Genomic DNA, 229,592 nt, shown 5'->3' with positions numbered 1-229,592 from the left:
TGAAGCCGATTCTTCATCTTTCTAATCATCAATGCTTCAGCAAGGCCTGCGGGCCGCTTCGGCAGGATGCTTATTGTCGGCACTCCGCTTAAATTCTTCGAGCAGATGAATGGTCTCTTCAGCCGTCCTGCACTTCCACAGCTGCTCCAGAAGCTCTTCGCTGTCGCTCCGGCACGTGCTGAGAAGCCTTTCCTTCACTGGCAAAATCGCGTGCGCAGACATACTGAGCTCATCGACATTCAAACCCAGCCACACCGGGAGGGCACGAAGATCCCCTGCCATCTCCCCGCACACCCCCACATGAATACCCTTGCGTTTGGCTGCTTCCACCGTCGCTTTCAGCATGCGCAGAACGGCCGGATGGAAAGGCTGGTACATATGCGAGATTTTCTCATTCATCCGGTCGACAGCGAGGGCAAACTGCACAAGATCATTGGTTCCAATACTAAAGAAATCCACTTCCTCCGCCAGAAAATCCGCAATGCTGACCGCTGCCGGCAGCTCGATCATAATTCCGTTCTCGATCGCCGGGTTGAATGGCTTTCCTTCCTGCTTCAGCTCATCTTTAACCTCTTCCAGTACGGCCTTGGCCGCCCTTACTTCCTCCACGGAAGAGATAAGCGGATACATGACCTTTACATTGCCGTAGGCACTGGCCCTCAGAATCGCCCGCAGCTGTGTCTTGAACAGATCTTTACGATCCAGACAGATACGGATCGCGCGGTAGCCGAGGAACGGGTTGTCTTCCTCCTCCAGTTCGAAATAATCCAGCTGCTTGTCTCCGCCTATATCCAGGGTACGGATAATAAGAGGCTTGCCATTCAGCTGCTCTGCTACCGTTTTATAAACATCGTACTGCTCCTCTTCCAGAGGGAACCTGTTGCGGTCCATATACAGAAATTCCGTTCGGAACAAACCTACGCCGTGTGCTCCAACCTGAAGGGCCACCTCCAGCTCCTTCAATGAGCTGATATTGGCGCCAAGCTCCAGCTCTTTGCCGTCAGGTGTCATGGCCTGGACACCGGCGAGGCTCTTCAGGCGGTTCTGATACTCGGCCTGCAGCTGCTGCTGCGTTGTATAACTGGCGATTTCTTCCTCGGAGGGATCCGTAATGACCCTCCCCGTATCACCATCCAATACGACTAGATCCCCTGTTTCGATTAATTCCTCCAGCTGCGGGTCAAGCCCCACCACGAGCGGTATGCCAAGTGCCCGTGCCATAATGGCCGAGTGGGATGTTGTGCTTCCTGCAATCGTGGCAATGCCAAGTACATGCTTCGGATTGAGGTGGGCAAGCTGGGATGGCGAAATCTCCCGTGCCACCAGAATGAAGGGCTGTGTATCGGACGGAAGTGTAATTTCCGGCGCGCCAAGCAAATGCTTCAGCAGCCGGTTGCCGACATCCTTGATGTCCAGCGCCCGCTCCTTCATATATTCATCATCCAGTAAATCAAACATTGTGACAAAGTGGTCGATTGCCTCCTTAACCGCAACCTCAGCCGCTTTGTACTGGCGTTTGATAATGCCCTGTATCTCATTCATAAAGACCGGATCGCTCAGTATGGCCAGATGTGCATCGAAGATATTACGCTCCTCCGTGCCCACCACTTCCGCAAGCTCATCCTTGATCTGTTCAATTTCGTCCTTGGATGTGCGTATTCCCTCATATAAACGGTCAAATTCCTTCGCCAGGTCCGATACATCGATTTTTTGATCCGGCAGTTCCCATTCCCAATTTGGAAGCACGAACGATTTACCGATGGCAATTCCTGAAGAAGCTCCTATCCCTTGCATCATTGTCTATCTCCTCCACCATTGCTCTCTTCCAATACGACCGACATAACGGATGCCTGGCCTTTCTTGACGCCTTTAAAAGGAGCAAAGCTCCAAGAACGAACCCGGTCAGGGTTCGTGATAATCATCGGCGTGGCAAGCGACTTGCACTGCTCTCTTACCGCCAGCAGATCGAAGCGAATCAACAGCTGGCCCGGAACAACCTCATCCCCTACTTCGACATAACTGCTGAAGCCCTCTCCCTGCAGGTGGGAAGTATCGATTCCGATGTGCAGCAGCACATCCAGTCCCTCCGGCGTCCGAATGCCGATCGCATGCTTGGTTGGGTACAAGTTGATCACCTGACCCTTAACCGGCGATACCACCTCGCCACGCTCCGGCATAAAGGCCACTCCCTCTCCGACGAGCTTGGCAGCAAAAATCTCATCCGGCACCTCGGTCAACGGCATCATCCTGCCCTGCACTGGGGAGCTGAACAGCACCCTAGCCAGGTCCCGCTTCAGCACCTTGACCATCTCTTCCCGGATCAGCTCCGAGAACGTGCCGAATACGACCTGAACATTGCCCCCTCCAAGCCGGATAACGCCGGCTGCGCCAAGACTGCGCAGCGCATTGATATCAAGCTGCTTATCGTTGACCAGCTTGAGCCGCAGGCGGGTGATGCAGGCTTCCATCTGGACAATGTTGTCCTTGCCGCCAATTGCCTGCAGAATAAGCGGGGCGCGGTAAGGAATGTCACCGGCCCACTCATCAAGCTGGGAGCCTTCCTCACGCCCGGGCGTCGGCAGTCGAAACCGGCGGATCGCCCACCGGAACAGCACATAATAGAGTATACCGGAAGCCAGTCCAACCGGGATGAGCAGCAGGCCTTTAGTGGACAAGTGAAGGTTAATGATATAATCAAACGCCCCTCCCGAGAAGGAAAAGCCGTGCCGGATGCCAAGCTCATACGTAACCCACATAACAACACCAGACAAGGCGGCATGCACGACATACAGGAATGGCGCCACAAACATAAAGGCGAATTCAACCGGTTCTGTCACCCCTGTCAAAAAGGATGACAAGGCTGCCGACAGAAAGGTCTTGCGGATTTTCGGCTTTAAATCCTCACGCGCCTCCTGGATAATAGCCAATGCGATTGCCGGAAGTGCAAACATCATAACGGGGTACATACCGCCCATGTATGCCCCTGCAGCAGGGTCACCGGCGAAGAAACGCGGCAGGTCACCATATACCATGGAGCCGTTCTCCGTCGTATAGCTGCCAACCTGAAACCAGAACGCATGACTCACGAGATGATGAAGCCCGAAAACAACGAGTATCCGGTATACAAAGCCGAATAAAAACACGCCAAAGCCGCCAGCCGATTCGACAGATTGGCCAAGCAGGAGCATTCCGTCCTGCACCGCCGGGGCTATTTGGACCATAATGATCGAGAAGGCCACCGACATAAAGCTGACAAATAGCGGCACAAACCTTGGCCCGCCAAAAAACTGTATGTATTCGGGCAGCTTGAACTCCTTGAAACGCTCATAGCTGTACCCCGCCATAATGCCAATCAGCACGCCGATCAGCACGGTTGGCTGGATCTCCAGACCACTATAAGAGCCAGTAACCGCCGTATAAATGAACATGCCTGATAAAGCGGCCATCCCGGCCGAACCGGCATTGCCGGTCAGCCCCATCGCCACACCGAGCGCAAACAGGAACGGCAGCACATAGAAGATCATGTCGCCAGATTGCGATAGATGCAGCGCCATGGATGCCATTCCCCATGATTCCCAGGGAAGCTGGCTCAAGCTCAGGAAAACCGCGGCAGCGGGAAGGGCAATCATCGGAAGCATGAGTGCTCTGCCAAACTGCTGCAAATTGCCGATCAACTACACCCTCTCCCCCCTACACCAGCATATGCCGGATTGTTTAACGTCTATTACGATGGTAAGCGTTCACACTTGGTTTGTCAAAAGAAATACGGCGGTACCGTGTGTGGCCCGCCGCATCATAAATGGTTCCGGTTTCTGCTTATTTAGAAACGGTTTTGGAAACCAGTGTTGGAAAAGCCTCCGGTAAAGCCGCCTGTTTGGCCAAACTGGGAACCGGTTGATTGTCCCGCTTGATAACCCGCGTGCTGGATAACCGGACCATCCTGCTCCCGTGCATTCGTAGCACGGTATACTGGGTTTTGAGGAGTTATCGCACCCTGGGACTGCTGGAAGCCGCCGCCGAATTGGGACGATTGGTAAGATTGGCCCGTGCCTTGGTTTTGGAACACTTGGTTTACAGGGCTGCGCGACTCTTGGCCGGCTTGGAAGCCAAACTGGGAGATCACAGGCTGCTGGCTGTTTGTAAAGCTCTGCTGTTGGAACGAAGGTTCCTGCTGACGGAACTGCTGCTGCTGATGTTGGCCAGCAGTCAGACCTGCGTGGTTCAGCACAGGGTTTGTTTGGCCGAAGCTTGGCTGGTTGCTGCCAAAGTTCGACTGGCCGGCAGTCAGGCCCGTATGTGCAATAACCGGGTTTTGGAAGCCAGGATTGAACTGTTGGCTTGCCTGTCCGCTGAAGCTTTGCTGCTGCTGATTTCCGCCCTGGAAACCAGCTTGGGATGTTACAGGGCTTGCGATTGCCGAATTTTTCAGCTGTCCTTGATACTGAGATTGAACAAATCCAGCCGGCTGGTATCTGTTCGATTGGCCAAACGATTGGTTACCTTGGAACGAGTTTTGCTGATACATGCGGGAAAGCCTCCTTGAAGAGAGGAATAGTCTCCAATATCCGGTTGTCCCGGCAACTTGAAGCCTCTCTTATTGTAGGAGTTCAACGCACATTTTATCCAAAGCTATGAACTGAATTTACCTTTCGGCAGCAAAATGGAGTCCTCCACCTTGATACAGCGGTCCATAACCACATCCATTCCTGCACGGGCTGCTGTATCCGCTACCTCATCGCTGTAGATGCCAAGCTGCAGCCAGATCGATTTTGCGCCGATTGCTGCCGCTTCCTCCGCTACAGGCGGACAGTGCTCGCTTCTTCGGAATACATTCACCATATCAACGGGAAACGGAATGTCCGACAATGACGGATAACACGTCTCTCCCAGAATGCGGTCTGCGTTCGGATTGACCGGCACGATCCGGTAACCCTTCGCCTGCATCGCTTTTGATACCATATGAGAGGTGCGTTCCGGATTATCCGACAAGCCTACCACAGCAATTGTATTCGTACGCTCCAGCAGCGCCTTAATCTCCTCGCGTGACGGCATCACATAGCTCATCAGACTCTCTCCTTTCCCTTTCAAGCTGCTGTACTAAGCTTCAATCCATTCCACATTGGCACCGAGCGCCCTGAGATGATCGAAGTAGATCGGATAAGATTTGGCAACATGATGCGCGTCATGAATCCGGATTGGCGCTTTGGCGCGCAGGCCGACTACCGTAAGCGCCATAATCACCCTGTGGTCATAGTGCGCATCGATCTCCACTCCGCCTTCAACCCCCTCCGGACGGCCATGAACGATAATCTCACTCTGCCGCTCTTCAACACGGGCGCCTGCCTTGCGCAGTTCAGCAAGATAGTCTGTAATCCGGTCACACTCCTTGTAACGCAGGTTTTCCACGTTATAGAAGCGGGAAGTACCCTCCGCAAAGACAGCCGCCGCCACCATAGCCAGCACAGCATCGGTAGCCGCGTCTCCGTCGAATTCCAGCGCTTTGAGCTTTCCGTTGCCCTTAACGTTCACAACGCCGTTATGATGTGTTAATGGCACCTCCATCATTCGCAGGACATCAACAATCGCGCGCTCCCCCTGCTTGCTATTCTCCTCCAGCCGGTGAATCGTCACATCCGACTCCGTAACCGCAGCTGCCGCAAGCACAGCCGCAGAGCCCGGATAGTCACCCTGCACAGTATAGGATTGAGCCTTGTAGGTCTGGCCGCCTGGAATCCGGTAGTGCATCAAATCATCACTAGCGTGGATGACAATTCCGGCCTGCTCCAGTACCTCAAGCGTCTGGCCGACCACTACCTTGGACTTCAGATCATGCAGCACTTCAATTTCACTGTCTTCGGCCAGCAGCGGGGTAAGGAACAAGAGCGAGCTCAGGAACTGCGAGCTCACGCTGCCGGATACCTTAATCTTGCCGCCCCTTGCTTGTCCCCCGCGAATCGTTATCGGGAGCTTGCCCTCCCTGTGCTCTACTTCTACACCCATCTGCTGCAGAGCGTCAATCAGGTCATCATGCGGCCGCTTGCCAAGAGAGTCCGGGTATACATTAATAAAGGTTACCTCCGGCGACAATGCCGCAATGGACATCAGAAAACGAAGCACCGCTCCTGCATTGCCGACATTCAGCTCCTTGACATCCTTTGGGGAGCCGCCAAACCCAGTAATGACGATCTTCTCTTCATCTTCCTCAACAATTGCGCCCAGGTCACGTATACAGCGGCGCATCGCATCACTGTCTTCGCTGTGGGCCGGATAGTAAATTGTGCTGGTTCCTTCAGCCAAAGCTGCGACAAGCAGATAGCGTGTCGTGTAGTTTTTAGAGGAAAGAGCCTGAATTTCGCCGCTCAGCCTGGAGGTTGGGGTTACAAGTACGTCCATTTCGATCGCATCTCCTTCGATATTAACAAAATATATGTATGCGTTACTTAAGCTTGCATTAACGGTTGAATGAGTCCCTCGAGGCGACCCAGGCTTCCTGAATACGATCCGCTACCCGCTCAGGCGTCAAATCAGTCGTATCAATGATCAGGTGAGCAAAATCATAAGCGCTTCTGCGCGACTCGAGCAGACTTCTCACACGGTGTTCAACATCACCCTCAAGAAGCGGCCTCCCCTTGTCGTGCCGCACGCGTGCTATGATGTGCTCTGCGTCTGCCTTCAGGGCAGCAACGAAACCGTTCTCCAGCATGATGGACCGGTTGGCCTCAGCCAGTACCGCTCCGCCTCCTGTTGCGATCACCGACGGGCTATCAGCTGTCATGGCAGAAGCCAGCACCTCCGATTCTACCTTCCGGAAATACGCTTCCCCTCTAGCCGCGAAAATATCGGCAATCGTGCGTCCTTCCCGGGCTGTGACTGCTGCGTCCAAATCGATTGCCGGAAGACCGAGACGCTCCTCCAAAACCTTGGCTACCGTTGATTTGCCGGTGCCCATAAAGCCGATCAGTACGATTTTGCTCGGTTTGTCCATCCTGTCACCACCGGTGTCCAAAGTATTTCGCTTTATCATACCACAGCGGCAAAGCAGCGGGCAATGATGTGTTTTTTATTAAACTGTGTATAAAATTCAGTATTTTGCCGTATGGATGGTATTATCTTGTAAACCCGGAGTGAGAGCCGCATGTCCCATCCCTTTGAACATCCCGCAGACAAAAGATTGCAACAAATTCTTAATCCCGATCATCCGCTGTGCAAAGAGGATGTCATATGGATGCTTGATTATATTAAAAAGAAAGTGGCTGACGGAGATCCGGTATTATCGGATCTTCCGCAGCCACAGTTGTTGAAAACATTCAGCTATTTTGCAGAAGCGGCTATGCTTCTCATCCATCGGAGACCAGGCTCCGAGCAGGAGATCAACCGCCTCCGCAGCCAGCTAACCGAGTCGGTTAGAGATATCCGGCATTAGCTGTTCGAGGAATCACCCATCCATTCAAAATGGAAGCTTCCTTCTTTGTCCAGACGCTTGAATGTATGAGCGCCGAAATAGTCGCGCTGAGCCTGCAGCAGATTCGCCGGCAGGCGTTCCGTACGGTAGCTGTCATAGTATGCAAGCGCGCTTGCAAAGCCAGGAACCGGAATACCGTATGCAACAGCTGTTGACACGACTTCACGCCATGCGTTCTGGTAGTTTTGCACAATGTTCTGGAAGTAGGAATCCAGCAGCAGGTTGCGCAGCTCAGGATCCTTGTCATAAGCGTCCTTGATGTTCTGCAGGAAGCGTGCACGAATGATGCAGCCGCCGCGGAAGATCATCGCGATATCGCCGTAGCGCAGATTCCAGCCGTACTCTTCGGAAGCGGCACGCATTTGCGCGAAGCCCTGAGCGTACGAGCAGATCTTGGAAGCAAACAGCGCTTTACGTACGGCTTCAATGAAGGCATTCTTATCGCCCTGGTAGGCAGTAGTTTCAGGTCCCTTCAGCAGCTTGCTTGCCGCTACGCGCTCTTCCTTCATCGCGGAGAGGAAACGGGAGAATACCGATTCGGTAATAATCGACAGCGGAACACCGAGATCCAGCGAGCTCTGGCTTGTCCACTTGCCTGTACCCTTCTGGCCGGCCGAGTCAAGAATTACATCTACCATCGGCTTGCCTGTCTCCGGATCGTACTTGGAGAAGATATCAGCCGTGATCTCAATGAGGTAGCTGTCCAGCTCACCTTTGTTCCACTCGCTGAAAATATTATGCAGCTCTTCAGTTGATACGCCCAGCACCGATTTCAGCAGGTGATACGCTTCACAGATCAGCTGCATGTCGCCGTACTCAATTCCGTTGTGAACCATCTTAACGTAGTGGCCGGCACCGTCTGGTCCGATATAGGTACAGCAAGCGTCATCGCCGACTTTAGCGGAGATTGCTGTAAGAATCGGTTCAACCAGCTTATAAGCTGATTCTTGTCCGCCCGGCATGATGGATGGGCCTTTCAGCGCGCCTTCCTCACCGCCGGATACGCCCGTTCCGATAAAGCGGAAGCCTTTTGCCTCCAGCTCCTTGCTTCTGCGCTGCGTGTCAGGGAAATATGCGTTGCCGCCGTCAATAATGATGTCGCCTTCGTCGAGAAGAGGAACAAGCGCGTCAATAGTGGCGTCCGTGCCTGCGCCTGCCTGTACCATGATCAGAATTTTGCGTGGCGTTTCAAGGGACTCCACGAACTCCTCGATCGTATATGTAGGGTGAAGATTCTTGCCGGCCGCTTCCTTCATCACGTCATCCGTCTTCTCCCGCGAACGGTTGAAGATTGATACTGTGAAACCTCTGCTTTCGATATTGAGCGCCAGGTTCCGGCCCATAACGGCCATACCGATGACACCGATTTGCTGTTTCGCCATGTCGTTTCTTCCATCCTTTTTTAGAATCATTATTTTTTACAATAACCTCATTTTACTCTTTTTGCGGGCAGATGAAAACCGTTATTCGCTTTTTTTATCAGAAATTTTCCGACTTATCAACGCGGAATAGAAAACAATTGAATTTTACCCCTTTCACGCCTTTCTGAATCACTCCTTCGATTATCCCCTTTTTTTACTCTGCCCTCCATGCTGCTTTCTAACCTCTTAACCACTTCTTATTCCGCTGCAAAATAATAATAAGCCGCCCGTGATCCCGCTGGCCCATAGCTGGGCCGCAGTCACCCTGACGGCTTTCAACTCCATTCATCATAGCTGCTCAAATCTCCAGCTGGAGCATTTCGCAGCGAAGGCGGGACAGCTTCTCCTTGATTTTCTCCGCATCCTCCAAGCGCCCCTGTTGCACAGCTTCATGCAGGGAGGCCAGCTCATAATCCAGTTCTATCAGCACGACAGGGATTCGCTCCTCCGCCCGCTTGGATTGAAATGCCTTGATCATTTCCTCCGTTGTTATCGTCGTCTTCTTCTGATAGATGATTCTGTGTTCCATACCGGACACCTCCACTAATCGAATGATTTCGCCAAACATAATGTTTTCTATTACAATCTGCCTGTCTTTCATCCGCTTCACAACCGCATGGCCGCGTGCGTCATTGATCAATTTCTCAAGCAGAGCGGACAGCTTCTCATCCTTTATAATGTAGTCGCCTATCATTTTGAAACGGTCATGGATCCGCTCGAACCGGAGCTTCACAAGCTTGCGTCCCGTACGGATGGATACGAAGAACTGGGTATCGTTTTCACTCCAGTACAGCGAATACCCCGACTGGATCAGATCCTTGACCAGATGATGAATTTGCCGTCTGTCAAATCGTATCTCCAAATTGCAATATTCAACCTCATAGCTCTTGTTCACGGCAATTCCTCCCCTAAAATGAACGATTTGACGAAATGTTCTGACAATTTGCTTTTACTTTTATCTTATACTTCACTTTATGATCTGGCAACTTGGTTTATTGACTATTTTTTAACCCGAAAGGCCATTGTCCTATCAGGAAAAGTGCAAAAAGAGGACTGACCCGTCCTCCGACGGTAGTCAATCCTCCTTCTGGCCGCATTAGCTGCTGACCGATTAATGCTCTTGGTTCTCAGTGGGCGGAAGCTTTCTGTGCAGGCTGGAGAATGGATGCCCCAACAGCCAGCATGAAAGCAGCAGCCAAAAGCAGTATGCCCAGATTTATGCCAATCCCGCCAAACTGGACGCCAGCTGACAGGTCTTCTACTGCTTTGATCGCCCAGCGCTGCGGAGTAAAGTAGGACAGCTTCTGCATGAACGGCGGCATGAAGCCGACCGGCCAAAAGCAGCCGCCAATCATACAGGTCGGTATCACAATGAGATTATTCATATGACCGAGCTGTGCTGTGCTGCGCACAAGCCCCGCTATTGCCGTCGTCAGGCTGACGGCTGTAATCAGGAAGCATTCCAGCACGACAAACAGCGTCAGAGGCGGCACGCCGAAATCATATTGCAGCACATAACGGGCGAGGAGAATAATCGCAGCAAGCTGCAGTGTTCCCAGCACCAGGCAGCCCAGGAAGTTACCCACAGCGATCTCGAGAGAACGGACAGGCGCGGCAAACATGCGCATCATAGTCCGGTTATTCCGGTCATCTACAATACCGCTGACGGCCTGGCTCGCCAGGATCATCATAAACAGCACCATCATGCCGATCACCAGCACAAAGCCATTATCTGCGGCAGTAACGACCACCCTTTCCTCCACATCAATTGAAGCAGCGTGGCGAAGCTGCTGGACGGCCTGAAAAGCCTGCACCGCCTCCTCTCCGCCTGCAGCAGTAGCCACTGCCGCCATTCCGGCTAGCCGTTCTGCTTCGGCTTCAAGATCAAGCACCAGAGCCGCATTCCACAGCTGCTCGCTCTTCCGGTATACCTGCACCTGAATGGATTGCCCTTCAAGCAGCCGGGCGGTATATTGAGCCGGAATATATAGAGCGGCGTCCGCTTCACCCGCACTGACCGCTTCTTGCAGCTGCCCGGCTGTTTTGTGCTCAGCGTGCTCAATCCGGTATAATGGCTGATCTGCGATGGCGGACAGGAGCGCTTCACCGGCGTACCCGTTATCTTCGTTTTGAACGAGAATAACAGCCTGTTCACTGGAAGCATGGCCAAACAAGGAAACAATGGCGGCTATGACGGCAACCGGAATCAGGACGAGTGTAATAAGTCCTTTGCGCGTGCCGGCCGTTCGTCTAACCACACCCCAGGCTATTGTAAGAACATTCACTTACACCACCGCCTTTCGGATTCTTGTCAGCATGAGCAGAATGAATCCAGCTGCGATCGCCGCAAGCACCAGCAAAGGCTGCTGCAGCTCGCTCCATACTCCGCCGGTCATGACCGTTTTCAGCAGCTCATTCGCCCAGTGGTTGATCGTAAAGCGGCCGGCCGTCTCAATTACAGGTCCCAATCCTGCCATCATCCCGCCACTAAGAAAAGTCATAATGACGGCAACCATGGAGAAGACAGACTCAACTGCCTTCCGGCTTCTCACGATCGACGCAATGATAACGGACAGACATATCGCTGATAAGGAAGTTAACAGTACGGTCAGCAGAATTACTCCATAGTTCCCTCCCCAATCGACTCCGTAGACGTAGCGGGTAAACAATACGATCACTGCAGATTGAATAACCGCGATAATGATATACGCAATAAATTTGCCAAGCAGGAAAGAACTCAGCGTCAGTGGCAGGGATAGTAAACGCGACAGCGTACCGTACTCCTTCTCCTCCATCATGCTGATGGCGGCAGCCATACCGGAGAAGAGAAGGAACATTACCAGATAGGCAGACGCATAATACTGTAGAGAGGATACCGGACCAAACTCTGCATTGCCGTTTGCCACGATAGTGCCGGTCTGTACATAACCCTCCTCAGGCACCTCCCTCTCAGGAATAGGAACGCCCATTGCTTCTGACAGATATCCGGTTTCAAACTGTCCGGTGAGCTTGCTCAGTACAGTTTCGGCAGCCATATTACGCTCCATCAGCTTGCCGGGGTAGGTCACAATCTTCCCGCTCCCTGCCATAAACTGCTCTGTAAAATCCGCGGGCACGGCTATGCCGTAATCACTGGCACCTGCCCGGATATCCTTCTCCACTTCATCTTGGGAAGAAACCATTTTCACCTGGATATGCTCGCCTGTTTCATCTGCTTCAAAAAACTCCCTCGACCGCTCGCCAAGCATTCCGTCATCACCGATGTAGACGGTAACATCAACCGGGCGGATTGTCGTGTCGAGTCCATAACCCAGCAGAAATATAAGCAGCAGCGGCAGTGCGAAGAGCATAAGCAGAACTGACCGCATCCTGGTCATACGCAGCAGTTCGTATAGGGTGGAATAAATTGCCGTTCTCATTCGTCACTCATCCTTCCTTCCATTCATCGCACATGAGAAGCACCAGCCCGCTTATCCGTCCCGCAGAGAGCGTCCGGTCAGCTGAAGGAACAGGCTCTCCAAATCCGGCTCCTCGCGGGTCAGCTTCAGAAGAGCCAGGCCATGCTTGCCGAGTATGAACAGAATGTCCTGCAGATAAGTGCCCGCTTCACTAAGTCCCAGCTCCAGAGTATGGCCTTCCAGCTCACGCAGCGAGCTTACGCGGGGGTGCCGCCTGATTTCTGCCACCGCTTCCTCAGAGCCCCGGTCAGTCTGAAGAATGAGCTTGCTCTCCTGTCCGGTCAGCCTGCCAAGCTCCTCCTTGTCGCCCAGCGCGATCAGCCTCCCGCCATCCATGATGCCTACCCTTGTGCTTATCGCCTCGACTTCCTCCATATAGTGACTGGTGTAGATGATGGTTGAACCCAGACGATTGAGCTCCCTTACCGATTCCAGGATGTGATTGCGCGACTGCGGATCAATGCCGACTGTCGGCTCATCCATAATGATCAGCTTGGGACGGTGCATGATCGCACACGCAATGTTAAGTCTCCGCTTCATACCGCCGGAGAAAGTCGAAGGCCTGCCATTGTCATGTTCCAGAAGTCCTGTAAAATCCAGCGCTTCCTCCACGCGTTCCCGCAGCTCCTTCCCCCGCAGCCCGTACAGCCTGCCGAAGAAGGTGACATTCTCTCGTGCTGTAAATTGCTCATAGATCGCCAGCTCCTGCGGTACCAGGCCAATTCTGCGTTTGATGTCGAGCGGCCGCTTTGCTACATTGTAGCCATCCACGGTAATTGTACCGGCATCTGACTTCAGCAGACCGGCCAGCATATGAATAGTTGTACTTTTACCGGCGCCATTAGGCCCGAGCAGTCCAAATACTTCACCTTCCCGGATTGAGAGCGTCAAATGGTTGACACTCATCTTCGTTCCATAGCTTTTGACCACTTCCTCAAAATGCACGAACGACATCGCAATGCCCCCTTCAAAAATCCATTCTGCTGTATGCCCCGTTTATCCAAGCAGCAATACAGTTATTGTATCGGCTTATGGGGCATGCGGCAGCTGTCCTTGGTCACCAATCCCCTCCTCTTCGTATGACTAAAGTCACATTGGCCCCGGAATGTGCGCCTGTATGGTATAATAGTCCAATATGAATGATTAAGACGGGCCGGAGGAAAGCATGTCAATTCTTGTATGGATACGTAATGCGTTAATCATACTGCCTGCCGTTATAACCGTCCTTATTACGGACCTGATGGACTACAGCTTCTATATATGCACCCTGCTCAGCCTGCTCCTGCTTGTACGCGTCATAGCCCTAATCCCTTCCGCCGCCGCCCTTCTGCTGCCCGTAGAGATTGTCGTTCACGGCATATTTGCGGTATCTTACGGTGGTGTTCTCTACCTTACCCTGCTCTCCAGTCTGATCGCTCTGTTTCAGCATACAAGAAGCGGTCCATATCTGCTCCTCCTCGGAGCTCTTGGCTGGGCTGCCTTGTTTACAGCAGTTCATGGCATGGAGCCTGCCATGCAGTGGTCCGCCCATATCAGCTGGCTGAGCGCTGCGGCCCTGCTGGCTGCCATGCGCAAGGTACAATCCGAAGGCAAAAGGCTGGAGAGCGAGCTGCTCTCGCTCAGCCGCAAACAGGAGAATCTTGAGCTCACCCGCAGACGGATCATTATAGATGCCCGCGCTGTCGAGCAGCATGCTCAGGCACAAGAACGGAACCGGATCGCTCACGAGCTCCATGATGATCTCGGTCACCGTCTAATCCGCCTTAAAATGATGATGGAAGCCGGACTTCAGCTTCTGACTGCTGATCCCGTGAAAGGGCGCAGCATGATGGAGCAGGTACGCGGCCAGCTGGAGGAAAGCATGGAGAACATGCGGCGCACCGTCCGCAGGCTCCGCCCCGTTGGCTCTGAGCAGGCCCGGCAGTATGCGCTGGACCGGCTGATTGCGAATGCTGCGAGAGATCTGCAGATTGAAGTCTTCTTCCGGCTTGAGGGACGCCCGTTCCCGCTGTACCCGAGTCTTGAATACACCCTATACTGCAACGCACAGGAAGCCATCACGAATGCCGTCCGCCACGGCGGGGCAAATGAGGTTACTGTCACTCTGCGGTACACAGCGGATGTGATTGTGATGGAAGTAGCCAACAACGGACGTGTGCCCGACAGCCACGCCATCCGGCGGGGTCTTGGACTTCGCGCCATGGAAGAACGTCTTGCCTTGTTCGGTGGCAGGCTGGAGATCTCGTGCGAGCCTCCATTCCGCATCTTGTCCGTCGTTCCTCATCGAGAACAAACCAATTACCGTGCAAGAGAGGAGCATACAGGATGATTAATGTGCTAATAGCGGATGATGATCCGTTCATCAGAGAGAGTCTGAAGGTAATCCTTGATTTAGACCCTGAGCTGCATGTTGCCGCAGTGTGCAGCAATGGCGAGGAGGCAGCCAGGACAGCTACCGGGCATGCGGGCATTGATGTGGTGCTAATGGATATCCGGATGCCTGTCTGTGACGGGGTGAAAGGGACGAAGATGCTGAAAGCGCTGGGTCGTCCGCCAGCTGTCCTGATCCTGACCACCTTTGACGATGATGATTATATTGCTGAGGCAATCCGCAACGGCGCGAACGGCTATCTGCTCAAAAATGTACCCCCTGCCCGCATTATCGCAGGCATTAAGACGGTACATCAGGGCGAAATGCTCGTTCATCCCGATATCGCCCGCAAGCTGGCCGGGATGATCGGCGTACGGACAGATGCTTCCGGGGCGAATCAATCCGATACCGGCTGGGAGGAGCATGCCGCCAAGCGGCTCAGGGAACTGGGGCTCACACCTGCTGAGCAGACAATCGTCCGCCATATCGCAGAGGGACAGTCCAATAAGGAAATTGCCGCTGCCCTGTTTTTGAGCGAGGGCACCATTAAGAACTACATATCCGAAATCCTGGGCAAGCTGGAGCTGCGGGACCGTACTCAAATCGCCATATTTTATTTAAAGATGAAGCCGTAATCAGCTTGATTCAAGTATCCATTGACGATACGATATAGGATAACAGACCGAACCGGCCGTGTGAGCCGGTACGAATAAGGAGTGTCAGCATGAGCATCAATACGGAAGCAGTACCTTTTAGCGGTTTTACACAGGAAGACTTTGACGTATTTACAATTCCCGGGCTTGAGGCCCGTATGGAGGCGCTTATCGCCCGTGTCCGCCCCAAGCTCCATATGCTCGGCGACCGGCTCGCCCCATTCCTCAGCATGCAGTGCGGAGAAGAAATGTTTGCCCACGTTGCCAAGCATGCGCGCCGCACAATCAACCCGCCAAAGGACACTTGGGTCGCATTTGCAAATAACAAGCGGGGCTACAAGGCTCACCCGCATTTTCAGATTGGCATGTTTGATACCCATCTGTTCATTCAGTTTGCCATTATCTATGAAGCGGTCAACAAAGGAACATTCGCCGCTCATGCACTGGGTAAGCTTGATGAAATCCGCGCCCTTGTACCGGAACAGTATGTATGGTCAGGCGACCATACCATCCCGGATGCCGCCCCGCACAGCAGCATGCAGGAGGAAGAGCTGACAAGCCTTATCAAACGCCTGCAAACGGTCAAAGCCTCAGAAATTCTGTGCGGCATTCACATCAAGCGCGATGATCCCCTGGCCGCAGACGGCGAGGCTCTGATTGCCAAAGCGGAAGAAACCTTCGAAACGCTGATGCCCCTGTACCGTATGGCATTCTAAGCTGACCGCGATAAGGTAGCCGTTAGCTGACGCTTGCCTGTAACAGGAAGAAGCTGTTCCGATGACCATAACGGCTTGGAAAGTCCCTTCAACACAGTGCTAACAAATAGAAACCGTTTCTAAGTAAATGGGAGTGTTGCCGCCATTTACGGAAGAAACGGTTTCTTTGTACATTTTAGATTGCAATCAATCAACGTCATCTATTATCGGGCTGTATCACGGAATCAAGGTGACCGCGTTATTTGATTCTATTATGCCGCCGCCATGTGCTCAGACCTCTCCTCCCGGCGCTGTTTGGCCGATTTGCGGAAGTACATTAATTCATAGATTACCGGCACGACGACCAAGGTAAGCACGGTTGCGACAGCCAGACCGCCGATGACAACAATGGCCAGCGATTGTGAGACGATGCTCCCACTCTCTGATGTGCCGAATACAAGCGGCAGCATGGCACAGATGGTTGCAATTGCGGTCATCAGAATCGGTCGCATACGGGTGCCTGCAGCTTCCAGCAGCGCTTCTCGGATGGACATTGTTTCCTCGTTCTGCTTCACCCGGTCAATCAGCACAATAGCATTCGTAACGACGACGCCGATCAGCATCAGAGCACCGAACGCTGCGGTAAAGTCAGGCGTTACGCCGCTGATAATCAAGCCCAGCACGGCTCCGATCGCAGCCAGCGGCAGCGAGAAAAGAATGGCGAGCGGCGCGCGCAGCGTACGGAAAGTTACCACCATAATCAGGTAGACGATCATAATTGACACCAACGCTGTCATACCCAGCTGTGCAAAATCGCTCGCTTGCTCGGCAGAGGCACCGCCGCTTAGCAGCGTTACTCCCGCAGGCAGCTCTACTTCATCTGCCGCTTTAGTAATTGCGGCGCCAACGATGGACAGCTTATCAGGATCTGCTGCTGCTGTGACACGGATATATGTCTCCCCGTTCTTATGGAAATATGTGCTGGGTTCTTCTGAACGGACGAGCTTCGCTACCGAATGAAGCGGTGCCGGGCCCACGCCGGTCATGACCGTTAATTTGCTCAGCTCGTTCTCTGTTTTGGGGTTTACCACAGGCTCAAGGAATACATCCATCTTAGCGGTCCCTGTCTGAAGGGTTCCGATCGGCATGCGGTTCAGCATGCCCTGAAGCTGCAGCGCTATGTCTGCCGCTTGAGCCTTCACCGGATCAACCTCAAAGGTGTACACCGATTTTTTCTGCTCCTGATTTGTCTTAACCTTCAGCACGCCCTCGATGCTTTGAAGTTTGTCAGAAATTCTGGCTGCCGCTTCAGACCGGGCCTCCTCTGTCCCGCCTGTCACATCAATATAGACCTCGCTTGAGCTTCCGCCCGACATCATGCTCATGGCACTGGCAGTGAGCTCTGCCCCCGGATACTCACCGGCCTGCCCCATAATGCGCTCAATCAGCTTGTCGGCATCCGCCCCCTTGCGAACCGACAGCTGGTAGGTGACCAGCGTGGACGAGCCAACCGAGCCCATCTTGGCACTTTCTTCGCTGTTTCCAAGCGACATCGCAAGCCATTCGCGCTCAGGCTGGTTAACCAGGAACGCTTCAAGTCTTGCGCCTTCAGCAGCTACCTTCTCCTTCGGTGTCTCAGCCGGGTACTCCAGTTTCACAAGGAGAGATTCAGCATTGGAGGTATCAAGCGCTCCCTTAGGAAGCATCATATAGCCGGCAATCGAACCGATGAACAGCAGACTGGCAACCGTAAGGGGCAGCCACTTCCTGTTCAGGTTCCAGGACAGAAATGCGGTAAACCGCCGGGATGGCTCGTGCTCCTTTAGTGTCGTATTCTTCAGGAATACAGCGCTGAGAAGAGGAACAACAGTTAAAGCAACCAGCAGTGATGCAAGCAATGAATAGGAAACCGTGAGTGCGAAAGGCAGCAGGAACGACTGAAGTGAGCCGCGCAGCAGTCCCATTGGCAGGAAAACAGCCACAGTTGTCAGTGTGGACGATGTAATCGCCGTTGCTACCTCTCTGGTAGCCTCGGTTACCAGTGAAATCAAGAAGGCTTCTTTCTGAAGCCTGCGGTAAATATTTTCGATGACTACAATGCTGTCATCCACCAGACGACCGACCGCAACAGCCACCCCGCCAAGCGTAATAATATTCAGAGTAACACCAGATAAGTGCAGCAGATACAACGTGATGCCAAGTGATAACGGGATGGACACGATCGTTACGATTGTCGCCCGGAAATTCCGCATGAAGAGCAGAATAACGATGGTGGCGAACAACGCGCCGAGCAGTACCTCACGAAGCATGCTGTTCACGGAATGAACAACCTGATCTGCTGTACTCATCAGCACCTTTACCTGAACACCATCAAGCTCTTCCGTCAGCCTGGAAGCAGTCTCTTCCACATCCTTGCCTACGGCAACTGCATTGGCATTCAGCCCCTTGGATACCGTAATCAGAAGCGCGTTTTGACCATCAATTCGTGTTACGGATTCCTGCTCATTCGTAACCGCCACCTTCGCTACCTGGTCCAAACTAATACCAGGGGCAACCGGCAGCTTGGCAAGTGTCGACGCGTCCGATATATCTGATACGACCTTAACATTACCCGTAACCCCCGAGATTGTTCTCTCCCCGATTGCGGCCGAGAGATCACGACCCTGCAGAACCCCCATTAAGGCCTGGAACGGTACGCCGAGTTCAGCAAGCTTGGCAGGATCCGCGGTCACCGTTACGGACGGCTGTGTTTTGCCGCTGAGCTGAATGTGACCGGCGCCTTCGATCTGCTGCATTTCTTCCATCACCTTGGCTTCGAGCTCCTGCTTGGCCGCGTCGCTTAACCCCTCATCAAAAACCATGGTTACCCAGGAGATGGGGATCATTGAAGTATTCAGCTGAACAACGTATGGCTTTGATACCTGGTCGGGCAGTGAGACTGCATTTACCGCCTTCTCCACATCCGCTGCTGCCTGCTTCATATCCGTTTTGGAATCAAACATGATATCCACCTGCGAGTAGCCGTCCCCTGAGGCGGAATACATATCCGTCTTCCCCTTGATGAAGCTGACCGCCTGCTCAATCGGAGCTGTCACGCCCGTTTCCATCGACTTCGCATCATAGCCCGGGCCGATTGTTGTAACCGTGACCGATGGGTTATCTGCTTCCGGTAGAAATTCCATGGGCAGCATCAGATAACTAAACACTCCCGCGACAAGCGCCATCACCACAACCAGTGACATCGCTGCCTTGTTCTTGAAAGACCACTTCGTTAACCAGCTCATACTAAGCTATCCCCTCTCACTCTTTCCAAATCGGTTATGTATGGATGGGCGGTAAAGCCTTTACCCGGAATGCTGCAGCCTATCGCCGGTCGCTCTGCTTTTCCCTCGCCCTAGGTAATAGCTTACTAGCTTCCCGAACTGCCCGAAAACATCCGAGGACGGGTTTTGTCGAAGACTGCAGGCGGGTTTTATCACCCGTCTTAAGGCGGGGAGCTTACAGGACCACAGTAGAGCTGGATGTAAATTTATGGAATACAAAAAAAAGACTGCTCCTTAGTGCAGCCTGCAGCGGCTCTAAGGAGCAATCTTCTAACCAGCCTCTATTTAATCACAATTAAATCACAGCCGACATCTTGTTATTCTAAGCAATTTGGGAATTTGCCTGATCCTCGCTCTTATCCAGGGCGCGGAAGCGGGAGAGCAGCACCAGCGCAGCCAGCGACAGTGCACCTCCAACAATAAGCGGCAGCCGCAGCTCGACCCTGAACAGGCCGGCTGCGATTAATGGTCCGGCTATACGGCCGAGACTGTCCATCGATGAGCTGAGACCTGCCGCAACCCCTTGTCCCACCGTTGTCTTTTGGGTGATCAGCGAGGTCACACACGGGCGGATCAGCGCATTGCCAACCCCGAAGACGGCAAGATACAAGGTAGCCGTCCACAGCTCGTAGGCCGTGATCAGAAGGAAGAAGCCAGCCGCTGATATTATCAAGCCTGCTGCGATATATGCCGGCTCCTGGCCTTTCTTGATGTATCTCCGTACAACTCCGCCTTGTACAAGTGCGCCAACAACGCCGCAGATAAAGAACATAATACCGAATTGATACGGCGTAACATCAAACCGCCTCATACCGAAGAACTGAAGCGTCGACTCCAGGCCTGCCAGTGAGAAGGTGACGAAGAAAGCAAGCAGATAAAGATATTTCAGCGGTCCTGTGAAGGCCGTCCAGCGGGAAGTCGGCGTCTCAGTGCGGGAGCGCCGCTTCTCGGGAGGAAGCGATTCCTTAAGAACGGCAAAGGCGGTGATGAACAGCAAAGCCGACAAGCCGGCCGCTGTATAGAACGGCGTCTCAAGCGAAATCCGGCTGAGCATGCCGCCCACACCCGGCCCGATTGTAAAGCCGAGTCCAATGGACATGCCGACAAGTCCCATGCCTTTGGTCCGGTGTTCAGCCGGCGTTATGTCAGCGACGTAAGCGACGATAACCGAGGTTACGGCACCCGAGAACAAGCCGCCAAGCACACGTGAAGCGTACATTAGCGGCAGATGGTCCGAAGCAAGGCCGAAGAGCAGGAAGCTTGCTGCAAATCCCGCTATACCGGTCATAATAATCGGACGCCGGCCGATCTTGTCAGACAAGCCGCCCCACAGCGGGGACAGCAAGAATGATACCGCCGAGTAGATGGACAGCATCAAGGCATTATGTATCTCCGCATTGCCGGGGTCGACGTGAACGACCAGTTCCGGCATGACCGGAATAATAATGCCAAACCCTATAAAAACAGTCATCAGAATGACCATAACAACCGCAAGCTGCTTATTCAACATGTCTATTTCCCTCCATCCAAGCTATCGTACCATAACCGGACGCCGATGAGAAATGAACAAATGAAGAACAAACAGGATGAACAAGACGATCCCACTTATCATAAACGGGGCATGCGGTCCAAGATAATCCCACATCTTTCCTGAGAGGATAGAGCCGAGTACCGTACCAGCGCCCTCGATCGTCAGGAAAAAGCCCCAGACCGCTCCGCGTTCCTCTTTAGGGATAGCATAGGCGATCAAAGCGTTCCATGCCGGAATAATGCAGGCGTAGCCAAGCCCAATAACCGCAATCACAATAAGCGCCAGCTTGGCATCCCGGACAAATCCAAGCAGCGGCAGCGAGATTGCCGTCACGAGAAAGCCGGCATGGAGAAACCGGGCTGTTCCCACCCGGTCCACCCACTTTCCGACCGGAATCAGCCCGAGTACCGTCACCGCCCCGCCGGCTGTCAGGTACAAACTGTACTCCTGCGGCGACAGAAGGAGGACGTTGCGGGCAAACAGAGTCAGCACCGGTATCAGAAGGCCAAGGGCGAAGGTTTGGGCGAACATGGCCGGATACAGCAGCCGGCTTGCCTTCACGGTCCTCCTCACACGATCCAGGTAGGCAGCGAAAAGCCTCAGAACACCTCGGTGCGACTGCTTGTCCCCTTCAGCGGCGGCGCTGGCTTCCTGTACAGCTTTATTCACCTGCGTCCCTGGAGCCTGAGCTGTGCCTTCCTCCGAAGCCGTCTTCCGACTCCGGCCGGGCAAGAACAGCGCGACGAATAACACAACCGCCATAAAAGCAAGCAGCAGAATAAAGGCCGGCGTGAAGGATTGAATGATGAAGAAATTAATGACGATCGGGCCGCAGCCGACCCCTGTCAGCCAGGCCATATACACAACACTCATTATAATGCCGCTTGCCTCATAACCCGACACGGCTGTCGCGCCTGTAATCACACAGGGCCACAAGGGCGAGGTCCCAAGGCCAAGAAGCGCACATGCCAGCATAAGCCAGCCTGCCTGATCCGACACCGCCATAATAATGACGGACAGCAGAGTGAGCAGCACACCCGTAAGCATGACCAACCGGTAGCCGATCCGGTCGATAATGAAGCCGAGCGGACTCCGGAGCACATTATCACCGATATACTGGCATGCGAGCGCCCATCCGATAACATAAGCCGACAGGCCGAGCGCCGACTCCATATAGACGGGAAGCACCGATATCAGCAGCGCCCCCTTGACGAATTCCACGCCGAACATGATCAGCAGCAGCTGGATAACAAATGGCGAGCGAAGCACGCTTTTCTTGGTTTGAGCTAGAACAGGCTCCATAGCCTTGCTCCTTTCGTATCGTGAATTGGTCGTCCACTTTCAAGACAAACTTGCAATCCCCCCTGTTTTTGCTATACTCAAGCTTGTTTAATGAGAACCTTAAGAGAAAGGCTGGGATGCTGCGATGGATCATCAGGCCACACCGCTGTTTTCTGCACTCCGCCGTCATGCGGAGCAAAATCCCGTACAATTCCATATACCCGGACATAAGAAAGGGACAGGCAGCGACCCCGAGTTCCGCTCTTTCATCGGGGATAATGCCCTGTCGATTGATTTAATTAATATTGCGCCTCTGGATGACCTCCACCAGCCTACCGGCGTCATACAGGAAGCCCAGAAGCTTGCCGCCGATGCATTCGGTGCTGATTATACCTTTTTCTCCGTACAGGGCACAAGCGGCGCCATCATGACGATGATTCTGACCGTATGCTCGCCGGGGGATAAGATTATTGTGCCTCGCAACGTGCACAAATCAATTATGTCGGCTATTATTTTTGCCGGCGCCCGCCCTGTCTTTATTTCACCAGCGCGGGACGAGAATCTCGGAATTGACCACGGCATTACCCTGCGCTCGGTCCGCCGCGCCCTGTCGCGCCATCCCGACGCCAAGGCCGTAGTTGTAATTAATCCTACCTACTTTGGGATATGTGCGAACCTGAAGGAAATCGTCGAACTGGTCCACAGCTACAATATACCAGTACTGGTGGATGAAGCTCACGGGGTGCTCATCCACTTCCACGAGGATCTCCCGATGTCCGCCATGCAGGCTGGCGCCGATATGGCCGCAACAAGCGTGCATAAATTAGGCGGCTCGATGACACAGAGCTCGGTCCTGAATGTAAAAGCCGGAAGAATTAATCCGCAGCGCGTTCAGACCATTATAAGCATGCTCACAACGACTTCTACCTCCTATATCCTGCTTGCTTCGCTCGATACGTCGAGAAGGCATCTCGCGCTCCACGGCCACGAGCTGGCGGAGCAGGCGATTGGACTGGCTAAGGAAGCGAGAGAAGCCATCAATCAGATCCCGGGCTTATACTGCTTCGGAGATGATATATTAGGCGATGAGGCTACCTTTGACTACGATCCTACAAAGCTTACCATTCATGTCCGCCTTCTTGGCATAACAGGATATGAGACCGAGAACTGGCTCCGTGAGCACTACAACCTGGAGGTTGAGCTCAGTGACATGTATAACATTCTGTGCCTGGTGACGCCGGGGGATAACCGCGAGTCTATCAATACGCTTCTCGCCGCTCTGCGTCAGCTGTCCGAGCAATTCTACCAGGTCAATGAGGTTCAGGAGCTCGTGGTCAAGATACCAGAGATCCCACAGCTGTCGCTGACGCCAAGGGATGCCTTCTACGCCGAGACGGAAGTTGTGCCATTCCGTGAATCAGCCGGGCGTATTATTGCGGAATTCATCTATGTATATCCGCCTGGAATTCCAATCCTGCTTCCGGGAGAAGTTATCTCCCAGCAGAATATTGACTACATTGTCGACCACGTTGAGGTCGGGCTGCCGGTTAAGGGTCCTGAAGACCGCAGCATTGAGTTTGTAAAGGTTATTGTCGAGGAAAATGCGATCTTCTGACCGTTCGCGATGAAGAAATGTCTGTCCCAACATGCGAGGCTGACCGGAGCGTTAGAAAACCGGCCAGCCTCGCTTTTTTATTTTCCGCATGTCCAAGGTCTTGGGTTAAGCGCTTAAAATGATTGCCACGTATTGGAAAAGGTAGTATTATGTTGTTGGAGGTGGCCGCCAATGAGTCAGAGCGCTTACATATAATTCAGGCAGCTCGGATGGGAGTATGAGGCTGCCGCATATCCTTATACAATTGCGCAAATAAAATAAGACTGTACAGACCGGGAGAACACCCGGCTATACAGCCTAATTGAGTACTGCCTATACTGCTCAGGTTGAACCTTAGTTCTCCTGCTTGGCAATTTCCTCGTAAATTTTCGTAACGCGTTCCCATTCCTCGTCATCCTCAATACCAACAAGAAACGCCTCGTCGTTCTCTTCCTCAATACGGAAGATTACGCCGTCAGCCTCAGGATCGTTGCGGTCCAGCAGAACGGCATATACCATTTCCTCGGACTCAAACGTGTAAACCATTACCATTTCACGTTCGTTGCCTTCTTCATCCGTTACAACAAATACATGATCCTCATGCTCATGATCATGTCCGCAGCCGCAATCATCTCCATGTTTATGCTCTTCAGTCATGGGAAACCCTCTTTTCACAAGTTTTATCACACGTATCGTAACATTTAGGCCGTCCCGGGTCAAACAAGCGAGCGTTCGTCTGATAACAAGAGACTGTTCCACGTTCTGCGATGATCGCCAGTGCCTTATTCGGCAATAATAAGCTTTTCCGATACGACCTTCCACTCGTCACCGTCAGGCTTCATGTAAAACCGGACCTTGTAGCTTCCCCCAGCTTCAAAGGCATAGCGGATATCCTTCGTCCGGAACCAGAAATTATCCTTCTGTGAATTGACATCCTGCGACTGGATTAGCTCCTCCCTGCCGGAGGGATCCGCGATTGTTACCTTCAGAGCGGATATATTCATCCGCAGACTGTCTACCTGAGCCCATACGGAGAATGTGTAACGATTTCCCTTGCTTACCTTGCCGAACACCGTATTGTTCTGGAACAGGAACATATGTACATTCGGTTTATTGATCGTCACCTTCTTCGATGCTTCATCCCAGCTGATCAGTGCCTGCAGCGAGTTGGAAATTTGTCTCAGCGGCAAATACGTCTTGCCTTCGTTCATAACCCCTGCCTCATCCAACTCTGAACCGTTAATAATTACTCTGATTTTGGAGCTTGCGGAATCCGCAAATATCATCGTACCGCCCCATACGGATAACAAGGCGACGAGGACCAGCAGCTTCTTTACTTTCATTAATATAAACCCTCCATCCGTTGTCTGGATGTCTGGTTATACTCGGATATCTGCCCAAAGTTGCGGACAGAAGCCAATTTTTTTATCCCCAGGATCCCCTCCAAGGAACGAATAATGTCTATTGATGGAACAACCTGCGCTTTCCCGGGAAATGCAATGTGCTCCTTGCCCTGTACCAATCCGTTATTAAGCTTTGTTTTATACAACAAAACATGATAAATTTTAGAAAAAGAGTTCAGGAGGATCATTCCTTTGAAAATTCAGATGCTGGGTACTGGAAGCGCATTTGCCAAGAAATATTATAACAACAATGCCCTCCTCACTGCGGAAGCATTCACCCTACTGCTGGACTGCGGCATTACGGCACCGGCAGCCCTCCATAGATTAGGGATCCCTCTTGCCTCCCTTGACGGTATTCTCATCTCGCATCTTCACGGCGACCATGTCGGCGGGCTCGAGGAGATCGCCTTCAGGATGAAATTTGAGCTTCAGCGCAAGCCTGTGCTCTACATTCCCGAACCGCTTGCGGACACGCTCTGGAACCATACGCTTAAAGGAACGATGCAGACCGAGGAGGCCCAAACCTTAGATGATTACTTTGAGGTGCACCGTCTTGGCGAGGGAGTTGTTCATCCCCTCCATCCTGGCATACAAGTCGAGCTGATGCAGACTGAGCATATTAAGGGCAAAAGCAGCTACTCGTTTGTCTTTAACGACAAGCTCTTTTATACAGCAGACATGCGCTTCGCCCCTGAACTGGTGACTGATATGGTGCGCCGCAGAGACTGCATCGTATTTCACGACTGTCAGCTTCATCCGCCTGGCGCCGTGCATGCTGCTCTGGACGAGCTTCTAACCCTTCCGGAAGATGTGCAGAGCAGAATTTATCTGATGCATTACGGAGATGACCGGGATGATTTTGTAGGACGTACCGGAGCTATGACTTTCGTGGAGCAGCATCAGGAGTATGAGTTTTAATCGTTAGGGATAATCGGTTGAAATAAAGAGACCGGCAACCCCATCCCGGGTACCGGTCTCCTATCCTTCACGCGAAGCCTTAGCTGAACGTCGGAAGATTATCGAGATTGTTGGTTGGGTCTCCGTCTGCATCACCGCGTATATACATTTCCCCGTCACGGCCTTTGAACGCGTTCACACCGGCAATTGCCCCGTTCCTTACTTCCTGCAGCGCCTGCTGGTAATCCAGCACACGGCCGCCTGATGTCTGAAAGGAAGTAATATCGCCGTCTCCATTCTTTTGCACAGCCACGAACGTTTCCCTGTTATTACCGTTTGCCATTCTGCATCCTCCTCAAGTTAGCTGCCTGCCGCTGGCCGATCCAAAGCCCTTTATTCTCTGCCGATTTCTTGATCATGCAGTGATTCTGTCTGGCCAAGGGGGTCCTTAGGAGTTAATGACTGCTCCCCTTCGCTATAGACATGACTCATCAGACTGCCAGGCGAATAAGACTTGCCAAAGTCCTCTCCGCTAAAAGCCGACTCAGCAGGCCCTGTCTCCGTCCAAATCGGGTTGCAGCCTGCAGCCATCAGTAAACATGCAGCCGCTGCAATGGCTGTCCAGCTATTTCGTTTCATGTTCTCCACCTAGCCTTTACCGTAGTTGGCGAGCTTATAGCTGGAAGTATACCCCTTCCCGCCCGGTGCTTATTCCCTGTATTCGGCTTTTGTTATGCAGGCAGATTGAAGCAGGCATAGGCAGCCCACAAACGCACATAATAGAGGATGCTGTTATCAACCTGCAGGAGGTGCTCCATGATCGACCAGCTGGAAAGCAATTATAACTGCGCTAATGCATCGCAAGATCTGTATGAGCTCAAGAGAGAAATCGCCCAGCTTCAACTCAAGCAGCATCTGTCCAGTGAGGAACAGCAGCTGCTTAACCGCTGTGCTAACCAGATGAGTTTTATTAAAAACAAGTGCGCGATTGATAATGGCCGGGAAGAGAATAATCATCCGGTTTAACAGCATCGGTAAGACAGCAGAGACTCTGGGAAGCCTAGAGCCTGCTGTTTTATTTTTGTTCATTCAAGTGTTGACGTTGCCTCTAATTTTTGATATATTATTAATTGTCCTCAAAACACGATCTGTTAGCTCAGCTGGGAGAGCACCATCTTGACAGGGTGGGGGTCAGTGGTTCGAGCCCACTACAGATCATTAAGAAAACCCTTGAGAAATCAAGGGTTTTTGCTTTTTTACTGCCTTATGTCTTGCTTGATATTACACAATTGGTGCCGAAATGGTGCCTTTTATCTGACTAAAGCAAAAGTGGGTGCCATTTACGGCAGCACTCTCTTTTAACCTTCTAAACTTCTCCTTTTGGAATCCGCTTGTTGATAGAGTAATATCAGTATTTGAAGCACCAACTCGCCAAGCTTCCTTTACCCTAATAATCCTGGTATTGCTATTGCAACGGTAATAAAGTAAAGGTTCCTCTTCTCTATTTCTTGATCCTCAAGATTCAATTCTTTAAACCAGTCAGATTTTAAATCTCCTTCAGTTAAGATGTGTGATCTCCAAAAAGATAACTGGGTTTCCTTAAATAGAAAAGAATGACCTGACTCTGCTTCAGCGTCTCTTACATAGTCATTCTCCTTTGATATTTCTTTAATCACTTCCTCGGCTTTTAAATTAAATACATCTAGACCTTTGTATAAGAAAACAATGTCTTTATGATATGGATTAGTCACCTCAATAAAAGCAATTTTATCGTCACCGTCGTATTCAATTCTCGTGAAAATAGAATTTAAGGAACGACCTGATATATTCTTCGTCAAGGTATATTCAGCGTCCTTCTTGCTCATCCTCAGTTTAACAGGACCGATTCCTTCAAAAGGAACTATATCGATCTTACTCACTCTAAATATTCCTCCCGTTTATAATTATACAAAACGCTCCGGCAATCAAATAATTAGATTAACAGAGCGTGCCACTAATAACAACCATCTAATTCCAAAGTATGCTTAATAAGGTGCATTTAGCAAAATAAAACGGGCTACTTGGGTGTTTTCACATGATGATCTAGATACATCATTCTGACTGCCGGTGCTGTACTTGCATTTAATCCTTCATTAAGAAGTGAAACGATAAGACAGTATGATGTCTCTCTCTCCACCCATGCTTGCATAAGAAGATGGTACACTCTGGACCTATTCTAATACTGGACAATGTAGTCAAGTAAATTATCCTTCCGTTCTCACAAAAAATAAAACAACCGCAGGTTATTAACCCACGGTTGTTCTAGTACTTTTTGAAGCTATGATTTCTTCGGGCAACCGGCACCTATACGATCTGTTCAAACAATGCAATTTCGCCGCAGCTTCGGCAGACAAAGATGACGCCTCCAAAATAATGCTTCTCACCTTCGATGGGCCGTATCGTTAATTCCCCGAGACGGTTGCCAGTACGAATGTCATAACAAACCATCGTATCGCTCCTCCTCTAAGCTGTTTCTCTCAACGTATGCGGTGGGGGCAGCAGATACAACCCGTTTATTATGAAGTTTTTACAAAGAAGCGACCCAATAGAAAACTGCAGCCCAGAAAGCCAGCAAACCTCCGATAATAGCTGCCCAGGTCCAATTCAACCTTCTGAACACGACAATCACCTGCACTTAATCAGGAGTATTTATTTTCCTTTATCATACACCAGATTAATGAGAATTGTCACTAAATGTCGATTTAAACCAGTAGAAAATTGTCGAACTGTCAGACCGTAAACCTATACATACTACCTGTCTTAAGCATCAGCTGGTTGATACATGGTCAATCTGAAAACGCACTTCCGTAAAACCGTTCAAATTCTGCTCACCAGTCAGAAGCCGGACCACTCTTCTCTCCCCTGCCCCCAGCGAGGTTACCGATCCGGAAGCGGTACCGATCCGCTCCCCGTCTTCTTTATAAAAGGATGCTGTGAACACGACGGAGTCTGCCTCAGATTTACCTTCATTCATTAATTCAACGGTTACATCCGGCCCGAATTCCTCCTGCTTCACAATTAATTGTTGAAAGGCGAATTCACCGCTTCTGAACACTTCCTCCGTTCCGGTAGAAGCCGATAGCCGGTTATCCCCCGCCTGCTGCGCATGCATGGCCGCAGGAGTGGATTCTGCCTCCACTTCCGAGGCTGCTTCATAAACCGGAAGATAGGGAATGCCGTTGATCATCGTCACATCTTTGAAGGAAGCCTCGTTCTTCATCATGACAGTGAACCCGTATGCCGCCAGCAGGGATCCAAGAAAAGCGCCCGCAAGCACGACTGCGATTAAACCGCCCGTATACCATTTTCTCATCTGTAGAACCTCCTGACTGACCAGAATAAATTCAGCATGAAGCGTTGTTTGCTGCAAGCTTTCCCCTGATTGTACTACAAGTCATGCCGTCATTGCTACATATCGGAGCAATTCATAAAGCAACAACTCTTATCCGCATCCTGCAACATTTTGTTCAGCCTCCCCGTCTAGGAGAATAGCTGCAGCTAATACTAAAGAATGAGGTGATGTGCAAATGAAGAAGCCGGTCTTAATTGTCCTGTTGGCCGCGGCGCTTATACTAATTGTCGGCCAAGCAGCATGGGCGTTCTCAGACACGAAGCAGGACCCGAACGCGGATAAGATTGAAGCGCTTAAAGAAGCGGGAATCATTAGCGGAGAACAGCAGGATATGTTCAATCCTAGCGGCAAACTGACCTATTCAGCGGGGATATCGATGATTGTAAAAGGCTTTGAGCTCAGCCTGGCACATGTACAGTTCATTAAGGCCCCTGAAGCTTCCGACTACTACACGAATGTCAAAAATGGCATGTGGTACTCTGATGCGTTCGTCATCGCTCACCACAACGGTCTTGAAATCCCAAAGGATGTAAAGCCGGAGCAGATCATGACACGCGAGCAGTATGCGCATCATCTGTTCAATGCCATTATATCGAGGGGCGACTATGCCTTCATCGAGATTTATCAGATGTTTGAAGATGAATCCGAGGTAGACAAGGCATACATGAACAGCATCCAGAAGCTTCTGACGACCGATATTGTTGATATGGACAGCACCAATACCTTCAGACCAAAGAACGGCATTACACGCAGCGAGGCAGCCGGTTGGCTGTATGACGGCATTAAATTTGTGAAAGAGCATACGGATACCGATAACGTTCCGGATCAACCGGCCGGCGCCAGCCCGCTCTTCGATCTGCAGCTGTCCGTCAAGAAAGTGAACGCTGATATTAACGAAGTTACGGTAAAAGCACAGGCTCCTCATCCCGGATATGGAATACGGATTTCCTCCATATTCTTTGACGAGAAAGGCCAGGCCGTAATAATGGTCGAGGCCGTACAGCCTGATCCCAACAAGATGTATCCGCAGGTCATTACAGAGGTTCAAACCGTAACGTATGTCAGCAGTCAGTTTAAGCCGGTTCTTCCCGAAGAACCAGGTAACCCGAATGACGAGGTATCATCAACCCCCTCAGATCAGGCACCTTTAGCTCCTGTGGAACTGCCGGCTATGAAATAATCAAACCCAGCGGCACCACTGTTAGTCCGCATGAAGTAACGCTGCCTTGCTGACCCATACGACAACTGCCCGCCCCCTCCACCGGATTTCGCGATAATCCGGTAGAGCGGCGGGCAGTTTTATTTATTTAGTTCTAGATTATTTGGCTAAGGCAGGAAGCCTTCTTGTCCCCACAGCACCTCACAGCCGCCACCTGCCTCGCTTTTAAGCTCTTCGAAGAAGCTGTCAGCCGTCTCTGGGCTGTACTGCTGCTGTATTCCAAGTTCTTCATACAGCGCACGGACACCCAACTGGGAGGTTCTCCTCCCGAGACTGCCGTCGCCCCGAAAGAAATCGTCTACGACTATTCGCCGTGATGACTGCAGCAGCTGCTCTCCGAACCGACCGGAATGGGGCAGCAGAGGCGAGACGGCAATCTGTACAGACACTTCGGCTTTCCTCAGCTCCTGAACAGCTCTCCAGCGCGCAGCCAGGGGCGGTGAGGATGGCGCAAAATGCTTGCGAGAATCCTCCAGATCTGTTTCAATCGTCATACTGACACGGACGCGCTCCCCCAGCTTACGCAGCAGGTCTATGTCCCGAGTAACAAGCGGGCTCCTTGTCTGCACCAGCACAAACTGCGGTGGTGCTTCAGCCATCGTCTCGAGGATCGAGCGAGTGACCCTCTCCTTGTACTCGACCGGCTGATAAGGGTCAGTGGCCGACGCCATGAATACAGTAACGGGCCCCTTTGAAATGGATTTCAGCCATTCCCGGCGGAACCCGCCCGCCGTGTCTCTCTTGATGTCTACCCATTCACCCCATGACTCCTTGCGGAACAGACCGACTGGCATGCGCCTGACGTAGCAGTACGAACAGCCAAAAGTACAGCCGGTGTAAGGGTTCAGCGTATGCGTATATCCGGTTAAATAACCACTCGCAGGCGTTAGCCATTTGGAGGGGCGCCTTTCGTTAACGGCAATCATTCAAACCCTCCGGATTGGCAGGCAGACACCAGTTAATTTCCTCTGACCCGATCGAGCGCAGAAAAGCATTCGCACGCGAAAATGGCTGGCTGCCAAAAAACCCCCGACGGGCTGCAAAAGGGCTCGGATGCGCGCTCTCGATTACACAATGACGGGAAGCATCAATCATCGAAGCCTTCATCTGGGCATGCTTGCCCCATAGCAGAAATACAACCGGATGCTCCCGCTGTCCTAATGCAGCAATAATACGGTCCGTAAACAGCTCCCAGCCAAGCTTCTGATGAGAATTAGGCCGCCCTGCTTCTACCGTTAGCACCGCATTCAGCAGCAGCACGCCCTGCTTGGCCCAGGGCGTCAGGCAGCCATGGCTCGGCGGCTGGCAGCCGATATCGGACTGCAGCTCCTGGTATATATTCCGCAAGGAGGGAGGTATACGCACCCCGGGCTGTACCGAGAAGCTTAAGCCATGTGCCTGGCCGGGTCCATGATAGGGGTCCTGCCCAAGAATCACAACCTTGGTCTCCTTATAAGGGGTATACTGCAGCGCCTGAAAAATATGATCTTGGGCCGGATACACCTGTTCTGTCCGGTATGCCTCTGCGAGCTTCGCACGCAGCTCCATGAAATATGGTTTATCGAATTCTCCCTCCAGCACAGCGGGCCAATCATGGGGAAGCTGAACCGACATTCCGTTCCCTCCTATCGTTCTGGTTGCTTCGTAGCGGTTGTATGCCGCTGCCTCTAAGCAGGCTTCCTGCCCTGTTCACTCTCTATTACCCTTCCTATTCGATTACACTGCACGGTAACAAGAGCTCGGATTAGAATGGAAAAGAGCCCTGAACGGCATTCTGCCAAACAGAGCTCTTATGTATGCTGATTGTGTAAGTTAAGGTATGCCGAGGACGGGAATCGAACCCGTACGGTGGTCACCCACCGCAGGATTTTAAGTCCTGTGCGTCTGCCAGTTCCGCCACCCCGGCATGGTAATTGTTCATGTTGGTGGGCCCTGAGGGACTCGAACCCCCGACCAATCGGTTATGAGCCGACCGCTCTAACCAACTGAGCTAAGGGCCCTTCCAGTTTCCATGTTAGGAAGTAAGTTGCGGGGGCAGGATTTGAACCTGCGGCCTTCGGGTTATGAGCCCGACGAGCTACCGGGCTGCTCCACCCCGCGACGGTACCAATATGAAACAATCATTAATGGCGACAATTAATAATATACAACATGAAGACTGAGTAAGTCAAGAGATTTCTGGCAAGAAACTATGGCATATACCGAACGCCATACCTGCCTTTTCTCGACCGGAACACTTCAATCTCCTGCGGGCAATCATAACCGTAAATCCACCAATCATTCTCCATCCGTTTCACAAGGCAGCCTGCCTGGAATTTCGTTTCATACAGCCTGACCCAATAGATCCAACTGGACCTCAATACGTTCAACCTCCTGTTTCTACTCGCAATTTACCATATGGCCTAAGCTCGGGCAGAAATTACGGCATTCAAATAAATGGATGCCCTATTAGAATACCCGCTTTGGAGTGAAAACAAGCAGCCTGCAATAAAATCATGTCTCTCGGTCAGCAGAAAACGACAGCAGCATCATGACAAAGAAAAACCCGGCTGCTCCTTGAAGGGAGCACCGGGACTTCTCTGTTAGGACTAGTAAACTTCACTCATAACGCCGGCGTCAGTTGGTTCAAGCGGTCCGTTCGGGTTAGCTTTGATCTTCTGGAGCATGGCATTGCCCTCAGTCTCCCACTTTTCCAACGCTTCCTTGACCGTCTTGTCACCCTTGATAACTTCCTGGAAGTACGGCTGGGCAATATACTGGACCTGGTACATATTTGAATTCTCGCGGAACAGTTTTTCCTGCTCCAGACTTTGCGGCGGTACAGGCTTCAGCTTGGTGAACGCATCAATGTTGTAGTTCAGTCCGTTCATAGGCTTCAGGAATTCTTTGCGGGCTGTAAGCTCGTAAGAGCTGCGCGATTTGAGCTTTGCCCATTCCTTGCTGTTCATAAACTTGATGAACTCCCATGCGTCCTTGTCATTCTGTGCTTTGTTGTTAATCCCCATCAGGCTGCTCAGGTACACATTACCGCCTATACCTTCAGCTTCAGCATGCTGTGGTGATGTCACGATATCCCAGTCAATCGGTTCCATGCCAAGCTTCTCAGCATTTTCATTCATAAGGGTGATTTCATTGATATAGTTGGTGTCCCCCATCGCTACCATGGCTACACGGCCGCTCAGGAACAGATCGCCCTCAAACTGGTTATATGGCTTTTCCGGATCACGCTCGCGATAGATATCCTCCATGTTCGGCATGATCTTCTTCTTGTACATCTCTGTGATGTCCGTCCACGCCTTTTCCCACTGCGGGTTGTTCACGAGCATCTTCTCGCCCTTGTCATCGACGAATTTTAACTGCAGAGGAGCCGTATAGTTCTGAATATCCCAGAAGCCGTCGCTGCCGTAGCGGTTGAACGTCAAGCCGTATACCCGGTCCTTTCCTTCACCTTTCGCAAGCATTTCAGCCTTGGCAAAGACTTCATCCCAAGTTATACCATCGGTTGGGAAATCGAGACTGGCCTCTGTAAACAGCTTCTTGTTATAGAACAGTGCAGTAGATGAGAAAGTTGGCGTCAAGGCATAAATATTGTTGTCCCCGGCCGATTTAATTCCATCCATTACAGCAGGCACATAATCGGACAAATCGAACTTATCCTGTTGGATCAGCGGATCGAGCTGCTTCAACAGGTTATCCTGGACCATGCGCCGCAGAAAAGAATAATCCACCACCATGACGTCAACCGGGTTGGAGCCGGTGAGCATTTTGGTGAGCTCTTCATAGATGTCCGGCTGTTTGTTATTCTCATCAGGCGTCTGGAAGCGCTGATCGTTGTAGTTAATCGCCGATACGATCTCAATCTCAATATTGCTGTTCATGAGCTCAAATGCATCCGTATACTGCTGCCGGAAATAGGATTCGTCCTGAGGGCTGCCATATAGAGTACCAATCCGCAGCACTCTCTTCTCTGTTGAGGTGTCCCCATTGCCATCCGCGCAAGCGGCCAGCAGCGACACAAGCATCGTTAATACGAGCAGCAGCAGCAGCGGCCTCCTTACTTTCCCGGTGGAACCGGTCTCCTTCATGTTGTTCGTCATCATTCTTCTTACCCCTCCAATTGTTTCGGTGCCGTTATGGTAATTTTCTCGCCGTCGAATTCCATGGACGCTTTATCTTTTATGCCCAGGGACAGCAAATAGTCCTTGGGAATCTGCAGCCGCCCGACACGGTCGACGACCACATACTCCTCATGTACCTCCTGAAGCCCGCCGGCACCGGCTGCAAATCCTGTGGCTTCATCAAGGCTTGAGTTGCGCTTTACAAATTCCGTACTGGTAAGGCCGTCACGGATAGCTACCACACGGTCGACCTTGCTTGCCAGCGACAGATCGTGAGTAACGATTACGATCGTTACCCCAATTTCACGATTCAGCCGCCGGAAAATGTTCATGATCATGTCGGATGTCCGGGTATCGACTGATCCGGTCGGTTCATCGGCCAGCAGCATTTCCGGGCGGTTGCACAGCGAAATGGCGATTGCCACCCGCTGCTGCTCGCCACCGGAGAGCTGATGAAGCTTGTTATGCATCCGCTCCTTCAAGCCGACCCACTCGAGCAGCTGCTTCGCATAAGCACGGTCGGTTTTGCCGGTCAGCATCATCGGCATCTCGACATTCTCCAGCGCCGATAGATAAGGGAGCAGGTTCCGGGCATTGTTCTGCCAGATGAAGCCTACCGTCTTGCGCTTATAATCTACAAGCTGGTTATCGGTGATCTTGAGCAGATCCCATTCCCCGACCTTCACCGTGCCGGCGGAGGGGCGGTCCAGCCCGCCCAGTATATTCAGCAGGGTAGACTTTCCGCTGCCGCTATTTCCGATAATCGCCATCATCTCGCCTCTTTGGACCGTCAGGTTAAGGCCCTGCAGCGCGACAACCTCGAGATCATCTGTTTTGTAAATTTTAACCAAGCCTTCACAATCGATCATCGCTGTCATTCTCTACCGCTCCTCTCCCATCTTCACTGCCTGATGAACCCGCAGCTTGCGGATGTGCAGGAAGAGCATCGCAGCACCGGTCAGCAGCATGAAGCCGACGACGACATACAGCTGAAGCATATCCTGCTGCTCGAACACAACCCGGAACGGCGGTACGGCATTTTCCACATTCTCTGCAGTCTGCAGGAACGGAAGGAACAGCTCACTGGCCAGCGTCCCGATCCCTAGCCCAAGTACAATCGACAGGCCGCCGGTAAACAGCTGCTCGAGAAGCAGCATGCCGGTAAGCTGCTTACGTGACAATCCCATCGCCCGCAGAACACCGAACTGTACAATTCGTCCAGACAGGTTAAAGAACCAGTACAGCAGGTAGCCGGTAAGTGAGACTAGAACAGAAACCAGGAAGCCGAGACTAAGAATACCGAAGACACCGCCGCGAGTCGGATGCTTGGACTGCACCACAAGCTCAGAGCGCACATCATCAACGGAAGCAAGCTCAATGCCGCTGTCCATCAGCTTCGTGACCAGAGGCGCCACGTTTGCTCCATCCTTCATCTTCAGCCAAACTTCGTAAGGTATGAGCGGCACCTGATCGTAGATATAATCCAGATTGGCAATGACAAACGGAGACTGATCCGGATATTGTGTAGGCCAATAAGGCAAAATGCCCACGACAACGAACGATATTTTCCCGTCTGTCAGTCCTACCGATACTTCATCCCCGAGCTTCAGCTGATAACGTTCCGCAACGCCCGAAGGTATAATGGCTGCATGCTCATAAGCACCCAGCAGGTTCAGATAACGGTACGGATGTGCAGGGAGCAAGTCGTTACGGAACCAAGCCACTTTGGAGAAATCAACATTGTCGATGCCCATCAGGGTACCTTGGCCAATCGATCGGCCGGATATAACGACACTCCCCTTGGTCTGCAGCACACGTGCCGCAGCATCTACACCTTCAAGGCTGCGGAAAATTTCAAAAGGAGGCTCATTATAGATAATCTTGGATGGTGCCTGAGAAGCGCCACCGCCGCCAGGGTTGCCACCACCGCCGGGATTTCCGCCTCCCTGGCCGCCGCCAGGTGAACCGCCGCCATTACCGCCGCCGCTTCCACCGCCTGCACCCGCATTCGGACTAATTTCAGGTCTGCCATCCCACACCGTCTTGATAATCACGTCCGATCCATAACGGTACAGCGTCCGCTCTGTAGAGTTCAAATCAATGGTACGGGCTGCCGACGCATTATACACCCCTAACCCAATCGTCAGAATCAGCAGGATCATTAGCGGATAATACTGCTTCGAAGACCGGGAGAGCTGCGTTAGCGTCAAGTAAAGCGGCACCGGCAAGAACTTTCTTCCGATCAGGTTGAACAGCTTCAGCAGAAGCGGAAACAGCCTGAGGAAGAAGAGACCAAGCGAGAATATCGCAATCGCCGGCACGAAAAACAGGAACGGATTGACATTCAGCTGGTCTGTCGTCATGCCCGTCTTGAATGTCAGCATCTGGCGCTCATTAAACAAGTACCAGCCGTAGCCCGCCAGACCCAGCAGCAGCACATCCAGAAACCAACGCTGCCACAGAGGCCCGCGGTCGGACCTAGCCAGCTGCTGCTTGTAGCCCACAATCGAAGAGCGGGCAAACATGACCGCCGGAATGACCGTCGATAGGACAGCCAGAAGCACAGCCGCGCTTCCAGCGATAATGGCATCCATTGAGAAGCCCACCGGAATCGATTTGCGGTCGACAAATGCCAGGAAGCCATTGGCCGAGCCAATACTCTTGGCCATAAACCAGCCGATCAGCGGACCGGTTGCCATCGCGATCACGCCAAGCAGCAGTCCTTCAAGCAGATAGATCATAATAATTTGCCGGGTTCCGGCACCGCGGCTCCGCAGCACCGCTATGTCGCTCCGCTGCTTCTCAAGCGACTGTCTGGCATTCATTGCAATATAATAGAACACCATAGCGATCATTGGCGCCGCCAAAGTAAACAGCAGCGTCTGCAGCTGCACGCTCTGCCGTTTGAAATCCGCGAGGGTATCCGCAAACGAGATGTCCACCCGTGTATCGGGCAGCAGCTGATACAGCTCAATATTGAGCCTCTCCAGCTTACGGCCAAGCGGCGAAATTTGGCTGGTCTGGATCTCACGCAGATCAAATGCGTAATACCAGCTTGCATTCTGCAAAGGAATCTTCAGCTTCCCAAGCAGCGTATCCTTGAACGCCTGCTCACTGATGAGCAGATTACCCATCACCGACTCCATCCCTTGATACCAGTAAGGGTCCGTATCCTTAAGCGGCTTATAGGCACCTACAATTTTGACCTTCAGCGTGATATTCAAGCCGCCGTATATAGGGTAATAAAATTCATCACCGACATGGACATCGCTGCGGTACAGCGCTTCTTCCATCATCACCGCTTCAATGGTGTCGCCGCTCGCGGCCGCATCCTTAAACCAGCGTCCCTGTGCAAGCTCGGCCTTCTGGTCCAGTCCTGACATTGTCATAATTGTCATCTGCCGATTGCGGCTCGCATCAACTGTGGTGGGGTCAACCGGCGAAATATCCGCTCCCCGGATCGTCATGCTCCCCACGTAAGTATCATGCGGAAAGCCTATATCCTTTGGAAGCTCGCCTGTGATGTATTGGTTTACCTGCTCCAGCTTCGCCAGATCGGTCTTGTCGCCTCCGGTAGACTGGTAGCGCATCAGCAGGGAGCCTGCCGGAAGGCCTGTGCTCTGCTCCTGAAGCGATTTGGCCACAACCCGCTTCAAGGCGCCATCCGCGTACATCGGAATACTGGTCGCAAAGGCCACGGCAATGATCAGACCTGCAAGGGTGCTTAACGTAAGCCACCTCGTATTCCACATTTTTCGAAACAAAAATCGCAGCAGCGGTACTCCCATCCTTTATCGACCTACGACTTTCTGCCCCGGTGTCAATCCTTCAAGAATTTCCACCTGCGTTGACGTTTGCTGGCCTACCGCTACATCCACTTCACGCTTGCTGCCATCATTCTCAACTACTTGAACGTAAGTCCGTGCCCCGATCGTACGAAGAGCAGACACCGGGATTACAACCGCGTTTTCCTTCCGTTTGGTTACGATGCTTACGGTTAGATTGGTGCCGCGGACTGCATCCTTCGGCAGCTTGCCGACATCAACAATGAGAAAATCTTCCGGGCGTTCCGGCTTCTGTGCACCATTTCCGCCCGAACCGCCATTCTGTCCGCCGTTTCCGTTTTTGTTGTCCGTCGAAGGAACTGGAAGCTGCTTGACCTTGCCCTCCACCTTGCCGGAACCGCTGATCTCAACGACAGCAGGCATGCCAATCGTCACCTTGGACAGATCATCCTTGGATAACGACGCAGCAACAATAAGGCTGCTCGTGTCGGCAATAATACAGATCGGATCATAAGATTTAATTTGAGCACCCTTCTCCACGTTTACCTGAACCACCGTACCGGAGAATGGTGCAGTGAGCGTGGATTTGGCAATCTCCGCTTCCAGATCGACAATTTCCTGGCGCTGCTCCTCAAAGAGAATGACCGCCTCCTCAAATTCAATGGCTTCCATCTCATCGCGCTTGCGGAGCGTCTCCTTCATCGTGACCTCTGCCTTGCGGAACTGCAGCCGCTTCTGACGCAGCTGTTTTTGCATTTCTTCCACATCCAGCTCAGCAATCAGCTGGCCGGCCTTTACCTGATCTCCTGGCTTAACGTTCAAAGCCTTAAGCCGCATGCCATCCAACGTAAAATAGAGGGTCTCCTCCTGCATGGACATCAGCTTGCCGGTGCCCTGTACCCGTGATTCCAGCGTGGTGGTGGTTACTTCGTACTCCGGCTTCTTCGAGATCTGCGGAGGGGTAATTTCCGGAAGAACCTCTTCCTCCTCTTCCTTGGGCAGCAGCGCACAGCCGCTCGTTACAGCTAGGGAAACAGCCAGGACCGAGGCTGCTGCCATCCGTCCCCATCTGCTCCGCATGTGATTCGGCGCAAGCTGTCCGTCCTGCCTTTCATTCCGCCTGCTAGATAAATTTTCCGTCCACCATTTCGTAAACATGATCAGCTACCTCCAAAATCGTCGGGTCGTGTGTTGTCATACAGATCGTCACACGCTCCGTTTCAATGATTGATTGAAATACAGACATGATTTGTGCCGCCATCTGGGAGTCCAGCTCTGCCGTCGGTTCATCGGCCAGCAGCAGCTTGGGACGGTGTGCAATCGCTTTGGCAATAGCAACACGCTGCTGCTCGCCTCCTGACAATTCAAAGGGACGATGATGCATTCGCTTCGACAGGCCTACGAGGCCAAGACATTCGGTTACCCTATCCTTCCATTCGCTTCGCGGCACACCTGCCATCCGAAGCGACAGCTCCACATTCTCGTAAGCCGACAGCAGCGGCATAAGCGCGAATGCCTGGAAGATGAAGCCCATCTCCTTGCGCCTAACATTGGTCCTTGCATGGTCATTCATCTTGTGAAAGGAGTAATCCCGGAAGTTAATCTCTCCCTGTGTCGGCTGATCAAGCCCGCCGATCAGATTCAGCAGAGTCGTCTTGCCGGAGCCTGATCTCCCCCGCAGCATCACCAGCTGACGAGGCCGCAGCTCCATATTAATATCCTTTAGCACATGCAGCGGTTGTCCTCCAACCTGAAAGGACCTTTGCACCCCGCGAACCGTGAGGACCGGCTCCCTGCTGACGGGCTCCTCATCCCGAATGGGAACCTTCGTCTCCTTCTTGAGCGCTACTCTGGCTCCTGCTCCGGGATCATTCTCTTCTACAGCTTCTTCCGGAGCTGCCTGTTTTTTTCTTCTCCACAATGCCATAGCTTCCCTATGACCCCTCCCGTTCTAGAAATTCCAAAAATATTCCTGATAACGTATAGACGGCCGGGCTATCCAAAAAGTTACGTTTTTAAACATCAATTTTTGAAAGAAATAAAAAAACTTTTAAATGACGGCATAAAAACAGCCCTTATCCTCTCGGATAAAGGCTGCTGCATAGGAACGTCTGAAAATTGAAAATTCCTGCTTTCATGCTGTAATTTATATGGGAGTTTAGGAATTAAACGATTCGCCATACGCCTGCGGATTTTCACGCCATGACTTCAGCAGCTCCACATCGCCAGCTTCTACAGCGCCGCGCTGCAGGGCGGTATCAATAAGAGCTGAATAACCGGATAAAGTATGCAGCGGGATACCCTGCTCTTCAAATGCTTGAACAGCCTGAGGGAACTCATAAGTGAAGATCGCAACGGTAGCAAGCACTTCGCAGCCTGCTTCACGGACCGCAACAGCTGCCTTAAGCGAGCTGCCGCCAGTAGAGACGAGATCTTCAATTAAGACAACCTTCTGACCCGGCTGGTAATGACCCTCAATCTGGTTCGTCTTGCCGTGCCCCTTGGCCTTGTCCCTCACATACAGCATAGGCAGATCAAGCTTCTGAGCCACCCATGCGGCATGAGGAATTCCTCCTGTTGCTATACCGGCTACTGCCTCACAGGCAGGATAATGCTCACGGATAACAGCGGCAAAACCGGCAGCGATCGTCTCCCTCACCTTAGGGTAGGACATCGTCAGACGGTTATCACAGTAGATCGGCGATTTCATGCCCGACGACCATGTGAAGGGGTCATTCGGGCGCAGAGCCACTGCACCAATGTTCAGCAGTTCGCCCGCAATTTGCGCTGGAAGTTCAGCCAGATTGACAGAAGTCATATTTATAACAGCTCCTCTATAATGGTTTCGATCGTTTGGCGGGGATTGGGGGAAGCCGTAATCGGCCGCCCGATTACCATGTAATCCGTTCCCTCGCGGAGTGCTTCAACCGGTGTCATAATGCGGGCTTGGTCTCCAATATCAGAGCCTGCTGGTCGAATCCCCGGTGTAACGGTAACGAAAGCTTGTCCGCATGCTTCCTTGATAACCTTGACCTCCTGCGGGGAAGACACCACGCCATCAAGCCCGGCCTGACCGGCTAATTGCGCATAACGAACCACTGCCTGCTCTGCTGTGCCCGGAATGCCGATTTCCTCATTAAGCATTTGGGTGCTGGTGCTAGTGAGCTGGGTAACGCCGATGACCAATGGTCGGTGACCGCCTTCGGCAGCCGCTTCCACTCCTTCAAGCGCGGCTTCCATCATGCGTAAGCCGCCAGCGGCATGGACGTTAAACATATCGACACCGAGCCTGGTCACGCTATTAGCACCACCCTTCACCGTGTTGGGGATATCATGCATCTTGACATCGAGAAAGACCCGGTATCCCCGCTCCTTCAAGCTGGATACAAAGCCCGGTCCAGCCGCATAAAACAGCTGCAGACCTACCTTCATATAGCAGGGGACTCCTTCCAGCTCCGCCAGCAGCCTTTCAGCAGCCTGTTCATCCGGGTAATCAAGGGCTACCATAATTCGCGAAGCTGCCTCGTTCCGTGTTAACGACATATCAACTGCTCCCTTCCCGTCTCTTTACAACTTACTCGCCATCGTACTGCTTTTATATGTAGTTAAACCAACCTGCAAACCCACAGACATATAAGACGGCCACCCGCCGCTGCTGAACCGGCCTTCTAAGGGCCGGCCAGCGGCAGAGCGGTGGCCGTTCTATATTATGTGTTTGGCATCAGCACCGGCATAGCACGAGAAGAGAAGTTGATCGTCTCCAGCATGTTCAGCAGAGCGCGTACCGTATCAAGCGATGTCATACAGACAATACCGTTCTCGACAGCCTCACGGCGGATCCGGAAGCCGTCACGCTCAGGCGTCTTGCCTTTGGTCAGTGTGTTGACGACAAAGTGCGCTTGGCCGTTGCGGATCAGATCCAGAATATTCGGCGAGCCCTCGCTCAGCTTGTTCACGCGGGTTACCCGAAGACCAGCCTCTTCAAGCGCAGTCGCGGTACCGCCTGTAGCGATAATATTGTAACCAAGCTCGTAGAAGCCGCGCAAAATATCAATTGTCTCAGCTTTATCCTTGTCTGCGACAGTCGCGATGATCGATCCGGTTGGCGGTATCCTCATGCCAGCACCGATGAGGCCCTTATAGAGCGCCTTGGCATACTGGATGTCACGGCCCATAACCTCACCCGTCGATTTCATCTCCGGCGTAAGCGTCGGGTCAACCCGGCGCAGCTTCGCAAAGGAGAAGACCGGTACTTTAACCGAAACAAATTCATCTTCCGGCCAAAGCCCTTCGCTGTACCCAAGATCAGCCAGCTTGTTGCCGAGGATCGCCTGTGTAGCCAGATTTGCCATCGGCACATTCGTCACCTTGCTCAGGAATGGCACCGTACGGGACGATCTAGGATTCACCTCGATCACATATACCTTTTCCTTGTAAATGACGAATTGGATGTTTACCGTGCCAATGACCTTGAATTCCTTGGCAATCTTGATCGTTATATCTACAATTTCCTGCTTGATTTCCTCCGAGAGTGACTGCGGCGGATAGACGGCGATCGAGTCGCCAGAGTGTACGCCCGCACGCTCAACATGCTCCATAATGCCCGGAATAAGAACCGTCTCGCCGTCAGAGATTGCATCCACTTCCGCTTCTTTGCCAAGCATGTAGCGGTCGATCAGCACCGGATGCTCTGGATTAACCCGGACTGCTTCCGCCATGTAGCGGAGAAGCTCTTCATCAGAGTACACAATTTCCATCGCACGGCCGCCAAGCACGTAGGATGGGCGGACAAGAACCGGATAGCCGAGCTTGCTGGCTGTGCTGACCGCTTCGTCCACTGAAGTCACCGTGCTGCCTTCCGGCTGGGCAATATCCAGCTTGCGCAGCAGTGCTTCAAATTTTTTGCGGTCCTCTGCTGCATCAATGCTTTCCAGGCTTGAACCAAGGATGCGCACGCCCGCCTTCGCAAGCGGAGCCGCCAGATTAATCGCTGTCTGTCCGCCGAACTGCACGATTACACCGATCGGCTTCTCCTGCTCGATGACATTCATGACATCCTCGAAGAACAGCGGTTCAAAGTACAGTCGGTCCGAGGTTGAGAAATCCGTCGATACGGTCTCCGGATTGTTGTTGATAATGACTGCTTCATATCCCGCATTTTGGATCGCCCAGACCGCATGCACCGTTGAGTAGTCAAATTCGATACCCTGGCCTATCCGGATTGGACCAGAGCCGAGCACCAGAACCTTTTCCTTCTCGGTCTGGGTTACTTCATTTTCAACCTCGTAGGTCGAGTAATAGTATGGTGTAGTCGCTTCAAATTCAGCCGCACAGGTATCAACCATCTTGTATACGGGTCTGAGATTCAATTCATTCCGCAGCGAGCGGATCTCATGCTCATCCGTATAGTTGGCCGCAATTCCGCCTTCCCGGCGAAGCTCGGCAATTGAGCGGTCGGAGAAGCCTTTGCGCTTGGCTTCGTACAGCAGCTCTTCTGTAAGCTCCGCTTCTGATTTCAGACGCTCTTCAAAGGCCACGATTCCCTCAATCTTGTCAAGGAACCACCAGTCAATATTCGTCAGGTCCTGAATCTCCTGCAGCTTGTAGCCGCGGCGGAATGCTTCGGCGACCAGGAACATCCGCTCGTCATCCGGCTTCGCGAGCCGCGTGCGCAGTACTTCATCCTCAAGGCCCTGAGCATCCTTCAGATGGATGCGGTGAACACCGATTTCAAGCGAGCGTACGGCTTTATGCATGGACTCTTCAAAGGTACGGCCTATCGCCATAACTTCGCCCGTCGCTTTCATCTGTGTACCCAGCTTGCGGTTGGCTGAGATAAACTTATCGAACGGCCAGCGCGGAATCTTCGATACGATATAATCAAGGGTAGGCTCGAAGCAGGCATAAGTCTGGCCGGTGACCGGATTCACAATTTCGTCCAGCGTATAACCGATTGCAATCTTTGCTGCCATCTTCGCGATCGGATAACCGGTTGCCTTAGAAGCCAGAGCCGATGAACGGCTTACCCGCGGATTCACTTCAATGACATAGTATTGATAGCTGTGCGGATCAAGCGCAAACTGCACATTACATCCGCCTTCAATGTTCAGGGCGCGGATGATCTTCAAAGATGCGGAACGCAGCATCTGATACTCACGGTCTGAGAGCGTCTGGCTTGGCGCCACTACGATACTATCGCCCGTATGAACGCCTACCGGGTCGAAGTTCTCCATATTACAAACAACGATACAGTTATCGTTCGCATCACGCATTACCTCGTATTCAACTTCCTTCATACCCGCGATGCTCTTCTCAACCAGACACTGGCTGATCGGGCTGTAACGGATGCCCGAAGCCACAATTTCCCTCAGTTCTTCCTCAGTGGAGCAGATACCGCCGCCTGTTCCGCCCAGCGTATATGCCGGACGAACGATGATTGGATAGCCGATCTCATTGGCAAACTCGAGCGCTTCCTCAACAGTGGTAACAATTGTGCTCTCAGGCACTGGCTGGTCCAGCTCACGCATCAGATCACGGAACAGGTCACGATCCTCCGCCTTCTCGATCGCTGTCAGCTGTGTGCCAAGCAGCTTTACATTCTCGCGGTCCAGCACGCCAGCACGCGCCAGCTCCACCGCCATATTCAGACCTGTCTGGCCGCCGAGGGTAGGCAGCAGGCCATCCGGACGCTCCTGTCTGATGATCTGCGTAACAAAATCGAGGGTGATCGGTTCAATATATACTTTGTCTGCCATGTTCGTATCGGTCATAATCGTTGCCGGGTTGCTGTTGATCAGGACAACCTCATAGCCTTCTTCTTTCAGAGCCTGGCAGGCCTGTGTGCCGGCATAGTCAAATTCTGCTGCCTGGCCGATGACGATTGGACCCGAGCCAATAACAAGAATTTTCTTCAGTTCATTATTTTTGGGCATAGCTCAGTTCTCCTCTCAGCGATTCCGACAACCGTGCCTGGCGCGGGATTTGCGGGTTGTTCTTCTTATGTTCACGAATCATATCCAGAAACTCATCGAAGAGGTAGCTGGAGTCGAATGGACCCGGCGCCGCTTCCGGATGGTACTGAACCGAAAAAGCCGGATAGGTTGTATGTTTAAGTCCTTCAATGGTACGGTCATTGTTGTTGATATGTGTAATTTCAAGACCTGTACCGACTATTGATTCTTCCAGTACAGTATAACCATGATTTTGGGAGGTGATATAACAGCGGTTCGTCTTCAGATCCTTAACCGGATGATTGCCGCCGCGGTGGCCAAACTTCAATTTGGTTGTATCCGCGCCGCAGGCAAGTGCGAACAGCTGGTGGCCGAGACAGATGCCAAAGATCGGGTATTCACCCAGCAGCTCAGAGATAACCTTGACCGCATGCTGCACATCCTTCGGGTCCCCAGGACCGTTGGACAGCTGAATCCCATCCGGGTTAAGACGACGGATCTGTTCAGCCGAGGTGTCGTGAGGGACTACCATCACTTCACAGCCGCGCTTAGTCAGCTCGCGGAGAATGCCGCTCTTCGCACCGTAGTCAATCAAGACAATACGCTCACGGCTGCCCGGTACATTGATATAGCTCTTCGTCGATGTGCGCGGTACCTGATCCGTCATAATTGAGGTCACGCCAAGACGCTCCATCAGCTCTTCAACCGGTGCATTGCTTGTCGTCAGTACGCCTTTCATTGTGCCGTGATGCCTGATTTTACGTGTCAGCATCCGTGTGTCGATATCACTGATTCCTGGAATGCCGGATTCCTTCAGAAGCGCCTCCAGCGAGTATTCTGCCCGCCAGTTGCTTGGAATCGGCTCATGCCGTCGGACTACAAAACCGTGAACAGCTGGCGTAATGCATTCGAAATCATCGCGGGCAATGCCGTAGTTGCCGATCAGCGGATACGTCATGGTCACGATTTGACCGCAGTAGGATGGATCAGACAATACTTCCTGATAACCGGTAATTCCGGTATTAAAGACCACTTCACCGAATTTTTCACTCTCAGCGCCGAACGAACGTCCGGTGAACAGGGTACCGTCTTCCAATAATAATCTCGCTTGCATCCGTTATCACCACTCCTTGAGTCTTAGTTTCACTATATGCAGGTTATTAAACGTCCGCCCATACTGTTCTTCCGGCAACAATTGTTGCAACCGGGAAGCCGTACAGCTTCCATCCGCCAAACGGAGTGTTCTTGCTCTTGGACAAGAAGGTCTCCGGATCAACCTTACGTTCGGTTTCCAAATCCACCACAGTGATATCTGCCGGTGCGCCCGGCTCTAGCCTGCCGGATGCCAGTCCGAATACTTTGGCAGGATCGCTTGTCATGCGCTGCAGAAGAAAGCCCAGCGACCAACGGCCTGTCCGAACGAATTTGGTGTAGAGAAGAGGAAACGCCGTTTCAAATCCAACTATGCCAAATGGCGCCAGCTGCATGCCCTTCGCTTTCTCTTCCGCGCTGTGCGGCGCATGGTCGGTTACGATTATATCGATCGTGCCGTCCTCAAGTCCCTCAATGACCGCCTCGACATCCCTCGGCGTGCGAAGCGGGGGATTCATTTTCCAGTTGGAATCCAGTCCAGGTATATCTTCATCCGACAATACCAGGTGATGCGGACACACCTCTGCTGTAACCCTCACCCCGATTTGCTTAGCCAGCCGGATCAGCCGGACCGACTGCTCTGTGCTGACGTGGCATACATGATAATGAACACCTGTCGCTTCAGCCAGCAGTACATCCCGGCCTACATGAATCGCTTCTGACTCATTCGGAATCCCCTTTAATCCATGCTTTCTGGCGAAGCTTCCTTCTGATACGGCTGCCCCTTCAACCAGCGAGTCATCCTCACAGTGCGCGATAATCGGCATGCCAAGCGAATGCGCCAACGCCATGGCATCCTTCATCATCTGTGCGTTCTGCACCCCGACTCCGTCATCTGTAAAGCCGATTGCGCCAGCAGCCTTCAAGGCTGCAAAATCAGTCAGCTCACGCCCCAGCTCATTCTTCGTAATTGCCGCATACGGCAGGACATTAACAACACCTTCGCTTGCCGCCTTGCTGCGGATATATTCAATCGTCTCAGGCGTATCGGTCACCGGTCTGGTGTTCGGCATGCAGGCAATTGTCGTAAATCCGCCTTTAGCCGCCGATCTGGTGCCTGTTATAATATCTTCCTTATATTCAAATCCGGGGTCACGCAAATGGACGTGCATATCGATAAATCCGGCGGATACCAGCTTGCCGGCCGCGTCGATTACTTCACAGCCCGCCGTGTCCGGCTGCTGCTGGCCTTCTACGATTTCGGCGATCAAGCCGCCCTCAATCCGTACATGCCGGCTTTCCAGCCGCCCGGCTTCCTCGTTCCATACCTGGCCGTTCAAGATCCATAATGCCATCGATTTTTGTTCTCCCTTCGGTTATCTTTCCACATCATCCCGGCTTTACTTCCAACCGGCTCTTCCGGCTTTCCTTCAAGCTTCATTACCCTCTGATGGACCGTTCAATGACAGCCATTCGTACGGGTACCCCGTTGCTCATCTGCGGGAAGATGCGTGACTGCGGGTGCTCGACCAATTCGTCGTCAATCTCCACGCCGCGGTTGATCGGAGCCGGATGCATGATGATCGCGTGCGGCTGTACCTTAGCCATCCGATCTGCGGTTAGACCGTAATGCTCGCGGTAATCTTCAGCTGACCGGATCATTCCGCCCTCATGCCGTTCTAGCTGCACACGGAGCATCATGATAACATCCGACCGCAGCGCTTCGTCGAAGCTTACATAGGGGGCATCCAGCTCTCTTGCTTCCAGATTCGGCGGTGCGCAGAACCGGACGTTGGCTCCGAACTTCCTCAGTGCATACAGATTGGACCGGGCTACGCGGCTGTGCAGGATGTCTCCTACGATGGATACCGTAAGTCCCCGAAGGCTCCCAAACTGCTTCTGCATGGTGTACAGATCAAGCAGCGCTTGTGTCGGATGCTCATTGTTACCATCGCCAGCGTTGATCAGCGGAATTCGTATCTTCTGTGCCAGCTCTGCCAGCACGCCGATCGGCTTCAACCGGATCACGCCCGCATCTATCCCCATAGACTCGAGCGTACGCACCGTATCATAAATCGATTCGCCCTTCTGTACGCTCGAAACCGCTGCTGAGAAGTTGAGCACTTCGGCGCCCAGCCGCTTCTCCGCTACTTCAAATGAGAATCTCGTGCGCGTGCTGTTCTCAAAGAACATATTCGCCACGAACTTCCCTGATATGACCGGCTGAACCTTCTCCGGCTGCTCCTCCCAGTACCGCGCACGGTCGAGAATTGCTGTGATCTCATCTTCAGATAAATCCTTCAGGCCGAGCAAACTCCGCTGCTTAAGCTCTGTTGCTGTCATAATCGGTTTGCCCCCTCTGTTGAAAAATCGTTACCTTATCTCCGCCGTCCACTTCCAAGAGAGATACCTCTATCGCTTCAAGCTTGGACGTCGGCACATTCTTGCCGACATAATCAGGCCGGATCGGCAGCTCGCGATGTCCCCGGTCAACCAGGACCGCCAGCTGGATGAGCTGCGGCCGTCCGAGGTCCATGATGGCATCCATCGCAGCGCGGATCGTCCGCCCGGTGAACAGGACATCATCAAACAGGATGACCCGCTTATTGTGAATGGTTATTTCACCGCTGGAGACTTTCTCCAGTACAGATGTGCCGCCAGAGGCGTTGTCACGGTCATCCCGGTACTGGGTAATATCCAGCTCGCCAACCGGTACTGGCGTACCCTCGATTTCCTTAATGCGCTCAGCCATCCGGTTTGCAAGGTATATCCCTCTTGTCCGGATTCCAATCAGCACACAGTTGTCGATGCCTTTGTTCTTCTCCAGTATCTCGTGGGCAATGCGTGTTAATGCCCGCCGTATGCCAAGCTCATCCATAATAATATGCTGTTCTTCACTCACCAAGCTTCCGCTCCCTTCTGCCGTTCAGCAAGCCTTCATCTGATGATTCCCGCAATTGGCCACAAAAAAACTCCTTGCTATTAGCAAGGAGTCGGCGCGCATAAGGAAGGGACACCGGAAGTTCGGGGCAGACGGGTATAAGAAACCACCCGCTCCCGAATTATCGGGGCGTTCCAATTGCAATTCACGTTACCTTGCCAGCCTCACGGGACTGAGTTAAAGGTACTGCTGTTATGAAGTTAGTAGCATTATGCCATGCCCGGAAGAAGAAGTCAAGAGGAGGCGGTCATACCGGTCTAATGACCAGCAGTCCGCCTCCTCATCTTACCACTTCAGTATAAAATTACAGGCTGAGCTTGCGAATCCGCTCTACCGCTGTTTCTGTATTCTCACGGCTGCCGAAAGCCGTCAAGCGGAAATAGCCTTGACCCGCTTGTCCAAAACCGACACCAGGCGTACCGACTATATTGGCTTCGCCCAGCAGCTTGTCGAAGAACGCCCATGAATCAAGACCGCTTGGCGTCTTAAGCCAGATGTAAGGCGCGTTGACGCCGCCGTACACATCCAGGCCAAGCGATTTCAAGCCGTCGCGGATAATACCGGCGTTGGTCATATAGTAATCAACAAGTGATTTGATCTGCTCCTTGCCTTCAGGTGAATAGATGGCTGCAGCGCCCCGCTGGGTCACATAGGACACACCGTTAAACTTGGTTGTATGACGGCGGTTCCACAGGTCGGCAACCGTTACGTCATTGCCGTCGGCGTCCTTGGCCTTTAGCTCCCGCGGTACAACCGTGTAAGCGCACCGTACGCCCGTGAAGCCCGCTGTCTTCGAGAAGCTGCGGAATTCAATCGCCACTTCCTTCGCACCTTCCACTTCATAGATGCTGTGCGGTACGTCTTCCTCTTGAATGAAGGCTTCATATGCAGAGTCAAACAGAATAATGCTGTTATTTTCCTTCGCATAATCAACCCACTTCTTCAGTTCTTCCTTCGTGAGTGTCATACCCGTCGGGTTGTTCGGATAACAAAGGTAGATCAGATCCACTTTGCGGGACGGCAGCTCCGGCTTGAAATTGTTGTCCGCATCACAGCGCAGATACACAATGTTCTCATATTGGTTCTTCTCTTTGTTGAAGGAACCGGAACGGCCTGCCATAACATTAGTGTCTACATAAACCGGATATACCGGGTCTTGTACCGCAATGACCGCATCCTGGCTGAAAATCTCCTGAATGTTGCCGACATCACATTTGGAGCCGTCGCTTACGAAGACTTCATTCATCTGCAGATCGATGCCGCGGGCCTTGTAGTCATTCTGAATAATCGCTTCCAACAGAAAATCGTAGCCCTGCTCCGGACCGTAACCGCGGAACGAGTTGGACTCAGCCAGCTCATCCACTGCCGAATGCATGGCTTTGGTAACCGCTTCTGGAAGGCCGCGTGTCACATCGCCGATGCCCAGGCTGATGATTTGCGCATTCGGATTCTCTTCGATAAACTTGGTTCTGCGCTTCGCAATTTCGGAGAACAGGTAACTGCCCTGCAGCTGCAGGAAATTCTGATTAATTGTTGCCATATGGATTGATCACCTTTCTTCTGTATAATGTGGGGTCGATTATCGCGGGTTTCCCTCGTAACGACCATTCCCTCCGGACATGTAGCAGACCGGCTTCATTTTCATTAGCATAGCTTACTTTTCGCCGCCGCATAATGCAGAATCTAATCGAAAGTTTGCACTATTTGTACGGCTTACTCTTCATTTCGAGGAATGCCGAGAGACTTGCCCTCGCTTAGCGATGTCTCCCTGCTCAATCGTTACCGCGTACGCAGTCCATGAAGCACGTCTTCAAAATCCTGCGGGAGCGGAGCTTCAAACACCAGTTCCTCGCCTGTGCGGGGATGTATGAAGCCAAGAACAGCCGCATGCAGAGCCTGTCCCTTAAGATCGACCGTCTTGGCCCTGCCGTATACCGGATCACCGGCCAGCGGATGCCCGATATATTTCATATGGACACGGATTTGATGCGTACGCCCAGTCTCAAGCCGAAGCTCAAGCAGCGTATAGTCGATGATGCGCTCGAGGACAAGAAAGTGGGTTACCGCATGCTTCGCCCCTCGGTCCGTTACCATGAACAGCTTACGATCCTGGGGATCCCTGCCAATCGGCGCATCGATAGTACCGTGATCATGAGGGATGATGCCGTGTGCCAGGGCTATGTACTTCCTGGTAACAGTATGCTCCTTGAGCTGCTCGGCGAGCGAAGCGTGTGCCATATCATTCTTGGCCGCCATCAGCAGGCCCGAAGTATCCTTGTCGATCCTGTGCACAATCCCCGGCCGCTTAACACCGTTGATCCCCGAAAGATCCTTACAATGATGCAGCAGCGCATTGACGACTGTACCCGAGGAGTGCCCCAGCGCCGGATGGACAACCATTCCTCTCGGCTTGTTGATAACGATTACGTCTTCGTCCTCATACACGATATCAAGCGGAATGTCCTCCGGCAGAATCTCCGTCTCTTCCGGCTCTGGCGGCTGTACGGTAACACGGTCCCCTTCAGCGATCTTGTAATTGGGCTTAACAGGAAGCCCATTTACCTTGACTGCGCCGGATTTAATCCAGTCCTGGATTTGCGTCCGCGAGGTCCCTTCTTCGCCATAGGCTTCCGTCACATACTTATCGATCCGGTCACCCGCAAACGTATCCGCCACAATCCATTCCAGCAGTTCCTCTGCTTGATCAGCGGACAGATTCGTCGGTGTCTGCGTTTCGTTCTGTTTCATCGTTAGCTGCAGCTCCATCCTGTTTGGTCTTATTGTAGTCATTCTTCATATCAAGAATGGTATCCAGCAGTATCAGGCCTACACCGATTACAATGCCCATGTCAGCGACATTGAAGATCGGGAAGGTATACGAGCCGAAATTAAACTGCAGGAAATCAACAACCTCTCCGTACAGCGCACGGTCCAGAAAATTACCGAAGGCACCGCCGAGTACCAGCCCAAGTGCGGCCAGCAGCATGGTGTTGCCTGAATGACGGTTCTTCTGTATGTACCATATAATACCGGCTACCACCAGAAGCGTTACGACGATGAAGAGTGTCGTCTGCTCCTTCAGAATGCCGAATGCCGCACCCGGATTCCGGTGCGATGTAATGATAAAGAAATTACCAATCACCGGAATTTGCTCGGCCAGCTCCAGCTGTGTTGCAATAATCTTCTTCGTGACCTGGTCAATGATGAACACAACCAGCGCAATCCAATAGTAATACCCCTTCACTCGCTTCGCCTCCGCCTGTATCACCGGTTAGGGCCGGCTCCTCTTCTTCCGCTCTCACGTCCAGAAATGCATACACCCAAAATATTGTAGCATAGCGCATCCAGCCGGACAATGCCGGGGACAAAACCCTTCATATGGTCCTGACGATTAATCCTGCCATAAGCACCAATCAATCTTAGGCTTCCGCTCTTCTAAAATAAGCTCATTAGGTGCAGGCTAATGCTTAACAGACGTAAAGGAGGACACGTTCATGAAACCATTGACCAAGCAGGCTGTGGCCGGGCTCCGGAATCAGCTGATTGAGGACCGCCAGCGCATCGAGCAGAAGCTCATCGATAATGAGCACTACGGCTTAGGCGACTCCCAGCGCGTACTGACCGGCGAACTGTCCCCGATCGACAACCATCCCGGTGATCTGGCGACCGAGACATATGAACGGGGTAAGGATATCGCGCTGCTCGAGCAGGATGAGCTCCATCTGGCTCGTATTGACGAAGCGCTTGAGGCAATGAACAAAGGTGAATATGGCCTCTGCCGCTCCTGCGGAGCCGCTATTCCTCTTGAGAGGCTGCAGGCTCTGCCCGAAACTCTTTATTGCGTGGAGCATTCTCCCCAGCGGGATGAGTCCCATCACCGTCCAGTGGAAGAGGAGTTCCTCAATCCCCCATTTGGACGCTCCAGTATGGATGAACAAAGCTCGTATGCCGGCTTTGACGGGGAGGATGCTTGGCAGATTGTGGAGAGCTGGGGGAATTCCAATACACCTGCGCTGGCCGAAGACACAGATATTGAATATGAGAAATTCATGATCGAAGCCGATGAGAACGAGGGTTTCGTGGAATCGTATGAGAGCTTTCTCGCTACAGATATTACCGGTACGCATGTGTCTGTCGTGCGCAGCCGGAAATACCGGCAATACCTCGAGAGCGGTGAAGGCGATCCGCTGCTTGAGGCGGAAACGAACGAAGAAGTTTGAGAACCGGCCTATCTTTCGCTTAACTAGCGTGACAGATTCAGACTCGGCGGCTGCAAGCTGCCGGGTCTTTCCATTAGCCCATTACCGGCAGCGGTACCAGTTCCTCGTGCTTAATAAGCTCTGCCTTCCAGCTGATGCTGTACTATACGAACGATATCCGCAATATAATCTCCAATGATCGGCAGATTCAGCTTGCCGAGCATTTGCAGCATATATAGAATAGTTGCGGCAAAGAATGTAAAACCGATCGCGATTCCGACGCCGCGCGCCGTGCCGCCGAGCAGGTTACGCCACATAAGCGAAACCGGACGGTTCAGCAGGTCTACATATTCGGCGATTTTCGCCCTCTCCAAATCATCCGATATACGTTCCAGTCTGGTCTTCAATGTATTCAAGGACTGCTTTACGCCATCCAAATCCTCGGTCTTTCCACTCATAACCAAGGCCTCCTTTCGATGCGAAAAACGAGCCGGCCTTTCCCGTCCTGCTCTCTGCAAGAGAGGCTGAACGGGAAGTGCTCAAGCTCGTTTCCTATCGTTGTGATGCCTATTATGCCCTTAGGAGGCAATGTAAATTCCAATCGTTTTCTCTCCGAGCTGTACGCTCTCCATGCCTTCCACCCGGTCATATGCTACACCGGTAAGCAGGACGCTGTCGAACAGTACATTCTCAAAGGCCTCCAAAGCAGCCCGCAGCTCATTGTCCACGTCCAGCGTGACATGCACGCGCTTCTCGATAGGCAGATCAAGCTTCTTGCGGGTATCCTGAACGGCACGGATAACCTCCCGCACCCATCCTTCCTGCTCCAGCTCAGGAGTGATATCGGTGTTAAGGGCAACAGTCAGCTGATAACCGGAGGCTGACGCGAAGCCGGATTTTGCCTGCTTCTCAACCAGTAGCTCATCCATGCTGATCTCCAGCCGCTCACCTTCGGCAGTCGTGAACGTTAAGCCGCCTTTCTGGACAGCCTCACGTGTCTCATCCGGTGAAAGTGATTTGAGATGGCCCTGAATCGGACCGACCTGCTTGCCGTATTTCTTGCCGGCCACCTTCAAATTCAGCTTGAAGGTAAAATCTACAAAGCCGCTGTCGCTGCTTTCGATTACAATTGTCTTTACGTTGATCTCGTCCTTAATAATCGCTTCGTAGTCCGTCAGGTCGAAATCCCTGTCCAGCGAGACAATGAGCTCGGAGAGCGGCTGTCTTGTCTTAATCGCCGACTCATTCCGGACATTGCGGGCAAGCTCGACGATCTGGCGCGCTGTTTCCATATCCCGCTCCAGCGTCAGGTCAATTACAGCTTCATCCGCTTTCGGATAATCGTCCAGGTGGACGCTCCTGCCTCCGCCAAGATTGCCATATACATCCTCGGCAATAAGCGGCGCATACGGAGCGATAATCCGCGACAATGTCAGCAGCACTGTACGAAGCGTCTGATAAGCAAACACTTTATCCTCTGTCAAGCCGCTTCCCCAGAAGCGGTCACGGGAACGGCGGATATACCAGTTGCTCATTTCATCTACAAAGCCCTCGATCGCCTTCGCCGGGTTAAGGAAGTCGTTCGCATCCAGCCCCTTAGCCACCAGCTTGATCAGGCTGTTCAAACGCGATAGAATCCAACGGTCCAGCTTGTTGCCTGATCTTGCATGCGGATGCTGTGCCGGGTCAAATCCGTCAATGGAAGCATACAGCGCATAGAATGCATGTGTGTTGACAATCGTGTCGATTACCTTCGACTTCGCTTCTGCTACAATCCCCCGCGAGAACCGCTTGCTGTTCCACGGTGCACTATCCGAAAGCAGGGCCCAGCGGAAAGCATCCGTTCCATACTCGTTGATAATTTCCCACGGGTCGATTACATTGCCCTTGGACTTGGACATCTTCTGACCATTCTCATCCAGAATATGCCCTGTCGATATAACAGCCTTGTAAGGCGCTTTACCGTTATACAGGGTCGATACGGCCAGCAGGCTGAAGAACCAGCCGCGCGTCTGGTCGATGCCCTCGCAAATCATATCAGCAGGGTATTGGGAAGCGAACAGCTCCTCATTTTCAAACGGCTGATGGTACTGTGCGAATGGCATGGAGCCGCTGTCGAACCATACATCGATTACTTCAGAGGTCCGTGTCATGACGCCGCTGTCACAGTGCGGACAATTCAAATGCACTTCATCCACATAAGGCTTGTGAAGCTCCAAATCCTCGGCAACCGGTCCGACTGCACGTGCTCTGAGATCAGCAAGGCTCTCCGGCGCATATTCGCCTTTACATGTGTTACACACCCACACATTAAGCGGCGTGCCCCAGTACCTGTTCCGGCTGATATTCCAGTCGACCAAATCCTCAAGGAATTTGCCGAAGCGGCCTTCACGGATATGGCCTGGATACCAGTCTACCCCATTATTATTGGCGATCAGCTGATCCTTAACCGCAGTCGTTTCAATAAACCAGCTCTCCGTTGCGTAATAGAGCAGCGGTGATTTACAGCGCCAGCAGAACGGATAACTGTGCTCATAGCGCTCCTTCGAGAACAGCAGCCCGCGCTCGCTGAGCATTTTTACGATATCGACATCGCAGTCTTTAACGAAACGGCCTGCCAGGTCCGTAACTTCAGCCGTATACTTGCCTTCGCTGTTCACAACACTCAGCATGCTGATGCCGTTCTGACGGCAGACGCGGTAGTCATCCTCGCCGTGCGCAGGCGCAATATGAACAATACCAGTACCGCTGGTATCGCTGACAAAATCGCCGGCTATGACGATATGCCCCTTCTCGACCGATACGTAGCGGAATGGCGGTTCATAAGACAGGCCAACGAGTTCCGAGCCCTTTAGACTGGAAATAATCTCGAAGTCCTCCTTCATCACGCTTTCCGCCAGCGCCTCAGCAACAATATAAGTTTCTCCGCCCTTCTTCACCTTTACATAAGCAAGCTCCGGATTCACAGCAAGGGCCACATTCGACGGAAGTGTCCATGGAGTTGTCGTCCAGGCCAAAATCGATTCGCCAGTCGCAAGCTTGAACTTGACCGTCGCGCTCAGATCCTTCACATCTTCATAGCCTTGAGCTACCTCATGGGAGCTCAAGGTCGTCTGGCAGTCCGGACAGTACGGGCTTACCCGGTGTCCACGGTACAGCAGACCTTTCTTATGAATGGTGGACAGTATATGCCACACGCTCTCGATGTAGCTGTTCTTAAGCGTAATATACGGATTATCCATGTCGGTCCAGTATGCGATTGCTTCCGTCAGCTCGCGCCATTGGCGCTCATATTCAAAGACACTGTCCTTGCACTTGTTTACGAAGGCTTCAACCCCGTAATTCTCAATCTCCTGCTTGCCCGAAATGCCGAGCTGCTTCTCCACTCCAAGCTCGACCGGAAGGCCGTGCGTATCCCAACCGGCCTTACGCAGCACCTTATAACCGGACATCGTCTTATAGCGGCAGATAAAATCCTTGATCACCCGCCCGAGCACGTGGCCGATATGCGGCGCGCCATTAGCCGTCGGCGGCCCTTCGTAGAAGACAAAATGCGGATGGCCCTCACGGTTCTCTATTGAAGCCTTGAAGGTGTCTTCCTGTCTCCACTTTTCCAATATTCTGGACTCACGCGCCCTTGCCTTTTCTTTTACGTCTACGCGTTCCATGCTTTTGGCTCACTCCCGTATCCTGAATTATCATACAAAAAAAGCCCGCCCCTGATAAGGGACGAGCTTGAACTCGCGATACCACCCTAATTCCGCTGTTCGTCCGGCGCACATTGAAAGCCTGTGCGAACCCGGCTATGAACAACAGCTCCTTAGCCGCAGGCATCAACTGCCCGCATTCCCGGTAACGGTGGATAGCCGGCTCCACTTACTTACGGTTCGGCGGAGCTTCTCGGGGATGATATTCGGCTGCAGTCTGAACGCCGGCTTTCAGCGGTTACCGGCTCTCTGAGGGACAGGGCTGCGGCTTACTTGTTCCCGTCAACGAAGATGATAGATGTCATTCAATTGTCGCATAGTGCCGATCAATACTATAGTTATACGCGTTCGGATACCCGTTTGTCAACCTGGCTGTGCAGCCGTACGCCCCATGACCTAGTCCTGCTCAATTGCCTCACGGCGGCGCGGTGCTTCACCTTCGAGTGAATCCCAGCCTTCGTTACTCAGCAGATCAAGCTGCGCCTCCACCAGTGTTTTGAAGCGGGCTCTGTAGATAGACGCCTGCTTCTTGAGCTCCTCCACCTCAAGAGCAACCTTGCGTGATTTGGACAAAGCTTCATTGATGATCCGGTCCGCATTCTTCTCGGCTTCCTTAACGATCAGCTGCGCTTCCTTCTTGGAGTTGTTCTTGACTTCATCAGCGGCCTCCTGGGCCACGATGATCGTCTTGCTAAGCGTCTCCTCGATATTAGCGAAGTGATTCAGCTTCTCCTGAAGGTTCAGCACCTGATTCTGAAGCTCCTTATTCTCACGGATAAGCGCCTCGTAATCCTTGATCACCTGATCCAGAAATTCGTTGACCTCATCTTCATCGTAGCCGCGCAGTCGGCGCCCGAATTCTTTGTTATGTATGTCCAATGGCGTTAACGGCATTGGCGCACCTCCTATATGAGTGACGGTTTAGGCTGCAGATTATATAAGGAGGGATTCGACAGAACCATCCAAATTCCTGCACATGAAGTCAATTTCATTATAATTTTTACGTCAGACAGTATGGGAGAAATCATGTGGTGAAGACCGGTTCTAAATAAACTTTCCGACCTTTACCCTGGTTCTGCCTTTTTTCGTCTGCCCTTCCACGGCCAGGATCTTAAACCTGCCGAGACCGTGGAAGGATATGATATCGCCCTCGCGCAGCTGTGCGGACGGATCTTCGGTTACCTTCCAGTTCACCCGGCAGCGTCCGGCCCGGATCGGATCGACGATTTTGGCCCGGCTGATCCGGTAAACGTCACTGCATATCCCGTCAAGACGCAAAGAAGCCACCGTAAAGTTCATTTCCTCCAAATCCGGTTTAACCGCCCTCAGTTGATCGATCGGAAGAATGTCCGTCAGGACATGAACCCGGTGTACTTGCCGCAGATGTATATTAAGAAAATCCGCAAACTCCTCTGTCACCAGACAATGACAGCCATCCTCATGCACATGAATATCGCCGATCACATCCCGTTTAATGCCAAGGCCGAGTATCGCACCCATGTAATCGCCGTGATCCAGTTCCAGGTGGCGGTTGTCGCCTGAACGGACTGCCAGTACCACAATGCCCGCCGGCTCATATTCGGGATCCCGGTAGGCAGGCACAATAATCGCACGCTTCCGTTCCGCCTCCGGATAGCCGCCTTCTAGACGAAGCAGGGCGTCCGGTTCTCTGTTGACAAGGGTGGTGAGAATAAAAGACTGCCTCGGATCGAGGAAATCCGTACGGCGGTCCTCGTGACCTACCGCCGCCCGTTCAACCCATTCCATCGCCTTATCGACAAAAGCCCGCTCATCGGGATGGAAATGCGTGTATATTTCGTGATTGCTCATCCTAACCGCCTACGAAAAACCTGATGACCGCAATCAAACCCGCTGCGATGAAGCGCAGGGCGAAGAGTGCGATGATGGGAGAGATATCCAGCATGCCGCCGATTGGCGGAATGATACGCCGGAACGGCGCCAGGTAAGGTTCAACCAGCTTACCAAGAAACTCGCCAATGAAGCTCTCACGGGCATTCGGAAGCCACGACAGCAGGATGTAGGCTATTATAATAAACGAATAGATTTCTTGTGCTCGCCAGATAAATTCTGCAATTTGATTCACTAAGTCACCTCATTTGATTGTAGTTCGGGTCGTCCGCCAGTATATCTGTAATAGAGCCTTGGATTTCGACGGAATCGGGCGTGCATAAAAAGATGTTCGGGCCCAGCTTCGAGATACTGCCATTCAGCGCGTAGACCGTGCCGCTAAGGAAATCGACAATACGCACAGCATGCTCCTTGCGGACCCGCTGCAGATTGACGATAACCGATCGCCTGCTGCGAAGGTGGTCCGCAATCTCCTGAGCTTCGTCGTAGGAGCGGGGCTCATTCAGAACAACACGTACATTCTTCTGTGAGTGGATGCTGACGACGTTAGCCCCTTTCATATTCTTACGCTGCTCGAATGCCGGGGTTTCAATTTCCTGCTCAGCGTCCTGCTGGTTCTGATTTCGTTCCAGCTGGCGTTCGCGCTCGATAATCTCCTCTTCCTCCTGCAGACCAAGGAAATTCATAAACCGGTTCATCACACTCATTGTACACCCTCCTCTTTCCCTACGAGAATACTCCCAAGCCTGAGCCAGGTAGCTCCTTCCTCCACCGCGATATCAAAATCATTCGACATCCCCATGGATAAATGCTTCACTTCATAGGACAGCAACCCGCTTGCATTGAGCTTGTCCCGCAGCTCCCGAAGCCCCCGGAACACCGGCCGTGTCGCCTCCGGCTCTGCTTCATAAGGGGCCATCGTCATCAGCCCCGCTACCTCGAGATGCTGAAAGTCGGCAATCTGCCGAACGAAATCCTCGAGCCCGCCGGGCGCAAGGCCGTGCTTGGAATCCTCTCCGGATACATTGACCTGCACGAAACAAGGAACACGAATCCCCAGCTGTCCAGCCTGCTTGTCGATCGCTTTGGCTAGCGAGAGCCTGTCCAGCGAATGGATGTATGTAAACCTTCCCACTACTTCTTTCACTTTGTTCGTCTGCAGCGATCCTATAAAATGCCACACCGCTTGTCCGATATCCGGATCGCTTCCGGATGCTTCCTCTACCGCCCGCCACTTGCTCTCGGCATTCTGCCAGCGGTTCTCCCCCAGATGCTTTAAACCGGTGCGCAGCACCTCAAAAACAGCGGGAGCCGACACATATTTGGTAACGGCTATCACGCCGACCTCCGAGCGTTCCCGCCCGCTGCGTTCACATGCCTCTGTGATCCGGCGGTCTACTTCACGAAGTCTGTCAGCTGCTGACAATGGTTCCTCTCACCTCTCCTTACGCAAACCCGATAAAGCTGGCCATTCGCCCTGCCCTTCCCTGTTCAACGCGATGGGAATAAAACTCTCCGGTAAGGCAGCCTGTGCACTGCTTCGTTATTTCGATGTTCGTCGCCAATATTCCTTCTTTTATCATAATCTGTCGGTTTATTTCTTTCAAGTTAACCCTTGCGGTCTCATTACCTTCCACTGTGACCAATGCGTCCATAGACACGCCGGCTTCCTGTGACAGGCGGCTTGCCGCTTCCACTATCTGATCCTTTACCGGTCCATACACCTCATAGCAGCAGGCGCCTATCGAAGGGCCAATCGCACACCGGAGTGAAGCCGGATCTGTGCCATAGGCCGAAGACATAGCCGCTATCGTATTCCGGGCGATCTCCCCGACAGTCCCTTTCCAGCCGGCATGGGCAAGCGCTACCGCATGGTTTACAGGATCGAGGAAGAAGAGCGGTACACAGTCCGCGTAGAACGAAGCAAGCAGAACACCGGGGACATCCGTCATAATCGCATCCGAGTCAGGTATAGCCGACTCCCGGTTGAGCGATCCGCTGCCCTTATCCTTCTCCATTACCCGAAAAACAGCCGTCCCATGCACCTGCTCGGCACATGTCCAGGCATCAAGCGGCCAGCCCAGCGCATCGGTTACCAGCCTCCGGTTGCGGATGACTGCTTCCGGCTCATCACCGACGTGGAAGGCGCAGTTCAGCGAACGCCACGGCTCTCCGCTAACGCCCCCCTCACGGCCGGTTATACCAGCGGTAAGCCCCGGCACTTCCTCGATCCATCTCTGCAGCATATGTAAGGATGGCTCACCATCATTAGTTTGGCGTACAAAAGGCTCCATATCGAACATCACCTCCTGCCCAGTGTACCACAGGATCGCTGCGGCGGCGAGCAGCTGTTCCCGTCAGCGTGCGGCTTGTTCATCATCCTGCCGGTAAGCCTTCGTATCATCAAGCCGTACAAGGACAACGTCCGTTCCGATCTTAACAATATTCCGCCAAGGGATAACCACTTCCGTACCTCCGCCGAACAGACCGAAAAACTTCGTATAATTCGGCACCACGATTGAGTCAATCCGCCCCTGCCTTAAGTCAAGCTCCAGGTCACTGATCTGGCCGAGCTTCCTGCCGTCCACGATATTGATGACGTCCTTCGTTTGAAAATCAGATATTTTCACCAATGCCGCCACCAGCCCCGCATCAAAGATTGGGTATGTTCCTAATTTCCCTCTATATACTATATGATCAATCTGCGGCATATGCCCCTAGCATCTTAAATTTGACAGTTGAAAAAAGTAAACGGCTCCGCCGTCCAAGAGGACGGAGGAGCTTCGGGTGAGCGAAATGCGGCCGTGCCGCCTGTTGCTCACGTTTTTACATGCTTTTGCATTTGCTGGATGGCTGACTTCTCAAGTCTGGAAACCTGCGCCTGCGATATGCCGATTTCATCGGCCACTTCCATTTGGGTTTTCCCCTCAAAAAAACGCATCGATAAAATCATTTTCTCCCGGTCGCCGAGCTTATGCATAGCCTCCCGGAGGGCAATTTCCTCAATCCAGGATACATCCTTATTCTTATCATCACTGATCTGGTCCATCACATAGATGGGATCTCCTCCGTCATGATAGATCGGTTCAAACAGCGATACAGGGTCTTGAATGGCATCAAGAGCGAAGACCACATCCTCCTTTGGCACATTCAGCGCTTCGGAGATTTCAAAGATCGTCGGCTCGCGGGAATTCTGGTTGGTCAGGCTGTCCCTGACCTGAAGTGCTTTATAGGCGATATCCCTAAGACTTCTGGATACACGGATCGGATTGTTGTCACGCAAATAACGGCGGATTTCCCCAATAATCATCGGGACTGCGTATGTAGAGAATTTGACGTTCTGTCCCAAATCAAAATTATCGATAGCCTTCATCAGCCCGATACAGCCGACTTGAAACAGATCATCCACAAACTCGCCCCGGTTATTGAACCGCTGGATGACACTGAGCACCAGCCGCAAGTTGCCGTTTACTAATTTCTCTCTTGCTGCCAGCTCGTTGCGTGTTTGCAGTGCCGTGAACAGTTCTCTCATCTCGGCATTCGTCAGTACGGGCAGTTTAGCGGTATCCACTCCACAGATCTCAACTTTATTTCGGGTCAACGTGATTACCTCCCAAGGAGAAACATTAATGTACATTATCCCCTTGGCCTTCTTTTTTATTCCAGCCCGCAAGGCAGCAGAGCATGCGCGGGGAACAGCACGAGAGTGGCCATTAAACCCGGAAAATGCTTGACACATCTGGGTTTCAATCGCTTTCATCAGCAACCCCATGTCTCTCCTTTGCTTGTTCCTCAATCCCCGCCGGAAGCCTTGCCAGACAAGCGGTTTTCCCCCTGGCAGAATGTTTTTAACTTACTGCAAAACAAACAGAAGGAGTATGGCAGCTGCCATACTCCTTCTGTTATTCTGAGCGCAGGCTATACCATCTTGTTAAACTCCTTGCGCAGACGCTTGATAATCCGTTTCTCCAGCCGGGAAATATAGGACTGGGAAATGCCGAGCAGATCGGCCACATCCTTCTGGGTCTTCTCCTCGCCGTCAGCCAGCCCGAAACGCAGCTCCATAATCGTCCGCTCCCGGTCAGAGAGCTTCTCCAGCGCCTTGTGCAGCAGCTTCCGGTCCACCTGCTCCTCAATATTCCGGTATATCGTATCATTCTCGGTCCCCAGCACATCCGACAGCAGCAGTTCATTACCATCCCAGTCGATGTTGAGCGGCTCATCGAAGGAAACCTCGGTGCGAATCTTGCTGTTGCGCCTCAGATACATCAAGATCTCGTTCTCGATACAGCGGGAAGCATAGGTTGCCAGCTTGATCTTCTTCTCCGGGTCAAAGGTATTCACCGCTTTAATCAGTCCAATCGCTCCAATGGAAACCAGGTCCTCGATGTGGATGCCCGTATTCTCGAATTTCCTGGCAATATAAACGACCAGGCGGAGATTCCGTTCGATCAGAATCGCCCGAATGGCAGTATCCCCGGAGGACAATTTGGCCAGCAGGAACTCTTCTTCCTCCCGGGTAAGCGGCGGTGGCAGCGCCTCGCTGCCGCCGATATAATAAATCTCATCGCTCTTCAGCCCGAATAAAAACAAAATCCGGTAATAATATAACTGCAGGATTAATTTCCATTTCACGACCATGTAAAGCCAGTCCTCCCCGTAAAGCATAATGTAGTGACCGGTCAGCCGGCTTTCAGGCTTTCCACCAGCAGCGGATGAATAATTGCCTGATAGGTGCCGTCTGAAACCAGCTTTCCTCCATCCAAACCAATCAGCACCTTGTGAGTTTCATAGACTTGACCGCTGTGCGTTACAATGACCCGGTCCGGCTTCAGAGCCAGCATGAATTGTGTTCCCTTGTTAATGCCCCGGTAAGGCACAAGCCGCAGGCGGTCTCTCCAGGGACTGTCATCATGCTCCAGGCCTGCCAGCAGCAGATCGACTTCCGAATCCTTAATTCGCTTGATCCAGCCAGGCGGCAGCTCCGACTGCCATAGCGACGCCTCCATGACCATGACGGGCGTTCTCGTAAGCGGATCATACAGCTGATTGCCCGTATCAATCAGGCCGGTACAGCATCGCTCCTGATTCCCTATTTGGACCGTAACGTCCGCGAGATGTCCCTGCACGCGCTCGGTCTTGCGGCGGTTGTTCCAGACATACCGGTAGATTAACAGGGACACAGCGCAAGTCCCGGCAACAAACAGCAGTCCCAGCTGCAGCTCAAATCCCAGCCCGCCTGTCCGAGTAAACCACAGACCATCCCACAGCTCTCCGGAGCTTTGCAATAAATAGTGAAATCCGAGCACACCCCCAGCGGCAGCAAAATTAACCCCATAGAAGGCGGCTACATTACGGATGAAATGCTGGAGACTCGCATACCCGAACGCTGTCCACAGCATGAGCAAAGACAGGGCAAATTTGAGAAGGAACGTAAACAGGAAGGATAGCGGCGGCACAAACATCATCACAACATACAATGCACCCATGACTGCTGCGGCTGACAGACGAAGCAGCTTTGGACGAAGCCCCCTAACCCAGGCCGTTGTCAGCAGAACCGCCCCATCAATGAGCAAATTCGTAAAAAAAACTAGATCCACATAGACGACCAGCGGGATTCCCCCTTCTGCATGCCCCTGTCTTGAGGCAACCCTTATCGTTATGGGAACGATTGAGATTAGTATAGTAAAATCATATTTCAATGTCTGTCTAAACATGCCGTCATGCCCGATCTTTTTTTGTCGGGTTGAAAGAAAGAACGCGGTTAATCGGCAGGCCTTGCGCGAAACAGCCGGACTGGTGCAAAAATGATGTCGTACCAACTGCGAGAGCTTGAATGCCGGTTAAGAGATTCACATTAAGAGGACTTCCTGTAGAACGAGAAGGGGGAGATCATGCAGACATAGCTTAGCGGAATAAAAAAAAACTGTTTTCTCAGGGAATGTCCCGGAGAAAACAGCTGCTTATCTAATGCGTTTAACGGTCGCCACGCGGACGATTACGGAGGAATGCCGGAATATCAAGCTGATCACTTGATACGCCGCCACCGAAAGGCTTCAGGTTCGAAGCGCTAGCCGGACGTGATTCTGACGACTGCTGCTCGGTACCCTGCTGCTGCCCCTGTGCAGGATTACGGCGCAGGCTGGCAGGAGGCTTAAGCTCAAAGCCGGTCGCGATAACCGTTACCTTAATATCATCCTTCATATCCTCATTAATACTAGCGCCAAAGATCATATTTACTTCCGGATCGGAAGCGGCAATGACAATCTCGGCCGCCTCATTGACTTCATAGAGTGACAGATTGGCTCCGCCGGTAATGTTCATGATTATCCCTCTGGCGCCATCGATGGACGTCTCCAGCAGCGGGCTCATAATTGCCTTGCGGGCTGCTTCAGCCGCCCGGTTCTCGCCATTTGCCTCGCCAATACCCATCAGGGCCGAACCGCGCTCGGTCATAATGGTCTTCACATCCGCAAAATCGAGGTTGATCAGTCCAGGGACAGCGATCAGGTCGGAGATGCCCTGTACAGCCTGGCGAAGAACATTATCTGCTTCGCGGAAGGCCTCGAGCATTGGCGTCTTCTTATCGACGATTTCCAGCAGACGGTCGTTCGGAATGACAATAAGGGTGTCTACCTTTTCCTTCAGCGCTTCGATGCCAAGATCCGCCTGACCCGAACGCTTCCGTCCCTCGAAGGTGAACGGACGGGTAACTACGCCAACCGTCAGAGCGCCGCATTCACGGGCAATCTCGGCAATGACCGGTGCAGCACCCGTTCCGGTGCCGCCGCCCATACCAGCCGTGACAAACACCATATCTGCACCTTTCAGTGTGTTCGCAATCATATCACGGGATTCCTCGGCCGCCTTCTTGCCGACCTCCGGATTTGCCCCGGCGCCGAGGCCGCGGGTAAGCTTGTCCCCGATTTGAAGCTTTTGCTCTGATTTTGCTATATGAAGCGCCTGTGCATCTGTGTTTACCGTAATAAACTCAACGCCCTTGACGCCATTCTCAATCATCCGGTTAACCGCATTGCTGCCGCCGCCGCCAACACCGATGACTTTTATCTGCGCCAGTTGTTCCATATCAAAATCGAATTCCAACATTTATGATTTCCCCCGATCAAATGAATTCGCTAAACATATTTTTCAGCCGTTCGAACAGCCCAGGCTTGGAGGGCGCAGATGTCGTCGGCCCCTGCTTCCGGGCAGCCGATTTTTTGGGTGAACCGCCTGAGCGGACTCGCATGTAACGGGAGACATACTGAATCATCCCGACCCCGCTCGTATATGCCGGATCGCGGACACCGATGTAATCAGGCACAGCAATCCGTACAGTCGCCTCGAGCTCGCTCTGTGCGAGCGGGAGGACACCCGACATCGACACGGTGCCTCCTGTCAGCACATAGCCGTTCACCTTATCGCCAAACCCCATCCGTCGTACTTCCTGGCGTACCAAATGGAAGATTTCCTGCATCCGCGGCTCAATAATGTTAGCCAAATCCACCTGGGTGAATTCCTTCTCCACATTGCTGCCCATTCGCATAACCTTAAACTTCTGATCTTCCGCCGCTTCATCTACAAGCGAGCAGCCGAACTTAAGCTTAATCTTCTCCGCCTGCTCAGTTTGCGTCCGGAGTCCGTACGAAATATCATTCGTTACATACTCACCGCCGACCGGCAGCGTCGATGTTCCAACCAGACTGCCCTGGTCAAACACCGCAATTGTACATGACCCGGCACCGATATCAACCAGAACCGTACCCATGTTTTTCTCATCCTTGGTAAGTGCCATCTGGCCAGATGCGAGCGACATAAGGATGACGCCCGAAATTTGCAGCTCTGCTTTCTCCACACAACGCATCAGGTTATGTATAGCGGTCTTAGCACCGGTTATAACCGTCGCTTCCACTTCCAGTCTGACGCCAATCATCCCGCGCGGGTCGGATATGCCATCCAGCCCGTCCACCAGGAACTGCTTAGGAACGAGTCCGATAATCTCCCTCTCGGGAGGCAATGCTACGACCTTGGCCGCCTGCAGCACACGTTCAATATCCTCTTCACCGATCTCCCGGTCCTCGTTCGATACGGCAACTACTCCATGGTTCGTTTGCAGGGCGATGTGATTACCTTGAATGCCTACATATACGTCGGATATTTCTATACCAACCATGCGCTCAGCATGATCAACCGCATTGCGGATCGACTGGACGGTCTGGTCGATATCAACGATAGCTCCCTTGCGTATACCCTCCGAGTCGGCAGATCCAACCCCTATAATATTAATGGCTCCGTTTGTCACTTCGCCAATAATAACACGAACTTTGGATGTACCGATGTCCAAACTGACAATGATGTCATTACTGCTCAACCCATGGCACCTCCGTTTCACAATAAATGTTGATTTCAATAGTTAACTATGATTATTAAGAGTACATCATATAATACTAACATATCTGTAGTAGTGCAGACACTGTACTACTAATTCAACGTCCTTTATATTTTCCCTCTTTTTTCTACAATTTTTTTAGGTGTTGTACTCTTCCAATTTTTGCTAACGGTAATACCAAATCCATTACGCTAGCAAAAAACCAAGATTCTGTCAAACCCCATAAATAAAATTGTACCACTGTTTTTTACCGTTGAGTAGTCTCTTTTTACTGCTCCTGCTCCCCTTCAGCCTCGGAAATATAAGGCACATAGCGGTCCGACAGCAGCAGCGTCACACTCCCCGGGTCCTGTGTTTCAATGACCGCCTTAATTGTCTCCACCTTCTCAGGCAGCAGAGAAACGGCTGTTATGATTTCAAACTTCGTCCGGGTATATATTCTGATCCTGTCAGCATATGAATTAGAAGGAAAGGGCATGATCTGGGAAAAATCAGCCAGCAGGTCAGGCGGGATATCGGCCAGCACAGCGGTGAGCTCCTCTCGGACAGGGTCGTCAGCAGGCCAGCCGCTGAGCACAGGCTTGTCCACGACATAATTGCTGCCTGCCGGAAGAACGGTGCCATTAGACAAAATAGCTGATATCTCGCCTTTATCCGACAACTCAAACGCAACGGTTGGATATTCCTTGACGGTTATGTGGACAGCCCCAGGGAATGATTTCGTTACCTCAACTTCTTCAACTGAATTGAGCTGCTTAATCCGCTTTGCAAACTCCGATTCACTCGGGTAGAAGAACGGGTCACCGACCGCAATATCAGCAGCCTCTTGAATCTCAGAAGCACTTATGTGCTGGTGGCCGGTAACCGTGACCGATGATATCTTACTGATTGATGATCGAAAAAACAGTATAGAGAGCAGCACGACGAATAATAACAGAATGATAGCCAGCAGCTTGCGGTTAGCTCTTCGCGCAGGCTTTGGTTCACGTAGTACTGGCATCTGATCCGGCATAACTTGTCCCTTCTTCCATGAAAAAACATCCGGTTCTCATCACGAAAACCGGGAATGAAGCTAATCTCAGCCTGGAATCACGCGGTTATTAAGCGCCGCGCTGTATCTCGTAATCTTGGCACCCAGACGGTTGAAGAGCGTCTCGATCTCGTCATAGCCGCGGTCGATGTGATGCACCTGCTCCACGACTGTCTGCCCTTGTGCCGCCAATCCGGCGATAACAAGCGCTGCTCCTGCCCTCAAATCCGTTGCTTCCACTGTTGCGCCATATAAGCGAGGAACCCCGCGTACAAACGCACAGTTCTGGTCGATCCTGATATCAGCACCCATCCTAACGAGTTCATCCACATGCTTGAACCGTCCCTCAAAGATGGTTTCTTTCATCAGACTGGTGCCATCCGCCAATGCCAGCAGTACCATGACCTGGGATTGAAGATCCGTCGGGAAAGCCGGATAAGGGTTCGTCACAATCCGGTCTACCGCCTTTGGACGGCTTGCACCGCCGACCTTTATTATATCACCGTCAACCACAACTTGAACACCTGCACGGCGCAGAACATGAATCAAAGAGGTCAGGTGGGCCGGGTTCGTATTCTGCAGGGTAACCTGCCCGCGTGTTGCTGCGGCGGCTACCATTACTGTCCCCGTCACAATCCGGTCAGGGATGATCCGGTACCTGCACGGTACGACCGACCGGACACCCTCTATTGTTATTGTATCGGTTCCGGCGCCGAGAATTTTTGCACCCATCTGGTTCAGAAAGTGTTGTAAATCCTGGATTTCCGGCTCCCGGGCTGCATTGGTTATAGTGGTAATGCCCTCAGCCAGCACCGCGGCCATCATAATATTTTCGGTTGCGCCAACACTTGGGAAATCGAGCACGATATCGGCACCCTTCAGCCGTTCGGCCGTACAGATAATCCGGCTGCCCGTTTCCTTGATTTCTGCTCCGAGTGCTTCTAGCCCGCGCAAATGAAGATCAATCTTACGCTCTCCGATTGCGCATCCCCCCGGCTGGTAGATTTCCACCCGGCCAAAGCGGGCCAAGAGCGGCCCCATAAGGAAAATCGACGATCGCATCTGTCTCATCAGCGTCTCCGGCACATGCGATGAATGCAGTGATGCCGTATCTAAAGCGACCGACTGTCCGATATGCTCGGCTCTGCAGCCAAGGTCACGCAGAATGCTCAGCATCACATCAATATCAAGCAATTTGGGCACCTGATCAATGATCACTGTGCCATCCACCAGCAAACTTGCGGCCAGAATCGGTAAAGCGGCATTTTTCGCACCTTGGATGACAATTGTTCCGGAGAGTGGTTTGCCGCCTTCAATCACCAATTTGTCCAATGCTTCACCTCCGATTTACCGCTCACCCACCACCAGCACCTCAGGTACCAGTTCGACGCCGAAGCGCTCCTGTACCGTCCGCTTGATATGTGACATAAGGGTGAGGACGTCTTCGGCAGACGCCTGCCCGGTGTTCACGATGAAATTGGCATGCAGCTCGGATACTTGAGCACCGCCGATCTGGAAGCCTTTAAGTCCGGCTTCTTGAATCAGGCGGGCAGCATGATCCTCCGGAGGATTGCGGAACACACTGCCACAAGTAGCCATCTTGAGCGGTTGTGTCCGCAGTCTCCGGTCTTTGTACGATGCCATGGCCGCCGCGATTTCCTTGCGGTCCCCCGGCTGCAGTTCGAATACTGCCTCCACAACAACGCCCGGCGTATCATGGAGGAAGGAATGACGGTAGGAGAACTGCATCTCGTCAAGCCCGAAGCGTACCAATTCACCAGAACCCAGTACGATGTCTGCCGATTTGAATATTCGTGACACATCCGACCCGTGTGCGCCGGCGTTCATATAGACGGCCCCGCCGACCGTACCCGGAATCCCCCCCGCGAATTCGAGTCCGGTCAGCCCCTCTTTGCCCGCAAGCACGGACAGTTTGATAAAGGAGTATGCGGCCCCCGCATAAGCCTGATTGCCTTCAAACCGGACATAGTCCAGTCCTTTGCCGGGCTTGATTACAACACCACGGATCCCCTTGTCGCTCACCAGCATATTAGAGCCGCGACCCAAGTTCGTCCAAGACAGGCCCTGCGCAGACAGAAGCTTGACTGCGGCAATGAGCTCTTCCTTGGTCTCTGGTATGACGAGGATATCCGCCGGTCCGCCGATTTTCCAGGTGGTATATTCCGCAAGCGGCTCCTGGATCAGTACGGTTCCTGCTCCGGCTTCTTTCAATTGTTCGATTAATTGCTCCATGGTCGATCCTCCTTGTGCTTGAATTGAGCGGAATGGGCCGAGCGCCTCTTCCGTCCGGCTGTTCAGGCGCGGAAACCGTTCGCCGTCAGGCGGCTGTCACGAGTTATACGGTATTTTATGCCCGTATGACAGGGAGTGTGACAATCGCCCAGGACAGTCCTCTTATTTGCGCTTGATCAGCGTCTTTATCTCGGAGGCTATAACATTCGCGGACTGCGGCATGCCCAGCTTGCGTGCCGCTTCCCCCATAGCACGCAGCCTGTCTTCCTTGCTGACAATGGCACCAATCTCTTTAAGCAGCTTTTGCCCTGTGAGATCGCGTTCCAAAATCATGACGGCCGCGCCGGCATCCGCCAGACTTCTTGCATTAGGCTCCTGGTGATTCCCCGTCACATTAGGTGAAGGAATCAGAATGGACGGAATCCCGAGGGCCGTAATTTCCGCTAGTGAGGAAGCGCCTGAACGGCTGACGACCAGCGAGGTAGCCGCAAGCACCTCCGCCATATTGTTGAGATAAGGCACAATATGCAGTCTCGATAGTGATCCGCCCTTCAGGGAAGCTACCTGCTCCCGGGTTTTCTCATAATAGGTTTCCCCTGTAACAAACACAAACTGGACGCCCGGTATGTCGTCCAGTTGCGGTGCCATTTCCACCATCGCGTCATTAAAGGCCTTCGCACCCCGGCTGCCGCCGACAAACAGCACAATGCGGCTTCCCGCCGGGATCCCGAGTGATGCAAAGCCTTTCGCTTTATCGGCATGCAGCACATTTGTTGCGCAGGGATTTCCAGTATGAATAACCTTGCTGTGGCTGCCGAAACGGCCAATTGACTCCTTGAAGCTGACGGCAACCGTGTCCGCGTAGCGGCTGAGAAATTTATTGGTCAGGCCCGGGTCAACATTCTGCTCATGAATTACTGTCGGTATACCAAGCTTCGCTGCCGCATACACGACAGGTCCGCATACATATCCTCCCGTGCCGATTACCACATCGGGCCTGAAGCGCCGAAGCAGGCCTTTGGCCCGCTTGACACCCTTCACAAACCGGATAACTGTCTTTATATTCTCCAGCGAAAGCTTGCGTCTGAAGCCGGTTATGTCTACCGATTCGAACGGTATCCCGAGCTCCGGCACGATCCGGCTTTCCAGACCGCGCCCGGTCCCGATATACAGCAGCTCAGTGTCCGGCTCTTCACGCTGCAGCTGTCTTCCGATAGCCACTGCAGGATAGATGTGCCCGCCTGTGCCGCCTCCGGTCAATACAACTTTCATCTGGCTCACCTCGAATATCGGGATATATTAATTAAGATGCCAAGCGCTGTGAGCAGCAGGGTTAGCGATGAGCCCCCATAGCTGACAAGCGGCAGTGTGATGCCCGTTACAGGCATCATGCCGATAACAACGCCAATATTGATAAAAACCTGTACGGCCACAATGCCAATAATACCGATAGCCAGCAGGCTGCCGAACAAGTCGGGAGCCATTATAGCAGTCCGCATGCCTCGCCATACAAGGATAAGGAATAAGATAATCAAGGCTGAGCCGCCAATGAATCCCAGCTCCTCAGAGAGGATGGAGAAGATAAAATCGGTCTGCGGCTCAGGTAGATAGTTATACTTTTGCCGGCTCATGCCGAGCCCGAGTCCAACCAGCCCGCCCGGACCTATTGCATACAGCGACTGGATCGATTGATAGCCCGCTCCGAGCGGGTCCTGCCAGGGATCCAGAAAGGCTGTAATACGCTGCATCCGGTAAGGAGCAGCAATAATCAGGCCGACGAGCCCGGCGACCCCGACGAGTGCCAGCGACATCAGATGCTTGAGACGGGCACCCGCCGTATATATAACCAGCAATGCCGCTCCCATCATAACCGCCCCGCTGCCGAGATCAGGCTGAAGCATAATGAGCCCGAACGCTGCACCCATGATGCCGAGCGGCGGCAGCAGGCCTTTGGTAAAATGAACAATCGTCTGCTGTTTATCAGACAAATACTTGGCCAGGAAGATTACCATTGCCAGCTTCATAAACTCGGACGGCTGAATCCCGAAGGAGCTGATGCCAAGCCAGCTGCGCGCCCCGCCGCGCACGACGCCGACGCCGGGAATAAGCACGAGGAGCAGCAAGCCGAAACAGACAAGCAGTGCGGCAAGCCCCATTCTGCGCCACACCCAGTAATCTGTATTGGCGGTGAAGATCATCGCGCCGATTCCTAGCGCCGCGAACAGCAACTGCCGCTTAACATAATAATAAGAGTCACCAAAGTCATGAAACGCGAGTACGGCACTTGCGCTGTATACCATGACAATACCCATTGTCAATATGAAGGCAATGGCGGCAATCATCCAGATATCCGGGGCCTTGCGGGCTTTCGTCATCTAAGCGACACCTCTTGCTATGAATAGTAGGGACAAGCCCTCTATTACAAGGTATGCGCCGATTCCTTAAAAATTCGCCCCCGCTGCTCGTAAGATTGGAACATATCCCAGCTCGCGCAGGCAGGAGACAATAATACGGCATCCCCAGGGCGCGCAAGCGCGGCTGCTTCACGAACCGCGTGGCGGAGTGTGGTTTCGGCATCCTCCAAAGGATCGACCGTTACCACCGCCGTTAAACCTGCAAGCTCCGCAACCCGGCTGATCTTCTCCCTCGTTTGCCCGATTGCCACTACCGCCCGGACCCGGCTCTTGAACAGCGGCAGCAGATCCATATAATCCGAGCCGCGGTCCAGTCCGCCCGCTATCAGCACGATCGGCTCCTTCAGAGAACCTACGGACATCGTTGTTGCGGTCGGATTCGTCGCTTTTGAATCATTGTAATAAGCCACGCCATGGAACGAACCGACAAATTCCAGTCTGTGCTCTACACCGCGGAAATTCCGAAGCGGCTCGGCCAGCAGCTTCGGATCCGCTCCCGCCGCCAGAACGGCTGCGGCAGCTGCAAGCGCATTAGCCGCGTTATGCCTCCCTGGAATCCCCAGCTCAGCAGCGGCCGCTATTGGAATCACGCCTTTATCCGACTTCCAGACAATCTGCCTGGTATCCGAATTGGTGTCTTCCTCTCCGGCAGGCGGATAAGGAGGCTCCATATAGACTCCCGAATCCAGCCTCTGATAAGCGGCGAAAGGAAGCAATCTAGCCTGGAGCATATCCGCAAGCCGGCGGCATACCGGGTCATCCCAGTTCAATACGGCAGTGTCCTCAGCAGTCTGATTCGCAAACAACCTGGCCTTGGATGCTACATAATCGTCCATGTCCCCGTGATAATCAAGATGGGTTTCCGCAAGGTTGAGCAGAACGGCTACCCGCGGTCTGAATTCGGAGGTCCCCTTTAACTGAAAGCTGCTTAGCTCGGCCACAAGCCACTGTTCAGCTGTCGCTTCCTCAGCAGCTTCACATAACGGACGCCCAATGTTGCCGGCTATTATCGGCAGCATGCCAGCCGCCTCGAGCAGCTTGCCGGTCCAGGTCGTGGTTGTCGTTTTGCCGTTCGAACCGGTAATGCCGAGGATTGGCGCTGGAGAGAGCCAGTAGGCAACCTCCACCTCAGTCACAATCTCTATCCCCAGTGCTTCCGCAGTCCGTACGGGTCCGACATGATAAGGAATGCCCGGGTTCTTAATGAGCAGCGCTGTATCCTCTGTAATCAGATCTTCTGGATGACCGCCGCAGATGACAGAAATACCCAAAGCATCCAATTCAGATGCTTCGGGACACTTTTCCCGCTCTTTTTGGTCATTGACGACGACGTTTGCCCCGTATGAGTGAAACACTTTGGCGACGCTGACGCCGCTCTTGGCAAGACCAAGCACGACAACGCGCCGGCCGCGATAGGTTAGCGGATGATTCATGGTGACACTCCTTCGTGTTGGAAAGCAGCAAGGCTGCTGACTGTGATAGATTCGGCGGACAGGATGCCATTCGCCGTGCCGCTTTACATGAAGCGGTAGAGTGCAAGCCCGGCTGCCGCGAAGAGAATGCCGACCGCCCAGAATGAGGTCACAACCTTCCACTCCGACCAGCCCGACAGCTCAAAGTGATGATGAATCGGGCTCATCTTGAAAATTCGTTTGCCCCGCAGCTTGAAGGATCCGACCTGCAGTATAACGGAGAGCATCTCCAGTACGAAGACACCGCCGATTACGATCAGCAGCAGCTCTGTCTTGGTCAGAATCGCAACCGCCGCAAGACCTCCCCCGATGCCAAGCGAGCCTGTATCCCCCATGAACACCTTGGCCGGATGTGCATTATAAACCAGGAAGCCCAGCACAGCGCCGATCATGGCGGCCGAGAAGACAACCGATTCATATTCCGCTGTTTGCAGCGCAATCAGGATGAAGGCTCCGAATGCGACAGCGCTCGTCCCCGACAGCAGGCCGTCGACACCATCGGTAAAGTTAACGGCATTGCTCGTCGCAAATAGAATAATTACAACAAAAATATAGTAGAACCACTGCAGATCGAAGCTCAAATCCGTCCCTGGCACGGCTATAGCCGTGCTGTGCTCCATCTGATACAGAAGGACGCACATGATAACGGAGAAGAGCAGCTGTCCAAACAGCTTCTGCTTGGCCGTTAGCCCAAGCGACCGCTTGAAGGCGATCTTGATATAATCATCCAGAAAGCCTATCAAGCCAAAACCGAGTGAAGCGGTGATCAGCACCCAGAAATCCATGGTGTGGTCTGCAAACTTTAGAAACGAAATGACCATGGCCAGCATAATGATAATGCCGCCCATTGTCGGAGTACCCTTCTTCTTCAAGTGGCTCTGCGGCCCGTCACTGCGGATCTGCTGGCCAAACTTCATTCTCCGCAGCAGCGGAATAAATAAAGGCCCGAGAACAACCGCTAGCAGAAAAGATGCACCGAGCGCAAATAATATGACCTTTATGTCCAAGACGACTCCCCCTGTCACCGCTCTAATGCCTGAACGGTTTCTTCCATGCGCATGCCCCGTGAGCCCTTAACAAGCACAAGATCCTCTGTTGCCAGATGTTCCCGCAAATAAGCATTAAGCGCAGCTTTATCTTCAAAATGCCTGACATTCTCTTCGCCCAAATGCTGCTTCGCCCCTTCAGCCGTATGCCAAGACAGCGGACCGTACGTAAGCAGCCGATCCACCGACCCCGGCCTCAGCATAGCGCCGATCTCATAATGCAGCTTCTGCTCCTCCGGTCCAAGCTCCAGCATATCCGCCAGCACAAGCCACTTGCGGCTGAAGCCTGTCAGCTCGCTGACAAGGCTGATGGCGGCACGAACTGCAGTAGGATTGGCATTGTACGCGTCGTTGAGAAGGGTTGCTCCGTTAAAAGCCCGCAGCGATTCGATTCTCATGCCAGTCAGACGCGTCCCCGCCATCCCCTCGGCAATCTGCTCTTCGGTCAGGCCGCAAAGGCGCCCTGCTGCTGCAGCCGCCGCTGCATTGGAAATATTGTGACGGCCGGGAACCGGCAGCTCCAGCAGCATTGTGTCCGCCGTACTATTTAATGCCGGGTATAGCCGGAATGCAGATGACTGGACGTCAATGCTTACCGGTTCCGCCCGCCAGTCGCAGCTCTCAGTGAAGCCGAAGGTCTGTACCTTAACATCTTCAGCCATCGAGGCCAGCGCAGCCTGCCCGGTTGGCCCGGTTAGCAGCGGCTCATCGCCATTGATCAGCAGGACGCCGCCGGGTGTTACACCTTCTGCGATCTCCAGCTTCGCCTTAGCGATGCCTTCCCGCGATCCGAGCTGCAGCAGATGTGCATCTCCAATGTTGGTGATCATGGCAATCTGAGGCTCCGCAATACGGGTCAGCAGGCTGATTTCGCCAAAGCCGCTCATCCCCATCTCCAGCACAGCGTATTCCACATTCTCATCCATTGCCAGAATGGTAAGCGGGAGTCCGATATGATTGTTAAGATTGCCCTCGGTTTTATGTACACGGAAGCGGACCGCAAGCACAGCCGCTACCAAATCCTTTGTTGTGGTCTTGCCGTTGCTTCCCGTAATGCCAATAATTCTTACAGGGAGCTGCCGGCGGTATGAGGATGCCAGCTTTTGCAGTGCAGCCAGCGTGTCCGGCACGAAGACAAGGGGCCTGGAACTGAGTTCTTCCGGCACCAACCTGTCCTGCTGCCAGAACGCGATAGCAATTCCTCTGTCAAAGCAATCAGCAGTATATTGATGACCGTCAAACCGTTCTCCTGCAAGCGGAATAAACAATTGGCCTTCAGTCGCTCTGCGCGAATCGGTCGTTGTCCCGCAGAACCGATCGCCGCCTCTCTTCTTCGCCGCCTCGTTGAGCGTACCTCCGCACATGCTTGCCAGCTCAGTAAACGTTCGATTAATCACGGATGTAATCTCCTTATCGCTTCCTTGGCCTCCTGCCGGTCATCGAAGTCAAGAACTTCCTTGCCGACAATCTGATAGGTTTCATGGCCTTTCCCCGCAATCAATACTACATCGTCAGAGCTTGCCATTTCAACCGCTTTTTGAATCGCTGCACGCCGGTCTATCTCCATGATGTAGCGGTCAGCAGAGACGCCCTTTTCCGCAAGCCCCGCTTCAATATCAGCCAGAATCGTCTGCGGGTCCTCGGTGCGCGGATTATCCGACGTCACGATGACGTAATCAGCATAGTCTGCCGCAATCTTCCCCATGATCGGCCGTTTGGTACGGTCACGGTCACCCCCGCAGCCAAACACACATATGACCTTGCGCTCCGCAAATTCTCGGACTGCCTTAAGTACATTCTCCAGACCGTCCGGCGTATGCGCGTAGTCTACAATGACCGCAAAGTCCTGGCCGGCCTGAACCGCCTCCACACGCCCCGGAACACCGGGTATAGCCTCCAGACTAGCCTTGGCTTCTTCCAATGAAATCCCCTCCGCAAGGGCAGCAGCCAAAGCGGCGAGTGCATTATAGACATTAAACTTGCCGACCATCTGCAGGGTTATATCCGTCTCTCCCTTGAAGGTACGCACATGAAAAGACGTTCCCTGAGCCGTAATGCGGATATTAACCGCTCGAACATCCGCTTCCCTATCGACTCCGTAGGTAATCACCTCGACAGCAGCAGCCCGGGCGTAAGCTGCCGAAGCTTCATCATCCGCATTAAGCACCGCTGTAACCCGTTCGTCCGGGCTAGCCCCGAATGTATTGCCGAGCCGGGCAAACAGCAGCTCCTTCGCTGCAGCATACCGGTCCATCGTTCCGTGGTAATCAAGATGATCCTGCGTCAGATTCGTAAACACCGCCGTCTTGAAGCGGCAGCCCTTTACCCGTCCCTGCTCAAGGGCATGGGAGGAAACCTCTATCGCACAGTATTCCGTACCTTCATCAGCCATCTCGGCCAGATACTCCTGCAGCTCAAGGGCTTCAGGCGTCGTTCCCGACATCGGGTATGATTTGCCTCCGAAGCGGCGCTCAATTGTTCCTATCACCCCGGCCTTGCGGCCTGCTCCCTGCATAATTCGTTCGATCAGATAAGTCGTTGTTGTCTTGCCATTGGTCCCGGTTACACCGATTACCTTCATCTCTCTGCTTGGATGCCCGTAATACCGGTCCGCCATCGCAGCCATAGCAAGCCGGCAGCTCTTCACGATAATCTGCGGCACTTGAAGCGGCAGCAGCCTCTCTACAACAAGAGCAGAAGCTCCTCCGGCAACCGCCTGTCCGGCATAATCGTGACCATCCACGGTATGTCCCGGCAGGCAGATAAACAGATTACCCGGCTTGACTTTACGTGAATCAGTCTGCAGTCCGGTAACCGTAATGTCTTCCCCTTCCAGCCGGGAAGTTAGCAGGAGACCCGCCAGTTCACTCAGCAGCATATCTATTCCTCCATTATATGGTTCACCCGGAACCTTCTAGTATCATTATGATCCATGCTTATGATTTTCAGGCGCTTCTTCGCCCAAATAAATACGGATTGTGGAACCGCGCTCCATCCGTTCGCCTGCTGCGGGAGCCTGCCGGATCACATAGCTGCCCGTGCCGGCTGAGGATAAGTTAAAATTCATGTTCAGGTCCTCGTATATCTCAGACACGCTCTTGCCAACCAGATTCGGCACCTCAACAACCGGTGTTTCGCCATATTTGTATTCCCGCTCCACCTGGTCCTTGCGGGGCTCCACGCCAAGCGCAACCAGGGCATCCGCCATTATATTGCGGACGATCGGCGCTGCTACGACTCCGCCGAACTGAATGCCTTCGGGATCATCGACAGCTACATATACGACGAGCTTCGGATGATCTGCCGGCGCGAATCCGATAAATGAGACAATATGCTCATCAGCCGAATACCGGCCGTTAATGACCTTCTGGGCGGTACCTGTTTTACCGCCGACCCGGTAACCGTCTATAAATGCATTGCGTCCGGTTCCCTTGGCAACCACGCTCTCCAGCGCCTCCCGCACCTGCTTCGATGTCTCTTCAGAAACTACCTTCCGCACAGCTTCCGGCTCAATCGTATCGACCACCTTGCCGGTCTCCGGGTTGATCCATGCTTTGGCTACATGAGGCTTGTAGAGTGTGCCCCCATTAATAGCCGCCGACACGGCAGCCACCTGCTGGATCGGTGTAACCGATACGCCCTGGCCGAAGGAAGTTGTCGCCAGCTCGACAGGCCCCACTCGATCCAGCTTGAACAGGATGCCGTTCTCCTCGCCTTTCAGATCAATTCCCGTCTTCGTTCCGAAGCCGAAGCCTTTGATATACTCAAACAGCTTTTCTTTACCCAACCTCTGGCCTAGTGTAACAAAACCCGGGTTGCATGAATTTTCCACTACCTGCAGGAAGGTCTGGCTGCCATGTCCGCCTTTCTTCCAGCAGCGCAGCCTTGCTCCGCCAACCTCGATGGCTCCAGGGTCGAAGAACGTCTCCTTGTGCAGATCTACCTTCTTCTCCTCGAGCGCAGCGGCCAGTGTAATAATTTTGAATGTGGACCCGGGCTCGTACGTCATCCAGATGGGGAGGTTCCGGTTATATACTTCGGAAGGCACCTCCCGGAATTTGTCCGGTTCATAGGTTGGTCTGCTGGCCATGCCCAATATTTCACCGTTTGCCGGGTCCATCGCAATGGCAATGATCTGCTTCGGCTGATGCTGCACCATAGCCTGATCAAGCTCACGTTCCATTATCGTCTGGACCTGCTTGTCGATGGTCAATTGCAGATTGAGGCCGTCCCTTGGCTTTTGGTAGGTGTCCGTAGAGCCGGGCATCAGATCGCCCTTGGCATCCGACAGATAGGAGATGTGGCCTGACATGCCGCTCAGCCGCTTGTCATAAGTAAGCTCAACACCAGTCAAGCCCTGGTTGTCAATGCCGGTGAAACCCAGGATATGAGCCGCCAGGCTGCCATAAGGGTTGTATCGCTTGTTATCCTCCGCCACAACAATGCCCGGAAGCGCAAGCTCGCGGATTTCCTGTGCTTTCTCCGTCGAGATTTTTCGGCCCCCGGGCTGAATGCGGACGATCCTCTCCTTCTTGGTGATCAACCCGTATACCGTTTCTTCCTTCAGGTTAAGCGCCTTGGCCAGCTTGGCAGCCGTTGTTTTGGCATCTTTCACCTGTACCGGGATCGCCATAATAGTCGGAGAGCTGATGTTATAGGCCAGTCGAACACCGTTTCTGTCAAGGATCTCTCCCCGCTTGGCGGTGAATGGAATTTCCCTCCGCCAGGAATTCTCAGCCTTCTCTGACAGCTCCTTGCCGATGCCCAGCTGCACGTAACCCAGCCGAAACACCAATGCCATGAAAGCGGCAATGACGCCCAGCAGTATATACAGCAAGCGGCGTCTGACCGTTACCCCAGATATTTTCATGCTATATCCTCCTCCGAAAGCCGAAATTTCCGCGAAAGCCGCTTCCATTTCAGCCTATTCGGACGAGGTATCCATTAGAACAACCCCTGTATGACAGGGCTTCCGGCCGGGAAATTAATAGCCGTTCCTGATTAGCCTGACGGCGGCGATGTTTCCCCCGCCGTGTCCGCTTCACCGCCAGTCTGCTCTGTCTGCCTTGCGGCAGCCCCATCCGGCTCGGCTGGCTCCGGCTTCACGATCGCTTCACCGGGCGGCTCCAATACCAGCTTGAAGACCCGCTCCCCCTGCTGCTTAGCTACCATCTGTGACTTAACGAACCCTTCTCCCTCGGTAATGCAGCGCATTTCGAGCAATGAGCAAACCTCAAGGGCATCCCGCAGCGACAACCCCCTGACATTCGGCACCGGCAGCTTGCTCCGCTCCTCTGTGATCAGGTAAATCCGCTGGAAGGAGGCCATGGCCGTACCCGGCTTGGGTACCTGCTGCAAAACTGTCGTTCCGCTTCCCACAACCTCGTAAGTCATGGCATTCGCTTTTAGCTCCGACTTGGCCTCCGACACTTTAAGCCCGGTCAGCTCGGGAGCGGTCAGCACCCTGTCCTTGCGGCCGTCCGTTTCAGCCTTAATCGCATTCGACGGCGTCACGCGCATATAGCGCAGGCTCTGCTCCACAATATCCTTGAATACCGGGGCGGCAACGGTACCGCCTCCTAGAGATGAATCCTCGGGCTCATCGGCTACGACATAAACAACAATACGCGGGTCCTCAACCGGCGCGTAGCCGATGAAGGAGACGATATATTTGTCATCAGCATATCCGCTTTTATTAGAGCTTGTTACCTTCTGGGCCGTACCGGTCTTGCCCGCAACACGATAGCCCTCAATATACGCATTTTTGCCCGTGCCAATTTCCTGGTCGGAGACAACCTGCTCCAGGTATTCGCCTACCTTGCCGGCAGTCTTTTCCGAGATGACCTGCCGCACGACCTTCGGCTGAACAACCTCTTTCTTCCCCGTCACCGGGTCTTCAATTTCCTTGATAAGATGCGGCTGCATCAGCTTGCCGCCGTTCGCTATTGCAGCAATCGCAGCGACCTGCTGTATCGGAGTCACTTGGACCGTACCTTGACCGTAGGTCAGTGTCGCCTTCTCACTCTCGTACCGGTACTTTACCATACCGGTGCTCTCTCCGCCGACCTCCAGCCCGGTCTTGGCGCCAAAGCCGAACGCTGTAATATACTTCATTAGCGTCTCGGTTGACATTTTGTTGTAGCCAAGCTCGATGAAAGCCACGTTACTCGAACGCTTCAGACCTTCCAGGAACGTGATCGGTCCCCAGCCGCCGCGTTTATGGTCGTTGAGCGTCCAGCCCCCAATATAGCGGCTGCCGGACTTGTAGATTTCATCCGGATTAAATACTCCTTCCTCTACCGCTGCTGCCAGTGTGACCATCTTGAAGGTCGAGCCCGGTTCAAGCAGGGCGCGAACAGCATAGTTATAGTCCGACCCCGGCTTCATCGTCCAATACTCATTCGGGTTATAATCCGGGTAATTAGCCATCCCGAGAATTTCCATCGTATTCGGATCCGCAGCAATCGCAGTGATGCTCTTCGGCTTGTACTTATCGTATGCCTCCTTAATCGCCTTCTCCACATAGTACTGGATCTCCGTATCAATGGTCAGTGTCACGTCCTTGCCGTCCTTCGCTGGTACATACTCGACTTCACCATTGGACAGCTGGACCTGACGACCATCCCGTTCGTAGACGAGCTTGCCGTCTGTGCCTGCGAGCTCCTCATTCAGCGACAGCTCCATACCCGTTACCGCTTCGCCTTCCTTATTGACATATCCAAGCAAATGTGAGGCCATGTCTTGCTTCGGATAATATCTCTTCTGCTCCTCAATCAGGTAGATGCCTACGTCCTTCTCATCTGTTGCCTTCTGAAGCTCCTCCCGGAATGCAACGATTTTCTCCTGCATCTCCTTGTCCAGCTTCTTGCCTTCTCTTCCAAGCTCGCGATGACGGTAATACTCCCCTTCCTCATTCTTCTTGGTAACAGCTTCCCGCAGCTCGCTCTCCTTCTTGCCAAGCAAAGTATGGAGCCTGTACACCACCTGATCGGCAATACCAAGCTTGTTAATAATCTCCGGATTGACAGCCACCGTGTATCCTGCCACATCCATTGCCAGCACGTTGCCGTTGCGGTCCGTAATGGTTCCGCGCACAGCAGGTATTTTCTGAAAGGCAGCCCAGGAGTTCTTTGCCCTCTCATACCACAGGTCTGCATTGACCACCTGAACAAAATAGACACGGCCGAGCAGAACAACAAAAAGGAGGGTCATGATCCCCCCTATAAGAAGCGTGCGAAGCTTTATTCGTTTCGTCATACCCGCCACCTACTCTCGCATGGCCGTCTGGCTGTTCCGATCGCCGATTTCTACTGCAATGACCGGTTCCTCGGACTTTACCATCCCGGACTGCTTCGCTTTTTCGATAATCGTACCCGGATCACTTAAGGTTTCAACCTGTTTCTGCAGCTCGCGGATTTCCAGCATCAATGCGCTTTGATCCCGCGTAAGCTCCTTGATTTCAACATTCAGCTGATAGATTTGCGCATAACGGAAAATGATAACCCCTGCCACCACGACACACATGAAGATAGTGAACAGGTAAAGCAGCTTCTCCTGCACCGGTATTGTCTTCTTGCGGACTACGACTCGCTTGCGCTCTTGTACGGACGGGCGGTGCTCAGGCTGCTTCTTCGGCTGCATAGCCAGGTTACCGTGCATGTAAGCCATAAAATTGGTTTGCCCCCTTCAAAACGATTAGATCATTAATAAATAATGCTATTAAATATTCATCCGTTATCGGATGAAAATGGCGACATAAGCCGGCAGTCGGGAGCTGTAGCGGCCTGCTCCCCTGCCGACGCTCCTTACAGCTTCTCAGCAATGCGCAGCTTGGCGGACCTTGCCCGCGGATTACTCTCCAGCTCTTGTGGCCCTGGGACGATCGGCTTGCGGTTGACCAGCTTGAGCTGACCGTTGTTTCCGCATACGCAGAGCGGGAAATCCGGCGGACAGGTGCATTTTTCTACAAATTTCGCAAAAATCTGCTTGCAGATCCGGTCCTCAAGAGAATGAAAGGTGATGACAGATGCACGCCCGCCCGGCTTCAGACATCTTACAGCCTGCAGCAGCGCTTCCTCTTCAGACTTAAGCTCGTCATTAACAGCAATTCGCAGCGCCTGGAACGAACGCTTGGCGGGATGTCCGCCTGTTCGCCTGGCAGCGGCCGGGATACCGGCTTTGACCAGCTCCGCGAGCTGTCCCGTTGTCTCGATCGGCCCTTCTTCACGGGCTTTCACGATCTTCTTGGCAATATTCCGGGCAAAACGTTCCTCACCGTACCAGTCCAGAATTTTGGAGATTTCACGTTCTTCCCACTCGTTAACAATCTCTCTGGCCGTAAGTGTCTCCGACTGGTCCATCCGCATATCAAGCGGCGCATCATGGTTATAGCTGAAACCCCGCTCCGCTTCATCAAGCTGCGGACTCGATACACCCAAATCGAACAAAATGCCATCCACCTGAGGCACGCCATCCTGCATCGGCACGCCTGCTTCCTTCAAAGCCGCTTCCAAATACCTGAAATTGCTCTTGACCAGTGTTACCTTATGTATGTAAGGCGCCAGCCGCTGCTTCGCATTCTCATGCGCTAAGTCGTCCTGATCGAACGCAATGAGGCGTCCGCTGTCTCCCAGCTTAGACGCGATCAGCTCGCTGTGCCCTGCACCGCCAAGCGTGCAATCCACATAGATGCCGCCCGGCTTAACAGACAGGCCCTCCACTGCTTCTTCCTTAAGCACCGTAACGTGTTCAAACATCGGAATCTTAGCCCTCCCGGCTTTGTAGTGTTCCGAATCGGGGCCTTCTGTCAGAAGTTGAAGTCCATATCAACCAGCTTCTCGGCGATTTCATTAAAGGTTTCCTCCGATTGCTGGTAGTAACCTTCCCAGATCGCCTTGCTCCATACCTCCACCCGGTTGGATACGCCGATTACGACGCAATCCTTATCGAGCTTGGCATATTCACACAAATGATTCGGTAAATTTACCCTTCCCTGTTTGTCGAGCTCGCATTCGGTCGCTCCTGAGAAGAAGAAGCGCGAGAATGCCCGAGCATCCGACTTCATCAGGGGCAGCGACTTCAGCTTCTGCTCCAGTACACTCCACTCACTCATCGGATAAACGAATAAACAGTTATCGAGTCCACGGGTGACGATAAACTGGGAGCCCAAGCTTTCGCGGAACTTCGCGGGAATGGTCAACCGGCCCTTGTCATCAATGTTATGCTGATATTCCCCCATAAACATCCGGCCGCTCCACCCCTTCCCCCGCAATCACCACTTTGCCCCACTTTTCTCCACTCCGGATGAAATATTCGCCACCTAAAATAAAAATCCTGCTCCGAGAGCAGGATTTTTTTGAATTATTTTATGAGGTTAAAAATCTCTAATTGTTTAGGACTTCGCTTGGTCAGCCAGACGAACCAGCATATGCGCGAGCATATGACGCTGTTCCTTGTCGCCTACCTTCCAAAGCTCCTGCAGCAGCTTCTCCTCACGATTGCGAGGCTCCTCGTTAGCCGCCAGGTAATCTGCCACCTTCTCAGCTGTCTTCGCCAGCTGCTCTTCTCCGAGACCAAGCTTCTGCCCAAGCTGGACGCGCTTGCCGAGATAGCTGATAAAGGTATCGAAGTTGCTGAGGATCTCTTCCTTCTGTTCCGGCTTGATCTTCGCAATTGCCTCATCTACATTGTTCGTTTGAACACTGCCGTCTTTTTCCATTACATGGTTACGTTCATTCATCTGTAACGCCTCCTTGTAGTGTGAGATCTGCACACTATTAAATAACCTTTGGCTGCGATAAGTAACCAGAATGAGAGATTCCTCACAAAACCTGCCTTGAAGCAAGGCTGCGCTAAAGATAGAAAAGGGCTTTCGCAATAAAGCTTAAAGCTGGCCCAGAACATAATAAACTGCCAAACAGCGAGAGGGCGTCCCTAATCATCAAAGATGGCCTGGAGGGTACCTCAACTGCTGAAGAAAGCTGCAATTGAACAAAAATAAATAATGGCGCCACAGGTATAAGACCCGGTGGCGCCATCGTTACTGTTGAAAGGTGATTATGAGCCCCGATTCTACGTGACTCAGTGTTCCTGCCAGCTGTCGAGATACTGCTTCTGCTCCTCGGAGAGCCGGTCAATATCCGTGCCAAGCGAAGCCAGCTTGATCCGCGCTACCTGCTCATCCAGCTCATAAGGAACATTCACAACCTGATTGCCAATCTTCTGATAGCAGTCATTCACGTACTTCAGAGACATCGCCTGAAGGGCAAAGGTCATATCCATAATCTCCGCCGGATGTCCGTCACCTGCTGCAAGGTTAACAAGGCGGCCTTCAGCCAGCAAATAAATGCTTCTGCCGTCCTTGAGCTTGTACTCTTCAATATTACGGCGAACCGTGCGGACGCTTGTCGACATTGCCTCAAGCTCCGGCTTGTTCACTTCGACGTCAAAGTGGCCTGCGTTCGACAGGATTGCGCCATCCTTCATCACTTCATAATGCTCGCCGCGGATGACATCCCGGTTTCCTGTTACGGTTACGAAGTAGTCGCCCTGCTTAGCAGCCTCAATCATCGGCATAACGGCAAATCCGTCCATATAGGCTTCAACCGCTTTGATAGCGTCAATTTCGGTTACGATGACATTGGCGCCCAGCCCCTTGGCCCGCATCGCCACGCCCTTGCCGCACCAGCCATAACCGACAACGACAACCGTCTTGCCTGCAACAACCAGGTTAGTCGTCCGGTTAATGCCATCCCATACCGATTGACCTGTACCATACCTGTTATCGAACAAATATTTACAGAATGCATCATTCACAGCGACCATCGGGAATTTCAGCGATCCTTCCTTCTCCATCGCCTTGAGACGCAAAATGCCCGTTGTCGTCTCTTCCGCTCCCCCCCGGACACCGGCAAGCAGGTCCGTGCGCTCCGAATGCAGAATCGTAACGAGATCGCCGCCGTCGTCGATAATAAGATCCGGCTTCGTCTCAAGCGTGCGCACCATCAGTTCCTTGTACTCCTTCGGGTCCGGATTATACTTAGCGAAGACCGTAATACCGTCTTCCACAAGCGCTGCACACACGTCATCCTGAGTGGAAAGAGGGTTGCTGCCCGTAATCGCTACTTCCGCTCCGCCTGCCTTTACCACCTTGGCCAGGTAGGCTGTCTTTGCTTCGAGATGAAGCGAAATCGCAACGCGGAGCCCCTTGAACGGCTGCTCCTTCTCAAACTGCTCGCGAATCTTATTCAATACCGGCATATGAGCCTGTACCCAATCAATCTTGAGATGTCCTTCGCGGGCCAGTCCCATATCCGTCACAATACTGTTGTTTGCTGTACTCATTATCTGATCCTCCCTGATTAGCTGCCGTCACCGGCCTCTTGTGCTTGTTAGCCTATCCACTTGCCCAGTTAAATAATACCGGCTACAGCCGGATATGATAATGCCCTCCCGCCGGGTTGAAAGGAACACCCAAAAGCTCCTCCAGCCAGCGGGAACCATAGCGATTCCATAGTACGGTAAGATTAAGCACCCGTTCCTGCGGCTTGCCTCCCGGCTGCACCCATGTGCTGATCCGGTTCCAGCGGTTAAGCTCCGTTGCGTGACGCCGTTCATGCGCTTCCCTGGCCTTGCCGTGCAAATATCGGATTTGGGCAAGAATTCGCTCTTTATTGTCGGCGCCTATAGGAGCAAGGCCCTTCTCCAGCTCCGGCAGCCTATCCAGCAGCGGAGCGTAGATCGCTTCAAACTCCCGCTCAGTCCGCGCAAACACCTCATCCAGCTGCCAGTCATCCTGACTCTTCAGCCAAGCTTGCTTCCGTTCGTCTAGTCCTGAACGGGCCTCCTCCATGCTTATTCCGAAATGGGCCATCCACTTCTCGATAGAGCTGTCGGTTATTGTAAAGGATGTCCGGGGGACCACGAGCGGCATGCTCATCCCGAATGAGCGGAATGCTTCAGTTGTCTGTGCCCAATATGCGATCTCACCCGGCCCCAGCACGGTTGCCAGAACCGGCAGCAGGTAATCCTGCATTAGCGGCCTCGTCAGCACATTATTACTGAACAGCTCCGGCCACCGGCCGGCTGCATCCAGCAGCTTGTCTGGCGAGATGGAGAAGCTTCCCTTCCTGTCTGTATAACCGGCTTCTCCACGGTAAAGCAGAATTCGCTCTCCCGCTTGCTGGCGCTCAGTGGGGACCAGACGCTCATCCCGGTATAAAAACAGATGAGCACAGTTCGGCTGAGCTTCCGCCTGGAGCGGATAGCCCATGGCCGTCAGCTGTTTGCCAGCAGCTGTATAAGCCTGCTCCAGCCGCTGGCCTTCTGCCAGTATGCGCTCAAACATTGGAGCCTCCAGCTTACGCAGCGCAGGATCGTCCGCATCCAAAAGCACCAAGCCCTCGTCAGCAAACAGCATAGTAAGCAGGGAAGCGAACAGATCGGTTAATGTTTCGGCTCGTTCTGCAGCTTTCTCCAGCATCTCCAGCATCTCGGGCTTAAATAAGGTATCCGGCAGCGTGTCCGCCAGCTGACGGGTCTGTTCCCGCCATACTGCCGGATCCACTTTCGTGCGGGTGACCGAAGTCCGCGGATGCTCCGGCCGGTCGGCCGAAAGCTTGCTAAGCTCGTATTCCGGGCCAATCACATAAGCATGGTTGGCCTCATCCCAGTCATGATCCTCACCAGCAATCCAGAATACGGGGATGACCCTCTGTCCGAGCTCGCGCTCCGCATATTTGGCCGCGTTTATAATGGATACGGCTTTATGTATAACCATGGCTGGACCTGTCCACAAGCAGGCTTGATGGCCGCCTGCCACCGTATATGCACCGCTGCCGATCACGGCAATATGCTCCTCTGTCAATCTGGAGCAGCCATAACGCCGGTTAAACGCCAGCAGCACGCCTGCAATTTCCTGAGGGTCAGCCTTGGGGCGCTCACTCGAGCGCAGCCAATCCGCTCTATGGCGCCAATCCCCCGGATTCGCCGGGTGTCCGCCGAAATGCCTTTCAAGGGCTGCATCCTGGCGGTGTATATACGCGAAGGGCAGGGGATGGCCGACCGGCACAGTCAGCGTTTCAACATTCATGATTTGCCCTGAACCTCCTGTCATGCGCGAGTATGCCTTGATTGTACACAACGCGAGAGAGTAACGTCAAAAAAAACTCCGGCGAGAGATAAAAATATACAGCCACACGCTAACGAACCTCTGCCATCGTTGATTTCCAGTTCCTTGATAATCAATATGTATGCAATTATGTATAGTTATAATTATTGGTGCTTATGCGAGCGGCCGTCTAAATCACCTTCCAGAACGCCTGGCCGATCCCGATGACCATAAGCAGCAGGTACATCGCACTCATAACAAAAAAACTTAGCCGCCAAACAGCTCTTGCGATCCTTTTCGCGTTCACTTCCCCTTTGGACCGGTACTGCAGATTGCCGAGAAGTCCGCCGCCAATCAGCAGAACAAGCAGTATACCGTAAAAGCCAAACCTTGTGCTGAACACTTCGTTAAATAACACAGCGACACAGCCGATCAATGGGAATGTTGTCACGTCCATCGCCAGTCTGAAGCCCTTCTTGCGATCCTTCTTGTAGGCCGCGTACCCGAAGTATACGGCGACAAAAGGTAAAATTGGCATCACGGCCATAACTGCATATATTGTCTGGATACTAGCCAGTATCGTCCCCATCCGCACTACGCCCCTTCCCGCTCTGCTCTACAACCGCTTCAACCAAATCGACGAGCGCTTCGTTAAGCGGCGCGGCTATGCCAAGCTTCCCCGCGAGTCCCACGACCCCGCCGTTAATGGCGGCGATCTCAGTCTGCCTCCCGTGCTGGATATCAGCCAGCATTGAGGAGCGGTTGTCTGCCGTCTTCTCGCAAACTGTCAGCAGCTCCTCCCACTCTTGCCCTGTTTCGGGCAGACCTGCCGCCTGGAGAACCGCTTTTGTCTCCTCATGAAGTGCCTTCATCAGCGCCGGGACTCCGGGCTGCTGTTTCAGTTCACCGTTTCGGACACCAAGCAGTGCAGTCAGAGGATTTATAACGGCATTGACCATCAGCTTGCGATAGATTCGATTGTTGATGTCTTTCGACATAAAGGCTGCTATTCCTGCCTCGTTCAGCGTGTTCAGCAACATTTTTTGCCACTCTATATCCTCGCTCTCACCCATATGGAGTTCACCGTGACCTGTCAGCAGAACCGTTCTGCCGTCTTGTCTGAACGCCCCTTCCGTTGTCACCGCCGGTATAAAGGTAACGTCGGGAAGCTCCGTTTGCAGGTATTCAATATGGCCGACTCCGTTCTGCAGGCAAAGCACCGGATAGCGCTCCGCCGCAAGCTCTCCGATTAGCCTGACCAAAGCGGGATTACTCAGATGTGTCTGCTTGACCGTAAGCAGCAGGCACTCTTCCGTGCACCGCTTGTCTGCCTCCACCCAGGATGGGAACTCCGCTGCTGCGGCAGCCTGAACTGCAGCCACAGCCGCTACGCCGCTCCCCTGAACAGATATCCCCTTTTCCTCAATCATTCCGGCCTGCGCCGCTGTTCTCGTCCATACCATAACCGAGCTTCCTGCTAGGGCCAGCCTGCCCGCGTAAGAAAGACCGATTGCCCCACCGCCGATAATATGAAACCGCAACCCCACCGCCCCCAATCTTCCATCTTATTGTAACAAAAAAGGACATAGGCCAAAAGAAAAAGCACTCCGTACGCAACGGAATGCTTCTGTCGTCTTACCCTGATTATTCTATTCGTTCAAGGTTGCCGTTGGCATCCATCTTGAACCGGTGCTTCGTGTCCTCTTCTTCGTTCAGAACCGCAAGCCGGCGGGCCCGGTCCATGATTTGGATGAGTGTTTTGTAATCATCATTGACTGAGCGGTAATCCGTCTGCACATTATTCACTTCACGTGTCAGCCGTTCATTCTCCACTCTCAGGTCGAACATTTCCTCATCTTTTTCCTTGAGTTCCTTCTCGAGAGTCTTAATCTGGCGGTTCAGATCCTGATAGGCATTCCGCCATTGTCTCAGGAAGCGGATGACCGCATCCATCGTCAGCGTCTCTTCACCAGCGATTTCGCTCTTGTACGGGCGGTCCTCTGTATCCAGGACGACCGATGACACATGCGGAACGGCCGACGCCGATTGCTTCTTCATATAATTCCGTTTTTGCCGCTGCTGCTTGGCCAGCTGAATCGCTTCTTCATAGCGCTTGCGTACACAGCTGTTCCACCGGAAGCCGCAGGCTGCGGACGTCCGCCCGATTCGCTCCCCGACCTCTTCAAAAGCCGCAAGCTGCGTGCTGCCATCACGGATATGCCGCAGCGTGACTTCCGCCAGGATCATGTCGTCATCCGGGCTCCACGCATCTTGTCTGACTGCTGTCATGCATTGATAACCTCCTAACGTAAAAGACGCTTACTTTATCACTATGCCCTTGGTAGAGTTCATAGAATCTATCGCATACTAAAATGTATATCCACTTTTTGTGAGGCTCATACATGCTGAAGGACAAATCGGGGGATACTTGCCATAATAAAAATCATTTTTCGTCAAAATCTTTTTCAAATTCAGGCCGAAACAGTTTACATCGAACAAGCCGCGGCGTTATAATGTTGTGTAGTAATCAGATCGTGCGATACGAGAGGGGGCTGAATGCGTGGCACGTATGTTTCGGGTACTTGGCTTCTGGACACTTGTCATCGGCCTGATGGCCTTTGCAGGTCATATGATCGAGATGGCAATGTTGTTTTTTTTCCAGACGGCTGTTTTCGTCCTGTTGGGCTACTTGAATTTCTCGGAACGCACATACATATTGATGTTCTGGGGATATATGATTATTTCATTTGTCGGATTCACATATTGGTCGGTCTTCGAGATGGGTCTCCCATTCTGATCCGCCAAGCAGAGGGGCAGTTTGACAGCGGGGTTTGCGAAACCCCGAGTCAAACTGCCCCTCTTTCGTGCTTGCGCAGCACCATAACCTGAAAGCGTTCGCTCATCCCGTCAATCAGCAGCAGCTGACGAACAGCACGGTTGCGCTTTGCTTCCGGACTGAACGGGTCGGCATTACAATGCTCCCGCAGCTCCTCAAGTATGTCTGCCCGGATTAGAAATTGCTGCTGGGAGCGTATTCCGCTACCTGCCAACCCTCCTCTTCCGCCGCCTTCCGCACAGCCGTAAAATTAACAAGAGCCGTAATGTCCTGACTGCCCGGCTCTCTATACGGATTATCATGGGCAACATGCCGCTTGTAGCACAGGAGTGTGCGTTCATGTCATCCGGCAGCCAGCCTGCTCTTCCCTCTGTCATAATACAATCCCGTATATGCGCTTGAAGCAAAGATTCTCTATCCACCCAGCATCTCTTCCCCGTCGCACTTTACTGTTTCTTAAGGACAAAATGTCCGCCAAACGATATAATAGTAGCATTGCTTGCATAATATGGTTCCCATAACCGCATACAAGGAGGACCCTCTAATTGTGATGTCCCGATGCTTCAAGCAGATAGCCGGGTTAAGCGCCCTTCTGCTGTTTATCTGGCTTGTACATACGCCCCTTCACGCGGTCGGACAAGCTCAGGAGCCCGATGAAGAGGAGCTTAGACTGCTGCTAGAGAAAAGTTTATCCATTACCGAGCTGGATAAGGAGATCGCACGGATCGGCGTTCAGAAAGAACAGACCTTGAAACGAATCTCCGAGCTGTCACAGCTCATCGAAAGCAAGAGTGTGGAGCTTAAAGAGCTGGAAGCGAAGGCGGGAGATATTATCCGCGCCTATTATACGGGGGAACGCGATTCACTTATTGGCGCTGTTCTCTCCTTTCAAAGCCTGCCGGACTTATTCCTTATGCTCGACTATTTCGATGTCATTATAGCGAACGACAAAAAATCGCTTGACGGATATAAGGAACAGTACCGTGAGCTGCAGAAGGAACGCGAGAAGCTGGCGGAGGACGAGTCCCGGCTCACCTCGCTGGAGACCAGCCTGCTTGCCCAGCGGGAGCGGATTGTGAGGCTTCAGAGCGATGTCGACAGCTCACTTGCAAGCAGCAGTGACGCAGACCGCCTGCGCGTGTTGATCGACGAGCTGGTTGCTTACTGGGAAACAGCGGGCATGCATGAGGTCAAGCGCTATTTCCGCGCCCTGGCAGAAACGATGAAGGAGCTTCCTGAATGGCTGCAGGAGAATCCCGGGCTGATGGAGATGAACGGTCTCTCCTATACCCTGCGCCTGCCCGATGATGAACTCAACCGCTTCCTGCGTGAACAGAATGACCTGTTCGATAATTTCCAGTTCCGGTTTGAGAACGGCTTGATTGCCGCAAGCGGAAGACGCGAGGGCATGGAAATCAGCCTGACCGGCCATTACCTTGTTGAGGATGAGCCTGTGCATGCTATCCGGTTCTACACGGATGAGCTCAAGTTTAATGGCTTAACGCTCCCCGACACAACCGTACGCGATCTGGAAAACAGCTTCGATCTCAGCTTTTATCCGCAGCGCCTGGTATCATTCGTTAAAGCAGATTCTATTGTCATTGAAGATGGCGAGCTTGTTATCAAGCTCTCCGTGGTGCTGGAATAAGGCGGGACCGCACCGTTCACCCGTGCATCAGCTGGCCGATAAAGGCCGGCTGGTGCTTTTTTTATCCACAAGCCCCGCTGTTCTCTCACCTCTCCGTGCTTGCGGCCTTGCATGCCCCTCAAGACTCATCCATAATACTAGTACTTCTATTATCTAATTCGAACCTGCTAATTCAGGCCAACTTGGAGGTGCACCACATTGAATGTTCAGTATATGACCGGAATTGAGATGGCACTGCCTGAAGGAAAGCTGCCGGGCTTCTATGCCCAAGTCATTAAGAAGCTCGCATCTTCCGGCGGCATAGCCGACCGGGACAAGAACCTGCTGTTCGTTCATCCCGACCGGCTGGAGGCCGTCATGGAAATTCTTCACGCTTACAAAGCCGAAACAGAGACCGGTCCCTGGCTGCTGCTGGGCTCATCTAACGACGGCTGGGAAACCCGTTCTCTATGGATGGATTACGGGGTAGAAACACGTTCCGGCAACCTGTTCGCCGATAGCCAGCTGGCTGCAGCGGTTCAGCTAAAGGGTAACGTTGAGGGGGCTGAAATACATCCGGCCAGTATGCAGCTTGAGGAGCACGCCATCGCACTGCATCAGGCCTCTCGGCTCTATGTGATCGACCGGCAGCTTCTGCCTCTTGCCGAGAGCATAGGAAAAGCCTACCACTGCCTCGTAACCGAGTTCAGCGGCAAGCCTTAGGAAATTCAATATAGAGGGGCCTGGATGGCCCCCTCTTCTCTTTTACAGCAGATCGGCCGCGAGCTGGGCCAGCTTGGAGCGCTCGCCCTTTTCAAGCATCATATGACCGCTTAGACTCTCGCTTTTGAACCGTTCCACGATATACGTCAATCCGTTGCTCACGGTATCCAGGTATGGATGATCGATCTGCTGCGGGTCCCCCATTAGAATGATTTTACTGCCCTCGCCCACACGGGAAACGATGGTTTTTACCTCGTGCTTCGATAGATTTTGCGCCTCATCAATGATAATAAACTGGCCGGGAATCGATCGCCCCCTGATATAGGTAAGAGCCTCCACCTGAATACTTCCGAGCCCCATCAAAATCTTGTCGATATCACCGGATTTTTTCGTATCGAACAAGAATTCCAGATTATCATAGATCGGCTGCATCCAGGGGCGAAGCTTCTCTTCTTTCTCACCCGGAAGGTAACCGATATCCTTACCCATTGGCACAACCGGTCTCGCAATAAGGAGCTTCTTATATTTATGTTCATCCTCCACCTTGGACAATCCCGCCGCGAGCGCAAGCAGCGTCTTGCCTGTTCCAGCCTTACCCGATAAGGTGACGAGGGGGATATCATCGTTAAGAAGCAGTTCGAGCGCCATTCGCTGCTGGGCGTTGCGGGCGGTTATGCCCCACACGGCCTCGTTGCTCAGGAAAAGCGGCTCAAGCCGGGCGCCGTCTCCGCTTACCTTAAGCAGGGCGGATTTGGATGTGCCCATCTCATCCTTCAGAATAACAAATTCATTCGGATACAGTCTGGAAGCTCCCGGAACGGACTTGATGCTGAGGAAGCGGTAGGTGTAGAACTCATCTATGATCGAAGGGTGCACGTGGATGTTAATGTAGCCCGAGTACAGTTCTGATGGCTCTACCGTACGGTCGGACAAGTAATCCTGTGCCTTTAGGCCGAAGACATCCGCTTTTACCCTGACCAATACATCCTTGCTCACCAGTACGACCTGCTTCGCTGCCTCTTTCGCTGTTTCTTCAATGTGATAGTTCAAGGCCACAGCCAGTATCCGGTTGTCGTTGGACATTTCGCCGAACATCTCCTGCACGCGCAGGAAGCTGCGGTGGTTCAGCTCGACCTTTAACACCCCTCCGCCTTCCAGCTCTATACCTTCATGAAGATGCCCGAGATCCCGGAGTCCGTCCAGCAGACGTGATATGTGGCGCGCGTTGCGGCCCAGTTCATCTGCCAGACGCTTCTTCGAATCGATTTCTTCCAACACCACGGCGGGAATAATAACTTCATTATCCTCGAAGGCGAATATGGCCTGCGGATCATGAAGAAGCACGTTGGTATCCAGCACGAATATTTTTTTCATTGTGAAACCTCCCGGCGTCGGATTATCGGATTAACGGCATACATAGCTGCAATCCATTACGGGTAAGCTAGGGGCGATGATCGATACGTGAGACGAAAGGTTGGTGGCGCATGTGGTATTGAAATGGCTGGCGCTAACGTTGATAATCTGCCTGACGGCAGGCTGCGGAACAGCCGCACGCAATGAATCATCACCCTCCCCACAACAAGATCCAAACCTCACAATCCAGCAGAGCGGTACGCAGACAGACACCTCTAATGACGCTGAGCTTACCGCACGGCATCTGGAGCAGCTGGCCATGAGCATTCCCGGCGTGCTTAGTGCTCGCTGTGTTGTGATTGGCGGCACGGCGGTAGTCGGCATTGATGTGGAAGAAAATCTGGAGCGTGCCAGGGTCGGAACACTGAAATATACCGTTGCGGAAGCTTTCCGTAAGGATCCTCTAGGTGCGGAAGCATTCGTGACGGCAGATATGGATCTGGCAGCACGTATTCGGGAAATACGTGAAGATCTTGACCGCGGACGTCCGGTTGCCGGCTTCGCTGAGGAAATGGCAGACATCATCGGACGGATTGTTCCGCAGCTTCCAAGGGATACGACGGCAATCGATGCACCTGAAGCACAAAACAGCGGCACCAGCAGATAAATCCTAAATAACGTCCTAAGATGACAAAAAGCCTAGTGATTATACATCACTAGGCTTTTCTCATGGCAGCGAACACCTGTCCATCCAATTTATCCGCTGCACGCTTGTCGTATGTTTTCTCAAATTCGGGGGCCACGGATAGTCTTGCGCCATAGAACATCGCATCCCTTACCGCACTTACTTCGATGTCGAAGCATACGAGCTTAAAGGGAACTTCTTCGAGCGCTTCCGTGACAAGGTTCGTCAAACCATAAACAGCATAAACCGTTCCCGCTGCGAACACCGTTACGCTAGCCTCCGGTTTCGCGGACAAGTTGGCAACGAGCCGGGACCTGCCATCAACGGCAAATCTCAGACGGTTCGGGTTAACTGCGTATACCCACGAAATAGCATTCGATGTCGGCGTGCCGCTTTCAGCATCCGTGGTATGCAGAAGAACGAACGATTCGGACTGAAGTGCTGTGTAGAGTGCTTCAGGCAGTGCAGTTAATGGTTCGGTCATCCGCATGACCTCCTTGGAAGTAGATCAGCTGTATTTCTCTCCCATTATAGCATAAGCACCTGCAGATGTTCCACCATTACTCAGCAAGCTTGGCCTGAAGCGCAGCCTTAGCTTCGGCGAGCTTTTCTTCATCCAAATAAACATACGGACTGCGCCACGTGCCTTCAACCGGAATAAAGGTGATATCCTCTTTGCTGATGCCAAAGTAGGTATACATCATATTCTCGATCTCCTTGGCCGGCATATCCATCTTCATGTTCTTGCCGACCCGGTCGATGACAGCCCCCATCTTGGCAGCACCGCCAAGGGATTTCATCTTATCTGTTACCGCTCCAAGCACAACGGTCTGCCGTTTGTTCCGTTCAAAATCGCTTGAGGCTTTCGTGCCGTTGTTCGATTTGCGGTAGCGGACAAAGTCCAGCGCCTGCTTGCCGTTCAGCTTCTGAAAGCCTTTGGTAAGATTGATATCTGTCCCATCTACGCTGTCTTTATAGCGCATGTCCATATCAACATCCACTTCAATCCCGCCTAAAGCGTCCACTACAGCAGAGAAACCGTCAAAATTAATAACTGCGGTATAATTTATAGGGATTTCAAAAAATTCACTGAACATTTTCTTCACGCCATCGCGTGCCGCCGCTTCCTTAGCTTCCTTGGTGCTTTGCTCCGCGTTCATGTAGAAGCCCGCATAATAATGATTCGCCTTCTGTGTCTTGTAGCCGGGCAGCTCAATACGCGTATCCCGCGGAATGGATACTACGACAGCTGACTTGGTCTTCGGATTAAAGGCCGCAGCCATAATGACGTCAGTATTCATGGTTCCAAGCTTCGGCCGGTGATCGAGCCCAAGCAGGAGCAATGCGGTCGGCTTGACCTTAACGGATTCCTCTGGAGCAACCACCGTCTCCACACCATTGTTGTTATCTGTACTGATGTCCTGCAATGCGCCCTTGGTCTCCCACCATAAATAAACGACAAATGCAGCTGCAAGCAGCAGAATTAAAAAAAACGAAATGAAAAAGAAGCGGCCCCAGCGGAAGCCGCCCTTCGACTTCGTATTTGACTTCTTGCCTGATTTGGGTTTGGACTGCGTCTTTCGGGCTGCTGCCCGTGGAGGAAGCTGGCTTCCTGGATTCATTATTAAACACCTTCATTGTTCATTATATTTCGGATTGGAGACGATTTCTGCAAGCAGCTGCTCCGCAGCTTCGCGCGGGATCAGCTGCGTCTGTAGACCATCGCCCGTTTCATAGATGACATGAATCACAGCATCATCCGTCTGTGCAACGCCCACATTTACAATATGATGATCCTCCGTCAAAATCTGCAGAAAAAAATCACGGGTATCGGAAGCGGCCCGGTCATCGGGCCTTGCTTCCGCTACTATGTTCATTTGCAGCCAGTTAAACAAAGCATCTTCCAGATGCAAAAATCCGCCTCCTAAGCCTGATCAGTCTTAATCGGCTTATCCGCCTGCATGGCATCCCGGCCTGTTCCGGCGCTTCTGTCCTTCCACTTATCATACAGCTGGCGCCCGCGGTGGATCAGCATCATCAGAACGGCAACGCCCATACACTGAATGATCGGCAGCTTGTCAACCTGCATGATAAGCAGCACCCCGCTGCCGAAAGCCATCAGAATGTAAACCAGGATCTCCTTGAGGATCGGCAGCTTCTGCTGAGCACGGAATACTTTGTTGAAGATGTAGATGGTAAAGCCCAATATAAGCAAATACGATATAAGCTTGTGGTCGCTAAACCATTGCTGCATGGTTCACGCCTCCCTGCTCTTATATACCCGATTGCGCCGCTTTGCGGTGCTTCTCTGCACGGTCACGCTCACTCTTGTTCAAGACCTTCTTGCGCAACCGGATCGATTTAGGTGTAATTTCACAATATTCATCATCGTTCAGATACTCAAGCGCCTGCTCAAGCGAGAAGATGATCGGCGTCTTCATCTTGACGGTGTCTTCCTTTGTCGCCGAACGGACGTTGGTCAGCTGCTTCTCTTTACAGATATTGACGATGATGTCGTTATCCCGGTTATGTTCGCCGACTATCATACCTTCATAAACCTCGGTTCCCGGCTCCAGGAACAGCTGTCCGCGGTCTTCAACAGAAAGCATACCATAGAAAGTGGAGGTGCCGTTTTCGCTTGCGATCAGCACGCCTTGATGACGTCCGCCTACACCCGTTCCCGCTAGAGGACCATAATGTTCAAAGGCATTGTTCATAATCCCGTAACCACGGGTAAGCGTCAGGAACTGGGTCCGGTAACCAATAAGTCCGCGTGCCGGAATAATGAATTCCAGGCGAACCTGACCTGTACCGTTATTAATCATATTGACCATCTCGGCCTTACGCGTACCAAGGCTCTCCATAACAGCCCCCATGCTCTCTTCGGGCACATCAATCAGCAGACGCTCATAAGGCTCAACCTTAACGCCGTCCTGCTCCTTGATAATAACTTCAGGCTTCGATACCTGCAGCTCGTAGCCTTCCCGGCGCATGTTCTCGATCAGAATACCAAGATGAAGCTCGCCGCGACCGGATACGATAAACGCGTCAGGGCTCTCGGTTTCATCCACGCGAAGGGCTACATCCGTCTCCAGCTCCTTCATCAGACGCTCACGCAGCTTGCGGGAGGTTACCCACTTGCCTTCGCGGCCCGCGAACGGACTGTTGTTCACAAGGAAGGTCATCTGGAGTGTAGGCTCGTCAATCTTCAGGACAGGCAGTGCTTCCGGATTGGCAGGATCGGCAATCGTCTCGCCAATATTAATGTCCTTAATGCCGGCGATTGCCACGATATCGCCTGCGCCCGCTTCAGGAACCTCGACACGCTTCAAGCCCTGGAAGCCGAACAGCTTCTCAATACGTGCCTGCTTGTGGCCGCCTTCACGGTTAATAACGGTTACCGACTGGCCCTGCTTGATGATGCCGCGGTTAATACGGCCGATCGCAATGCGGCCCAGGTATTCATTATAGTCCATTAGTGTAACGAGGAACTGCATAGGCTCATCCGTCTTCTCCGTCGGATGAGGAATATGGCCGACAATCGTATCATAGAGTGCCTGCATGTTCTCATCCTGCTTCTCAGCGTCCATGCTCGAAGTTCCCATCAGAGCAGATGCGTAAACTACCGGGAAGTCCAACTGCTCGTCATTGGCACCGAGTTCAATGAACAGATCCAGCACTTCATCCACTACTTCTGCCGGGCGAGCGTTCGGACGGTCAATCTTGTTCACCACGACGATTGGAGTTAAATTATGCTCAAGCGCCTTACGCAGTACGAATTTGGTCTGCGGCATGCAGCCTTCAAAGGCATCAACGACAAGCAGAACGCCGTCTACCATCTTCATGATCCGTTCCACTTCGCCGCCAAAGTCGGCGTGGCCCGGTGTATCTACAATGTTAATCAGATATTCCTTATACGTGATTGCAGTGTTCTTCGCAAGAATGGTAATGCCGCGCTCGCGCTCCAAGTCATTGGAGTCCATGGCCCGCTCCTGAACAACCTCATGGTCACGGAATGTGCCGGACTGCTGAAGAAGCTTGTCGACGAGCGTAGTTTTACCGTGGTCAACGTGCGCGATAATCGCGATATTACGAATATTTTCTCTGGCTTGCATTTCAAAAATCCCTTCTACAATTGGTATGGTTTTCTCTCTTGTTTTCCCTCTTGGACGGAGTTCTAGTCCCCGTTCCCCTCACCTTATTACCTGCAAGCTCACCTGACTACCAGCGTATCCGACGCCCGAAGGCCATCCAGGCCCCCAGTACAATCAGCACAACGGCAATTAGATAAATTCCGAAGCCCCACAGCAGCATCATCGTGAACAGCAATAATGCCGATCCTCCAAGCGCAACTGCGGAAACAAACGCGACCCGCGATTTTGAGGAGTCAAACAGATAATATTCGTACAGCCCGACAGCGGCACCCAGCAGAAACAGCGGCCATAAGTACCGCATATAAGTCCAGCCGAAGAGGTTGCAAAACAAAAACAGCAATGAATAGACCGACAGCATGCCCGCAGGTATTAGCAGCACGGCCGGCAGCATCCGTCCGAAATATAGCACATGCAGCAGAATGCCCGGTATCAGAAGAAACAGCGGCCAAAACACACTGCCGATGAAACTGAACACACCGAGCTTTCCAAGCAGAATAACGACGCCGGCAGCCAGGATAAGGATGCCGACGGAATATTGGTTTTTGGACATCTGTTTCCCCCGTTCTTGCACCGTCAGCGAAAATAGTGACGAAAGACGACATGTTTTTCTACTCTAGTGTAATGGAACTGCAGGTAAAAAACCAGTCAAAAAACATAAGGCTATGAAAAACATTGCAATCGGATATTATAGCATAAAAAAAGGCGCCCGGCAGTTAAGCCCGGCGGCAGAGCAGATAAAGCACAATGACAAGCGGAACCGAGAGCAGCGGAACGGCTTCAGCCGCTGTACGGGAGCCATGAAACAGCACTTCCTGCAGCCCCCGGTCATGAACCAGCATCTTGCCGCCGGCGAATCCGAGCAGCCCGGCACCCAGATAAACCAGCTGCGGCATCCTGGCGAGCATGCTGCCGATCAGCTGACTGCCCCATATGATCAGCGGTATGCTGAGGACGATGCCTAGTATAATCAAGACGGGATCTCCCTCAGCGACTGCCGCTATAGCCAGCACATTATCCAGGCTCATAACAAAGTCCGCAGCAACGATCGTCCACACCGCCATGACCAGCGTGTCCGACTTACGGACCGCATGTCCGCTTTCTCCAGAGCCGGAATCCAGCAGCAGCTTGACAGCGATCATAAACAGCAGCACCGCACCAGCAGCCTGAAGGTATGGTACCTGCAGAAGCGTAACCGCCACCAGCGTCAGAACACATCTCAAGCCGACTGCTGCCCCCGCTCCCCACCAGATGGCCCTCTGTCGCTGTCTAGGCGGCAGATGCTGGCTTGCCATGGCAATAACGATAGCATTGTCCCCGCTGAGCAAAATATTGATAAGCATAATCTGTGTAAAAATAAGCAAACTGTCCAAGGATTTCGCCCCCTCGCTACACCAATGTATGACAGGGAGGGCTTGGATATGCTTGGGCAGCCGGCAAGCTTGCAGCCGCAGGCTCCACGATACTTCAAATTACAGCCTGTTTAGAACCAGTCGGCGCTCTCTACTGCCTGCTTGGCGCTGGTGCCGCCCGGCTCGATTACCAGAATCTCGGTCTCCTGGACCGCTTGTTCGATCATCTGCTGCAGCTGGGGAACATGTGCTTCGACTGTCTCTACCACCCTCAGATTAGGGTTGGTGCTCGGGGACCTCGGGACAAACAATGTGCAGCAGTCTTCAAAAGGCAGTATGGATGTCTCATATGTTCCGATCCGCTCGGCGATGTGAATGATCTCCTGCTTGTCCATCATAACCAGCGGACGAAGCAGCGGAAGCTCAAGCGCCCTGCCGATGACATTCATGCTGCCTAGCGTCTGGCTTGCCACCTGCCCGAGCGAATCCCCCGTAACCACAGCCAGCGCGCCGTTCGACTCGGCCAGCTGCTGAGCAATTCTGAGCATGGCCCGGCGCATCAGTGTAATGATCAGGTGATCCTGCTTCGCCTGGGTGAACGAGGTTTGAATATCCGTGAATGACACAAGATACAGCTTCAGCGGCTGTCCCGCATAGGTCGCAAGACGCCCCGCCAAATCAATCACCTTATCCTTGGCCTGCTCGCTTGTAAACGGGTAGCTGTGGAAATGGATGAGTTCAAGCTCCAGCCCTTTCCGCATGGCCATATAACCGGCTACCGGGCTGTCGATCCCGCCTGAGAGCATTAGCATTGCCTTGCCATTGGTTCCATATGGAAATCCGCCCGCAGCCGCCGTAACCTCTGTAAAGATATAAGTGGCTTGCTCGTTAATTTCCACGCGCAGCTCAAGATCCGGCCTGTGCACGTCCACACTCAGCTTTGGCGTAGCCCTAAGCACGTGGCCTCCGACCATTCGATTCATCTCCTGGGAGTCATAGGGAAATTTCTTGTAGACGCGTCGGACCGAAACCTTGAATGTCCGTTCCCTGTCAGGGTAACTGCGCATAACCTCCAGGGCGCCGTCCAGAATGGCTTGCGTCTCGGAGGGGACACTCTTGACCGGACTGAAGGACACGATCCCGAATACGGTTTGCAGCCGCTCAGCGACTGGTTCGTAAGCTGTGCCGTTAAGTGAAATATAGATTCTTCCATATGTCTTCGTGAAGGTCAGCGCCGGAAAAATAGAGAGGGTACTCTGTACCTGCCGCATCATCTGCTGCTCAAAGCGCCCCCTGTTCCTGCCCTTCACCGTCAATTCGCCAAAGCGAAGCAGTACCGTGTCAAAAACCATACTATCTCTCTCTCCTCTCAAGCGGCTTCAGCTTGGTTACAACCGCCTTCAGTCTCTCCAGCACCAGCTCAATATGCTCCAGCCGGTGCTCATCGCCAAAGCTGAGCCGAACACCGCCGCCAGCACACGCAGCGTTACGGCCCATGGCCTGCAGCACTCTGCTCGGCTTGTCACTCTTCGAGGAGCAGGCGGATTTGGTTGAAGCCGCAATGCCGTGCTTCTCTAGTGCATGCACCAGCACTTCCGGCTTCATTCCCGGATAACAGAAGTGCACGATATGAGGTGCCATAATTCCTTCTCCATCAGAGGACGGCCCGCTGAGCAGAAGCTCGGGAATCTTCTCAATCCCTTCCGCCAGTACGTGCCTCAGTGCCATCATCCTCATTTCCCGCTCCTCCTGCGACTCCATGGCGAGCCGGAGCGCCTTTGCAGCTGCCACAACGGCTGGGACATTCTCCGTGCCCGAGCGAATGCCCGACTCCTGTCCTCCGCCAAACATCAGAGGCTGCAGCTCCACCCCATCACGCACATACAGCCAGCCAGTGCCTTTGGGGCCGTTTATTTTATGTGCCGACATGCTGAAGAGATCGATATAACAACTTTTGAGGTCCACCTTCAGCTTGCCGACAGCCTGTACACCATCGACGTGAAACAATGTTCTCGGCCGCCCGGCAAGCAGCCGTCCGGCTTCCTTCACGGGCTGAACTGCCCCAGTCTCATTGTTCACCTGCATGATGCTTACTAATATGGTACGGTCAGTCAATGCCTGCTCTAGATCAGCTATTCGAATACGGCCATTGTGATCGACTGGAAGATACGTCACCTCAAAACCTTCCTGCTCGAGCTGCTGGAACGCCTCATATACGGATGCGTGCTCCACTTCCGTTGTAATGACATGGCTGCCGCGTGTACGGTAACGGCGTGCGGCGCCTAGAACAGCGAGATTGTTGCTCTCCGTCCCGCCCGAGGTAAATATCCATTCCTTTGGGCTGACTCCAAACAATTCTGCTGCCAATTCACGGGCCCGCTGCACCAGCTTACCGGCCTCTGCGCCACTTCGGTGCAAAGAAGAGGGGTTGGCGTATTGGAGTTTCATAACCTCGCTAATCGTACGGATTACATCCTCATGGGGCGGCGTGGAAGCCGCATGGTCAAAATACAGCATATTATCATTCCCCCTTTGCGGGATTGGAACACAGCAGTATACGCTTTTGCCCCTTACAAAACAATGGAACCGCCGCCGCTGTTTGGCGGCACCGGTTCCATCAAGGGCATTATGCTTGCTGCTGTCTTCCATGAGTTGTCATCGTATCATTTACGAATATAAGTCCATTGCTTTCATAACCTTGCCGACATAGCCCTGTGTCTCTTTTGGAAGCAGATGCAGCTTCTGCTGCAGGTCGCTGTCAGTACGGATGCCCCTCCGGTCGACCCGTCCAGGTCCGGCATTATAGGCAGCCAGTGCCGCCATTGCGTTTCCGTCATACTTTTCTAAAAGATATTTAAGGAACCGTGTGCCGCCGTCAATGTTCTGCGCTGGATCAAGCGAATTCGCAACGCCAAGACCTCTTGCCGTTCCATCCATCAGCTGCATGAGTCCCTTGGCCCCAGCCGATGAAACCGCGTTCGGATTAAAGGATGATTCCGTATGAATAACAGCCTTGATTAAGGCCGGGTTAACGCCATGCTTGGCTGCCGCACGCTCGATCATGCTGTCAAAAGCCGTTGTTTTCCCTTGCCCCGAAGCTTGTGTGTACCCCGATTGAATCTGGGATATTTGCGAAGACGCGGCGACCTGAGAGCCCTGCTGAAGCTCCGGCATGAATACCGTATTGTAGGAACCGTCGTTTAAGGCAGCTGCCATTGCGGCCGAGCCCTGTGTTCCAAGAGCCAGCAGTTCAACGGGTATCCCGTTAGGGTCGGCAAGCCCCTCCGGAAACTCAACTGATGTTCCCATTGTGCCGGCAATATAAGCCTGAAGCAGCTGATCGAACTTAGCAGCGTCTGATGATGACAGGCTGTTCCCGTTCGAAGACCGCGTAGATGTATAATCAACATGAGGTGCCGTCTGCACCTGCAGTACCGCTTTAATTGTTCTTGGATCGCTCATCCTGAATGCCTCCACTTGATGGATTCAATCCATGGTTGATATTCAACACATTTATTGTACACGTTTTATATCGGCGCCGCCAGTTAAAAAGTGAAGCCTCAGGTCAGTCTGTTAAAAAATTGTACAAAAACAATCTGTAATTATTTGATATGTAATCAAGCATGCCGAAAAGCAGCGGAACAAGTCCGCTGCCTTAAGCTAAATAATCATGTAATAAATCGGTATAAACACCAGGTAAGCCGCTGCGGCAAGCAGGCCGATCGTAATCGACCATACGCCAAGTGCCCTGCTGCCTTGACGGTAAGCCATATAGCCCAGCACAGCGGCCGTCAAACCGAGCAGAAGCGGCCAAATAAATAACGCCGCGATGCCAAACACCAGTGCAAACATTCCAAGCGCCTGGGCGCCTGAACGCGAGGTATCCATCACCTGGAGCTCATCGGTTTGCAGCGGTTCACGGTCCGCACCGCGAGCGGTCAGCGGCGGAGCAGCAACCATTCCGGGTGTTACTGCGAAATCCGCCGCCATCTCTTCCTGTGCGTCCGGGTTGTCTTTACCATCTCCCTGAGGCCTGATAGCGGCAGTTTCCTGCCGGTCCCCAAGCTCCCGGTTAAGTTCAACGTCGTTTACTGCCTCGGGCTTCAGGAGTTCCTGCTCTCGTTCTTGTTCAGGCATTCACGTCACTCCTTCGGCTTAAAGGTATGGCAGCATGTAGTGGATGATTGCGGTGCTGTATCCTTGTGGTTCATGCCCAGCCCTTCGGCAAATTCGGAGCTGTAATCGACTGCACCATGCTTGTCAATATCAACCATAATCTGGTTGGCGTTGCACTGGTTTCCTTGTCCCCAGAACGTACAGTTGGACACACTGCATTTTACGCCTTCTGGCATAAGAAAATCACCTCCGTTAATCAGGTTGCCCCGAACGGAGGTGAGTAAGTCTGCCTTATATTTGGAGGTTGCGGCCTGTTACTTCTGGCTCTGCATTCTCCGCTGAGTCATATATTCACTTTCGTAATAAGCAAGCTCTTCACGAAGGTCTTCATAAATCTTGGATACGCCAAGGACGATGTCGCGAGCAGCACGAACCGGCTTAGCACGGAAGCGGATAGCGTCCTGGCCCGTATACGCATAGCGTCCATCCTCCGAATAGCCTTCATTCTTCGGATAGAAGTATGCATTTACGCTGTTGTGATAGGTTTCATAAAGTGCCTTTTCAGCAAAATCAATATCGAAATTGGGTCTGCGGAGTGCAACCCCCAGCTTTTCGTAGGATACTTCTGAGAACACGAGCAAATGTCTGAGGTCAGACAACAGTCCCTTGTAAAAGCGTACGGTATCTTCTCCATCGCCTTCCGATACCAGCTGCGGAAGAGCGTTCTCATTCAGAAAAGATTCGAGTTGTCCAATTGCTTGTTTTAATTTCGCATGTGTGGATTCAGTAAGCGGTTTAACATTGGCAGATGGCATAATCGGTGGTCCCCCTTCATGTTACGAAAACCCGGATAGTAGGTGTCGCTTGTACATCACCAACATGGTACCACAAATTTCTTCTCAGCGGTACTGTTGTTTACAGCCCGGTTTTCCGTATATTTTGGTCTTCCAAATCCTAACCTAAACGTACGAACAAAGCAGTGTGCGGTTGCACACCGGGAGGTATACAACATGTCAGCAAGACATAAACGGTCCCGCTGGTTAGCTATGCTTGCCGGCATTGCCATCGCTATTCCCCTGGCCATGTGGGCAGCGGTTGACAGACAGGATAACAGCAGCCAAATCGCCACGCCGGATGCAGCGGAAGAACGACGCCTCAAAACAGCAGCCGTCGATCACGACACGAATGCAACGGCAGAGCTGTGCACAATGGAATGCGCACAAGAATTCCGCAAGCTTGCCCAAGAACGGCCAACCTCCGATGAAGTCAGACACCTGCTTGCTATGCATCCTCACATGGCTTATATCAGGCTGGATGTAAGCGGGGCCGGCGGCAAACCGCAGAACTTCGGGTCCATACCCCAAGGTACCGCAGATAAAGCCCGGCAGCTCTTTGCAGAAGCTCGCAGCAAGGCAACCTCTTCTACACCTTATGTGTCTGAGCCTTTCCGCCGGAACGGCCATCGTTATATCGTGATGGGTGTCAAATCTGCAGACGGATCACTGATCAGCGGTATCATCCGGCAGGATATTGTAGACGAAGTCGCCAAGCATCAGAAGCGCAACCTGCGTCTGGTTCCCTATCCGGCTGAAGGTGATTACCGCATTGAATCCGCAGAACCTAACACGACACGCGATGTCACGGTCCGTACAGGTGAAGGCAACCAGAATGCAAGCCATTACCATGTTCATGAAGTCGTCGTCAGATTTAAGCAAGAGCCAGGAGAGCAGGAACTTAAGCAGATCATGCAGGCGATCGACGGCAAATCCGCCCGAAAGCTTGGCTACACGCATATCTTTACCTCACGGACGATGGAAGCTGAGCAGCTCATGAACTATTTTCGGGATAAGTGGAATCCGCTTTATGTTGAACCCCATTATCTTTATTTAACCAATACAAGAACAGGCGAGACAAGTTCCCGGGATATTAGTCCAATCATCCCGAATGATGCCCTTTACTACCAGTACCAGTGGAATCTGCCTGTTATCGAGACGGAGAAGGGATGGCAACTGTCCAAAGGAAACGAGCAGGTCACCGTAGCCGTACTTGACACGGGCGTACAGCTGGATCACCCTGATCTGACGGGTAAACTGGAGGAAGGCCTTAATATTGTGAGCGAGACGCCGCCAGAGGACGATGTGGGTCACGGGACCCATGTTGCAGGAGTAATTGCTGCCAATGTCAACAATAGTGAAGGCGTTGCGGGCATGACTTGGAACAATAAAGTGATGCCGGTCAAGGTGTTGGACAGCAGCGGGTCCGGCACAACATATTCGGTTGCCGAAGGCATCATCTGGGCCACTGATCACGGTGCCAAGGTCATCAATATGAGCCTCGGCAACTATGCGTCCGCCCAGTTCCTTCATGATGCTATCCGCTATGCTTATGACCACGATGTGGTGCTTGTCGCCGCCAGCGGCAACGACAATACAGAGCGGCCGGGCTACCCAGCTGCCTATCCGGAGGTATTCGCAGTAGCAGCAACGGATTCGAGCGGCCGTAAAGCGTCGTTCTCCAACTATGGTGATTATATCGATGCAGCCGCTCCGGGTGCTACCATTCCAAGCACCTATCCAGGCAACCAGTATGCCGCACTATCCGGCACATCCATGGCCTGCCCGCATGTCGCGGCACTGGCCGCTTTGATCCGCTCGGTCAATCCTACCCTCAGCAATGAGGAAGTGATGCAAGTGATGCGGGAGACCGCAACCGATTTGGGCGAGGAAGGCAAGGATATTTACTACGGATACGGCCAGATTGACGTCGTAAGAGCACTGCAGGCGGCTGACGATACCGGCCTTTCACTGGAGAATTACTCCAGCAGGCTGGCGAATCGGGTAAGCTCGCTTCGCAGCGAGTTTGGCATTAACCGCTAAGCCGGTATATGGGCACAAAAAAAATGAACCTCCGGAAGCAGTCCGCTTCTGGTGGTTCATTTTACTTATTATCCGTTATAGGAAAGTTTGCCGTAAGCCGGGTTCTGTACTTCCAGTGGTGCAAGCGGGAACGACCCTCCCACGCGGAAGTGACAATCATCTATCTAGGCCGTCCATTGCTGAACGGCTCAAGCGACCAACCCGAACGCGCCTCGGGCTAAGGCTGCTGCCCGTCAAGGACAGCCGCGTTCTCTTAGGTCTTGCTCCAGATGGGGTTTACCAGCCGCATTGTCACCAATGCCGCTCGTGGTCTCTTACACCACGGTTCCACCCTTGCCTGTGCCGGCATGCCGGCCATCGGCGGTCCATTTCTGTGGCACTATCCTTCAGCTCGCGCTGACTGGACGTTATCCAGCATCCTGCCCTGTGGAGCCCGGACTTTCCTCCCGCAGCCTTGCGGCTGCCGGCGATTGTCTGTCAAACTTTCCTGTCCTACCGCTCCCTGAGGAACAGCCCTTAAGGTTGTTCCTGTGAGCGACACGATGCTTAGTATACTAGAAATCTTCTCAAAGCTCAACTGTGATCAAGTGGGAAATCAGGAAAAGCTCCTGCCATGGCGTGCAGATCACAGAAAAATGAACGGCTCGGTATGTACCGCGGACGCCATTACCTCAGTAGATGACTTGCGTCCGGCCAGCTCCTGCTTTAAATAATCGGCTACTCGCGGCTTCATAAGCTTCTCGATATTATGACCGGGATCGATAATCGATAGCCCGGCGGCCAGAGCATCATGCGCAGTATGGTAATCGATGTCTCCCGTGACCAGCACATCCGCCCCTGCAAAAATCGCATGCCGGGTATAGCGTGCACCTGAGCCACCCAGTACAGCTACCTTGCGAACCTGTCCCGATAAATCGCCAACAACACGAAGAGCAGGGACCTCAAACACCTGCTTAACCTTCTCTGCCAGCTGCCCCAGTGTCACAGGCTCCTGCAATTTCCCGACCCGTCCTAGGCCAAATGACCGCCCCTTCAAATCCAGCTGGTACAGGTCATATGCCACTTCCTCGTACGGATGAGCCTTTAGCATCGCCTGAACAACCCGGCGCTGAAGCTGCCCCGGTACAATTGTCTCTACTCTTACCTCTTTCGCCCGCTCAAGCTTGCCGGCTTCACCCAGATAAGGCTTCGTATTCTCGCCAGGTAGGAAGGTGCCGGTACCGTTTATATTAAAGCTGCATTTGCTATAGTTCCCGATCTGTCCTGCCCCCGCGCCAAATAATGCATTCAGCATACGCTCATGATGGTCCTCCGGTACAAAAACAACCAGCTTATACAGCTTGTCCGTATGCACCTCTTCGAGCGGATCACGGTCTGTTAAGCCAAGCATGTCCGCCATCCAGTCGTTGATTCCGCCTTCAGTGACATCCAGGTTCGTATGGGCAATATAGACGGCAATATCATGCTTGATCAGTCGCTCGTACAATCTGCCGGCTGGCGTACCGGTATCAATCTTTGCCAGCGGGCGGTAGATGACAGCATGATGCGCAATAATAAGGTTGGCGCCCTCGCGGATCGCCTCATCAACTACCTCTTCCGTTACATCGAGCGCAACCAGCACTTTGCGGATTTCCTTGTTCAACGTGCCTACCTGCAGGCCGATCTTGTCCCCCTCCACAGCATACTGCTTGGGGGCCAGCTGTTCCATTAGCTGAATGACCGTTTGTCCGTTTGCAAACATCCGAGCACCTCCTCGATCGTTTCAATCTCCCGTTCCATCTCGCGCAGCTTTTCAGCCGCTTCTGCAGAATCGGAGCGATTGATCCGTGCGCATATTTTCCTCAGCTTGTCCGCCTCACTCTGCCACTTGCGCTTCAGCACATCGCTTGGCTGCCTTAGCAGCCAGGGACCCATAGTAAGCAGCAGTCTCCGCTTCTCCTCTGTATCCCTGTCCAGAGGCAGGAACGACGTGTTGTATAGCATGGTATTGTATGTATCCGCATCCGTAATCCGGACAGCGAGCAGCACCTCATACCACTTGCCGTCCTCTTCAACAAGACGCTCCGCCGCAAGAGACCAGTGATGCTGTAAAAGCCAGCGGCGAACCAGATCTTCGCCGACATTCGGCTGCAGAACAAGCGTTGTTACGCCTTCAAGCTTTCCCGCGGCCAGCCCCTCTGACAGGATGCCTGCCATAAGCGCTCCACCCATACCTGCTATGGTCACACATTCTACTTCACCCGGTTCAATGACCGCCAGACCGTTACCCCTGCGCGCTGCAATACGGCCTCCCAGTCCGGCTGCTTCTATCTGCCTCACGGCCGCCTGAAGCGGCCCCTCATTGAGTTCTCCGGCTACGGCAAAATCCGAGCGTCCTGTCTGCAGCAGATAGACAGGCAGAAGCCCATGATCCGAGCCGATATCTGCCACGCGCGAATGCTGCGGCACCAGACCGGCGATGGTCTGCAGCCTTCTAGATAATTTTAACATGTCAGGCAACCCACGCAATCCATTGTTTTCGTAAGAGGAACAGCATCGTTCCCCCTAGTCCGATTTTAACGATCAATTGAATCTGAATCCAGTCCTGTCCCGCCAGAATCAATACAGCATACACCTCAGGCATAAACCAGAGCAGCACACCTGTCAGCAGCAGCACCGCAGAAGCCGGCTTGGACCAGCGCTGAACGAACCAGCTGAACCAGCCGAATACGAAGGTGATCGGAACCCAATACAGCTGAACCTCATACCAGGCGGGGTCTGCCGTGTTTTTGGCCAGCAGCAGAGCATAAACCAGAATCGCAGCGACCCAGCCGCCTAGATGGAGGAGGGGTATTCCGGCACCCATGCCAAATATAATCCAGAAAATTGAACAGCCTGCCAGGAAAGCAGCCGTCCAGCCCCAGGCCTGTATGTCATGAAGCTGAAGCATATAAAGGCCGATACCGAGCTTATACAAAATACCCGTTCCAATAATGGAGAGCCCCGCTGACTCATTCTCGGCTCTTTTCCGCTGCCCGTAAGACAGTAAGAAAGAGACCACGGTCAGTGATAACCCGGTTTGCAATAGAGGGTGAAAAGCGTTAAAATATAAAGCAACGAGACAAATCAAGGAAAATACTCCAAAAGCAAGGAGCCATTGCTTGCCGCTGGATTTCTGAACCGCCGTTGCCGCCTTTCCCGTCCACCCTGAGGGAGATCTCTCCTGATCCTGCACCGCGTACAAATTCAGCAGAAAATCGCAGTATTGGTCAGGCAGCAGCTTGTTCCGCCGCCAATAGTCAATTTCTTTAATGATGACTGTCCGTCGTTCCTGATCCATCCCCATGCAACCCTTTCGGCCTCCCCAGGCCCATGATGAAAAAAAAGACCTGACTGCACGAGCAGAAAGGTCACAAGTCGATTCTTACTCCAGAAAATCCTTCAGCCGCTTACTACGGCTTGGATGCCGCAGCTTCCGCAGCGCCTTCGCTTCGATCTGACGGATCCGTTCACGGGTTACCCCGAATACCTTACCAACTTCCTCCAGCGTACGCGTACGGCCGTCATCCAGTCCGAAACGCAGTCTCAGCACATTCTCTTCACGCTCTGTAAGCGTGTCAAGCACGTCCTCCAGCTGTTCTTTAAGAAGCTCGTATGCTGCAGCATCAGCTGGCGCCAAGGCTTCCTGATCCTCAATAAAGTCACCCAAATGCGAATCGTCCTCTTCACCGATCGGTGTTTCTAGCGATACGGGCTCTTGAGCTATCTTCATAATTTCCCGAACTTTATCGGTACTAAGATCCATCTCAGCAGCGATCTCTTCCGGCGTAGGCTCGCGCCCAAGCTCCTGCAGCAGTTGCCGGGAGACCCGAATCAGCTTGTTAATCGTTTCCACCATATGAACAGGAATCCGGATCGTACGCGCCTGATCCGCAATCGCACGTGTGATAGCTTGACGGATCCACCAGGTTGCATACGTACTGAACTTGTAGCCCTTTGTATGGTCGAATTTTTCGACGGCTTTGATCAGGCCCATGTTGCCTTCCTGAATCAGGTCCAGGAACAGCATACCACGTCCGACATAACGCTTGGCAATACTGACGACCAGCCGCAAATTCGCTTCCGCAAGGCGGCGTTTGGCTTCCTCATCACCATTCTCAATCCGTTTGGCAAGCTCCACCTCATCATCGGCTGATAACAGCGGAACACGTCCGATTTCTTTTAAGTACATTCTCACCGGATCGTTGATCTTAATGCCTGGCGGAAGAGCCAGATCGTCGTCAAAATTGAAATCGTCATGCTCCCGTTCCTCATCGCTTCTTCCAAGCGGATGATCGTCGTTCTCATTGACAACTTCAATGCCCATGTCATCAAGCTGCTCGAAAAATTCATCCATCTGCTCTGGATCCTGATCGAACGGAGACATTTTCTCCATAATTTCTTTGTACGTCAGGGAAGAACGCTTCTTGCCTTGTTCAATCAGCTGATCCTTGACCAGCTCCAGCTTCTGTTCCGCATCCAATTCCGTATGTTGATCGTTCGCCATATCCGACTCCCTCCTCCCTAGACACGGTCATCCTGTCTTCCTTTCAGCTGTCTCTCTAGGGCTATAATCTCACTTGCAATTACCGCGGCCCGCACAACGTCACCTGACCGTTCCGCGCGTATCCACTCTTCCCTCCGCTCATCCAGCTCGCGCAGCTTGGGCTGCTTAAGCACCTCCGTGACATAGGCTTCAAGAACCTCGTTGTCGTACGGCGGAATAATGTCCATGCTCAGGATAGAAGCTGCGGTCCGCTCCAGCCGTTCATCGCGGAGTGAAGCAACGAAACGGCTGACTTCCGGATCGTTTCCTTGCGAATAATAGGCATATAGGTAAGCAGCCAGAGCTGCATGATCCTCTACGTTAAAAGCGTCGCCAAGCTTGTCAAACACAAATTCCGCCGCCTCGGTGTCATGCATCATCCAGTAGAGCAGCCTTCGCTCAATCTGGTGGTGAACCGATACCGCCGGCATTGATTTGGGCGCACGGCGACTTTCATTCCTACCATTATTCCACGAATTATCGTTATTATCCCCGCCGCCACGCACTTTTTGCCGGTTCAGCAAAATTTGGTGGCAGTCCTGCTTCAGCGTGTCCAGTGAAATACCAAACTCGCCTGACAGCTCCCGCAAATAGAATTCGCGCTCTGTCGCAGATTCCAGCTCTGCGATAATCCGTACTCCTTCAAGGACGTAGTTTTTACGGCCCTCTTCTTCTAGGAGTTTATGGCTTTTTCTTAAAAATAGTAGTCTAAATTTCGTAACCGTCAGCGGACTGTCGATCACCTCACGGAGAAATGCCTGGGGCCCGTATTCGGAAATGTATTCGTCGGGGTCCTTACGGCCCGGAATCGCCGCTACCTTCACCTTTAGCCCGGCCTTCTCGAACATCGGAATGGTCTTCATGGCTGCCGCTTGCCCCGCATCATCCCCGTCATAGCAGACAATGACTTCATCAGCGTTGCGGCGGATCCGCTCCACATGCTCGTCTGTAAAAGCAGTACCCATACTGGCTACGCCGTTACGGACACCCGCACTCCAGGCTTTGATTACATCCATATAGCCTTCGAACAGAACGACAGTCCGGCTCTTGCGGATGGATGGTCTGGCCTGATGCAGGTTATAGAGCGTGCGGCTCTTGTGAAAGAGCATCGAATCTGAGGAATTCAGATATTTCGGCTGCGCATCACCGAGCACACGGCCGGCGAATGCGATAACCTTGCCGTCCTTGTCCCATATTGGAAACATGATACGGTCCCTGAACCTGTCCACATACCCGCTGCCATCCGACTTAGCCGAAACCAGCCCGCCTCTCTCCATCAGAGCAAGGTCATACCCTCTCTTCTGAAGAAAATTGACCAGCGTATCCCAACGGTCCGGTGCATAGCCAAGCATGAACTGGTTGATCAGCTTGTCGCTCATTCCGCGATCCCGCAAATACTGGTTGGCCCCCCGGCCAAATTCCGTATTAAGCAGAAGATAGTGGTAGAACTTGGCGGCATACTCGTGGGCCTCCAGCAAAATCTGCCTGTCCTTCTGTTCGGCTGTCTGCTCTCCGGATTGCTGAGAAGGCTCCCAGGTAACCGGTACATGGGCTTCCTCGGCCATCACCCTGACGGCTTCAGGAAAGCTGTATCCCTCCATCTCCATCACAAAGTGGATCGCATTGCCCCCTTTACCGCACCCGTAGCAGTAAAAGATCTGCTTTTCGGGGGTTACGGTGAAGGACGGCGTTTTCTCTGAATGGAACGGACACAGTCCCTTCATATATTTCCCGTTTTTCGTGAGATGCACATGTCTGCCGACCGTCTCAACAATATCGTGATGCCTCAGAACAGCTTCGATCGCTTCCTCAGGAATTCTACCGACGGTCATTCAACATCACCTTCATCCTAATGACACGTATAACTATTCGCTATGGCTCCCGATTCTCCTGCAAATCCTCCAAAACTTTTGTCAGCTTTTGTTGAAATTGCCTCCGGTCGTCATCTGTCATCGCCCTGGGGCCCTTGGTCCGGCCGCCCCCGCGCCTGATCTTGGCGTGATCATGCCTGCGCGCCATCAGATAATCAATCGTCTCATTCGTATACTGCTCACCACGATTGGACAATACGATCGCCCGCTTGCCCAGCGCCACAGCCGCAAGACCGAAATCCTGGGTCACGACTATATCCGCAGCGTTAACCAAATTCGAAATGTACAGATCAACCGATTGACTGCTGCGGTCAACCTGCTTGATTTCGACACCATCCGCCGCCTCCATACGATGATCATAGGATGCAACCAGCAGGACGGGGACCCGGAATGCTCTTGCCGTCTCGGCGATTTCCCGCTTTACCGGACAGGCATCGGCGTCAACCACGATACGAGGAGCCTGAAGTTCCAACTGTTATCACCGCAATTTCTGGAAAAGTACCGTACTATTATATACGATGGCTTTACAAAAAATCCTGCAAAACCGCGTACAAGCATTCGCTTTTTTATCCGCGGACCGTCTCAAGGATCAGGCTGGCCGTTTCTTCTACCGCCTTATGAGATACATCAATAACCACGCAACCAAGCTGCTTCATGACCGATTCGGCATATTCCAGCTCGTATTCAATCCGGGTTGTCGTTGCGTAAGATGCATTGTCAGGCAGTCCCAGCGCCTTCAGCCGTTCCTTGCGGATAATATTGAGATAATGGGTCCCGATTGTAAGACCGACGATTTTGGATTTTGGCAGCTTGAACAGCTCAGGAGGAAGCTTGAGCTCCGGCACCAGAGGCACGTTAGCCACCTTGTAGGTCTTGTGGGCCAAATACATGGACAGCGGAGTCTTGGACGTCCGTGATACTCCGACAAGTACGATGTCAGCCTTTAATATGCCCGTAGGGTCTTTCGCATCGTCGTATTTAACGGCAAACTCCACCGCCTCCACTTTACGGAAATAATCAGCGTCAAGCACATGGTTAAGACCCGGCTCCTGCCTTGATTTACTGCCGGTCTGCCGTTCAAGGCTCTCGATCAGCGGCCCGAGCAAATCAACGGCCTGCACGTTCATTTCTTCAGCCCGCATAGCCATATACTCGCGCAGCTTCGGAATAACTAGCGTATAGAGAATAACGGCATTCTCGGAAAGGGCCCTGATCAGAACCCTCTCGATTGTGCCTTCGTCCTGAACGAAAGGAGCCCGCCTGACATCTGCATAAGCAGGGTGGAACTGGGCCACCGCCGCCCGGACGACTACCTCGCCCGTATCACCGGCGGAATCAGACACGACATAGATAATAATATCGGATCTGCCGGCGCCGCCTTCAAGTGGCATGCTCATGTTCGAATCTCCTCTCTGCCGCTGCTGTTTACCAGACGATCTTGGAGAAGTCAGCAAGCTGCCTGATATCATCAGCCAGCGCAGCAAGCGCCGCCAGCCTGTTATCCTTCGTTTTGCTGTCTTCAACCATTACCATAACATGATCGAAATACCCGTTTATAGGTTCTTTTAATCCAGCAAGCCTTGCCAGCGCCTCTGCTGCATCACCTGCTTCTAATGCCGCGAGGTAGGCCGTATGGGTCGTGCGCCAGCTTTCGAACAATTTGCTCTCCGCCTCATCGGTGAACAACGACGGGTCTATGACGCGGCTTTCCGCTTTGGCAGCAAGGTTGCAAACGCGGTTGAACGCATCCGCTGTCGCCTTGAAGTCCGACATGCTCTGGCCGGATACGGCTGCCAGTACAGCGGAAGCTCTGGCAATGGTCAGAGAAAGATTATCGAAGCCGGATGCCATAACCGCATCAATTACATCATAGCGGATGCCCTGTTCGCTGAGCACATTCTTAACCCGGAGACTAAAGAAATCCATTAAGTCCTGACGGACTTCTGACCGGTCACGCTTCATTCCGCGGGCTTCGTGCACCTTCAGCGCCAGCTCGAACAACTCGCCCAGCGTTAGCCGGAGCTTGTGCGACAGCATGATCTGGACAATGCCCGCCGCTTGGCGGCGAAGTGCATAGGGATCCTGCGAGCCGGTCGGAATAATACCGATCGAGAAGCAGCCTGCAATCGTATCCATCTTGTCGGCAAGAGCCACCACTGCACCAATCAATGATCCCGGCGCACGGTCCCCTGCGAACCGCGGCTGATAATGCTCGAATAACGCCCTGCTCACGGCCTCGCGCTCGCCTGCTTTACGCGCGTAATCCTCTCCCATAATGCCTTGAAGCTCAGGGAACTCGTATACCATCTGAGTCACAAGGTCAAATTTGCAGATTTCTGCCGCCCGGCTGATATCAAGATGCGACTGTTCATCTACCGCGAGACTGCCGGCAATCAGGTCAGCCAGATTCCGTATCCGGCGCACCTTGTCCGCCAGACTTCCGAGCTCTTCGTGATAAACGATATTTTCCAGCTTGGCGTTCGCGTCTGCAATCGCCAGCTTCTGATCCTCAGAATAGAAGAACTTTGCATCGGACAGACGGGCGCGAAGCACCTTCTCGTTGCCCCTTGCTACCTGCTCGATTGATGTACGGTCACCGTTGCGCACTGTGACGAAGTAAGGCAGCAGCTTACCGTTCTTGTCCAGCACCGGGAAATACCGCTGATGTTCGCGCATGGAGGTGATCAGCACTTCCTGCGGGATATTGAGGAACGACGGATCGAAGGTGCCGTACAGCACGCTCGGATACTCCACTAGGAACAGTACTTCCTCAAGCAGATCCTCCTTGACCGCAATATCCCAGCCCTTCTCTGCTGCCAGTTCCTCAATCTGCTTGACGATGAGCCCTTCCCGTTCCGCCAGATCGGCGATGACATGCTGCCCGCGCAGCTTATCCAGGTAAGCGGACGGCTCATCAATAACCGTGTCAGCTCCAAGGAACCGGTGGCCCCGTGATATACGGCCGCTCGTTACGTCCGCTATTTGCAGCGGGATGATCTCGGTTCCATAGAGTGCGACCATCCAGCGGATCGGACGGACAAAACGCATCTCATAAGCGCCCCAGCGCATATTCTTCGGGAAAACCATACCGTTTATAATATCCGTTAGCCCGGCAGGCAGGACCTTTGACGTCTCTACGCCGATGCTGCTCTTGTTCGCGTATACGTATTCCACACCCCCGAGCTCCTTGAAGAAAAGCTGATCCGGCTCCACTCCTTGGCTGCGAGCGAAGCCGAGAGCGGCCTTGCTCCAAGCCCCCGACTCATCCTGGGCGATCTTGCGGGAAGGTCCCTTGACCTCCTCGCTTATATCGGACTGCTTCTCAGCCGCAGCCCGGACAAGCACGGTCAGCCGGCGCGGGGTGGCATAGGCATCGATGCCTTCATGTGCTATCCTGGCTTCCTCCAGCCACTTGCCTGTTTTTTCCTTCAGTTGATTTAAAGCGCCGCGCACAAACCGGGCAGGCACCTCTTCAAGTCCTAGCTCTAGCAGCAGGTCCTTAGCCATTGATTTCAGCCCCTTTCTTAAGCAGCGGGAATCCGAGCCGTTCCCGTTCCTCCAAATAGACAGCCGCGCATTTGCGGGCAAGGTTGCGGACACGCATGATGTAACCCGTCCGCTCCGTCACACTGATCGCGCCTCGCGCATCAAGCAGGTTAAATGTATGGGAACATTTCAGCACGTAGTCGTAGGCAGGGAACACCAGGTTATGCTCAAGCGCTTTTCCGGCTTCCGCCTCGTACATGGCGAACAGGGAGAACAGCATGGATGCATCCGAAATCTCGAATGTATATTTGGAATGCTCGAACTCCGGCTGCAGGAACACATCGCCATAGGTGACGCCCTCTACCCACTCCAAATCAAAAACATTTTCCTTGTCCTGTATATAGGAGGCGAGGCGTTCCATACCGTATGTAATTTCAACGGATACCGGATTCGCATCAATGCCACCCACCTGCTGAAAGTAAGTAAACTGGGTAATTTCCATCCCGTCCAGCCACACTTCCCAGCCAAGGCCCCATGCGCCAAGCGTAGGCGATTCCCAGTTATCCTCGACAAACCGGATATCATGATGGGCCGGGTCGATTCCAAGCCGCTTCAGGCTTTCCAGATATAGCTCTTGAATGTTATCCGGCGACGGCTTCAGAATGACTTGAAATTGATGGTGCTGGTACAGGCGGTTTGGGTTCTCGCCATAGCGGCCGTCAGCCGGCCGGCGGGACGGCTCCACATAAGCTACATTCCATGGCTCAGGACCAATGGATCGCAGGAACGTCATCGGATTCATGGTGCCTGCGCCCTTCTCCACATCATACGGCTGTACCAGAATACAGTTTTGCTCCGCCCAGAACTGCTGGAGCGTCAGAATCATGCCCTGAAAATTCATCACTTGCGCACCCCTTATCATTAGAATTAGCAAATTACCAAGCAATCGGAATAGGCTGCGGTGCGAGAGCCAAGACCTGCATGGACGCCAAAAAACTCCCGTCCCTACGCCTGTTCCCAGACGTAGGGACGGGAGTTAAAATCCCGCGGTTCCACCCTACTTGGCCCCGTTTAACACGGTAGCCCACCTCTTGCCCTGCCAGCGTCCTCCGGAGCGCCCTTCACCAACGTCCGGCTGCAGGGCTTCCACTATCCCCTGCTCGCTGAATGCCGCTATCGTCGGTTACTTTCTCCATCATCGTCCGATACTCATATTGGCCTATATTAGCGATAATTGACGATTTTGTCAAATGGGCTTGTCCATTCCGTCACCCGGCGGCCGCCGGCGTTCTGGTGCGGCGGCCTGCATAACTGCCAGTGAATCCAGGAATGCCCTTGACTTAAGCCGCAAGCCCAAGTGGTAGTCCACCAGCGCTCGTACCGCTTCAGTTAATTCCGCCTTGGTCTCCGGCTTGATCTGAATCGTGCCAAGCCGCCGCATATCCATCGTCCCAAGCAGCCTGAGCAGCTTGATAGCGCCTTCGCCCGGACGCAGAGCTGCCGGATCTGTGTGGCGGCAGCGAGGGCAGAGCAATCCTCCCAGACGGGGGCTTAAGACGAACGGCCCTTCCTCCCGGCCGCAAGAAGTGCACGCATGCAAAACAGGCGCATAACCTGCCGCCTGCAAAATTTTCATTTCGTACAAATGGATGGTGACAGCGGGATCCTTGCCGTCCTCAAGCGCCTGAAAGCAAGCCTTCAGCTGCTCAAACAGATAACTGCCCGCCTCATCATCCTGCAGCGCCCGGTCCGTCAGCTCAGCTGCATAGGAGGCATGAGCCATCAAATCCAGCTCTTCCCTGAGCCTGTGATGGGACGTTATAATTTCTCCGCTGCTTAACGTCCCCAGTCCGCTTGTCCGGAAGAATGCAAACTCTCCGTGTGTAAACAGCTGGGACAGCGAGCCGTACCGGCTTTTCAGCTTTTTGGCGCCTCTTATCAGCACGCCTGCTTTCCCGCTGGTATTAGTCAGCAGTGTAACGATCTTATTACCTTCCCCATAGTCCATTGAACGAATGATGATGCCCTCTACTCGGTTAAGCAACAGCCTCTCCCCCAACCGGAAGGGCGGAGCTTACTCCGCTTCCTCCCACTCTTCCAGCGAATCCATTGCTTCCTTCGGACCTCCGGTGTCATTCAGAGCCCGGACCTGGTCCACCTGTTTGTACAGTAAGAACGCGTCCACATCTCCGGTTAACGTAAAATACGTCCAAGAAAAATCACGCATGCGATTCATCCCTTTCTCCGTAAATGCTTGCAGTTCCGATACAGAGAATAGGTTGCGATGAATGCATGCTGAGTATCCTTGGTGTTTATATCCTGTTATAAACCAGCCGTAAACCGGGGATGGTCTGTCACGTTTACCCGCTTAATCCGTTAATCGTTCCGGAAGCCGAGGTCCTTCAGTACGCGATCTTGGTTCCGCCAGTCTTTCTTAACCTTTACCCATAGCTCCAGGAACGTACGCGAGCCCAGCAAATTTTCGATATCCCGCCGCGCCAGCTTTCCAACCTCCTTAAGAACGGAACCCTGCTTGCCGATGACGATCCCCTTCTGCGAATCACGCTCCACGAAGATCACAGCGCCTATATAGACAACGCCGTTCTCCTGAACGCGCATGTCTTCGATCGTCACAGCAATGGAATGCGGCACTTCCTCACGCGTCATGTGAAGAATTTTCTCCCGGATCAGCTCCGCACAGACGAATTGCTCGGGATGATCCGTTACCTGGTCAGCCGGATAGTACTGCGGCCCTTCGGGCAAATATTTGGTCAGTGTCTCAAGCAGCGTATTTACGTTATTGCCCTGCAGCGCAGAAATCGGAACGATCTCCGTAAACTCCATCAGTTCCCTGTACTTATCAATAATCGGCAGCAGCGCCTCTGGGTGCACCTTATCGATCTTGTTCAGCACCAGAATGACAGGAGCCTTGCTGTTCTTAAGCATCTCAATGATATAACGGTCGCCTCCGCCCAGCTCCTCGGACACATCGGTCAGGAACAGCACCGCCTCCACCTCGCCTAGCGCACTTTGCGCAGACTGATTCATAAAGTTGCCAAGCTTTGAGTTGGGCTTGTGGATTCCCGGTGTGTCGAGGAAAATAATCTGCGAGCTGTCCGTCGTATACACGCCGTGAATTTTGTTTCGTGTTGTCTGCGGCTTATCCGACATGATGGCGATTTTCTGGCCGATCAGACCGTTCATCAGTGTCGACTTGCCTACATTGGGCCTACCGACAATTGCCACAAATCCTGAACGGAATTTGTCCGGCTTGCCGCTCTTCTGGTTGGACATCCTGTAACCTCCTGAAATATGTTCCCTACTATTGCTCTATCCGCTTATTTTTTCTCTGATTCCAGCGAGAAGGCGCCAGGAAGCAGCTCCGAAACCTTCGTTATTACCCATGGCCCCTCTATGCTGCCCAGCACAACTGGGGTATCCGGCCCCAGCAGCTCTGACATCACCTGCCGGCAGACGCCGCATGGCGAGACAGGGCCCTCCGTATCCGCCACAACTGCCATCGCCCTGAAGCTTCGTGGCGCATGTCCCTGCGCAATCGCGCCAAACATAGCGGTTCGCTCGGCACAATTGGACGGGCTGTAGGCAGCATTTTCAATGTTGCAGCCGTAATGAATGTTCCCTTCCTGATCCAACAGAGCTGCCCCCACGCCAAACCCGGAGTATGGAATATAGGCACGGTTCCTTGCTTCTTTCGCCGCTTCGAGTAGACGTCCCGCCAATTCGTTATCAATTGTGCTCCCATTCATCATTATTCCTGCCCCTTTACTATGTAATCTGCCGCCACAGGTACGGTATAATAATCACCACGCCTATGACGGCAGCAAACACGGCCGCCGCGAGAACCGCGCCGGCCGCTGTATCTTTCGCCGCTTTGGCAAGCGGATGAGGCTCTAGGGTACATAGGTCCACCGCACGCTCAACGGCTGTGTTGATCAGCTCTGTCGTGATTACCATCCCCATGGCCAGCAGCAGAATGGCCCATTCCAGCCTCGTAATGCCAAGCAGGGCGCCAAGCACCGTTACAGAACCTGCCGCAGCAACGTGAATACGCATGTTGGGCTCACGCCTTACAGCCGAAACAATCCCGCTTGCTGCATACCCGAAGCTGCGAAGCAGCCGGGCAATCACCGGCTCAGCCCTGCCTGCTGCAGAATAGCCTCCTGCTTGGACGTCATCTGCTGCTCTTCCTCTTCGGTGCCATGATCGTATCCGAGCAGATGCAGGAAGCCGTGAACGAATAGAAAACCGATCTCACGCTCAAGGGAATGGCCGTATTCTTCACTCTGCGCACGGGCGCGCTCCACCGAGATAATAATATCGCCAAGCATGCCGGAGAACGGGTCCTCCTCGGATTCATGCTCCACTTCAAAAACGATCTCCGGTTCCTCTGCGCTGTCCTCCTGCATGGCGAAGGATAGAACATCAGTCGGGCGGTCGATTCCGCGGTAATCCCGGTTAAGACGGTGAATACCGGCATCATCAGTGAACAGCAGCGCTACCTCGCCCATTTCCACCTTCTCCGCTTCCGCGGCCAGCTGGAGCAGCTGCTCCAGCCGGCTGACTAGCGAATCCGGTATTTCCATCAGTTCCTGTTCGCTGCTCCATTCCAATTGCACACTCATCCAAGCCGCTCCTTTGGTTTAACATCTTCCGGATATTCAATTCTCGAATGGAATATGCCGACGACGGTTTCCTTCAGCGTCTGGGAGATGCTGTCAAGCTCCTTCATCGTTAAATCGCATTCGTTAAACTGATTGTCATCCAGACGGTTCTTGATAATTTTCTGAATCATCGTTTCAATTTGCTCCATCGTCGGATTGCGAAGGCTTCGTACGGCAGCTTCCACACAGTCTGCGATGCCCACAATTGCCGCTTCCTTGGACTGCGCCTTCGGTCCCGGATACCGGAAATCATCCTCCGTGAAATCCGGCTCCTCACCTTCCGCCTCTGCCAGCTTAACCGCCTTGTGGTAAAAATATTTCAGGCAGGTCGTTCCATGATGCTGCTCGGCTATATCGCGAATCGGCTTCGGAATGTTATGGGCTTTAAGCATGTCTACCCCATCCCGGGCATGGGCGATAATAATTGATTTGCTGAGCTTTGGCTCTATTGAATCATGAGGATTTTCTATGTTCGTCTGATTTTCAATAAAATAGCTCGGACGTTTCGTCTTGCCGATATCGTGATAGAAGGAGCCTACCCGGCACAGCAGTCCATTCGCGCCGATCGCTTCCGCCGCCGCCTCTGATAAGTTGCCGACCATAACGCTATGATGATAAGTGCCGGGTGTTTCGGTCAGCAGCTTGCGAAGCAGCGGGTGGTTGGGATTGGATAGCTCTACCAGCTTGAGAGCTGAGAGAATGCCGAACGATATTTCGAAGAACGGCATCAGACCTATAACGAGTACCGCTGTCAGCAGCCCGCTCGCAAAGGCAAAGCTTCCTGCATATATCAGCTCCGTACGCGGCAGCGCATTCCCAAACATCAGCAGTGTAAGCACGGAGACGGTTCCGAACAGGCTGACCATAATGCCCGCCTTCAGAATCGTTGAACGCTGACTTGCCCTGTGCACTGCGAAGATAGCTGCAAAGGACACAACCGCTATCACAAATCCGTACCGGAAATCGAACAAATGGTCATTATCCAGATTAAACATGATACTGCCAATAGTGGCGAACAGCAGTGAGCATACCATCGCAAGATTCGTGTCTAGAAGAAGCGCAATCAGTATAGCTCCAAGAGCAGCGGGTGCCAGGTAGCCGATGTGTGACAGCTCAATGGTCTGAATCATCGATATGATCGACATCGTCAGCAGATTGAGTGCGAAGATCAGCCACAGCATCAGCAGCTGGGCGTTATTATACTTGCGGTCCGGTCCGCTGCTGAGGATTCCTGACTGCTCCAGATAGAAGTAGATGAGCAGCAGGAACAGCAGCGACAGCAGCAATAGACCAAGATGCGGCCAATAATTCTTTGAGTCCTGGAGCAGGCCAAGTCCCTCAAGACGCTCGTATACTTCCTCGGTAATCAGCTGGCCGCGCTTGACGACGACATCGCCTTCCTTGATTACAACCGGCTGTGTATCCTCTTTCGCCTGTACCCTGGCCTCTTCCGTTGCTTCCTTGTCATAAAACTTATTCGGCATGATAGCATAGCGGGCAAGCTCAGCGACAATTTCCCGGCTTGTCCGGTCGGTAAGGGCGCTGGTGTTCACAAGCTCCGCCACCTTGGCGCGTGCCGTCTCGGCATCCCTGAGCTGCTCGCTCATCAGCTTGCGGACGACATCGATGCCAACGGTCTCCATCTCTTCAATCTGTTCACTAGAGAGCAGCGGCAGCTTGTAGTATGTCTCCTCAGGAATCTGATACTGCTGGTCCTTGACGTTCTTCGCCATTTCCTCCAGCAGTGTGGCGCTGTACGTATCCGAGTTAAGGTTGGTTCTTACAAAATTATTGACAAAAGAGACATACCGCTCTGGTATCTCTCTCCGGTAAATATCAACCTTATTTTGAAAGGTCACCTGATCTTCTGCGTTAAGCTGCTCCATCCGGTTAAAAATCTGTTCGATCAGGCCTTCATTACGAAGGGCGACAATCGAATATTTCAGTTCGACGTTTTCGGCTGCCCTTTCCTGGGCCTTAATGGTCGCTTTCTCGTCATTCCACTGTTTACGTGCAACAATTTCCCGGTCGCTTACCGTTCCCAGCTTGATATCATAGGTTCTCGGAATGAGATGCGGTGAAAGGCTGGAATAAAAGAGCAGCACGAACAGAAGCAGCAGCAGCCACCGGGCTCCGGCGCCGTGTTTCCATCCTGTCGACTTGGACGGCAGCGACACCGCCCGGTTCGTGGTCTGGTTCCGGCTCATGCAGTCTACATTCCTCTCTATTAATGATTTTCCGCGTCCCAATCATAAGCCATGATAATCTTCTGTACAAGCGAATGACGGACAACATCGGATTCGGAGAAGGTAATAAAACCGATTTCTCCGATATTTTGCAAAATCCGGCGGGCTTCGATGAGTCCCGAATTTTTCCCGCGCGGCAGATCAATCTGCGTTACGTCCCCGGTTACGACCATCTTGGAACCAAAGCCAAGGCGGGTCAGAAACATCTTCATCTGCTCAGGGGTCGTATTCTGCGCTTCGTCCAATATAATAAATGAATCATCCAGTGTGCGGCCGCGCATGTAGGCAAGCGGCGCAACCTCGATGACACCCCGCTCAAAGGCTTTGGCAGACTGCTCTGGCCCAAGCACATCATGCAGCGCATCATAGAGCGGGCGCAGGTACGGGTCTACCTTCTCCTGAAGATCACCCGGCAGGAAGCCCAGACTCTCTCCCGCCTCGACGGCAGGCCGTGTCAGAATGATACGTTTGACTGCACCTTCCTTAAGAGCCACTACTGCCATAACAACGGCCAGATATGTCTTGCCCGTTCCGGCGGGTCCGATCCCGAATACGATATCCTTCTTGCGGATTGTGGCCACATAGTGGCGCTGGCCAATCGTTTTAACCTGAATCGGCTTTCCTTTATGAGTCGTAGTAATGACAGACTTAAACAGATCCAGAAGCTCTTCCGCCTTCATCTCCCGAGCAAGCTCAAGTGCATACATGATATCCCGCTCGGATGGCGTATAGCCTCCCCTTACCAACTGCAGCAGTACCTGGTACAGCTGCTCAAGTGAAGCAAGCTCGCTTGCGGTTCCGGTAATGACAATCTCGGCGTCCCGTGAACGGATTTCCGCGTTCATCTCCGCTTCCACAAGCTTGAGGTACTTGTCCTGCGGACCGAATACAGCCAACCCCTCGGCGGCGTTTTCCAGCGGAATTTTCACAACTCCCGTCGTTTCTTGCAAATCGTCATTCTCCTTGTATGTGGACTAAAGGCATTTCCGTCGTGATGGACTGCTCCACTTCGAAAAGCACTTTCATATAAACTTTACCATTCTCCGTCTTTTCATGCAAAAGGTTTTCGTCCCGTATAATGGCATCCTCGCCCGCTTTGGTCAAAATATCTGCCCTGGCCTGCAATAGTCCATCTGCCCTTGCCTCCTCCTTTGTCACCGGTCTTTTCTCCAGCCTCGTCTCCATAATCGACTGCTTCATTCTGCCAAACGGAAGGGAAATTCCCCGCCATGCAGCCTGCTGCTCCTGCCTTACCTTCTCATACTGCCCGAACGGCGCGCTCCCGAAGCCACTAACCTGCAGCGCCCGCCCGCCAACAACTGCAAACCACTGAACCTTGCGTTCCCCGGTATAGACTTTGACGGTTCTTGTCAGTGGAGATACAATGTTATATTCATGCCAGACGAGTCCTTTGACTGTGCCATCCGCTACAACAGTCTCTTCCTTCTCCTCATCGCCCAGCAGTCCCGAAATCAGCACATCACCCTTCTTAACCCTGGTGTTCTTCCTGACTACCGGACGTCCCGTTTCAGCCATAATATGGGTAACCACCGCATCCTCCGATGCGATTAGATGCCTCGGGCTCATCAGCGGCTTTGCATCCGGTGTCGTAGTTTCCACCAGCTCAATCGTCACCTTCGTGCCGTGCTTCTGGACGCCAACCCATGCAGTACCGGGCAGCTTGGTAGCCATTCTCTTCGATACTGCATCAAAAGGCTGCAGCCGGAACGACCACTGGAACGGATATATCCCTTCCTCCCTGGCAGCCTGTAGAACCAGGTCAGCAGAGATCTTGTCATTGCCCTTTACTTCCACACGCCAGACGAGTGACGATAACAAATACATGCCGACAAAGAACAGCAGCATGCCCGCCACGAAAAATTTTCTTCTCTCCAGCTTCGCCAGCATGAACGGAAGCCCGTGCCTGCCTGTTATACGGAGCCTGCAGCCTGTCCTCCTCAAATAAGGCCTGATACGGAACAAATCCTGAAGCCGCAGCCCGCACAATGCTTCGTCAAGGCTTGTCCGCCGCAGAGAAAGCAGCTGCAGCCCGTCCGCAGCCGCCGCGTTCATCAGACTCTCCAACCCGTTCCCCCGAAGCCGGACCGTTACGACACCTCTCATCTTATCAAGCCATGATAACCTCATCGGCAAGACGCCTCCTACCCGTTGATCTGTACCTGCACAATAATGCCTTCTATAAAAACTTCCTCCGTCCAGATGCCCCGGATCACCAGTTCCTGACCCAAGACCTCCAGTTCGCCGCTCGGCAGGGCAAGCCGCAGCTTTTCCGGGGAGAAATGAAGCACACCGCGATGATTCTCTATGTAAAGCTGCCGGTCGCCAATCATCGTCATACGCGGGAGATCGAAAACGACGTCCTGGGGTAGATCAAGCACTTCAGCGGTCCATTTTCGCAACTTCTGGCCAAATCGACGCATGGCGGATGCACTCCCTCCTCTGTACCTTACAACCTATGCGCCAGCCCTCCGATTTATGAAATGAAGTAGCCGTGACTTCACCGAGTTATAACAAAAAGAAGGCTGCCAGGACCAGTACATGCTGGTGGCAGCCTTCTTCTATACACTCTGTTATTTTCGATGATAGGGCCGTTTCGCCCGGGGAGGGCCAAGCACCTCAGCCCAAATTACAGCACGGCGCAGCTCATCCGCATCTGTTCTGAGTACTTCTGCCTCATCGCTTGGACGAGCAGGCGATATCCGGGCCGGGCGAACCGGTGCAGGGCGGGCTGCCCGCGCTTGTGCGGGCGAGCCTTCTCCATACCAGCCCGGGCTGGCACCTTCCGCTGACAAACTGCCGCTACCCCCGCCAAAGGGCGACCTCGAGCCCTCCCTGGAAGGAATCGGTTCCGGGGTTGGTGGACGGGACTCCCGCTTTTGCTCCGACGACTGGCTGGCACTGCGGGTCTCCGTTTCCCGAAGCTGACCCGGCTGATTATCCGGCTGATGCAGCGGACGCCCTTGTCCGCCAAAATCCGGCATCCGGCTGGGCGCCTTGGCCTTCTTGCCAAACAAAGACAGCAGAAACCCGCCGATAACAAGGACGATAAATATGTTATCCAGCAAAAAATAGATCAGGTTCTCGATCATTCCATCACCCCCGGTTTCCGCGATGTGCTCAAGCGCTGGATAATCCTAGACTCCAGATTAGACACCGTCTTTGTCGCCGCGCCCCGAATCCGAAGGCTTGCCGATGGAGCCGCGCATCTGCGTATCAGCTTCAATGTTTTTGAGGTTCATATAGTCCATAACGCCAAGCTTGCCATTGCGTAATGCGTCAGACATAGCGATTGGCACCTGCGATTCGGACTCGACGACACGTGCGCGCATCTCGACCACGCGCGCCTTCATTTCCTGTTCCAGCGCCACAGCCATCGCCCGGCGTTCTTCCGCCTTGGCCTGAGCAATCTGCTTATCTGCCTCCGCCTGTTCAGTCTGCAGCTGGGCACCGATATTCTTGCCTACATCGACATCCGCAATATCAATGGAAAGGATCTCAAACGCTGTCCCGGCATCAAGCCCTTTACCCAGTACCGTGCGGGAGATCAGGTCGGGATTCTCAAGCACATCCTTATGGGTGTTCGCAGAACCAACCGTTGTAACGATACCCTCGCCGACACGGGCGATGATGGTTTCTTCACCTGCGCCCCCAACGAGCCGGTCAATGTTGGCGCGTACCGTTACACGCGCTTTTACCCGCACTTCAATACCATCTCTTGCTACCGCTGCGACGACTGGCGTCTCAATGACACGCGGGTTAACGCTCATTTGCACCGCTTGAAGAACATCACGTCCTGCTAGGTCGATTGCAGCCGCACGCTCAAATTCCAGGGGAATGTTGGCGCGTTGTGCGGCAATCAGGGCATTGACTACCCTGTCCACATTACCGCCTGCGAGGAAATGGCTTTCCAGCTGATTAATAGATAAGCCGAGACCGGCTTTGGTCGCCTTGATCATCGGATTGACGATCCGGGACGGAACGACACGCCGCAAGCGCATAGCTACCAGGGTGATGATGCTGATCCGCACACCGGAAGCCAGCGCCGAAATCCAGAGCATAACCGGAAAGAAGCTCAGAAAAACGGCGAGAACGATGAAGGCGATAACGCCAATCACCAGATACATAATTGTTGGATCCAATTCAGACATGTGTGTTTACCTCCATTGTTAGGTTAAATATGGCAGCCCATCTTTATATTTCGCGGACAACCACTCTTGTTCCTTCTATCTGGGTTACCCTTATCTTAACTCCGGAAGCGATGAAGCCTCCTTCTGTTACCGCATCGATCCGCTCTTGACCGATCTGTATGGTGCCCGAAGGTCGAAGCGGCGTCAGGGTAACTCCCTCTTGACCAAGCAGCATCGGACGGGTGGCCGCAGATATATATCCTTCCTCTGTAGTCAGACGGTCGCGTAGGATAAACCGGTTCCACACGCCTCTTCTCCGGAATATATAGGCGACAACCGCTACAATAACGGATGCGCACAGGAAAGCAAATAATAGCGACGTGACTGCCTGCTCGGAGTCATAAGCAGCAGTCGTAACGCCTCCGACAAGCGCAGCAATCCCGAGTGTGCCTAATATCCCGAAGCTTGGGACGAAGATCTCAATAATCAGCAGCGCAATCCCGATCACGAACAACACGACCGACTCCATTCCCGCGAAGCCCGCGACATAATGGCCGAAGAAGAACAAGCCGAAGCCAAGCAATCCGATGATACCCGGTACCCCGAACCCGGGCACGAGCAATTCAATGGCAATACCGGCAATACCTGCGATTAGCAGCAGATTCTGCACCCATGGCTGTACCAGCCATCTTGCCATGCGCTCTACAAAGGTGGGATTGATCTCCACGACCGGGCGACCTTCAAGCTCGAGCCAGGCCAGTGTTTCATCGACAGAATTGGCAATATGATCGGCATATCCAACCTTGGCAGCTTCAGCGGCTGATAGGCTGAGTACTTCACCCTCCGACTTCACCTTATCCAGCTCAGGCAGCTCAACCCGCTGCTTCGGATCCGTCATTGCAACAGCGATGTCCGGGTCGCGCCCGTTCTGCTCGGCCGCTCCGACCATCCGGGACACCCAGTAGGATCTTGCCTTGGGGTCTTCAATCAACGTACCCCGTGCATCTACGATCGCAGCCGCGCCAATGGTACTGCTTGGCTGCATCACAATCATATCAGCGTTCAAGGCGATAAATGTGCCTGCAGACACCGCTTTGCCCTCTACAAACGCTGTAGTCGGAACAGGGCTCTCTCGGATCAGCTTGCCGATCTCATCGGCGCTGTCCACTCTCCCTCCAAGCGTGTTGATAACAAGTACAATCCGTTCGGCATTAGCCTGCTCTGCTTCATTAAAGGCTCGCTCGAGGAAGGATTGAAGCCCTGACTCCACTGTCTGCTTAACGGGAACTATATATACGGCCGTTCCCGCTGATGACGGCTTTGGCGGTGCATCCGCCGCCGCTGCTGCAGTAGACAGCACGGCACTGAATACGGCGGCCAGCAGCCAGAGCACGGTGAGCATCGAGAATCGCCGAATGATTACAGCGTTCTGCATAATCTGACACCCCTCTCATAATATAGTCCTTATACGTCTTATTCTTTCCAGCGTTTCAACTTTTCAGGCGGCCCCCTCCATGATGACAGTATTACAACAGGAACTCAAGGCTCTATATGTATAGTTCCACAGATAACAAAAAAGCACCCTGGTCAGGGTGCTTTCTTGACAGGGGAGCTAAGAACGCGCTCCCTATTTCATACAAAAGAATCGCTTTGCCAGAGCAAGCGGTCCATTTGCGCCAATCATTGCAGAAATTGCTGCACGAGCTGATTTACTAGTTTACCGTCAGCGCGGCCTTTTACCTTCGGCATTAAGGCTGCCATGACTTTTCCCATATCAGCTTTGGAAGAAGCACCGGTTTCCTGGATGGTCTGCTTTACAATCTCCTTGACTTCTTCTTCAGTCAGCTGCTCGGGAAGGTATTCACTAATAATATCTATTTCTGCGGCTACATGTTCCGCTAAATCATTGCGGCCCGCTTTTTCGAATTCTTGGAGGGAATCTTTACGTTGTTTGATTTCCCGACTTAATATATCAAGCACTTCGTTATCATCCAGATCACGCTTAAGCTCAATTTCTTGATTCTTAATCGTGGAGCGGACCATCCGAATCGTGGAGAGTTTGAATTTATCCTTACTCTTCATCGCCTGCTTCATATCGTCGTTCAATCGTTCGGTAAGGTTCATTATGGAAGGATCCTCCTAAAACTTTCTCTTACGCGCAGCCTCGGACTTCTTCTTGCGTTTGATGCTAGGCTTTTCATAATGCTTGCGTTTTTTGACCTCGGCCAAAACGCCGTCCTTAGCAATGGAACGCTTGAACCGACGAAGTGCAGCATCAATTGTCTCGTTTTTACGAACTTTCGTTTCAGACACCAGTTTTCCCTCCCTCCGAAACAGACCGTCCCAGAACAATAAACACGGTAATCAAACTTCATTATATGGTATAAGGAAACCCGGTGTCAACTCAGACATTACCGATTAATGCACCCAGCTTCTTGCCACCAATCAGATGCACATGCAAATGGTAGACTACTTGGCCGCCGTCAGCATTTACATTGTTAACAAGCCGGTACCCCGACTCGTCCACTCCCAGCTCTTTGGCAATATGGCGTGCAGCCGCAAAAATCTCGGCAACTAGCTGACCATCCTCAGCCTGCACGTCATTCATAGTGGCAATATGCTTCTTGGGAATGATCAGCACATGCACAGGTGCCGCCGGCTGGATATCATGGAACGCGAGGACATGCTCATTCTCGTAAACCTTCCGGGAAGGGATACTTCCTTCAATGATTTTGCAGAAGATACAATCCAACTCTCCATCTCCTCTCTATATAATGCTGCCGTTATGTATTTAGATCATTCTGTGCTTCCATCATACCGAAAAAGACCGGGCTCGTCCAATAGGAGCAGATCTTATCCAGCTGACACGTACCAGCAGCCGCAGCCGTCAAGGGGCGCCGACTCAAGCAGCGCCCCCCGGCTGGCAGCAGGTTCTAGTAGTAAGGAAGAAGCGACAGGCCAAGCAGCGCCGCAAGCGGGAAGACTGTGCGCAGGAAGCGTCTGCGCGGATAGTACGGGTACGGATACAATGGCGGCTGGACAAAAGGCGATCCCGGATAAGGCACGCCATATGGTGGAACAGCCGCGCCGTATGGAGCATAGGCACGCATTGTATCGTGTCCGCTCCCGCAATAAGGTACCGCAAGGTAGACATGCGTCTCATCAATATGCTCAATAAATCCGTCGCAGCAAAGCCCGTCTTTGGTGTGAGCAAGCACATAACGGTGGACATGCTCCGTACACCATTTGTGCAGTTCTTGTTTTTCCATCATCCATTCCCTCCCGGAATTATTAGTCTGCTCTTATCCTATTCAGCAATAGGCAAAAGGCTACTATCGCAGCTGTTTTTTTATAAAAAAATTCCGCAGGTGCCGGTTTCTTTAAATATCCTCATATCGTGAAAGGATGGCTCAGCATCCGTTGCAATCGTTCTCAAATTGATACAAATATCAGACCAAATCGGCATGGATTCGACAACAGAGCCCCCTTATAATGGTTGTTAATAGGACCTATAAACATTTTTAATAGATAGAATCAGTAATATGTTATGATCACAACGCACCCGGGGCAGAGCTTAGCCGCGAAGGAGGAGTAGACATGAAGATAGCCGTGATCGGCGGAGGGCTTGCAGGCTTGACCGCTGCCGCCTATTTGTCAGAGCAGCCTAATGTTACAGGAGTGCTGTTCGAACGCAGTCCCCAGCTCGGGGGACGCGCCTTTACCTACGAAAAAGCCGGCTTCACCTTAAACTATGGCGCTCATGCCATTTACGGCCTGGACCGTCATACGATATCGGTCATGGAAAAGGAACTGCAGCTTGCCTTTGGCAGCCGGCAGGTGGATAAGCGCAAGGTTATGTATGAAAAGCACGATCAGCTGTCCCCTGCCCCACTTGATTTTGTCAATCTGATGAAAACCGATATACTGAGCACCCGGCAAAAAGTGCGGTTTGCTGCTGAAATTACAGCCATCATTACTAATATTCATCAGCTGAAGCATTACCCGACTCTTGGTCACTATCTCGCTGAATCAGAGGCTGACGAGAATGTGAAGGAGCTTTGGGAGCACCTCGTATGCTCCAACTTTTTCATCACGCCGGAGGATGCACGCAGGGTGCCTGGCCACGTGATCAGCAAGTACTATCACAACCTCTTCCTGTCTCAGCGGCCGGTTAATTATATTCTCGGCAGCTGGGCCGTAATCACGAACCAGCTCAAATCCAAAATGGATCAGTCAGGCCGGTGGGAGCTCGCCATGCAGGAAGGTGTCGATGGCATCCGTTACGAGGGCGGCCGGTATGTGCTGACGACCAAAGCTCGGGAAGAAGCTTTTGATAACATTGTCTTTGCAATGCCGGTCCAGCAGATCATCAAGCTGCTCAAGGATACCCCCTGGGAACCCTTCATGGCACCATACGCGAACAACAAGGCCACGGAGGTCATGGTGTACGATGTGGGACTGAGTCATGTCGTGGCCCGGCCCTTCAGCTACATCAGCGACATGAACAATAAGCTGTTCATTACCGATGTGTCCGCAACGGATCACACGCTTGTGCCCGAAGGCGGACAGCTGCTGCAGGGAATCGCGTACCTAGGTGACGATTTCGACAGCGATCAGGAGCGCAAAGCATATCTCGATGAACGAACAGCCCGGATGGAAGCCTTGTTTGACAAGCATTACCCCGGCTGGCGTGATGCCGTCGCAGTCAAACGCGTTTCCAAGAAGGCAATGGTGCAGAGTGTAAAAAATATAGCCGGCAACAAGCTGCTCCCGGTCCGGATCGAGAATATGCCATTCTACTTTTGCGGTGACGGCTGTCAAGGCAAAGGCGAGCTGGCCGAGCGCGCTTTCTCAAGCGCCAGGAGTGCTGCTGCAAAGCTTGCTGCGGCAGCTCGTGCCGATCTTCCAGAGCTGGTTGGCATTTGATGTAAGGATTTGAAGACAGGTTGGAATCAATTGCAGCCCGCTGTAAAATAAAAAGCTGCCATACTGCGGATAACCGCAGCCTGGCAGCTTTTCTTGTAGCGTTCACTCTATATTAATCCTCTGTGAGCAGCGGATCCTTGACACCTTCAAAAAGCATCTGTTCCTCCCGGTCCATTACAGCCGCCAGGTCGTACGCTGCATCAACCCAGTCACCGCCCGACAGGACCAACTGCGCTTGCGAGTCATTAATGGTATCAACCGTAAAGCCTTCGGCAATCTCGCTTAGTGTGCTGTACAGCTTCTCGATAGACAGCAGGTACCGACGCTCCTTAACCGTCAGCGGGCCGCCATGCGTGCCGATATGCTTCAGGGATGCTTCTACCTGGGATACAAAGGTGAGCGCGTTTCTTCTCTCGAAAGTTAGCGGCTCCCTGCCATTCCGGCCGTCTGCCCCCCATACGAAGGCCTGTACCTGCTCCGCATAACCTGTCCAGTCAACAATCCCCTGCTTCGCCGCTATGCGTTTGCCCATATCATCCCCGCTGTCCAGCAGCAGCCGGACATTGTCCAGGATGCCGCCAAAATGCAGCTTCGTATCCCATCCTGCCCGGATGATACGGCTGCCTTCTTCAACACGTTTCTCCTTGGTGCCATGCAAATACTGTGAATAGAAAAAGACGTTGCCAATTAGACTGATCACAAGCAGTATCAGCATAATGGGCGTAAATAAACTTCGTTTACTTTCCCTAGGGCTGTCCACTTCCGCCACTCCTTTCCTTTCAGAAGTGTATCATGTCCGTCACAGCGTTTCCAACCGGACGCGGCTGCCCGCACCCGCCGGGTCAGCAGCCGACACGATCAGCCGCCTTGGAAGGCGGGCTCGCAGTTCGGGCACATGGCTGATCACACCTACAGACAGCTTATCTGTATGCAGCTTCTCAAGTGCAGAGATCACAGTCTCAAGCAGCTCAGAATCAAGCGTGCCAAAGCCTTCGTCCAGGAAGAAAAATTGAAGCGGATATCGTCCTCTTAGCTGAATTTGCGCCGACAGCGCAAGTGCAAGGGCCAGTGAAGCAAGGAAGGTTTCTCCGCCTGAGAGCGTTCCAACAGGCCGGCGTATTCCGCCATTGGCATCGTCACGGATGACAAAACCGCCGCCTGAGTCCACCTCCAGCGCATACCGCCGCTTCGTCAGGAAGCCAAGCCTCTCGGATGCAGCACGGCATACCTGAACAAGCTGCTCCTCTGCAACGTATTCGACAAAGGCATTACCGCGGAAGACTGTTTGCAGACGGGCCAGCCGGCTGCTGAGCTCCATGAGCTCAAGACGCTTATGCTCAAGCGCCTTCCACCGCTCATGCTTCCGGGCCAGCTCTTCTACACCGCGCTCGGCTTTCGCTTCATTCTGAATGGCGGCCTCGCATACAATCCGTGCTGCTGCCAGCTTGCCCTCGGCCGCCTGCCAGTACTCCTCATCGACTGAACGGCCGTTCAGCTTTTCATTGAGAAGAGCGATCTGGACGTTCAGCTCTCTAACTTTCTCCTTGTAGGCTTCCAGCTCAGCTGCGAGCTTCTCCTTTGTTGGAAGGAGCGGCAGCAGCTCTCTGACCTCCCCCAAATCCGTGAAACCGGTCTTGGCCAGCTGTTCATTCAGCCGCTGTGCTGCCGACTGCCTTCTGCCGGCGGCTGATTTGTACGCTTCCGCGGCAGAGCTTCGGTTCTCGGCTGCCTCCTGCAGCGCAGCGGAAGCTGCGTCATGGGCTTCACGCGAGGATCGGGCGCGTGCCTGAAGACTCGCCCTCTCCTGCTCAGCCTGGTTTAACAGGAGTTCGGCCGATTGACCGCCCGTCCACTCGTGTAATCGTGCAGTCTGCTCCTGAAGCAATCTCTCCCCGCCTTCAAGACGGGCTGCGGCTTCGACTGAGGCAAGCCTCGCATCCTGCAGTCCCTGCTCGCTGCTTTGGAGAAGCGCATGCTTCTCTTCAATGAAAGCCACGCTTCTCTCCAGGCCCTCGCGAGCGGATCTGGCTTCCTTATCCCTTCGTTCGCAATCCGCAATCCAAGCCCCCGCCGCTTCCGGCTTAATCTCCCGGAAGTGGTCTTCCCATTCCGTCAGCAGCTGGCGGCAGCCTTCCGAGACTTTGCTGTACCGGTCTTGAACAGCCGTACGCGAAGCTGCCTTCGCCTCTCTGTCCGCTAACGCAGAAGCATACTGCTTCTCTGCTGCTGCGGCGCGCTCAATCAGCTGCTCCGCCTGCGATGAAGCGGACTCCCAGCTGTGTTCCAACCCAGCGGCAGCCGCCTCTGCCGCTTCAACCGCAGCTGCAAGCCCCGCCAGCAGAGATGACCTGGAAGCGGCTGAGCCCTCAACAGCTTCACTGCTCCAGCTATTCTCCAGTGCAGCTGCAGCCTCTGCTCCCGCTACGGCGCGGAAATCGAAACCAGCTGGTGCTGTGACCTCAGCTGCAGAGCTTTGAGCCGAATAGCCGGAATCCGAATTCGCCGCAGCCCTTCTGACCCGCTCCATGGTCTGGCGGGCCGTTCCGCGGAGCGAAGATAGCCGGAGCATCAGGCTGCTGACAGCTGCCGTCAGCCGCTCCCCTTCGGCGATCTGAACGGCTGTATCCTCCAGCTCCCTGTCTACGGCGCCATCATGGCGGGGAGCACCCGGATGCTCCGTTGAACCGCACACCGGACAAGCCGAACCGTCCTGGAGCTCTTCTGCCAGCTTTACCGCGAGCTGTCTGCGTACAAGCTCCTTCTCATGCTCTCTTGCCTGCTGAAGCAGTCCAGGCAGAAGACGGGAGGGCCGGCGGGCAGCTTCCTCAAGCCGCTCAAGCTCCAGAAAGCGCGGCTGCAGTCCGGCCAAGAGCCCGGCAAGTGCAGCTGCAGATGTTTCCCATTTCCCTTTGCCTGCCTCACAGGCAGCAGCACTCCGATTGAAGGCTTCATCAGCCGCAGCGAGCTCCTGCCCAGCTTCTTTAAGCAGCCCATTCTGGTACTCGATCTGCTGGAGGCGGCGTGTCATGGACGCCCACTTGGAGCGTTCCTCCTCCGTAAGCTCCAGCTTCTTCAGGATACCTCTCAGCTCCTGCTGCCGTTCCTGTGCCCGCTTGACAATATCTCGCGCCTTGGCTGACTGCTCAGCAAAGTCCTGCATATTCTTCTCCGCTTCAGCTAACTTGCCGCGATTGCCTTCAACCTGCTTCCTGAGCTCCTCGGTTTCCCTCTCCAGACGTAGAGCTTGCGTCAGCTGCTCTCGCCGCTGCGCGAGCAGCGGCTCAGCTTCTTCGGCCTCCAGACGAACCGCATTCCACACGGCCGTTGCCGATTCTGCTGCCTGCTGCCGTTCTCTGTATATGCGGAGAGCAGCTTCGTTGCGGCGTTCCATATCCAAGCAATCCTGTTCAGCGAGATCCAGATCCTCTACGGCCGGCTGCAGACGCTCTGCCTGTTCAAACAGCTTAACCTTGACTTCAAGCTGCTTCATACGGGGGGCACCCGCTTCCAGCAGGCTGAGCTGCTGCTTCCTGTCAGCCAGCTCAAGCTGGCGCTCCCGAATTTCGCGCAGTTCCGCATGTGCTGCCTCCGCCTGGGCGAGCTCGGCCCGGGCTGCGGCTGCGGCTTCCGAGGCTGCTGCCTTGGCTGCCGCTGCTTCTTCCAGCGCCTCCTCGGAAGCATCTCCGAGTCCTTGCTGCTCGGCTGCCGCTTCTCCAAGCGCTGATTCCGCCGCCTTCACCCGCTGGCTTAGCCTTGCCGCCAATCCGTCACCATACCTCTCCAGCGAGAATAGCCGTTGAAGCATCTGACGCCTTTCCTTGCCTGTAAGCGACAGAAATTCCGAGAACTTGCCCTGGGGCAATACAACCGCCCGGGTGAAGTCCTGCATGGTAAGTCCAATATACTGTTCAACACAACGATTTACATCAGACAGCTTGTCGGCCAGCACCGCATCTCCGGCGGATGTCATCTCAACGAAGCGGCAAACCGTATTATTAACCGACACGTCACCACCGCGTTTGAACTGGCGCTCCACCCGGTAACGGGTTGATCCGCCCCCTCCTGACAGCTCGAAGGTGAAGGATACGGCCAGTGTTTTTTCCGCTTGGTTCATGATGCCCTGCGTGCCGCCGTAAGCTCTCTCAACCTTCCCGTACAGGGCCAGAGTCATCGCATCAAGGATACTGGATTTGCCGCTGCCCGTCGGGCCGAATATCCCGAAGACGCCTGCTTCACAAAGCCGCTCAAAGTCGATTTCCTGCTGCTCCCGGTAGCTTTGAAGCCCGCTTAAGGTCAGCTTGATCGGTTTCACCTGGGATCACTCTCCTTCATGAGCAGCCGCTTCAAGCTCTGCCCCGTCGCGGTCTTGTTCATCAATCAGCTCAAGGAAGAGCCGCACCGTTTCGTCATCCGGAACGGCTCCACCCGTTTGCCGGGTGAAGAACCGGCGGAACAACTCTTCTACAGGCAGCTGCTCGCGCACCGCCGCATCCGCCAAGGCCGGCTTGTCCGCATCCGGATAAACAGGACGGATGTGAATAATACCGGCGTGCAGCTTGCGCAGCTGCTGAATCTGTTCCATTGTAATCATCTCGTTCATTGTGATCTCCAGATCAATCCAAGCCTTGGCATCCCGTTTCTCATCCAGCCAGCTGTGCACTTCAGCAATCCCGCCCTTGGCCTTCCAGGAAACAACAGGCCGGCCGCAGGACAGCAGCAGCTCCCGGGGTTCCACCGGCTCTCCGGGCGCGGCATCAAACAGCATGACCGACTTGGCCTGGCCGCCCTCTGAAAAGCTGTAAGCTAGCGGTGATCCGCTGTAGCGGACGGTCTCTGCACCATGAACACGCTGTGGCCTATGGAGATGGCCTAGGGCTACATACTGGGCCCCGATTTGAAAAGCGGACGGATCAACCGTGTAGGCACCCCCTACCTGGATCGGGCGCTCCGAATCAGTCTCCGCCCCTCCAAGCACGTAAACGTGGCTCATCGCCAGGTTCACCGTACTTGGCCTGAAACCTCCAGCGAGACCTCGCATCAGCCTGCTCACCCGTTCCGAATAGGCACTGCGAAGCTTGCCTTCGTCGGTATCTTCGCTAAGAAGCTCCCTCAGGCGTGATTCAGACGGGTACGGCAGGGCCGCTATCACCGCCAGTTCTCCTGTGCGCGGTATTCCGATCTCAAGCGCCTGTCCGGTCGCAAGGCCTGCGAGATGAATTCCGCTCTGCCGTGCAAGCGGAGCAGCGGCGGAGATCCTCTCCGGCTGATCATGATTCCCTGCAATAACGGCAACCGCACGGCGGCCTCCGTCTGCAAGGCGAGAGAGCGCCTCAAAGTAGAGCTGCTCCGCGGCAGCAGGCGGATTCACCGAGTCATAGACATCACCTGCCACAAGAACCAGGTCCACTTCCTCACGGTTCACGATGTCTGCCAGCTCATCTATGAATGCCGCCTGCTCCTCCAGACGGCTTCTCCCTTCCAGCGTCCGGCCAAAATGCCAGTCCGCCGTATGCAATATTCGCATAACCGTGCTCCCTTCATTGTCCAGGCAGCTGAACGGACTCTCCCCCGTCAAAGAAAAAGACGTGGCGTTCCGTCACCTTTTTGCCAAGTATCCGGCCAACCGCTTCCGCATACAGCTCCATTTGGAAGCGATGCCGCTCGGCCGCCTGTTCATAATCACCGTTAACGATCCGGTCCGTCTTATAATCGAGCAGCACAAGTCCCCGCTCATCCTCGAACAAACAGTCAACTACACCCTGGATGAAGACCGGTTCCTCCGCTGATTTGCTGTCCAGAATAACAGGGTGCACAACCTTGGCTGGCACCGTACAGCTGAACGGCAGCTCCCGCTTGATCCAGGAAGCCTTCACCATCCTCTGTCCCAGCTCACTGGCATAGAAGGCGGCAATCGTATTTGCATCCACCGCCTCCGCCTGTGCGGGCCTAAGTAATTGGCGCCGCACCATGTCCTCAACTAGGGTTCGGATCGTATCCGCATCCTTGGGTCCTTCCAGCGGCAGAACCTGCATGACCAAGTGGCTGACGGTGCCGCGTTCCGCTGCAGTTAGTGTCCTGCTCTCCATAAAGCGCGGGCGGCGAAGCCGGAACGACCCCGCCTGGGTCGGCAGTTCAGCCGACCGCTGGGAATCCGGCAGCAGCTTGCCTTCCGGCAGCGGCTCCAGAATTTCGGCATCCGCGGCATGCTGTGCTTCCGCTGTAAGCCGCTTCAGCTCGGTGACCGATGTCTTCGCAGCAATTGTTGCTGCCGACTCGTATGCATACCGCCATGACAGTCTTTCTTCAACTAGAGCTGCTGCCGCCGAGCTTTCAACAAGCCCGGCTGTCCGGAGAGCTGCCAGCCGTTCTTCCATACGTGAAACTTCGATCCCGTCCGGCTCTTCTGCCGCCGCTGCCGCCTCCAGTCCGAAGACAGCTGCCGGGGCAATGCCAATGCGCCAGCCCTTGACTTTAACCGAACCGCCGGCTTCATCCGCTGCAAGCTCCGAATCCGCCGAAGGTATACCATGGGCCGCTGCGAGCGGCATTATCCAATCCAGATAACGCCTCGCAGCAGACAGCTCATGGCTCGGCAGGCGGCCATCCTCCGCTCCTGCCGCTACGCCCTGCCAGCGCTCCATCGCCTTAGCGGAATCCGCGACGCTGCCGAGCAGAATCATCTTCTCCTTAGGCCTTGTCATTGCCACGTAAAGCACCCGCATCTCCTCGGCCAGCGTCTCCATGCGCATCCGCCTCTTCACGGCCATATGCGGCAGCGTCGGATAGCTGATCCGCAGGTCAGTGTCAATGAATTTGGGACCGAATCCGAGCTGCTTGTGGAGCAGGAAGGAACCGTTCAAATCCTGCATATTGAACATCTTCCCAAGCCCGGCTGCAAATACGACCGGAAACTCAAGACCTTTACTCTTATGAATCGACATGATCCGAACGACATCCTCCTGCTCGCCAAGCGCTCTCGCCGTTCCCAGATCGCCTCCGCTGTCCCGCATCCGGTCAATGAACCGCAAAAAGCGGAACAGCCCCCGGAAGGACGTCGCCTCGTACTGGCGTGCGCGGTCTAGCAGAGCGCGCAGGTTCGCTTGACGCTGCTGGCCGCCCGGGAGCCCTCCGACCAGATCAAAGAACCCCGTCTCCCGGTAGATGCGCCATAGCAGATCGGCAAGCGAGCCTTGACGCGCTTCATTCCGCCATATGGCAAGGCGTTCCATGAAAAGCGTCAGCTTGTGATCCGTTTCCCCGGGCAGCAGGGACTGCTCAACCGCCCTTCGGACAGCTTCATAGTATGGACCTTTGCCCGCATGTATCCGGATTCGCGCCAGCTCCTCCGCGGTCAGGCCGAATAATGGAGAGCGCAGTGTGCCAGCCAGCGGTATATCCTGGTACGGGTTGTCAATGACCCGCAGCAGGGAGATCATAATTTCAACTTCTGTTGCTTCAAAATAGCCGCTGCTCAGCTCCGCATATGCCGGTATTCCCTGAGCCTGCAGCTCTTCCACGAGCACAGGCGCCCAGCTTCGGGTCGCCCGCAGCAAAATAACAATATCCCGCCACTGCAGTTTCCGGTGCACGCCTTGCTTTCCGTCATAGACTCGAAGCGGAGGCTCGCCCGCAGCGGGGTCTCCGTCCATCAGCCTGCGAATACGGGAGGCGATCCAGCGGGCTTCAAGCTGGGCGGTCTGCATGTCGGCCACAGCCTCCGCAGCCACTCTGTCCGAAGGCTCCTCCTCCCCGGCAGATGTCTCCCCCTGCTCCTCGCCATCAAGCGGCCTGCCCCTGTCAATAATGACGCACTCAACCTCATAGGCAGGCGCCTCCTCGGGAGCCGGCTCCGGATAAGGAGCGCCGCAGACCAGTTCCGCGCTCTTGTCGTAATCCATCTCCGCTACCGATTCATGCATGATCGCTCTGAACACATCATTGACCCCGTCGACCACCTGGGGGCGGCTCCGGAAGTTGCGCGCCAGGTCAATGCGCAGGCCCTGCGAGCTATCACTGCCAGACACGGCTGAGGCAGCGGATACCGCTTGCTGGGTGTCCGGGAATTCATCAGAGATGCGGTCCGATATTCCAGCAGACGCGCCGTCTGAAATGACGTCTGACGACACGTCCGACAAGGACACAAACGATTTATACTTGGCCAAAAAAAGATTCGGCTCCGCAAGCCTGAACCGGTAGATGCTCTGTTTCACATCGCCTACCATGAAGCGGTTTCCAAGCCCCGGACGTGCAATAAGCGAGACGATGGCCTCCTGCACCATATTCGTATCCTGATATTCATCCAGCAATATTTCGTCAAACTGCTGCTGATACTCAAGCGCCGCCGGCGATGGGATCGCCTGCTCCGGCGTCGAATCCGGATGCCGCAGAATTCGCAGGCAGTAATGCTCCAGATCGCCAAAATCAAGCAGACCGCGGCGGCGTTTGGCCGCCTCGTAGCGCTCCGAAAACTCCATTACTAGCTGAGCGAGCGCCTCCATCTGCGGCGCAAGGCGACGCAGCTCATCAGCGAATGCCTCCGGCGCCCGCCCGAACAGCTCGTCTGCCAAATCAGTCACAATTGACTTGGCCTGCTCCCGAAGCTTCTTCACGCGCTCTTGAAGCTCCTTGTCCAGATCACTGCCGCGCACAGCCTTCAGCCTGCCGAATTCAGCTCCTCGAAAACGGTCATGCCACACCGTCCAACCCTCATCCATGACCACGTCAAGCAGTTCGCGCACCATCGCCAAATCCTCTTCAAAGGTTGGTACGTAAGCTGCCGGGCCTCCCGCCTTCTTCGCAGCGGACAGTGCTTGCTCCAGCAGAGCCGCAGCGCCTTCAAGCGACATCAGCAGATCGCTCTTCAGACAATCCACCCATACGCTTGTTTCCAGGCTGTCCGCATCCTCCACACGGAAGGAAGCCGCTGACTGCTGCAACCAATGCTCGGGCCATGGATGACTGCGCGAAAAATCATAGAGCTGCTGGACAAGCCGGACCAGCGGCTCATCGCCTCTTTCACCGCCAAATGCATCGGCCAGACGCAGGAAGGCACCATTATCTGCTGCACCCTCATACTTGGCTTCAAACAGCTCGTCCAGGACTTCCATCCGCAGAAGCTCAGCCTCGGTTTCATTTGCAATACGGAAGCCGGGATCAAGACCTATAAGCGGGTAAAAGCGCCGGATAACATCCTGACAGAAGGAATGCAATGTCGTGATCGCCGCGCGGTTCATCAGCGCAAGCTGCCGCCTCATATGCTCGGACTCAGGCTGCGAGTCCAGCGCCTTCTCGAGCGCAATGCGGATCCGCTCCTTCATCTCAGATGCCGCTGCCTTGGTAAAGGTTGCCACGAGCAGCCGGTCCACGTCCGTATCGGCTGATATCTTCCGGATAATCCTTTCCACCAGCACCGCTGTCTTACCCGACCCGGCAGCAGCGGCTACCAGCACATTGCGGCCGCCCGTCACCACGGCGCGCCACTGGTCATCGGTCCAGGAGCTGCCTTCGGGCTTGGACGGGATTAAGCCGGCCACCGCTCTGTTAGTACTCGTTGTCATGGTTTGCACCCCCCCTTCCCTTATCGGTCTGATCACCGCTGCTGCTTCCACCATCGCGAACCTCTTCCAAACCCGGAGAACCGAAGACGCTTATATCGTCAGCACCTTCCACGCTCTCAGCGGCTCCTGCTTCAAGCAGCTGCCAGATTTGTTCTTTAGGCGGCTTGGCCAGCTTCACATAACGATTGCCTTCAAACAGCGGATCAAACTGGCATACCGGCTTATACGAGCAAAATTGGCACGGCATCTTGGCTCCCATCCGGTAAGGTGAAATCGTAATCTCCCCATCCATAATCCGGCTGCCGATACGCTTGATCGTCGTACGGACCGAGCCGCGCAGCACCTGCCACTGTTCCCGTGATACGACAGAGGAGGAGCTGTAGAAGCCTCCGTCCTTCTTAAGCGCCGCCGGCAGCAGCTCTGAATGGCCGCTCTCCAAATCTGCGTCCATCAGCCTGACTGCGTGCTCCTCCGCCAGCAGCAGCCCCTTCATCTTGAACCGCTTCAGCATAAGATCGCCGGCCTGCTTCTCGCTAAGATTGTTAGTTGTTCCTAGAAGCGGATTGTGAACATGGAAATACAGTACACCCGCGGGAAGCGCAGGCCTGCCCAGCCAGCCTTCCGCATGGGTCAGAAGAACATCCAGGTAGGTCAGCATCTGCAGAGTGAGGCCGTGCACAACATCCTCCAGACGAAGCTGTGTTTCCGAGGACTTATAGTCCAGTACGCGCAGCAGCAGACCTTCCTCGGTCTCTGCTGCGTCTACGCGGTCAATACGTCCGATTATTTCCATGGATTTTCCGCCCTTGAGCTGCAGATTCAACGAGGGCAGCTGTCCGCCTGGACCGAAGCCGACCTCAAGCCCGACCGGCTTGAAGGCAGCCCTGCGGGCATGCTCGCCCAGTACAATCGCCGCCTGTGCAACAATTTCCTTCAGCTTCTGCGAAATGTATTGGTACCGGCTGCTGCTCAGCAAAATACTGGATTGCAGCCGCGGGGCGAGCTCATCGACAATACCGCCTGCAGCCTGGCGAATCTGGCTTGGCGCCACGGTTCCGTAGCCGCTTCCCAGCGTCTCTGCAAGACGTGACAGGGCTGCATGGAACAGCTGGCCGATATCCGGCGCTTCAAGACGGTACAGCCGCCTCTCCTGCAGCCGCAGCCCGTGGCTGACGAAATGCTGGAACGGGCAAGCCACGAAGCGCTCCATGCGGGAGACGCTCGCCTTCAGATGATCGCCATACAGCAGCCGGGCCGTTTCTCCAGAAAGATAGACTTCCTCGTTATAGAAGGACAGCGATCCGGTCAGCAGCAGCAGCCTGTCATGCCACTGCGGCCGCTTGGCATACCAGTTATAAATATCCCACCAGAAATCCGCTATCTGCGCACCCTGCCGCCAGGCACGAAGCTGGGTAATCAGGTAAGACAGCGTGCGTTCAGGATGGCGGATAAACCCGAGCTGCTCTTCTTCCGGCATATCTGGAGACGGCTCTCCTCCTTCAAGACGTTCCTTCACACCGGGGAACATCAGCTTGATATGCCGAATTACCTCGGACGGAAGCAGGCTTTTCCCTTCCTCGTCCGAGAGCGCATAGCTAATCCACAGATGACGGCATGGCGTGGTCAAAGCCACGTAGATCAAAAACCGCTCGTCAAGCAGTCTTCTTCTTACACTTGGCGCTACTCGGATGCCGGCATCCGTCAGCCGCTCCCTCTCCTGCTCGGTCAGCAGGCCGTCTTCCTGAATCCGCATCGGCATCACACCATCATTGGCGCCCAGCACATAACAAATCTGTACACTTGTTGAGCGCGTTCGGTCCATGCTTCCGACCAGCACCTGATCAACAGCCGGAGGTACGGATGCCAGCTTCAAGCTGTCCAGCCCGGTCTCAACCATTCCAGCGAACAGCTCCGGCGTCACACGTTCATCGCCGGCAAGCTCCACAAGCTGGTCAAGCAAATCCATCACGCCATCCCAAAGCTGCCGGTGCTCACGGGCTCTGCGCACTTCACCTCTCTCAAGCGCTTCGGCGCTCCAGGCCTCCAGCCGGTCAGCTGCTTCCGCTTCATCGATTAGACGGTAGAGCGCCATGCACATGCCCTTGACGTCATCCGCTTTCTTCAGCCGCTTTGCCAGCTTCTCCAGCGGCCTGACTATGGCTTCCCTGGACCTGAGCAGCTCTCCAAAGCGTTCCGGCTCCATTTCACGCGCCTGCCCCGGCTCATCCTCGAGCGCATCCTGCATCAGCGGCTTCCAGCTGTTGTCATCGAGCCAGCGCCAGCCGTCAATTCCCGCTGCAAGCACATAGTTTTCCAGCCGGTCCAATGCCTCCCGGTCCACCCCGTCTTTCTCACCCAGCAGCATCTCGGTTTTCGCGCAGCGAAATACAGCCTCATACCGCCAGCCTTCATTGACCGTCTCCAGTGCGGAACGGATCAGCTCCACAAGCGGATGATGATTGACGCTCTGCTTCTGATCCAGGAAGACCGGAATGTCATAGTCGCCAAACACAGCGGCTATGTAATCGTTGTAATCCTCTGCTGTCCTCACCATTACAGCGATGTCCCGCCAGCGCAGATCATCCTGCTGCACGCGCCGGACGATGTCCCTGGCGACCGCTTCCACTTCCGCCCGCCTGTGGACGGCAGCGTGTATCGAGATTCCGCAGCGCGGGTCCTCCGGCCGGCAGGCTGATTCATCCGGCACAAGCATCGGCATCCGGCTGCGGAAGTGACGCTCCAGGTGGTCCAGCATAGGACTGTCCGCAAACCGGCGAAGCGGCTGCTCATTAAGCAGAACCGGCGGAAGCAGGTCTACTCCTGCATGCTCAGCCAGCTCACGGAGCTGGTTGTAAGTCTCCGCCGTGGGATGGAACAGGTCCAGCTCATGCGGCTGCTCACCTGGACCGTAAGGCCTGTCCAGGCATAACGCTACGGTTACATCCGCCGCACAGCTCATCATAACGCCAAGCGCCTCGATCTCCTTAGGGGTAAAGCCATAGAAGCCGTCTACCCATATCCGGGCAGAACGCAGGTACTCCACATTGGGAAATCCTGTGGACAGCCATCCAAGACTATCCTCTGCGTCCATGTACAAGCCCTGAAGCGCATTCTCCATCTCTCGGTATATAAGCTGTACATCTTGCAGCTTCCCCCCGAGCAGCGGGCCTTTGGCAGCCGGACTCTCGACTTGGGCCAAACCGTCCAGTATGTCCGGCGTGACACCGTACCGTTTGAATTCCGTGAGAAGCTCGTTTAAGCGCTCAATAAAGCCCTGCTGCTGAAGACCAGCAGAAAAAAGCTTGAGCTCCGGGCCAAGACGTTGTACGATTTTATATAAAAGCATGTTCTTGCCATTATCGCTAATCGGGATGAGCGCTGTGCCGCCCGTCTCCTGCATCACGCGAAATGCGAGCCGCCGGAAGCTCATCACTTGAGCCCTGATGGTGCCGGCAAGCCCCGGGGTGCGTGCGAGCGCATATTCTGTCTGAAATGTAGCCTGTTCAGGCACCAGCATAATAAGCGGCGGCCCGTCCGGGCCAAGCTCCAGCTCCCTGCGAATTTCGTCCAGACATAACCGTGTCTTGCCGGCACCTGACCGTCCCAGCACAAAGCGCAATGCCATTCGGTTTTCCCTCCCGCTGCCTGTTGCTTGTCTATTTCTATTAAAAATCATTCTATCATACCAAGCTGTGGATTTCATGCCATTAAACAAACATCTGTTCGTTCTTTGGCTTGTAATATTTGGGTAATCATGCATGCCGCCGCTCCGCCAGGAAATCCTAGTAACAGCATCTGTGATAAGTCAGCGAAGGAGGACCTCCCATGAAACCTTTCATCATTCGAAGTGTAAGCGTTATACTAATTGCCTCTATGCTCTTCTCGATTCCAGCTCATCCGGAGGCCGCGAATGCCGCAGCTGATCCTATGAGCGGGACCGACAAGCCCCTTATTATCGCTCACCGCGGCGCTTCTCTATTTGCACCCGAGAACACAATGGCAGCCTTCCACAAGGCTGTTGAAATGGATGCTGATATGATTGAGCTGGATGTTCGTTTGACGAAGGACGGCATTCCTGTCGTCATCCACGACCCCAAGGTCAATCGCACCACCAGTGGCAGAGGGAAGGTATCCGGCATGACCTACAAGCAGCTCCGCGAGCTTGATGCTGGCAAGCACTTTCGTCAGGCTTTTGCCGCTGAGCGAATCCCTTCACTTGCAGAGGTGCTGGATACCTTCAGTCCGGGAACCCCGCTTCTCATTGAGCTGAAAGACCCTAAGCAGTCCCCGGGCATTGAAGAAATTATAGCCGGTATGCTAAAGAAGCGCAGGTTGGACAATTCCGCGGTCAGCGGCATCGTCGTTCAATCCTTTGACCGTTCCTCCATGCAAAAGCTTAAGGTGCTGCTGCCCCGACTCTCCATCGGCCTTCTCGTCACAAGAGCCGGTAAGCTAAAAAAAAGCGAACTCAAGAAAATCTCGCAATATGCCGACTATATCAATCCGTCACGGAAGGGGCTCAGCACCTGGACAATCCGGCTTATTCAATCGAGCGGCATGCAGGTCTATGTATGGGATATTCGCTCGGAACGGCAGGCAGTGGCAGTGATAAAGGCTGGCGCAGACGGCATTATGACCAAGGATCCGGAGTTTCTCCGAAGCTTAAAAACACGTCTTGCGGATTGAGCACGCACCGCTCCAGCTTTTACCTCCCGCCAGCAGATACACGAGGCTTCTAATCGGGTATAGATACCTGTACACCGAAAGGAGGCAGAAGGCCATGGAATATCGAGAGCTCTACATTGAAGCCTTTGAGATGCCGAACATTGAGCCGCCAGCTCAGCCGGATATTATGCCGCCACCGGATTCGCCTGATACGCCGGGAATTCCCGGTACACCGGAAATCCAACCCGAGAATCCGCCAGACATACAGCCAGAGCCTGCTCCGGAAATCCAACCGTCGATTACACCAGATGTTCCGCCCGTTATTCAGCCGGAAATTGAGCCGGACCCTCATCCGGATTTGCCATAAGAGAGCGGATCGCAGTTTCTCCGGCTGCGGAGGAGCTTCGTCCAGACGCTGCTTCAGCTGCCAAAAATGTCCGTCATCCGTATGATGGCTATCATGCAGAGGACGGACATTTTTTGTGTTTGTGAGACAGGTTAGATTATCGGCTGCGGACTTCAAAGATGGCAAATTTAAGGTAATGTCCCTCATTTACACCCAGGAGCTGAGGGTGGTCTTTACCGGCGGCCCGCCATTCGATGAGGCGAAGTGTCTTGCCCGCATCAACGGCTGCGTCGGCAATCGTCTCCAGAAACAGCTCTGGACGCATATGGTAGGAACAGCTTGCCGTGACAAGATATCCGCCTTCATTGACGAGCTTCATTCCCTGCAGGTTGATATCCTTGTAGCCTCTGCAGGCACCGGATACCGCACTTTTGGATTTGGCAAAGGCCGGCGGATCGAGAATGACGACATCCCAGGTCCGCCCCTGTGCTGTCAGCGGCCTGGATGTATCTACCTTCCTTCCTGCCTCACCGGCAGCCGCTCGCTCTGTACGCTCATCCAGCCCTTTGGCTTGACTGCGCAGATAGTCGAAAGCATCCGCAACGACAAACTCTACCCGATCCTCAAAGCCATTGCGCTCAACATTGGCACGGGCCGTTGCGATTGCATGCTCCGATACATCCAGACAGGTAACCCGCTTGGCACCGTACTTGCAGGCATGCAGAGTGAAGCTTCCGGTATGAGCAAAGCACTCCAGCACAGTTGCTCCGTCCCAATAAGGAAAGGTAACGATTTTCCCATTCGGATTAACGGGCACCAGCACCGCACCGTCCGCCTGCACAGATCCCGCAGGCAGGGGGGCCGGAAGCTCTTCAGCCGCCCACTGCTCCAGCCGGATGCCGCTTCGCAAGCCCCAGCCTCTCATCAGCGGTGCAATGGAGGCCCGATTTTCGCGCTGGTCATAGAAATAACCCGTCTTCTGTCCCCCGATAATATCCACTTCCATCGACAGACCATTCTCAACAATCGTCACATGGCGGGGACAGTCTCCATATAGTACCCCTGTACGCTCCTCAAGTCCCTCAAGCGTTCGCACCGAAACATCGGATCGTTCATAAATCCCTTGCGGCTTAAAGACGCGGACCAGCGCCTCCACGATCTGCTCCCGTCTGATATCCATACCAAGCGTAAGGAGCTGGACAACGAGGACATCCCCAAACCTGTCAACGGTTAGTCCCGGCAGAAAATCCGCCTCCCCGTAAACGAGCCGGCAGTCGCGCGGATTGTCCAGAAAACGCTGGCGGTGAGCCATACAGTCTTCAAACCGGCGCACGAAAAAGTCAGTGTCCATCTCCGCCAGTTCTCCGAATGAGACAACCCGCACGGTTATTTGGGACTGCGGATTATAGTAACCTGTAGCAAGCTGCTTGTCCCTGTGATCCTTGACTGCTACCAGATCTCCGGGCTCCGCCTCCCCTTCCAGCCGCTCGATTTCGTTCCCGTAAATCCACGGATGCCCCTGCTCCAACCTCTTCTTCCTCTGTTTATGTAAACGAACTGCTGCCTGTAAAGCCATACGCATCGTCTCCTGCTCTCTTGTTCGAATTGGTCCTGCTAGCCATGCCTGTCATGCCTGTCTCCTTGCGAGCATAAAGTAGGGTAGAATCGCATGAAAGGAGCCTGCCTTACGATGGTTCACGCCGTTATTCTCCCCATGCTGCTTGGCTTCACCATCTTTATGACCGGCATGAAGCTAATGGAGCTGGCCCTGCACCGGTGGGCAGGCCCTTATCTGAAAGCCGTGCTGGAACGCTCCACCCGAACGCCGCTGCACGGGCTAATTACCGGCACTGCCACCACAGCTGTTCTGCAAAGCAGTACGGCTGTTACTGTTATCACAATTGGTCTTGTCAACGCCCGGCTCCTAACCTTCCCGCGCACGCTCGGAATCGTGCTGGGCACGAATATCGGAACCTGTTTGACCACTGAGCTAATCGGGTTAAATCTGAATCAGCTGGCCATCCCTATGATGGCTCTCTCATTTGTCGGATGGGTAGCCAGCGTGCTTCTATGGGAAGCTTCACCACGGCGGTCGGAACGGCAGCCGGAGCCCGCATGGCTGGTTCCTCTCCGCTACGGATCGGTAGCCGTATTCGGCTTTTCCCTGCTGATGCTTGGCATGACGGTCATGCAGTCGATCGCGCCAGCCATTGAGAAGACGGCACTGTTCACCTGGTTCATTGACAAATCAGCCAGCAGCCCGCTATGGGGAATCATTGCAGGCGCTGTCCTATCAGCCGCCGTGCACAGCAGTGCGGCCGTGATTGCCATGATGATGGGACTAGCTGCCTTCGGTGCACTGCCAGTTGAACTCGGGATAGCGTCCGTGCTCGGCGCCAATATCGGAACCTGCTTTACCGCGCTGCTCGCCTCGATTGGCGGGACTGCAGCCGGCCAATTCGTAGCCTGGTCTCATGTGGCCCTTAACGTCGGCGGAACCCTGCTGTTCCTTCCGCTCATCGGAGAGCTGACTGCTGTATCAGCCTTCATTACCGCTTCGCCTGGCAGTCAGGTTGCCCATGCCCAGACTATCTTTAACCTCGTCTGCTCACTGCTTGCCTTTCCGCTCTGCTACCTGCCTGTATGGAAACGAAAATCAGCGCCGCCCGGCAGCCCTCCTGCAGAATCTGAAGCAGCGTAGAAGATTTTATTCGGAAGCTCCGACTGCTCGGCAGCCGGAGCCAAGCTGCAGGTTCCTGCTGCTGCTTGCTCAGCCTTCCACCGGGATACCAAGGAGCTTTAAAGCACCGGCCAGTATGCGGTCGTTATTGTCATAGCCAGATTGCTTCTGCCTCCGCCAAGCTTCTTCCGGCGTGAACCAATCCACTCCCCGGATTTCCTCCACCTGAGCCTGCAGCTTGCCGCCCACTGCTTCCACCAGGTAGTAATGAACCTCCTTATTTACCATCCCCTTTGTTTCGTTATGGTATTTGTATTTAATCTGATCGACTGGAGCGATGATCCGCCCTTTAAGCCCTGTCTCCTCCGCGATTTCACGCAGTGCGGTCTCTTCAACCGTTTCTCCCGGCTCCATCTTCCCCTTGGGAAGCGAGATTTTGCCGTAACGGTCCTGGATTAACTGGATTTGCAGCCGGCCTCCGACTTTCCGGTAGACGACTCCTCCCGCGGATATTTCCTTCATGTCCCGCTTCCCCTCCCTCAGATCCTCTATGTATAGGCAGAAGGGATTCCCAGTACAGCTTGCGCCGCGTCCGGAAATCCCTGCTGTCTTCGGCTGCTTAACCTGCTGCCGTTGCCTGATGCGCCATGCTCGCAGCTGTGCTGATCAGCTCACCTTTGCATTCGTTCACGCCTGCTTCCGTGATCCGGACGCTGCAGAGCTGCCCAATCAGCGATTCATCACCCTTGAACACAACTTGTATATAGTTACCCGAGTAACCCATCACGTACCCCGTTCCCGGTGCACCCTTGTAATCCCGTTCAGGTATCACATCCAGCGTCTGCCCGACAAACGGCTGGGCATAGGCAAGCTGCATGGATTCCGAAAGATCAATCAGCCGGTGAACACGTTCGTTCTTCACTTCCTCATCCACCTGGTCCTCCATCCTCGCGGCCGGCGTACCGGTCCGTTTGGAATACGGGAACACATGCATTTCCGCGAATTTCATCCGCTTCATGAAGTCGTAGCCTGCTTCAAACATCTCATCCGTCTCACCAGGGAAACCGACTATTACGTCTGTTGTAATCGCTACACCCGGCATCGCTTCATGGAGGAGCTCGATTTTACGCGCAAATTCTTCTGTCGTATATTTGCGGCGCATGCGCTTCAACACGGAATCATCGCCCGCCTGCAGCGGAATGTGCAGATGGCGGCACATTTTCGGGGAGCGGTTCAGCACCTCGATAACCCGATCGTCAATCTGGCTTGCCTCAATAGAGCTAATACGAATCCGCTCCAGCCCGTCCACCTTATCCAAATCCCACAGCAGGTCGGCCAGCTTGTAATTCTCGAGATCATCCCCATAGCCACCCGTATGAATACCTGTCAGTACAATTTCCTTGTATCCTGCCGCCACAAGCTGCCTTGCCTGGGCAATAACACTCTTCGGATCACGGCTTCTGGACAAGCCACGCGACCAAGGAATAATGCAGAAGGTACAAAAGTTATTGCAGCCCTCCTGGATTTTGAGAAACGCACGCGTCCGCTCTGCAAAATCCGGTACATCCAGCTCCTCAAATTCACGGGTCTTCATAATGTTGCGCACCGCATTGACCGGTTTGCGGTCTTCCTGAATTTGATGAATGTAGGTCATCAACTTGTCCCGGTCCTGCGTTCCGATTACCAGATCGACACCCGGAATCGCCATGATTTCCGCTGGCGAGGTCTGGGCGTAGCACCCTGTCACCGCGATCACCGCATCAGGGTTTCTGCGTACCGCCCGCCGTATAATCTGTCTGCTCTTCTTATCCCCTGTATTCGTTACCGTGCAGGTATTAATCAAATAGACATCAGCCGTCTTCGTCTCGAAGTCGACCTGCTCATAGCCTTCATTCTTAAACAGCTGCCATATGGCTTCCGTATCATAAAAGTTGACTTTACATCCCAAGGTGTAAAACGCTACCGATGGCATTGTAGTTCAACTGCCTCCCATCTCTCCGGATTCATACATAATACAAGTTAGTGCAACCATCGCTGCCGTCTCCGTCCGCAGTATCCGCGGACCAAGTCCGACAAGACGGGCTCCGGCCGCCTCCGCTTCCTCAGCTTCACGTTCCGTAAAGCCCCCTTCCGGACCAACGACGATCAACAGCCTGGGCCTCGCCGCATCCAGAGATGCCAGATCTCTCAACAGCCCGCGCAATCCGCTCGACGCAGATCCGCCAGCCCTCTCATAGCAAAATAGGACGGCATCGTAGCCGGACATACGGGCGGTTAACTGCTTCCAGCTGCAAACCGGTTCGACATCCGGGATCATACTGCGATGAGCCTGCTCGGCCGCTTCCTTGGCAATTTTGCGCCAGCGCTCCAGCCGTTTGCCTTCCTTCTTCGCATCATATTGCACGATCATCCGCTCGGACTCGAACGGCAGGAACGAAGCCGCTCCTATCTCCGTTCCCTTCTGAATGACCAGTTCCATCTTATCTCCCTTTGGGAGGCTCTGTGCTATGGTAACCGACCAGGCAGGCTCTCCCGTCACCGGCCTGAACTCCGCCACCTCGGCTTCAACGAGCTCCGGCGAAAGGCGGCGCAGTACGGCAAGTGCCTCGCGCCCTGCTCCATCACTGACAATGACCTCATCGCCTTCTTTCATCCGCATGACGCGGACGATATGGCGGGCATCGTCTCCCGCAAGGGTAACCTGCCGGTCCGCAAACGCCTCCGGCGCCACAAAATATCGCTGCATCTCGTTAACCAACCTTCATCATACACGTTTTGTTCGGCTTTCGCCATAGAATTTCCCGGCTTGCGAGCCTTCCAGCTCCAGCCTTACCGGTTAAAAACCCTATAGAAGTTGTACCAGTCCACCGGACTGAATACCAGCTCATACAGATCCCGAAACCAGTAAATAATCGGCATGGACTGCGAGAACAGCGGGTCAAGGGTAACCTCACGCAGAGACGGGATAAACACAATCAGCAGGAAAATGAACATCCCCCAATGAGCGTTCTGATCCATCTTGATACGAACTCTCTGCGGAGCCAAATCTTCAATAATCCGGTAGCCGTCCAGCGGCGGCAGCGGAATCAGATTAAAGATAAAGAGCAGAACATTAATTAATATCATATAATTCAGCAGATGGATAATCGCACTCCGCATCCCATACGATACTGTATGAAGCAGACCCGTCTCATTTAACACGTAAACAGCCAGAATACTGACCGCTGCAATCAACAGATTGCTCAGCGGACCGACCGCGGAAACAATGATTCCCATCAGCCTCGGAGATTTGAACCGGCCCCGGTTGACCGGAACCGGCCTGGCCCAGCCAAAACCCGCGATCATAATTAGAATCGTTCCCAGCACATCGAGATGCATAGCCGGGTTTAAGGTTACCCGGCCGGCATTATAAGCAGTGTGATCACCGAATTTATAGGCGCTGTATGCGTGAGCGAACTCATGCAGCGTGAACGCCACCACCAATGTAATCATAATAAACGGGAAATCTTCAATCGGGTACCACAGCAGCTTCTGCAAAAAATCCATTTAGCCCACCGGCGGCTTTCTGGCCACAATCGCGGTCCACTTGTCCTCGCGCTCCCGGCTCTCGATTACAAATCCGGCGATCTCCAGCGCTTCTGCCACGGCAGCTTCCTTATTCTCGTAGATCCCGGATGCGATGTAGATGCCGCCTGGCTTAAGTGCCTCATAAACATCTCCGATAAACAGCAGAATAATCTCCGCCAGAATGTTGGCTACAACCAAATCTACCGGCACTTGAACATTCAGAGCTGTTCCATCGCCCGCCTCACTGCTGCGCAGTACGCCAAGCAGGTCGCTCAGGTGTACCTGAACAGCCGACTCCAGGCCATTGAGCCGGGTGTTTTCCTTCGCGCTGGATACAGCAACCGGATCAAGATCCAGAGCTAACACGCTGCTGGCTCCCAGCCGGACAGCACCGATTGCCAATATCCCCGAGCCTGTACCGACATCAATAACCTGTTCACCGCCCTTAATGACGGAATCCAGCGTTCTCAGGCAGAGCGCGGTTGTCGGGTGGGTACCTGTACCGAACGCCATGCCGGGATCAAGCTCGATGATCCGCTCGTCCGGTCCGGCTTCATATTCCTCCCAGGTAGGCTTGATCGTCAACCGTTCCGAGACCCGCAGCGGCTTGAAGTACTGCTTCCAGGCATTCGCCCAGTCCTCTTCATCCACCAGCGCTTCCGCAAACGTATAGCTTCCTGGTTCAATATCATAGGAACGCAGCTCGTCAATCCGTGTTCTAAGCACACTCTTGACATCCTCCATATCCGTTCCTTCCAGAAAATAGCCTTTAATGACCGCATGGCCCTCCGGAATATCATTAAGCGGTACCTCATACCACTGCCCGAGCGATGTATCACGCGGTTTGTTAAGTGTACCCGATTCCTCGACAGATACGCCGTCGGCATCCATCTCATGCAAAAAATTCGTGATCATCTCGACGGACTCTTCTGTCGTCGAAATGGTAAGCTCATGCCATTTCACTCTTATTTTCCTCCCCTGAACGGTAAACCTGCCAGCGTCTATTTTACACCAGAACCTCTCCCAGCACAAAGAATTGCCCCAATCAAAAAAGGGTACGCCCAAGCTGCCACTTCTGTGGCAGTTGGAACATACCCTTGCCTATCCGTTCATGATAGCGAATGTATCCCTGCGGTGCCTCCGGATTCCCGGATCACCTGCACGGCACGGTCCACGACAGCCTCGTCTAAGGTAGCCGTTAAGGAATGTCCGTCGCGGCCTGTCATAATACCGGATGCCCGGAGCGCTATCAGCTTCAGCTCGGCTTCCCGGACCGACTGCGCTCCCTCGAATGAAGCATTGACCTCGTAGGTATCCATGCTGATACCCCGATCCTAAGAACGCTCAGCCCGACGGTCCGCCGCTTCAGCCCGTTCCCGGGCCTCGCGGTCGTTCTGGTCAGCAAGCTCTTCCGAATATTCCACATCCTCGAATTTGGCTACAGGCAGCTTCCGGTTCATGCTGTCCGGCTTATTATCCGTCATGTAAGTCCCTCCTTCGCGTGACTTCGGCATCAACCGCCGCGTCATACGAAGATAGGATGCACCGCGCACACCAAAATATACAGCTGTCTATTCACCCCGAAATGCCTTCTTCATCCGTTCAAAGATGGATTCGTGATGCTCCTCCTGAGCAGAACCCGATGTGCTTGGCGTTCCCATAGAGCCTGACAGCTGGCGCAGCAGCTCCTTCTGCTCCTCTGACAGATTCGTTGGTGTAACTACGGTTACCTTGACATGCTGGTCTCCTTGGCCATAGCCGCGGAGCCGAGGCACGCCCTTGCCCTTGAGACGGAAATAGGTGCCCGTCTGCGTACCGGCCGGTATTTTGAGCTTTACCTTCTCAGTCAGCGTCGGAATTTCGATCTCATCGCCGAGAGCAGCCTGCGCAAATGTCAGCGGCACCTCGCAATAGATGTCGTCGCCCTCACGTTCAAAGAAGGAATGCGGCTTCACCCGGATGACAATGTACAGATCGCCCGGCGCACCGCCGCGGGCGCCGGCTTCCCCTTCACCCGATAAACGGATCTGGGCACCGTCATCTACACCGGCCGGAATCCGCACACTCAGCTTGCGCTGCTTCTTCACCTTGCCCGCTCCGCCGCAGGTTGTGCACTTATCCTTGATCACACGGCCGGAGCCTCCGCAATTGGAGCAGGGTCTGCGGTTAACGATCCGCCCGAATGGCGTGTTCTGGACAACCTCCTGCTGCCCTGCTCCACGGCAGACCGTACAGGTTTCCGGCTTCGTCCTGGGCTTGGCGCCAGAGCCATGACAGGTATCACAGGTCTCTGTCCGCGGAATGGTTATCTCGGTTTCCTTCCCGAATACCGCTTCCTTGAACTCGATCGTCATTGTATACTGCAGGTCGTTACCCCGCTGTGGCGCGTTCGGGTCACGTCGTCCCCCGCCGCCGCCGAAGAACATGTCGAATATATCGCCAAACCCGCCGAAGTCAGCTCCGCCCGCACCGCCGCCAAAGCCTTGGTTCGGATCCACATGACCATAACGGTCATATGTGGCCCGCTTCTGGTCATCGCTTAATACGTCGTAAGCTTCCTTGACTTCCTTGAATTTTGCTTCCGCATCCGGCGCCTTGTTCACGTCCGGATGATACTGCCGGGCAAGCTTGCGGTACGACTTCTTGATATCGTCGGTAGAAGCATCCTTACCAAGCCCCAGCACTTCATAATAATCCCGTTTCTCCGCCACGTATTCACCCCCGCAATATTGCTGGCCGACAGCTTAGTCCTGACACAAGCACAAAACGGCTCGCCCTCCTTCAAGAAGGGCGCCACCGTTTCATATACCGGCCGATATGCCATCCTCCATCACAACCGCATGCCATAGCTGCGGCCGCTAGCAGGTTATTCCGATTTCTTGTTGTCGTCCACGACTTCGTAGTCTGCGTCTACTACGTTGTCCTTGCCCTTCGCTTCTCCGCCTGCTTCAGCGCCGCCGTTAGCCTGCTGGTCAGCCGATGCCTGCTCATACAGCTTAACCGACAGCTGCTGAACGATTTGAGTAAGCTCTTCCGTTGCCGCATTGATTTCTTCCAGATTGTCGGTTTCAAGCGCCTTCTTAACTTTCTCCTTCGCTTCTTCCGCCTTCTGGATTTCACCTGCGTCTACCTTATCGCCAAGGTCCTTAATAGTCTTCTCGACGGTATAGACGAGCTGGTCCGCGCCATTCTTCGCTTCAACAAGCTCACGGCGCTTGCGGTCTTCCTCTGCATTCAGCTCGGCATCCTTCATCATCTTCTCGATCTCTTCATCGCTCAGACCGCTGGAAGATGTGATCGTAATCTTCTGGGACTTGCCAGTTCCCTTATCAAGTGCGGATACATTCACGATACCGTTAGCGTCCAGATCGAAGGTAACTTCGATTTGTGGTACACCGCGCGGCGCCGGCGGGATATCACCCAGCATGAAGCGTCCCAGCGACTTGTTATCACGGGCCATCGAGCGCTCGCCCTGCAGGACGTGAATTTCTACGCTCGACTGGTTATCCGCATAGGTGGAGAACACTTGAGATTTGCTTGTCGGAATCGTGGTATTCCGGTCGATCATCTTCGTAAACACGCCGCCGGCTGTTTCGATACCGAGCGACAGCGGAGTAACGTCAAGCAGAACAACGTCCTTCACATCACCGGTCAGTACGCCCGCTTGGACAGCTGCGCCAAGCGCAACTACTTCATCCGGGTTAACGCCCTTATGCGGATCTTTGCCGATCAGCTTCTTAACAGCTTCCTGTACAGCCGGAATCCGTGTAGAGCCGCCGACAAGAACTACCTTATCAATATCGCTTGTAGACAAACCGGAATCGCTTAGCGCTTGACGGGTTGGACCCATCGTGCGCTCTACCAGACTTGCCGAGAGCTCTTCGAATTTAGCACGGGTGAGGTTCATCTCCAAGTGCTGAGGAACACCGTCAACCATCGTAATGAACGGCAGAGAAATCGTTGTCGTCAGCACGCCGGACAGTTCCTTCTTCGCCTTCTCAGCTGCATCCTTCAAGCGCTGTACAGCACCCTTGTCCTTGGACAGGTCTACGCCCTGCTCCTTCTTGAACTCGGAGACCAGATGATCAATAATGACTTGGTCAAAATCGTCACCGCCGAGACGGTTGTCACCGCTCGTTGCTTTTACTTCGAAGAAGCCGTCGCCAAGCTCCAGAATCGATACGTCGAATGTACCGCCGCCAAGGTCATACACAAGAATGGTTTGATCCTCGGACTTCTCAAGACCATAAGCAAGCGCTGCTGCTGTCGGCTCGTTGACGATACGCAGCACTTCCAGGCCTGCGATCTTGCCCGCATCCTTCGTCGCTTGACGCTGGCTGTCGTTAAAATAGGCCGGAACTGTGATGACTGCCTGTGTAACAGGCTGACCGAGATATGCTTCAGCATCGGACTTCAGCTTCTGCAGAATGATAGCGGAAATTTCCTGCGGCGTGTACTCTTTGCCGTCGATTGTTTCCTTATGGCTCGTTCCCATATGGCGCTTGATCGAAATGATCGTGCGGTCCGGATTGGTGATTGCCTGGCGCTTGGCTGTCTCGCCAACAATACGTTCTCCGTCCTTCTTGAAACCTACGACCGATGGCGTGGTGCGGTTGCCTTCCGGATTCGGAATGACAACTGCCTCTCCGCCTTCCATAACGGCCACGCAGGAGTTAGTTGTACCAAGGTCAATACCGATAACTTTACTCATTATTCAGCTTCCTCCTTGTATCGTCAGTTCAACTTAAGTAAGGTTCATGTTGAAAGAAATGCTGTAAGTATCGCTCACAATGGTCAGATTCAGGGATTAACCGCTGACCTTAACCATAGCCGGGCGCAAAACCTTTTCCTTGAGCATGTAGCCCTTTTGAAGCTCCTCCACAACAGTACCCTCTTCATATTCATCCGATTCGACCGTCATCACCGCTTGATGGAACTCAGGGTTGAATGGCTGACCCACGGATTCCATCGGACGAAGACCTTCCTGCTCAAGCAGCTGCGCCATCTGGCGGAAGATCATGTCCACACCTTTCGATAGGGCATCAAAGTCGCCGCTTTCCTTGGAGGCTCCGATTGCCCGTTCGAAATTGTCCATAACCGGCAGCAGCTGCCCAACCAGCTTCATCGAAGCATACTGTGCCAGCTCTTCCTTTTCCTTCTGAGTCCGTCTGCGGAAGTTATCATAGTCCGCCTGGGTGCGAAGCAGCCGCTGTTGATGCTCCTCCACAAGCTGCTCAAGCTCCTTCTCCCGGTCGGTCGTCTGTGTAGCTTCCACAGTCTCTTCGGCTTCTTCCCTGCTGTCTATATCTTGGTTGACCCCGGCAGTATCTTGTGTTTCTTCCGCCTGGTTCAAGGTTTCATCCTGTTCAGTAGCCGTGTTTACCTTCTCTTGCTCTGCCACGTATCATTCACCTCCTTAAAATGCAGGGCTCACCCCGTATAAGGAAAAGCCCTCTTATTTATACCATCTGCCAAGCAGAACCGCCATATCCTTAGACAATACATCCATCAGGCTGATAACTTTTCCGTAGTCCATCCGCGTTGGACCCAGCAGTCCAATTGTCCCCAGTGATTTGCCATCAATGGAATAACTCGCTGTAATCAGGCTGCAGGTGTGTATAGCATCATGATCGTTCTCGCTCCCGATCCGCACCTGTATACCTGAGGGCAGCGATGTGAATGCCTTCATCAGAACCGGTGTCTCATCCAGCCAGTCCATAATAGTCTTGACCTTGTCAACATCCTTAAATTCCGGCTGAGTCAGCATATTGGAAGCGCCGCTGAGGAACACGCGATGCTCACTCTCGGAGGAGAGCGCCTTGCCCAGGGAATCCATGATCATCTCACAATGATCGACATAGCGGCCGAGCTCTTCGCCCACTTCTGTGAAGAGCTTGGACTGCAGCCGGTGGAGCGGCACCCCTGCTAGCTTGGTATTCAGGATGTTGACGACCTTCTCCAGCTCCGACATATCAAAGTCAGGCGGAATCGATATCGTCCGGTTCTCAACATGGCCGGTATTCGTCACGATAATAGCCACCGCAGAAGAATCGTTGAGCGGAACAAGCTGAAATGCCTTTAAGGAATTGTCGAATGTCTCAGGCCCAAGCACAATCGAGGTATAATTCGTCATATTGGACAAAATCATTGCGGCATGCTGAATAATCTGCTCCATCTGGTTCATCTTCTTCGCGAAGAAGGAACGAACCCGTTGAAGATCGCCTTCGTTAACCTCTTCCAGCTTAACCAAGTGATCGACATAATATCGATACCCCTTAGTCGACGGGATGCGGCCTGCAGAAGTATGCGGCTGCTCCAAAAAACCGAGCTCTTCGAGGTCGGCCATCTCGTTGCGGATAGTCGCAGGACTGAAGCCTACGCCTCCCCGTTTCGATATGCTCCGTGATCCGACGGGCTCAGCCGAACGAATATAGTCGTCCACGATAGCATTCAGTATCATTCGTTGTCTTTCCGTCAACACCGCGAATCCCTCCTGCCCGATTACTTGTATGGGGTAATGCTTGAATATCTGCTGCATAATGCGTCCATCCAACTCGTCGTTAGCACTCGTTAGCAGTGAGTGCTAACCAATAATACAAAAATACCAAACCGCCTTGACGATTGTCAAGTGAGTTCGGTATTTTGAGAACCTGTTGCAGACTTAAACATGCAAGCTGTTTGGCAAGTGCACCGTCTAATTATCCTGCATCCAGCAGACCCTCGAGCACGACCTCCATCTCATTCATGATCTGGTACCCTCTGCTAGGCTGCTGGAGCTCAAGGAAGATGTACTCATTATATTCTTCCCATGTGTCCCAGTTGTCGTCGATGATATTCAGTGTAACCTTCTTAACCGTCTCGCCGGGGGCAAATGTCACCCACTGTCCAAGCGGCTCATAATCCTCGCCTGGGGTCGCGTCCCTGTCGGTACCCTTAAAGCGTTCAGGCTTCTCAACGGTTGCCAAGAACACCTTCGCTTCATCATCGGCCTTGTTACGTGCTACAGCGATCTCTGCAGTGAAGCTATAGGAATCCAGATAGACCTTCTGTTTAGAAAAATAAAAGCTCGGACGGTCATTATCTATAATTTGAACGGTGGCATTCTTATGGGGTCCAAGCTTCGCGTTTGATGAAAGGCTGTGAATTTTCAGCTTCACTCTCTCCGCCTTCATCTCCACTTCGCTGTCATCGATGGGTTTTACAAGCGATTCAATAGACTTAAAATATGCGCCCTCGTGCCCTTGAAAAGGATTCGCGTAATACTCATAACTTGCAGCCGGATCAAAAACATAGTAAACATCCGGTTCGTAGCTCATCTGTTCGACAGCTATAAAATCGGCTCCCCGTTCAGCGCATTCGGGGCACACCTTCAATTCAGCAGATACCGGCTGCCTCAGATCACCGATAACTGCAAGGCCTTGCCGCCACGTCGTCTTGGCACTGGGAGATTTATAATCTCTGCCATCTTCCACTACACTGTATATCGGATTATGTTTGTTAGAAGTACTCGTAAACGTGACAACGGGGCGGTCATCATCGAATACATAAAGTAATGCATCGGGCTCCCTGTACGTATCAATTTCCTTCCCTGGCCAGCCAATCCAGATTCCCAGGATCTCCGTACATTCGGAACGATAGTCATCCTTGATCGGCAGATCAATGTATCTTTCCTCGTTATTAGGCGTTATTAGTCCTTCCGCAGACTCAACCGACACCTCCCGGGTCTCGTCGCATACAGCAAACCCGGGACTATTGTAAGGCATGACTTTGTAGGTCCGGGATGCTGTATGATCTTGCAGCTGAAGCCTTATGTAACCTTGATTCTCATAGGCGCCATAATAATTTAAAGTCTTATTATGGAGTGGCTCCGAGTCATAATCGTAAAAGTGTGGGTTCTTGAAGTAACTGTACGATGGCGCTGCTGCTTCGCTCCTTGCGGGAAACATTAACACAAACATGAAGACGGCTGTTAAAATAATGGCTGCTGCTTTTCTCACGGCAATACCTCCACCTTATCTATGATACATTTCGTATCTATACTACCATAAAATATATAAACCCCCCCCATTTTAGAAAAAATTTAAAACGCCGGCCGTTTGCTCCACCAACAGCAAAAAGCCACCCTACCGCAGGCCTGTTTATGGCCATGCAGCAGGGCAGCTTTTGTATCATAATTTTGAACAGATTAGTTTTTTAGTTCAATATTTTGAGTACGGCAATTTCATCGCAGCACTCCTGCTTGGGACAATTGACACAATCTGTCCATACCTTCTCCGGGAATATCTCTTTATCTACGATCTCGAAGCCGTTCTTCTGAAAGAACCTGGCTTCGTAGGTTAAGGCCATCACCTTCGGTATGCGCTGTGATTTCGCTTCCTCGATCAAACGGTCCACCAGCTTGCTTCCGATACCTAAACCCTTGTAACCGTCGGAGATGCCAAGCGAGCGGATCTCAACCAACTCCGAACCCAAACGGCACAGTGAGCCACAGCCTACTATTTCCTGCTTCACCTCAGCTACGACAAAGGTGTCGATTTGGCGGATGAGCGCCTCCTTCGACCGGGGCAGCATAATGCCCTTCTTGGCATAGCCTTCTATTAATACATACAACGTATTCACATCTTCTCTTGTCGCTCTTCTGCATACCGCTTCCATGATGTTCCCCCCTGGCATTCAACTGCCCGCGTAACATAACATGAATAAATATACAACAGAGAGAATAAACACTCAAGGATTATTTCACAGGAAGAGATGCGATAAATGCGCCGAATACTTCATTACCGAGTGGAATCCCCTGTTCGCTCAACCGATAGCTTCCGGCATCGGCCGAATGCTCCAGCAAACCGTTCTTAATAAGCGGCTTCAACACCTCACCAAACACTGACTCGATTGTCCGCCCGCCGAACTGCGCGGCGAAATCCTGATCACGGACTCCTTCGAGCATCCGCAAGCCGACCATCATGAAATCCTCCATTGCCTCATGCTCCGGTACGGCTTCCTCTCCGAGACGCGGCAGCCTTGCGCGTGTCGCGTCAATATACGGCTGGACACCCTTAATATTGATATGCCGGATACCATGCGCATACCCATGTGCCCCTGCGCCAAGACCATAGTATGGCTCATTGCGCCAATAGGTGATATTGTGACGACTCTCAAAGCCGGGCAGCGCGAAGTTGCTAATTTCGTACTGCCTGCGGCCTGATCCCCTTAAACGCTCCATAATGAGCTTGTACATACCCAACTCCTGCTCCTCGGAAGGCAGCGGAAGCTCATTACGCTCATAGAGGGCATGAAACAGCGTATTCTCCTCTACCTTGAGCCCATACAGCGAGTAATGCGGCAGATCCAGTGCCAGTGCACGGGACACGCTGTCATCCATCTGTTCCATCGTCTGGCCAGGCAGACCGAACATCAGGTCGATGGACAGGTTATGGAAGCCCGCCTGGCGTGCAAGTTCTATGCTCCGGTAAACGTCATCTATGTCGTGAATCCGGCCGATCCGCTCGAGAAGTACGTTATCGAATGACTGCACACCAAAGCTGATCCGGTTGACACCGCCCGCCCTCATTACCTGAAGCTTGTCCAAGTCGGTTGTGCCGGGGTTCGCCTCCATCGAGAACTCAACCGATTCTGCAAGCGGAAAATAACGCGCCACGCCTGAGAGAAACCGTTCCATCTGCGGGGGTGTCAATACGGTTGGTGTTCCACCGCCGACAAAAACCGTCTTAATTTCGTTTGGAGGAAGAGCTTGTACCGTCCGCTCCATCTCGCGCTCCAGCGCCTCAAGATATTCGTCAACCGGCTGTCCCTTCAGTACAAAGGAGTTAAAGTCACAATAGTGACATTTGTTCGTACAGAAGGGGATGTGTATATATAACGCTGCTGGTGTTGTATGAAGCATGCAGCAGTAACCTCCTCTAAGCCTATTCGTCCCGCAAACGCAGGAGTCCCGGACTTCAAGCGTCCGGGACAGCAACAATATATATAACCTATTCTGCTTCTCTTATTCGTCGATCTTCAAGACAGCCATGAATGCTTCCTGCGGCACTTCTACGCTGCCTACCTGCTTCATGCGTTTCTTGCCTTCCTTCTGCTTCTCCAGCAGCTTGCGCTTACGGCTGATGTCACCGCCGTAACACTTGGCGAGGACGTTCTTGCGCATTGCCTTAACGGTTTCACGCGCAATAACCTTCGTGCCGATAGATGCCTGAATCGGCACCTCGAACATCTGGCGCGGAATCAGGTCCTTCATTTTCTCGCACACAACCCGGCCCCGCTGGTAAGCACGGTCACGGTGTACGATAACCGAGAGGGCGTCCACCTGTTCGTTGTTGAGCAGGATGTCCATCTTCACCAGGTTCGATTTGCGGTAGCCCGACAGCTCATAATCGAAGGAAGCGTATCCCTTCGTATTCGATTTCAGCTGATCGAAGAAGTCATATACGATCTCCGAGAGCGGAATATCGTAGGTCAGCGTCACCCGGTTCGTATCCAGGTATTCCATATTAATGAACTCGCCACGCTTGCCCTGACAGAGCTCCATAATTGCGCCGACATAGTCGTTAGGCACGATGATCGAAGCCTTAACATACGGCTCCTCTACGTAATCGATCTTGCCAACCTCCGGATAGTTAGACGGATTATCAATTTGCAGCTCTTCGCCGTTTGTCAGCATAACCCGGTACACAACGCTCGGTGCGGTTGTAATAAGCGGAATATTGAACTCGCGCTCAATCCGCTCCTGGATAACATCCATGTGAAGCAGGCCAAGGAATCCGCAGCGGAATCCGAATCCAAGGGCTGAAGACGTCTCTGGTTCATAACGCAGGGAAGCGTCGTTCAGTTCCAGCTTCTCGAGCGCCTCGCGCAGATCATTGTAATCCTGCGTTTCAATCGGGTACAGACCGCAGAATACCATCGGATTAATCTTGCGGTAACCGGGAAGCGGTTCCGGCGCCGGGCGCTTCGCTTCCGTGATCGTATCACCGACGCGCGTATCCTTAACATTCTTGATTCCTGCCACCACGAAGCCTACATCGCCGATCGCAAGCTCGTCCACGATCGCCATGCGCGGCTTGAAGGCACCGACTTCAATCACTTCGAACTCAGCGCCGGTTGCCATAAAACGAATTTTCGTTCCGGCTTTGATGCTGCCGTCCACTACGCGCACATAAACGATAACCCCTTTGTACGGGTCGTAATGAGAGTCAAAAATAAGCGCCTTAAGCGGCTCGTCCGGGTCACCTGTTGGAGCCGGCACCTTCTGCACAACCTGCTCCAAAATTTCCTTGATGCCAATTCCCGCTTTCGCCGAAGCCAGGACGGCATCGCTTGCATCAAGCCCGATAACATCCTCAACTTCCTGCTTTACGCGTTCTGGTTCAGCGCTTGGCAGATCAATCTTGTTGATGACAGGCAGGATTTCCAGATTGTTATCCAGTGCCAGATAAACGTTGGCAAGTGTCTGCGCCTCGATTCCCTGGGCAGCATCGACGACGAGCAGTGCGCCCTCACAGGCAGCAAGGCTCCGGGATACCTCATACGTAAAGTCGACATGGCCCGGTGTGTCAATCAGGTTCAATATATATTCCTCGCCGTCATCCGCCCTGTAGGACAGACGTACAGCCTGCAGCTTGATTGTAATGCCGCGCTCTCTCTCCAGATCCATCTGGTCGAGTACCTGTTCCTGCATTTCACGGGATGTAAGCGCACCGGTGTATTCCAGAATCCGGTCCGCGAGCGTCGACTTGCCATGGTCGATGTGCGCGATTATAGAAAAGTTACGAATTTTTGTTTGTCGTTTGCGGACGTCAGTCATAGTGAATCCCCCACACCTCTTTAATGCTAACCATTCTTACCATTATAACAGTAGAAGGCGGGGGCAGCAATCGGAGGATGATTTTCGTGCCGATCCAGCCGGAAGTTTTAACCTGTAATGGCGTCAAAAAGTGAAACCACCAATCGGATTCCCCCGCTGGACAAGCCCTGCAGGAATCCGGCCGCTCCTTCCGCTGCTTTATTTACGGAAGCTTCACCAGAAGGCGGTGAATAGCCCGAAAGTCCCTGCCCAGCGGGATCCGGCAGCGGTCCGGTTAACCCGGCTGCCGTCCCGCCGGACAGTCCGGGCAGCTCTGCAGCCGGGTCATTCTCCGGCGGCGCGTGCTCTATCGGCGGCTGGTCCTTATATAGCTGTGCCTCCGCCCCTTGCTGCTCGATAGCATGATCAAGCGGGCCATAAATTCTGCTGATTCCGTCCGCTGACATTTCGAGCCCATAGAGCAGAATTATAACCAGCAGTGCGCCTGCCAGTGCCCATTGGAAGGGTTTCCGCTTCATATCTTTCACTCCTCTTTAAAAATGGTATGATTTACGATGCAACCGGCTTTGACGAGCCCTTCTTGCCGCCAACCTTCTCATGCTCCCAATAGATATCCGTTATGACCTTAGCGAGCGCATCAGCGGTGCGGTAGGATTCCTGCAGTGTATTCTCTATCCCGCCAATCTCGATAATTACACTTTCGGTCGACAGGGACTGGTTATATTCTCCGTTGCCGGTAGCAGCGGATTTGCCCCAGATACCACGCGAAATACCGGGATAGGCCTTCTCCAGCGCATTGTGTATTTTCGTTGCAAAGGCCTCATTCTCTTTCCACCTTGGGTTACGATGCCCGATGATGAAGTACACCTGGGCATAAGATTTGCCGTTAATGGTTGCAGTCGTCAGGCTGCGCGGCTGAGAATCACGGTGAATGTCGAAGAAGAAGGATAAATCCTCATTCGCAGCCATCGCATCTGTTACCGTCTTTCCGGAATACTTATAGGACAGCTCCCATCTGTAGCCGTCTATGGCGGTCGGATAATCGGTAGCCGAATGCTCTGCGCCTACTCCCCGCCGCTCCAGCATCTTGGCCAGCCGCTTGCCGACGAGTGTAATATTTTTGGTAGCAGAGCTTGGGTCCTTCGCGCCTTCCTTGAGTTCAGGAAGCCAGGATTCACGGCTGTGCGAATGATAGATGAATACAACCTTACGTCCGCCTGTCGTCTGTCTGGCCGGCTCCTCGGGCTGCGCGTTCTCTGCCAGATCTTCCTCCGGATGGCTTTCACCGCTCTCACGCGGCTCTGAATTACCGCTGCTCGGGACATGTCCATCTTCATGTGGCTGCTCGGCTCCAGACTCCACATCCCCTTCTGCCGGGAGCGGCCTGTTATCCTCCGGACCTATGGCGACGTCCACTCCCGTACCGCCACGGAGCAGAAAAGCATTATCGTCCTTGAGGCCCGGCAGCTCCCCGGCAATCATGCTTTTTGGATCAGACGGATTAATATCGGTAAGCAGTCTGACCAGGAATGAAGCGGCTTGCTTGCCGCTGATCTCTGCAGCCGTTCCGGAAGATTCATAGGCCGGAAGCTCCATACTCATCATATCCGAGAAGAGCGCGCTGGATACGGCGGCCGCGAAGCCCTTCATCGATGAAATCGGCGAGTCCGCAGACGACTTATGGAGCATTCCTGCCAGCCCGGCCGCAACAATCAGCATCATGGAACAAAGAGACAGCGCCGCGAAGGTGCGGCCTTTAACGAGCAGCCTGCGGATTGATTCGCTGCTCCGTGGTGCATGCCACTGAACGGTTACACGTTTCATTCGTTATTGTCCTCCTCGTTCGGGTTGCTTAGTGATCTACTATCAACCTATGAGATAGTACAGATTCATAGAACCATTTACGAGAGGACAGGCCGTGAGCACATCAAAAACCGTCCGACCCGGCATGGGTCAGACGGTTATGATTCGTGCAGTTCAGCTTACGAACCCGCTTAATGTGTATAGGCAGCGACATTCGACTTATCCACCGCTTCATGCAGTGCTGCATTCAAGCCGCTAGCAATGATGTTGGCGATATCCTCAATGAACTGGTCTACTTCCTTGGGGGTTACGAGCAGGTCGTGTCCGACAGGCTGCAGAACCTCCTTAACCAGCTGCAGCCGTTCCTGCTCGGGAAGGCTAGGGAGCATGCCGAGTATCGGACCGGTATTGCCCGTCTGTCTGCCAAAATGCTCGGACATCAGCTTAATGCAGTTATTAACAATGGTCGAAGCATATACAACTGTAGGTACGCCAATAGCTATGACCGGTACTCCGAGTATCTCCTTGGTCAGCCCGCGTCTCTTATTACCAATCCCCGAACCCGGATGGATGCCTGTGTCCGCGATCTGGATGGTTGTGTTGACGCGCTCTACCGCCTTGGAAGCAAGCGCATCAATCGCTATAATAAGCTCCGGCTTCGTCCGCTCAATTATGCCCTGTACAATTTCGCTGGATTCGATTCCGGTAATCCCCAGCACCCCAGGCGCGACAGCGCTGACCGGCCGGTAGCCCGGCGCTACCTGATCCGGCATTAGTTCAAAATAGTGCCGGGTGACCATGGTATTCTCAACGACCAGTGGACCGAGCGCATCGGGTGTCACATTCCAGTTCCCGAGACCGACGATTAATGTCTTTGCCTGCTCCGAAACGCCAATCCGGCTCATGAAGGCCTCAAACTCTCTGGCGAAGCTTGTTGCGACATGATCCTGCAGCCCGGTATCCTGTCCGCGCAGCCCCGGCACCTCCAGGGTCACGTAGTGTCCGATCATTTTCCCGATTGCATTCGAAGCGGCTTCGTTCTCAACAATCATTCTCGTGATCGTAATCCCCTCTTCTTGGACGACCTCCGACAACAACCCGGGTACAGGCTGACCACTGCCTGACTCGGCAAGCTCCTTGGCTTCCAACGCCAGGTCAGTACGGATGTTATAGGCTCCCAAGTCCAGTTCCTGCATAGCGTATCGTTCCCCCAATCAAGCTATTTTTTGTTAGTATGTGTCCCGCGTTCCGTTTTATACATCAGCTATTGCTTTTTAACACCGTGCATGATAGAATATTTCAAGTTGTTGTCTCGAGGTCTATCCTTTATCGGGGGTACGTACATACGCTGGACAACCGCCGGTAAGGACTGATTGAGACTGGGTATTTCCGTATTACGGGAGGTGAACCACATGCCAAACATTAAATCCGCGATCAAACGCGTTAAAACAAGCGAGAAGCGCCGCGCGCTTAACGCATCCCAAAAATCCGCACTTCGCACAGCTGTTAAGAATGCTGACGTAGCAATCGCAGGCACGGATGCTGAAGCTGCAAAAGCGGCTCTTGTCACGGCTTCCAAGAAGCTTGATAAGGCTGTAACCAAGGGTCTGATCCACAAAAATGCCGCTGCCCGCAAAAAATCCCGCCTGGCGAAAAAGCTGAACGCTCTTTCTGCGCAAGCTTAGTCGAAGACGAGAATAGATGCACAGCAACAATAGAGGGGAAACCCTCTATTTTTTTGTTTAAAAACAGGAAGGCCTCTGCTCATTAGATGACGAGCAGCGGCCTTCTTTCGTTATATAAAAAATCAGGCTCCCAGCGACAACAGGAACAGTTCTAGCCCCAGCTCTTTGTCCACTTGCCCCGTCTTCATGCGGTAATCCAGGTCAGCCAGCGCTGCCAGATGCCGGCCCAGCCGCTCTGCCTTCCAGGTGCGCGCTTTCTCCGCTGCCAGCTTAACCGCGTAGGGGTGCTGTCCTATTATTGAAGCCATTTGCTGATGCGAGTAACTGCGGCCTTCAAGCTCCTTAATCTGCAGCATCATACGAAACTGCCGAACAACGAGAGCTGTGATCTTGATCGGCTCCTCCTTACGGACCAGCAGCTGCCTGTACAGCTGCAGTGCCCGGTCAACGCGTGAACCTGACATGGCATCGATCAGGGCAAACACATCCTCTTCAAGCGAAGGAGCCGTAAGCAGCTCAATATCCTCCTCACGGACGGTGCCTCCGGTACCCGCGTGCAGGCACAACTTATCCGTCTCCTGTGCAAGCGCCTGCAGGCCCGTCCCCACTCTAAGAATTAACCGCTCGGCAGCTGCCTCCGATATGGTTCTTCCCTGGCTGGAAGCACGCCGGGTAATCCAGCGGATGAGCTCCGCTCCGTCCAGCTCCTGGAAGGCAATTACGTTGTCCCTTTCCTTGAGCAGCTTGACGATTTTACGGCGTTCATCAAGCTTGTCGCTATGTACCAAGAACACAATAACAGACGACTCTGTAGGGTGCTTCAAGTACTCCAGCAGACGGTCGATATCATGTTGCAGCTTCCCTTCCTTGCCACCAGCGGCAAATACCGTCTGGTCACGGACTAAAACAAGCTTGCGGGCAACGAAAAATGGCATCGTCTCCGCTTCGAGCACAATCTCGTCCACCAGCGTCTCTGCGGTATCAAACTTCACAACACCCAGCTCGCGTTCTTCCTTATCCAGCAGCTTGTCCGTCAAATAGGTAACGAACTCCTGCATCCGATACCTGTCCTTGCCAAACAGCACATATACCGGGCGAAACTGTCCGCTGTTGATTTCCTTGGCAGCAGTACTGGGATTCATATTCATTGCTCCTTTCCCCCCTGCATCCTAACACATTATGCGCAACAAAGGGATGATGCCGCAAGCGGCTTCATCCCTCTGTCCTTGATAATCTATATAAACATCAGCGATCCGGGTCCATGGTACCCGGTTTACCGCGGATGGTCATAACGAAGATCAAGGCCCTTTCGGCTAATCTCTATGCACTATCATACGTCGAAACCGCTGAAAGTGTGCGTCATTACATCTGTGCTGCATAATCAAATTTTCGTTTCAGTACCGAGGTTGATGTCAACCCGGTAACGCTCAACCGTTCCGTCCTTCGTCAGCACCTCGTATTCAACCGAAGTACTGTCCGCTGTCCAGCCGGTAATCGAAATTTCGCCGTTCTTCGTACGGCCCTCAAACACGGTGCCGCCGGCCGTTTCCTCCACAATAATCAGCTTGCGGTCAGTTACTGCCGCCCGGTAAACAGCGTTTGGCGAAACCCGCTCCTGTTCAGGCTCTGCGCTCGAGGAGGATTCAGCGGCAATCCCCATGTTTCCGTAGCTGCCTGTATTTTCATCATTTTCAGGAACGGCAGCAGAGTAAATTCCTTCCTCCTCTACTGTGTTGTCCTCTGCCATGTTACCATTGTCAGCGGACGTACTGCTTCCGTTTGCTTCTGCGCTGCTTCCGTTATTAAGCGCCGAGGCACTCTCATTCTCACCGCTGTCAGTACCCGGCTGGTCGCTGCTGCTTGGCGGCGAAACCGCTGCGGGTTGTTTGGCCCTGCCGGAAGGGTCTCTGTCAGCGGCATTCCCCGGTGAGCTGTTCGATTCTGCAGCAGGAGGCCTCTTCACCACAGAGCCGCTGTTACCTCCTATATCTTGCCGGGCAGCAGGACGAGAGCCTTCGCTGGATTCACCGCTTTCTGCGGGAGAGGCCGGAGAGCTGTGGTCCTCGTCTGCACCGCTTTGCAATGCGGAACGTTCCTCGCGAGCATCGCTTGAAGTCTCGTTCCCGGAGTCCGCTTGATTGTCTGCAGTGCTGCCTGCGTCAGCACCGCCCATCTGATCCTGCATCGAATAAGGTTCAACAAAATCTGCAGCCTCATCACCTGCTCCGCTATCTGAGCCGCCGGTCCGTGACTCGAGCACGAAGCTCTGCGTGCCCTGGCCGAACCGCTGCGGTTCATAAGTGAACAGGAATAAACCAATGACCAGGCCCGCAGCTGTTACACCGCTTAACCAGCGGATCGAACGGCGTTCGAACCAGCTTGATGACCGGCGTTCAACACGTGAGCGCCCGGAAGTGGACGAGGCCAAGGCTGCCGCCTGCTCGATCTCCAGATCATCGGATGCTTGACTCAGAAGCATGTTCTCCTCACGCATTTGGTCGATCTGTTCGAGCTGCGGAAGAATCGTATCGACCAAGCTATATTTAGGCTGCACTTTTGGCAGATTTGCTAGTTCACCTGACAATCGGTTTAAGCGCTCCATCATGGCTTCGCATTCGGGGCAATGCCTGATATGTTCCGTCAAGTCGGCTGTTTCGCGCTCATCCAGATCTTCATCGAGCTGTCGCTGCATCAATTCCATCACCTCTTGACAAGTCATCCTCGGACACCACCTTTCTGATAATCTTGCAGTAAGCCCTGCAGCTGCTGCCTTGCCCGGAATAAATACGACTTAACAGTATTAAGCGGCAGATCAAGTGAGTCTGCTATCTCATTGTAAGAAAAGTCCTGCAAGTAACGGAGAACAACGACAGCCCGGTGGTGCTCAGGCAGCTTGTCAATTGCCTCACGTACATCTTTGGCCGCATATGTCGAGAGAACCTCCTCTTCGACATCCTGCTTTTCCCGGAAAACCAGTTCATGCTCCTCGATGGAAACCGTCGGCTTACTCCGCCGGAACTTATCGATGCAGATATTGGTCACGATACGCTGAACCCATGTCTTGAACAAAGCCTTTTCTTCGTAGGAATTTATTTTCGTATAAATGCGGATGAGCGCTTCTTGCGCAGCGTCCATCGCGTCCTGTTCATTGCCCAGAATGTAATAGGCCGTCCGGTAGACATGTGTTTCAATCTCGCGCAGCAGGGTAATTAAGGCGTCGCGATCGCCTAATTGAGCGGCTCTGATGAGACCAGGCTCCACCACGAAGGATCCCCCTCTCTTGCAACCTCTCAGACGGAAACACCAGGCAAAAGGTTGCGGTAACAGTCATATGATTTTATAAAAATTTTAGGAATAAAATGGCTGTGGCTCTTAAAGCCCGATTTAGAAAAGCGTAAACAGGCTGCAATTCCTGAAAAGCCAAATAAAACGGACAGCTGCTTGGCGACCGTCCACCTCTCAGCATAACAGAAAAAAAGCCCAGCGTATATGGACACTGGACTGGTAGGAAGAAGAATATTTTGATATGCCTGTCAAATCAAGAGCCGCCCGAAGCCCCTTTCAAGGCTGTTCTGATTTCGATACTGCCTCTTGTAATCTTGTATTGAATTTCGCCCTGTTTGTCCGTTCTGCGGAGCGCAGCACCCGCATCCGTTACCCGCTCTATTACATTCGGGTGGGGATGCCCGTAGAAGTTGTTCCGGCCAACTGATACAACCGCCTCACCAGGCTGCCAGTATGCCAGCCATGCGGCCGAGTTCGAGTGCTTGCTGCCGTGATGGGACAGCTTCATGACATCGACAGAATTCACCTTTGATTCACCGGCAGTCAAGAGGTTGGGCCCGGCTGAATCCCGCCGCTCGGCTGCTATAATAGCCTCCTCGCTCACACTTCCTGAATCGCCTGCAAACAGAAACGTCCGGTCATACAGCTTCCAGAGGAGACTTACGCTGAGCTCATTTTGATCCGGGGCCTCAGGCAGCAACAAGAGCTTCGTGTCTATAGCTGAGCTATCCCCAGCCAGCTCATTCCACACGTGCCTGTCAGGCCAGAGGAAACGAATACTGCTGTCATCATCAGTCTGGTAACCGGGCAGCAGACGGTGGGCAGCCGCCACAGGAATATTTCTGCGGACAGCCGTCTCGAGCAGCTTGCTTGCATCCGGTGATTCCTTGACCGTGCCATTCCAGATGAGCATTCGGACCGGGATTGTATCCAGCACCGCCTGAAGGCCTCCAATATGGTCGGTATCCAGATGCGATACGATCACCGCATCGAGCGTATGGACGCCCCGCTTCATCAATAACGGAACTACCGTGTCTTTGCCTACCTCATAAGGGTCATGTCGCTTCCGCCATTCCTCGCCCGGCCTACGGAAGCTTACCGTTCCTCCTCCGTCTATAAGATAATGCCTGCCTGCAGGAGTCCGGACCAGCACGGCATCGCCTTGCCCCACATCCAGGAAAGAAACTATAGCAGCCTGCTGAAAACGGTCCGGTGTATAGCCATACACGGCTAAACAGACTAGGAGCAGAACAGGTATCAGGGTCGGTCCGCGACCATAAAAAGCGCCCGGTCCTGGCGGATATCTGCCGCCCTGCCGTGCCAGCAGGTTAAATAGCAGTATAAGGGCGGCGTACCACAGGGCTATCCACCAAACCGGCGGCGTTGGCCATATTAACCGCAACAACCTGCCCTTCTCCAGCAAGCCGCCAAGCGCATAGGTCGCGTAATTGGCCCACTCCGCCAGCCAGGCTGCCGCTTTACCCGCCGGAAACCAGATAAGCGAGAGCAGCATTGCAGCAGAGCCTAGCGGAAGCACCAGCATACTGATAAAAGGTACAAGCAGCATATTTGCCGGAAGCGAAAGAAGATGGAACTGATTGAAATAGTAAATCGACAGCGGAAAGCTGACCGCCTGAGCAACCAGGGACACCGCCGCCAGATCCATCAAAGGTCCAAATCTGCCGCCTTTCGGCATCAGGGAACGAACCCGCGGCACACCCAGTATGAGACCTGCGGTCACCGTAAAGGACAGCTGGAAGCTGATTTCTGTCAAATAATACGGATTCCAGGCCAGCATAAGCAGGGCAGCTGCTGCCAGCACATGCAGCCCGTCCTTCAACAGATGATATTTGGCTGCCGCAAGCCCGATGACGGCCATGATACCTGCCCTCATCACAGACGGCTCCGCTCCCGCCATAACAACATATAAAGGTACGGCTGCTATGAGCACCGAGTACATCAGTTCCCGTGTCACCCTCAGCCGGCGCAGCACCCAGCCAAGACCGCCGAGGAATACCGCCACATGGAGGCCTGATATAGCCAGAATATGGGTCAGCCCTAGCTCGGCGAATTGACGGAAGCGCTCGGGGTCAAGGTCATCCCTTATGCCGAGGACCAGCCCCTTCATATACCCCGACTGTTCATCCGGAAACAGACGATCCATCCGGCTGCCCAGCCACTCCCTTGCTGTATCCACATGAGCCATCAGCGCTGCCGTGGAGAGTTGTTCGCGGCCGGTTATCCTCACACCGGCCGCCCCCTTCACCTGTAACAGCCAGTGGATCCGCTGGCTGTACAGATATCGGCGGTAATCGAATCCGCCGATATTGCTGGCCTGCGCCGGCCGTTCCAGCCGGCCGGCCAAGCTGACGCGGTCGCCGCGCTTCCAGCGGGCGGCGACCGCAAGGTCCGGCTCCTCGCTCAGCCGGACCGTTACCTGCATCCGCTCGCGGAGTCCGAGCGGAGCCTCACCTCGGACGCGGGCGGAATGGACCGCCGCGCGGAAGGAAACGCGGTCACCGTCAATCCGGACCGCGGATACAATCGTTGCCTCCACCGCTGCTTCCGGTGGGGCTCCGGCCTCGGCCGCCTCTGTCCAGAGGCCGAGGCCCGTTACATTGCGGGCGTCGGCCCATAGGCGCTCGCCCGCAGCCAGCGCGAAGGCGGCGAGGCATGCCGCCGCCAGCGGACGCGACAGCCTGCCGACGGCCAGCAGCGCCAGCAGCCACAGCAGAAGCGCAGCTCCCGCAAGCAGCAGGCCGCGCATGTCTAAAGCGGCGGCTGCCGAGCTGCCGCCGACATAGCAGACGGTAAACCAGATAATCGGCCTTCGATTTAGCTCCGGCACTATTATAACCCCTCTCTCTATCTGAGATTTTGGCCCTTAAAAAACAAAAAAAGAACCCCCTTGTATGCATACAAGGAGGTTCTTCCTCAACTTATAAAACCTGCTCTATTCAATTTGCAGCTGATTAAAGAAAGGGACAGTCCTGCCAGCTTATGGCGCAGTTATCCCTGCTGTCTGATCCGGCGGCACATAGCCGGTCATGTGACGGAAGGCTAAGCCCTTCTGCTCCATCAGCCAGTTCACCTTATCGCTATCCTTCGGATAAGCGCGGTGGTATATAATTTCCTGCACTCCGCTGTTCGCCAGCATGTTGGCGCAGGTCCAGCAGGGCTGGTCTGTCACATACACCGTAGAGCCCTCCCGGTCAATCCGGTCTGTGAACAGCAGCAGATTCTGTTCGGCGTGGATCGTCCGGATGCACCGTTCCTTCTTAACCATCTGCTCAACGCCGTCCACAACGGCTAGCTCATACTGCTCCGCAATCATACAGCCTGCCTCTGAGCAATCCGGCACACCGGACGGCGCCCCGTTGTAGGCTGTCCCCAGCAGCTTCTTGCCCTGAACCAAAACAGCACCGACATGGCGTCTGGTGCATCTTGACCGAGTTGAAACCATATAAGCAATATCCATAAAATAAGTGTCCCAATCCTTGCGGACATTGGTTGTGCTTGACATCCCGTTTCTTCCTTTCCATTAAAACCGGCCCTGCTCCGCCTTCGCGGCCAGACTTCAGACAGTTGGCTGGAGAATCCTCCGCCCCGCCTGATCCGTTATGCAGCCATTATACCCGAATCGCAAACGGAATGCACAAGGCTTCAAGTCTATGACGGGACAATACCATCGTTAACGGAAGTCTCCGCTTATCCTGCAGCGTTATGCCTGGCTGGCCTGGATCGCCTGCTCGAGGTCATGCAGAATGTCCGCGATGCCTTCAGTGCCGATCGACAGACGAATCATACCAGGCGATACACCTGCAGCAACCTGCTCGTCTTCACCCAGCTGCTGGTGTGTTGTGCTGGCCGGATGAATAATCAGAGACTTCGAATCGCCAACGTTGGCCAGATGAGAGAACAGCTTAACCGAATGAATCAGCTTCTTACCCGCTTCAAGACCGCCTTTGATGCCGAAGGTCAAAATTGCGCCCTGTCCGGTCGGCATGTACTTCTGGGCCAGCTTGTAGGACGGATGGCTTTCGAGTCCCGCATAATTCACCCACTCCACCGCTTCGTGGTTCTCCAGATACCGGGCCACCTGAAGGGCATTGCTGCTGTGCCGTTCCATCCGTAAATGAAGGGTTTCAAGACCTTGGAGCAGCATGAAAGAGTTAAACGGCGACAGTGCGGCTCCCATATCACGCAGCAGCTGAACACGCGCTTTAATAATATAGGCAATCGGTCCAACCGCATCCGTGTAGACAACCCCGTGATAACTTGGATCAGGTGTCGTAAGTCCCTCGAATTTACCGCTTGCTTTCCAATCAAATCTGCCCCCGTCCACGATGACGCCGCCAATCGACGTGCCGTGACCGCCAATGAATTTGGTTGCCGAGTGGACCACGACATCTGCTCCATGCTCAATCGGACGACATAGATAAGGACTTGGAAAGGTGTTGTCCACAATCAGCGGGATGCCATGCTCATGAGCGATTGCTGCCACAGCGGCGATATCAAGCACATCCCCCTTCGGATTGCCGACCGTCTCGGCATAGAGCGCTTTCGTTTTCTCTGTAATTGCCGCCCTGAAGTTGTCCGGATTCGACGGATCAACGAAATTCACCTTGACGCCAAGCTTAGGCAGTGTCATGGAGAACAGATTGTAAGTTCCGCCATACAGGCTGGCAGCCGAAACCACCTCATCTCCTGCCCCGGCGATGTTCAGAATAGCATATGTAATCGCCGCTTGCCCGGAAGCAACCGCGAGTGCAGCAGGCGCTCCTTCAAGCTCCGCTACCCGCTTCTCAAATACATCCGTTGTAGGATTCATCAGACGCGTATAGATGTTTCCGAATTCCTTGAGTGCGAACAGATCGGCAGCATGGTCCGTATCCTTGAAGCCGTATGAAGTAGTCTGATAGATCGGCACGGCACGGGACATCGTTGTCGGGTCGATCTCCTGCCCGCCGTGGACGGCCAGCGTGTCCAAGCTTGGTTTACGTTGTTCCTTCATATCAACCTCTCCTTTGTTGTTCCTTGTTAACGCTATCATCTATTATTCTCGCATAAGACATACAGGACCACAACAATAATGTCATTCGTTGTCAGGTCTTACCCCTTTTTCAAGTCTCGGTTAGGGAACGGCTGTAACCAGCTCCCTCAGCTTGGCAAGCATCTTGGGACCGATTCCCTTCACACGGGTTATATCATCCACAGAGCGGTATAATCCGTTTTGCTGCCTGTCCTCTACAATAGCCTTCGCTTTGGAGGGCCCGATTCCAGGCAGCTCCTGAAGCTGTTCGGCAGTCGCACGGTTCAGATTCAGTCTGTCATCCTCAACTGCGGCTTCCGGAGCACCAGCAGTTTTCGCAGCATTACCCTCTGCTGCATCCGCTACGACAGCAGTGCCCGTATTTCCGCTTTCCCCGTCTGCCTGCTTGGATATGCCGCTCTCACTGTCTGCTGTACCGGCACCTGTTCCCCCGCTGGATTCGGCAGCTGCAGGCTTATTCTGCGAAGAATTTTCTTCCCCTGCCCCGCGGACGGCACCTGACACCCCTCCGCTTGTCCCGCTGCTCGTTACGCCGCCGCTGCCGTTTACGGACGCCTCCCCGCTCCCCCCGTTCATGGCCTGCAGAGATGCCTCTAACCGTACATTTGCCGGCTCCCAGGGCGGCAGACCGCTGTCATCCCCCGCGAAGAGCGCATTCCACAACAGAACACCACCTGTCAGGGCCATACCGGCCACAAGCAGCAGCCCGCCAGACGATAACCGTTTCATCAATCTGCACACTCTCCTTCTATCCTAATTTTAATTTACAGAAACTTACATACAAACTTATCAATTACGCTCCTGTGACAAAAAAAAGCCGGAATGCTGGACGAACCGCAGCTCATAGTGTAGTTAGAGCACCATACTACCCTTTATGAAAGGGAGAGATCCTAATGAAAGTAAGCTTCATTGGAACCGGCAGCATGGGCAGCATCCTGATCGACTCGTTCGTCCGCTCAGGCGCCTTGGAGCCATCACAAATTACCATCAGCAACCGTACCTTCGCCAAAGCCGAACAGATTGCCGTGCGGCACCCCGGCATGCGGGCTTATCCTGACAACGTCGAAGCAATCGCGGGAAGCAACCTTATTTTCCTCTGCATCAAGCCGCTGGAATTCAAGAGCGTCATAGACGAAATAAGGGCCAGCGTGCAGCCGGAACAAATGATCATTTCGATCACGAGTCCAGTGCTTCTGGCCCATCTGGAGGAATGGCTGCCCTGCAAGGTAGCAAAGGTCATTCCAAGTATTACGAATTTGTCGCTTAGCGGCGCTTCACTGTGCATGTACAGTGCACGCGTGCTGATGGAGGAACGGCAAATGCTTGAAGGCCTTCTCTCCCACATCAGTGAACCGATCCGGATTGACGAGAAATATACTCGTATTGTGTCGGATCTCTCCAGCTGTGGTCCTGCGTTCATGGCTTTTCTTCTGCAGCAGTTCGTCGATGCCGCCGTGGAGGAAACCGGTATTGACCGTGATGAAGCGGTGCGCCTGGCAAGCAATATGCTGCTAGGAACCGGCCAGCTCCTGACTGAAGGCGGAATGACGCCTGAAACTTTGCAGAACCGGGTCTCCGTTCCCGGCGGGATTACCGCCAAGGCTCTCACAATGCTAAGCAACGAGCTGGATGGCGTCTTTCAGCGGCTTATCAAGACCACTCATGCAAAATTTAGAGAAGATCTGGAGAAGGTTGACCAATCCTTTACCGTCATCAGGTAGACTGCGCCCTCGCTCTGGCCGGAGCAGCTGTGTTCGGGAGGCGTCCGCACTATAGGCATCCCAGCCGCCCACAGCCCGCTTCGAGCCGGAGCCTTAAAGCGCGTCTGCGCGATTCTGCCTGGTCGTTATGTTAATTCGCTACGATATTAACCAGCTTGCCTTTTACGGTTATAACTTTGCGGATGGTCTTGCCGGCTGTTGCCTCCTGCACCTTCGCGCTTTCCTTGGCAATGCGCTCCATCTCCGCTTCCTCCGTATCAGCAGCGATGGCGATACGGTCCATGATTTTACCGTTGACCTGCACCACGATCTCAACCTCCTGGTCCACCGTCCACTTCTCCTCGAAGGTCGGCCAAGCCGCATAGGTTATCGTCTCCGTGTGCCCCAGCTTCTCCCAGAGCTCTTCCGTAATATGCGGAGCAACCGGTGACAGCAGCTGCAGGAAGTCTTCCAGCGCCTTGCGAGGCAGCTCATCCGCCTTATATGCTTCGTTCACGAAGATCATCATCTGGCTGATTGCGGTGTTAAAGCGCAGATGCTCATAATCTTCCGTTACCTTCTTAATCGTCCGGTGCCAGGTCCGCTTGAACGACTCACTGCCCTCCCCGTCCGTGATTCTGCTGTTCAGCTCACCGTCTTCTCCAATGTACAGCCGCCATACACGGCTCAAGAAGCGGTAAGAGCCTTCCACGCCGTTCGTGTTCCAAGGCTTGGTCGCTTCAAGAGGACCCATGAACATCTCATACATACGCAGCGTATCAGCGCCGTACTCATTGACGATGTCATCGGGATTGATGACATTGCCCCGGGATTTACTCATCTTCTCGTTGTTCGTTCCGAGAATCATGCCCTGATTAACAAGCTTATGGAACGGCTCCTTCGTAGCAACCACACCGAGATCATACAGCACCTTATGCCAGAAACGGGCATAGAGCAGGTGAAGCACGGCATGCTCTGCTCCGCCGATGTACAGGTCAACCGGGAGCCACTGCTTCTGCTTCTCCGGTGAACAGATTTCCTTATCATTGTGCGGATCAATGAACCGCAGGTAATACCAGCAGCTTCCCGCCCACTGAGGCATTGTATTCGTCTCCCGGCGTGCCTTCATGCCTGTTTCGGGATCAACCGTGTTCACCCAGTCTTCTGCATTGGCAAGCGGGGACTCGCCCGTGCCGGATGGCTTGAATTCATCTACCTCAGGCAGCAGGAGCGGCAGCTCGGATTCCGGAACCGGCTTCATTGTGCCGTCTTCCAGATGCAGGATCGGAATCGGCTCACCCCAGTAACGCTGACGGCTGAACAGCCAATCACGCAGGCGGTACGTAACTTTGCCCTTGCCCTTGCCTTCCATCTCGAGCCATTCAATCGCCTTCGCGATAGCCGCTTCATTCGTCAGGCCGTTCAGGAAGTCCGAGTTCACATGAGGGCCGTCGCCGGCATAGGCTTCTTTCGTCAGATCGCCGCCTTCAACAACCTCCACAATCGGCAGGTCGAACTGCTTCGCGAATTCCCAGTCGCGCTGGTCATGTCCCGGAACCGCCATAATAGCGCCGGTGCCATAGCCTGCAAGCACATAATCGGCGATCCACACTGGAACCTTCGCCCCGCTGACCGGATTGATAGCGTAAGCGCCGGTAAATACGCCGGTCTTGTCCTTCGCCAGATCCGTCCGCTCCAGATCACTCTTGCGGGCAGCGGTTTCCTGGTAAGCCTCGACAGCAGCGCGCTGCTGTTCAGTTGTGATGCGGGCAACAAGCTCATGCTCAGGAGCCAGCACGCAGTAGGTCGCACCGAACAGCGTATCCGGTCTTGTCGTGAAGACGACGAGGCTGTCCTTGTCATGCCCTTCAATGGCAAATGTAACTTCGGCGCCCTTCGACTTGCCGATCCAGTTGCGCTGCATATCCTTGATGCTCTCCGACCAGTCAAGCTCCTCCAGATCCTCCAGCAGCCGCTCGGCATAATCGGTGATCTTCAGTACCCATTGGCGCATCGGACGGCGCACAACAGGGTGGCCTCCGCGCTCGCTCTTGCCGTCAATGACCTCCTCATTCGCCAGCACCGTACCCAGCGCTTCACACCAGTTAACCGGCACCTCTGCCACATAGGCAAGGCCCTTCTTGTACAGCTGGATGAAGATCCACTGCGTCCATTTATAATATTCCGGATCTGTCGTGCTGATCTCGCGATCCCAATCATAGGAGAAGCCCAGCGACTTAATCTGGCGGCGGAAGTTGTTGATATTGAAGACGGTAAAATCACGAGGATGCTCGCCTGTGTTGAGCGCATGCTGCTCGGCGGGAAGACCGAACGCATCCCATCCCATCGGATGCAGTACATTATAGCCGCGCATCCGCTTATAACGCGATACGATATCGGTCGCCGTATAGCCTTCCGGGTGGCCGACATGCAGCCCTGCTCCTGAAGGATACGGAAACATGTCCAGTGCATAAAATTTCGGCTTCGCCGGATCCTCGGTTGTAGCGAATGTCTTGTTTTTATCCCAGTACTGCTGCCACTTTGGTTCTATTACTAACGGATTGTAGCCTTGCCTCTGATTCTCACTCATTGGAATCATTTGCCCCCTTATTATCAGCAAAAAAACCTCTCATCCATAGCGTAAACCGCTAGGGACGAGAGGTTGATTTTCCCGTGGTACCACCCTAGTTAGCAGATGCATGCTTTGCCCCTGCTCACTCGTTCGTCCTTATCGCGGACTAACGGCACGGCTGTCTGCCAGGTTAACGGCAGTTCACCGATGCAGCTCAAAGGCGAGTTCGTCTCGCTACCGGTTCGGCTCGCACCTGCCGCCGACTCTCTGATCCGGATGACCGAAAGTACTACTCCTTCTCTCAGCTGAATTATAGATAAAAAATGTTAGTTCGATTATAAAAAAAGGCGAACCCTGCTGTCAAGCATCATGCATGCAGCGGGTACAGCTTACTTGTAAGCCACAAAGAACAACCGCTCGCTCTTCTCATCCGGTTCGTTCCAGCTAAAGTCCGCATAAACCTCGATTCGTCCGAAGCCAGCCCGGTCCAAGGCTCCGCGCAGCCACGCCTGCTCATAGGCCCGCTGCACATGCGTCTCTTCAAACCGGACATAAGAGGCATCCCGTGCCGTTCCCTCCCGGGCAAAGATCGTCAGGTGATGCTCAATTTCCAGCCGCTTCTTCTCGAGCTCGCTTGTCCATATATAAGCGACATCCCGTTCATCCAGCGTAAAGGGCTGCTCATCGGCATACCTTTGAAGCGTGAGTGGCGTATGTACATCAAAGAGGAATACCCCGCCCTCCTTCAGCCCTTTGAATGTAGAGCGGAAAGCGGACTCGACATCCTCCTCCTCAAGCAGGTAGTTGATGCAGTCACAGAAGGAAACGACCGTATCCACCGGCTCGGGCAGCTCCCAGTCCCGCATATCCTGCTGCAGCCAGCGGATGGAACCGGCATTCGAGGCAATGGCCTGGCGCGGCGACTCCTCCCATTTGCTTCGGGCAACCGTCAGCATATCCGCTGACAGGTCAATGCCGTAAACATGGAAGCCGGACCGGGCAAGCGGGATCGAGATACTGCCTGTACCACAGCCGAGGTCCACCACCGTCTCCGGCATGCTTCCCCGCTGCCAGCACTCTCTGGCGAACCTCAGCCACTCGGGATAAGGCATTTCCTCCATCAGCCGGTCATAAACCGACGCGAATTGCTTGTAAGCGCGCATAGTGCCTCCACCTCAACCGGTAGTCACCGAGCTGTTATGAACTCCCGGTACTCTTAATTCTATTATTTGTCCCCTACTTCAGGTCTGCTATCGTTGAGATGCGTCCAACTACCCTTCTGCTGAATAAGCCCGTCACGCATCAGCTTCCCCATTGCCCGCTTGAAAGCAGATTTGCTGATGCCGAACTTCTGCTTGATTATGTCGGCCGGCGTCTCATCTGAGTATGGCATAGCCCCATTCGGGCGCTCACGCAAAAAAGCAAGGATCCGCTGCGAATCCTCCAGCCTGCCTACCTCTTTACGCTGAAACATAGACAGATTGACACGGCCATCCTCGCGAATAAAGGTGATCCGCGCTTCAGCCTTCTCACCAAGCCGGAGCGGATGAGACCGTTCCGCTGTGGGAATAAGCCCATATACTCCGAATCCGGTCACGCCTCCTTCGACGATCACGAACGAGCCAATCTGCAGAGTCTTGGTTACCCAGCAGGTGACCCACTCATTATGCCAGGATGCAGGTGCCGGAAACACTAGCGGTCCCAGCTCATCCTCGCCGGCAGTCTTGGCAACCAGCCGGCCAGCCTTGTCATGCGCCATCCGGACATACACCTCGTCGCCGACAACCGGTCTGAGCTCATGCGCCTCCGGCAGCTCAGCATTTGGCAGCAGCAGCTGCCTTCCCAGCCCCATTTCAAGGAAGCATCCATAGCGGGGGTGGGTGTCCGCAACCGCCAGACGGGCAACCTCGCCAAGCGTCAGATAAGGCCTGCGCATGGTAGCGGCCAGCCGGTCTTCGGTGTCGAAGTAGAGGAAGACCTCCACTTCATCCCCCGGCTGGGGCCGCTCTCCTGTAATTTCATTGTAGTGAAGCAGAACATCCTGCTCGCCGTCGGTCAGAAAATAGCCGTTAGGCGGTACCTCCCGTGCGGTCAGCAGCTTTACGATCGTGCCCGCGGTCAGCGTCATGCAAATTCCACAACCTTGGCATCCGACCAGAGACGTTCCAGATTATAATATTCGCGTTCATCCCTATGGAATATATGCACCACGACATCCCCCAGGTCAAGCAGCACCCATCTTGCCGTGTCGGTGCCTTCGATTCCTTTCACACGGGCACCCTTCTCTTCAGCCCGCTTCTTGATTTCAGTCGTGATGGACAGCACCTGTGTATCAGAGTTACCGTGGCAAATTACAAAATAGTCCGCTACAAGCGAAATACCCTGCAGGCCGAGGGCCACGATTTTCTGAGCCTTTTTGTCTTCCGCCGCATCCACGACCGTCTGCATTAATTCATTAGGTTGTATCGTCATACATCAGCCTCCTCTTTAAGAGTCATTATTAGATCATTTCGGGCAAGCACAGTCAGCGGAAAGATCCGTTTGCCTCTTTCGATAAGAAACGAGAGCGTAGAATCAAATCCGGCGATCAGTGCCCTTTCTAAACTATCTTTGGCCAATTCACGAATCTTATCCACTCCGGGAAATTCACGTCCCGGCTCAATGTAATCGGCCAGGCACACGACCTTGTCCAGCATGGTCATCTTTTCCCGGCCAGAGGTATGATACCGGATTGCGTCAAGTACCAGCGGATCGGTAATGCCATAGTCACGTTCGGCAACAACAGCTCCGACAAAGGCGTGCCACAGCTCCTTATCCTGCGTCAGCAGCGGCTCAAGCTCCGGGTTGCCGCGCATGATCTCTTCCATCGTATCGGTACGCCAGTACTTGGCCACATCATGAAGAATGGCCGCCAGATCAGCCTGCTGCTCATCAACCCCGTACCGCTTAGCCAGCTCGACTGCTGTCTGCATGACGCCAAGCGTATGGTTCCAGCGCTTCTCGGGCATCTGGGCTCTGACTGACTCCATCAGTTGATTACGATCCATATAAATCATTCCTCATAATATATTCATACACAGAGTCAGGAACAAGGAATCGGATGGAGCGACCTTCCGCTCTTCGCTGCCGGATATCTGTGGATGAGATTTCCATTTGAGGCATACCGGCAATTTTAACCTTCTCCCTTAACGGGTATGGAAGCGCGGATACATCAGCCGGATATCCCGGCCGGTCGAAGCCGATGAAGCTTTCTAGCCGGTCAGCCAGCTCCGATACCCGATGCCATTTAGGCAGATCGCCTACCCTGTCACCGCCAATAATATAGGAAAATACCGTCCCCGGCCACTGCTCCTGCAGAGCTGCAACCGTATCGACCGAGTATGAAACCCCGCCGCGGTCTAGCTCCATGTCCAGCACCCGGAAATTCGGATGGCCTTCCGCCGCGAGCTGTACCATCTCAAAGCGCACGCGGTTTGATGCGTCCGGACCGCTGCTTTTGAGCGGCGGGGTTGCGGCAGGGATGAACCATATCTCGTCCAGTCCGAAGACGTCTCTCGCCGTCTCGGCGGCCAGCAGATGTCCGTTGTGGATCGGGTCGAACGTACCGCCCATGATTCCTGCTCGAAGCATCAGCTAATTCGTCCTCCCTTGTACCTTCCCGTGTTATGGAAGTTCAATGGTTTTATTTTCTTTGGACTCCTTGTACAGCACAATTGTCTTGCCAATCACTTGGACAAGCTCAGCACCGGCCCCTTCCGCCAGCTCTGCGCCGACTGCCTTGGGATCGTCGAAATTGTTGTTCAACACGGATACTTTAATGAGCTCACGAACCTCCAGCGCTTCCTCGATATGACGGATCAGATTTTCATTCGTTCCGCCTTTGCCGACCTGGAAGATCGGGGTCAAATGATGGGCCATGGAACGCAGATAGCGTTTTTGTTTACCTGTCAGCATGGATGTGTGCATCCTTCTTTCATCTAAGTTGTAGGACCGAGCGCTTCCAGCACGGTTTCCCGCATCGCTGCGACCGGTGCCGGCTTGCCCGTCCAGTATTCGAACGCATACGCGCCCTGGTTTATAAACATGCCTAGACCGCCATGAATCCGGCAGCCTGCCTGTTCGGCTTCCTGAAGAAACCGGGTTTTCATCGGATTGTATATAATTTCGCTTGCTACGGCACCGGACCTGATCCACCCCGGCTGGATATCCATCGGCACGCCCTCCGTTAAAGGTGCCATACCGACAGAGGTGGTATTGATAATAATATCCGCTTTGCGGCATACCGCTTCAGCCCCGTGCTGGCCAACTGCGCGGATGTCCGCCTCTGCAGCAGCTGAGCCTGCCAGCTCCATTGCTCGCTCGACTGTACGGTTGACTATTGTAATAGAAGCCGGCTGTTCCTTCAACAGGGCATGCAGAATGCCGCGTGCAGCGCCCCCTGCTCCTAGCAGAACGATCCGCCTTCCGGCAAGCTCAGGCTCAGCCTCTTCCTTCAGCGACCGGACATAGCCGATCCCATCTGTATTATATCCGGTAAGCTGTCCATTATCGTTCACGATCGTGTTGACCGCACCTGCTGCCTTCGCGCTGTCATCGATGGCGTCCAGGTGCTTCATGATATCCACCTTGTGCGGTATTGTCACATTAATTCCCCGGATACCCATCGCACGTACTCCCTGAATGAAACCGCCAAGCTGCTCGGTCTTAACGTGAAAGGCAGCGTAAATCCCATTCACACCTGTTTCACGGAAGGCGCGATTCATCATAACCGGCGATTTGGAATGACGGATCGGATCACCGATCACACCATATACCGTGGTATGGCTGTCCACCTTGTTCCCCATTAATGCCTGGTCTGCCATCAGCCTCTCCCCTTTGGCTTTAAGCTTAGATCACACAGCGGTCCCTCTCGAATCCCGGCTATACGAGTGCATCGCGCAGCAGAACCTTGACACCCTTGGGCGCATAGACATCGACTTCCGCCCCTTGACTGCTGTTCGCATGAATCCAGCCGAGACCGGAGATGAAAATATCGGTGTCGCTGCCGCGCGGAATGCGCAGCGAGTGCCTTGTCCAGTCCGGAATCTCCTCGAGCTCAGCTGATGACGGAGGAGCAAGCAGCTCTCCCTTATGCTCGGCATAGAGCTCATCCGCCCGCTCCAGCTTCGTCCGGTGCACCTTCATAGCTGGAGAAATATATACGGTGAACGATTGAGGCGCTCCCGACACAAAATCAAACCGGGCGATGGCGCCAAAAAACAGCGACTGCCGCTCATTCAGCTGATAGACAAGCGGCTTCAGCGGTTTTTCGGGCAGCAGGGACTGCAGCACCCTTCTCGGCACCAGCTCGGTCAGCCTGGATGGATAAACTATTCCCGGTGTGTCGATGATGGACTTGCCGTCCTCGAGCGGGATATGAACGGCATCCAGCGTTGTTCCCGGATATCTGGAGGTTGTCAGCTCCCGTTCGAGGTCGCTGTAATCCCGGATCAGCCGGTTAATGAGCGTCGACTTGCCGACGTTCGTCGCACCTACAACATAGATGTCGCGCCCTTTCCTGAATTCATCCAATGCCTCCAGCACATGATCAAATCCGCTGCCGCGCATGGCGCTGCAAAGGACAACGTCCTCAGTCCGCAGTCCCGCTTCCTTGGCCTTCTGCTGTACCCAGTTGCGGATGCGGTTCAGATTAACCGACTTCGGCAGTAAATCCGTCTTGTTCACGACGAGCAGCACAGGGTTGTTGCCCACAAACCGCTGCAGACCCGATATCAGGCTGCCTTCAAAATCAAACAGATCCACGATGTGTACAACCAGGCTCTTGGTAGCAGCAATGCTGCCGAGCAGCCGTAAAAATTCATCCTGATCAACCGTAACCGATGACGCATCATTATAGTTTTTGATCCGGAAGCAGCGCTGGCATATTACAGGCTCCCTCTCGAGCGCGGCCTGCGGAATGTAGCCCGGCTTGTCCGCGGTTTCCGTCTGCAGCGCTATTCCGCATCCGGCGCATGAATCCTTCTCTTGATTGGTAGACATATGAATGTCCGTCACTTCTTGTCCTCCTTGGGCCATAGTCCTTTCTTACGCAGCTTGGACAAGGCATACTTCTCAATCCTTCTGTTAATGCGGGTCATAAACCCTTCATCCTTGGGTGCAATAGGGGTGACAAGTATGGTGTAGAGCCCCATTCGTTTGCCCCCCAGCACATCCGTAAGCATCTGGTCGCCGATGACCACTGTGTGCTCTGCGGACAGTCCCAGGACGGCAAGCGCCTTATGAAAGGCTCTATTGGCCGGCTTTCTGGCCGCATGGATAAATGGAATGCCAATCGGCTGGGCAAACTTCGATACCCGGGTCTGATTATTGTTTGAAACAATGACGACCTTGAAGCCCGCAGCCCGCACCCGGTCGAGCCACGCAACAAGCTCCGGAGTCGCAATCGGGTCCCTTGCTCCTACCAGCGTGTTGTCCAAATCCGTAATAATACCCTTGACGCCATTCTTCTTCAGCACATCAAGATCGATATCATATATCGTATTTACCAGCATATGCGGTAAAAGCCATTCGAACATTCTGTCGACTCCTTCATTTTGCGCTGTTCCGCCTGCCGTTGTCATGGTCATGAAAGCACAGCAGGGAAAAACAGCCAATATGCTGCCATTATACGAAAAACTATATCATATAAGGGGAAGCCGTTGCAAAATGCCAAATCAAAAATTATTACTGGCTGCCTGTTCGTTTGAAGCTTAACCTTACCGGGCTTCAAATATGCTGTCATCCAACAGAGGAAGGGCTGATTATGCCGCCTTGACGGCAAAATCAGCCCCTCTACCATTAATTGTTTTCCCAATGCTTCATTAGCTGAAGCCTCACATCACCCGACATGCTCCCGTGCCGCTCTCATGCGGACAGCAGCACGTTCGGCTTCTTCACGGGATGATTCTACCGCACTGTATTTGGCCCTCTCGAACAAGGCCAGTATCTCTTCAAGCTCACCGGCAAGCGAGCTTCTCTCCCGCGACCATCTTGCGAAGGACTCGCGCAGCGTCTCGTTGTCGCTGCGGTCAAGACCATGCTTGCGGCAGTAGCGGAGGAATCTCTCCATTTCATAAACAATCAGCTGATTGCCGGACAATGAACGGACCCGGAACTGGTAGAGCATAGCTGCGGCCTTGTGTCTGCCGAAGAAGGCCGCACAGCCGAGCACAAGCGCAAGCCCTGTCATGCTCCAGACGAGCGGGATACCGCCGCCCTCGGTCTCTGCATCCGCAGGAGCGGCGGGCTCTGTTTCTTCCGGCTGTGCAACCTCTTCTGTTTCCGGCGCGTCAGCCGGCAGGCTGTACGGATATGTGAAGCCTGCAGTCGGCTCAAACGGCACCCAGCCGTAGCCTTCAAAGTAGACCTCCACCCAGGAATGCGCATCCGCATTCCTGACCGTATACGTTCCGCTCCCGCTCGGATTAAATTCCTGTGCATATTCAGGGATACCCGAATAGAATTCCACCGGCATTGTACCCGGTGAATATCCCTTAACCCACCTTGCCGGAATCCCCAGGGAACGGGTCATGACAGCAAGTGCAGTGGAATAATAATCACAGTATCCTTCCTGTACCTCGAACAGGAAAGCATCCACAAAATCGGCGCTAGTCCTAAGGCTGGTATCGGGTGTGTTCGTATATTGAAAATTGCTTTTCAAATAGCTTTCAAGCAGTCTGACCCGGTCATAATCATTCTCAGCGTCGGCCGTAATTTCATGCGCCAGCTCCTGAACCCTTGCCGGAATCTGCGGCAGCTGCGTATACTCGGACAGCAGATTAAGATTCCGGACAGGGCCAGCCTTCTGAAGCTTCTCCTCATCCAATACCGGCACCTCGGAGACAAGGCTATAGGTATCAGGATAAGGCGTTCTGTCCGAACGGGGCCACCGGAGCTCGCCGGATTGGCTGAACCAGGCAAGCGAGTACGGAATGCCGCCCTCCTCCCCGTCAATAGAACGGATCGAACGAATAGTTGCCGCTCCGAACAATACCGGGTACCAATCTTCACGGATCATGGTTATGGTCTGGGTAATCTCCTCTGTCTCCACCTTCAGGCCATCCAGCTGAGAGGGCAGCTGCTCTCCCATTGTTAATCCTGAGACAGCACGCTCATTGTTCTCTGCGCTGCTTTCTTCCCATCCGGAGCCTGTATAGAAGTTCTTGGTTTCGCCGCGCCAGTAGCTTCGCTTGGTTGTGGTTACCGTCATGACTTCCGAATAATCGAATTCAAAACCTCCGCCAAGCTCGCCATCCTCCCGGCTGTAGCCTGACCTGGTATCCTGATTCCGTTCCACGGGCATCCTGGCTTCCAGCTTCTCACCGACAAATGAGGGCACGGTCTTCCCTTTCGCTTCCATCCAAACGGTGTACGGATCCTTCAGGATCGGCTGGATATTCGGGACAAACAGGCCGGAGGCCATCACGATGCCAAGCACAAACACAACCGAGACAATAAAGGTCAGCGGGTATTCGAGTATATGCCGCCAGGATTCCGGATGCTTCTGCTTAAAGCGGCTGTAGTGTTCGGCCACAAACCAGGCCAGCCCCACAAAAATCGACCAGGCTATTTCGTCCCAGAGATAAATCGGTGTAAAGGAATCCAGAACGGCAAGCGACAGCATACAAGCGCCCACAAAGATCGTTACCTGCAGACGAGTGCGCGTGAAGGCCCCCGCGAAGAGGAACAAGGCCAGAACTGGAGCTGATATCCATATGAACGGATCCAGCTGTCCGAATACATACGAGAACCAGTCACGCCAAGCCTCCAGGCCATCAGCTGCGCCCGGCATGGGCTGCCAATGGAAATCGCTGTACCTGATATTCAGATACAGCATGACGATAATGTGAAGCGGCAGCCTCAACCATCTCGGCGCTGGAACAAGCCACTCGATTATTACACCGGCAATCAGGATGCCATGCACGATAGCGTAGGTTTCATCCCACCAGTAATCATCGAGGCTGTCAAACCACTGCCAGAGCAGAATGGCTGCAAACAAATGCGCGAGCTTGCCGTATCCGTCACGGAATAAGGCTGACAAGAAGGAACGTGAAGTGCGCATCAGACAGCACCTCCTTCCAGTACAACAGGCAGTTCCTGCAGCTGACGGATCTGGTAGACCGGCCAGCCCTTCATCCGGAGGATCTGCTGCCACTCCTGCTGCCCCCTGCCACTTCCTGACTCAGAGCCCTGCACGTGAAGCATTACCGGTGACATCCCAGTTCGGTCAAGCCACTGCATGGATCGAACCGCTTCCTCTCCGTGATGCGGAGTCACGAGAATAACCGAGGAGCCGTTAGGCAGCATAGCTGAAGCTTCACGGAGCGAACGGTACAGCCCCGCTTGACCATCAGCCTGCACGCCCACAAGATGATTCATGATGGCCTTGCGCTGATCGGTATTCGAACGGGGCTGAAAACCGACAGCCGCCGCGCCAAGCGATACCATGCCCATTGCGGTCTCGCGCCGCATGCCGTACTCAAACAGCGAGGCTGCTGCAGACACCGCTAATTCAAACTGGTCGGCACTGCCGTACGCAGCTGCACAGCGGTCAAGCACCACCACGGTGCGAGGTACCGATTCACGCTCAAACTCCTTGGACTTCCACTCCCCTGTTTTCGCAGTGGCATTCCAGTGAACGCGGGATAACCGGTCGCCGTAATGGTAGTCTCTCACTCCGTTTAACTGCGTCGTTTCCTTCGCCGACCGGCTGACTGCAGCATTGGCATAGGGCCCTCTCAGACCATAGCGCAGCAGGGACCAATTCCGGATGGGAACGGTCTGAGGCAGTACCGTAAACGACAGCTCTGACTGAAAGGTCCCCTTATGCTCAAACAAGCCGAAGATGTCGCGCGTCACACATTCTGAGCCGGTAAAGGTATACCGTCCCCGCTGCAGCGGCGGTGTGGAGTAGCGGACAGTCCCCGTCCGTTTCATATCCGGAACAAAAGAAGACTCAAACTGCATGCATTGGCCGTTCTCGCGCTGCAGTCTGTCATGCACAAGCACATAAGGGATCGGCCAGAAGCCCGGTATCCGGACAGCCAGCTTCACGTCCAGCCTGGTTCCCGACGTGAGCACATTGTCGCTCGAGCCGCCGATTCCGCTGATGGAGCGGCTGCCCTTCACATGGGCGATGCCGCTGTATTTGCCAAGCACAAGATAAAGAATGAGTACATTTACCATGCAAAAAATCATAAAGGATGCCTTGCCGCCCTGAAATAATAGATACAGCGAACAGCATACGTAGATGAGGGCCGTCAGGCGCCACCTCATCACCATGGCTCTGGCGGTGTCCATTCTTAACGCTCCAAGCGGACCGGCACGGTCGTCTGTTCAATTACTTGCCTGATGATCTCATCCTGGGTGACTCCGTTCATCCGGGCTTCCGTGTGCAGGATGATCCGGTGGCCGAGCACATGTCCCGCAAGCTCCTTGACGTCATCGGGAATGACATAGTCGCGCTGCTTAATAAAAGCGTGTGCCCTTACGGCCGCCATCAGTGAGATGGCCGCACGCGGACTCGCGCCAAGATGAACGCCCGAATGCTCTCTCGTGCCGCGCACCACTCGCACCAGATAGTCACCGACCGCCTCATCCACGTGAACACGCCTAACCTGTTCCTGCATATTGACGATATCGGCCATGGAGGCTACCTGCGTAGCTCTGGCGGAAGCCTGGTCCGCATAGCTGTTCATGATCATACGGTGCTCGGTCTGCTCATCAGGATAGCCCAGCGTCAGCTTCATCATAAATCTGTCCATCTGGGCTTCAGGGAGCATGTAGGTGCCTTCAAATTCAATAGGGTTCTGAGTGGCAATAAGAACGAAGGGCTGCGGCAGCGGATGGGATGCGCCGTCTACGGTAACATGCCGCTCTTCCATTGCTTCCAGCAGTGCGGACTGCGTCTTGGTCGTGGCCCGGTTAATCTCGTCAGCCAGCAGGATGTTCGCCATAATCGGACCCGGCCTGAACACAAAGGTTTCATCCTTGGGATGATAGATTGAAACTCCAGTTATATCGGTAGGAAGCAGATCCGGGTTGCACTGAATACGACGGAATTGGCCGCCCACAGCGTTAGAAAGCGCTTTAACCAGCTGGGTCTTGCCCGTTCCGGGCACATCCTCCAGCAAAATATGCCCGCCGGCCAGCAATGCGGTCAGCAGGCGTTCTATTTCTTCGGATTTCCCGAGGATACTCTGTTCAAGACTGTCTTGAATTGCTCTACAGGTTTGCATGTCACTGGTGCGTACGTCCATCGCTCAACCTCCCGGTAATTATAGATCGTTCATGGCGCAAATCTAGTCAGCCTCTGTCCGAATCTCTTAACCGAAGCAGGGACAAACTGCCATTCTATTCTATTTTACAGGAATTAAGCATGGCTGTACAATTGAACATCCTCTAAAAAAACTGGAGGATCACACAGGATCCCCCATTTATCCCTTCGGCCGCACAATGAGTGCCGCAAGGAACGAGAATATAATAGCGGATGAAATCCCCGCACTGGTCAGCTTGAACATCCCTGTAATGACACCTACCGGCCCTGTGGCATGCAGCTCGGTCAACGCCCCGTGAACAAGCGCATTGCCGAAGCTTGTGATGGGTATGCTTGCTCCCGCTCCGGCAAACCTGATCAGAGGCTCGTACAGATTAAAGCCATCCAATATGGCACCAACAACTACAAGCGTTGACATCGTATGCGCAGGTGAAAGCTTCACCACATCAAACATCAGCTGGCCAATAACACAGATTCCTCCCCCGACAAGAAAAGCCCAGAGAAACTGCATCCTTATCCCCCCTTCTCAATGGCGACTGCGTGTGCGATGCACGGGATGGTCTCCTTTTGCTGAAAAGACAGGGGCGACATAAGGGCACCGGTCGCCACGACTAGCACACGGTTCAATTCACCGTTCTTGATCCGCTTCAGCAGATGGCCGTAGGTCACAACAGCCGAGCAGCCGCAGCCGCTTCCTCCCGCTTGCACCCCCTGCTTCTCCAGGTCGTAGATCATCAGGCCGCAGTCGTTAAAGACCGTATCGTCCATCGGAACCTCATTGCGCTCCAGCAAATCCTTCGCGATCTGGTGGCCCACCCGGGCCAGGTCTCCTGTGACTATCAGATCATAATCTCCCGGAACACGGCCGGTATCGTTGAAATGCGTCTGAATTGTATCGACGGCAGCCGGCGCCATGGCCGCTCCCATGTTAAACGGATCAGCAATACCGAGATCCACGATCTTGCCGATTGTGGCGCAGGTAACGACAGGACCGTCGCCTTCGGCTGCAAGCACCGCGGCCCCCGCGCCTGTTACGGTATACTGTGCGGTCGGCGGCTTCTGGGAGCCGTATTCGGTCGGATAGCGGAACTGCTTCTCCGCCGTACAGTTATGGCTGCATGTGCCTGCCATTACATACTGTGCGCCTCCTGAATTGACAATCATGGAAGCAAGGGCAAGGGACTCCATGGACGTGGAGCAGGCGCCGAATACGCCCAGGTATGGGACTCCAAGCTCTCTGGCCGTAAAGCTGTTGCTGATAATCTGGTTCAGCAGATCCCCGCCGATAAAAAACTGCAGGTCATGCTTCTCAATACTCGACTGCTTGACGGCAATATCGGCTGCCTGCTCCATCAGCAGCCGCTCTGCCTTCTCCCAGCTCTTCTGCTGCAGATCAAGCTCAGGATGGATCAGATCGAAATCTTCGGCGAGCGGCCCTTCTCCCTCATCAGGACCGACTACGGCACCTGAACCGATGATGACAGGACGCTTGTCAAACCACCAGGTCTGCTTGCCTCTGAGCATCCTATTGCCCTCCCGTTCCGAGAATGATGTGGGCAATACCCACAAAGAACGCGGCCACCGCTCCATAAACGATAACAGAGCCCGCCAGCTTGAACATATTGCCGCCGACTCCAAGCACTAGCCCTTCACTGCGGTGTTCAAGCGCAGCCGAGCACATGGAGTTTGCGAAGCCCGTTACCGGAACCGCGGTACCCGCTCCGGCCCACTGGGCCATTTTGTCATACACGCCCAGGCTGGTCAGTACAACCGAGATGAAAATCATCGTCGCGACCGTCGGCCCGCTAGCCTGCGTCGACGTCAAATGCAGCCAAGCCATATACCCGTTCTGAATCGCTTGTCCGATGACACAGATCAATCCGCCCACCACAAAAGCCCGCAGGCAGTTCTTCAGGACGGAACGGCCCGGCTCGCGTGACTTCGCGAACGCCTTGTATTCCTTGGAGGACATTGTCATATTCTTGTATTTGCCTTTGTCCGCTGCTTTCCCGGCCAAGCCGCAGCACCTCCCTGTTCTTAAACCTTCTTACGGTTAACATTATTTGTTGCGTCGCTGCATGTTATGCCATCCGAAACAAAAAGGCGGCCTTCCGTCTCTGGAAGGCCGCCTTGTGTCTTAAGCAGCAAGCAGCAGGATCAGCACAAGCAGTACAAATAGCACCAGCACTGTCAACACCCTGAGTGCGGGCAGCTCACAGCTCTCGCGGATTGGCATAGGCATGGGCACTAACTCCCTTCTGGCAGCTTCTCTGTTATCGTATGCCTGCAATCCCGCCCATGTACGTGTATAACCTCATTCAGCTGTCATTCAGCAAGTATTCAGCCGCTCCTAAGCTTAGTCGATTATAATATAGACACAAGAGAAGCGTGAAGGGCAGGCAGAAGTCAATGATGAACGGCAGAGGTATGAAGGTTTTACTGGTGGATGATGAACCGCATATACTCCAATTTTTGGAGATTGGACTTCTTAACGAAGGCTTTACTGTACAAACGGCCCCGGATGGGCTGACCGCCGTAACGGCGGCGGATGATTATGCCCCCCATGTTATCGTGCTCGATGTCATGATGCCAGGGATGGATGGGTTTGAGGTGTGCCGCCTGTTCAAGCAAAACGGCATAGAAGCCGCCATCATTATGCTGACGGCCAAGGATGAGGTCGATGACCGGGTGAAGGGCCTTCATCTGGGGGCTGACGATTATGTAATCAAGCCTTTCAGCTTTGAAGAGCTGCTGGCCCGGATTTATGCGCGGCTGCGGAACCAGTTTCCCGCCCTGTTCGGCGAGGTTACGGCAGGACCGTTCCGGATTGATGACAGCCGCAAGGAAATCCGCTATAGGGACAGCATTCTGGAGCTATCCCCCACAGAGTACGAGCTGCTCAAGTATCTGGTCACCAACCATGGTATTGTACTCAGCAAGTCGAGAATTTTGGATAAGGTATGGGGGTATCAGTTCGGAGGGGAGGAGAATATCGTCGAAGTGTATATCCGTTCGCTCCGGGAGAAGCTTAAGGACCGCGAGCACCGGCTTATCCGAACCCTCCGCGGGGCAGGTTACAGGGTGGACCTGCCATGAAGTTATATTCAGGTATCCTGAAGAAATGGACCCGGCAGCTGTCGCCCAAATCGCTCCGCTCGCAGCTGTTGATGCGGTCCCTGTTGGTTCTCGGTGTCCTGCTGCTGCTGATCGGCTCATTCCAATACGTTATTATGCAGCAGTCCCTTTACCGCAGCAAGGCTGAAACAATGGATGCGCAGCTGCGTTCACTCCCCAAGGATTTTACAATGAAGACTGGTACAGCAGACAAATTCGATGAAGGCGATAATAGAGGAGCAAAAGGCCGTACCGCAGGCAGACAGCCGAGCGGGGAGACTGTACCGCCTGAAAGGGGCGGGGGTCGTCTGCTCGTCATTCCTGATATGACGCTGGCTTCAGTCGATGAGGCAGGAAGCTACACCGAGCTGCTGGAGACTGCCGCCCATCCTTCGCCCCAGCTTAATGCCAATCAGCTTGCTGATATTCGCAGACAGGTGAGCGGTCCGGGCGGCGTCCACTATCTCGTAGCCGAGGATGCAGAGGGCACCGAGCAGCTGCTCGTGTTCCGCTCTGCCGTTGGGCCCGGTGAAAACGGCGAACTACTGCAGATGGGCACTCCCACAAGCCTACTGCGTTCTGTTCTGATGCAGCAACTGTTCATATTTGGCGGCCTGTCCGCCCTGGCGTTGGTCGGCGGGCTCATGCTCTATGTGTCCGTCCTGCGACGCACTTTAGTTCCACTGTCCAATATGGTCCGGACGGTGGAGCGCACAGATGCCGGCAATTTGACTGAACGCTTCCCCGCTACTCAGGGCCAGGAAGAAATCGACCTTCTAGCCAAGTCGTTTAACGGCATGCTGGAGCGGTTGCAGGCTTCCTTTGCCGCTGAGGTGGAAGCGAAGGAACAGATGCGGCGCTTCATAGCCGATGCTTCCCATGAGCTGCGCACGCCCCTTACCTCTATTCACGGATTCCTGGAGGTGCTGCTGCGGGGCGCCGCTGAACGTGAAGAGCAGCTATATCCGGCGCTGAACAGCATGCAGGGCGAATCACGGCGGATGAAGAAGCTTGTTGAGGATCTGCTCCTGCTGGCGAAGCTGGACCGTGCGCCCGAGCTGCAGCGCAAGCAGACATCACTTGCCAGAATACTGCTTGATATGCAGCCTCAGCTGAAGCTGCTCGCAGCTTCGCGCTCCCTGGAGCTGAATCTCCCCGAAGAAGACCCGGTACCTGCTTTTCTGAATGCCGACAAGATCAGACAGGTCCTGCTGAACCTGTACCACAACGCGGTGCAGCATTCCGATCCAGATACAGGCAGGATATCCGTTACACTTGAGCGCGAGCGGGACATGGCAGTTATCAAGGTTTCAGATAATGGCAGCGGAATCGATCCGGTTCACCTTCCGCATCTGTTTGACCGGTTCTACAGGAGCGACAGCTCCAGGACCCGGAAGTATGGAGGTGCGGGGCTTGGGCTAGCCATAAGCAAATCCATCACAGAGGCACATGGCGGAAGCATTGAAGTCTCCAGCTCCCCCGGCGCCGGCAGCACATTCACTGTATGCCTCCCGATTCACGACAAGCCAGTGTGACCGCATTTCACAGCAGAATACGTTATTTTCTGATTAAGGGGCTGTCCCATAAGTCATAACGACTTAAGGACAGCCCCTTGCTTAACGTTTGTGGGATTCGTAAGCCGTGCAGCAGCATCCAGGCCAGAGAGAAGCTAGTCCCCGGGTGCGCCGGTCATGTTCAGCCAGTATTCAGCTTGTCTTCAACAAACCTTCAGCGCAGCCTCACGCTCCTTTCAGCTTGCCTGCCTATACTAACCGTGTAAGACAAAGAGAAGGCATAGGAGGTGAGCGCTCAAATGAAAGCAACAAGAATAATGTGGTGGGCACTTGGCATTATCGGACTCATCGCACTGGCTGCAGCTGGACTGGAGCTTGTTCAGCATCTGATGTACGGACGGTTCGGAGGTGCGCATGGCCAGGCAAGCCAGTGGGTCCAGGGACACGGCGGACACCACCGCTACCTGCAGCATGGAATTGGATTCTTCGACATAACCGGGACACTTCTGTTCCTACTGAAGCTTACCCTGCTGACTGCTGGCATCCTGATCTGGCGCATGTCCACTGGTCTTGCGAAATGGGCAGGCTGCGCATTCGCCCTTATCATGCTGTTTGCACTGCTGCCGTTCACCTGGGCTGTGATCACGATCCTGGCTGCTGGTCTTGTATTCAAAGGCAGAACGGGCCAAATTGCCGGTAAAGGCCAGATGCCCGTCTACCCCTCTTCTGCCTGCACGGGGATAGCTCCCGAGCGAGGCGCATTTCTGGATGAGTGGGAGCGTAAGCAGAAGCACTGAGCATGGGAGCAATAGAAAACGATGATGAATCGATCTTTTGAAGATTTGATGAGGAGGAACAGAGAATGGGGATATTGGGACGTTTAAAGGCTATTGCCGCCGCTGATGTCAACGGGCTTCTCGACCGGATGGAAGATCCCGTACATATGGCGAGGCAGCACATTCGCAAGGTGGAAGAACAGCTGGACGCCGTCCGGGAAGCACTAGCCGGGCAGCATGCAGCAGTCCAGCAGCTGGAGCTGTTAATTGCCAGGGCCGGTGATGTAATTGACAAGCGAAACCGGCAGGCGCTGCTGGCTGTAGAGCACGAGAATGAGCAGGTCGCTCAGCTGGCCGTTCAGGACAAGCTGCATCATCAGAAGCTGCTCGTTACCTATACCGGACAGCGTGAGACGCTGAACCAGCAGGCAAATGTATTGAGACAGGAAGAGACAAGAATCAGCGAGCTGTTGAGAGAGCTGCAGACAAGGCTCTTCTTCCTGACTGCCCGTGCCCACGCCGCCCATGCAATGCACACAGCAGCTGGGGCGGTGCCCCAGCTGCACACGGATAGAATTATGCGCAGCTTCTCACGGCTTGAAGAGTGTGTTATGCGTCAGGAAGCAGGAGCTCAAATATACAGCCCTGACAGCACCGGCTCACCATCCGCTGTTCTCAGCCGGCTTGATGAAGAAGAAGAAATCCGCGCCGAGCTTGAACGGTTGAAAGCCGAACAAAAGGCAGGACTGGAGCATAAATAAACATAAGAAAAGATCAGGAATACGGACTAAAAGGCCGGCATTCCTGATCTTCTTGTCTATTAAATAGAAGTACTATTGATTTGCGACCCGCATCGCTCTATGCGGTTCGGGAGGTTTTTTTGTCAACCGATAACCGCGGCCTGGCCGACTTATACCACTGAACGCACAGCAGAACGATCAGCAATATATGTATGCCATCTCCTCCGTAATACATCAGCAGACTCCCGGATTCAGCCTGCACAGCAGGCACACCCTCAGGCGGACTCGCGTACAAATATTTCGCCAGAATCCCGTGTCCTGCCAAAGCCGTAACCATTACAACGGCCCGCAGTACATATCCCGTTCGATGAGGGGAAGGGTCAATGTAAATCATCGAGGCTGTAAAGACATAGCCTGACAAGAAGATATGTACATGTACGATTATGTGCACAAGCAGATGCTCCTGCATAAGTGCATACAATTCTGTCGTATACAAAATCCATAGCCCGCCTATGTTCAGGAAAGCCGCTGTGACGGGATGGGTCAGAAATCCGAAGCAGGCCCCTCTTAGTATCCGTGATATACGTCTTGAGGCTCCCGTATTAATGACCCTTAAAGCCAGAGTAACCGGCGCACTCAGAACGAGCAGGAGCGGAGCTAGCATGCCCAGGAGCAGATGGGCTGCCATATGCGCCTGAAACATCCGGTGTGCCTGCTCGGCAAGCGGCCCGACAACAGCTGCCGCGGCAGACAGGACACCCAGCAGCCATAGCACGAAGCGGGAGAGCGGCCATTGCCGCCCGTACCGGCGGGACGACAGGACTGCCGCTCCGGCGTACAGCAGGATGAGCAGTGCAAAGGGCAGCGCGGACAGCAGATGCTCGTGCACCGGCATAGGATACTGGCCAAGGTGGCTAGAGTGGTCGTGCATGCTTCTCCCCCTTCCGCTTATGACTGCCTTGTCCGGCGGGAATAGATCAAGAGGAACCATCCTCCCGCAATCAACAGTACGGCCGCTATGTTCCATGCCCAGTCATAAACCAGCACATTATCCACGTAGCGGATTTGATGGATACGCATCAGCTTGTGATGAACCACGCCATCGTACAGCTGAAAAGCGCCGCTCCCCAGCAGTACGGCTCCCAACCAGGCTTGCAGCTGCAGCGCCTCCCGCCGCCGCAGATCGGCGAATAGGAAGAGGCCCCCAATTGTTGCAAACCAGCTTAATGCATGAAATAAACCATCGGAGACCAGTCCCACAGCAGTTGTCGACCGGTCGTAGAAGTGATGCCAGTGCAGCAGCTGATGAAAGACAGCTTCATCAATAAAGGCCACCAGACCTATACCAAACAAAAAGCCGGAACCTATATTACGTCTTCTATATGTGCTGCTGGTCCTTGTTTCAGCCATGTGATCCCTCCTGAAGCATTATCGCCCTGCTCCTTCGCATCTGCAGCTCATTTAACTCGTCTTATCCTTTATACCCGCCTGCGGCCTTGTCCAATACCTCCGGGCCATACTTTAAACCGGATAGCGAAATGGTGTAACATGATAGAGGCAAGTCAGGTTGTCTCAGCAGTCTTACATACTATGAGGTGAAGGAAGGGATCGCTATGAAATACAGACGCGTGGGATCTAGCGGTATTAAGGTAAGTGAAATCGGTCTGGGAAGCTGGCTGACCTATGGAACAGCTGCCGAGCAGGAAGCTGCGGATGCGTGTATCCGCTCGGCGTTTGAGCACGGCATTAATTTCTTCGACACCGCCAATGCATACAATACCGGAGCTGGCGAGGAAGCAATGGGCGCTGCACTGCGGTCTTATAACAGATCCAGCTATGTGCTCTCGACCAAAGTCTTCTTCCCGATGGGCAGCGGACCGAATGACCGCGGCTTGTCACGCAAGCATATTATGGAGCAATGTGAAGCAAGCCTTAGAAGACTTGGTGTGGATTACATCGACATCTATTACTGCCACCGTTATGATCATGAGACGCCTCTTGAGGAAACGCTGCGGGCACTCGATGATCTGACGGCTCAAGGTAAAATTCTGTATGCGGCCGTCAGTGAATGGAGTGCTGCTCAGATTGCGGACGCGGCAGGCATCACTAAGCGCTTGAACCTGCGTCCGCTCATCTCTAATCAGCCTATCTATAACATGTTCGAACGTTATATCGAGCAGGAAGTACTGCAGGTCAGCGCACGGGAAGGGATCGGGCAGATCGTCTTCTCACCGCTGGCGCAGGGCATCCTGACCGGCAAATATAAGCCGGGACAGCAGCTGCCATCCGGAAGCCGCGCGGCTAATGACAGCGTAAACCAGGTAATCCGGAGTTATCTGCGTGACGATGTGCTGGAATGCGTCCAGGAGCTTGACTCCATTGCCAAGAGGCTCGGCATGACCCTGTCACAGCTCTCGCTGGCCTGGGTGCTCCGCCATCCGGGCGTAAGCTCTGCCTTGATCGGAGCCAGCCGTCCGGCCCAGATCGAAGAGAACGTCAAGGCTGTTGAATTCACACTTACCCAAGACAGCCTGGATGCAATCGAAGCTGTACTGGCAAAGGTCAAGGACTTTGCTCCCGCGAGATAAGCGGGCTATATGACACCTAACGAAGAAGGCCTGCCGAATCAAATGCGGCAGGCTTCTTAACTAGCAATTATTTTATCTAACGATAGAACAGCTGCAAGCTATTCCTGCTCCACATCCATCTTAAAAATCCGTTCGCTGATTAAGCCCAGGAACTGTGCCCACCTCTGCTGAAATTCCGGATCATCCGGCGCGCGGCCGGTTATCATTCGCGTCACACTGCTGTAGAGAAGGGGATACACGGTCAGACTGGAGAGCATCAGTGTAAGCAGCGCCGGGTCTAGCTCCTTCGGAACCTGCCCTTTTTCCTGCTTAGCCTTCATATCTTCATTATAAGACTGCAGTACCCGCCTCCGATGTTCCTCGCCATTCACATTCTCAGGAACTGTATCGACAGCTTCCCATGCCGTAAATTTCAAGAACTCCATCAAGTGGTTCACATTGACGTTAAACCGGAATTCAGCGATATCCCTAGGGTCAGCCGGCAGCGTAAAATTCCCTGATGGCAGGGATGCCATAAAGTCTTCTATAGTCTCATTGATCAGCTGCTCTTTTCCCTTGAAGTAATGATAGATTAACTGCTTATTAATTCCAGCACGCTTCGCTATGGACTCAATTCTTGCCCCCGTATAACCCTTCTCAAAAAACTCTTCCTTCGCAGCCTGCAGAATTGCCTTGCGAGTTCGTTCGGCGTTGCGTATTTCTCCCAAGTTGCTCACCATCCTGTGTATCCATTACCTAACATCGTAGAGACATATTACGATCAAGTCAACTCTACTTAACACTTGGTAAGCATTACTTTACACGTGTAAAATTAAATGCTATGCTTTTGCTGAGTATTCGAATAACTCTATAAAAAAGGTAATGGAATTTATGAAGCTTAAATTTGGAAGGAGTATGTCCGATGACGCAGGATGTCGTAAATTTCATCGATGCATTGCCTGAGCCTTGGCAGGTCCAGCTGTGCCATCAGCTTCGCGATGTGGTTCACCAAGTCATCCCCGGGGTTCAAGAACGCATTCAGTACAAGAAGCCCCATTTTCTGAAAAATGGTAAGTATGCCGCTGTAATTTCCGTATCGAAGGATGCCGTCAGCTTCACTCTATTCAATGCTGCTTCACTTGAACTGCCGCAAGGAAGCTTCGAGGGGCCTCCAGAGCGAAAAACCATTAAGCTTCGTCAATCGCATACCGCGGATATGGAGCAGCTGTCCTCTTGGCTTGGGTACACAGCTACATCCCTGTGATAATAGATGAAAAAAAAAAGGAGCCTCTCCACGGTAAAGGCTGGGTGTACCCGCATTTACCAAGGAAAGCTCCCTTTGTGACTAGGTTTAGCTGGCTTTCTAATCCCTTGCCTGATACCGGAAATAGGCAAAGTCGGCATAGCTCCCGCCAAACTGGTTCATGTCATGGGCCGCAATACCGATGAAATTGCCCGTGAATCCGCCGGACAGGAAACCGAGATGCTGAGATCCGCCGAGAGTCAGCCACTCGCCCTCCGCCTGAATCCGGTAATAATACTGCCCCATAACCCCCGTGACATCCACCGCCAGCTGCACCGGGCCCCCTTCGGGTACACTGATCCGGTAAGGCTCGACCGTAAACTCATCCCGCTCGCAGCGCATCAGCCTAAGCACCTTGCCCCATTCTTCTTCATGGCTGACATAGGCGTACCAGTAGTTATCTTCATTCAGATATAGCATTAGCCCAGCCATCTGCAAATACATCGCCGGCTCATATTCGAGTGCGGTTTCCGCCCGGAACGAAGGGCTCGTCTGCCGGACGGCCGCAATATGATGGCGGAACAAGCTCTGGACCGACTCGCCTGCGGTGATTCTCAAGTAACCCGGACGCTGCTTGAGCGAGCACCAGCTTTCATCAGGCAGGATGCGGAGCGTGTTCCACTGCGGCTTCAATGCCGGACAATCAAATTCATCCCTAAAGTCCAGGCTGCCTGTTCCCTTCAGCGCGGCCCCTCCAGGCAGCGGAACCTCTGTTTTAGGAGAGCTTCCGCCAGCGGTCAGACGAAGCCAGCCCTCATCATTCCAGTATACCTGCTGGAGTGCTGTTTCCCTGCCAAGAATGGCGTACTGTCCCTCCAGGGGGCGGGTGCACAGATGAGCCATATACCATTCGCCCGAAGGAGTCTCAACGAGGCTCCCATGACCCGCACACTGCAGCGCCAGCTCCGGGTTGCCGCGCGAGGTGAGCATCGGATTAAGAGGGTCTACTTCATACTCGCCAAGCAGCTCGCTTGAGCGCGCTACTGTGACAGCATGGCCACTGCCCGTTCCTCCCTCAGCCGTGATCAGATAGTAATAGCCGCTTCGCTTATAGATATGCGGTGCCTCCGTCTTCTTAAGCGGCGTACAGTCAAACAGCTTGCGGGGCTTCCCTGTCAACCGGCGCTCGGTCTGGTCATACTCCTGGATAACGATTCCGCTTGATTTATTGCCCTCTGTAATCCGGTAATCCCACAGGGCATTAAGCAGCCACTTCCGACCGTCATCGTCATGGAACAGGGACGGGTCGAAGCCGCTGCTGTTCAGGTACACGGGCTCCGACCATGGTCCATGGATGGATGACGCGGTAATTAAATAGTTATGGCAGTCCTTGAACGGCCGCTTCGTGCTCTTCACATCGGTATACAGGAGGTAGAACAGCCCGTCATGAAAGCTGAGCTGCGGCGCCCAGATGCTGCAATTCTTCGGGTTTCCCCTCAAGTCTATCTGGTCTGTCAAAATATCCGTGCAGTACTCCCATTCCGCAAGGTTATCCGACTGGTATACCCGGATGCCAGGCAGCCACTCAAATGATGAAACGGCAATGTAGTAAATCTCTCCGACCCTTATTATACAAGGATCGGGATTGAAGCCGGGCAGTACCGGATTATGAATGACATTTACCGCTTTGCTATCTGTAATCATTGATCTTCCGCCTCCCTAGCCTTCACTTTAACCGAAGCGGTTAACGCTGCGGCGTGCTCAAGTCCTGCTGCGCCGGCGAAACCGTGACCTGCTCCAGCAGCTGCTCGGTCTGCTTCGTGTTCCTGGATTCACACTGTTCAAGTATGATCCCTTCACCATTTTCGACATAGAAGGCCGGCCCCTCGTGATTCTCAACCGTTACGCCGCGGAACCGGATATCTCTCACATTGCCAAGGAAGAAGCCGCGGTTATTCATCTCCTGCAGGCCCGACATCATAGCGGGATGTCCCGGAACTGCCTGCTCAGCCATAGAGATGTCGATGTTATCGAATGTAACCTCAGATACGTATTGTTCCGCCAAGCCATAGATGAAGCCGGCTGCCGCATGCACACCGCGGGCTGTAATATTGGCAAAATGAATGCGGCGGAACTGCGGCGTCTCCTCCGTAACCGGGTAAGGATTTTTGTCCCAGACATATTTGTCCTTGCCGCGGGGGCCGCAGAAATAATAGAGGTTCATGATGAACGGGCAAATGACATCCTCCATGACTATATTGCTCACCCGAATATCCTCGACGATCCCGCCCCTTCCGCGTCTTGACTTGAGGCGAATGCCCCGGTCCGTCTGTTTGAACACACAGTTCGTAATCACGACATTGCGGATGCTTCCGCTCATCTCGCTGCCGATGACCACCCCGCCATGGCCGTGAACCATCGTGCAGCCTGTTACCGTAATATTCTCGCACGGCATCCGCTCTTTTGTATCCTCGGTGCCGGCCTTGATGGCAATGCAGTCATCTCCCACATCAATATGACAGCTGCTGATCCGTACATTCGTACAGGATTCGGGATTAATTCCGTCCGTGTTGGGCGAATCCGCCGGATTCAGAATCGACAGGTTGTCTATGGTCACATCCCGGCACAGCAGCGGATGAACGGTCCAGCTTGGCGAGTTGGCCAGCGTTATGTCCCGCAGCGTCACTCTTCGGCAGCTCTCCAGACTGATCAGCTTGGGCCGCGGATACTGCAGCTCTTCCGGACGGTTCCGCTGCTTATCCCACCACGCCTGCCCATTCCCCTCCAGCCTGCCGGTTCCTGTTATGGACACATTCTCCAGGTCTCTTCCATAGATGCAGGAAACATGCACCTCACGCATGACGCCTTCCCAGCTTGAGTGTATTACCGGATAGTGCTCTGGCTGGTCACTGAACGATAACACGGCACCCGGACTTAAGTGCAGCTCAATATTGCTCTTCAGAACAATTGCTCCTGTGCGGTAGACGCCAGCCGGAACATATACGGTACCGCCTCCTGCTGCCGCCGCGGCATCTATAGCAGCCGCTATCGCGCCCGTCGAAAGGCCCTGTGCATTCTTCCTTGCTCCATAATCCGCTATATTAAATAACACGGGTACAACCACCCCTCCTCTTAATGTATAGCCAGCGCTTGTGTTATCGCTGCTGCGCATATTCATATTCCGTGCAGGCGAGCAGGAAGGCGCCGAGTCCCTTCTGATCGTTCGTAATAATCGGCTCGCTGATGTAATACGCATATGTGCCGTCGCGCCTCTCTTCCCCGCCTAAACCCGCCACCTGACAGGTTTTATTCAAATTGATCCAGCCCTGCTTCGTCTCCAGCACAAATTCCGCAATCAGACCCGCATAAGCCCAATCAAGCGTGCTCTGCCATTCCCCGCCAAGCAGGCCGAGGCGCATGCCCTTTGCTATTGCATAGATGATCATGCTGGTAGCGGAGGCTTCCAGATAATTGCCCTTTCTGCCCCCCTTGTCGACCACCTGGTACCACACACCGCTATCCCTATCCTGGTAGCCGCGGAGCGCGGTAAGCGTCTCGCCAAAAATACGCGTAAGCTCGGCGCGATCCTTATGGTCGCGCGGCAGCAGCTCAAGCACATCGGCAAGCGCCATTACATACCAGCCCAGCGATCTGCCCCAGAAATTTGGCGACAGGCCGGTCTCCGGATCACACCAAGGCTGCACGCGCTTCTCATCCCATGCATGATAGAGCAGTCCGGTTTTCTTGTCCTTCGTATGCTTCTCACACAGAATGAACTGCCTTGTCACATCATCCGTTTGGCTTCCCTCTTCAAAGGAGAGCGTATATTCCAGATAAAAAGGAGCCCCCATGTAGAGACCGTCCAGCCATATCTGATAGGGATAAATCTGCTTATGCCAGAATGCCCCCTCTGAGGTGCGCGGATGGTGATCCAGCTGACTCCTCAGCAAAGCGGCCGCCTGCTTGTATTTCATCTCCCCGGTTTCCCGGTACAGCCCAAACAACAGCTTGCCGTTATTCAGATGATCAATATTGTACTCTAGCGGGCTGTATCCGCGAATTGACCCGTCTTCCCCGATAAAATAATCCATATTCTTCTGTATGTACTGCCAATACCGCTGGTCGCCGGTCAGCCTCCACAGCCGTTCAAACCCTTTCAGGATAACCCCGTAATCATAAGACCATTTGCCGTTGTAGCCCTTATCCTCATAAAGCCTCGGCGTGCGCTCCATAATGGATTCCGCCGTTCTATCCGCCCATTTCGCTTGTTCCATAGCCGTTCCTCCTGTAAGAACAACCATTCCGCCTGCCGCAGGGCAGTACGGAATGGCTGATGGATTGCCGGTGTTATCCTGCCTCCGGCTTTAATGCTTGCTAGCCGTTCACCGCTTTGTACGCCGCTTCATACTCGGCGATAATCTGGTCGCCGCCTGCTTTTCTCCAGCTGCTGACGGCTGCTTTGAAGTCATCCAGGCTGATTTTCCCAAGAATATACTTATAAGTGGCATCCGTGATGATCTTCTGCAGCTCCGAGCCCTGGGAAGAGAACGTCGGCGACTCCAGGGAGAACATTGGATTAAGCACCGCAAATTCAGTGTTTTCCTGGATTAGACGGTCCGCTTCCGCCTTCAGCGGGTTAGCATCATGAATCTCATATCCCGGCTCTTTCGGGCGTGAGCCCGCGAGAGGCTGTACCTCCTGCTCCCAAAGGCTGGTATCCGTAATCGTTACAGCCTTCTTCTCGTCTGCTGTATAATGAACGCCTTCAATGCCGTATGTCATCAGCGCATAAACTTCCTCCGACATCAGATCATTAACGAACTTCAGCACTCTCTTCAATTCTTCCTCATCCTTCACCTCTGATCTTGGGAAGGAGAGCAGACCGCCCACACCATTGGTTGTCGACCAGATTGCCCGGTCGCTCTCGTTGCCTGTCGACGTAATATCATTCACCAGGACGAGCTCCATATTGTCCTGTACCCCCCTCGCATCGTTAAGCAGGTTCTTGCTGTCGAAGAGCGCACCGACGTAGATGCCTGCTTTCCCTTGCGAGAAATTCTGCTGCTGGTCGGTCTTCGCGGTAACGGCAAAGTCCTTGTTAATGTAACCGCCTTCATAAAGCTGTTTCATATAATCCATTGTCTTGATATAGCCTTCCGATTCAAATTCCGGGGTAACCTTGCCGTCCTCACTGACACTCCATACGCTTGGCGTGCCAAAATAGGAGCTGAGCGTCTTGAATGCACCGTATACAAGATCACTGCGGTCCATAAAACCGGTCGTATCCTTCACGCCGTTGCCGTCGGGGTCCTGCTCGGTGAACGCTTTGGCCACTTCCATCAGTTCATCCGTTGTTCTCGGAACCTCAAGTCCCAGCTTGTCGAGCCAATCCTTGCGGATAATAACGCCATTGCGGGCCACCTGCTTCTGCATCGGCACACCGTACAGCTTGCCGTCAATCGATGCCGATGTGCGCATTTCCGGCGAGATTGCCGCAAGGTTCGGGAACTCATCCAGATAAGGACCCACTTCCCAGAACACCCCTGCCTTCAAGGCATTACGAACCGAGGAATTGTCCAGAATGGTCAGTGTTACAATATCGGCCAGGGAGTCGGATGCGAGAGATGTATTCAGGCGCTCCTCTTTGGAGGCATCCGGTATCCAGGAGAATTCAATATTCGTATTCGTCGCCTCTTCAATCTTGTTCAGGACGGTTTCGGTTGGAGGCGATGGCGTATGCAGAATGTTCAGCCAGGTGACTGTCGCTTTGCCGTCTGCAGCAGGAGCTTCTCCTGCGCTGCCGCCGCTTTGATTGCCGCTGCATGCACTGAGCAGCAGCCCGCAGCCTAATGTCAACGCTATCATACGGAAAGATCTTCTTTTCATATCCATGTCCCCTTTTATCGTAATAATGGTTGATGGCAAACGCGCCTGATGGAAATTAATAAACCCCGTCCTCGCCAAATTTCTTGGCCAGCCTGTTCGCTGCCATAACGAGTATCAGTCCGACCAGCCCCTTGAACAGGCCGACTGTCGTACTGAAGCTCAGCTGCCCGTTCTTCAGACCCGCTGTATAGATATACGTATCGAAAATTTCCCCGACCTCACGGTTCAGCGAGTTGAGCAGCAGATACATATGCTCGAAGCCCAGCTCAAGCGTGTTGCCGATCTTCAGGATCAGCAGCGTGATGATGACCGGCCGGATAGCCGGCAGGGTGACATGCCACATCTTCCGCAGCCGGGTGGCGCCATCCATCTCCGCCGCTTCATAGAGCTGCGTATCGACAACCGTTATGGCGGCCAGATAGATAATCGTCGACCAGCCGACCTCTTTCCATATAATCTGTGCGATGTACATCGGACGTAGCCATTCCGGCGAAGTCAGAAAGCTGATTTTCTGCAAGCCCATCGCTTCCAGAATCTGATTCACTACGCCGCCGTCTACATTAAGAAACACGTAGGTAATAGAGACAATAATGACCCAGGACATGAAATGCGGAATGTAGATCATCGTCTGGATTGAATTCTTGAACAGCTTGTGCCTGACTTCGTTAAGCATAACGGCAAGGAGAATGGGCAGCGGGAAGAAGAAAACAATCTCCATTGCAAACAATAGTAGTGTATTGCGCAGCAGCATGACGAACGTCGGCTCGGTGAATAGGCGCTCAAAGTGCTTGAACCCTACCCAAGGGCTCTCCGAGACCCCCAAAAACGGCTGATAATCCTGAAACGAAATAATCAGTCCGCCCATCGGAAAGTACTTAAAGATCACAAAGTAAATGAACCCCGGAAGAATCATTAAATACAGCAGCTTGTGTTTCCTGAGACTCTTGGATAATTGAAGCGGCTCTCTCTTCTTCTTTGGCTTGACTTGTAATGGAACGAGTGGCGCATCCGCTGCCTTCACGGGCTGTCGACCTCCTTGCTTGGCATTGTGGTTACAAGGCAAGGTTACCCGCTGTTCCGCCGTTACGTATATAATCATTTGCTATCGCCGGCCGTGAACGCCAGGCGGGACAAGCGGGTCCATGTAGCTCATGCTTATCATCCGGGATCTGGATTATCCTCCGCCTTCTGCTCTTCTGCCTGCCTGTTCGACCACTTACGCATGCCATAGGACATGATTATATACGGAACGCTTCCCGCTTGCTAAGGTGGTTATGTAAACGATTACTTTAGGAGGAAACATGCCATGACAACATCCGTATTGAAGAAAGCAACTCTCGGAAGCCGGATCTTTGATATCGTCAACTATACGCTGCTGCTCCTTATCTCGCTCGCTTGCCTCCTGCCCTTCGTGAACGTGATAGCCAGCTCATTCGCTTCCACGCAGGAAATCGTCGAGAAGAAATTCATCCTGTTCCCGACGACCTTCTCCCTCGATGCTTACCGTTATATCTTCTCAACGCCAACCATCTTTAAGGGGCTCGGAGTCTCGATTGGCACGACGCTGGTGGGCACGCTCGTCAGCATGGTTTTAACGGCACTGATGGCTTACGGCTTATCACGCAAGTATCTGTATGGAAGAAGCTTCATTAATTTTCTTGTCCTGTTCTCCATGCTCTTCAGCGGCGGCATGATCCCGACCTTCCTGGTCGTCAAGGCTGTCGGGCTGATCGATTCCTACTGGTCGCTGATTATTCCCGTGGCCATCAATGCCTTTAACCTGATCATCATGCGGAACTTCTTCCAGGCCCTGCCGGACAGTCTGGAGGAATCGGCGAAGATAGACGGAGCCAACGATCTCGGTATTTTGTGGAAAATTATGCTGCCGCTCGCGCTCCCGTCCATTGCCACGCTGTCCCTATTCTATGCTGTAACCTACTGGAACACATATATGACTGCCATCCTGTACCTTACCGATTCGGCCAAATGGCCGCTGCAGGTGCTGCTCCGCCAGATTGTCATTGTCGCAAGCGGCATGTCCGGAGAGAGCAATTCCGTTGATGTCGTTCCGCCAGCGCAAACCATCAAGATGGCCGTGATCGTGGTCGCCACGATGCCGATGCTGATCGCCTACCCATTCGTCCAGAAGCATTTTACGAAGGGCGCTCTGCTGGGTGCTGTTAAAGGCTAGTATCAAAATATCGCGGAGCATCTCGTCATCACTCACACGGCCTTCATCTTCTTCCGGTATTCGCCCGGAGTCACGTATTCCTTCCTCCGGAAGGACCGGATAAAGTTCTGGGAATTCTGGTAGCGCAGCCGCTCCGCGATATCCTTGATCGTCATATCGGTCTCGACCAGCCACTTCTTGGCCATCTCCACCCGGTAGTTCAGCACATAATCGCTGAACGTAACGCCGTACTCCTTCTTGAAGATGCTGCTCAGATAGTTCGGGCTATAATGAAGACGGTCGCTAATTGAATCGAGCGACAGGTCCTGATCATATTCGGTGCGGACGATGGCCGCGATTTTGTCCGCTATGGACCGGAACTGCTGGTTGGTTCGCTCTCTCATTGTTCTGACCATCGGCTGAATGACCTCTTCCACAAGGATACGCTCAATCTCCTCGGGGTTACGGGTATTCAGCAGCCGGTGGTACAGGTCCGCGTTATTCGGTGTAAGCAGCACCTCCGCCCCGATTAGCTGCTCCAGCTGAATCAGGTTGTTCACGAAGCGGATCAGGTTCACCTCCAGGTTTACCGGATGCCTGCTGTGCTTCATCATATTGGCGAGCATGGGATACAGGTAGCGTGATATCTCCTGCTCGTCTCCCAGCCTGATCGCATCAAACAGCTTCGCCTCCAGCTCTGCGGGATAATGCATCAGCACCGGTCCCTGCATGTCGGTCGAAATGTCATCGAAGAATATGACCGATTCCTTGCCAAGCTTCAGCCTCTGGTGCAGGGCTTGGAGGCTCATTTCACAGGCTTCCTTACTGCTTAGAATATCGCCGTACAAGCTGCTGATGCCTGCGCTGACAGAGAACTTCCAGCTCTCGCGCGTTGCCTTGATTACAGCCTTGGCATACTGAAGGATCTGCTTCTGAGCATGGTGCGCACTATCCTTCGTGAAAATCAGTACAGTCGCCTGTGTCCTCTCATTCAGCACCACAGGAAGCATTCTTCCGGATGGCGGCACCATCTCCTGCACCAGCTTATTGACCGTAAGCAGCAGCACATCCTTATCCGAAGGCTGCCTGTCTCCATAGCTGTCCAGCTGAAAGAGCATAACGGCGAACAAGGTATCCTCACCAGCCGCATAACCGAACCTCTCCATGCTTCGCTCCGCTTCTGCCCGGTTAAGCCGGTTATGCAGCAGATTCAGCATAAACTGGGTCTCCAGCTTGGGCTTTTCCAGCTCCATCAGGTTCTCCAGACTTTCCTTCTCCGTCACGATCGAATCGATCGACCGGATAATCCAGTCCACCTCATCCTTCTGCATCGGCTCCTCGCTACCGGCCAGCCTGCTCTGAATTTTGCGCAGTGGCTTGGCGAGATAGAGAGACAGAACATAGGCGGCAATGACAATCAGCAGCATAATGACAACGCCCATTACGACCAAGCCGATGCGAGTCGCGGCTAATGCCCCGCTCACCTCCTGCTCATCCAGCAGCGTGACATAAATCCAGTTGTTATAGGCGGACTTGGCATAAATGGCGGTAACCGTTCCGGCTTCCTCCCCCTGCAGCTCCAATTCCCCGGTTTGCGGCATTCCGGCTTCTGCAGCCCGCTCGCTAATCTGCCGGATTTGGCCATGCGAGAGAGCATCACCGCCGCTGCTTGCGGCATAGAGCAGCTCCCCCTGCTTGTTCAGGATGAAGACGGAGGCGTCCGGCTTCGTGTGCAGGGTACGATCCAGCGTCTGGCGCGATATATCTGACATAGCCAGTGCCTTTTTCACCTTTGAGTACATGGGAAGCGCTTGCACAAAACGGAGGCCGTGATCCGTTTTCATCCACAACAGTCCCTCCTTATCATCCTCAATATAGCTGCGGTATATCTCTCTCTGTTCCTCTTCCGTCAGCCGTGACAGTGATCCGTTGCGGATGCTCCAGTTCTCCTCAAGGCTGATCAGGGAATACTGAATGCCCTCCAGGCTCATGCTGGCTATGTAGTTCAGCTGGGTATTAAGCTCCCGGTAAGCTTCAAAATTGTCCGCCGTCATAGGACTCTGAATCACGTCCCTGAAGGATTTGGTGGTGCTGTATGTGTTGAAGGCGTATTCTATCGATTGTATCTTCTGCTCCATCGTATTCCGGATCTGTGTAATCAAGCCCTTCTGGCTGTCACTGATGCGTTCAACTACCGAACCGATCGTGGCATAGTAGATGTAGCTGCCAAAGCTGAATACAAGCACCATACTGAGAAGGAGGATAGGAATGAACATATTGTAGAAGGTTTTGCTTTTCTTCATCATCTGGCTCCCTGTGAATGTTTTTGTAAGACACAGATTTAGTATAGCATCATCCGCCCTATATCTACCAATGGAATTGCTTACTTAGTATATTAATGGGAATATAGAGACCTGCAGTCTTTTGATTCATGTGTTTTTCAGGTATCATCATCGGTAGGTAGAAGCTTACAAGAAGGGAAGTAGTGATACACGTTGACCTGGAAAATCAAGCATTATGACGACCTGACCAAATCAGAGCTGTACCATATCCTGCAGGAGAGGACCAAGGTATTCGTCGTGGAACAGAACTGTCCATATCAAGAGGTGGACGGGAAGGATCTCGCATCCTACCATCTGTACCAGTCCGACGAAACCGGGCGCATCATCGCCTATCTTCGCATCCTGCCGGCTGGCATTTCGTACACAGAGGCATCACTCGGAAGAGTCCTTGTAGCAGAGCAGTATAGGAAGAAGGGAATCGCCTCAGAGCTGGTCGGGAAGGCACTTCATTATGTCCGCCATGAACTGAATGAACAGGCGGTACGCATATCGGCGCAGGCACATCTGGAGGGCTTCTATCAATCCTTCGGCTTCAAGACAACCTCCGAGCCGTACCTCGAAGACGGCATCCCGCATATTAATATGCTTGTGCAGCTAAGCTGAATAAAGACTGATAATGATAAGCGTCTACGTATGGCGCAGTGGCAAGCAGGCGGCCTTCCTAGGACGCCTGCGCTTTGTGCTGGGGAGGTGCTGCTTTATGAGGGCGATTGCGGCTTTGCAGACCTCTTAATGACGCGGGAAGGTCTATCGCTTCTAAATTCCGCCCCAAGTGAATACCATACGAAACAAACCACTGCCGAGGTATGATCGTGCATGCTGCACAAAGAAGAAGCTCAAACTAAAAAAAAGACCACTGTCCGCAGACAGTGGTCTTACTTGTAAATTTCCGGTTATGGAGCGCTTCCTGAATTCGTTCTTATCCGTTAGCCATGGTCTTACTTCAGATGATCGACCGCTGCTCTCTCGATCGCAAGTCCTCTCTTATAGCGGTCCATGAATACTTCAAAGCCTTCTACATCCTTCGGCTCAGGAGCGATGGTCTCACCGGTCTGGCCGGCGAATACCTTTTCGTTCAGATACTCTTCCAGCGTTTCATTGCCGGACTTGTTGATCATATAGGATGCCAGCAGGGCAATGCCCCATGCACCGCCCTCTCCCGCCGTTTCCATAACGGAAACCGGAACATTAAGCGCAGCAGCCATGATGCGCTGTCCTACACCCTTGGTCTTAAACAAGCCGCCGTGACCGAGAATTTCGTCCAGCTTGACATTCTCCTGCTTGAGCAGAATATCCATGCCGATCTTCAGCGCGCCGAGTGCGGTAGACAAGTGGACTCGCATAAAGTTTGCCAGATTAAAGTTGCTGTCGGAGGAGCGAACAAACAGCGGCCGCCCTTCCTCAAAATGAGTCATATGCTCGCCCGAGAGATAGCCGTATGCCAGCAAGCCGCCGCAATCCGGATCGCCCTGAAGCGCCAGGTTGTATAGTGTTCCATAGAGCGTGTTCATATCTACATTCAGGCCCATAGCCTTGCCAAATTCCTCGAACAAGCCAACCCACGCGTTCAGGTCAGAGGAGCAGTTGTTGGAATGTGCCATAGCCACCAGGTTGCCGGTAGGTGTTGTCACGAGGTCGATCTCACCGTAAGCCTTGGACAATTCCTTCTCCAGGACAACCATTGCAAATACGGAGGTGCCGGCCGATACATTACCGGTACGCTTCGCTATGCTGTTCGTTGCAACCATACCCGTTCCTGCATCGCCTTCAGGCGGGCAAAGCGGGATACCGGCCTTGAGCTCTCCGGAAACATCCAGCAGCCTTGCTCCTTCTTCCGTAAGACTGCCAGCGTTTTCACCAGCGGACAGAACGGCAGGAAGAATATCCTCAAGCTTCCAAGGGAGATTCTTGGAGGCAATTAATTCGTTGAATTGCTTAATCATTGCAGCGTTATAGGATTTCGTATGAATATCAATCGGGAATACACCGGATGCTTCGCCGACACCCAAAACCTTTTGGCCGGTCAGTTTCCAGTGGATATATCCTGCCAAGGTGGTCTGGAAGCTGATGTTCGCAACATGCTCTTCCCCGTTCAGAATCGCCTGGTAAAGATGTGCAATGCTCCAGCGCTGAGGGATGTGGTAGTTGAACAGCTCCGTCAATTCCTCGGAAGCTTGCTCAGTAATATTGTTTCTCCATGTGCGGAAAGGAACCAGCAGCTCACCGGCTTTGTCAAAAGCCATATAACCATGCATCATGCCGCTGAAGCCGATTGCGCCGATAGATTGCAGCGTAACGCCATACTGCTGCTTCACATCGCTGGCCATCTTCTGGTAGCTGTCTTGAATGCCCTTCCAAATGTCTTCAAGGCTATAGGTCCAGATATTGTTCACATAGCTGTTTTCCCAGTCATGGCTGCCGGAAGCGATTGCGGTGTGATCTTCACCAATAAGAACCGCTTTAATCCGGGTAGAACCAAGTTCAATCCCCAGTACTGTCTTGCCGCTTTGGATGGCTTCTTTCACATCAAAACTCATGCATCTTCCTCCATCATACGAATGTTATAGTTTTTAATACGGTTAATCAATTAACGTTAATAGAACTTATAGAACTTATCATACCATAGAATAATTGGCAGGAAAATTGAAAAATATTCGTGCTTGTAGGTGTGAGCTCTGCCTAATTCCTTTTCGGAGAAATAATCGGCAGAATCCCAAACCCTGCCAAGCAGATTTTCTGCTTGATTGACTTGCTGCTCAGAAAAGGGCAGAACCACGGTTGCTTAAACCGCCACAATCTTACTATTCCATAAAATCCAAACCAATACCCGTTAGGTGGCATAGGATGAAACCAAGACAACCCTTCTCTTCACAATTACAGAAAGGAGGCATTTAAACGATGATAGAAGCTAATTTTCTCGGCAAACGAACGCCCAAGATAGGTTACGCTGCGAATGTATGGGATTTACAAGCTTTTGAGAATCGCCTGTACATCGGACATGGCAACAGCTCCAATTCGTTCCCTATGCCAAATGCCGGTCCATGCAGCATTATCGGATATGTACCCGCGGAGAATCGCTTTTTCACCGCTAACACTATAATTAACAAGCTCAGCGGCCAGATTCGAAATGTCGCCGATGAGCAGCAGATTGATAAATTTCTAATACTTGACGGCAATCTCGTTATTCCGGGACATGATGCTAGGGAACCGGGGTATACCGGAAGCTTCTACAGACTTGAGAACAACAGGTGGTTTAAATATCAGACAATACCAGGCGCCGCTCATGTTTACGATATGATCATCTATGAGAACAAACTGTTTGCTGCACTTGGGACAGGTAACCAGCCTACCGTTGTCGTCTCTGAGGATAACGGATTGACCTGGCGCATCCTTGGCACCATCGACAGCTACGGCAACCGTGCCTATTCCCTGTTTATTCTCGGCGGAAACTTATACGCAGCCGGACTGCTCGTAGCAGGACATGCGTATCAGAATGTACTGGAGATCTCGCCGTATTTAAACACGGCCTCCGTTCGGGTATATGGTGAACTGATGTTCCCGAATTTCCGGTTTAATTATTGGCCGTTCACCAAGATGGACCGGATTACACAGGTAACCGCAGGGATGATGTACATTGCTGGAGAACCCTATAATGATCATCAGATTGACCCTCAGGGTATTTTTCTGGCGACCGGGATCAATGAAGCAAGCAAAATCACTTTCCCGCAATTGGGCGCTGTTCCCGTAGATATTCTGACTCGCCCAGATGCCACGTATATTCTAACCTACGTCAAATACCCTGACCGCTACTATACCATGCTCGTATACAAGACAACCGACTTTACCGAGTGGCAGGAGCTATTCCGATTTAAATATGAGACCTACGCCATGTCCTTCGAGGAAATCGGCGGTGATTTCTACTTCGGTACCGCCGCCACAACAGACCAGACCGTATCCTGGAACTATACCGGCCATCTGCTCACCGTTCGGCAGAGTGACTATAGCCCACCCCCTCCTTCTCATACACCCATTCAAACGCCTGAGCAGCCGGAATAGAATGAACAGGCTCTTTACGGCATAGATCCATCTTCCGCTATCTCATTATCCTAATAGTCATTTTGTACCAGTTAGTTAGCATTATACGACAAAACACCATGCAGAAAGTATGATTTTTGTAAGCTCCCGCTCTTGCTGTATTGAGGCGTTTTGGCCCGCATGTTAGACTATAATACAATGATACAAAACGGAGCATTGGGGCTGGAGAAGGAAGCTGCCGCAAGTTCCCGTTATGAAGACAAACGAACAGAGAGGAAGCTATCTGAACATGAATTTCAAACGCAACTTATCCATTGCACTAACCATATCCTTGCTTCTGGGCTCTTTCCCGGGGAATCCGGCAAGCGCGGCGGGAACGGCCGCCTCGGGATCGGTATCTTCATCAGCAAATGTCGCTCTGCCGCCTAAGCCTGCGTGGGGACATTTTGTTGACACGTACAAAAATAACATAACAGCTAACAGTACGGTCGAATCCAACCCTGCTATCGGCGTGCTCTCCCCATTCCTGGAGCTCTGGAAGCCTGGAGACACCTGGGAGAGCGGCGTTAAGCTGAACGGCAGCGTGCTTGACGCCAACATTCAAAAGGCTGTGGAGATTGCCGCTAACCGGACTCCGGCCGATGAAGAGATGGCCTACTACGATGACCGCCGCAAACAAAACTATGGCCTTGCCGAGGGTCTGGGTTCACTGACCGATGTGTACCGTGCCAAAGCGGGGGTCACGACAACGATCCTTAACATCCCGGCTGATGCCGGTAAGGTGCTCTACAATGATGAAGGAGTAAACCCTGGCGACCCGGAATCTGAGCTGGGCAAAATGGTGTCACTGGTCAAAACGCTGGAAGGCAAGTATTCATCCACAAGCCCGGCCAAAAGCTTCTACAGCTATGCTAAGCCGTTCCGCTGGACCAGTACGGATATTGTCGTGCCTACACTATTATCCTCTCTCAGCGAGAAGCCAGAAAAGGATGGAGGATTCCCGAGCGGGCGTGTCAACATCGCCTATCTCGGCGCCTTCGCAATGGCTTATGCCGTACCCGAACGTTACCAGGAAATGCTGGTGAAGGCTTCAGAGATAGGCGAGAGCCGGATTAGAGCCGGTGTTCATTCTCCGCTTGATATTATGGGAGGCAGGGTTCTGGGTACAGCATTGGCGGCGGCAACACTGGCTGACCCGGCTAATGCATCCTTGAAGGAGGCGGCTTATAAGCAGGCCCGCGCAAACCTGCTCACGGAGACGGGTACAGCAGAAGACCGGTTCAGTGATTATGAGAAGAACAAAGCAGCGTACATGGAGCGCCTGACCTACGGGTTTGGACCGATTAAACCGGCGAACAAGCCAATGGTCGTGCCTAAGGGTGCAGAAGTGCTGCTGGAAACCCGCCTGCCGTACCTGGATGACCAGCAGCGCCGGGCCGTTCTGGCTACGACAGGCCTCCCTTCCGGCTATCCGGCGCTCGATGATCCGGAAGGCTGGGGCCGGCTGAATCTCTTCGCGGCCGCGGACGGATACGGCGCTTTCAACAGCGATGTTACCGTTACAATGGATGCCCGCAAAGGCAGCTTCCATGCGCTCGACCGCTGGCGCAACGATATCTCCGGTACCGGCAAGCTGACCAAGGAGGGATCGGGTACACTAGTGCTGCAGGGCAGCAATACCTACTCCGGCGGCACACTGCTTAAAGCAGGCAAGCTTATGGGCGAATCCGCGACTGCCTTCGGTACCGGCAATGTTACCGTTCAGGGAGGCACCCTGATCGAGCAGGTTGACGGAAAGCTGTCCATTGGCGGCAGCTACCTGCAAGCTGAAGGCACTACACTTGAGCTGAACGTTGGCCGTGCCGATGATGTGATTGAAGTCAAGGGTGCAGTAAAGGCTGACGGCAAATTGCATGTGAATTTTACAGATCATTACGTGCCTGCTGAAGGCAGTGTGATCACGATCTTGACTCACGGCAAGGGCCGCCGGACAGGTCAATTCGACTCCGTCACGACGACAGGCTTGCCTAAACAGTACAAAGTGAAGGTCAGCTACCAGGACGACCGCATCCAGCTGGTTATGAACGGAACAAACAATACCCCGTCTCCAGCCACCCCTGCGGACAACACCCCGCCAAGCACAAGCATCCAGCAGAAGGCAAGCATCTCGATAGCTGCAGAGACAGACTCGAATGGAAGAGCGGCTGCTGAGCTGCAAGCTTCCCTTCTGAATGATCTGCTTGGCAAGGTCGATGCACTGACTGGAGCAAACGGAACGGCGGAGATTAAGATCGAAGCAGCTGTGAAGGCAAATGTTATAGAGCTGGCCCTTACCAAAGAAGCGGTCAGCAAGCTGGCAGGCAGCAAAGCTGCATACGTGGTCATTGCAAGCCACGCCGGCAGCATGACGCTGAACAAAGCCGTATTGAACAATCTGGGGAACGCTTCGGGCGATACGATCCGGATCAAGATGGCTGCAGCAAGCACAGCGGCATACCCAGCTGATGCCAAGCTTCTCATCAGTACTAGACCGGCCTTGGAGTTTACAATCCAATCCGGAGCCGATGCCATCACCTCCTTTGGCGGCAGCAGCATTAAGATTGGCATCCCGTACCAGCCTGTGCAGGGTGAAGACAGCAGCACGCTGGTCATCAGCTATGTCGATTCTAACGGCAAGCTTCATATCATCCCTCAATCGGACTATAACCAGCGGGATGGACAGCTGTATGTTGTAACCGACCATCCAGGCACTTATGCTGTCAGCTATAACAAAACCAGCTTCAGCGACACTTCCGCGCATTGGGCTGGCAGCAATATCATTTACCTGGCTGCACGCGGTATCGTATCCGGCTCGGGTGACGGCAAATTCACACCTAATGCCAATATTACACGAGCCGAATTTGCCAAAATGCTGGCAGGTCTCGTCAATGCCGATGTATCGGATTATTCCGGTTCAACTTTTACAGACGTCAAAGCTGGCAGCTGGTTCATGCCTTATGTCGCTTGGGCGGCTGAGAACGAAATCGTCAAAGGCGGCGCTAACAATCAATTCCGGCCATATGACCGGATCAGCCGTGAGGAAATGTGCGTCATGCTGGCGCGGCTTGCCTCTATGAGCGGCTACACCCTGCCTGCCGGCGCAGGCGCTGCCAGCTTTGCCGATCAACAGCGCATCAGCGCATGGGCGGTGGATGCGGTCCGAGACCTGTATGCAGCAGGCATCATTAGCGGTAAAGGCAATCAGCAATTCGACCCTCAGGGCGGTGCAACGAGAGCGGAAGCCGCGAAGATGCTGACGGTGCTGCTGCAAGGCATGGTTAAGCAGTAATTCAGCCCGGATACGGCGCGGCGTAAACAGCTAAAAACCTTCATTAATTACCCTGGATATCAACCAGGGTATTAATGAAGGTTTTATTTCATTCGCTTATCAGCCGCCCGAATGGCTCCGGTACCAGTCATTGGCCTCCTTAAGCACCTGCTCGCCGCCAGCTTTCATAAATTCCTTAACAAAGACATCAAAATAAGAAACTGGCTTATCCCCAGAAATGATGGAGATATAGGCTTTATTTCGGAGCGGTATCAGCTCCGGGCTGCTCTGGATCAACGAAGGTACGGATACCTTCAGCGCATTGTATATGCCATGCTCATCAAGCCCAAGCGTCGAGGCCCACTGCTCTCTCCGAGCCTCAGGCATGCCGGGAACAAGCATCCCGATATTAGCGCCGATACGATTCGTATAATTAACCTGCTTATTGTACGGCGGCAATGTGACCACGTCATCCTTGGACTGTCCCGCCCACTCCCAGTGCTTCCCCCTCATCCCGTATCTCATCGTCATTCTCTCTTCTAGATTGGGATTCGCACTCACGTAATCAAGAATCTCCAATATCTTGGCCATCTTCCCTGGTTCCTCCGCTGCATTCGCGCCAATTGCAGTGAAGCTCATCAGCTTATCATAGGCCTTCGAACCGCTCTTGCCGCCGGGACCGGTTACAGGCTTACCAAAGACGATCCTTGCCTGGCTGTTCTTCCTCGTCAGCTCCATAGCATTAAAGGAAGCTTCCACAGGAACCTCTTCGCCTTTCTCGTTATAAACCGAATAATCTCCAGCCTGTACCCAATGGTAATAATTGCCCATGGAGGTCATTCCGATCCGGCCATTGATAAAGGCATGGGACAGATGCTTGTATCCCCCCTTATTCTCGCCGGTGACGAATTCAGGATCTATGACCCCATCCTGGTACCACTTCTGCAGATATTGAAGCGCCTCCTTCATCTCCGGTTCCAACGCCCCAATAACAAGAACGTTATCCTTCTCTGCAAAATATAGCTGCTCGGTGAACACCATCTGCCCAAACGCTCCGAATATGACATTCATCCCTTCGATCGAGAGTCCATAGGTATCGTCCTTCCCGTTACCGTCCGGGTCGTCATGGGCAAATGCGTACACCACCCTCTCTAGCTCCTCCAGCGTTTCAGGAGGCTTAAGCCCAAGCTTATTCAGCCAGTCCTCCCTGTATACAACCGGAACCCGGTACCTATTCGTCTGATTCACAACCGGAATCCCGTAATGGCGGCCCTCAATCTTCCCGTACTCCATATACCCCGGCGCATGGGTATTAATGGACTCTATGATGTTAGGCGCATATTCCTCCAGCATACCGCCTGGGATTTCGGCCAGGACATTCTGGTTCCGGTACTTCAGGAGATCATGCGACTGCCGGATACGGAAGAGATCCGGTATCTCGCCTTGCGCCAGCTTAAGGTCAAGGAGCGCTTCGTAATTATTATTTTCAAGATTCCAGATATCAAAATCGACATTGAACTTCTCTTCAATATATTGAAGCATCTCAGCATTTTCGGGAACAGCCTCATTAAGATGCATCGTCCAGGTGATGGTGTACCGCTTGTCCTGCGTAAGTGACTCCAATTCATTAGATTCCCTGTCCGTTGCATCCATATCCTCTGCGGTTCCGCAGGCACTGAGGGTGAACAGCATCACAAGGAGGAGAAGAGCAAGCCGGCGATTTCCATAATCGTTCATAACCGTAACCTTTCCTCTAACATATTCATTCAGCCCTGCTTCAGCATGGTCCGGACATAATTTTTCGGCGTACATCCGTTGATTTCTTTAAATTTCTTGATGAAGTAGGCTGTTGTAGCATACCCGACACTGCCTGCGATCTGTTCAATCGTCAGACTGTCATTGTTCATAAGCTCCACCGCTTTCTCCATGCGCTTCTGTGTTACGAATTCCGTATAACTGATTCCGGTCTCTTCCTTGAAGATCTTGCTTAAGTACTTCGGGCTTATGTATACCTTCGCCGCAACCGCATCGAGGGACAGGTCATCTGCCAGATGTGAGCAGATATAGTCTTTAACATCCTCTATGCTGTCAGCCGCCCGCTCGTCACTGCGCTTTTCCATATGGCTGTAACACTCGGTTATAGATTGCAACAGCCATTCCCGGAACCCGTTAATATCATAGACGGAATTGTACTGCTTATATAAATCGATCTTGAACTGTCCGGATTGCTTAAATTTCACTTTCTTCAGAAAATCGGAGTAAATCGATATCATGTTCATGAGAACAAATTGGCAGTGGTCAGCCGAATACATGCCGCCTGTCATTTCTCCAAGCACATTCTCAATTGCACCCGCGACACCCTCTAGACTTCTCGCCTGAAGCTTTTCCTTAAACTTCACAAGCAAGGACTGCGGTATTTCCTGATTGCTGTGCTCCCTGTTCAGCAGGCTGAATTCTTGTAGAATCGAAGCTACAGGGAACAGATAGCCATATTTGACCAGGGTCTGTGCTGCGACAAAGCTTCGATGTACCTCTATGCATTCATTCACCCACAAGCCGATCCCGATTTTTAAATTCAGATCAAAATGGGTTCTCACTTCCGTCAGAGCCAGATCAGCTATAGCTGCAAGCAGGGAATCTTCGGGTTGGTTCGCGCATACGATAACGACAATTTTGCGGTCCGGAAGCTCTTCAGCGATCAAGCATGTGTCTTCAAAGCCCGCTGCCTCCAAAAGATTAATCAGCTTGTATACGGCATATTGATTCGTCTTGGAGTCCAGTTCCTTAAAGGCTTTACTGACCGGATCGATTACCAGACAGCAGTAATGAGCATAGTCCAGTGACAAATCAATCGATAACAGCTGCTCTTCCAATTCTTCAACGCTGTAGCTCCCCCGCAGCATATTAAGCACTACATTATGCTTGATTACCGGCTTATTGGCCTGTAGGGTCTCCTCCAGGCTGCTTAATTTGTCCGTCAGCTGGTGAATGGCCGTGTCAATTAGCTTGTACTCGTTGTTGTGCCTGGCTTCGGCAGGATCGTCGAACAGGCCTTTGATTTTGCTCATTAACCGCTTCACCGGCTGATAGCTGACTACAGTGAAGACACCGGAAAGCCCGATGCCTATAAGGATGGCAATTAAGCAGATGAATAAAATAACCTTCTGCAGATCAAGCGATTTCTGGTAGAAGTTATTTTCCCGGATCACATTATAGATTTTCCACCCATTGGATTGAAGCTTATGATCGGATATGACATAGGAAACGTCATCGATCTTCACGTTGAAGCTCTGCGCCGGTGCCTCAGATGCGAGAATCGTCCTGGAATAAGCCGTCTGACTGGCCTTGGTCCCCAGCATAGATTTGTCCGCAGCCGAGATAATGACCCCGTTCGCATCAATCAGGAACGTGCCTCCGTATTCAGCAGGGATCATTCGTTCAATTATTGTGCTGAAAGCCGATTCTTTCAGGTCAATCCCGATCATCAGGTCACATGCTTCGCCAGTTGAATTAAAGGGATAGCTGTGTGCATAAGTTATCAGCGGAACCTTCCTGTTATTGCTCGACTCGCCGGCATAAATATCCTTTGGCACCATACGCGGGACGGTCCACAGATAGCTCGTACTGTTATTTTGCATGCTGTCGATCCAGTCGAACGTCTGGAATGCTTCACTGCCCGGAGAAACCTCATACTGCAGACCATACAGCGACGAGATCATCGCGTGCGACCGCGGATAATACAGATGTATGGCGTGGACAAGATCGGAATTGTTGATAACCTCCTGCTTAAGCGATTCCTGTATGTCGATAATGGTACTGGACTGCCCCCCGTGCGGACCCTTCGTAAATAAGTCGGCATTTGTCGTCTTCCGCAGCGTAATATCCAAATAGATTTTATTAACCCGGTCAAAGACGGCGGATTCAATTGTATGGGCTGCGTTCTTCAGCATCATCTGATTCTTGCTGCGGATTTCTTCATTATAGTTTCGGGGCAGATAGATATAGAAGATCGAGCAGAGCAAGAGAACGATGACGAGAACGATCGTCATATATGAAACGGCAAGACTCGTAAACACAGAGCTCAGCTTCTTCATAGTATCCTCCCCTCCTTCCAATTCCACATTATACAGCATGAGTTGGACAAGTTTATGGCCTTAACTAAAACTTAACACCACGGATGGGCGGGAATGGAACTCATATCGCAGCACTCTATCTCCCGGTCTAGGAGCTTGTCATTAGACCCTTCTTCAGAACCGCAATCCGCATGGACATAGCTAGTGCGTACGATTTTTATATCATGAGGAAATTGTTCTATTGAGGCGCCTTCCTGCCGGATGTTACGTTCTAGGCGTAGTCAAATCTGGTATGAAGAAGGTGAGGAGAACAAATGACGAAACGTAGGAAACTGCTGATTTCCATGCTGGCTGTGACGCTCCTGATTCCATTCGGAATCGCGGGCCCTTTCACAAAGCCGGCAAGTGCAGCAGCAGGCAGCTTCGATGTATTGACCTATAACATAGGAGGGCTGCCGGCATTCCTGTCAAGCAGTGCGGATCCGGAGAAATACACACCCATGATCGGCGCCAAGCTTGCTCCGTATGAAATCGTCAATGTGCAGGAGGACTTCAACTATCATGCTGCGCTGTATGCCAATGACAACCACCCGTACCGCACGCCTACCTCTGGCGGCGCCGGGTTCGGCAGCGGCCTGAACACCTTGTCTAACTACCCGATTCATGATCTGAAGAGGGTGACCTGGAACAAGAGGCACGGCTTTATTGACAACGGAGCAGATGAATTGACACCCAAGGGATTTACCTACGTGCAAGTCAAGGTCGCAGAGGGGGTTTACATCGACGTCTACAATCTGCATGCCGATGCGAATGTGGATGAGAAGTCGAATGAAGCAAGGCGCGATAACCTGAGCCAGCTCGCAGCTTACATCGAAGCGAATTCACAAGGCCATGCGGTCATCGTATTCGGGGATACCAACTGCAGATACACCAGGTCGGAGGATAATCTGAAGAGCCTGTTCGTTGACAGACTTGGGATGAAGGACGCCTGGATCGAGAAGATCAGAGGCGGCAGTTACCCGTCTATGGGTGCTCCGGCACTGGTCGGCACCCCGGGAGATACAAGTCCGAACAACGAGGTTGTAGACAAGATTTTCTACAGAAGCGGTGCTGGTGTATTCCTTCAGGCGAATACCTACAAGGTGGAGAACACGTACTTTACCGACTCTACCGGCCATCAGCTATCTGACCATTATGCCATCAGCACGAACTTCTCCTACTCCACCCATACCAGCTTGACCTACAGCGACCTTGCGGGAGGAGACGGAGGTACGGCCTTCAACTTCCTTGGAAGCTCAGCCCCGGCGACATCCAGACCTGTCTCTGTCACGCTAAGAGGCGCAAGCCGGCTTGACGCCGTATCGATGACCTATGCGAACGGAACGGTACTGGCAAGCGGCGGAACCGGCGGAACTGCAGCTGCTCTTACGCTTGCCAGCGGCGAATATTTCACCAGTGCGCTTATTTACCAGAATACGTACAACGGAGGAAGCAGAATTTTCTACCTGGAGTTGACTACGAACCAAGGCCGCAAGGTCGCCGCCGGAACGAAGAGCGGGACCTCAACCACACTGACTGCGCCGTCCGGCAGCTACATAGCAGGCTTCTTCGGACGTGCAGGCGCGAACATTGACAAGCTTGGAGTTGTCTACAAGAAGCTGTAATCAGACTAACCTGCAAGATCCGTAACGACTTTCACAACAGAGAGGAAGTTATCTGAACATGAAAATCAAGAAGAACTTATCCGTAGCACTATCCTTATCCCTGCTCCTGGGTACTTTCCCCGTCAATTACTCCAGTTCAGCGGCAGCCGAACCAATTGACGCAGTACCCTCGGTAACATCAGCTGTCTATCAGCCTTCTGAACCGGCATGGGGTCACTTTGTCGACTCTTACAAGAACAATAATTCGGTTAACAATTCGGTCTATTCCAACCCTGCCATCGGCGTACTGTCCGGTTTCCATGAACTATGGACGCCTGGCGATTCCTGGGATAACGGAACGATACTGAACAGCGAGGTGCTGGACTACAACATTCAATATGTAGTGGATCTGTCCAAAACCCGCACAGCTGAGGATGAAGAGAGAGCTTACTACGATGACCGTAGAAACCAGACCTACGGTGCGACCGAGGGCCTTGGTGCTTTGGCGGACGTATACCGCTCGCTGTCGGGAACGGCCACCACAATCACCGACATTCCGGCGGATGCTACTTCGGTAAAATACAGTGACAACAATCCCAACGGCAATAAAGGCGGCGACTCGAACTCCGAGCTTGGCAAGATGGTCGACCTGATCGGCAAGGTGCGCGGCAATTACGCTTCCACAAACCCGGCCAAAGGTTACTACCAGTACAAGCGTCCATGGCGCTGGGCTGGCGAAGAAATCATCACGCCGACTCTCTATCCTGTCAGAAGCATGACTCCTGAGAAGGACGGCGGCTTCCCAAGCGGACATACGAACGCTTCGTATCTCGCTTCGCTGGCACTGGCTTATGCAGTACCTGAGCGCTACCAGGAAATGGTGACCCGCGCTTCCGAGATGGGCAACAGCCGGATTGTAGCCGGCATGCACTCTCCGCTGGATGTTATCGGCGGCCGTGTCATGGCAACAGCCCTGGCGGCAGCCGCGCTGAATGATCCGGAGAATGCCGAGCTTAAGAAGGCAGCCTACGACCAGGCCCATAATGTCCTGCTGAGACAGAACGGTACAGCGGAAGACCGCTTCAGTGATTACGAGAAGAACAAAGCCCAGTATATGGAGCGTCTGACTTACGGATTCAAGCAGATTAACCCGACGAACAAGCCGATGGTTGTGCCAAAGGGCGCAGAGGTGCTGATCGAAACCCGTCTGCCTTACCTGGACGGTGAGCAGCGCCGTGCCGTTCTGGCTACGACCGGCCTGCCTTCCGGTTATCCGGTACTGGATGATCCAGAGGGCTGGGGACGCCTGAACCTGTTCGCGGCCGCAGACGGCTACGGTGCATTCAACAGCGATGTTACCGTGACGATGGACGCTGACAAGGGCGGCTTCCACGCACTCGACCGCTGGCGCAACGATATCTCG

Annotated in this window: 206 protein-coding genes, 4 tRNA genes, 1 other RNA gene and 2 other annotated features; of the genes, 33 read left to right on the top strand and 178 right to left on the bottom strand. The window is 53.4% G+C overall.

Annotated features, from left to right (window positions below; genetic code table 11):
- Positions 1–36: 36 nt before the first annotated feature.
- From ptsP to L1N82_RS01055, 6 genes are all read right to left on the bottom strand, one after another.
- Positions 37–1,797 (bottom strand): phosphoenolpyruvate--protein phosphotransferase, encoded by a 1,761-nt coding sequence (gene ptsP, locus L1N82_RS01080; protein WP_235285475.1) that lies wholly within the window; start codon positions 1,795–1,797, stop codon positions 37–39.
- Complete coding sequence (locus tag L1N82_RS01075) at positions 1,794–3,638, bottom strand: glucose PTS transporter subunit IIA (RefSeq protein ID WP_235285486.1); 1,845 nt, start codon at positions 3,636–3,638, stop codon at positions 1,794–1,796. Before L1N82_RS01075 ends, ptsP begins: the two co-directional genes overlap by 4 nt.
- A 182-nt stretch (positions 3,639–3,820) precedes the next feature.
- Positions 3,821–4,525 carry a hypothetical protein gene (locus L1N82_RS01070; protein WP_235285474.1) on the bottom strand — a complete coding sequence of 235 codons (705 nt, stop codon included), beginning with the start codon at positions 4,523–4,525 and terminating at the stop codon, positions 3,821–3,823.
- Positions 4,526–4,629: 104 nt separating this feature from the next.
- Positions 4,630–5,064, bottom strand: coding sequence for a CoA-binding protein (locus tag L1N82_RS01065; RefSeq protein WP_235285473.1), 435 nt, complete (start codon positions 5,062–5,064; stop codon positions 4,630–4,632).
- Positions 5,065–5,097: 33 nt separating this feature from the next.
- A complete protein-coding gene (gene aroA / locus L1N82_RS01060; RefSeq protein ID WP_235285472.1) occupies positions 5,098–6,393 on the bottom strand; it encodes a 3-phosphoshikimate 1-carboxyvinyltransferase in 1,296 nt (431 codons plus the stop codon).
- 58 nt (positions 6,394–6,451) lie between these two features.
- Complete coding sequence (locus tag L1N82_RS01055; RefSeq protein ID WP_235285471.1) at positions 6,452–6,985, bottom strand: shikimate kinase; 534 nt, start codon at positions 6,983–6,985, stop codon at positions 6,452–6,454.
- Between the two features lie 240 nt (positions 6,986–7,225).
- On the opposite strand from L1N82_RS01055, the gene L1N82_RS01050 reads away from it, so the two are divergent.
- Complete coding sequence (locus L1N82_RS01050) at positions 7,226–7,423, top strand: hypothetical protein (RefSeq protein WP_328284407.1); 198 nt, start codon at positions 7,226–7,228, stop codon at positions 7,421–7,423.
- On the opposite strand, the gene gndA is transcribed toward L1N82_RS01050, so the two are convergent.
- From gndA to L1N82_RS01025, 5 genes are all read right to left on the bottom strand, one after another.
- A complete protein-coding gene (gene gndA, locus L1N82_RS01045) occupies positions 7,420–8,844 on the bottom strand; it encodes an NADP-dependent phosphogluconate dehydrogenase (RefSeq protein WP_235285469.1) in 1,425 nt (474 codons plus the stop codon). The two genes, L1N82_RS01050 and gndA, sit on opposite strands and share 4 nt — an antisense overlap.
- Before the next feature lie 337 nt (positions 8,845–9,181).
- Positions 9,182–9,778, bottom strand: a complete 597-nt coding sequence (locus L1N82_RS01040; protein ID WP_235285468.1) for a hypothetical protein — start codon at positions 9,776–9,778, stop codon at positions 9,182–9,184.
- Between the two features lie 232 nt (positions 9,779–10,010).
- Positions 10,011–11,168 carry an ABC transporter permease gene (locus tag L1N82_RS01035; RefSeq protein ID WP_235285467.1) on the bottom strand — a complete coding sequence of 386 codons (1,158 nt, stop codon included), beginning with the start codon at positions 11,166–11,168 and terminating at the stop codon, positions 10,011–10,013.
- The gene (locus L1N82_RS01030; RefSeq protein WP_235285466.1) at positions 11,169–12,302 is read right to left on the bottom strand and encodes an ABC transporter permease; all 1,134 of its coding nucleotides are present in this window, start codon (positions 12,300–12,302) and stop codon (positions 11,169–11,171) included.
- Positions 12,303–12,353: 51 nt separating this feature from the next.
- The gene (locus L1N82_RS01025; RefSeq protein WP_235285465.1) at positions 12,354–13,295 is read right to left on the bottom strand and encodes an ABC transporter ATP-binding protein; all 942 of its coding nucleotides are present in this window, start codon (positions 13,293–13,295) and stop codon (positions 12,354–12,356) included.
- A 211-nt stretch (positions 13,296–13,506) separates the two neighbouring features.
- Here L1N82_RS01025 and L1N82_RS01020 point away from each other — a divergent pair, with 211 nt between their 5' ends.
- The 3 genes from L1N82_RS01020 to L1N82_RS01010 all read left to right on the top strand — a co-directional run bounded on the left by L1N82_RS01020 (position 13,507) and on the right by L1N82_RS01010 (position 16,081).
- The gene (locus L1N82_RS01020) at positions 13,507–14,670 is read left to right on the top strand and encodes a sensor histidine kinase (protein ID WP_235285464.1); all 1,164 of its coding nucleotides are present in this window, start codon (positions 13,507–13,509) and stop codon (positions 14,668–14,670) included.
- Positions 14,667–15,347, top strand: coding sequence for a response regulator transcription factor (locus tag L1N82_RS01015; RefSeq protein ID WP_235285463.1), 681 nt, complete (start codon positions 14,667–14,669; stop codon positions 15,345–15,347). The genes L1N82_RS01020 and L1N82_RS01015 overlap by 4 nt, the downstream gene beginning before the upstream one ends.
- Before the next feature lie 89 nt (positions 15,348–15,436).
- Positions 15,437–16,081: a YktB family protein gene (locus tag L1N82_RS01010; protein ID WP_235285462.1), complete on the top strand. Its 645-nt coding sequence runs from the start codon at positions 15,437–15,439 to the stop codon at positions 16,079–16,081.
- Between the two features lie 251 nt (positions 16,082–16,332).
- On the opposite strand, the gene L1N82_RS01005 is transcribed toward L1N82_RS01010, so the two are convergent.
- From L1N82_RS01005 to L1N82_RS00995, 3 genes are all read right to left on the bottom strand, one after another.
- Positions 16,333–19,344 (bottom strand): efflux RND transporter permease subunit, encoded by a 3,012-nt coding sequence (locus L1N82_RS01005; RefSeq protein WP_235285461.1) that lies wholly within the window; start codon positions 19,342–19,344, stop codon positions 16,333–16,335.
- Positions 19,345–19,705: 361 nt separating this feature from the next.
- Positions 19,706–20,890 (bottom strand): MFS transporter, encoded by a 1,185-nt coding sequence (locus L1N82_RS01000; protein ID WP_235285484.1) that lies wholly within the window; start codon positions 20,888–20,890, stop codon positions 19,706–19,708.
- 24 nt (positions 20,891–20,914) lie between these two features.
- Entirely contained in the window at positions 20,915–22,216 is a 1,302-nt protein-coding gene (locus L1N82_RS00995) for an MFS transporter (protein WP_235285460.1), read from the bottom strand.
- Between the two features lie 124 nt (positions 22,217–22,340).
- Here L1N82_RS00995 and L1N82_RS00990 point away from each other — a divergent pair, with 124 nt between their 5' ends.
- Positions 22,341–23,810: an aminotransferase class I/II-fold pyridoxal phosphate-dependent enzyme gene (locus L1N82_RS00990; protein WP_235285459.1), complete on the top strand. Its 1,470-nt coding sequence runs from the start codon at positions 22,341–22,343 to the stop codon at positions 23,808–23,810.
- Between the two features lie 333 nt (positions 23,811–24,143).
- On the opposite strand, the gene L1N82_RS00985 is transcribed toward L1N82_RS00990, so the two are convergent.
- Both L1N82_RS00985 and L1N82_RS00980 read right to left on the bottom strand, forming a co-directional pair.
- Complete coding sequence (locus tag L1N82_RS00985) at positions 24,144–24,446, bottom strand: DUF1292 domain-containing protein (RefSeq protein ID WP_235285458.1); 303 nt, start codon at positions 24,444–24,446, stop codon at positions 24,144–24,146.
- A gap of 125 nt (positions 24,447–24,571) precedes the next feature.
- Positions 24,572–25,132 (bottom strand): stalk domain-containing protein, encoded by a 561-nt coding sequence (locus L1N82_RS00980; RefSeq protein ID WP_235285457.1) that lies wholly within the window; start codon positions 25,130–25,132, stop codon positions 24,572–24,574.
- A gap of 252 nt (positions 25,133–25,384) precedes the next feature.
- On the opposite strand from L1N82_RS00980, the gene L1N82_RS00975 reads away from it, so the two are divergent.
- The gene (locus L1N82_RS00975) at positions 25,385–26,110 is read left to right on the top strand and encodes an MBL fold metallo-hydrolase (protein WP_268821763.1); all 726 of its coding nucleotides are present in this window, start codon (positions 25,385–25,387) and stop codon (positions 26,108–26,110) included.
- Positions 26,111–26,189: 79 nt separating this feature from the next.
- On the opposite strand, the gene L1N82_RS00970 is transcribed toward L1N82_RS00975, so the two are convergent.
- A complete protein-coding gene (locus L1N82_RS00970; protein WP_235285456.1) occupies positions 26,190–26,432 on the bottom strand; it encodes a DUF3892 domain-containing protein in 243 nt (80 codons plus the stop codon).
- Positions 26,433–26,482: 50 nt separating this feature from the next.
- Positions 26,483–26,728 (bottom strand): hypothetical protein, encoded by a 246-nt coding sequence (locus tag L1N82_RS00965; RefSeq protein ID WP_235285455.1) that lies wholly within the window; start codon positions 26,726–26,728, stop codon positions 26,483–26,485.
- A 177-nt stretch (positions 26,729–26,905) separates the two neighbouring features.
- Here L1N82_RS00965 and L1N82_RS00960 point away from each other — a divergent pair, with 177 nt between their 5' ends.
- A complete protein-coding gene (locus L1N82_RS00960) occupies positions 26,906–27,115 on the top strand; it encodes a DUF2524 domain-containing protein (RefSeq protein WP_111148663.1) in 210 nt (69 codons plus the stop codon).
- Positions 27,116–27,234: 119 nt separating this feature from the next.
- Positions 27,235–27,307 (top strand) — tRNA-Val (locus L1N82_RS00955).
- Between the two features lie 224 nt (positions 27,308–27,531).
- On the opposite strand, the gene L1N82_RS00950 is transcribed toward L1N82_RS00955, so the two are convergent.
- The 3 genes from L1N82_RS00950 to L1N82_RS00940 form a co-directional block, all read right to left on the bottom strand.
- Entirely contained in the window at positions 27,532–28,008 is a 477-nt protein-coding gene (locus L1N82_RS00950) for a hypothetical protein (protein WP_235285454.1), read from the bottom strand.
- Positions 28,009–28,432: 424 nt separating this feature from the next.
- Positions 28,433–28,576: a hypothetical protein gene (locus tag L1N82_RS00945; protein ID WP_235285453.1), complete on the bottom strand. Its 144-nt coding sequence runs from the start codon at positions 28,574–28,576 to the stop codon at positions 28,433–28,435.
- Between the two features lie 319 nt (positions 28,577–28,895).
- Positions 28,896–29,441, bottom strand: a complete 546-nt coding sequence (locus tag L1N82_RS00940) for an FxLYD domain-containing protein (RefSeq protein ID WP_235285452.1) — start codon at positions 29,439–29,441, stop codon at positions 28,896–28,898.
- 214 nt (positions 29,442–29,655) lie between these two features.
- Here L1N82_RS00940 and L1N82_RS00935 point away from each other — a divergent pair, with 214 nt between their 5' ends.
- Positions 29,656–30,660 carry an S-layer homology domain-containing protein gene (locus tag L1N82_RS00935; RefSeq protein ID WP_235285451.1) on the top strand — a complete coding sequence of 335 codons (1,005 nt, stop codon included), beginning with the start codon at positions 29,656–29,658 and terminating at the stop codon, positions 30,658–30,660.
- Between the two features lie 146 nt (positions 30,661–30,806).
- On the opposite strand, the gene L1N82_RS00930 is transcribed toward L1N82_RS00935, so the two are convergent.
- The 21 genes from L1N82_RS00930 to lspA form a co-directional block, all read right to left on the bottom strand.
- A complete protein-coding gene (locus L1N82_RS00930) occupies positions 30,807–31,625 on the bottom strand; it encodes an SPL family radical SAM protein (protein WP_235285450.1) in 819 nt (272 codons plus the stop codon).
- Positions 31,612–32,313 (bottom strand): uracil-DNA glycosylase, encoded by a 702-nt coding sequence (locus L1N82_RS00925; protein WP_235285449.1) that lies wholly within the window; start codon positions 32,311–32,313, stop codon positions 31,612–31,614. The genes L1N82_RS00930 and L1N82_RS00925 overlap by 14 nt, the downstream gene beginning before the upstream one ends.
- Positions 32,314–32,519: 206 nt before the next feature.
- A tRNA-Leu gene (locus L1N82_RS00920) sits at positions 32,520–32,605 on the bottom strand.
- Between the two features lie 17 nt (positions 32,606–32,622).
- A tRNA-Ile gene (locus L1N82_RS00915) sits at positions 32,623–32,699 on the bottom strand.
- 26 nt (positions 32,700–32,725) lie between these two features.
- Positions 32,726–32,799, bottom strand: a tRNA-Met gene (locus L1N82_RS00910).
- A gap of 89 nt (positions 32,800–32,888) precedes the next feature.
- A complete protein-coding gene (locus L1N82_RS00905) occupies positions 32,889–33,059 on the bottom strand; it encodes a hypothetical protein (protein ID WP_235285448.1) in 171 nt (56 codons plus the stop codon).
- Between the two features lie 228 nt (positions 33,060–33,287).
- Positions 33,288–34,799 carry an ABC transporter substrate-binding protein gene (locus L1N82_RS00900; protein WP_235285447.1) on the bottom strand — a complete coding sequence of 504 codons (1,512 nt, stop codon included), beginning with the start codon at positions 34,797–34,799 and terminating at the stop codon, positions 33,288–33,290.
- 5 nt (positions 34,800–34,804) lie between these two features.
- Entirely contained in the window at positions 34,805–35,686 is an 882-nt protein-coding gene (locus tag L1N82_RS00895) for an ABC transporter ATP-binding protein (protein ID WP_235285482.1), read from the bottom strand.
- 12 nt (positions 35,687–35,698) lie between these two features.
- Entirely contained in the window at positions 35,699–38,605 is a 2,907-nt protein-coding gene (locus L1N82_RS00890) for an ABC transporter permease (protein WP_235285446.1), read from the bottom strand.
- Between the two features lie 3 nt (positions 38,606–38,608).
- A complete protein-coding gene (locus L1N82_RS00885; protein WP_235285445.1) occupies positions 38,609–39,760 on the bottom strand; it encodes an efflux RND transporter periplasmic adaptor subunit in 1,152 nt (383 codons plus the stop codon).
- Positions 39,726–40,529, bottom strand: a complete 804-nt coding sequence (locus L1N82_RS00880) for an ABC transporter ATP-binding protein (protein ID WP_235285444.1) — start codon at positions 40,527–40,529, stop codon at positions 39,726–39,728. Before L1N82_RS00880 ends, L1N82_RS00885 begins: the two co-directional genes overlap by 35 nt.
- Positions 40,530–40,760: 231 nt before the next feature.
- Positions 40,761–41,420, bottom strand: a complete 660-nt coding sequence (gene pyrE, locus L1N82_RS00875) for an orotate phosphoribosyltransferase (RefSeq protein ID WP_235285443.1) — start codon at positions 41,418–41,420, stop codon at positions 40,761–40,763.
- A 2-nt stretch (positions 41,421–41,422) separates the two neighbouring features.
- A complete protein-coding gene (pyrF, locus tag L1N82_RS00870; RefSeq protein WP_235285442.1) occupies positions 41,423–42,145 on the bottom strand; it encodes an orotidine-5'-phosphate decarboxylase in 723 nt (240 codons plus the stop codon).
- Between the two features lie 164 nt (positions 42,146–42,309).
- Positions 42,310–45,534: a carbamoyl-phosphate synthase large subunit gene (gene carB, locus L1N82_RS00865; protein WP_235285441.1), complete on the bottom strand. Its 3,225-nt coding sequence runs from the start codon at positions 45,532–45,534 to the stop codon at positions 42,310–42,312.
- On the bottom strand, positions 45,521–46,666 hold the full coding sequence (locus L1N82_RS00860) for a carbamoyl phosphate synthase small subunit (protein ID WP_235285440.1): 1,146 nt from the start codon (positions 46,664–46,666) through the stop codon (positions 45,521–45,523). Before L1N82_RS00860 ends, carB begins: the two co-directional genes overlap by 14 nt.
- Positions 46,667–46,712: 46 nt before the next feature.
- Positions 46,713–47,999, bottom strand: coding sequence for a dihydroorotase (locus L1N82_RS00855; protein ID WP_235285439.1), 1,287 nt, complete (start codon positions 47,997–47,999; stop codon positions 46,713–46,715).
- Between the two features lie 85 nt (positions 48,000–48,084).
- On the bottom strand, positions 48,085–48,987 hold the full coding sequence (locus L1N82_RS00850; RefSeq protein WP_235285438.1) for an aspartate carbamoyltransferase catalytic subunit: 903 nt from the start codon (positions 48,985–48,987) through the stop codon (positions 48,085–48,087).
- Entirely contained in the window at positions 48,968–49,546 is a 579-nt protein-coding gene (gene pyrR / locus L1N82_RS00845) for a bifunctional pyr operon transcriptional regulator/uracil phosphoribosyltransferase PyrR (protein ID WP_328284406.1), read from the bottom strand. Before pyrR ends, L1N82_RS00850 begins: the two co-directional genes overlap by 20 nt.
- Before the next feature lie 343 nt (positions 49,547–49,889).
- Entirely contained in the window at positions 49,890–51,125 is a 1,236-nt protein-coding gene (locus L1N82_RS00840) for an LL-diaminopimelate aminotransferase (RefSeq protein WP_235285437.1), read from the bottom strand.
- A gap of 239 nt (positions 51,126–51,364) precedes the next feature.
- A complete protein-coding gene (locus L1N82_RS00835) occupies positions 51,365–52,333 on the bottom strand; it encodes an RluA family pseudouridine synthase (protein WP_235285436.1) in 969 nt (322 codons plus the stop codon).
- Positions 52,290–52,853 carry a signal peptidase II gene (gene lspA, locus L1N82_RS00830; protein WP_235285435.1) on the bottom strand — a complete coding sequence of 188 codons (564 nt, stop codon included), beginning with the start codon at positions 52,851–52,853 and terminating at the stop codon, positions 52,290–52,292. The genes L1N82_RS00835 and lspA overlap by 44 nt, the downstream gene beginning before the upstream one ends.
- A 226-nt stretch (positions 52,854–53,079) precedes the next feature.
- Between lspA and L1N82_RS00825 the strand changes: the two genes are divergently transcribed.
- Positions 53,080–53,805 carry a TraR/DksA C4-type zinc finger protein gene (locus L1N82_RS00825; RefSeq protein WP_235285434.1) on the top strand — a complete coding sequence of 242 codons (726 nt, stop codon included), beginning with the start codon at positions 53,080–53,082 and terminating at the stop codon, positions 53,803–53,805.
- Positions 53,806–53,915: 110 nt separating this feature from the next.
- On the opposite strand, the gene L1N82_RS00820 is transcribed toward L1N82_RS00825, so the two are convergent.
- The 34 genes from L1N82_RS00820 to L1N82_RS00655 form a co-directional block, all read right to left on the bottom strand.
- Complete coding sequence (locus tag L1N82_RS00820) at positions 53,916–54,242, bottom strand: DUF5665 domain-containing protein (protein ID WP_235285433.1); 327 nt, start codon at positions 54,240–54,242, stop codon at positions 53,916–53,918.
- Positions 54,243–54,362: 120 nt separating this feature from the next.
- Positions 54,363–57,452: an isoleucine--tRNA ligase gene (gene ileS / locus L1N82_RS00815; RefSeq protein ID WP_235285432.1), complete on the bottom strand. Its 3,090-nt coding sequence runs from the start codon at positions 57,450–57,452 to the stop codon at positions 54,363–54,365.
- A 54-nt stretch (positions 57,453–57,506) separates the two neighbouring features.
- Positions 57,507–57,786: a binding site (T-box leader), on the bottom strand.
- A gap of 101 nt (positions 57,787–57,887) precedes the next feature.
- Positions 57,888–58,385 (bottom strand): DivIVA domain-containing protein, encoded by a 498-nt coding sequence (locus L1N82_RS00810; protein ID WP_235285431.1) that lies wholly within the window; start codon positions 58,383–58,385, stop codon positions 57,888–57,890.
- A 150-nt stretch (positions 58,386–58,535) separates the two neighbouring features.
- The gene (locus tag L1N82_RS00805) at positions 58,536–59,321 is read right to left on the bottom strand and encodes a YlmH family RNA-binding protein (RefSeq protein WP_235285430.1); all 786 of its coding nucleotides are present in this window, start codon (positions 59,319–59,321) and stop codon (positions 58,536–58,538) included.
- A 1-nt stretch (position 59,322) separates the two neighbouring features.
- Positions 59,323–59,595: a YggT family protein gene (locus L1N82_RS00800; protein WP_235285429.1), complete on the bottom strand. Its 273-nt coding sequence runs from the start codon at positions 59,593–59,595 to the stop codon at positions 59,323–59,325.
- A 4-nt stretch (positions 59,596–59,599) separates the two neighbouring features.
- Positions 59,600–60,067: a cell division protein SepF gene (locus tag L1N82_RS00795; RefSeq protein WP_235285428.1), complete on the bottom strand. Its 468-nt coding sequence runs from the start codon at positions 60,065–60,067 to the stop codon at positions 59,600–59,602.
- Positions 60,064–60,786: a YggS family pyridoxal phosphate-dependent enzyme gene (locus tag L1N82_RS00790; RefSeq protein WP_235285427.1), complete on the bottom strand. Its 723-nt coding sequence runs from the start codon at positions 60,784–60,786 to the stop codon at positions 60,064–60,066. The genes L1N82_RS00795 and L1N82_RS00790 overlap by 4 nt, the downstream gene beginning before the upstream one ends.
- A gap of 19 nt (positions 60,787–60,805) precedes the next feature.
- Entirely contained in the window at positions 60,806–61,654 is an 849-nt protein-coding gene (gene pgeF / locus L1N82_RS00785; protein WP_235285426.1) for a peptidoglycan editing factor PgeF, read from the bottom strand.
- A 63-nt stretch (positions 61,655–61,717) separates the two neighbouring features.
- Positions 61,718–61,990 (bottom strand): YlmC/YmxH family sporulation protein, encoded by a 273-nt coding sequence (locus L1N82_RS00780; protein ID WP_235285425.1) that lies wholly within the window; start codon positions 61,988–61,990, stop codon positions 61,718–61,720.
- 188 nt (positions 61,991–62,178) lie between these two features.
- Positions 62,179–62,961: an RNA polymerase sporulation sigma factor SigG gene (gene sigG / locus L1N82_RS00775; RefSeq protein ID WP_111148843.1), complete on the bottom strand. Its 783-nt coding sequence runs from the start codon at positions 62,959–62,961 to the stop codon at positions 62,179–62,181.
- Between the two features lie 317 nt (positions 62,962–63,278).
- Entirely contained in the window at positions 63,279–64,001 is a 723-nt protein-coding gene (gene sigE, locus L1N82_RS00770) for an RNA polymerase sporulation sigma factor SigE (protein WP_235285424.1), read from the bottom strand.
- Positions 64,002–64,042: 41 nt separating this feature from the next.
- Complete coding sequence (spoIIGA, locus tag L1N82_RS00765; RefSeq protein ID WP_235285423.1) at positions 64,043–65,062, bottom strand: sigma-E processing peptidase SpoIIGA; 1,020 nt, start codon at positions 65,060–65,062, stop codon at positions 64,043–64,045.
- 274 nt (positions 65,063–65,336) lie between these two features.
- Positions 65,337–66,467 (bottom strand): cell division protein FtsZ, encoded by a 1,131-nt coding sequence (gene ftsZ / locus L1N82_RS00760; protein WP_235285422.1) that lies wholly within the window; start codon positions 66,465–66,467, stop codon positions 65,337–65,339.
- 16 nt (positions 66,468–66,483) lie between these two features.
- Positions 66,484–67,731, bottom strand: a complete 1,248-nt coding sequence (gene ftsA / locus L1N82_RS00755) for a cell division protein FtsA (RefSeq protein ID WP_235285421.1) — start codon at positions 67,729–67,731, stop codon at positions 66,484–66,486.
- A 286-nt stretch (positions 67,732–68,017) separates the two neighbouring features.
- Positions 68,018–68,761, bottom strand: a complete 744-nt coding sequence (locus tag L1N82_RS00750) for a cell division protein FtsQ/DivIB (protein WP_235285420.1) — start codon at positions 68,759–68,761, stop codon at positions 68,018–68,020.
- Positions 68,762–68,827: 66 nt separating this feature from the next.
- Positions 68,828–70,111: a UDP-N-acetylglucosamine 1-carboxyvinyltransferase gene (gene murA / locus L1N82_RS00745; protein WP_235285419.1), complete on the bottom strand. Its 1,284-nt coding sequence runs from the start codon at positions 70,109–70,111 to the stop codon at positions 68,828–68,830.
- A 15-nt stretch (positions 70,112–70,126) separates the two neighbouring features.
- The gene (gene murB, locus L1N82_RS00740; RefSeq protein ID WP_235285418.1) at positions 70,127–71,032 is read right to left on the bottom strand and encodes a UDP-N-acetylmuramate dehydrogenase; all 906 of its coding nucleotides are present in this window, start codon (positions 71,030–71,032) and stop codon (positions 70,127–70,129) included.
- 162 nt (positions 71,033–71,194) lie between these two features.
- Positions 71,195–72,304, bottom strand: coding sequence for an undecaprenyldiphospho-muramoylpentapeptide beta-N-acetylglucosaminyltransferase (gene murG, locus L1N82_RS00735; protein ID WP_235285417.1), 1,110 nt, complete (start codon positions 72,302–72,304; stop codon positions 71,195–71,197).
- 5 nt (positions 72,305–72,309) lie between these two features.
- A complete protein-coding gene (spoVE, locus tag L1N82_RS00730) occupies positions 72,310–73,407 on the bottom strand; it encodes a stage V sporulation protein E (RefSeq protein ID WP_235285416.1) in 1,098 nt (365 codons plus the stop codon).
- 44 nt (positions 73,408–73,451) lie between these two features.
- Positions 73,452–74,879: a UDP-N-acetylmuramoyl-L-alanine--D-glutamate ligase gene (murD, locus tag L1N82_RS00725; protein WP_235285415.1), complete on the bottom strand. Its 1,428-nt coding sequence runs from the start codon at positions 74,877–74,879 to the stop codon at positions 73,452–73,454.
- 83 nt (positions 74,880–74,962) lie between these two features.
- Positions 74,963–75,925 carry a phospho-N-acetylmuramoyl-pentapeptide-transferase gene (gene mraY / locus L1N82_RS00720; protein ID WP_235285414.1) on the bottom strand — a complete coding sequence of 321 codons (963 nt, stop codon included), beginning with the start codon at positions 75,923–75,925 and terminating at the stop codon, positions 74,963–74,965.
- Positions 75,926–75,939: 14 nt separating this feature from the next.
- Positions 75,940–77,361, bottom strand: a complete 1,422-nt coding sequence (locus tag L1N82_RS00715; protein WP_235285413.1) for a UDP-N-acetylmuramoyl-tripeptide--D-alanyl-D-alanine ligase — start codon at positions 77,359–77,361, stop codon at positions 75,940–75,942.
- A complete protein-coding gene (locus L1N82_RS00710; protein WP_235285412.1) occupies positions 77,358–78,842 on the bottom strand; it encodes a UDP-N-acetylmuramoyl-L-alanyl-D-glutamate--2,6-diaminopimelate ligase in 1,485 nt (494 codons plus the stop codon). The genes L1N82_RS00715 and L1N82_RS00710 overlap by 4 nt, the downstream gene beginning before the upstream one ends.
- A gap of 45 nt (positions 78,843–78,887) precedes the next feature.
- Positions 78,888–80,834: a stage V sporulation protein D gene (locus L1N82_RS00705; RefSeq protein ID WP_235285411.1), complete on the bottom strand. Its 1,947-nt coding sequence runs from the start codon at positions 80,832–80,834 to the stop codon at positions 78,888–78,890.
- A 131-nt stretch (positions 80,835–80,965) separates the two neighbouring features.
- Positions 80,966–83,221, bottom strand: a complete 2,256-nt coding sequence (locus L1N82_RS00700; protein ID WP_235285410.1) for a penicillin-binding transpeptidase domain-containing protein — start codon at positions 83,219–83,221, stop codon at positions 80,966–80,968.
- Between the two features lie 9 nt (positions 83,222–83,230).
- Positions 83,231–83,632 carry a cell division protein FtsL gene (gene ftsL2, locus L1N82_RS00695; RefSeq protein ID WP_235285409.1) on the bottom strand — a complete coding sequence of 134 codons (402 nt, stop codon included), beginning with the start codon at positions 83,630–83,632 and terminating at the stop codon, positions 83,231–83,233.
- A gap of 137 nt (positions 83,633–83,769) precedes the next feature.
- On the bottom strand, positions 83,770–84,720 hold the full coding sequence (gene rsmH, locus L1N82_RS00690; RefSeq protein WP_235285408.1) for a 16S rRNA (cytosine(1402)-N(4))-methyltransferase RsmH: 951 nt from the start codon (positions 84,718–84,720) through the stop codon (positions 83,770–83,772).
- Positions 84,721–84,770: 50 nt separating this feature from the next.
- A complete protein-coding gene (mraZ, locus tag L1N82_RS00685) occupies positions 84,771–85,208 on the bottom strand; it encodes a division/cell wall cluster transcriptional repressor MraZ (RefSeq protein WP_235285407.1) in 438 nt (145 codons plus the stop codon).
- A gap of 147 nt (positions 85,209–85,355) precedes the next feature.
- Positions 85,356–85,703 carry a DUF3243 domain-containing protein gene (locus tag L1N82_RS00680; RefSeq protein WP_235285406.1) on the bottom strand — a complete coding sequence of 116 codons (348 nt, stop codon included), beginning with the start codon at positions 85,701–85,703 and terminating at the stop codon, positions 85,356–85,358.
- 341 nt (positions 85,704–86,044) lie between these two features.
- Positions 86,045–87,307: an adenosylhomocysteinase gene (locus tag L1N82_RS00675; RefSeq protein WP_235285405.1), complete on the bottom strand. Its 1,263-nt coding sequence runs from the start codon at positions 87,305–87,307 to the stop codon at positions 86,045–86,047.
- A gap of 82 nt (positions 87,308–87,389) precedes the next feature.
- Entirely contained in the window at positions 87,390–89,054 is a 1,665-nt protein-coding gene (gene bshC / locus L1N82_RS00670) for a bacillithiol biosynthesis cysteine-adding enzyme BshC (protein ID WP_235285404.1), read from the bottom strand.
- A gap of 208 nt (positions 89,055–89,262) precedes the next feature.
- Positions 89,263–89,661 carry a DUF3397 domain-containing protein gene (locus tag L1N82_RS00665; protein ID WP_235285403.1) on the bottom strand — a complete coding sequence of 133 codons (399 nt, stop codon included), beginning with the start codon at positions 89,659–89,661 and terminating at the stop codon, positions 89,263–89,265.
- A complete protein-coding gene (locus L1N82_RS00660) occupies positions 89,642–90,613 on the bottom strand; it encodes a ketopantoate reductase family protein (protein ID WP_235285402.1) in 972 nt (323 codons plus the stop codon). Before L1N82_RS00660 ends, L1N82_RS00665 begins: the two co-directional genes overlap by 20 nt.
- A 103-nt stretch (positions 90,614–90,716) precedes the next feature.
- Positions 90,717–91,361, bottom strand: a complete 645-nt coding sequence (locus L1N82_RS00655; protein ID WP_235285401.1) for an RsfA family transcriptional regulator — start codon at positions 91,359–91,361, stop codon at positions 90,717–90,719.
- A gap of 271 nt (positions 91,362–91,632) precedes the next feature.
- Here L1N82_RS00655 and L1N82_RS00650 point away from each other — a divergent pair, with 271 nt between their 5' ends.
- A complete protein-coding gene (locus L1N82_RS00650) occupies positions 91,633–91,869 on the top strand; it encodes a DUF2626 domain-containing protein (RefSeq protein ID WP_111148715.1) in 237 nt (78 codons plus the stop codon).
- Between the two features lie 49 nt (positions 91,870–91,918).
- Here L1N82_RS00650 and L1N82_RS00645 read toward each other — a convergent pair whose 3' ends face one another.
- Positions 91,919–92,122, bottom strand: coding sequence for a hypothetical protein (locus tag L1N82_RS00645; RefSeq protein ID WP_235285400.1), 204 nt, complete (start codon positions 92,120–92,122; stop codon positions 91,919–91,921).
- The gene (locus L1N82_RS23525) at positions 92,083–92,235 is read right to left on the bottom strand and encodes an SAM-dependent methyltransferase (RefSeq protein ID WP_407946662.1); all 153 of its coding nucleotides are present in this window, start codon (positions 92,233–92,235) and stop codon (positions 92,083–92,085) included. Before L1N82_RS23525 ends, L1N82_RS00645 begins: the two co-directional genes overlap by 40 nt.
- Before the next feature lie 223 nt (positions 92,236–92,458).
- On the opposite strand from L1N82_RS23525, the gene L1N82_RS00640 reads away from it, so the two are divergent.
- Together L1N82_RS00640 and L1N82_RS00635 are read left to right on the top strand one after the other, a co-directional pair.
- Positions 92,459–93,556, top strand: coding sequence for a coiled-coil domain-containing protein (locus tag L1N82_RS00640; RefSeq protein ID WP_235285399.1), 1,098 nt, complete (start codon positions 92,459–92,461; stop codon positions 93,554–93,556).
- A 198-nt stretch (positions 93,557–93,754) separates the two neighbouring features.
- On the top strand, positions 93,755–94,258 hold the full coding sequence (locus tag L1N82_RS00635; RefSeq protein ID WP_235285398.1) for a hypothetical protein: 504 nt from the start codon (positions 93,755–93,757) through the stop codon (positions 94,256–94,258).
- Between the two features lie 42 nt (positions 94,259–94,300).
- Here the strand turns inward: L1N82_RS00635 and L1N82_RS00630 are convergent, their stop codons facing one another.
- On the bottom strand, positions 94,301–95,632 hold the full coding sequence (locus tag L1N82_RS00630) for a PhoH family protein (protein WP_235285397.1): 1,332 nt from the start codon (positions 95,630–95,632) through the stop codon (positions 94,301–94,303).
- Between the two features lie 103 nt (positions 95,633–95,735).
- On the opposite strand from L1N82_RS00630, the gene L1N82_RS00625 reads away from it, so the two are divergent.
- Complete coding sequence (locus tag L1N82_RS00625; protein ID WP_235285396.1) at positions 95,736–96,278, top strand: YhcN/YlaJ family sporulation lipoprotein; 543 nt, start codon at positions 95,736–95,738, stop codon at positions 96,276–96,278.
- A 49-nt stretch (positions 96,279–96,327) separates the two neighbouring features.
- Here L1N82_RS00625 and L1N82_RS00620 read toward each other — a convergent pair whose 3' ends face one another.
- The 13 genes from L1N82_RS00620 to L1N82_RS00560 form a co-directional block, all read right to left on the bottom strand.
- The gene (locus L1N82_RS00620) at positions 96,328–96,780 is read right to left on the bottom strand and encodes a PNPOx family protein (protein ID WP_235285395.1); all 453 of its coding nucleotides are present in this window, start codon (positions 96,778–96,780) and stop codon (positions 96,328–96,330) included.
- Positions 96,781–96,856: 76 nt separating this feature from the next.
- Positions 96,857–97,918, bottom strand: a complete 1,062-nt coding sequence (locus tag L1N82_RS00615) for an LCP family protein (protein WP_235285394.1) — start codon at positions 97,916–97,918, stop codon at positions 96,857–96,859.
- Positions 97,919–97,930: 12 nt separating this feature from the next.
- Entirely contained in the window at positions 97,931–98,209 is a 279-nt protein-coding gene (locus tag L1N82_RS00610; protein WP_235285393.1) for a DUF4247 domain-containing protein, read from the bottom strand.
- 11 nt (positions 98,210–98,220) lie between these two features.
- Complete coding sequence (locus L1N82_RS00605; RefSeq protein ID WP_235285392.1) at positions 98,221–98,550, bottom strand: YlaH-like family protein; 330 nt, start codon at positions 98,548–98,550, stop codon at positions 98,221–98,223.
- A 19-nt stretch (positions 98,551–98,569) separates the two neighbouring features.
- Positions 98,570–100,411, bottom strand: a complete 1,842-nt coding sequence (typA, locus tag L1N82_RS00600; protein ID WP_235285391.1) for a translational GTPase TypA — start codon at positions 100,409–100,411, stop codon at positions 98,570–98,572.
- A gap of 106 nt (positions 100,412–100,517) precedes the next feature.
- Positions 100,518–101,000 (bottom strand): hypothetical protein, encoded by a 483-nt coding sequence (locus L1N82_RS00595; protein ID WP_235285390.1) that lies wholly within the window; start codon positions 100,998–101,000, stop codon positions 100,518–100,520.
- A gap of 163 nt (positions 101,001–101,163) precedes the next feature.
- Positions 101,164–101,820: a TerC family protein gene (locus L1N82_RS00590; RefSeq protein ID WP_235285389.1), complete on the bottom strand. Its 657-nt coding sequence runs from the start codon at positions 101,818–101,820 to the stop codon at positions 101,164–101,166.
- A gap of 110 nt (positions 101,821–101,930) precedes the next feature.
- Positions 101,931–103,151 (bottom strand): tRNA uracil 4-sulfurtransferase ThiI, encoded by a 1,221-nt coding sequence (thiI, locus tag L1N82_RS00585; RefSeq protein ID WP_235285388.1) that lies wholly within the window; start codon positions 103,149–103,151, stop codon positions 101,931–101,933.
- 1 nt (position 103,152) lies between these two features.
- Positions 103,153–104,316, bottom strand: coding sequence for a cysteine desulfurase family protein (locus L1N82_RS00580; protein ID WP_235285387.1), 1,164 nt, complete (start codon positions 104,314–104,316; stop codon positions 103,153–103,155).
- Between the two features lie 150 nt (positions 104,317–104,466).
- Positions 104,467–105,261 (bottom strand): lytic transglycosylase domain-containing protein, encoded by a 795-nt coding sequence (locus tag L1N82_RS00575; protein WP_235285386.1) that lies wholly within the window; start codon positions 105,259–105,261, stop codon positions 104,467–104,469.
- A gap of 198 nt (positions 105,262–105,459) precedes the next feature.
- Positions 105,460–105,936 (bottom strand): DUF5353 domain-containing protein, encoded by a 477-nt coding sequence (locus L1N82_RS00570; protein WP_235285385.1) that lies wholly within the window; start codon positions 105,934–105,936, stop codon positions 105,460–105,462.
- A gap of 5 nt (positions 105,937–105,941) precedes the next feature.
- Positions 105,942–106,151 carry a DUF1540 domain-containing protein gene (locus tag L1N82_RS00565; RefSeq protein WP_235285384.1) on the bottom strand — a complete coding sequence of 70 codons (210 nt, stop codon included), beginning with the start codon at positions 106,149–106,151 and terminating at the stop codon, positions 105,942–105,944.
- Between the two features lie 78 nt (positions 106,152–106,229).
- Entirely contained in the window at positions 106,230–106,730 is a 501-nt protein-coding gene (locus L1N82_RS00560; protein WP_111148731.1) for a YpuI family protein, read from the bottom strand.
- Positions 106,731–106,925: 195 nt separating this feature from the next.
- Between L1N82_RS00560 and L1N82_RS00555 the strand changes: the two genes are divergently transcribed.
- Complete coding sequence (locus tag L1N82_RS00555) at positions 106,926–108,791, top strand: S8 family peptidase (RefSeq protein ID WP_235285383.1); 1,866 nt, start codon at positions 106,926–106,928, stop codon at positions 108,789–108,791.
- Between the two features lie 78 nt (positions 108,792–108,869).
- Here L1N82_RS00555 and rnpB read toward each other — a convergent pair.
- The 27 genes from rnpB to L1N82_RS00420 form a co-directional block, all read right to left on the bottom strand.
- An RNA gene (gene rnpB, locus L1N82_RS00550) (RNase P RNA component class A) lies at positions 108,870–109,277 on the bottom strand.
- Positions 109,278–109,416: 139 nt separating this feature from the next.
- The gene (locus L1N82_RS00545) at positions 109,417–110,532 is read right to left on the bottom strand and encodes a Nif3-like dinuclear metal center hexameric protein (RefSeq protein WP_235285382.1); all 1,116 of its coding nucleotides are present in this window, start codon (positions 110,530–110,532) and stop codon (positions 109,417–109,419) included.
- The gene (locus L1N82_RS00540) at positions 110,499–111,281 is read right to left on the bottom strand and encodes a tRNA (adenine(22)-N(1))-methyltransferase (protein WP_235285381.1); all 783 of its coding nucleotides are present in this window, start codon (positions 111,279–111,281) and stop codon (positions 110,499–110,501) included. Before L1N82_RS00540 ends, L1N82_RS00545 begins: the two co-directional genes overlap by 34 nt.
- 1 nt (position 111,282) lies before the next feature.
- Complete coding sequence (locus L1N82_RS00535) at positions 111,283–112,116, bottom strand: hypothetical protein (protein WP_235285380.1); 834 nt, start codon at positions 112,114–112,116, stop codon at positions 111,283–111,285.
- A 78-nt stretch (positions 112,117–112,194) separates the two neighbouring features.
- Positions 112,195–113,316, bottom strand: a complete 1,122-nt coding sequence (gene rpoD / locus L1N82_RS00530; RefSeq protein WP_235285379.1) for an RNA polymerase sigma factor RpoD — start codon at positions 113,314–113,316, stop codon at positions 112,195–112,197.
- A gap of 17 nt (positions 113,317–113,333) precedes the next feature.
- Positions 113,334–115,187, bottom strand: a complete 1,854-nt coding sequence (gene dnaG, locus L1N82_RS00525; protein WP_235285378.1) for a DNA primase — start codon at positions 115,185–115,187, stop codon at positions 113,334–113,336.
- 40 nt (positions 115,188–115,227) lie between these two features.
- Positions 115,228–115,698, bottom strand: coding sequence for a YaiI/YqxD family protein (locus tag L1N82_RS00520; protein ID WP_235285377.1), 471 nt, complete (start codon positions 115,696–115,698; stop codon positions 115,228–115,230).
- A 94-nt stretch (positions 115,699–115,792) separates the two neighbouring features.
- A complete protein-coding gene (locus tag L1N82_RS00515; RefSeq protein WP_235285376.1) occupies positions 115,793–116,623 on the bottom strand; it encodes a pyruvate, water dikinase regulatory protein in 831 nt (276 codons plus the stop codon).
- Between the two features lie 28 nt (positions 116,624–116,651).
- Complete coding sequence (glyS, locus tag L1N82_RS00510) at positions 116,652–118,733, bottom strand: glycine--tRNA ligase subunit beta (RefSeq protein WP_235285375.1); 2,082 nt, start codon at positions 118,731–118,733, stop codon at positions 116,652–116,654.
- Positions 118,726–119,613: a glycine--tRNA ligase subunit alpha gene (gene glyQ, locus L1N82_RS00505; protein ID WP_235285374.1), complete on the bottom strand. Its 888-nt coding sequence runs from the start codon at positions 119,611–119,613 to the stop codon at positions 118,726–118,728. Before glyQ ends, glyS begins: the two co-directional genes overlap by 8 nt.
- Before the next feature lie 345 nt (positions 119,614–119,958).
- Positions 119,959–120,756, bottom strand: a complete 798-nt coding sequence (gene recO, locus L1N82_RS00500; RefSeq protein ID WP_235285373.1) for a DNA repair protein RecO — start codon at positions 120,754–120,756, stop codon at positions 119,959–119,961.
- Between the two features lie 30 nt (positions 120,757–120,786).
- The gene (locus L1N82_RS00495) at positions 120,787–120,939 is read right to left on the bottom strand and encodes a YqzL family protein (protein WP_235285480.1); all 153 of its coding nucleotides are present in this window, start codon (positions 120,937–120,939) and stop codon (positions 120,787–120,789) included.
- A gap of 149 nt (positions 120,940–121,088) precedes the next feature.
- Complete coding sequence (gene era, locus L1N82_RS00490; protein WP_235285372.1) at positions 121,089–122,006, bottom strand: GTPase Era; 918 nt, start codon at positions 122,004–122,006, stop codon at positions 121,089–121,091.
- A 44-nt stretch (positions 122,007–122,050) separates the two neighbouring features.
- Positions 122,051–122,479, bottom strand: a complete 429-nt coding sequence (cdd, locus tag L1N82_RS00485) for a cytidine deaminase (RefSeq protein ID WP_235285479.1) — start codon at positions 122,477–122,479, stop codon at positions 122,051–122,053.
- 19 nt (positions 122,480–122,498) lie between these two features.
- Entirely contained in the window at positions 122,499–122,858 is a 360-nt protein-coding gene (locus L1N82_RS00480; RefSeq protein WP_328284409.1) for a diacylglycerol kinase family protein, read from the bottom strand.
- Positions 122,858–123,355 (bottom strand): rRNA maturation RNase YbeY, encoded by a 498-nt coding sequence (ybeY, locus tag L1N82_RS00475; protein WP_235285370.1) that lies wholly within the window; start codon positions 123,353–123,355, stop codon positions 122,858–122,860. The genes L1N82_RS00480 and ybeY overlap by 1 nt, the downstream gene beginning before the upstream one ends.
- Positions 123,352–125,601 carry an HD family phosphohydrolase gene (locus L1N82_RS00470; protein WP_235285369.1) on the bottom strand — a complete coding sequence of 750 codons (2,250 nt, stop codon included), beginning with the start codon at positions 125,599–125,601 and terminating at the stop codon, positions 123,352–123,354. Before L1N82_RS00470 ends, ybeY begins: the two co-directional genes overlap by 4 nt.
- A 20-nt stretch (positions 125,602–125,621) precedes the next feature.
- Positions 125,622–126,590 (bottom strand): PhoH family protein, encoded by a 969-nt coding sequence (locus tag L1N82_RS00465; RefSeq protein ID WP_111148743.1) that lies wholly within the window; start codon positions 126,588–126,590, stop codon positions 125,622–125,624.
- Positions 126,591–126,594: 4 nt separating this feature from the next.
- Positions 126,595–127,788 carry a sporulation protein YqfD gene (yqfD, locus tag L1N82_RS00460; protein WP_235285368.1) on the bottom strand — a complete coding sequence of 398 codons (1,194 nt, stop codon included), beginning with the start codon at positions 127,786–127,788 and terminating at the stop codon, positions 126,595–126,597.
- A gap of 14 nt (positions 127,789–127,802) precedes the next feature.
- Positions 127,803–128,081 (bottom strand): sporulation protein YqfC, encoded by a 279-nt coding sequence (gene yqfC / locus L1N82_RS00455; protein WP_235285367.1) that lies wholly within the window; start codon positions 128,079–128,081, stop codon positions 127,803–127,805.
- A gap of 150 nt (positions 128,082–128,231) precedes the next feature.
- Positions 128,232–128,750, bottom strand: a complete 519-nt coding sequence (locus L1N82_RS00450; protein ID WP_235285366.1) for a hypothetical protein — start codon at positions 128,748–128,750, stop codon at positions 128,232–128,234.
- Positions 128,751–128,807: 57 nt separating this feature from the next.
- On the bottom strand, positions 128,808–129,809 hold the full coding sequence (floA, locus tag L1N82_RS00445; protein ID WP_328284405.1) for a flotillin-like protein FloA: 1,002 nt from the start codon (positions 129,807–129,809) through the stop codon (positions 128,808–128,810).
- A 43-nt stretch (positions 129,810–129,852) separates the two neighbouring features.
- On the bottom strand, positions 129,853–131,223 hold the full coding sequence (locus L1N82_RS00440) for an NfeD family protein (RefSeq protein WP_235285365.1): 1,371 nt from the start codon (positions 131,221–131,223) through the stop codon (positions 129,853–129,855).
- Positions 131,224–131,468: 245 nt separating this feature from the next.
- Positions 131,469–131,912, bottom strand: coding sequence for a GatB/YqeY domain-containing protein (locus L1N82_RS00435; protein ID WP_235285364.1), 444 nt, complete (start codon positions 131,910–131,912; stop codon positions 131,469–131,471).
- Positions 131,913–131,927: 15 nt separating this feature from the next.
- Positions 131,928–132,101, bottom strand: coding sequence for a 30S ribosomal protein S21 (gene rpsU / locus L1N82_RS00430; RefSeq protein ID WP_111148750.1), 174 nt, complete (start codon positions 132,099–132,101; stop codon positions 131,928–131,930).
- A gap of 91 nt (positions 132,102–132,192) precedes the next feature.
- Positions 132,193–132,540, bottom strand: coding sequence for a histidine triad nucleotide-binding protein (locus L1N82_RS00425; RefSeq protein WP_235285363.1), 348 nt, complete (start codon positions 132,538–132,540; stop codon positions 132,193–132,195).
- A 181-nt stretch (positions 132,541–132,721) separates the two neighbouring features.
- On the bottom strand, positions 132,722–133,057 hold the full coding sequence (locus L1N82_RS00420) for a hypothetical protein (RefSeq protein ID WP_235285362.1): 336 nt from the start codon (positions 133,055–133,057) through the stop codon (positions 132,722–132,724).
- Positions 133,058–133,385: 328 nt separating this feature from the next.
- On the opposite strand from L1N82_RS00420, the gene L1N82_RS00415 reads away from it, so the two are divergent.
- Entirely contained in the window at positions 133,386–134,714 is a 1,329-nt protein-coding gene (locus tag L1N82_RS00415) for an FAD-dependent oxidoreductase (RefSeq protein ID WP_235285361.1), read from the top strand.
- 112 nt (positions 134,715–134,826) lie between these two features.
- Here the strand turns inward: L1N82_RS00415 and L1N82_RS00410 are convergent, their stop codons facing one another.
- From L1N82_RS00410 to addB, 5 genes are all read right to left on the bottom strand, one after another.
- Positions 134,827–135,429 carry a hypothetical protein gene (locus L1N82_RS00410; RefSeq protein WP_235285360.1) on the bottom strand — a complete coding sequence of 201 codons (603 nt, stop codon included), beginning with the start codon at positions 135,427–135,429 and terminating at the stop codon, positions 134,827–134,829.
- A gap of 84 nt (positions 135,430–135,513) precedes the next feature.
- On the bottom strand, positions 135,514–139,026 hold the full coding sequence (locus L1N82_RS00405; RefSeq protein ID WP_235285359.1) for an AAA family ATPase: 3,513 nt from the start codon (positions 139,024–139,026) through the stop codon (positions 135,514–135,516).
- A gap of 6 nt (positions 139,027–139,032) precedes the next feature.
- Positions 139,033–140,238, bottom strand: coding sequence for an exonuclease SbcCD subunit D (locus L1N82_RS00400; RefSeq protein WP_235285358.1), 1,206 nt, complete (start codon positions 140,236–140,238; stop codon positions 139,033–139,035).
- A 13-nt stretch (positions 140,239–140,251) separates the two neighbouring features.
- Positions 140,252–144,271 carry a helicase-exonuclease AddAB subunit AddA gene (gene addA / locus L1N82_RS00395; RefSeq protein WP_235285357.1) on the bottom strand — a complete coding sequence of 1,340 codons (4,020 nt, stop codon included), beginning with the start codon at positions 144,269–144,271 and terminating at the stop codon, positions 140,252–140,254.
- Positions 144,255–147,896 carry a helicase-exonuclease AddAB subunit AddB gene (gene addB, locus L1N82_RS00390; protein WP_235285356.1) on the bottom strand — a complete coding sequence of 1,214 codons (3,642 nt, stop codon included), beginning with the start codon at positions 147,894–147,896 and terminating at the stop codon, positions 144,255–144,257. Before addB ends, addA begins: the two co-directional genes overlap by 17 nt.
- Positions 147,897–148,096: 200 nt before the next feature.
- On the opposite strand from addB, the gene L1N82_RS00385 reads away from it, so the two are divergent.
- Positions 148,097–148,957 carry a glycerophosphodiester phosphodiesterase gene (locus L1N82_RS00385; RefSeq protein WP_235285355.1) on the top strand — a complete coding sequence of 287 codons (861 nt, stop codon included), beginning with the start codon at positions 148,097–148,099 and terminating at the stop codon, positions 148,955–148,957.
- Positions 148,958–149,051: 94 nt separating this feature from the next.
- Positions 149,052–149,303: a hypothetical protein gene (locus L1N82_RS00380; protein ID WP_235285354.1), complete on the top strand. Its 252-nt coding sequence runs from the start codon at positions 149,052–149,054 to the stop codon at positions 149,301–149,303.
- Positions 149,304–149,439: 136 nt separating this feature from the next.
- Here the strand turns inward: L1N82_RS00380 and L1N82_RS00375 are convergent, their stop codons facing one another.
- On the bottom strand, positions 149,440–150,864 hold the full coding sequence (locus L1N82_RS00375) for a class I SAM-dependent rRNA methyltransferase (protein ID WP_235285353.1): 1,425 nt from the start codon (positions 150,862–150,864) through the stop codon (positions 149,440–149,442).
- A gap of 108 nt (positions 150,865–150,972) precedes the next feature.
- Here L1N82_RS00375 and L1N82_RS00370 point away from each other — a divergent pair, with 108 nt between their 5' ends.
- Entirely contained in the window at positions 150,973–151,983 is a 1,011-nt protein-coding gene (locus L1N82_RS00370; RefSeq protein WP_235285352.1) for a Na/Pi cotransporter family protein, read from the top strand.
- Positions 151,984–152,052: 69 nt separating this feature from the next.
- Here L1N82_RS00370 and L1N82_RS00365 read toward each other — a convergent pair whose 3' ends face one another.
- The 18 genes from L1N82_RS00365 to gpr all read right to left on the bottom strand — a co-directional run bounded on the left by L1N82_RS00365 (position 152,053) and on the right by gpr (position 170,346).
- On the bottom strand, positions 152,053–152,484 hold the full coding sequence (locus L1N82_RS00365) for an NUDIX hydrolase (RefSeq protein ID WP_235285351.1): 432 nt from the start codon (positions 152,482–152,484) through the stop codon (positions 152,053–152,055).
- Positions 152,485–152,581: 97 nt separating this feature from the next.
- Positions 152,582–153,934: a tRNA (N(6)-L-threonylcarbamoyladenosine(37)-C(2))-methylthiotransferase MtaB gene (gene mtaB, locus L1N82_RS00360; protein ID WP_235285350.1), complete on the bottom strand. Its 1,353-nt coding sequence runs from the start codon at positions 153,932–153,934 to the stop codon at positions 152,582–152,584.
- Between the two features lie 6 nt (positions 153,935–153,940).
- Complete coding sequence (locus L1N82_RS00355; RefSeq protein WP_235285349.1) at positions 153,941–154,708, bottom strand: 16S rRNA (uracil(1498)-N(3))-methyltransferase; 768 nt, start codon at positions 154,706–154,708, stop codon at positions 153,941–153,943.
- A gap of 83 nt (positions 154,709–154,791) precedes the next feature.
- The gene (locus tag L1N82_RS00350; RefSeq protein ID WP_235285348.1) at positions 154,792–155,508 is read right to left on the bottom strand and encodes a site-2 protease family protein; all 717 of its coding nucleotides are present in this window, start codon (positions 155,506–155,508) and stop codon (positions 154,792–154,794) included.
- On the bottom strand, positions 155,509–156,492 hold the full coding sequence (gene prmA, locus L1N82_RS00345) for a 50S ribosomal protein L11 methyltransferase (RefSeq protein WP_235285347.1): 984 nt from the start codon (positions 156,490–156,492) through the stop codon (positions 155,509–155,511). It lies immediately after the preceding gene.
- Between the two features lie 146 nt (positions 156,493–156,638).
- Entirely contained in the window at positions 156,639–156,848 is a 210-nt protein-coding gene (locus tag L1N82_RS00340) for a hypothetical protein (protein ID WP_235285346.1), read from the bottom strand.
- Positions 156,849–156,863: 15 nt separating this feature from the next.
- The gene (locus L1N82_RS00335; RefSeq protein WP_235285345.1) at positions 156,864–157,013 is read right to left on the bottom strand and encodes a YfhD family protein; all 150 of its coding nucleotides are present in this window, start codon (positions 157,011–157,013) and stop codon (positions 156,864–156,866) included.
- Between the two features lie 87 nt (positions 157,014–157,100).
- The gene (dnaJ, locus tag L1N82_RS00330; RefSeq protein ID WP_235285344.1) at positions 157,101–158,240 is read right to left on the bottom strand and encodes a molecular chaperone DnaJ; all 1,140 of its coding nucleotides are present in this window, start codon (positions 158,238–158,240) and stop codon (positions 157,101–157,103) included.
- Between the two features lie 155 nt (positions 158,241–158,395).
- The gene (gene dnaK / locus L1N82_RS00325) at positions 158,396–160,240 is read right to left on the bottom strand and encodes a molecular chaperone DnaK (RefSeq protein WP_235285343.1); all 1,845 of its coding nucleotides are present in this window, start codon (positions 160,238–160,240) and stop codon (positions 158,396–158,398) included.
- Positions 160,241–160,336: 96 nt separating this feature from the next.
- Positions 160,337–160,930, bottom strand: a complete 594-nt coding sequence (gene grpE / locus L1N82_RS00320; protein WP_235285342.1) for a nucleotide exchange factor GrpE — start codon at positions 160,928–160,930, stop codon at positions 160,337–160,339.
- A gap of 54 nt (positions 160,931–160,984) precedes the next feature.
- Positions 160,985–162,010, bottom strand: a complete 1,026-nt coding sequence (gene hrcA, locus L1N82_RS00315; protein WP_235285341.1) for a heat-inducible transcriptional repressor HrcA — start codon at positions 162,008–162,010, stop codon at positions 160,985–160,987.
- A 217-nt stretch (positions 162,011–162,227) separates the two neighbouring features.
- Positions 162,228–163,526 carry a Calx-beta domain-containing protein gene (locus L1N82_RS23355; RefSeq protein ID WP_235285340.1) on the bottom strand — a complete coding sequence of 433 codons (1,299 nt, stop codon included), beginning with the start codon at positions 163,524–163,526 and terminating at the stop codon, positions 162,228–162,230.
- 196 nt (positions 163,527–163,722) lie between these two features.
- Positions 163,723–164,184: an N-acetyltransferase gene (locus L1N82_RS00305; RefSeq protein WP_235285339.1), complete on the bottom strand. Its 462-nt coding sequence runs from the start codon at positions 164,182–164,184 to the stop codon at positions 163,723–163,725.
- A gap of 79 nt (positions 164,185–164,263) precedes the next feature.
- Complete coding sequence (gene hemW, locus L1N82_RS00300) at positions 164,264–165,430, bottom strand: radical SAM family heme chaperone HemW (RefSeq protein WP_235285338.1); 1,167 nt, start codon at positions 165,428–165,430, stop codon at positions 164,264–164,266.
- A gap of 102 nt (positions 165,431–165,532) precedes the next feature.
- Complete coding sequence (lepA, locus tag L1N82_RS00295) at positions 165,533–167,347, bottom strand: translation elongation factor 4 (RefSeq protein ID WP_235285337.1); 1,815 nt, start codon at positions 167,345–167,347, stop codon at positions 165,533–165,535.
- Between the two features lie 107 nt (positions 167,348–167,454).
- The gene (locus L1N82_RS00290; RefSeq protein ID WP_235285336.1) at positions 167,455–167,865 is read right to left on the bottom strand and encodes a hypothetical protein; all 411 of its coding nucleotides are present in this window, start codon (positions 167,863–167,865) and stop codon (positions 167,455–167,457) included.
- A 31-nt stretch (positions 167,866–167,896) separates the two neighbouring features.
- Positions 167,897–169,171, bottom strand: a complete 1,275-nt coding sequence (spoIIP, locus tag L1N82_RS00285; protein ID WP_235285335.1) for a stage II sporulation protein P — start codon at positions 169,169–169,171, stop codon at positions 167,897–167,899.
- A gap of 170 nt (positions 169,172–169,341) precedes the next feature.
- On the bottom strand, positions 169,342–170,346 hold the full coding sequence (gpr, locus tag L1N82_RS00280) for a GPR endopeptidase (RefSeq protein WP_235285334.1): 1,005 nt from the start codon (positions 170,344–170,346) through the stop codon (positions 169,342–169,344).
- 216 nt (positions 170,347–170,562) lie between these two features.
- On the opposite strand from gpr, the gene rpsT reads away from it, so the two are divergent.
- Positions 170,563–170,835 carry a 30S ribosomal protein S20 gene (rpsT, locus tag L1N82_RS00275; protein WP_235285333.1) on the top strand — a complete coding sequence of 91 codons (273 nt, stop codon included), beginning with the start codon at positions 170,563–170,565 and terminating at the stop codon, positions 170,833–170,835.
- A gap of 122 nt (positions 170,836–170,957) precedes the next feature.
- Here rpsT and holA read toward each other — a convergent pair whose 3' ends face one another.
- The 7 genes from holA to L1N82_RS00240 all read right to left on the bottom strand — a co-directional run bounded on the left by holA (position 170,958) and on the right by L1N82_RS00240 (position 179,902).
- On the bottom strand, positions 170,958–171,983 hold the full coding sequence (holA, locus tag L1N82_RS00270; protein ID WP_328284403.1) for a DNA polymerase III subunit delta: 1,026 nt from the start codon (positions 171,981–171,983) through the stop codon (positions 170,958–170,960).
- Positions 171,984–172,216: 233 nt separating this feature from the next.
- Positions 172,217–173,554, bottom strand: coding sequence for a zf-HC2 domain-containing protein (locus L1N82_RS00265; protein ID WP_235285332.1), 1,338 nt, complete (start codon positions 173,552–173,554; stop codon positions 172,217–172,219).
- A complete protein-coding gene (locus L1N82_RS00260; protein WP_235285331.1) occupies positions 173,551–174,099 on the bottom strand; it encodes an RNA polymerase sigma factor in 549 nt (182 codons plus the stop codon). The genes L1N82_RS00265 and L1N82_RS00260 overlap by 4 nt, the downstream gene beginning before the upstream one ends.
- 274 nt (positions 174,100–174,373) lie before the next feature.
- Positions 174,374–176,968 (bottom strand): DNA internalization-related competence protein ComEC/Rec2, encoded by a 2,595-nt coding sequence (locus tag L1N82_RS00255; protein ID WP_235285330.1) that lies wholly within the window; start codon positions 176,966–176,968, stop codon positions 174,374–174,376.
- Positions 176,969–177,118: 150 nt separating this feature from the next.
- Entirely contained in the window at positions 177,119–177,643 is a 525-nt protein-coding gene (locus L1N82_RS00250; RefSeq protein ID WP_235285329.1) for a deoxycytidylate deaminase, read from the bottom strand.
- 198 nt (positions 177,644–177,841) lie between these two features.
- On the bottom strand, positions 177,842–179,134 hold the full coding sequence (locus L1N82_RS00245; protein WP_235285328.1) for a homocysteine synthase: 1,293 nt from the start codon (positions 179,132–179,134) through the stop codon (positions 177,842–177,844).
- A 120-nt stretch (positions 179,135–179,254) separates the two neighbouring features.
- Positions 179,255–179,902, bottom strand: coding sequence for a ComEA family DNA-binding protein (locus L1N82_RS00240; RefSeq protein WP_235285327.1), 648 nt, complete (start codon positions 179,900–179,902; stop codon positions 179,255–179,257).
- Between the two features lie 164 nt (positions 179,903–180,066).
- On the opposite strand from L1N82_RS00240, the gene comER reads away from it, so the two are divergent.
- Complete coding sequence (comER, locus tag L1N82_RS00235; RefSeq protein ID WP_235285326.1) at positions 180,067–180,894, top strand: late competence protein ComER; 828 nt, start codon at positions 180,067–180,069, stop codon at positions 180,892–180,894.
- Positions 180,895–181,024: 130 nt separating this feature from the next.
- Here comER and leuS read toward each other — a convergent pair whose 3' ends face one another.
- The 16 genes from leuS to spoVAC form a co-directional block, all read right to left on the bottom strand.
- Positions 181,025–183,463: a leucine--tRNA ligase gene (gene leuS / locus L1N82_RS00230; RefSeq protein ID WP_235285325.1), complete on the bottom strand. Its 2,439-nt coding sequence runs from the start codon at positions 183,461–183,463 to the stop codon at positions 181,025–181,027.
- Positions 183,464–183,520: 57 nt separating this feature from the next.
- Positions 183,521–183,757 (bottom strand) — a binding site (T-box leader).
- Between the two features lie 77 nt (positions 183,758–183,834).
- On the bottom strand, positions 183,835–184,608 hold the full coding sequence (locus tag L1N82_RS00225; protein WP_235285324.1) for a class I SAM-dependent DNA methyltransferase: 774 nt from the start codon (positions 184,606–184,608) through the stop codon (positions 183,835–183,837).
- A 62-nt stretch (positions 184,609–184,670) separates the two neighbouring features.
- The gene (locus L1N82_RS00220) at positions 184,671–185,573 is read right to left on the bottom strand and encodes a CvfB family protein (protein WP_235285323.1); all 903 of its coding nucleotides are present in this window, start codon (positions 185,571–185,573) and stop codon (positions 184,671–184,673) included.
- Positions 185,570–185,917: a ribosome silencing factor gene (gene rsfS, locus L1N82_RS00215; protein ID WP_235285322.1), complete on the bottom strand. Its 348-nt coding sequence runs from the start codon at positions 185,915–185,917 to the stop codon at positions 185,570–185,572. The genes L1N82_RS00220 and rsfS overlap by 4 nt, the downstream gene beginning before the upstream one ends.
- Positions 185,914–186,498: a bis(5'-nucleosyl)-tetraphosphatase (symmetrical) YqeK gene (gene yqeK, locus L1N82_RS00210; RefSeq protein ID WP_407946661.1), complete on the bottom strand. Its 585-nt coding sequence runs from the start codon at positions 186,496–186,498 to the stop codon at positions 185,914–185,916. The genes rsfS and yqeK overlap by 4 nt, the downstream gene beginning before the upstream one ends.
- Entirely contained in the window at positions 186,482–187,075 is a 594-nt protein-coding gene (gene nadD / locus L1N82_RS00205; protein WP_235285320.1) for a nicotinate-nucleotide adenylyltransferase, read from the bottom strand. The genes yqeK and nadD overlap by 17 nt, the downstream gene beginning before the upstream one ends.
- Positions 187,076–187,108: 33 nt before the next feature.
- The gene (gene yhbY, locus L1N82_RS00200; protein WP_235285319.1) at positions 187,109–187,399 is read right to left on the bottom strand and encodes a ribosome assembly RNA-binding protein YhbY; all 291 of its coding nucleotides are present in this window, start codon (positions 187,397–187,399) and stop codon (positions 187,109–187,111) included.
- Positions 187,400–187,422: 23 nt separating this feature from the next.
- Positions 187,423–188,307 (bottom strand): shikimate dehydrogenase, encoded by an 885-nt coding sequence (aroE, locus tag L1N82_RS00195; RefSeq protein ID WP_235285318.1) that lies wholly within the window; start codon positions 188,305–188,307, stop codon positions 187,423–187,425.
- Positions 188,308–188,365: 58 nt separating this feature from the next.
- Positions 188,366–189,484: a ribosome biogenesis GTPase YqeH gene (yqeH, locus tag L1N82_RS00190; RefSeq protein ID WP_235285477.1), complete on the bottom strand. Its 1,119-nt coding sequence runs from the start codon at positions 189,482–189,484 to the stop codon at positions 188,366–188,368.
- A gap of 11 nt (positions 189,485–189,495) precedes the next feature.
- Positions 189,496–190,020 carry a YqeG family HAD IIIA-type phosphatase gene (locus tag L1N82_RS00185; RefSeq protein WP_235285317.1) on the bottom strand — a complete coding sequence of 175 codons (525 nt, stop codon included), beginning with the start codon at positions 190,018–190,020 and terminating at the stop codon, positions 189,496–189,498.
- 302 nt (positions 190,021–190,322) lie between these two features.
- Positions 190,323–192,545, bottom strand: a complete 2,223-nt coding sequence (locus L1N82_RS00180) for a DUF4129 domain-containing transglutaminase family protein (RefSeq protein ID WP_235285316.1) — start codon at positions 192,543–192,545, stop codon at positions 190,323–190,325.
- Positions 192,545–193,783 carry a DUF58 domain-containing protein gene (locus L1N82_RS00175; protein WP_235285315.1) on the bottom strand — a complete coding sequence of 413 codons (1,239 nt, stop codon included), beginning with the start codon at positions 193,781–193,783 and terminating at the stop codon, positions 192,545–192,547. Before L1N82_RS00175 ends, L1N82_RS00180 begins: the two co-directional genes overlap by 1 nt.
- Before the next feature lie 2 nt (positions 193,784–193,785).
- Positions 193,786–194,742, bottom strand: coding sequence for an AAA family ATPase (locus L1N82_RS00170; RefSeq protein ID WP_235285314.1), 957 nt, complete (start codon positions 194,740–194,742; stop codon positions 193,786–193,788).
- Between the two features lie 177 nt (positions 194,743–194,919).
- A complete protein-coding gene (gene spoVAE, locus L1N82_RS00165; RefSeq protein ID WP_235285313.1) occupies positions 194,920–195,270 on the bottom strand; it encodes a stage V sporulation protein AE in 351 nt (116 codons plus the stop codon).
- A gap of 2 nt (positions 195,271–195,272) precedes the next feature.
- Positions 195,273–196,283, bottom strand: coding sequence for a stage V sporulation protein AD (gene spoVAD / locus L1N82_RS00160; RefSeq protein WP_235285312.1), 1,011 nt, complete (start codon positions 196,281–196,283; stop codon positions 195,273–195,275).
- Position 196,284: 1 nt separating this feature from the next.
- Positions 196,285–196,737 carry a stage V sporulation protein AC gene (gene spoVAC / locus L1N82_RS00155; protein ID WP_407946660.1) on the bottom strand — a complete coding sequence of 151 codons (453 nt, stop codon included), beginning with the start codon at positions 196,735–196,737 and terminating at the stop codon, positions 196,285–196,287.
- 431 nt (positions 196,738–197,168) lie between these two features.
- Here spoVAC and L1N82_RS00150 point away from each other — a divergent pair, with 431 nt between their 5' ends.
- The 4 genes from L1N82_RS00150 (at position 197,169) to L1N82_RS00135 (ending at position 200,924) form a co-directional block, all read left to right on the top strand.
- Positions 197,169–197,855 carry a response regulator transcription factor gene (locus L1N82_RS00150; protein ID WP_235285310.1) on the top strand — a complete coding sequence of 229 codons (687 nt, stop codon included), beginning with the start codon at positions 197,169–197,171 and terminating at the stop codon, positions 197,853–197,855.
- Entirely contained in the window at positions 197,852–199,408 is a 1,557-nt protein-coding gene (locus tag L1N82_RS00145) for a sensor histidine kinase (RefSeq protein ID WP_235285309.1), read from the top strand. The genes L1N82_RS00150 and L1N82_RS00145 overlap by 4 nt, the downstream gene beginning before the upstream one ends.
- 278 nt (positions 199,409–199,686) lie before the next feature.
- Positions 199,687–200,184, top strand: a complete 498-nt coding sequence (locus L1N82_RS00140; protein ID WP_235285308.1) for a hypothetical protein — start codon at positions 199,687–199,689, stop codon at positions 200,182–200,184.
- 65 nt (positions 200,185–200,249) lie between these two features.
- On the top strand, positions 200,250–200,924 hold the full coding sequence (locus L1N82_RS00135; RefSeq protein WP_235285307.1) for a PspA/IM30 family protein: 675 nt from the start codon (positions 200,250–200,252) through the stop codon (positions 200,922–200,924).
- Positions 200,925–201,021: 97 nt separating this feature from the next.
- Here the strand turns inward: L1N82_RS00135 and L1N82_RS00130 are convergent, their stop codons facing one another.
- Positions 201,022–201,834, bottom strand: coding sequence for a cytochrome c oxidase assembly protein (locus L1N82_RS00130; protein WP_235285306.1), 813 nt, complete (start codon positions 201,832–201,834; stop codon positions 201,022–201,024).
- A 17-nt stretch (positions 201,835–201,851) separates the two neighbouring features.
- Positions 201,852–202,313 (bottom strand): DUF2243 domain-containing protein, encoded by a 462-nt coding sequence (locus tag L1N82_RS00125; protein ID WP_235285305.1) that lies wholly within the window; start codon positions 202,311–202,313, stop codon positions 201,852–201,854.
- Positions 202,314–202,516: 203 nt separating this feature from the next.
- On the opposite strand from L1N82_RS00125, the gene L1N82_RS00120 reads away from it, so the two are divergent.
- Positions 202,517–203,491, top strand: coding sequence for an aldo/keto reductase family protein (locus L1N82_RS00120; RefSeq protein ID WP_235285304.1), 975 nt, complete (start codon positions 202,517–202,519; stop codon positions 203,489–203,491).
- Between the two features lie 98 nt (positions 203,492–203,589).
- On the opposite strand, the gene L1N82_RS00115 is transcribed toward L1N82_RS00120, so the two are convergent.
- A complete protein-coding gene (locus tag L1N82_RS00115; protein ID WP_235285303.1) occupies positions 203,590–204,198 on the bottom strand; it encodes a TetR/AcrR family transcriptional regulator in 609 nt (202 codons plus the stop codon).
- Positions 204,199–204,392: 194 nt separating this feature from the next.
- Here L1N82_RS00115 and L1N82_RS00110 point away from each other — a divergent pair, with 194 nt between their 5' ends.
- Complete coding sequence (locus L1N82_RS00110; RefSeq protein ID WP_235285302.1) at positions 204,393–204,734, top strand: DUF1801 domain-containing protein; 342 nt, start codon at positions 204,393–204,395, stop codon at positions 204,732–204,734.
- A gap of 99 nt (positions 204,735–204,833) precedes the next feature.
- Here the strand turns inward: L1N82_RS00110 and L1N82_RS00105 are convergent, their stop codons facing one another.
- The 5 genes from L1N82_RS00105 to L1N82_RS00085 form a co-directional block, all read right to left on the bottom strand.
- A complete protein-coding gene (locus tag L1N82_RS00105) occupies positions 204,834–206,417 on the bottom strand; it encodes a glycoside hydrolase family 43 protein (protein ID WP_235285301.1) in 1,584 nt (527 codons plus the stop codon).
- 40 nt (positions 206,418–206,457) lie between these two features.
- Positions 206,458–207,891, bottom strand: a complete 1,434-nt coding sequence (locus tag L1N82_RS00100) for a glycoside hydrolase family 28 protein (RefSeq protein WP_235285300.1) — start codon at positions 207,889–207,891, stop codon at positions 206,458–206,460.
- On the bottom strand, positions 207,869–208,987 hold the full coding sequence (locus tag L1N82_RS00095; protein ID WP_235285299.1) for a glycoside hydrolase family 88/105 protein: 1,119 nt from the start codon (positions 208,985–208,987) through the stop codon (positions 207,869–207,871). Before L1N82_RS00095 ends, L1N82_RS00100 begins: the two co-directional genes overlap by 23 nt.
- A 100-nt stretch (positions 208,988–209,087) precedes the next feature.
- Positions 209,088–210,599, bottom strand: coding sequence for an extracellular solute-binding protein (locus tag L1N82_RS00090; protein WP_235285298.1), 1,512 nt, complete (start codon positions 210,597–210,599; stop codon positions 209,088–209,090).
- 55 nt (positions 210,600–210,654) lie between these two features.
- Entirely contained in the window at positions 210,655–211,512 is an 858-nt protein-coding gene (locus tag L1N82_RS00085) for an ABC transporter permease (RefSeq protein WP_235285476.1), read from the bottom strand.
- Between the two features lie 393 nt (positions 211,513–211,905).
- Here L1N82_RS00085 and L1N82_RS00080 point away from each other — a divergent pair, with 393 nt between their 5' ends.
- A complete protein-coding gene (locus L1N82_RS00080; RefSeq protein WP_235285297.1) occupies positions 211,906–212,790 on the top strand; it encodes a carbohydrate ABC transporter permease in 885 nt (294 codons plus the stop codon).
- 32 nt (positions 212,791–212,822) lie between these two features.
- Here the strand turns inward: L1N82_RS00080 and L1N82_RS00075 are convergent, their stop codons facing one another.
- Positions 212,823–215,072: a helix-turn-helix domain-containing protein gene (locus L1N82_RS00075; protein ID WP_235285296.1), complete on the bottom strand. Its 2,250-nt coding sequence runs from the start codon at positions 215,070–215,072 to the stop codon at positions 212,823–212,825.
- A 192-nt stretch (positions 215,073–215,264) separates the two neighbouring features.
- Between L1N82_RS00075 and L1N82_RS00070 the strand changes: the two genes are divergently transcribed.
- Positions 215,265–215,714, top strand: coding sequence for a GNAT family N-acetyltransferase (locus tag L1N82_RS00070; RefSeq protein WP_235285295.1), 450 nt, complete (start codon positions 215,265–215,267; stop codon positions 215,712–215,714).
- Positions 215,715–216,049: 335 nt separating this feature from the next.
- Here L1N82_RS00070 and L1N82_RS00065 read toward each other — a convergent pair whose 3' ends face one another.
- Entirely contained in the window at positions 216,050–217,648 is a 1,599-nt protein-coding gene (locus L1N82_RS00065) for a xylulokinase (RefSeq protein WP_235285294.1), read from the bottom strand.
- A gap of 361 nt (positions 217,649–218,009) precedes the next feature.
- Here L1N82_RS00065 and L1N82_RS00060 point away from each other — a divergent pair, with 361 nt between their 5' ends.
- Positions 218,010–219,167, top strand: coding sequence for a hypothetical protein (locus L1N82_RS00060; RefSeq protein ID WP_235285293.1), 1,158 nt, complete (start codon positions 218,010–218,012; stop codon positions 219,165–219,167).
- Between the two features lie 268 nt (positions 219,168–219,435).
- Positions 219,436–222,474 (top strand): S-layer homology domain-containing protein, encoded by a 3,039-nt coding sequence (locus L1N82_RS00055; protein ID WP_328284408.1) that lies wholly within the window; start codon positions 219,436–219,438, stop codon positions 222,472–222,474.
- 99 nt (positions 222,475–222,573) lie between these two features.
- Here L1N82_RS00055 and L1N82_RS00050 read toward each other — a convergent pair whose 3' ends face one another.
- Both L1N82_RS00050 and L1N82_RS00045 read right to left on the bottom strand, forming a co-directional pair.
- On the bottom strand, positions 222,574–224,190 hold the full coding sequence (locus tag L1N82_RS00050; RefSeq protein WP_235285291.1) for an extracellular solute-binding protein: 1,617 nt from the start codon (positions 224,188–224,190) through the stop codon (positions 222,574–222,576).
- 29 nt (positions 224,191–224,219) lie between these two features.
- Complete coding sequence (locus L1N82_RS00045) at positions 224,220–226,547, bottom strand: AraC family transcriptional regulator (RefSeq protein ID WP_235285290.1); 2,328 nt, start codon at positions 226,545–226,547, stop codon at positions 224,220–224,222.
- A 293-nt stretch (positions 226,548–226,840) separates the two neighbouring features.
- Here L1N82_RS00045 and L1N82_RS00040 point away from each other — a divergent pair, with 293 nt between their 5' ends.
- Positions 226,841–228,190 (top strand): jacalin-like lectin, encoded by a 1,350-nt coding sequence (locus L1N82_RS00040; protein WP_235285289.1) that lies wholly within the window; start codon positions 226,841–226,843, stop codon positions 228,188–228,190.
- Between the two features lie 58 nt (positions 228,191–228,248).
- The coding region (locus L1N82_RS00035; protein ID WP_235285288.1) for an acid phosphatase at positions 228,249–229,592 on the top strand (1,344 nt) is incomplete at its 3' end.

It is taken from the genome of Paenibacillus tarimensis (assembly GCF_021532315.1).
Classification (GTDB): Bacteria; Bacillota; Bacilli; order Paenibacillales; family Paenibacillaceae; genus Paenibacillus_I; species Paenibacillus_I tarimensis.
Note: the sequence above shows the minus strand (reverse complement) of the source record. Positions and strands in the feature narration are given on the sequence as shown.

Bases quoted from the DNA above. Each gene is read 5' to 3' on its own strand.
- ptsP (WP_235285475.1), bottom strand. From the start codon at position 1,797: ATGATGCAAGGGATAGGAGCTTCTTCAGGAATTGCCATCGGTAAATCG.
- L1N82_RS01075 (WP_235285486.1), bottom strand. From the start codon at position 3,638: ATGCTTCCGATGATTGCCCTTCCCGCTGCCGCGGTTTTCCTGAGCTTG.
- L1N82_RS01070 (WP_235285474.1), bottom strand. From the start codon at position 4,525: ATGTATCAGCAAAACTCGTTCCAAGGTAACCAATCGTTTGGCCAATCG.
- L1N82_RS01065 (WP_235285473.1), bottom strand. From the start codon at position 5,064: ATGAGCTATGTGATGCCGTCACGCGAGGAGATTAAGGCGCTGCTGGAG.
- aroA (WP_235285472.1), bottom strand. From the start codon at position 6,393: ATGGACGTACTTGTAACCCCAACCTCCAGGCTGAGCGGCGAAATTCAG.
- L1N82_RS01055 (WP_235285471.1), bottom strand. From the start codon at position 6,985: ATGGACAAACCGAGCAAAATCGTACTGATCGGCTTTATGGGCACCGGC.
- L1N82_RS01050 (WP_328284407.1), top strand. From the start codon at position 7,226: ATGCTTGATTATATTAAAAAGAAAGTGGCTGACGGAGATCCGGTATTA.
- gndA (WP_235285469.1), bottom strand. From the start codon at position 8,844: ATGGCGAAACAGCAAATCGGTGTCATCGGTATGGCCGTTATGGGCCGG.
- L1N82_RS01030 (WP_235285466.1), bottom strand. From the start codon at position 12,302: ATGAGAACGGCAATTTATTCCACCCTATACGAACTGCTGCGTATGACC.
- L1N82_RS01025 (WP_235285465.1), bottom strand. From the start codon at position 13,295: ATGTCGTTCGTGCATTTTGAGGAAGTGGTCAAAAGCTATGGAACGAAG.
- L1N82_RS01020 (WP_235285464.1), top strand. From the start codon at position 13,507: ATGTCAATTCTTGTATGGATACGTAATGCGTTAATCATACTGCCTGCC.
- L1N82_RS01015 (WP_235285463.1), top strand. From the start codon at position 14,667: ATGATTAATGTGCTAATAGCGGATGATGATCCGTTCATCAGAGAGAGT.
- L1N82_RS01010 (WP_235285462.1), top strand. From the start codon at position 15,437: ATGAGCATCAATACGGAAGCAGTACCTTTTAGCGGTTTTACACAGGAA.
- L1N82_RS01005 (WP_235285461.1), bottom strand. From the start codon at position 19,344: ATGAGCTGGTTAACGAAGTGGTCTTTCAAGAACAAGGCAGCGATGTCA.
- L1N82_RS00995 (WP_235285460.1), bottom strand. From the start codon at position 22,216: ATGGAGCCTGTTCTAGCTCAAACCAAGAAAAGCGTGCTTCGCTCGCCA.
- L1N82_RS00990 (WP_235285459.1), top strand. From the start codon at position 22,341: ATGGATCATCAGGCCACACCGCTGTTTTCTGCACTCCGCCGTCATGCG.
- L1N82_RS00985 (WP_235285458.1), bottom strand. From the start codon at position 24,446: ATGACTGAAGAGCATAAACATGGAGATGATTGCGGCTGCGGACATGAT.
- L1N82_RS00980 (WP_235285457.1), bottom strand. From the start codon at position 25,132: ATGAAAGTAAAGAAGCTGCTGGTCCTCGTCGCCTTGTTATCCGTATGG.
- L1N82_RS00970 (WP_235285456.1), bottom strand. From the start codon at position 26,432: ATGGCAAACGGTAATAACAGGGAAACGTTCGTGGCTGTGCAAAAGAAT.
- L1N82_RS00965 (WP_235285455.1), bottom strand. From the start codon at position 26,728: ATGAAACGAAATAGCTGGACAGCCATTGCAGCGGCTGCATGTTTACTG.
- L1N82_RS00960 (WP_111148663.1), top strand. From the start codon at position 26,906: ATGATCGACCAGCTGGAAAGCAATTATAACTGCGCTAATGCATCGCAA.
- L1N82_RS00945 (WP_235285453.1), bottom strand. From the start codon at position 28,576: ATGGTTTGTTATGACATTCGTACTGGCAACCGTCTCGGGGAATTAACG.
- L1N82_RS00940 (WP_235285452.1), bottom strand. From the start codon at position 29,441: ATGAGAAAATGGTATACGGGCGGTTTAATCGCAGTCGTGCTTGCGGGC.
- L1N82_RS00935 (WP_235285451.1), top strand. From the start codon at position 29,656: ATGAAGAAGCCGGTCTTAATTGTCCTGTTGGCCGCGGCGCTTATACTA.
- L1N82_RS00930 (WP_235285450.1), bottom strand. From the start codon at position 31,625: ATGATTGCCGTTAACGAAAGGCGCCCCTCCAAATGGCTAACGCCTGCG.
- L1N82_RS00925 (WP_235285449.1), bottom strand. From the start codon at position 32,313: ATGTCGGTTCAGCTTCCCCATGATTGGCCCGCTGTGCTGGAGGGAGAA.
- L1N82_RS00900 (WP_235285447.1), bottom strand. From the start codon at position 34,799: ATGATGACGAACAACATGAAGGAGACCGGTTCCACCGGGAAAGTAAGG.
- L1N82_RS00895 (WP_235285482.1), bottom strand. From the start codon at position 35,686: ATGATCGATTGTGAAGGCTTGGTTAAAATTTACAAAACAGATGATCTC.
- L1N82_RS00890 (WP_235285446.1), bottom strand. From the start codon at position 38,605: ATGGGAGTACCGCTGCTGCGATTTTTGTTTCGAAAAATGTGGAATACG.
- L1N82_RS00885 (WP_235285445.1), bottom strand. From the start codon at position 39,760: ATGTTTACGAAATGGTGGACGGAAAATTTATCTAGCAGGCGGAATGAA.
- L1N82_RS00880 (WP_235285444.1), bottom strand. From the start codon at position 40,529: ATGGCATTGTGGAGAAGAAAAAAACAGGCAGCTCCGGAAGAAGCTGTA.
- pyrE (WP_235285443.1), bottom strand. From the start codon at position 41,420: ATGACTTCTGTCAATCTGGCTGAACTTCCAGCGCAAATTGCGGGCGAA.
- pyrF (WP_235285442.1), bottom strand. From the start codon at position 42,145: ATGTCGTTAACACGGAACGAGGCAGCTTCGCGAATTATGGTAGCCCTT.
- carB (WP_235285441.1), bottom strand. From the start codon at position 45,534: ATGCCCAAAAATAATGAACTGAAGAAAATTCTTGTTATTGGCTCGGGT.
- L1N82_RS00860 (WP_235285440.1), bottom strand. From the start codon at position 46,666: ATGCAAGCGAGATTATTATTGGAAGACGGTACCCTGTTCACCGGACGT.
- L1N82_RS00855 (WP_235285439.1), bottom strand. From the start codon at position 47,999: ATGGCATTATGGATCTTGAACGGCCAGGTATGGAACGAGGAAGCCGGG.
- L1N82_RS00850 (WP_235285438.1), bottom strand. From the start codon at position 48,987: ATGACAGCAACAGAGCTTAAGCAGCGGAGTTTGCTCGGCCTGAAGGAT.
- L1N82_RS00840 (WP_235285437.1), bottom strand. From the start codon at position 51,125: ATGGCAACAATTAATCAGAATTTCCTGCAGCTGCAGGGCAGTTACCTG.
- L1N82_RS00835 (WP_235285436.1), bottom strand. From the start codon at position 52,333: ATGAAACAGAACGAAACGCAGACACCGACGAATCTGTCCGCTGATCAA.
- L1N82_RS00825 (WP_235285434.1), top strand. From the start codon at position 53,080: ATGAAACCATTGACCAAGCAGGCTGTGGCCGGGCTCCGGAATCAGCTG.
- L1N82_RS00820 (WP_235285433.1), bottom strand. From the start codon at position 54,242: ATGAGTGGAAAGACCGAGGATTTGGATGGCGTAAAGCAGTCCTTGAAT.
- ileS (WP_235285432.1), bottom strand. From the start codon at position 57,452: ATGGAACGCGTAGACGTAAAAGAAAAGGCAAGGGCGCGTGAGTCCAGA.
- L1N82_RS00810 (WP_235285431.1), bottom strand. From the start codon at position 58,385: ATGCCGTTAACGCCATTGGACATACATAACAAAGAATTCGGGCGCCGA.
- L1N82_RS00805 (WP_235285430.1), bottom strand. From the start codon at position 59,321: ATGAGCAATCACGAAATATACACGCATTTCCATCCCGATGAGCGGGCT.
- L1N82_RS00795 (WP_235285428.1), bottom strand. From the start codon at position 60,067: ATGAGTGTGATGAACCGGTTTATGAATTTCCTTGGTCTGCAGGAGGAA.
- pgeF (WP_235285426.1), bottom strand. From the start codon at position 61,654: ATGGAGCCTTTTGTACGCCAAACTAATGATGGTGAGCCATCCTTACAT.
- sigE (WP_235285424.1), bottom strand. From the start codon at position 64,001: ATGGTCGTGAAATGGAAATTAATCCTGCAGTTATATTATTACCGGATT.
- ftsZ (WP_235285422.1), bottom strand. From the start codon at position 66,467: ATGTTGGAATTCGATTTTGATATGGAACAACTGGCGCAGATAAAAGTC.
- L1N82_RS00750 (WP_235285420.1), bottom strand. From the start codon at position 68,761: ATGCCGGATCAGATGCCAGTACTACGTGAACCAAAGCCTGCGCGAAGA.
- murB (WP_235285418.1), bottom strand. From the start codon at position 71,032: ATGGAGCAATTAATCGAACAATTGAAAGAAGCCGGAGCAGGAACCGTA.
- murG (WP_235285417.1), bottom strand. From the start codon at position 72,304: ATGAAAGTTGTATTGACCGGAGGCGGCACAGGCGGGCACATCTATCCT.
- spoVE (WP_235285416.1), bottom strand. From the start codon at position 73,407: ATGACGAAAGCCCGCAAGGCCCCGGATATCTGGATGATTGCCGCCATT.
- murD (WP_235285415.1), bottom strand. From the start codon at position 74,879: ATGAATCATCCGCTAACCTATCGCGGCCGGCGCGTTGTCGTGCTTGGT.
- L1N82_RS00710 (WP_235285412.1), bottom strand. From the start codon at position 78,842: ATGCTGCTGAGTGAACTGGCGGGTCTCCTGCTAACTTCCCGGCTGGAA.
- L1N82_RS00705 (WP_235285411.1), bottom strand. From the start codon at position 80,834: ATGAAAATATCTGGGGTAACGGTCAGACGCCGCTTGCTGTATATACTG.
- L1N82_RS00700 (WP_235285410.1), bottom strand. From the start codon at position 83,221: ATGACGAAACGAATAAAGCTTCGCACGCTTCTTATAGGGGGGATCATG.
- ftsL2 (WP_235285409.1), bottom strand. From the start codon at position 83,632: ATGGCTTACATGCACGGTAACCTGGCTATGCAGCCGAAGAAGCAGCCT.
- rsmH (WP_235285408.1), bottom strand. From the start codon at position 84,720: ATGTTTGAACACGTTACGGTGCTTAAGGAAGAAGCAGTGGAGGGCCTG.
- mraZ (WP_235285407.1), bottom strand. From the start codon at position 85,208: ATGTTTATGGGGGAATATCAGCATAACATTGATGACAAGGGCCGGTTG.
- L1N82_RS00680 (WP_235285406.1), bottom strand. From the start codon at position 85,703: ATGAATGAACGTAACCATGTAATGGAAAAAGACGGCAGTGTTCAAACG.
- L1N82_RS00675 (WP_235285405.1), bottom strand. From the start codon at position 87,307: ATGAGTACAGCAAACAACAGTATTGTGACGGATATGGGACTGGCCCGC.
- bshC (WP_235285404.1), bottom strand. From the start codon at position 89,054: ATGAATGTTGAAACGCTGACTGTGCCGGTCGGCCATCCCCTGCCCTTC.
- L1N82_RS00665 (WP_235285403.1), bottom strand. From the start codon at position 89,661: ATGGGGACGATACTGGCTAGTATCCAGACAATATATGCAGTTATGGCC.
- L1N82_RS00655 (WP_235285401.1), bottom strand. From the start codon at position 91,361: ATGACAGCAGTCAGACAAGATGCGTGGAGCCCGGATGACGACATGATC.
- L1N82_RS00640 (WP_235285399.1), top strand. From the start codon at position 92,459: ATGTCCCGATGCTTCAAGCAGATAGCCGGGTTAAGCGCCCTTCTGCTG.
- L1N82_RS00630 (WP_235285397.1), bottom strand. From the start codon at position 95,632: ATGAAAAAAATATTCGTGCTGGATACCAACGTGCTTCTTCATGATCCG.
- L1N82_RS00620 (WP_235285395.1), bottom strand. From the start codon at position 96,780: ATGACCGAACCATTAACTGCACTGCCTGAAGCACTCTACACAGCACTT.
- L1N82_RS00615 (WP_235285394.1), bottom strand. From the start codon at position 97,918: ATGAATCCAGGAAGCCAGCTTCCTCCACGGGCAGCAGCCCGAAAGACG.
- L1N82_RS00605 (WP_235285392.1), bottom strand. From the start codon at position 98,550: ATGCAGCAATGGTTTAGCGACCACAAGCTTATATCGTATTTGCTTATA.
- typA (WP_235285391.1), bottom strand. From the start codon at position 100,411: ATGCAAGCCAGAGAAAATATTCGTAATATCGCGATTATCGCGCACGTT.
- L1N82_RS00595 (WP_235285390.1), bottom strand. From the start codon at position 101,000: ATGTCCAAAAACCAATATTCCGTCGGCATCCTTATCCTGGCTGCCGGC.
- thiI (WP_235285388.1), bottom strand. From the start codon at position 103,151: ATGGTTTTTGACACGGTACTGCTTCGCTTTGGCGAATTGACGGTGAAG.
- L1N82_RS00580 (WP_235285387.1), bottom strand. From the start codon at position 104,316: ATGCTGTATTTTGACCATGCGGCTTCCACGCCGCCCCATGAGGATGTA.
- L1N82_RS00575 (WP_235285386.1), bottom strand. From the start codon at position 105,261: ATGAGCGATCCAAGAACAATTAAAGCGGTACTGCAGGTGCAGACGGCA.
- L1N82_RS00570 (WP_235285385.1), bottom strand. From the start codon at position 105,936: ATGCCTGAACAAGAACGAGAGCAGGAACTCCTGAAGCCCGAGGCAGTA.
- L1N82_RS00565 (WP_235285384.1), bottom strand. From the start codon at position 106,151: ATGCCAGAAGGCGTAAAATGCAGTGTGTCCAACTGTACGTTCTGGGGA.
- L1N82_RS00560 (WP_111148731.1), bottom strand. From the start codon at position 106,730: ATGCCATCTGCCAATGTTAAACCGCTTACTGAATCCACACATGCGAAA.
- L1N82_RS00555 (WP_235285383.1), top strand. From the start codon at position 106,926: ATGTCAGCAAGACATAAACGGTCCCGCTGGTTAGCTATGCTTGCCGGC.
- L1N82_RS00545 (WP_235285382.1), bottom strand. From the start codon at position 110,532: ATGTTTGCAAACGGACAAACGGTCATTCAGCTAATGGAACAGCTGGCC.
- L1N82_RS00540 (WP_235285381.1), bottom strand. From the start codon at position 111,281: ATGTTAAAATTATCTAGAAGGCTGCAGACCATCGCCGGTCTGGTGCCG.
- L1N82_RS00535 (WP_235285380.1), bottom strand. From the start codon at position 112,116: ATGGGGATGGATCAGGAACGACGGACAGTCATCATTAAAGAAATTGAC.
- rpoD (WP_235285379.1), bottom strand. From the start codon at position 113,316: ATGGCGAACGATCAACATACGGAATTGGATGCGGAACAGAAGCTGGAG.
- dnaG (WP_235285378.1), bottom strand. From the start codon at position 115,187: ATGACCGTCGGTAGAATTCCTGAGGAAGCGATCGAAGCTGTTCTGAGG.
- L1N82_RS00515 (WP_235285376.1), bottom strand. From the start codon at position 116,623: ATGAGCATGCCACTTGAAGGCGGCGCCGGCAGATCCGATATTATTATC.
- glyS (WP_235285375.1), bottom strand. From the start codon at position 118,733: ATGGCTAAGGACCTGCTGCTAGAGCTAGGACTTGAAGAGGTGCCTGCC.
- glyQ (WP_235285374.1), bottom strand. From the start codon at position 119,613: ATGAATTTTCAGGGCATGATTCTGACGCTCCAGCAGTTCTGGGCGGAG.
- L1N82_RS00495 (WP_235285480.1), bottom strand. From the start codon at position 120,939: ATGCGTGATTTTTCTTGGACGTATTTTACGTTAACCGGAGATGTGGAC.
- era (WP_235285372.1), bottom strand. From the start codon at position 122,006: ATGTCCAACCAGAAGAGCGGCAAGCCGGACAAATTCCGTTCAGGATTT.
- cdd (WP_235285479.1), bottom strand. From the start codon at position 122,479: ATGAATGGGAGCACAATTGATAACGAATTGGCGGGACGTCTACTCGAA.
- ybeY (WP_235285370.1), bottom strand. From the start codon at position 123,355: ATGAGTGTGCAATTGGAATGGAGCAGCGAACAGGAACTGATGGAAATA.
- L1N82_RS00470 (WP_235285369.1), bottom strand. From the start codon at position 125,601: ATGAGCCGGAACCAGACCACGAACCGGGCGGTGTCGCTGCCGTCCAAG.
- yqfD (WP_235285368.1), bottom strand. From the start codon at position 127,788: ATGAGGTTATCATGGCTTGATAAGATGAGAGGTGTCGTAACGGTCCGG.
- yqfC (WP_235285367.1), bottom strand. From the start codon at position 128,081: ATGCGTCGATTTGGCCAGAAGTTGCGAAAATGGACCGCTGAAGTGCTT.
- L1N82_RS00450 (WP_235285366.1), bottom strand. From the start codon at position 128,750: ATGATCGAGAACCTGATCTATTTTTTGCTGGATAACATATTTATCGTC.
- floA (WP_328284405.1), bottom strand. From the start codon at position 129,809: ATGTCTGAATTGGATCCAACAATTATGTATCTGGTGATTGGCGTTATC.
- L1N82_RS00440 (WP_235285365.1), bottom strand. From the start codon at position 131,223: ATGCAGAACGCTGTAATCATTCGGCGATTCTCGATGCTCACCGTGCTC.
- L1N82_RS00435 (WP_235285364.1), bottom strand. From the start codon at position 131,912: ATGAACCTTACCGAACGATTGAACGACGATATGAAGCAGGCGATGAAG.
- L1N82_RS00420 (WP_235285362.1), bottom strand. From the start codon at position 133,057: ATGGAAAAACAAGAACTGCACAAATGGTGTACGGAGCATGTCCACCGT.
- L1N82_RS00415 (WP_235285361.1), top strand. From the start codon at position 133,386: ATGAAGATAGCCGTGATCGGCGGAGGGCTTGCAGGCTTGACCGCTGCC.
- L1N82_RS00410 (WP_235285360.1), bottom strand. From the start codon at position 135,429: ATGCTGATACTGCTTGTGATCAGTCTAATTGGCAACGTCTTTTTCTAT.
- L1N82_RS00400 (WP_235285358.1), bottom strand. From the start codon at position 140,238: ATGCGAATATTGCATACGGCGGACTGGCATTTTGGCCGGACGCTGGAA.
- addA (WP_235285357.1), bottom strand. From the start codon at position 144,271: ATGACAACGAGTACTAACAGAGCGGTGGCCGGCTTAATCCCGTCCAAG.
- addB (WP_235285356.1), bottom strand. From the start codon at position 147,896: ATGGCATTGCGCTTTGTGCTGGGACGGTCAGGTGCCGGCAAGACACGG.
- L1N82_RS00385 (WP_235285355.1), top strand. From the start codon at position 148,097: ATGAAACCTTTCATCATTCGAAGTGTAAGCGTTATACTAATTGCCTCT.
- L1N82_RS00380 (WP_235285354.1), top strand. From the start codon at position 149,052: ATGGAATATCGAGAGCTCTACATTGAAGCCTTTGAGATGCCGAACATT.
- L1N82_RS00375 (WP_235285353.1), bottom strand. From the start codon at position 150,864: ATGCGTATGGCTTTACAGGCAGCAGTTCGTTTACATAAACAGAGGAAG.
- L1N82_RS00370 (WP_235285352.1), top strand. From the start codon at position 150,973: ATGGTTCACGCCGTTATTCTCCCCATGCTGCTTGGCTTCACCATCTTT.
- L1N82_RS00365 (WP_235285351.1), bottom strand. From the start codon at position 152,484: ATGAAGGAAATATCCGCGGGAGGAGTCGTCTACCGGAAAGTCGGAGGC.
- mtaB (WP_235285350.1), bottom strand. From the start codon at position 153,934: ATGCCATCGGTAGCGTTTTACACCTTGGGATGTAAAGTCAACTTTTAT.
- L1N82_RS00355 (WP_235285349.1), bottom strand. From the start codon at position 154,708: ATGCAGCGATATTTTGTGGCGCCGGAGGCGTTTGCGGACCGGCAGGTT.
- L1N82_RS00350 (WP_235285348.1), bottom strand. From the start codon at position 155,508: ATGGATTTTTTGCAGAAGCTGCTGTGGTACCCGATTGAAGATTTCCCG.
- L1N82_RS00340 (WP_235285346.1), bottom strand. From the start codon at position 156,848: ATGGATACCTACGAGGTCAATGCTTCATTCGAGGGAGCGCAGTCGGTC.
- L1N82_RS00335 (WP_235285345.1), bottom strand. From the start codon at position 157,013: ATGACGGATAATAAGCCGGACAGCATGAACCGGAAGCTGCCTGTAGCC.
- dnaK (WP_235285343.1), bottom strand. From the start codon at position 160,240: ATGAGTAAAGTTATCGGTATTGACCTTGGTACAACTAACTCCTGCGTG.
- L1N82_RS00305 (WP_235285339.1), bottom strand. From the start codon at position 164,184: ATGGAAGCGGTATGCAGAAGAGCGACAAGAGAAGATGTGAATACGTTG.
- hemW (WP_235285338.1), bottom strand. From the start codon at position 165,430: ATGCTTCATACAACACCAGCAGCGTTATATATACACATCCCCTTCTGT.
- lepA (WP_235285337.1), bottom strand. From the start codon at position 167,347: ATGACTGACGTCCGCAAACGACAAACAAAAATTCGTAACTTTTCTATA.
- L1N82_RS00290 (WP_235285336.1), bottom strand. From the start codon at position 167,865: ATGAAGCGGAAACCCTTCCAATGGGCACTGGCAGGCGCACTGCTGGTT.
- spoIIP (WP_235285335.1), bottom strand. From the start codon at position 169,171: ATGAAACGTGTAACCGTTCAGTGGCATGCACCACGGAGCAGCGAATCA.
- gpr (WP_235285334.1), bottom strand. From the start codon at position 170,346: ATGCAGGAACTGGACTTGGGAGCCTATAACATCCGTACTGACCTGGCG.
- rpsT (WP_235285333.1), top strand. From the start codon at position 170,563: ATGCCAAACATTAAATCCGCGATCAAACGCGTTAAAACAAGCGAGAAG.
- holA (WP_328284403.1), bottom strand. From the start codon at position 171,983: ATGAATATGAATCCCAGTACTGCTGCCAAGGAAATCAACAGCGGACAG.
- L1N82_RS00265 (WP_235285332.1), bottom strand. From the start codon at position 173,554: ATGACTTGTCAAGAGGTGATGGAATTGATGCAGCGACAGCTCGATGAA.
- L1N82_RS00250 (WP_235285329.1), bottom strand. From the start codon at position 177,643: ATGTCAAGCACAACCAATGTCCGCAAGGATTGGGACACTTATTTTATG.
- L1N82_RS00245 (WP_235285328.1), bottom strand. From the start codon at position 179,134: ATGAAGGAACAACGTAAACCAAGCTTGGACACGCTGGCCGTCCACGGC.
- L1N82_RS00240 (WP_235285327.1), bottom strand. From the start codon at position 179,902: ATGAAACGGTTATCGTCTGGCGGGCTGCTGCTTGTGGCCGGTATGGCC.
- comER (WP_235285326.1), top strand. From the start codon at position 180,067: ATGAAAGTAAGCTTCATTGGAACCGGCAGCATGGGCAGCATCCTGATC.
- leuS (WP_235285325.1), bottom strand. From the start codon at position 183,463: ATGAGTGAGAATCAGAGGCAAGGCTACAATCCGTTAGTAATAGAACCA.
- L1N82_RS00225 (WP_235285324.1), bottom strand. From the start codon at position 184,608: ATGCGCGCTTACAAGCAATTCGCGTCGGTTTATGACCGGCTGATGGAG.
- L1N82_RS00220 (WP_235285323.1), bottom strand. From the start codon at position 185,573: ATGACGCTGACCGCGGGCACGATCGTAAAGCTGCTGACCGCACGGGAG.
- rsfS (WP_235285322.1), bottom strand. From the start codon at position 185,917: ATGACGATACAACCTAATGAATTAATGCAGACGGTCGTGGATGCGGCG.
- nadD (WP_235285320.1), bottom strand. From the start codon at position 187,075: ATGCTTCGAGCAGGAATCATGGGCGGTACGTTCGACCCGATCCACAAC.
- yhbY (WP_235285319.1), bottom strand. From the start codon at position 187,399: ATGCTGACAGGTAAACAAAAACGCTATCTGCGTTCCATGGCCCATCAT.
- aroE (WP_235285318.1), bottom strand. From the start codon at position 188,307: ATGGCAGACCAGGCATTAATGGGGAACAAGGTGGACAGCCATACCACG.
- yqeH (WP_235285477.1), bottom strand. From the start codon at position 189,484: ATGTCTACCAATCAAGAGAAGGATTCATGCGCCGGATGCGGAATAGCG.
- L1N82_RS00185 (WP_235285317.1), bottom strand. From the start codon at position 190,020: ATGTTCGAATGGCTTTTACCGCATATGCTGGTAAATACGATATATGAT.
- L1N82_RS00180 (WP_235285316.1), bottom strand. From the start codon at position 192,545: ATGCGCACTTCACGTTCCTTCTTGTCAGCCTTATTCCGTGACGGATAC.
- L1N82_RS00175 (WP_235285315.1), bottom strand. From the start codon at position 193,783: ATGGACACCGCCAGAGCCATGGTGATGAGGTGGCGCCTGACGGCCCTC.
- L1N82_RS00170 (WP_235285314.1), bottom strand. From the start codon at position 194,742: ATGGACGTACGCACCAGTGACATGCAAACCTGTAGAGCAATTCAAGAC.
- spoVAE (WP_235285313.1), bottom strand. From the start codon at position 195,270: ATGCAGTTTCTCTGGGCTTTTCTTGTCGGGGGAGGAATCTGTGTTATT.
- spoVAD (WP_235285312.1), bottom strand. From the start codon at position 196,283: ATGCTCAGAGGCAAGCAGACCTGGTGGTTTGACAAGCGTCCTGTCATC.
- spoVAC (WP_407946660.1), bottom strand. From the start codon at position 196,737: ATGACAATGTCCTCCAAGGAATACAAGGCGTTCGCGAAGTCACGCGAG.
- L1N82_RS00150 (WP_235285310.1), top strand. From the start codon at position 197,169: ATGATGAACGGCAGAGGTATGAAGGTTTTACTGGTGGATGATGAACCG.
- L1N82_RS00145 (WP_235285309.1), top strand. From the start codon at position 197,852: ATGAAGTTATATTCAGGTATCCTGAAGAAATGGACCCGGCAGCTGTCG.
- L1N82_RS00140 (WP_235285308.1), top strand. From the start codon at position 199,687: ATGAAAGCAACAAGAATAATGTGGTGGGCACTTGGCATTATCGGACTC.
- L1N82_RS00135 (WP_235285307.1), top strand. From the start codon at position 200,250: ATGGGGATATTGGGACGTTTAAAGGCTATTGCCGCCGCTGATGTCAAC.
- L1N82_RS00130 (WP_235285306.1), bottom strand. From the start codon at position 201,834: ATGCACGACCACTCTAGCCACCTTGGCCAGTATCCTATGCCGGTGCAC.
- L1N82_RS00125 (WP_235285305.1), bottom strand. From the start codon at position 202,313: ATGGCTGAAACAAGGACCAGCAGCACATATAGAAGACGTAATATAGGT.
- L1N82_RS00120 (WP_235285304.1), top strand. From the start codon at position 202,517: ATGAAATACAGACGCGTGGGATCTAGCGGTATTAAGGTAAGTGAAATC.
- L1N82_RS00110 (WP_235285302.1), top strand. From the start codon at position 204,393: ATGACGCAGGATGTCGTAAATTTCATCGATGCATTGCCTGAGCCTTGG.
- L1N82_RS00105 (WP_235285301.1), bottom strand. From the start codon at position 206,417: ATGATTACAGATAGCAAAGCGGTAAATGTCATTCATAATCCGGTACTG.
- L1N82_RS00100 (WP_235285300.1), bottom strand. From the start codon at position 207,891: ATGAATATGCGCAGCAGCGATAACACAAGCGCTGGCTATACATTAAGA.
- L1N82_RS00095 (WP_235285299.1), bottom strand. From the start codon at position 208,987: ATGGAACAAGCGAAATGGGCGGATAGAACGGCGGAATCCATTATGGAG.
- L1N82_RS00090 (WP_235285298.1), bottom strand. From the start codon at position 210,599: ATGAAAAGAAGATCTTTCCGTATGATAGCGTTGACATTAGGCTGCGGG.
- L1N82_RS00085 (WP_235285476.1), bottom strand. From the start codon at position 211,512: ATGATTCTTCCGGGGTTCATTTACTTTGTGATCTTTAAGTACTTTCCG.
- L1N82_RS00080 (WP_235285297.1), top strand. From the start codon at position 211,906: ATGACAACATCCGTATTGAAGAAAGCAACTCTCGGAAGCCGGATCTTT.
- L1N82_RS00075 (WP_235285296.1), bottom strand. From the start codon at position 215,072: ATGAAGAAAAGCAAAACCTTCTACAATATGTTCATTCCTATCCTCCTT.
- L1N82_RS00065 (WP_235285294.1), bottom strand. From the start codon at position 217,648: ATGAGTTTTGATGTGAAAGAAGCCATCCAAAGCGGCAAGACAGTACTG.
- L1N82_RS00060 (WP_235285293.1), top strand. From the start codon at position 218,010: ATGATAGAAGCTAATTTTCTCGGCAAACGAACGCCCAAGATAGGTTAC.
- L1N82_RS00055 (WP_328284408.1), top strand. From the start codon at position 219,436: ATGAATTTCAAACGCAACTTATCCATTGCACTAACCATATCCTTGCTT.
- L1N82_RS00050 (WP_235285291.1), bottom strand. From the start codon at position 224,190: ATGAACGATTATGGAAATCGCCGGCTTGCTCTTCTCCTCCTTGTGATG.
- L1N82_RS00045 (WP_235285290.1), bottom strand. From the start codon at position 226,547: ATGAAGAAGCTGAGCTCTGTGTTTACGAGTCTTGCCGTTTCATATATG.
- L1N82_RS00040 (WP_235285289.1), top strand. From the start codon at position 226,841: ATGACGAAACGTAGGAAACTGCTGATTTCCATGCTGGCTGTGACGCTC.